The following is a 186,611-nucleotide window of genomic DNA, read 5'->3' as shown; positions in this document are numbered from 1 at the left end:
ACGGCCGGCATCAACCAGGCCCGCGTCCCGCACGGTCGACGCCGCGGCGAGCAACGCGTCGAGCTGCTCACCGCGCGCGGCCAGCAGCACCGCCGCCTCGATCACGTCGAGCACCGCACCGTCCCGGACCCGACGCAGCGCACGCCGGATCGCCGACTCCGACGGAGCGGCTTCGGCGGGGGACGCCGGGACGGCGGGCTCCGACAGGTGGGCGGGCACGGGCTCGGGGAGCATCTCGGCCATCCCCCCACACTATGTCCGGTCCCCCGCCCGGTCGACCGGCGAGATCCTCACAGGAGGGCCGGGAATAGCGCTGGTGCCGGGGGCAGCCGGCCTCTCCGCGTGGTGCGCCTCCACCGTCCCCGGGGGTCCGCCGAAGGCTCCCGCGAGTCGCGCTGGGTGAGCTCCCGCGAGTCGGGAGGTCCGGCAGCGCGAGTCGGGCTCTGGGTTTCGGTGAGTCGCGAGATCCGGCAGCGCGAGTCGGGGCTCGCGAATCCGGGTGCCGATTCCGGACCGGCCGTGCTGGAATGCCGCCATGCCGGCCCAGGATCATCCGAAGGTGCAGAAGGTGATCGCGTCGCTGCGCGAAGGCGGCGCGGCGGAGGAGCACGTCGAGCGCATGCAGGTACTGCCGGACGCGGTCAGCACCGCGGCGGCGGCCGCTGCGGCACTCGGCGTCGAGGTCGGCGCGATCGCCAACTCCTTGGTGTTCGACGCCGACGGCGAACCGCTCCTCGTCCTCACCTCGGGTGCGCACCGGGTGGACACGGCCAAGGTCGCCGGGCTCGTCGGGGCGGTGGCGGTGCGTCGGGCGACGCCGGACTTCGTGGCCGCGGCCACCGGCCAGGCCATCGGCGGGGTCGCACCCGTCGGGCATCCGGCCCCGCTGCGCACCCTCGTGGACCGCGCCCTCGCGCAGTACAGCGAGATCTGGGCGGCGGGAGGAATCGCCCATGCGGTGTTCCCGGCGACCTTCGCAGAGCTCGTCGCGGTCACCGGCGGTACTCCTGCCGACGTCGCCGAGTAGCCCGACCGGGAAACCGCTAGCCCTCCCGCAGGGATCGGGAGCGCGACCCGGGAGCTCGCGGGCGGCTCGCGAGGACTCGCAGCCCGACTCGCGGAGGCTCACAGCCCGACTCACCGAAACCCAGAGCCCGACTCGCGGAGGCTCACAGCGCGACTCACCGAAACCCAGAGCCCGACTCGCGGAGGCTCACAGCGCGACTCACCGAAACCCAGAGCGCGACTCGCGCAGCCAGAACTCGCGATTGACGCAGCCAGAACTCGCGATCTTGCGGTGCCGGAGCTCCCGACTCGCGCTGTCGAAGACCCCGACTCGCGGGGTCAGGGGCGGAGGCGGTCCCAGATCTTCCACCACGGGCGGCTGCCCGGGGCGTCGTGCGAGGAGCCGTTGCCGCCGAGCATGGTGAGGGCGTCGGCGGCGGTGGGGCGGGTCGCGGGGTCCTCCCGACGCAGGGCCGACACCAGCGAGGACAGCGGCTCCGCGGTGGCGCCGGCGAAGGCGAGGGTGGCACCGAGCGCCCACATGTCCGCCGCGCCCGTCGCGGGCCCGCCGGCCTCCCGCTCCGGGGCGACGACGCCCTGCGGCTCGAGCCGGTCGCACAACGGCACGCCGGCCTCCTCCGCCGGCAGGGCGAGCCCGACGTCGGCGAGGGCGATGCGGCCGTCGTCGCCGAGCACCACCGCCCCGGGGCGGACGGCGCCGTGCACGAGCTGCCGGTGGTGCGCGGCGCGCAGCGTGCGCAGCAGCCGGCGGGCCACGTCGACCGCGTCGTGCGGGGCGAGCGGGCCACCCGAGGCGACGTGGTCGGACAGGCGGGTCCCGACAACCAGCTCGGTCACCACGTGGTCGATCCCGCCGTCCGACAGCACGTCGTGCACCGCGAGCAGCCCCGGGTCGGCGAGCGCACCGATCCGCCGGGCCTCGCGCAGCAGTCGCTCGCGGAACCGGGCGTGCTCGGCGGCGCTCATGCCCGGGACGTGCAGCTCCTGGACGGCGAGGTAGCGCCCGGTCAGGCGGTCCTCGGCCCGCCAGACCGGGCCGAGCAGCCCCGCGCCCAACCCGTCGAGGACGACGTAGCGCCCCCCGACCATGCGGCTCGGGATCACGGCGGGCCGAACCGGACGGTCACGGGCGCGTGGTCCGACCAGCGCGCGTCGTAGGCGGGGGCCCGTTCGACGACGGCGTGCTCGGCACGGGCGGCGAGGCCCGCCGTCGCGAGGACGTGGTCGATGCGCCAACCGGCGTCGTTGTCGAAGGCGCGACCGCGGTAGGACCACCAGGTGTAGGGGCCGTCGACGCCCGGGTGCACGGCGCGCACGACGTCCGTCCACCCGCTCGCGCAGAGCGCGGCGATCCAGTCCCGCTCGTGCGGGAGGAAGCCGGAGTGTGCGAGGTTGCCCTTCCAGTTGCGGATGTCGGCCTCGGCGGGGGCGATGTTGAAGTCCCCCGCCACGGCCATCTCCCGGCCGTCGGCCAGGGCCTTCTCCCGTCGTTCGGCGAGGTGTGCGGCGAGCGCGACGAGGAAGCGGTCCTTCTCCTCCTGCTTCGGTGTGCCGGCGCTGCCCTTCGGCAGGTAGAGCGAGGCGACCGTCAACGCGGGGAGGTCCACCTCGACGTAGCGGCCGGCCCTATCGAACTCGGCCGCGCCGATGCCGGTCCGCACGGCGACGGGCGCCTCCCGGCTCAGCACGGCCACGCCGTTGCGCCCCTTGGCGGCGGCGGGCTCGAGGGTGAGGTGCCACCCGGCGGTCGCGGCGAGGAAGCCGGCCGGCAGGTCGACGGGCAGCGCACGCGTCTCCTGCAGGCACACGACGTCCGCGTCGGTGGTGGCGAGCCAGTCCAGGAACCCCTTGGTCGACGCGGCCCGCACCCCGTTGACGTTCACGGAGCTGACGGTCGGCACGGCTAGAGCTTCCCGCAGCGCGCCGGATCATGCGTTCGCGGAGTCAGCACGTGCTCCCCGCGGTCGCGGCCAGCCGCTCGTTGACCGCCCACCGGTTGTCGCCGACGAGCTTGCGGAAGCCGTTCTCGATCACCCCGCGTTCGGCGTCGACCAGCTGGCCGGCGCGCAGGGTGTCGACGGGCTCGAACTGGGTGCTCGCGCTGCGGTAGACGTCGAGCGGCGCGCTGCCCTGCACCTCCATCACGCAGCCGGTCTCGCCGGTGGTGCCGGTGCCCTGGAAGATCAGCGCGATCACCGCGAGGAGCGTGCCGGTGACCAGCACGAAGGCCCAGCCCTTGAACGCGGATGCCTCCAGCTTGGGCACCTTGAACCTCGGCCCCAGCGCCATGACCCCTCCCCGTGACGGTCCCGACCCTCACCGTAGCGGAGCGGGCCTGTTCCCCGGGGGTGTGACGTGCGGCGTCGGGGTACCCGGCACCGACCTCGGCACACACCAGGACAGGCGTACGGGATAGCGTGTCGGGCGGGGAGCGGCGTGCTCCTGTCGTACGGAGCCCACCAGGCGACACTTTTGCGAGGCGCGAAGCAGCGATGAAGGTCATCTACACCTATACGGACGAAGCGCCGGCCCTGGCGACGCACTCCTTCCTGCCGGTCATCGAGGCCTACGCCGGCAAGGCCGGGGTCGGCGTCGAGACCCGCGACATCTCCCTGGCGGGCCGCATCCTCGCGCAGTTCCCGGACCGGCTGACGGACGAGCAGCGGGTGCCGGACGCGCTGGGCGAGCTGGGTGAGCTGGCGAGGACGCCCGAGGCCAACATCATCAAGCTGCCGAACATCTCGGCGTCGATCCCGCAGCTCAAGGCCGCGATCACGGAGCTGCAGGCCGCCGGGTACGCGGTGCCGGACTACCCGGAGAACCCGCAGACCGACGAGGAGAAGGCGGCCCGCGCCGCGTACGACGCCGTCAAGGGCTCCGCGGTCAACCCGGTGCTGCGCGAGGGCAACTCCGACCGGCGCGCCCCGGCCTCGGTCAAGAACTTCGCCAAGAAGCACCCGCACTCGATGGGGGCCTGGTCGCCGGACTCGAAGTCGCACGTCGCGACCATGTCGAGCGGGGACTTCCGGCATTCCGAGAAGTCCGTGACGATGCCGGCCGGGACCACCCTGTCGATCGAGCACACGGCCGCGGACGGCACGAGGACCGTCCTCAAGGAGGGCCTGAAGGTCCTCGAGGGCGAGGTCGTCGACGCCGCGGTGATGAGCGCGTCGGCGCTCAACGCCTTCCTGGCCGAGCAGGTCGCCGAGGCCGCCGACCAGGGCGTGCTGTTCTCGGTGCACCTCAAGGCCACGATGATGAAGGTGTCCGACCCGATCCTGTTCGGGCACGCGGTGCGGGCGTACTTCGCCGACGTCTTCGCGCAGTACGGCGAGGACCTCGCCTCGGTCGGCGCGAACCCCAACGACGGGCTCGCCTCGATCCTCACCGCCCTGGAGAAGCTGCCCGCGGACACGAGGAAGGCGATCGAGGACGCCATCACCGCCGGCTACTCCTCCGGGCCGCGGCTGGCGATGGTCGACTCCTCGCGCGGCATCACCAACCTGCACGTCCCGTCCGACGTCATCATCGACGCCTCGATGCCGGCCGCCATCCGGTCGTCGGGCCAGATGTGGAACGCCGACGACGCCCAGCAGGACACCAAGTTCGTCATCCCGGACTCCTCCTACGCGCCGCTCTACGCCGAGACCGTCGAGTTCTGCAAGGAGCACGGCGCCTTCGACCCGACGACCATGGGCACCACCCCGAACGTGGGCCTGATGGCGCAGAAGGCCGAGGAGTACGGCTCGCACGACAAGACCTTCGAGATCCCGGCCGCCGGCACCGTCCGCGTCGTCGACGCCGACGGCACCGTGCTGATCGAGCACGAGGTCGAGGCCGGGGACATCTGGCGGGCCTGCCAGACCAAGGACGCGCCGATCCGCAACTGGGTCGAGCTGGCCGTCTCGCGGGCCCGTGCCACCGGCTGGCCGGCGGTGTTCTGGCTGGACGAGACCCGCGCGCACGACGCCGAGCTGATCAAGAAGGTGAAGTCGCAGCTCGCCGAGCTCGACACCGACGGCCTGACGATCGAGATCCTCCCGGTCGCCGAGGCCACCCGCTACACGCTCAAGCGCGCGAAGGCGGGCGAGGACACGATCTCGGTCACCGGGAACGTGCTGCGCGACTACCTCACCGACCTCTTCCCGATCCTCGAGCTCGGGACCAGCGCGAAGATGCTCTCGATCGTCCCGCTGATGAACGGCGGCGGCCTGTTCGAGACCGGCGCCGGCGGCTCCGCCCCGAAGCACGTGCAGCAGCTGGTCAAGGAGAACCACCTGCGGTGGGACTCCCTCGGCGAGTTCCTCGCGCTGGCCGTCTCGCTGGAGTTCCTGGCCGACGCCACGGACAACCCCCGGGCCCGCTTGCTCGGTACGACGCTCGACGCGGCCACCGGCACGTTGCTCGAGACCGGCAAGTCGCCCTCGCGCAAGGTGGGCGAGCTCGACAACCGCGGCAGCCACTTCTACGTCGCCCTCTACTGGGCACAGGAGCTGGCCCGGCAGACCGAGGACGCCGACCTGGCCGCGATCTTCGCGCCACTGGCCGAGAGGCTGGCCGCGGCCGAGGAGACGATCGTCGGCGAGCTCAACGGTGTGCAGGGCGAGCCGGTCGACCTCGGCGGCTACTACTACGTCGACCGGGCCAGGACGGACTCCGTCATGAGGCCGAGCACGACCCTGAACGAGGCGCTCGCGGGCTTCTGAGGCGTCCGACGTCGGTTCTCGCACCAACGGCACTTTCGTGCGGTAGGTCCGCACGAAAGTGCCGTTCGTGCATTCAGGAGCTGGCGACGCCCGGGATCCGGCCTGCCCGGAACGCGTCGACGAACAGGGCGTGGTCGGCCCGGGCCTGCGCGGCGTCCATGTAGGTGCCGAAGTTCTCCGCGTGCAGGTCGCCCTGGATCCAGACCCGGCTCGTGCGCTCGTCCGCCCACGGGTCCCCGAGCCCGGCGACGTCGGCGTAGAACAGGCAGGCGCTGCCGCGGTAGAAGGCGAACGGGTCCGCCGCCATCTTGCGGAACTTGACGCGGAAGGCGGCCGGATCGGCCGTCATCAGGTCCTCGAACGCGGCGACCAGGGTCTCGACGATCCGTTCGCTCCGGTCCGGCTCCCGGGTGGACATGGCGGCGAACCTAGCCGACGGTCAGTGATCCCCGTGTGATCGTGAGCGCGAGCAGGAGCACGGCGATGCCGAAGGACGTGTAGCAGATGACGTCGACGACCCGGCCGCGGATGGCCAGCAGCCCGGCCCGCGGGGGCGGGAGGACGCCGCGCAGGACCGCCGCGACCAGCAGGGAACCGCCGAGCAGCGCCGAGCCCTGGCGCCAGTGCTCGGTGAGCACCTGAACCATTCCGGCGAGCGCGATCAGCAGCACCAGCAGGAGCGCGCCGTGGATCTCGAGCCAACCGCGAACGCCGCCGCGCTCCCGTCCGTGGCGGGCGGGGGCAGGCCGCCGCAGCGGGGTGGTCGGCTCGTCGCCGTCGACGGGACCGTCACCGAGATGGTCACCGCCGCTCACGGCCGCCATCCTCGCAGGCCGGTCCCGGATCCTCCGCCCCGGCCGTCCGCAACCCGCTCCACTCCATCGTGGCCCGCCCCTCGGCCAGCTGACCTGCCCGTTCCCGCGTTGCGTCGAAAGTCGAGGTCGTGTTCCGTCCGTTCGTAGGGTCCGCATCCGCTGTGATGCCGCACACAATCGCTACGCCGGCGATCACGGACTCCCCTGCCGGCGCCCACTCGACGAGGAGCACCTTCATGAGCGTGGAAAGCGACGTGCAGGCGGGGGCACATGCCGCGGCCGAGCCGCAGGCGGCCGCCGCGCCCGCGGCCAACCCGGCCCTGCTGGGCCTGGTCACCTTCCTGCCCTCCGGGATCACCCTGGGCCTCTGGTTCCTCGGGTACCTGGACACCGCCACCCTGCCGGGCGGGATGGTCCCGATCGTCTCGCTCTCGGCGGGCCTGTTCCTGCTGATCTCCGCGGTGTGGGCGGCCCGGGTGGCGGCCAACACGGTGGCGGCGATCTTCGGCGTGTTCTCCGCCTTCTGGCTCAGCTTCGGCCTGCTGCTCACCGGCCTCACGAGCGGTTGGTGGGGCGTGACCGACGCCGCGGCGGTGGCGAGCGTGCAGCGGACCTACCTGCTGTCCTTCACCCTGGTGTTCCTCCTCCTCACGCTGGCGACGCTGCGCCTGCCGTTGGCGTTCACCGCCGGCTTCGTGTTCGTGGACATCACCTTCGTGCTCGCGTTCCTGGGCGTGAGCACCGGCAACACCGGGCTCTTCCCGATCGCGGGGATCACGACGCTGATCTTCTGCGCATTCTTCGCGTACATCCTGTTCGACGGGTTCAGCCAGGACCTCGGCGGCCGGCCGATGCCGATGGGCAACGCGCTGGTCAAGTAGTCCTCGCGGACCGCGGGTCATGCGCCCGCGACCTCGAGCAGGCCCGGACGCACGAAGGCGCGGCGTCCGGGCCCTCTCGTGTCCGCACCGTGTCCGTACCGTGTCCCCGCTGTGTCCGACGTGGGCAGTCCTGGGAGTTCCGCCGCAGGTCGGACGCGTGCTGTGCCAAATTGAGAATCCGCATCCGGCCGATGTGGACGTCAATGTGTGTGACGGAGCCCACTCCTCGCCCGCGCCGCTGGACGCTCCGCGCCCGGACGCCCCCTCGATCTGGAGCGTGACATGAGCACTGAGCACGGACTGTCCGAACCCACCCTCGAGCCCGCGGCCGCCGCCGGCCCCGCGGCGCCCGCCGCCCCGCCCGCACCGACCGGCAACCCGGCACTGCTCGGGCTGCCCGCCTTCCTGGTCGGCGGGATCGGCCTGACGTTGTACCTGTTCGGCTACCTGCCCGCGGCCGCGGTGGGCACCCTCGTCCCGATGACGCTGCTGGTCTCCGGTCTCGGCCTGCTCGTCGCCGGCGGGTGGGCCATCCGGATCGGGCAGGGCGCGGTCGGTGCGATCTTCGTGGTGTTCGCGACCTTCTGGCTGAGCTACGGCTACCTCGTGCTCTCGCTGGTCAACGACTGGTTGAAGATCCCGGCGGAGAACGCCTCCGCCGCGCAGGCGACCTTCCTCATCGCCTGGCTCGCGGTGTTCGCGGTGCTCACCCTGGCCACCCTGCGCCTGCCGCTGGCCTTCACCACCCTGTTCGCGCTGGTCACGGTCACGGTGGCGCTGGTGCTCACAGCCACGCTGAACGGCTCGACCGGCCTGCTCGCCATCGCCGGGATCACCGCGGCGCTGTTCTGCCTCACCGCCGTGTACATCTTCGTCGACGGCATGACGCAGGAGCTGGGCGGACGCGCCCGGCCGATGGGCGCGCCGCTGGTGCGCTGAACCGCCGAAGTCCGAGGCTTCGCGGGGCTTCCGGTGGGACCGCTCACCGGAAGTCCCGCGACTTCACCGCCACCTTCAGCGGCAACCGCTGCAGCCGGTCCGCGACCAGGTTGAGCACGCCCTCGGGGCTGCGCTCCAGCAGGCCGCGGACCAGCAGCGCCGCGCTGCCCAGCGCGACCGTGCGGTACCGCGCCCACAGCCCCTCCGAGCAGGTGACGTTGAGCATCCCGCTCTCGTCCTCCAGGTTCACGAACGTGACCCCGCGGGCCGTCGCCGGCCGCTGCCGGTGCGTGACCAGGCCACCCACCAGCACCCGCGGCGGGGGGCCGTCGGGGTCGAACGGATCGCCCAGGTCCGCCCGCTCCCCGGCGCCCGCCCTCCGGGCCACCTCGTCCAGGCGGTCGATCCGGACCGCTCCCAGACCCTCGAGCTCCGCGCGCAGGTGCTGCAGCGGGTGGCTGTCCGGCGAGACGCCGGTGGCCCAGACGTCGGCGACGGTCTCCTCCACCTCCGTCATCCCCGGTAACGCGGGCGCCGCCAACCCGACCGCGCTGCCGGGCAGGTGCTCCGGGCGCACCGCGGCGACCACCCCGGCCGCCCACAGCGCCGCCCGCCGCTCGATCCCGAAGCACCCGAACGCCCCCGCGGTGGCCAGCGCCTCCGCCTGTGGCCCGGTGAGCCGCACCCGGCGGGCCAGGTCGGCGAGATCCCGGAACGGGCCGCCACACCCGCGCTCGGCCTCGATCTCCTCGGCGAGCTCGGTGCCGATCGTGCGGATCTCGCGCAGCCCGGTGCGGATCGCCCAGCCGCCGGCGCTCTCCCCGTCCGGTTCCAGGATCGCCGCGGCACCGCCGGCGTTGACGTCCGGCCCGCGGACCCGTACCCCGTGCCGGCGGGCGTCGGCGACCAGGGACTGCGGGGAGTAGAAGCCCATCGGCTGGGAGTTCAGCAGCGCCGCGCAGAAGGCCGCCGGATGGTAGAGCTTGAACCAGGAGCTGTAGTAGACCAGCGACGCGAAGCTGATCGAGTGGCTCTCCGGGAAGCCGAAGTTCGAGAAGGCCAGCATCTTCCCGAAGATCGTCTCCGCGACGTCCGCCGGGATCTCCCGGGCCGCCATCCCCGCGAAGAACCGCTCCCGCAGCCGCTCCATCTTCTCCGTCGAGCGCTTGGACCCCATGGCACGGCGCAGCTCGTCCGCGTCGGCGGCGGAGAAGCCCGCCACGTCGACCGCGATCTGCATGAGCTGCTCCTGGAACAACGGCACGCCGAGGGTCTTCTCCAGCGCGCCCGCGAGCAGGGGGTGGTCGTACTCCCACTCCTCGAGCCCGTTGCGGCGGCGGATGTACGGGTGCACCGACCCGCCCTGGATCGGCCCGGGCCGGATCAGGGCGACCTCGACCACCAGGTCGTAGAACTCGCGTGGCTTGAGCCGGGGCAACGTGGCCATCTGCGCCCGGGACTCGACCTGGAACACCCCCACCGAGTCTGCCCGCTGCAGCATCTCGTACACCGCCGGGTCGCTCTCGCCGAGCTCGTGCAGCTCGACCGTGTACCCCTCGTGCTCCTCGACCAGGTCCATCATCAGGTGCAGCGCGGTGAGCATCCCCAGCCCGAGCAGGTCGAACTTGACCAGCCCGGCGGCCGCGCAGTCGTCCTTGTCCCACTGGACGACGGTCCGGTCCGCCATCCGCGCCCACTCCACCGGCACGACCTCGGAGACCGGCCGGTCGCAGATCACCATGCCGCCCGAGTGGATCCCGAGGTGCCGCGGGAAGCCGAGCACCTGGTCGGCCAGCGCCAACACCGGCACCGGCAGGTCCTCCGGGACGGTCTCGGTGTCCAACCCCGTCCAGCGCTCGATCCGCTTGCTCCACGCGTCCTGCTGGCCGGGCGAGAAGCCCAACGCCTTCGCCATGTCCCGCACCGCCGACCGGGGCCGGTAGGTGATCACGTTGGCCACCTGGGCCGCGTGCGTGCGCGCGTACCGCTGGTAGACGTACTGGATCACCTCCTCGCGCCGGCCCGACTCGATGTCGAGGTCGATGTCCGGGTAGCCGTCCCGGTCCGGGGAGAGGAACCGCTCGAAGAGCAGGCCGTGGCGCACCGCGTCGACGTTGGTGATGCCCAGCGCGTAGCAGACCGCGGAGTTCGCGGCCGAGCCCCGGCCCTGGCAGAGGATCCCGGCCCGCCGGCAGAAGGCCACGATGTCGGCCACGATCAGGAAGTAGCCCGGGAAGTTCTTGGCCTCGATGATCGCCAGCTCGTGCGCCACCATGTCCGCGGCGAACCGGTTCTCCGCGCGGCTGCCGTACCGCCGCGCGACGCCCTGCCAGGTCAGCGCGCGCAGCCAGGTCGCCTCCGTCTCCCCCGGCGGGACGTCGAAGGGCGGCAGGTCCGGCGCCACCAGCTGCAGTTCGAAGGCCAGCTCCCGGCCCAGTCCCGCCGCCCGCCGCACTGCCCCCGGGTACCGCTCCTCGAACCGTGCCGCCATGGCCTCGCCGCTGCGCAGGTACGCCGCCCCGGCCGCGGGCAGCCAGGGATCGGCCTCGTCGAGGCTGCGCCGGGCCCGCACCGCCGCCAACGCCGACGCCAGCGGGAACCGGTCGGCGGTGGCGTAGTGCGCTCCCGTGGTGGCCACCGTCGCGACGCCGGCCTCGGCCGCCAACCCGGCCAGCAGATCGTTGCGCTCGGTGTCGGTGGGCAGGCCCTGGTGGGTGAGCTCGACGGCCACGTTCTCCCGGCCGAACCGCTCGACCAGCCCGCGCAGCGCCTCCGCGGCCGACGCGGGTCCGCCCGCCCGCAGCGCCTGCTGCACCGTGCTCTTGCGGCACCCGGTGAGCGCGACGACGCGCCCCCGGGTGTCCTCGACGACCTCCGCCGGGTCGTACACCGGGCGGCCCTTCTCCGCCCCGCGCAGCTGTGCGGCGCTGATCGTGCGGCACAGCGCCCCGTATCCCTCCGGGCCACGCGCGAGCAGCAGCAGGTGGCTGCCCTCCGGGTCCGGGACGCCGTTCTGCGGAGCGGGCAACCCGAGGCTCAGCTCCGCGCCGAAGGCCGTGCGCACCCCCAGCTCGCGCGCCGCCTCGGCGAAGCGGACCACGCCGTACATCCCGTCGTGGTCGGTGAGGGCGATCGCCTCGAGGCCGAGCTCGTGGGCGCGTTCGACCAGCTCCTCGGGGTGGCTCGCCCCGTCGAGGAAGCTGAAGTTGGAATGGCAGTGCAGCTCCGCGTACGGGACGGTCGGCGCCGCCGGAGCGGTGTGCTCGGCCGGCGGTTCGTACGGCTCACGCTTGCGGGACCAGGCAGGCGAGTCGCCGCCGTCGGCCTCCGGGCCGCCGCGCAGGCTCGAGCCGACAGCACCCGCGAGCCTGCCCGAGAGCCTGGCCTCCAGCTCCCGCCAGGTGACGTCCGGATTGCTCCATCCCATGCCCTGGAGCGTACTCGAACATTTGTTCTAACAGGTCACCGCAACGAAGTTGTCCACAGGCAGGAAGGGATCGACCGCGGCGCGCACCGCCACCTCGGGCCGCGCCCCGACGACCTGCGTGACCACCCACCCGCCGACGTACAGGCTCGGCTTCTGCTGCAGCCACGTCAGGCGCCACCGCGGACCAGGTCTTCGACCGCTGCCACCACTCGGCCTGCGACCCGCTCGATGATCTCGACCGCACCGCCCTGGACCGCTCCGGCGAGGCCGCCGCCGCCCCCTCGCGAACCCTCCGTCGACCGAGGAGGACGTCCACCGGATGACGCCGGCCGGGCCGCTCCCCAGCCCCCGACCGGCGTCATCCGGGCTGCCGGTGGCGCGGTACCGGGGGCTCCCCAGCGACCGGTCGCGCTCGTCCGGCGGCCGTCGGGGCTCCGTCACCTGCTCCGACGACGTCCTGCGCTGTAGGTAACAGTCCACTCCCGCCACCTGAGAGAAACCTGTGCGGCACCCGTGCGGTACCCGTGGACCCGTGGACCCACCCGATCGGGCCGGTCGCCACACCCACCGATGCCGGACACTGAGCGACGACGCGGTGACGGAGGGGGAACCATGCGAGGACGACGAGTGGTGGCGGCGGTGGCGGGCCTCGCGGCGGTCCTGCTGGCAGGGTGCTCCTCCACCCCGACGACACCTGCACCGGAGCCGTCCGCGACCGCCGTCGCGCCCGACCCCGGCCTGCCCGCCCGGCTGATGGCGACCGTGAGCGGCGACGGCGCGTTCGCCCGCCTCGAGCGGCTGCAGCAGATCGCCGATGCGAACGGCGGCAACCGCGCCCTCGGCACACCCGGCTACGACGCCAGTGTCGACTACGTGGCCGGGACCCTCCGGGATGCGGGGTTCACGGTGGACACGCCCAGCTTCGACGTCCGCGCCTTCGCCGTACAGGACGAGCGACTGACCGTGGCCGGGCGCACCGTCCCGACCACGGCCATGGGTTTCTCCCCGGCCACGCCCGCCGGCGGGGTGACCGCGCCGTTGCACGTCGTGGCGCAGGACGACACCTCCGGGTGCGAGGCCGAGGACTTCGCAGGCCTGCCCGCCGGGGCGATCGCGCTGGTAAGGCGCGGCACGTGTCCCTTCGGCGCCAAGTCGGAGAACGCGAAGCGGGCGGGTGCGGCGGGGCTCGTCGTGGTGAACACCGAGGACACGCGGCTCGACGGCACGCTCGGCGACTCCACGGCGACCGTGCCGACCACCGCGGTGACCTCGTCCGTGGGCGCCGACCTCGCCACGCGGGGAGGCGCCCCGGTCACCCTGCTGCTGGCCACCACGACCCGGGACACCGTGAGCCGCAACGTGATCGCCCAGACCGCGAGCGGGGACCCGGACCGGGTCGTGCTCGCCGGGGCGCACCTCGACTCGGTGCCGGAGGGCCCGGGGATCAACGACAACGGTTCCGGCACCACGGCACTGCTCGAGGTCGCCACCGCGCTCGGCCCGACACCGCCGGTGGCCAACGCCGTCCGGTTCGCGTGGTGGGGCGCCGAGGAGGTCGGGCTCGCCGGCTCCACCCGTTACGTCGAGGGACTCTCGCCCGCCGAGACACGGAAGATCGCGCTGTACCTCAACCTGGACATGGTGGGGTCGCCGAACGCCGGCTACCTCGTCTACGACGGCGACGACTCGGACGGACAGGGTGCGGGTCCGGGACCCGAGGGCTCGGCGGCCGTGGAGCGGGTGCTGCTCGACCAGCTCTCCGCGGTGGGCGTGCAGGGAGTGGGCACGGACTTCGACGGGCGCTCCGACTACGGCCCGTTCATCGCGGCCGGCATCCCCGCGGGCGGCCTGTTCACCGGCGCCGAGGAGCGCAAGTCGGCGCAGCAGGCCCGGCAGTGGGGCGGCCAGGCCGACCGTCCGTTCGACGCCTGCTACCACCAGTCGTGCGACACGACGGCCAACATCGACCGCACGGCGCTGGACCGGAACTCCGACGCCCTCGCGGGCACGGTCGGCCGGTTCGCCCTCGACCTGAACGGGATCCCGCGGCGCCAGTCGTGACGACGGTCCTGACCTCAGCGGCAGCAGGACCGGCCGCGGCGGGCCGTTCAGTCGTAGATACCGGTGACCCACCACCGCTCCTCCCTGTGCTGCAGGAGCAGGGCCACCCCGTCGACCAGCTCGACCTGCAGCCGCGACGTCGTGACGCCGTCGGTCGACCACCAGCGCCGGCGCACCGGCCAGGGCCCCGCCCAGTCACGGACCTCCCGTGGCGGGTGCCGGGCGAGCAGCAGCCGGTAGGGCTCCGCGTCGAGCAGGTCGGGCTCGCGGAGGCCGACGGGTGTGCCCGCCGCGGTGTGCAGCTCGACCGGGATCGGCTCCTCCGGCACGGTCGCCGGTGAGGGTGCGGGAAGGCGGCCGGGCCAGGCGGGCACGGGGTCCCGCGCGGCCCTGCCGGTGCGGATCGGCCGCGACCGGCCGGGTCTGCGGGCGGCCGGGCCCTGCGACGCGGTCGGGGCGGTGCCCCGGAGTGCGGCCGCGGGGGCGTCCGGGGCGAAGCCGCGCGGGTCCTCGCGCGGGAGCGGGGCGGGCTCGGGTGTCGGGTCGACGACGAGCACGGGGTCCCCGCCGACCACCCGCAGCCCGGCGGAGGGGCCGTCGGGGTACGGGCCGAGCCCCTCGACCGGAGGGGTGGCGGGTGGCCCCACGAGGGGACCGGCGGCACGGGAGCCGGGCTCGCGGTCGTCGCCCCACGGGACGTACCGGACCCGCTCGTCCGGGTCGCGACCGCCAGCGAGGACCGCGGTGACCACGGATTCCGGACCGAGCAGCGCCTGGACCCGGACCAGGGCGCGCCCGGCCCGCTCGTCCGCCTCGCCGACGTCGCCCCACAGACCGAGCTGCAGCGCACCCGCGGTGACCGTCTCCTCCGGGGTGAGCCGCAGCTCGACGACGGCGCCGGAGCCGCCCCGGCTCAGCCAGGAGTCGAGCTGCCAGCGGACCCGGTCGACCGTGCCGGACGGGGTGAGCGGCTCGGCGCAGCGCCAGACCCGCACCAGCTCCTCCCCGCCCTCCGTACGCGCCCACACCCCCAGCCGGGTACAGGAGAGGCCGTGCCCGGCCAGCGTGCGGTGCAGCCGCTCGGCCAGCGCGCGGCCGGTGAACGCGGCGGCGTCGACCCGGGTGACGGGCGGGTCCAGCTCGATCGCGACGGCGAACGCCTCGGGCGGATGACGGCGCACCGGCGGGCGCGGGTCCAGGCCGCGGGCGAGCCGGTGGGCGAGGACGGCGTCGGCGCCGAACCGGGAGGCGACGTCGGCCTGGGCCAGCCCGGCGAACGCGCCCAGGCTGCGCAGGCCCAGCCGGCGCAGCAGGTCCACCAGCTCGGAGCGGTCCACCGCCGGATCGCGGTCGAGCTCCTCCACCCCGAGCGGGGCGAGGAACTCGGCGCTGCGCCCGGGTTCGACGCCCACCCCGCGGCGGGCGGCGAGCACGCCGGCGAACAGCCCGTCGGCGAACCCGGTCTGACACTCCACCCCGGTGCGCGCGGCGACCTGGTCGATCAGCCGCTCGGCCGCCTCCCGCTCGCCGCCGAAGAACCCGACCGGGCCCTTGGCCGGCAGCGCCAGCAGGCCCGGCCGGACCACCTCGACCCCCGGCGCCAGCTCCTCGACGGCGACGACCACCGGCTCGAACAGCCGCGCGTCGCGGTCCGGGTCCGGGGCGAGGACGGCGAGCTCGGGGCACCGTGCCTGGGCGTCCCGCCGGCGCAGCCCGCGCCGCACACCGGCCGCCCGCGCGCCCGCGGAACAGGCCACCACGCGGTTGGCCAGGAACACCGCCGCGGGGCGGTGGGCGGGGACGTGCGCGGCCTGCATCGCCGCGGTCACGGGCCAGTCCGGGGACCACAGCGCCAGCACCCGCTCGCCGGGCTCAGCCATGGGGATCCTCCGGGTGGCGGGCCGGGTCGGCCGGTGGTGGTGCCGAGTGTGGTCGGCCGGGTCTGCGGGGTGGTGGGGGTGGGTCGGGTGGTGGGAGTGGGTCGGGTGGTGGGGTGGGCCGGGTGGGGGCGGTCGGCCGGGTGGGGGCGGTCGGCCGGGTGGTGGGCGCTCGAGGCGCGGGGCTGGGTGATCGTCGCCGGGACCGATACCGGCCACCCATGGCGTCCAGCGGTCCGGGACGCTGATCACGGTCGAGTTACCGAACCGGACCTCGGCTGGTGATCGCCATCCGGGACACATCTCGGCCGCAAGTGGCGCCAGGGGGTCCAGGACAGCGATCACCGACCCGGTGCTGCGGTTGCCCTTGCAGGCTCCGCCCGCGATCGCCATCCGGGACACATTCCGGTCATGGACGGCGTCCAGCGGTCCGGGACGCCGATCACCGTGGTGGACGAAGCGTTCCCGGGGGCTCACGAGACCGCCGCCCTGGTCGCGAGGGTCTCCGCGGGCTCGTCGATCGTCGTCGCGGGGCGGATCTCCTCGCGCTCCGCGACCGTGCCGCCGGGACCCGGCAGCAACAACTCCCGCGCGCGGCCGGAGGTTCCCGTGCCGCGGCCGGTCGACCGCACCACCGCGCACCGCGAGCGCAACCGGCCCGCACCGCGCGCGGCGCCCCGCCATTCCACCCCCGAACAGCCGAGGACGAGATCGGCACCCGGCCAGGAACCCAGGACGAGCAGCACCGCGCCGCGCTGCCGCGCGCGCGCCGCCAGCCGTTGCCGGTCGGCCGCACGCACCCCCGCCCGCTCGGCGCCCGCGACCACGACGAGGTCCAGCCCGTCGAGCAGCGCGACGGTGACCGCGACGAGGTCGACCCCGGGCCTGGGCACGAGCGCGAGCCGCTCGAGCCGGATCCCGGCCTCCGCCGCCGCGACCGCGCCGAGCCCGGGCGCCCCGACCACGCCCGCCCACGCCCCCTCGGCCGAGGCCTGGGCGAGCAACCCGAACAGCAGGGACGTCGCTCCCGAGCTGGTCGGGACCGACACGGTGGAGCCGCGCCGCAGTCCGCCCCCGGGCAGCAGCGGCGCCAGCGGCGCGACGACCGGGAGGATCCGGCCGTCGTCGCCCGGGGTCGGCACGGGCCGGGCCGCCGAGGACCGGCCCTCCACGCGCCGCAACAGGCCACGGGCCGTCGCCAGCCGCTCGGCGGCGCCGTCCACCGCCGTTCCCGACGCCCGCGCACGGCCGGGCCGAACCGGTCGCCCCGCTCCGTGGACCCGACGGTCCCGGGCGCGGGCGTCGGCGGGTGGGCGGCCGCTCCCCACGATCACGCCGCCCTCCGGGTCCTCGCCCGGTCCGTGCTCCGGCCAGTCGACCGGCCAGGGATCCGGGTCGAGCGCCCAGGCCTCACTCACGCCGCCGCCACCCGGACTCGGAAGGGCCCGCGAGGGGGCGGGGGTACGAACTCCGCACACCCTCTGAGGCAGTCGCACATCCCGTCGACGACCTGTGCGGCGCCGCTTCGGGTGTGCAGGCCGGTCGGAGCGGGTGCGCCGGGTCCGGCAGCGAGCACGCGCGCCGCGTCGGCGGCGTAGCGCGTGCCGGGTGTGGGACGCGCGCGGTAGGTCGACTCCACGACCCGGCCGTGAGAGGGGTGTGCGGCTCGCCTGTCGAACCCGACCGGACGGTGCGCGGGGAGCGGGTCGGACGGGGCGGGGCGGATCGGTCGCCGGCAAAGCCCCGGCCACCGCAGCGGCACCGGTGCCGCGCGCGACACCGGCTCACGACTTGCTGAGAAACGGACGGCGCGGGCAGCCTGACGGCAGCTCACGACACACCTCCCCCGCACGACGGGCCACGCCGCGGGGAAGACGGCGTTCGAACCTTTGTTCGAACTCTAGCGCGGCTCGCCGACACCCTCAACCCGCGATCGGGTGGCCCCGGAGAGCGCTGGCCGGTGATCGTTCCGAGCGACACCTCAGCCCGGAGCCGACCACAACAGCGTGCCCGTCGGAGCGATCACCGAGGCCGTGATCGCTCCGAGAGTGACCGTGCGGCAACCACCCGAGCAGCAGCGTCACACTCGGAACGATCACGCACTCGACACAGGACGTGCTCGCTGTCCACAAGATCGACCCGAGTGTGACTGCACAGCAGTCGCCACGACCGCAGCGTCACCCCCGGAACGATCATCGACGGGGCCGGCTCGCCCGATCACCTTCCACGATCGCTCCGGATGTGACCGCACTGCTGCCGTCACGACAGCAGCGTCTCATTCAGAAGGATCATCGAAGGACACACTCGACCCGGTCACCCTTCCGACATCGTTCCGAAGGTGACCGCACCGCCGCCGTCACGGCAGCGCCGTCACCTTCGGAACGATCACGGCCGGCTGGCGCCGGGATCAGTGCGCGAAGTGCCGGGTGCCGGTGAGGTACAGGGTCACGCCCGCCTCGGCGGCCGCGGCGGTGACCTGGTCGTCGCGGATCGAGCCGCCCGGGTGCACGACGGCCTTGACGCCGCCCTCGATCAGCACCTCCAGGCCGTCGGGGAAGGGGAAGAAGGCGTCGGAGGCCGCGACCGCGCCCCGTGCCCGGTCCCCGGCCCGGGTGACCGCGAGCCGGCAGGAGTCGACCCGGTTGACCTGACCCATCCCCACGCCGACGGCAGCGCCGTCGGCGGCCAGCAGGATCGCGTTGGACTTCACCGCCCGGCAGGCCCGCCAGGCGAAGGCCAGGTCGGCGAGGGTCTCCCCGTCCGCGGCCTCGCCGGCGACCAGCTTCCAGGAGGAGGGGTCGTCGCCCGGGGCGTCGACGGCGTCCCGCTGCTGCATCAGCAGGCCGCCGCTGATCGGGCGGATCTCCGCGCCGTGCCGGGCCACCTCGGCGTCGATCCGCAGCAGCCGGATGTTCTTCTTCGACCGCAGGATCTCCAGGGCCTCCGGCGCGAACGCGGGCGCCACCACGACCTCGGTGAAGATGTCCTTGACCTGCTCGGCCATCTCCACGGTGACCTCGCGGTTGGTGGCGATCACACCGCCGTACGCGCTGACCGGGTCCGTGGCGTGGGCCTTGCGGTGGGCCTCGGCGACATCGGCGCCGACCGCGATCCCGCACGGGTTGGCGTGCTTGATCACCGCGACGGACGGCCTGTCACCGTGGTCGTGGGCGGCGCGCCAGGCGGCGTCGGCGTCGACGTAGTTGTTGTAGGACATCTCCTTGCCGTGCAGCTGCTCGGCCCGGGCCAGCCCCGACCCGCCGGCCTCGGAGGTGTAGATCGCGGCGGCCTGGTGTGGGTTCTCGCCGTAGCGCAGGGTGGCCTTGCGGGTCCACGTCGCGCCCGCCCACTCCGGGAAGGCCGACTCGCCGCCGGCCAGCACCGACCCCATCCACGAGGCGACGGCGACGTCGTAGGCCGCGGTGTGCCGGAAGGCCTCGGCCGCGAGCCGACGCCGGTCCTCCAGCACGAAGCCGCCGGCCGCGATCTGCTCCAGCGCCCACTCGTACTTGGCCGGGTCGGTGATCACCGCGAGGCTGTCGTGGTTCTTGGCCGACGCCCGGACCATCGCGGGCCCGCCGATGTCGATCTGCTCGACGCACTCGTCCGGCGTCGCGCCGGAGGCCACGGTCTCGGTGAAGGGGTAGAGGTTCGAGACGAGCAGGTCGAACGGCGCGACGCCCAGCTGCTCGAGCTGATCGAGGTGCTCCGGCCGGCGGGTGTCGGCGAGCAGGCCGGCGTGCACGCGCGGGTGCAGGGTCTTGACCCGGCCGTCGAGGCACTCGGGGAATCCGGTCAGCTCCTCGACGGGGGTGACGGGCACCCCGGCGTCGGCGATCCGCTGCGCGGTCGAGCCGGTCGAGACGATCTCCACACCCGCCGCGTGCAGGCCGGTCGCCAGGTCGAGCAGCCCGGCCTTGTCGTAGACGCTGATCAGGGCCCGCTTCACCGGCCTGCGTTCGCTCACTGGACATTCGCCTCTCGGTTGCACAGCGCCTGGTTGCACGCCGTCGTTCCGGTACACAACGTCGCGACGGTGGCCACCAGCAACCGGCGCTCCGCGATCTTGATGCGCTCGTGCAGTTCGGCCTCGGTGTCGCCGGGCAGCACGGGGACGGCCTCCTGGGCCAGGATCGGCCCGGTGTCCACGCCGGCGTCGACCAGGTGGACGGTGGTCCCGGTGACCTTGACGCCGTGCGCGAGGGCGTCGCGGACCGCGTGCGCCCCGGGGAACGCGGGCAGCAGCGCCGGGTGGGTGTTGACGATCGGACGGCCGACACCATCGAGGAAGGGCGCGCCGAGGATCCGCATGAACCCCGCACAGACGACGAGGTCCGGCCGGTGCTCGAGCACGGCGGCGAGCAGGGCCCGGTCCCACGCCGTCCGGTCGGCGTGCGCGGCGGGCGAGACGGTGAAGGCAGGGACCCCCGCGCGGGCGGCCCGGTTCAGCGCCTCGACCTCTGGTCGGTCGGTCCCGACGGCGACGACCTCCGCCGGGTAGTCGAGGTCCGGCGCGGCGTCGAGCAGCGCCTGCAGCAGCGTGCCGGAGCCCGAGGCGAGCACCACGAGGCGGGCGCGCCCGGGTAGGCCGTCCCGCGACGGTGGCTGTGCGCTCGTCGGGGCGGGCACGGATCTCCTCGGGCGGGCGGCTCTGACGGGACCCCTCCAGCCTAGGCGGCGACGCCGGTCACAGCGCGAGGACCTGCCCCGATCCGGTCAGCAGGCCGTGCCCGGGGCCGTGATCAGCGGCCCGGGGCAGACGTCCGCGGATCGATCCCCCGCCCGGACGTGGATCACGGGCAGCGGGCGGGCACCTCGAGGGCAGTGCCGGGGCGTCGGTCGCCCGGCCCGGCGTTCATGGTCGGTGTTCGGGTAGCCGAAACGTCCGGATCGAACGTGTCCCTGCCTCTCCACAGCCCTCAGGGTCGGGTACTCCGGACGGCGACGACGACCGTCCGGCCGAGGCGCGCCGTGCCGCCGGCCCGACACCTCCGGCCGCCATGATCTCGAACCGGGCAGCGGAAGCCTCGCATCCGAGGTTCTCGCCGTCCGATCGCTGATCATGGTGTGTCCGTGCCGCGTGCTGCGGCGTCGCGGGCCGCCTGCTCCTCCGCCTGCCGGGCGCGGAGCGCCACGAGCTCGCCCACGGTGCGCGGGCGCGGGTCGGGCTCGGTGGGGTGGTGCTCCGGGCCGTCCGGATCCGCCGAGCCCTCGGTCCGCTCAGACTGCCACTCGCTCTCGGACTGCCCCGTGCCCTCGAACCGCCCCGTGCTCTCGGGTCGCTTCCGGTTCTCGGACCGCTTCCGGCTCTCGGACCGCCCGGTCGGCTCGGGATGCCCGGCGCGGTCCGGAGCGGCGGGGCGATCGGCGGGTTCGGCACGGGCCACAGGCTCGTCCGATCGCACCGGGGCGACTCGGTCCAGCGGCCCGACCCGATCAGTGGGCTCGACGAGATCCGCCGGCTCGGCCCGAGCCGCGCCCGGCTCGGGCTCCCTCTCGGACGAGCTGTCCACCCCCGTGTGCAGAGCCTGGGAATGAGCACCCGGACGGAAGCGGATCGGACGACCACGGCCGCCACTGCTGCGCTCCTGTCTGCGGGCGCGGGCGCGCTCGACCGCACGACCCCGCCCCGCGCGGGCCCGGCCGTCGCGGCGGCGCGAGCCGCCGGAGGCCCGGTCGCGCGCCGCGTCCTCCCGGCCGACCGCCGTGTCCCCGGTCGGGTCGGTCGGGGGGGTGGCACGGTCCGGGGCGTCCGACCAGTCGACCGGGACATCGGCACGGCCCGCCGACGAGTCGGGCAGGGCATCGGTACGGTCCTCGGCGGCGGAAGAATCCGCGCGGGCGCCGGACGGGTGGGAGGCATCCGACGCGTCGCCAGGTGCTCCGGCACGCTGCGCGGCATCCGACGACTCACCCTGCCCGTCTGCACGCTCCACGGCGTCGGACGGGTCGCGCGGTGCTCCGCCACGCTCCCCCAGGCCGGACGAGCCGACCGGGACGTCGGCAACTTTCTCGGCGCCGGCCGGGTCCGAGCCGCCGGACCCGGCCGACACGTCGCTCTCCGAGCGTCCGTACTCGGGCCCCTCGACACGGTCCACCGGTCCACCGGGTGCCTCCGGGCCGACGTGCTCGCCCGAATGGTCCCAGCCCGCGTCGTCCCAGTCCGCACCGTCCCGGCCCACGTCGTCCCGGCCCACGTCGTCCCGGCCCACGTCCTCCCGGCCCGCGTCCTCCCGGCCCGCGTCGTCCCGGCCCGCGTCGTCCCGGCCCGCGTCGTCCCAGCCCTCCGTGCCCGGGGCCTCCGCGTACTCGGCGCCCTCGCCGGCGTCCTCGACCTCGTACCCGTCCCGATACCAGCCGAGCTCCTCGTCGTCGCGCGCCTCCTCCGGCGTCGGGCCGCCCCGCTGCACCAGCGCGAGGACCGCCGCGGGCCCGCCGATCCACACCACCACGGCGAGCAGGACGAGCCAGCCGGGCATCGACACGGGGTCGTATCGCCCCGCCGCGAGCCGGCCACCGGCCACCGTGGCGACGAGGGCCGCCACCAGGGCGAGGGTTCCCGTCGCGGCCCCGACGGCCCGCATCCGTTCGCGCATGGTCGACCCGGCACCCAGAACGGCCCGGCAGATCCCGCCGATCACCAGCCCGATCCCCACGGGCACGATCACGACGACGACCGCCCAGGCCGGCGACGGCACCGTCGGCAGCGCCCCGAACAGCGGGAACGGGGGCAGCGGGCCGGGTGCGCCGCCGAAGGGGGTCCAGGCGCCGAGCCCGACGTCGACGCCCGGGCCGAGCAGCCAGGACGCGCCGGCGATCGCGGCGTTCGGCAGGTAGGCGACGCCGAGCAGGGTCATGCCGAGCGCCGCGCCGCCCGTCGGGGCCAGCGTCTCGTACAGGTCGTGCACCCGCGGCGCCCCGATGACCAGCCCGACCAACACGGCGAGCGACCCGACCAGCAGGAGCGTGACACCACCGATCCCTGCGGCCACCAGGCCGGCCGCGGGCCAGCCCTGCAGCCGGTCCTGCCACTCCGCCGGCACCCCGCAGGCGCGCAGCACACCGATCCCGGCGCCGACCGCGGCGATCGATCCCGCTCCCAGCATCGCCGCCCACGGGGCGGCGCCGACCGCGGCCGACGTCGGCAGCAGGGCGCTGCCGAGCACCGCGACGGCGGCGTGCGCCCCGGCCGACGCCGCGAGGACCGCGCCCGCGTCCTGCCGCATCCGTCCGCCCAGACGCCGGGCGGCCCACCGCGCACCCCAGGCCACGACCGCGATCACGGCGATCGTGGGCAGCAGGGGCAGCACGCTCAGCGGCTGCCCCTCGAGCGCCAACGGGATGAGATGGGCGGCCAGCCACAGCGGGACCGCGGCGGCGAACGCCCCGTCGACGGAGCCGTCCGCGCCGCCGCTCGCGAGCACCACGAGCAGCGCCGCCGGCACGAGCATGGCGTAGCTGACCAGAACCGTGCCCATCGCCGCGGCGAGGACGATGCGGAGCCGGTCGAGTCCCTCGGGAACCTCCGGGCCGGGCGTCTCGTCGGACGCGACGTCCGGCTCCTCCTCCGCACGGTCCGGGGCACGCAGCGAACGGGTCACCCCGCCAGCGTCGCAGCGCGGGCGTCGGGAGTCAGGCCGCCACGCCGGGTCGCACGTGGGGCCGACGGACGCCACTCGCGCCACCGGACCATTCGGCCCGCGCTACCGGAACACGCGACTCGCGCCACCGGAACACCCGACTCGCGCTGCCAGAACTCGCGACTCGCGGAAGCCCACAGCCCGACTCGCGGAAGCCCACAGCCCGACTCGCGGAAGTTCAGCGCACGGCTCGCGGGACGGAGGCGTGCGACCTGGTGCTCGGCTCAGCCGTCGCTGCGGCGCTCGCCCTCGGTCGGGATCCGTGTGGTGTGGTCGCCCTCGGACCGGCCGTGCCGGCCGCCACCCTGCTCGGCCCCCTGCTGCGGGGACTCGATGCGCGTCTGCTCCGCCTCGGTGGGCTGTCCGCCCGGTGTCGTCGGCGGCGCACCGGAGGTACCGGACGGCGCACCCGACTCGGCGGCACCGGACCATCCGGCCTGTGGCGGCTGCCCCTGGCCCGGCGGCGGCCCGGCCAGGCCCTGCGGCGGGCCCTGCGGCGCCCCGTGCGAACCGGGCTGACCCTGCGGCCCCTGCGGAGCCGACGGCACGCCCGGCTGGCCCCACGGGCCCTCGTAGCCCTGCGGCTGGCCGTAGGGCGCCTCGTGCGGCTGGCCGTAGGGCGCCTGCGGCGGCCCCTGCGGGGACCAGCCGTAGCCGTAGCCGTACTGGCCACCCGGGGGCGGCTGCTGGACGTATCCCCCGCCCTGGTTCGGGGGCGGATAGCCGCCGTACTGCTGACCGTAGGGTCCGTACTGCTGGCCGTAGGACTGCGGCGGCTGCGCCTTGCGCGCAGGCATGCTCAGCATCCCGGCCTCCATCAGGACCGCACCGGACAGGGCGGCGGCCGCCAGGAAGGCGAGCACGAGCGCCACGATCTCGATGCCGCCCACCGCGAACTGCGACGCCGCGACGGCGACCTGCACCAGCGACAGGAAGCCGACGACCGCGAGCACGGCGGCCGGCAGGAGCACCTTCCCCGCCTCCCGCGGCAGCAGCGCCCCGGCGGCGAGCAGGCCGCCCGCCAGCAGCAGCGACGGCCCGATCAGCAGGCTGCTCAGCGGCGAGAAGAACCCGAGCAGGTACACGACGAGCGCCAGACCGGCCCCCGCCGCCACGAGGGTGCGCGCGGGACCCTGCAGTGGCGCCGGTCCGTTGCCGGTCGCCTGCTCCGGACTCGCTCCGGTCTGGCTCATGACCACTCCCTTGCCCGTTCTCGTGGAACCGCGGCGACGCTAGCCCACCGCCGTCGCCGGTCCGGCACCCCCGTCACGACAACGCGCGGGCCCCGGGAGGGTTCCCGGGGCCCGTGCGTCGCGACGATCGAGATCAGGACGTCACAGGGACGCCATGATGTCCTTCATGAGCGAGGCGGTCTCGGACGGCGTCTTGCCGACCTTCACGCCCGCGGCCTCGAGGGCCTCCTTCTTGGCGGCCGCGGTGCCGGCGGAGCCGGACACGATCGCGCCCGCATGACCCATCGTCTTGCCCTCGGGGGCGGTGAAGCCCGCGACGTAGCCGACGACCGGCTTGGTCACGTTCTCCTTGATGTAGGCCGCGGCCCGCTCCTCCGCGTCGCCGCCGATCTCGCCGATCATCACGATCGCGGCGGTGTCGGGGTCGGCCTCGAAGGCCTCGAGGGCGTCGATGTGCGTGGTCCCGATGATCGGGTCGCCGCCGATGCCGATCGCGGTGGAGAAGCCGAACTCCTTGAGCTCGAACATCATCTGGTAGGTCAGGGTGCCGGACTTGGACACCAGACCGATCCGGCCCGGGCCGGCGATGTCGGCCGGGATGATGCCGGCGTTGGACTTGCCGGGGCTGATGATGCCGGGGCAGTTCGGGCCGATGATCCGGGTCTTGTTCCCCTTGGCCACGGCGTGCGCCCAGAAGTAGGCCGAGTCGTGCACCGGGATGCCCTCGGTGATGACGACGGCGAGCGGGATCGCGGCGTCGATGGCCTCGATCACGGCGTCCTTGGCGAACTTCGGCGGCACGAAGACGACCGAGACGTCCGCCCCGGTCTCCTTCATGGCCTCCTCGACGGTGCCGAACACCGTCAGCTCCGTGCCGCCGATGGAGACGGTGGTGCCGGCCTTGCGCGCGTTCACGCCGCCGACGATGTTCGTGCCCGCCGCCAGCATCTTGGTGGCGTGCTTGGTCCCCTCGGAGCCGGTGAGGCCCTGGACGATGACCTTGGAGTTCTCGTTCAGGAAGATCGACATCGTGTTCAGGCTCCCGCGGCCAGCTCGGCGGCCTTGTCGGCCGCGTCGTCCATCGTGGCCACCTGCGTGACCAGGGGGTGGTTCGCGTCCTCGAGGATCTTGCGGCCCTCGACGACGTTGTTGCCGTCCAGCCGGACGACCAGCGGCTTGCTGGCCTCGTCGCCGAGGATCTTCAGCGCCTCGACGATCCCGTTGGCCACGGCGTCGCAGGCGGTGATGCCGCCGAAGACGTTGACGAAGACGCTCTTGACGTCCGGGTCGCCCAGGATGACGTCCAGGCCGTTCGCCATGACCTCCGCCGACGCGCCGCCGCCGATGTCGAGGAAGTTGGCGGGCTTCTGGCCGCCGTGCTTCTCGCCGGCGTAGGCGACGACGTCCAGGGTGCTCATCACGAGGCCGGCACCGTTGCCGATGATGCCGACCGAGCCGCCCTCGAGCTTGACGTAGTTCAGGCCCTTGGCCTTGGCCTTCGCCTCGAGCGCGTTCTCGGTGCGCTCGTCGACCAGCTCCGCGTGCTGCGGGTGCCGGAAGTCGGCGTTGGCGTCCAGGGTGACCTTGCCGTCGAGCGCGATGACCTTGTTCTCCGGGTCGCGCACCAGCGGGTTGACCTCGACCAGGGTCGCGTCCTCGGCGACGAAGGTCTCCCAGAGCTTCACGATCACGTCGGACGCCTGCTCAGCGACCTCGCCCGGGATCTTGCCGGCGGCGACGATCTCGTCGGCCTTGGCCTTGTCGACGCCCTGGATCGCGTCGATCGGGATGCGGGCCAGCGCCTCCGGCCGCTCGACGGCCAGCTGCTCGATCTCCATGCCGCCCTCGGCCGAGCACATGGCCAGGAAGGTGCGGTTGGACCGGTCGAGCAGGAAGGAGAAGTAGTACTCCTCGCTGATGTCCGACGCGGTGGTGACCAGCACCTGGTGCACGGTGTGGCCCTTGATGTCCATCCCGAGGATGGCGCCGGCCTTCTCCTTGGCCTCGGCCGGGCTCTCCGCGAGCTTCACGCCGCCGGCCTTTCCGCGGCCACCGGTCTTGACCTGGGCCTTCACCACGACCGCGGTGCCCAGCTCGGTGGCGGCGGATTCGGCCGCATCGGCCGTGTCCACCGTCTTCCCCGGAAGCACCGGGACTCCGTGGGCGGCGAAGAGGTCCTTCGCCTGGTACTCGTACAGGTCCACTCGGCTCTCCCGATTCACGTCACTGTGCCGGCAAGCGTCGCGAGGACGGGGCCGCGGCGAAGCCGTACCCGCCCTGCGAGGTGCCCGCACGTCGAGACCTACTCCGACGATGGACCCTAGCGACGCCCCCGACGCTCCATGGCATCCGCCCAGGTGAGCTGCCTCACCGGGCCTCTCGTAAACCTCCGCGGCCCCGGCTCGTGCCTGGTGGATCGCACTCGGGCCGGCGCCTCCGTGTGACCAACACGTCGTCCGTTCGGGGCGTGGGCCGCTCGCGGCAGCCGGGTGGTTGTCGCGACGACACAGCGGTGACCCCGCGTGACCGGGATGCGGCGTTCGGGCACCCGCTCACCCGAGCTGACGAGCGCCCGGTCCGCAACCGCGACGCTCCGGGCCCTCCGCGTGCAGCCGTTGCGCCGATCACCGCGCCCTGCTGCGCCGTCCGGCCGCCTCGCCGAGGGGGTCGGTCGTCACGCGATTGCAAGGACATTTCCGCCTCGTTACCCGGCGGACCACCCGAGGCCCACTTATCGTGACTCCATGGTGTCGGTCCAGGAGGGGCTGCACCGCCTGGCCAGGACGGTCGACGGTGCACGTTCCGTCATGGGCCGGGCACTGATCGACGCCGGGGAGGCCGCCGGGTACGCCGCGCGGACCTTCACCTCGCCGGCCGGGCTGCGCGGGCTGGCTCTGGAGAGCGCCTGGCTCGCCGCGCACGTCGCGCTCTACCCCGTCGGGCTCGCCGGCGAGACGATCCGGCCCCGCGACCGCTACCGCACGGACGACCTGGACCCGGTCCAGCGCAGCTTCGTCTGCGGCGACGTGGAGGCGGCCGGCACCCCGGTCCTGCTCATCCACGGGATCATGGACAACCGGTCGGTGTTCACCGTCTTCCGGCGCGCCCTGCGCAAGCGGGGCTTCGGCGCGGTGCACGCGATCAACTACAGCATCCTCACGGACGACCTGCGCAGCGCCGCCCGCGCCGTCGGCGAGCACGTCGAGCGGCTGCGCGAGGTCACCGGCGCCGACAAGGTGCACATCGTGGGGCACTCGCTGGGCGGGGTGATCGCGCGGTACTACGTGCAGCGCCTGGGCGGTTCGGAGTTCGTCGACTCGCTCGTCACCCTGGGCAGCCCGCACACCGGCTCCAACACCGCCTACCTGATGCCCACACCGCTCGCCCGGCAGCTGCGGCCCGGCTCCGCGGTGATGGCCGAGCTCGCGGCCCCGGCGCCGGAGTGCACCACCCGGTTCCTCGTGGTCTGGAGCCGGATGGACCAGATGGTCGTGCCGCAGCGCAACGCCCGGCTGCGCCACCCCGATCTCGACGTCACCGAGCTGGAGCTCGACGACGTCGGGCATCTCGCCCTGCCCGTCGACCCGCGCACCGTGCACGCCGTGGTGACCGGGCTCGCCCGTCGCGGAGAACTACCGATCCACCCTTTTCGCCAACGCCGGCGGCGCCGCGAACAGATCGCCGCGACGCAGGGTGAGCGTTCCTCGCCCGCGTCCTGACCCGCCGTCGTCCGATCGGCGGCTCCCTGGCACACATCCGGGGGTGGGGTTGGACGCGGCGGGGGTGGCCCGCTAGGTTCGACCCGTCCGTGTCACGGAGCGATCACGACGGCGCGGCGCCGACCCCGAACGGCGTCGAAGGGTTTCCCCGGACCCACACCGGCGCGCCCCGCAGGCACGGCGCGAAGAGAAGGGCAGGTCTTGGCGCGCCACCGCTCCCCCAGCGGCGCCCGACCGGTCCCCGAGCACGTCGCGCCCCCCCGCGCGACGGTGCGCGCGGGACACCGGCTTCCGGCGCCGCCCGCCGTGCCGCTGCGCGTGCGCGTGACCGTCGCCGCCTGTGCGGGCGGTGCACTGGTCGCGGCCGGGCAGACGGCGCTCACGGCCCTCGCCGGCCCCGCCGTCGCCGCGGACCCGTACGAGAAGCTCGCGGCCAACGCGTTGCTGCCGGTCGCGGACGAGATCACCGCCCCGGCCCCGGCCGACCCGACCCGGCCCACCACCCGGGCCGTCGGCGGCGACCAGCTCTCCGGCTCCTCGCCGCAGGCGTTGCCGGTGCTCGACGAGGAGTCCGAGCTCGACGTCGCGAGCCTCACCAAGGCCGTCGACATCGGCGAGCGGATCGCCGCGACCGCCCGGCAGATCGACGCGGCCCTGTCCGGCGGCGCCGCACAGGCCGTGCTGGAGCGCGGCGAGGCCTACGTGCTGCCGACCACCGGCCGGTTCACCTCCGGGTTCGGCGCGCGCTGGGGGGTCACGCACTACGGGATCGACCTCGCCGCCCCGATCGGCACCCCGATCTTCGCCTTCACCGACGGCGTCGTGGAGGAGTCCGGACCGGCCAGCGGCTTCGGGATGTGGGTGGTGCTGCGGCACGCCGACGGCACCCGCAGCGTGTACGGCCACATCAACCGCTCGCTGGTGAGCGTCGGGCAGCGGGTGTCGGCGGGCGAGGAGATCGCCGAGGTCGGCAACCGCGGCCAGTCCACGGGGCCGCACCTGCACTTCGAGATCTGGGACGCCGCGAAGAACAAGCTCAACCCGCTGCCGATCCTGCAGGCGATGGGCCTGAAGCTCACGGGAGACGGGGCGAACTCCCCCGACTAGTGCGGTGACCACGAACGTTCGCCGGGTGATCGCGGGATCCGGGTGGTTCCTCGCCAGGCGCCCCCGCACCGCCTGTACCGGGCGTACCGGGGTGCGGGGGCAACGCCGCGAGGGGCCGCCCGGGCCCGTGAGGACCGGTGGACGTTCGTGGTCACCGCACTAGATGGCGCGACCATGGCTCCACGACGCGCTCCGGATCGGTTGCCGAGCGCACCACGGCCCCACAACGCGATCGCACGCCCTGCCTGCAGACACCGGGCTCCAGAACGCGACCAGACGACCCGCCCGCGCGCATCACGGTTCCGGACTGCGCTCGGCCGGGTCAGAGCTTCTGCATCGGGACGCCGCCGATCAGCATGAGTCGGACCGTGCCGGCGCTGCCGAAGTCGATCGTCACGGTGGCCCGCGGGCCCACCCCGTCGGACGCGACAACCGTGCCGAGCCCGTACTTGTCGTGGTTGACCCGGTCGCCGACGTCGAGGCTCAGCTCCGAGGTCATGGTGCGCTGCGGGACCTTCCAGTCGCCGCGGTCCGTGGCGGTGGACCGGCGGCCGAACCCGAACCGGCCCACCGGGGCGGACGGCCGCTCCGGCTCCGAGCGTGCCCAGTCGACGAGCTCGGCCGGCACCTCGTCGAGGAACCGCGAGGCCGGGTTGGTGCTGGGCTGGCCGAATGCGGACCGCACGATCGCCCGGGACAGGTACAGCCGCTGCTGGGCGCGGGTGATCCCGACGTAGGCGAGCCGACGTTCCTCGGCCATCTCGTCCGGGTCCCCGAGCGTGCGCATGTGCGGGAAGATCCCGTCCTCCCAGCCGGTGAGGAACACGACCGGGAACTCCAGGCCCTTCGCGGTGTGCAGGGTCATCAGGGTGACCATGCCCTGGTCGTCGTCCGGGATGGAATCGGCGTCCGCCACCAGGGCGACCCGCTCGAGGAACGCCGCGAGCGAGCCGGGCTCGGGCGCGCCCACCTCGACGTCGCTGTCGTCCAGGTCCGCGACCGCCGCGTCGCCGGCGAACTCCCGCGCGACGGTGACCAGCTCGGCGAGGTTCTCCAACCGGGTGCCGTCCTGCGGGTCCTCGCTGGCCTCGAGGGACTCGGTGTAGCCGGTGCGGCCGTAGACGTTCTCGAGGATCTCGGCCGTGTCGTCCCCGCGGTCGACGCCCTCGCGCAGCTCGTCGAGCATCCGCTGGAAGGCGGCGATGTTGCGCTGCGAGCGGGTGGCCAGCTCGGGCAGCTTCTCCGGCTGCTCGGCCGCGACCCGCAGGGCCTGGCTGAACGAGATCCGCTGCCGCTCGGCGTGGTCCGCGACCAGGCCCTCGGCCCGGTCCCCGATCCCGCGCTTGGGCACGTTGAGGATTCGGCGCAGGCTCACCGTGTCCTCGGGGTTGGAGAGCACGCGCAGGTAGGCCAGCGCGTCCCGGATCTCCTTGCGCTCGTAGAACCGCACGCCACCGACGACCTTGTACGGCAGCCCGATCCGCAGGAACACGTCCTCGAACACGCGGGACTGCGCGTTGGTCCGGTAGAAGACGGCGATGTCGGCGTAGCGGAAATCTGCGTGCTCGATGCCGGACCCGTCCCTCGTCCGGGTGTCGACGAGCCGGTCGATCTCCTGACCGACGAAGCTCGCCTCGTCGTGCTCGTTGTCGGCGACGTAGCCGACGATCTTCTCCCCGTCGCCCTGCTCGGACCACAGCCGCTTGTCGCGGCGGTTCGGGTTGCGGGCGATGACCGCATTGGCCGCGGACAGGATGGTCTGCGTGGAGCGGTAGTTCTGCTCGAGCAGGACAGTGGTCGCGTTCGGGAAGTCCTGCTCGAACTCGATGATGTTGCGGATGTTCGCGCCGCGGAACGCGTAGATGGACTGGTCCGAGTCGCCCACCACGCACAGCTCCGCGGGCACCGCACCGGAGGTGGCGGGGGCGACGAGCTCGCGCACGAGCGCGTACTGCGCGTGGTTGGTGTCCTGGTACTCGTCGACCAGGACGTGCCGGAAGCGGCGGCGGTAGTACTCGGCCACCGCCGGCATCCGCTGCAGCAGCGCGACCGTCTCCATGATCAGGTCGTCGAAGTCGAAGGCGTTGGCCTGACGCAGCCGCTCCTGGTAGGTGGCGTAGACCTGCGCGACCCGGCGCTCGTGCTCGTTGCCGGCGCGCTGGGCGAAGTCCTCCGCCGTGATGAGCTCGTTCTTCAGGTTCGAGATCTGCGCGGCCAGCGACCGGGCGGCGAACTTCTTCGGGTCCAGCTCCTGGTCCCGCGCGACGATCCCGATCAGCCGGCGGGTGTCGTCCGCGTCGTACACCGAGAAGGCGCTGCGCACGCCCAGGTGCCTGGCCTCGCGACGCAGGATCCGCACGCACATGGAGTGGAAGGTCGACACCCACATGGCCTGCGAGCGGCGGCCCACCAGCCCGTCGACCCGCTCCTTCATCTCGGCGGCGGCCTTGTTGGTGAAGGTGATCGCCATGATCTCGCCGGGGTGCACGCCGCGCTCGGCGAGCAGCCAGCCGATCCGGTGGGTGAGCACCCGGGTCTTGCCCGACCCCGCGCCCGCGACGATCAGCAGCGGGCTCCCCGCGTGCGTGACGGCCTCGCGCTGCTTGGGGTTGAGACCCTCCAGCAGTGCCGCGCCGCGCTTCGTCTTCGGCTCGACGGGAGCCTGGGCGGGAAGTTCGAACAGAGCACTCATCGTGTCGAACACGGTACCGCCGTCCCCCGACGGAACCGGAATCGGCGCACTGGCCGCGCGCCGTGTGGCAGACTGTCCGCGTGCACCGCACCGCGTCGACGGGACGATTTCTCCACGGGTACCGGATTCCGGCACCCGCGAACGGTCCCGCCCGCTGACGCAGCAGACCCGACGCCCCGGAGTCCACGGACCCGGGGCTTCGTCCTGTCCGGGGTCGGTGGACGCACCTCACGAGGAGTAGACCGATGTCCGTGACCGACGACCACACCGCCGAGGTCCCCACCGACGTCCCGACGGACGCCGAGATCGCCGAGCTCCGCACGGAGATCGACCACCTCGACTCCGAGATCCTGCGCCTGGTCAAGCGGCGCACCGAGGTCTCGCGGCGGATCGGGACGGCGCGGATGGCGGCCGGCGGGCCGCGCATCGTCTACAGCCGGGAGATGACGGTGCTGCACCGCTTCCGGGAGCTGGGCACCGAGGGCCGTGAGCTCGCGATGCTGCTCCTGCGCCTCGGGCGCGGCCGGCTCGGCGCCCGCTGACCGGAGCGCCCGGGGCCGACGGCGGTCCTCACCCGACCCGGGCGGGGCGGAGCGGGCCGGGTCGTCCCTCCGAGGCCGGCGTCATCCCTCCGAGGCCGGCCGGCGTCGTCCGGGCGCCGGCGTCCCTCCGGGGGCCGGCGTCATCCCTCCGGGGGCCAGCGTCATCCCTCCGGGGGCCAGCGCCCGGCCAGCGCCTCCTCCACGCGCCGGGCGAGCGACTCCAGCCGGTCCCGCTCGACGTGGTCGAAGTCCTGGTCGGCCACCATCTTGCGAATCCGCTGCAGCTGGTCGCGCACGGCCTCCCGGTGCGCGTCCTGCCGCACGCACCAGGCGACCTCGGCGAGCAGGTCGACCTGGCGCGCCATCACGAACGGGTCGGAGGCACCGTAGCGGCGTGACTGCCCGAGGGCGAGCTCCAGCAGCTCGGGCAGGTCGGGGTGCCGGACGATCACGCGGACCTCGCCCGCGTCGTCGTGCAGCACCCGGGGGCCGAGGGCGTAGCCGGTGAGCGTGCACAGCAGCGCCGACGACCGCCCCAGCGCGTGCACGGCGGTGGTCGGGTCGTTGATCCCCGGGGACAGCCCCTTGGCGGCCACGTCGGCGAGCTGGCGCAGTCCGTATCCGACGTCCTGCGCGGCGGTCCGCTCGGAGGCCGTCACGACCGCCGCCCGGACCCGTTCGGCCAGCGCCTCGCCGTCCGTCGCGTCGGGCGCGTACGCCGGGTCACCGTGCGGCCACCAGGTGCCCAGCGGCGTGCCGGCCACGACCGAGCCGCCCGGTGCCCGGTCGAGCACGACGACGGCCCCGTGGCGGACCGCCGCCTCCAGCAGGCCGTCCTCGTCCACGCTGACCACGAAACCGGACTCGCCCGCCTCGAGCGGCTGCTCGCAGGCGGGGCGGACGGGGAGCCGGGGCGGCCCCTCCGCGGGGTCCCTGCGGCCCAGTGCGGCCTCGGCCGTCGCCTCCGCCTCCCGCTGCACCCGGGTCACCATCTCCTCGGGCCGGATCTGCCGGGCGAGGTGGGCGAGGAAGAGCACGAGCGCGATCACCGAGACGATCCCCAGCACCAGACCCAACGTGACCGACACCTGCGGCACGAACTGCCGCCCCTGGTCACCGCTGCGCACGGTGCGGAGGACGGTGAGCGCGTAGACGAACGTCCCCAGGAACAGGGCCAGCGTCGCGTGCACGACCCGGTCGCGGCTGAACGTCCGCAGCAGCCGCGGGGAGAACTGGCTGCTGGCCAGCTGCAGGGTGACGACGGTCAGCGAGAAGGTCAGCGAGGTCACCGTGATCAGGGAGCTCGCGATCACGTCGAGGACGTTGCGGGCGGCCTCGGGTCCGCCCCCGAACAGGAACGAATCCGACCACGCGGGCATGTCGTCGGCGAGCCCCCGGTCGACGCGGGGCAGGAGCACCCCGGCGGTGATCGCGACCACGACCGCCGCCGCGGGGAGCGGCCACAGCTGCGCCCGCAGCGCCTCGGCCAGGAAGCCGGCCCGTCCCCGCCGTCGTGTCGACTCCATCCAGTCCTCCCCTTCCGACCGTCTCCACGGAGCACGGCACCACAGCTCGGGCGGGTGTGCCGCCCGGGTCCGGCGACCGGCGGGTACCACCCCCTGCCGGGCCGGACCGCCCGCACCCGGGAAACACCCGCACGGACCAGCGCAGCCGTGGCACTGTGGTGTCCATGGGGATCGTCTTCTCGCTCATCGCACTCGTCGGGTTGCTGGCCGCCCTCGGACACGTCGGCTACGTCGCGATGCTGAGCAACGCCGCCAAGAAGAAGGGCGCGGCCGGCGCCGACATCGCCGCCTACACCCGCAGCCGGCTGCCGGTCGCCGTCGGGGCCTCCGGTGTGGCGCTGCTCGGCCTGCTCGTCACGAGCGGCCCGAGCCTCACCGCGGACGTCATCGGCATGCTGCTCGCGGCCGGTGGCGGAGTCGTGGGCTACCGCGGCCTGCAGCAGGAGCGCGCGAAGTACCCGACCTCCCGCTGAGGGGTCCGGGTACGGGCTGCCCGTGTCGAGTCCCGACGTGACGCTACGTCATATCGGTCCGCCACTTCGTCACGCTTCGTGAGCGCGTGACTCCGGGCGTGCAGACCCCCTCCCACCTGCGCGAATCAGCCCCACTGCCGCGATCGTGCACCGAGCGGCGCACGGCCAGCGGTCGCCCCTCCTCGACGAGCGGAGTTCACCCGAACGAGCTACCCGCGGCGAGCGGGCGAATGACACTTGGTGAACGCACCGTGACTCCGGTAGACCTGTCCAGGTCGCTCCCCGCACTCCTGAGGAGGTCCGCCGGTCGTGGCCACGTTCGAGCACCGCGTCGGCAACCCGCTGCCGCCCGAGAACCCCGTGACGGTGGCGGAGCTGCTGCGCCGCGGCGTCCCCGCCCCGCGCGCGTCCGCCGGCCAGGGCCCGGCGGCGCAGGAGGGGCCCGGCGAGCGCGACGCCGACCGCAGGCCGCTGCCCCGGATCCCCGCGCCACGGCCCGCGCACGAGGACCTGCTCGGCCCGGTCGCCGGCACGTCGGGTTCCCCGGCCGCCGCGCCGATCGAGCCCGGAGCGGCGGCCGCGGGCGCCACGACGGGCAGCCACGCGCTGCCCGAGCCGGAGGACCCGCGACCCAGCCAGATCATCTCCGTCGGCGCCCTCCTGCGTCGCGAGGGCCGCGCCCCGCACGCCCTCGACCGACCCATCCAGCCGCGCCCCGCGCAGCTCGGCCGGCGCGCCCACCCCGGCGCCCGCCGCGCCGCCGTCGCCGCGGGGGCCCTCGTCGCCACCGGCTCGGTGCTCGCCGCGGCCGTCCTCACCGATACCTCCCACCGCAGCTCGGAGGCGCAGGCGGCGGCGGACGGCAGCTTCCCCGGCATGTCCCTGCGCGACGGCATCGGGGGCGCACTGGTCGGCGGCGTCGGCGGGCTGGACGCGGGTCGGTCGGCGCCGACCTCCTGGATGACCGTGGCGTTCCCGTCGGCGCTGGTCGACCCCGGCACCGCGAGCGCGCTCGGCGGCCGGGTCGTCGGAACGGTTACCCCGGGCGGCACGGGCTCGGTCGCCGGGCCGGTCGCCGTGGCGCCCGCGGGCGGCATCGGCACGGGCGCGGCGCCGGTGGGCGGCGGGACGGGCGGATCCGCGCCGGTCGGGAACGTGCTCGACCCGGTCCTCGGTGGCGGTTCCACCGGCAGCGGGACGCCGGGCGGGCCCACCGGCGGCAGTGGCGCGGACGGCGGCAGCGTCGTGGGCGATCTCGTCGGCGGTGTCGGCAGCGGGGTCGGCGCGATCGGCGGCAGCGTCGCCGAGCCCGTGGGCGAGGTGCTCACACCGGTCACCGGCTCGGTCGGCGGCCGCGTGATCGAGCCCGTGACCTCGACGGTCGGCGACGGTGTCGTCCGCCCGGTGACCGGGACGGTCGGCGGTGTCGTGGGCGGCGTCGACTCCGCCGCCGCACCGCTCGCCCCCGTGACCCGGGGGGTCACCGGCGCCGTCGAGACCGTCGGCCGGACCGCCGCACCCGTGCTCACCCCGGTCGAGCAGACCGCGCAGCAGGTCGTCGAGTCCGTGACGCCCGTGGTGCAGCCGGTCGCGCAGGTCGCGACCGGGACCGTCGGTGCCGTCGGCGGGGCCGTCTCCTCGGCCGTCGCGCCGGCCGCCGCGCCGCTCGCCGGTGCTGTCGGGCCGCTCACCACGCCGGTCGTCGACGACGTCGTCGCCCCGGTGACCGAGAACGTCGTCGCCCCGGTCACGGGCGCGCTGAAACCCGCCGTGACGCCGCTCGCCGACGTCCTCGAACCGGTCACCACCCCCGTGCTGTCCGCAGCGGCCCCGCTCACCGCGCCCCTGCTGGACGCGACGGCGCCGGTCACCGACCCGCTGCTGAAGGCGGCCGCGCCGGTCACCGGCCTGCTCGACACCTCGGCGGCGACCCGGCCCACCTCGGCTGCTCCCGCGCCCGCCGCGCAGGGTGGGCGGAGCGCGGCGCCGGCCCCTGTCTCGCGGGTCGTGGAGACCGCGACGAGCGCCGCCCCGGCCCCGGTCCAGGACGTGACCGCCACGGTCGGGCGCGTCGCGGCGCCGGTGCAGGAGACGGTCGGCGGGCTGCTGGGGAGCCGGTCCGGGTCGCAGGGCGGGCCCTCGGCGTCCGGCTCGGGCGACCCCACCGGGAGCGGTTCGCGGTCCGGGAGCGCGCAGGCCGCGTCGGACCCCGTCCCGAACGCCCGCTCCTCCGGTTCACGCGGAACCGGCTCGTCCTCCGGCGCCCGGGCCTCCGGTGCGGACGGCTCGGGCTCGGGCGGGTCCGACTCCCAGGGCTCCGGTCCGTCCTCCGGCTCCGGCGGCTCCGGCTCGGACGACTCCCGCTCCGGCGGCTCGTCCTCCGGCTCGCGGAACTCCGCCGGCTCGGACTCCCTGCTCCGCTCGACCTCCGAGGGCGTCGGCGACGCGGCGAGGACGGTCACCGGCGGCCTGGAGGGCACCACCGGGGCCGTGGGTGGGCTGCTCGGCGGCAGGTGAGCACCTCGTGATCGAAGGCCCGCTCCACGGATCCGGAGCGGGCCTCGGTCCGCCCCCCGCGATCCTCCGACTCGGGCGCCCTCCCGACACCCGGACCGCCGGATCGCGCGGCGTCCCGGCACTGTCCCGGGCCGTCACACCAACCGGCGGTCCGAGGCCCAGCGGGAGAGCTCGTAGCGGTTGGACAGCTGCGTCTTGCGCAACACGCTGGACACGTGCGTCTCGACGGTCTTCACCGAGATGAACAGCTCGCCGGCGATCTCCTTGTACGCGTAGCCGCGGGCCAGCAGCCGCAGCACGTCCCGCTCCCTGCGGGTGAGCAGGTCGAGCTCCGGGTCGACGGCGGGGGCCGCGCCGGGCCGGTCCGAGAAGGCGTCGAGCACGAAGCCCGCCAGGCGGGGCGAGAACACGGCGTCGCCCGCCCGCACGCGCCGCACCGCGTCGCCCAGCTCGCGCGCGGAGATCGTCTTGGTGACGTAGCCGCGCGCCCCCGCCCGGATCACGGCGATGACGTCCTCGGCGGCGTCGGAGACGCTCAGCGCCAGGAACACGACGTCGGGCTGCGCCGGCCGCACCCGGGCGAGCACGGCCGCGCCGCCGCCGTCGGGCATGTGCACGTCGAGGAGCACGACGTCGGGCTTGAGGTGCCCGATCCCGGCCACGGCCTCGTCGACCGATCCCGCCTCGCCCGCCACCTCGATCGGCGGATCCCCCGCGGCACCGCGCTCCAGCTCGGCGCGGACGCCGGCCCGGAAGAGGCCGTGGTCGTCGACGAGGAAGACCGTGATCGGCTCGGTCACCGCTGTCTCGGTCATGCGTCCTCCCGCTCGGCCTCGATCGTCATCTCCAGGTGCACCTCGGTGCCCTCGCCCGCCGCGCTGCGCAGCCGGACCGTGCCGCCGTGCCGGCCCATCCTGCCGTGCACCGAGTCGGCGAGCCCGTGCCGGTCCTCGGGCACGGCGTCGGGGTCGAAGCCCTTGCCGCGGTCCCGCACGAACACGTGCACCTCGGTCCGCTCGGACTCCGCCTCCACCTCGGCGTACACGCTCACCTCGTCCACCCCCGCGTGCTTGGCCGCGTTGACCATCGCCTCCCGGGCCGCCAGGACCAGCGCGCGCAGGTCGCCGTCGGAGTCGCCGAGCGGATGGTCCCCGACGATCACCGGGTTCACCGTGACCGCGTAGGTGTCCTCGATCTCGCCGGCCGCGGCCTGCAGCGCCGACGCGAGGGTCTCCCCCGGCGGCCCCGGCCGCTCGCCCCCGCGCCCGTAGCCCGCGGGCCCGTACAGCCAGTGCCGCAGCTCCCGCTCCTGGCCGCGGGCCAGCCGCTGCACCTCGCGCGGGTCGTGCGACTGCTTCTGGATCAGGGCGAGCGTCTGCAGCACCGAGTCGTGCAGGTGCGCGGCGAGCTCCGCCCGCTCGGCCGTGACGATCCGCTGCCGCCGCTCCTCGCCGAAGTCGCGGGCGAGCCGCACCCACCAGGGCACGGTGAGCACCGCGACGCCGACCAGGGTGGCGAGCACGGCGAGCACGCCGAACTGCAGCTGCCCGAGGTCGAGGTTGCCCAGCAGGAACACGGTGATGCCGGCGGCGACGAACACCCCGCCCGCGATCACCCGCAGCACGGCGGTGCGGCCGCCCCCGAGGAACCCGCTGCGGGCGCCGCTGGTCCAGCGCCGCCGCTGGGCCTCGTCCGCCTCGCGCCAGACGACGGCCGCGCCGAGGGCCGCCACGCCGAGCGGGCCGACGATCCAGCCGACGACCTGGTTCTGCATCGCCGCCCCGGCCAGGCCGATGCCCAGGCCGAGCGCGGCGAGCCCCATCGCCTGCTGCCGCTCCGTGACCGAGACCTGCCGGGTGACGTCGGCGGCCTCCTGCCGCACGAAGACCCACAGCAGGCCGTAGGCGATCACGCCGGCACCGTTGGTCGCCGCGAGCACGACGAAGGCGACCCGCACCCACAGCACGTTGACGCCGAGGTGGTCGGCGACCCCGCCGGCGACGCCCGCGAGGAGCCGGCCGGAGCGGCGGCGCGCGAGCGGGGCGGCGCGGGTGGCTGGGCTGGTCACCACCCCATCGTCACACGCGGGGGAACCCCGGACACCGGGGTCGTCCCCGGGGCTTCTCGGGGTCCTCCCCGATACCGTGGGTGCGCGCGGGCGGGGAGGGTCGGCGGTATGAACAGCACCGACGTCGGGACGACGTTGCGGGACATGTGGGAGACCCGCCCGTCGCGGCCGCGACGGGACCGCAAGGTCGCCGGCGTGGCCGCCGCACTCGCCCGCCGCTACGACATCGATCCGGTCCTCGTGCGCGTCGGGTTCGCCGTCGCCGCCTTCTACGGGATCGGGATCGCCCTCTACCTCGCCGGATGGGTCCTGCTCCCGGCGGCCGACCGGGACGACCCGCTCGACGGCGCCGCCACCGCCGGGGCCGCGCGCTCCTCCGGCCGCACCGCGCCGCCGCTGGTGATCGCCGGTCTGGTCCTGGCCCTGCTGCTGACCAGCGGGATGTTCTGGGGCAACGACGGCAGCGTCGTCCTGCCCGCCCTGGCGGTCCTGGTGCTGCTCTTCCTGCTGCACCGCAGCCGCGGGCATCTCGGCATCCGCGGCGGGGGCGCGGCCGGGGGCGCGGTCGACGCCCCGACCACGCGGACCCCGGCCGACGGCGTGGTCGACGAGGACGCCCCGGGCGACACGGCCGACGGCCCCGCGCGGGACGCGCACGACCGGGTCCCCGATCCGCTGCTGGACCGCGGCACCCCGCCCGCCTGGGACCCGCTCGGCGCGGCCCCCTTCGCGTGGGACCTGCCGGAACCGTCACCGCCCGCGCCCGATCCGGCCCCGGCGCCCGCGCGCAGCCGGGTCACCCCGGTCACGCTGGCCCTGGCCCTGCTCGGCGGCGGGATCGCGGGCGCGGTCGTGCTGCTGACCTCCGGCCTGGCCGGGCTGCCCGTGGTGTTCGCGACCGCTCTGGCCGTCCTCGGGGTGGGGCTCGTCCTCGGCGCGTTCACCCGTGGCGGCCGCGGTCTCATCCCGTTCGCGCTGCTTCTGGCCGTGCTGACGTGGGCCTCGTTGGTGGTCAAGGTGCCGCTGGCGAACTTCGCCGCCGGGGTGGGCGACATCCGCGTCGCCCCCACCGCGCCCGCCGCGCTGGCCCCGAGCTACGAGCGGGGCGCGGGAACTATCGAGCTGGACCTGCGCCGGCTCGACCTGGGCGTCCCGCCCGGTGAGCCCGCCGTCCCGGTCCGCACCTCCGCGAGCGTGAGCGTGGGCGACATCCGGGTGTTCGTGCCGCGCGACGCCGACGTGACCCTCACCGGCCACGTCGACCTCGGCGAGATCACCTTCGACGGGACGAGCCACAGCAGCCCGGACGCCGAGCTCACCGTCACCGACGATCTGGGCGCGGACGGGGTCCGCTCCGGGCGCCCGCTCGTCCTCGACCTGACCGGGGGCGCCGCCTCCGTGGAGGTGCAGCGTGTCTGAGCAGGAGCAGAACATCCAGCAGGAGCGGGCCGCGGTCCGCCGGATACCCGACCCGCTGGCCCTGGTCGTCGGGCTGGTCAGCCTGGGAATCGCCGGGTCGGGGTTCCTCGGCCGCGCACCCGACCTGTCCGGCTTCGACCCGCGCTGGCTGCTCGCCGCCGGGGCCGTGGCGCTGGGCCTGGTGCTGCTGGTCGCGAGCGTCCGGAAGCGCTGACACGCCCGTGCGCGGTCAGTGGTGCGAGAGCACTACTGACCGCGCACAGCGGCGGAGCCGCTCACTCCGGCACAGCGGCGGAGCCGCTCACTCCGGCACAGCGGCGGAGCCGCTCACTCCGGCACAGCGGCGGAGCCGCTCACTCCCACTCGATGGTGCCCGGCGGCTTGCTCGTGACGTCCAGGACGACCCGGTTGACCTCGGCGACCTCGTTGGTGATCCGGGTGGAGATCCGCTCGAGGACCTCGTAGGGCAACCGGGTCCAGTCCGCGGTCATGGCGTCCTCGGAACTGACCGGCCGCAGGACGATCGGATGGCCGTAGGTTCGGCCGTCGCCCTGGACCCCGACCGACCGGACGTCGGCCAGCAGGACGACCGGGCACTGCCAGATCGACCGGTCCAGGCCGGCGACCGTGAGCTCCTCCCGGGCGATCGCGTCGGCCTGGCGCAGGGTCTCCAGCCGCTCGGCGTCGACGGCGCCGATGATCCGGATCCCCAGGCCGGGCCCGGGGAACGGCTGGCGCTGCACGATCACCTCGGGCAGCCCGAGCTGGGCACCGACCGCGCGGACCTCGTCCTTGAACAGCGCCCGCAGCGGCTCGACCAGTGCGAACTCGATGTCCTCCGGCAGGCCGCCGACGTTGTGGTGGCTCTTGATGGTCGCCGTGCCGGACCCGCCGCCGGACTCCACGACGTCCGGGTAGAGGGTGCCCTGGACGAGGAACCCGACATGCTCCTCCGCCGCGACCTCGCCGGTCGCGGCCTCGAACACCCGGATGAACTCCCGACCGATGATCTTGCGTTTCTCCTCGGGGTCGGTGACCCCGGCGAGGGCGTCGAGGAACCGCTCCCGCGCGTCGACGGTGTGCAGGTTCGCGCCGGTCGCGGCCACGAAGTCCTTCTCCACCTGCTCGCGCTCGCCGGCCCGCAGCAGCCCGTGGTCGACGAACACACAGGTCAGCCGGTCGCCGATGGCGCGCTGCACGAGCGCGGCGGCCACGGCGGAGTCGACGCCGCCGGAGAGCCCGCAGATCGCCCGCCCGTCGCCGATCTGGGCGCGGATCGCCTCGACGGTCTCGTCGATGATCGACGCGGTGTTCCAGGTCGGGGTGATCCCGGCGATCTCGTGGAGGAAGCGGCGCAGCACCTCCTGGCCGTGCGGGGAGTGCCCGACCTCGGGGTGGTACTGCACGCCGGCCAGCCGCCGCTCGCGGTTCTCGAAGCCTGCGACCGCGACCCGGTCGGTCGACGCCGTGACCGTGAACCCCTCCGGCGCGCGGGTGACCGAGTCCCCGTGGCTCATCCACACGGGGTGGCTGCTCGGCAGTCCGTCGTGGAGCACCCCGGCGTCGCGCGTGAGGTGCACCTCGGTACGGCCGTACTCGCGGGTCCCGTCCGGCGCGACCTCGCCGCCGAGCGCCTGCGCCATCGCCTGGAAGCCGTAGCACATGCCGAACACCGGGATGCCGGCCTCGAACAGCCGCCCGTCGACCCGCGGCGCGCCCTCGGCGTACACGCTGGACGGGCCGCCGGACAGCACGACGGCGGCGGGGCGGCGCGCGACGATCTGCTCGACCGGCGTCTCGGCCGGGACGATCTCGGAGTACACCTGCGCCTCGCGCACGCGACGCGCGATCAGTTGGGCGTACTGGGCGCCGTAGTCGACGACGAGGACGGTGGGGTTCTCCACGCGGTCCAGCGTAATCGGCGACGCGCGTCACCCGGCCCGGCGCCCGCGGGCCGCCCGCCACGGCGGGCGGCTGTGGAAGGGTGGCGGGGTGAACGGCGAACCGGACGGACGTCCCGTACCCGCCCGGGGCCGATGACACCGCCGCCGTCCGCGACACCCCCGCCGACACCCCCGCCGACACCGCCGTCGACACCGCCGTCGACTCGGGCGGCGACCTCGACTCCGGCGGGAACACCGGCACCGGGGCCGCACCCGTACGACGAGATGCGCGACGCGACCGGTGCCGTCCGCGCGCCGTGGACCGGGCTCGCCGGCGTCCTGGACGGCGCCGGGCCTGCCGGGTTGGCGGCCCGCCGCGAGCACACCCTGCGCCTGCTCGCCGACGACGGCGTGGCCCACCACCCGCCCGGCGCCGAGGCCGAGCAGCTCTGGGAGCTCGACCCGCTCCCCCTGGTGTTCGACGACGTGGAGTGGGCGGGCCTGGAACGCGGGGTGGCGCAGCGGGCCGAGCTGCTCGACCGGCTGCTGGCCGACCTCTACGGCCCCCGGCGGGTGCTGACCCGCGGGCTGCTGCCGGTCGAGGTCGTCGACGGGCACCCCGGCTACCTGCACGGCTGGCGCCGCCCGGCCGGTTCCGCGCCGCGGCGCGAGCTGTTCCTGTCCGGGGTCGACCTGGGCCGCGGACCCGACGGGTGGACGGTCCTCGGCGACCGGGTGCAGGCCCCGTCGGGGGCGGGCTACGCGATGGCGAACCGCCGGGTGGTCGCGCGTGTGCTGTCCGCCCTGCACCGCCGCTCGCGGATCCGCCGGCTGGGTCCCTTCTTCGAGGCCGTCCGGGCCGGCCTGCAGGCCGGCCGCGACGACCGGCGGATCGTGTTGCTGCACCCCGGGCCCGACGCCGAGACCGCCTACGAACAGGCGCTGCTGTCCTCGCTGCTCGGCCTGCCCCTCGTGCTCGGCTCCGAGCTCACCGTGCGCGACGGCCGCCTCTGGCAGCACTCGCTCGGCCGGCTCGACCCGGTCGACGTCGTGCTCCGCCGGCTCGACGCGGAGTGGTGCGACCCCCTCGACCTGCGCCCGGACTCCCGGCTGGGCGTGCCCGGCCTGCTCGAGGCCGCCCGGCTCGGCACCGTCACGGTGCTCAACGGGCTGGGCGCGGGTGTGGCGGAGAACCCCGGTCTGGTGCCCTTCCTGCCCACGCTGTGCCGGGAGCTGCTCGGCGAGGACCTGCTGCTGCCCGGCGTGCCGACGTGGTGGTGCGGCGACCCGGCCTCCCTCTCGCACGTCCGGGCACGTCTCGGCGAACTGGTCCTCACCCCCGTCGCGCGGGGCCACGCGCCCGTCCGCGGCGCCGACCTCGACGCCGGGGAGCGGGACGCGCTGCTCGCCCGGATCGGGGCCGAGCCGCACGCGTGGGCCGCGCGGCACGAACCCGCGCTGTCCACGGCGCCGGTCGTGACCGACTCCGGGGCCGAGCCCCGGCCCGTCACGCTGCGGACCTTCGCCGTCGCCTCCGGGGAGGGCTGGGAGGTGCTCGACGGCGGGCTGGGCGCGGTCCGCACCGGCGGCGGCGGACCGCTGGAGGGGGTCGCCACGCCGGCGAAGGACGTTTGGGTGGTCGGCGAGCGGCCGGAACGCACGGCCCCCGGGGTCCCGGACGAGGCGGTCGCCGCGACCGCCCCGGCCGGCGTCTCGCCACGGGTGGCGGAGGACCTGTTCTGGCTGGGCCGCTACGCCGAGCGGGCCGAGGACACGGCCCGCCTGCTGCGCGCGGTCACGGACCGGTGGGCGGACTTCCGGACCTCGCCCGAACCGGCGGGCGCCGGGGCGCTGCGCGCGCTGCTCGTCGCCACCTCCGAGATCACCCGCACGGAACCGGGCTTCGCCGCACTGCCCGCCGACGAGGACCCGGGCGCGGAGCTCCACTCCCTGCTCTACGACCGGAACCGCCCCGGCACCCTCGGCTTCGCCGTGCACCGGCTCACCCGGGCCGCGCAGGCGGTGCGCGAGCAGCTCTCCACCGACACCTGGCTCGTGCTCGGCCGGCTCGACACAGTGCTGCAGCGCCTCGCCGCCGCACCCGAGCCCGACACCGGGGACGTGTCCGAGGCGTTGAACCGGGTGCTCGAGGGCCTGCTCGCGCTGGCCGGCATCACCGCGGAGAGCCTGGTCCGCGACGCCGGCTGGCGGCTGCTCGACGCGGGCCGGCGGGTGGAACGGGCCCAGCACGTCGTCGCGCTGCTGGCCGCGACGCTCTGCGACGCCCCGCGGGGGCCCGCGGACGGGCTGGTGGTGGAGTCGGTGACGATCGTGGCGGAGAGCGTGATCACCCATCGCCGGCGCAACGCGGGCCGTCCGGGAATCGCGCCGCTGCTCGACCTGCTGCTCGCCGACCGGGACAACCCGCGCGCCGTCGCGCACCAGCTCGACCGGCTCGCCGACGATCTCGCCCACCTGCCGGGTGCCGTCCCGGGATCGTTCGACGCCGCCGTCGCCCGGCTCGCGGCCGCCGACCCCGCCGCACTCGCCGCACGGGACACCGCGGACGGCACCCGCCCGGCGCTGCGCGCGCTGCTCGCCGGGCTCGGCGCCGACCTCGACCGGGTCGCCGGGGACATCGCCGCCGCACACTTCGCCCCGGGTCCCGCCCCGCACCCGTACGACCTGCTGGCGGCCCCGTGACCACGTACCGCGTCACGCACCGCACCGCCTACGACTACTCCGGCGAGGTCACCACCAGCTTCGGCCGGGCCCACCTGCTCCCGCGCACCCAGCCCGACCAGCGGTGCCCGGACGCCCGGGTGGTGGTCGAGCCGGCGCCGGACGAGCTGCGCGAGCACGTCGACGCCCTCGGCAACCGGTCGACCTACTTCTGCGTCCGCACCCCGCACCGTGCGCTCACCGTGCTGGCCGAGAGCACCGTGACGGTCGACCGGGCCGTGGTGCCGCCGGCCCTGCGCGCCTGGGAGGAGGTGCGCGACCGGAAGGACCTCGACGCCCGGCCCTACGCCCTGCCCTCGCCCCGGCTCCCCGCGCAGGCCGAGGTCGCCCGCTACGCCGCGCCCTCCTTCCCACCCGGGCGACCACTGGGCGAGGCCGCCGCGGACCTGTGCCGGCGCATCCACGCGGACTTCGCCTACGTGACCGGCTCGACGACGGTCCGCTCCACCGTGACCGACCTGCTCTCCGGCGGCGAGGGCGTCTGCCAGGACTTCGCGCACCTCGCGGTGGCCGCGCTGCGCTCCCGCGGGCTGCCCGCCCGCTACGTCAGCGGCTACCTGGAGACCCGCCCGCCGCCCGGGCAGCCGAAGCTGCGCGGGGTCGACGCCTCGCACGCCTGGTTCTCGGTCTGGACCGGTGACGGCTGGCTCGACCTCGACCCGACCAACGACCGCGTCGTCGACGACTCCTACGTCGTGCTCGCCCACGGCCGCGACTACGGCGACGTGCCCCCGCTCAAGGGCGTGCTCTTCGCGGACTCCGCCCGCAGCACGATGGCCGTGGCGGTCGATCTGGAGCGTGTGGAGCCGGGCGTGATCGGGTAACGGGCCCCGTGCGCGCCTTCGCCTGCCCCCACTGCTCCGCCCTGGTGTTCTTCGAGAACTCGGTGTGCCTCACCTGCGGCACGGAGATCGGGTTCTCCCGTGCGGAGCGGACCGTCGTGCGTGCGCAGGGCCGGCACCGGTGCGCGAACCGCCGGACCGCCACCTGCAACTGGTTCGCCGACGGGCCGGGCGCGCTGTGCGACTGCTGCGCGCTCACCCGGACCCGGCCCGCCGACGACGACGCCGCGGGCCTGGCCGCCTTCGCCCTCACCGAGCAGGCCAAGCGGCGGCTGCTCTACCAGCTCGACGACCTCGCGCTGCCCGTCGTCGGCCGGGACGCGGGGAGGGGCGGGGACCCACGCGGCGGGCTGGCCTTCGATCTGCTCTCCAGCACCCACGAGCCGGTGACGACCGGACACGCGAGCGGCGTCGTCACCCTCGACCTGGCCGAGGGCGACGCCGGGTACCGCGAGCGGATGCGCGTGCAGCTCGCCGAGCCCTACCGGACCCTGCTCGGGCACCTGCGGCACGAGACCGGGCACTGGTACTGGGAGGTGCTGGTCGACCGCCCCGGTCGCAACGACGACTTCCGCGCGCTGTTCGGCGACGAGCGCGAGTCCTACGCCGACGCCCTGGAGCGGCACTACTCGTCCGCGCCCCCCGGGGGGTGGGAGGATCGGTACGTCAGCTCGTACGCCACGGCGCACCCGTGGGAGGACTGGGCGGAGACCTTCGCCCACTACCTGCACATCCGCGACACCTCGCAGACCGCGGCGGCCTTCGGGATCAGCGTGCAGGGCCCTCTCGACGCCCGCGAGGACCTCACCTCCGAGCCGCACGAGTCCGAGAAGGACTTCGACGCGATCGCCGCCGCCTGGCTCCCGCTGACCTACGCGCTCAACGCCGTGAACCGCTCGATGGGCCACGCCGACCTCTACCCCTTCGTGCTCGCCCCGACCGTGCTGGACAAGCTGCGGTTCGTGCACGAGCTCGTCGTCGCGCGACCCGCCTACGTCCCCGTCTCCCCGCCGGCCTGACCCGCCAGCCGCTCCCCGCCGTCGAGCAGCAGGCCCAGGCCGAACTCCCAGGTGTCGTCGGAGTACTCCTCGTCGAACCCGCCCTTCTCCCAGATCCGTCCGCACGGCCACCACCTGACTGCCGCCGTGCGCGGTCGACGGTGCCGGAGCACCACCGACCGCGCACGGGCCCGCAGTGTCACCAGCGCGGGCCGGTGGGGTCGACCCCGAGCAGGGCCTTGCCGACCATCTCGTGGGTGAACGCGTCCGTGCCGGGGTGGAAGCGGGCGGCCCGGACGTCGCGGGAGAGCCGCTCCAGCTCGGTACCCGCCCGGTAGGACGCCCCGCCGACCACCTCGCAGGCGGTGTCGACGACGCTCGTGGCGGCCCGGGTCGCCCGCCACTTCGCGCTGAGCACGTGCACGCCCCACATCGGGCCGTGGTCCACCCCCGAGACCCAGTCGCGGGCCAGCGCGTCGAGCTGGGCACGGGCCGCCGACAGCTCCAGGTGCATGGCGGCGACCTGGTGCTGGACCAGCGGATGGTGGGCGAACGTGCCGCGGGGCAGCGCGATCGAGGTGCGGGTCCGGGCGTGGGCGACGGCCAGCTCCAGGGCGCGCTCGGCGACGCCGACGTACACGTTCGCGATCAGGGTCAGCGCCCACACCTGCATCGTCCCGACCACCGGGTCGTCGGACGGCCCGGCCGGGACGGTGCGCAGGACGTCGGCGTCGGCGAGGAACACCCCGTCGAGCACGGTGTCGTGGCTCTCGGTGGCCCGCATGCCCTGGGCGTCCCAGTTGCGCACGGTCCGCAGGCCGGCGGCGCCGCGCGGCACGAACCCGTGCACGACGACGGGTGCGGCCGGGTCCGAGGAGTCCATCGCGTGCACGCCGAGCAGGTCCCAGTGCTCGCCCAGCGAGCCGAACATCTTGCGGCCGTCGATCCGCCAGCCGCCCCGGACGCGTGTGGCCCGGGTCGTGGAGAGGGCGACGGGCACGTCGTTGCCGGCCTCGGCATGCCCGGACGCGAGGACCCGGTCCTCGGCGGTCCAGCGCAGGACGGGCTCGGCGGCGTCGACCCCGCGGGCCGCGAGATCGGCCGCCGTGCCCACCCAGTAGTGGTGCATGCAGGTGGAGAGGGCCGTGGCCGGGGAGAAGCGCGCCATCCGGCGCTGCTCCGCGGCGAGTGCGGCCAGGTCGAGGCCGCGGCCGCCCCGGTCGGCGGGCAGCGCGGCCTTCAGCCAGCCCGCCGCCCGGAGCGCGGCGAGGTCGTCGGTCGCGTAGGTGCCGGTGGCGTCGTGCCGGGCGGCGCGCTCCCGGAAACCGGTGAGCAGGTCGTCGGTGAGGCGGTCGTCGGTGAGGCGGTCGTCGGTGAGCGCCGTGCGCTCGAGGGTCGTGGTCATGGCCCGGAACGCTAGGAACCGGCGGGGGTGCACGGCGTCGGGCGAACTCTCCATCGGACGCTCCATCCGGGATGGAGCATTCCGCCGACGTGGCCCCGGCCTGCGCGTCCCTAGCGTCCCCCCCGGTCAGCAGAGCACGACCGAGGAGGTCTTCGTGTACATCCGGATCGTCACCTTCGGCATCACCGTTCCCGCAGAGGCGTACGCCGCTCACGCCGAGGCCGTGGCCCCCGCCTTCACCACCTGGCCCGGCCTGCTCGGGAAGTGGTGGCTCGCCGACGCCGGCAGCGGCGTCCACGGCGGCGTCTACCTCTTCGCCGACCGGGCGGCCGCGGACCGCTCCCGGCTCACCGACACGTTCCGGGCGATGGCGGAGAGCCCCGCCTTCACCGACCTCACGGTCCGGGAGTTCGAGGTCCTCGGTCCGCCGACGGCCGTGACCGCGCCGGACCTCGCGGCCGCGGCCTGAGATCAGGCCGTTCGCCCGGTTCCGGGCGGCGCGGCCGGCCCTACCCTGTCGGCGTGCCGGGTGACGACGCTCCTCCGCTGGTCGCGGACCGTCTCGCGGCGTCGCGCGCCGCCGAGCTCGTCGGCCGCGCGGTGGAGCAGCGGACCCTCGCCTCCTGGCTCGATCCCGCGGGTCCGGCGGTGGGGTTCGTGCACGGCCCCGGCGGCATCGGGAAGACGTCGCTGGTCCGGGGCACGCTGACCCGGCTGGGCCGACCGTGGGTGGAGCTGGACGCCCGCGAGGTCGAACCGACCCCGGCCGGCGCCCTGTCGGCGCTGGGCCGCGCGCTCGGACGGCCGGTCGGCAGCCCGGCGGAGGTGTCGCGCGCGATGTCCGCGCTCGGCACCGAGGTGCTGGTCGTCGACTCCTACGAGCGCTGGAACCTGCTCGACGGCTGGCTGCGCGCCGAGCTCGTCGCGGCCTTCCCTGCCCGGGTGACCACGCTGCTGGTGGGGCGGCGGCCGCCGAACCTGATGTGGCGGACCTCCCCCGGCTGGCGGCCGCTCGTCGCCGAGCTCGCGGTCGGCCCGCTGCGGCCCGACGACCTCGACGAGCTGTTGCGCCGCCGGGGACTCGCGCCGGGACCGCGCGCGTGGGTGGGCGGGCTGGCCCACGGGCACCCGCTGGCCGCGGCCATCGCCGCCGAGGCCCTGCAGCGCTCGGGCGGGGCGCCGGCACCCGCCCCGGGCACCACCGGCGAGGTCGCGGAGGAGTTGTTCGAGGTCCTGCTCGACGACCTCGACCCGGCCGAGCTCGAGGTGGTCGAGGCGGCGACCGTGCTGCGCCGCGTGACCCGCCCGCTGCTGCGCTCGGTGCTCCCCGGACACGACGCCGACCGGGCCTGGTCCGCGCTGCGGCGGATCCCGCTGACCCGGGTCTCCGACTCCGGCCTGGAGCTCGCCGGGGTCGCCCGCGCCGTGGCGCTCGACGCGCTGGAACGCCGCGACCCCGACCGGGTCCGCGCGCTGCGGACGCGGGCGGCGCACGCCATTCTCGACGGCCCGGCCGCGGACCCGCACAGCCCCGACTGGGAGACCACCGCGGACCTCATGCACCTGGTCCGGAACCCGGTGATCCGCAACGCCTACGCGCCCCCGGGCGGGCTGCAGCACCCGGCGGAGCGGGCGTGGCCCGAGGACGGGGCGGCGATCCTGGCGATCGCGTCCCGGTTCACCGGCGCCGCCGGGGCGGCGCTCACCGAGACCTGGTGGCGGGAGCGGCCGCAGGACTTCCACGTCACCCGGGCGGCCGCGGGTGTCGTCGCGTTCAGCACCGTCGCGGTGCACGACGAGATCGTGGAGGCCCCGCTGCGTGCCGACCCGGTGCTCCGCGCGGTGACCGAGCACCTGCGCCGGCATCCTCCGCCGCCGGGCAGCCGCGCGTTGCTGGTGCGGTCGATGCTGGGGCACCGGCACGGCGAGCTCACCTCGCCGGAGGTCGCGACGCTCGTCGTCGACCTCAAGCGCTCCTATCTGGAGCACCGCGCCACGCTCCGGCGCGTCTACACCGCGGTCCACGAGTGGGAGGCGGTCGCGCCGCTGCTGCGGGTGATGGGCTTCGTGCGCACGGAGACGGAGCGTGCGGAGTCGACCATCCCACCCCGGACGGAGCCTGCGGAGTCGACCGTCCCGCCCGGCACGCTCGCCGTGGGCGGGCTCCCCCACCACCTGGCCGTCCTGGACTTCGGGCCCGCGGGCCTCGACGGCTGGATCGCCCGGCACGTCCTCGACGAGCAGCGGCCGGCGGCGAAGGACGAGCCGCCGCGTCCGCCCGTCCTCGAGCTCACGCCCCGCGAGCAGGAGGTCCTCTCCCTGCTGGCCTCGGGCATGACCAACGTGGAGCTGGCCCGCACGCTCTTCATCAGCGAGCGCACCGCCAACCGGCACGTCAGCAACATCTACACGAAGCTCGGCGTACGGAACCGGGCCGAGGCGACGAGGGTGGCCGTCGAGGCCGGGATCGCCTCCTGACCCGTCAGGCCCGGACGGTCAGCCCGACCCGCTGGAACTCCTTGAGGTCCGAGTAGCCGGTCTTCGCCATGGCCCGGCGCAGGGCACCGAAGATGTCGACCGTGCCGTACGGCGTGGAGGACGGGCCGAACAGCACCTGCTCCAGCGTGCGGTCCGACGGGGCGAAGCCCGTGACGTCCGAGCGCGGCAGCGACGGGTGCGCGGCGGCGGAGGTCCAGTAGAGACCGTCGGCGGGGGCGTCGGCCGAGTCGGCGAGCTGCTCGCCGAGCATCACCGCGTCCGCGCCGCAGGCGATGGCCTTGGCGACGTCCCCGGAGCCGTTGATGCCGCCGTCGGCGATCACGTGGACGTACCGGCCGCCGGTCTCGTCGAGGTAGTCGCGGCGGGCCGCGGCCGCGTCGACCAGTGCGGTCGCCATCGGGACGCCGATGCCCAGCACGTCGTCCGTGGTGGTGGCCGAGGACTCGCCGTACCCGACGATCACGCCGGCCGCGCCGGTGCGCATCAGGTGCATCGCCGTGCGGTAGTCACCCACACCGCCGGCGACCACCGGTACGTCGAGCGAGTTGATGAAGTCCTTGAGGTTGAGCGGCTCACCCTTGCTGACGTGCTCGGCAGAGATGATGGTGCCCTGCACGACCAGGATCTCGACGCCCCCGGCCAGCAGGGCCGGCGTGAGCTCGCGGGCCCGTTGCGGGCTGACCCGGACCGCCACCGTGACACCCGCGTCCCGGACCGTGCGCAGCGCCTCGGCGAGCAGGTCCTCCTGGATCGGGGCGGCGTGCAGCTCCTGCAGGGTGCGGACCGCGGCGCTCGGGTCGTCCGAGTCCGCCGCCTCGACGACCCGGGCGATCGCACCGGCGGCGTCGGCGTGCCGGGCCCACAGGCCTTCGGCGTTGAGCACCGACAGCCCGCCGAGCTTGCCGATCGCGACCGCGGTGGCCGGCGAGACCACCGCGTCCGTCGGGTGCGTGACGAGCGGGATCTCGAACCGGTAGGCGTCGAGCTGCCAGGTGGTCGAGACCTCCTGCGAGCTCCGCGTCCGCCGCGACGGCACGATCTCGACCTGGTTCAGGTCGTAGGCACGCCGGGCCTCCCGGCCCATCCCGATCTCCACGAGGTCCCGCACGGGTGACCAGCGTAGAGGAGCGGGCCGGGGGCTCAGCGAGCGGCGTAGTTCGGCGCCTCGACCGTCATCGTGATGTCGTGCGGGTGGCTCTCCTTGAGCCCCGCCGCGGTGATCCGGACGAGCTGGGCCTGCTGGAGCTCGGGGATCGTCTGCGCCCCGGCGTAGCCCATCCCGGACCGCAGGCCGCCGACGAGCTGGTGCACCACGGACTGCAGCGGGCCGCGGAACGGGATCCGCCCCTCGATGCCCTCGGGGACCAGCTTGTCCTCGCTGAGCACGTCGTCCTGCGCGTAGCGGTCCTTGGAGTAGGACTTGGCGGTGCCGCGGGACTGCATGGCGCCGAGCGAGCCCATGCCGCGGTAGGTCTTGAACTGCTTGCCGCCGACGAAGATCAGCTCGCCCGGGGACTCCCCGGTACCGGCCAACAGGCTGCCCAGCATCACCGTCGACGCGCCGGCCGCGATGGCCTTCGAGATGTCGCCGGAGTACTGGATCCCGCCGTCGGCGATCACCGGGACGCCGGCGGGCGCGCAGGCCCTGGAGGCCTCGTAGACCGCCGTGATCTGCGGCGCGCCCACTCCCGCGACCACGCGGGTGGTGCAGATCGAGCCCGGCCCCACGCCGACCTTCACCGCGTCCGCCCCGGCCTCGACCAGGGCCTGGGCCCCGGCGTAGGTCGCCACGTTGCCGCCGACGACGTCGACCGACTCGCCGACCTCGGCCCGCAGCTTCGCGACGGTCTCCAGCACGCGCCGGGAGTGCCCGTGCGCGGTGTCGACCATCAGCACGTCCACGCCGGCGTCGACCAGGCCCATGGCGCGGGCGTACGCGTCCTCGCCGACGCCGACCGCGGCGCCGACGACCAGCCGCCCGTCGGGGTCCTTGGTGGCCAGCGGGTACTTTTCGGTCTTGTTGAAGTCCTTGATCGTGATCAGGCCGCGGAGCACGCCGTCGCCGTCGATGATCGGGAGCTTCTCGAGCTTGTGCCGGCGCAGCAGGCCCAGCGCGGCCTCCGCGGTGACCCCGACCCGCGCGGTGATCAGCGGGGCCCTGGTCATCACCTCGTGCACGGGGCGCTGGTGGTCCACCTCGAACCGCATGTCCCGGTTGGTGATGATCCCGACGAGCGTGCCCTCGGAGTCCGTGACCGGCAGGCCGGAGATGCGGTACTTGCCGCACAGCGCGTCGACCTCGGCGAGGGTGGCGTCGGGCGAGCAGGTCACCGGGTCGGTCACCATGCCGGCCTCGGACCGCTTGACGACCTCGACCTGGGTCGCCTGCTCCTCGGCGGAGAGGTTGCGGTGCAGCACCCCGAGGCCGCCGGCACGGGCCATGGCGATCGCCATCCGCGCCTCGGTCACGGTGTCCATCGGGGAGGACACCAGGGGCACCCGGATCCGCACCCGGCGGGAGAGCTGCGTGCTCGTGTCGACGGTGCTCGGGACGACGTCGGACTCCGCGGGGAGCAGCAGCACGTCGTCGAAGGTGAGGCCGAGCATCGCGAACTTCGGCGGCAGCCCGTTGATCTCGCTCGTCATGGCTGGTCGTGCACCCTTCACCGGACGTCCCAGGCGGCCCGCTCGCGGCTCGGGTGGACCACCGTCGCAGACGTCCATGGTATCCGGGCCGGCGGGTGCCTCCGGTCCGCCGTGGGGAGTTGCCCGACACACCCTGGTCGGCGCGTCCGGGCGGCTCCCGTCCCCAGGCCCGGCGAGTTGTCCACAGGCCTGTGGGTGGGCCGGTGGACAGCGTCGCTCCCGCCCGGCAGGACGCGGTACGGTGTGGACGTGGTGTTCGACGGCCTGCCCCCCGACCCCTTCGCGGGCGATCCCTACGACCCTGCCCTCTCGCTCGACGAGGGCGGGGCGGAGGAGCACGAGGAGCTGACCGAGGAGGAGCGCGAGGAGGTCGTGGCCGACCTCGCCGACCTCGCCGTGTACCAGGCGCTGCTCGAGCACCGCGGCATCCGCGGGATCCTCGTCGACTGCGCGGACTGCGGCGAGCAGCACTTCCACGAGTGGAACCTGTTGCGCTCGAGCCTGCAACAGCTGCTGGACGAGGGGCAGATGCGCCCGCACGAGCCGGCCTTCGACCCGGACCCGGTGCACTACGTCACGTGGGAGTACTGCCGCGGTTACGCCGACGCCGCGCTCAACGAGGACTGACCCGGGCGACCGGGACCCGACGCGGCGAAGGCCCCCGACCGGATCGGTCGGGGGCCTTCGCGCGTACGGCCTCAGCTGGTCGTCGTGGTCGTCGGCTCCGTGGTGGGCGCGGCCGAGGTGGTCGTGCCCATCGACGTGGTCGTCGTCCCGCCCGGGGTCGTGCTGCCCGGGGTCGTACCGCCCGGGGTCGTCGACGACGACGTCGGGGTCGGGGTGTCCTGTCCGCCCTCGGCGCTCGGGGGCGCGGGCGTGCCCGACGAGCTCGGCGGCGTGGAGCCGCTCGGTGACGGCGGGGCCGGGACGACGGCGATCCGCGGGTCGGTGGGGCTCGCGGGCCCACCGCTCGACGGCGACGGCACCGTCCCGGGGTTCGACGAGGGCGTCGTGCTCGTCGACTCCGAGGGCGGCACGGCCGGCTGCTGGCCCTGGTCCTCGTCACCCTCGGTGACCGGCGCCTGCGGCCTCGGCGTGCCGTTGCGCAGCGGGGCCTGCGGGTCGGTCGGCTGGCCGCCCGGCGTCTCCTGCACCTTCTGCTCGAGGAAGGTCTGCTCGGCGGCGAGGTAGGTCTTGCCCTCCTCCGGCCGGACCTGGTCGAGCAGCGGCTCCATCGCGGCGAGGTCCCGCTGCGCCCCGGTGGTGTCGCCGCGCTCGAGCTTGGCGTTCACCTCCTCGATGCGCTGCTTCACCTCGACCGCCGCGAGCTTGGAGTTCGCCGCGTCCTTGTAGAGGACCTGCGTGACCCCGAAGAGCGGGCTGCCCGGGTCGGCGTCCTGCGCCCCGATCGAGACGCCCGCGATGCTGAAGACCAGCAGCGCGGCCGCTCCGGCGAGCGGGATCAGGTGCCGGCGGCGCGACGACGGCCGCGTGACCGAACCGGACTCGACCGCCGCCACCGCGGTGTCGAGGTCGACCAGTTCGGGGATCGGCTCGGCGTCGACGTCGGCCTTCCAGGCGGCCAGCATCGCGACGACCCGGTCGTCGGCGTCGTACCCGCCGTGGCCGGGGGCCGAGACGGTCATGCCGGCGGCGAGGGCGTTGATCAGCTCGTCGTCCGCCTGGACGGCGACCAGGTCCAACGGCTCGTCGGCGAACTCGGCGTCCTCGGTGTCCTCGACGCGGGGACCACCGCGCCCGGCCACCGGGAAGGGGATCGGCCGGCCCGGCACGCCGCGGGGACCGCCGTGGTGACCGTTGGTCCCGTTCGTGCCGTTGGGGGGGCGGCCGAAGGGAGTGCCGCCCCTGTCGTCACGGTCGGACATTCAGACCACCTCCTCCTCGGGCATGGTCTTGCGCAGCCGGGCGAGCGCCCGGTGCTGGGCCACGCGGACGGCCCCGGGGGTGGAGCCGACGGCCTGCGCCGTCTCCTCCGCGCTGAGTCCCACGACCACGCGCAGGACGATGATCTCGCGTTGCTTCTCGGGAAGCTGGTCGAGCAGCCGCGACATCTGCTCGGACAGCTCCACGCGCAGCGCCCGCTGCTCGGGGCCGTCCCCGGACTCGGCGGAGTCCGGCACGTCCGCCACCGGTTCCGACCGGTTGCGTCCCGCCGCACGGTGCGCGTCGATCACCTTGTGCGACGCGATCCCGTAGACGAAGGCCAGGAACGGGCGTCCCTGGACGCGATAGCCGGGCAAGGCCGTCAGCACGGCCAGACACACCTCCTGCGCGACGTCGTCCGCCGAGACGGACGACCGGTCCGTCCCGCCGAGGCGCGCGCGGCAGTACCGCACGACCAACGGCCGGATGGTGGCCAGTACACGTTCGACCGCTCCGCGGTCACCTGCCATCGCAGATGCCACCAGCTCGTCGAGAACGTCTGTCGGTTCACTCATCGCGCAGAGTCGTCCAGGCGTTACGCAGCATGTTCGTCATCATCCGTTCGGTGAGGCCGACTACGGAGAGTGCCGAATCGGGATCTCAGTGCCGACCACCGTAGCGAAGCCCCCGGAGCGTCCGGGAACCGCTCTCACGAGTGAGGACGGATGACAGGCTGCCAGGTTGCGGTCCGCGCAGGTCACGACGACGACGGGTCGGACGGCGTCGGCGAGCGGTCGACTGGGTGCGTGAGACGGACGCGGTGCGTCACGGACGGAACACGGTCGAGTCGGTCACACGCGGCGACCGACGGTCGAGCCGGACCGGTCGCGCGGCGGGGGCGGGCCGCGCGACGGGGGCAGTGCGGCGGGGGCCGGGCCACGGGGCTGGGCGACGAGGCTGGGCGACGAGGGCAGGCGCGCCGGCTCGCCCCCCGGGACGACGTCACGGGTCGCGGCGGACCCGGCGGGGCGCTCGTGCGGTGCGGAGCGCGCGGCGGGACGGACCCGGCCGGTGCGTGGCTGCGCTGCGACAGCCACGGCCCTCGGCCGCGTCGTCCGTCCGGTCGCTCCCACCCGGAGCAGGTCCGGGTGTGTCGTGCGGTACTGCGTGGGGGCTCCGCCGGGACCCGTGCGGGTCGGCGGGACCCGGGGTCAGGACACCAGGCCGCGGCGGAAGCCGTGCGCGACGGCCTGGGCGCGGTCGCGGACGCCGAGCTTGCGGAACAGCCGGCGGGCGTGGGTCTTCACGGTGTCCTCGGACAGGTAGAGCTCGCGGCCGATCTGGCCGTTGCTCTTGCCCTGGCTCATCCCCCGCAACACCTGCAGCTCGCGCTCGGTGAGCTGCACGCCCGGGTCGGCGGGCGCCCGCGGCGTGGGCACCGCGGTGGAGGCGAGGGTGTGGGCGAGGGCGGCCACCAGCTCGGGCCGGGAGGCGTCCCAGCGGAGGTAGCCCCGCGCCCCGCCGGCGATGGCCGCGGCGATGCTGCCCGCGTCGTCCGGGGCGCCGAAGACGATGACGTTCGCCTGCGGGTGGGCCGCCACCAGACGCCTGGTGGCCTCCACCCCGGTGGGCACCGCGCGCTGGGTGCCGACCAGGACGACGTCCACCGGCTGCCGGGAGAACCGGGCCAGCAACTCGTCCCCATGGGCGACGCAATCGATCCGGTGCACCCCCGGCACCGCGGACATCACGCGGGTGAGACCTTCGCGGACGCTGCGACGATCGTCGCAGATGAGTACCGTCGTCACGACGATTCCTTCCTGCAGCTTCCTGCAGCCGGGTGATGTGTCACCCTCCGCATCGGCGGGTGACCGGACCACCTTGACACGATCAGGGCGACTTTGTGCCCTCCATTCGGGACCTCTGCGCCGAACGGCACTCGTCATGTGGGTGATCGAGGACCGAATGGAGTAATCACACTACCGCGAGCCGCTCGTCCCTCTGACGCGGCTCCCCCTGTCAGGGGGCGCCCCGCTCGCTCGGACCGGGCACGGATGACGCTCACCGTCGCCGCCTCGGCGTGTCGCCGCCGCAGCACTCCGCTCGGCGCACCGATCGTCGATCGGAGCAACTGATCCGGCCGCCGATCGTGTGGTTCCGGAACCCCGGACGGTAGGCCCGGCGGTCGCGCCGCGGCGCCGGGCGGCCCGCCGTCCGGGACGGTCCGTCGACGCCCGCCGCCGGCCCCGTTCCGGGCACCCGGGAACCGGTGGGCGTTCCGGTGCCGGGGGTCGCGCCGGGAGCCTCGAGCGCCCGCTCGGGAAGGTGCGGCGAGGGGGACGCGACGACGGCCGCGTGGGCCCGCTCGACGGTCGCGGCGGCGTCGGCCCGATCGAGAGGGGCCGCCCACGCGCGGGGGAGGCCACCCCGTCGTCCGCGAGGGCACCGAGGGCACCAGGGCACCGAGGGACCGAGGGCCTTTCCCGTGCGGCCGCCCTCCGCGCCGCCTCCCCCGCCCCGTCGGCGACGCCCACGAGAGCGCGACCACGCGGCGCGGAGCCGGGACATCGGCAGATGCCTCCGCGAGCCGGTGTGCCCGACCCGCGGACCGCCCGGACCGCCGTCGACGACGACGCGTCACGATCTCCGCGGGCCGGCGCGAGCTCCCGGTGCACCCCTGCCGCCCGGACCGCCGGGCGAAGGCGCTGCGACGCGTCGGCAGGGTCCGCCGGCTTCCCGGCACGGAGTGCATCCGTGCTGTTCAGCAGCCGTCCCGACCGGTCGGTGCGCCCTATCCGAGCGCGTCGGCCGCGAGCCCGCCGAGCGCGTCCACCCGCGCCGTGAACAGGTCCGCCCCGGGTTCGCCGGCCCGTCGGGCCGGACCGTCGGAGTGCGGGGCGGGAAGCGGCCGGACCGAGCACACCGGGGCGTCGGGGAGGAGCGGGTCGGCCCGGTGCGGAGGCCCGCCCCGGGGCGTCGGGCCCCACCGGCCCCGTCGCTGCGGGGAAGACCGAGGAACTTCCTGCGCGCACTCCGGGGCCGACCGTCCCTCGTCGCCGGGGCGCGTCCCGCCCGGCCCGCGACGAGGGCCGCCGCCTGCCCCGCGGGGCCGTTCGGCGAGCACGTGGCCGGCTCCGCCGCGGAGCTGCGAGGCGCGGCGACGAGCGTGTGCGCGCCCAGCTCCACGGCACCCGTGGGTCCCGCAGGAGTCCTTCCGGGAGGGCCGCCGCGGCGGCGCGGCGGCGCCCGCCCGCCGACGGCTACCACGGCCGCCCACCGCACGGCGGGCCCCGCTCGTCGACCCTTCCGACCCGCACGCCCGGGTGGTATCCGTGGCGGCCTCACTCACGTGGCGGTCGTCCATGCGGACAGGTCCGTTCAGGGGGCAGTGACGGGCGGCTACACCCACACGTACTAGTCGGTGTGGGTGATGCCGGCCAGGTCCGCCAGCGCGTCGGCCGCCGAGGTCAACGACTGGAGGCGTTCGAGGCGCGGCGGCAGGGCGACCCGGCCCCAGCCCGGCCCTGCGGCAAACGAGCGGAACCGGGGCCGGGTACGGGGTAGCGCGGTGAACAGTCCGGGGTCGGCAGTACCCGGCGCCTGCGCCCACAGCACCACCGCCGCGGGTGCGGTCCGCCGCACGGCCGCCACCAGCGCGTCGAGCGGGAGGTCGGGACCCAGCGGGCGGTACGCCACCCCGCGCTCGGCCAGCACGGCACCGAGGACCGCGAGCGGCAGGTGGTGCCATTCGCCCGGCGCCCCGGCCAGCAGGACCGGTCGGGCGTCCGTCCCCGGTCGGGGCGCGGCCAGCGACCGCGCGCCGTACACGGCGCTCACGGCCTCGCTGACCAGATGCTCGATCTCCACGCCGGCCCCGGTCGACTCCCAGCGCTCGGCGACCGCGCACAGCACCGGCCGCACGACGTCGTTCCAGGCCCGGACCAGTCCGTCGGCGGCAATGGCCTCGTCGAGGAGTCGGCGCACCGCGGGGGCGTCCATCGACAGGGCCGCCCGGCCGACCCCACGGGCCCGCCGGCCCGCACCGGGCAACCGCAGTACGCGCCCGCCGACGCGCACCCGCGCACCGAGATCGAGATCGTCGTCCGACGCGTGGCCCGCGAGCAGCAGCGGGCTGCCCGCCCCCACTCCGGGCTGCGTCGTCGCGGGTTCCGGGGCCCGTGTGCCGGGCACCCCCACGGGCCGCCCGGCGCCCGGTGCGGGCAGCGGCACGGCCAGGGCGTGTCGCGCGGCCTCGGCCGGCGTCGCCCCCTGGAGGAGCGCCTGCTGCATCAGTTCGAGGCGAGCGACGTCGGCGGCCCCGTAACGCCGGTGGGCGCCCGGGGTGTGCGCCGAGGGGCCGAGGCCGTAGCGCCGGTCCCAGGTCCGCAGCGTCGCCGGGGCCACGCCGAGTCGCCGTGCGACGGCCGCGACCGTCAACCGAGGGGTGTCATCGCCCCCGGGCGGGGTATCCGCCATCCGTCCCTCCGGCGCGCCCGGCTCGTCCGCCCCGCGCCCGGCCCGCTCCTTGCGCGGGACCGCGGCGGGATCGGGGGCGCGCTCCGGCACCGGCTGCGGGGTCACCCGCCCATCGTCGGCGCTCACCCCGCGTGGGGCAACCGGGGCCCGATTTTCTGAACCCATCTCTTGAACAAGGTTTGGCGCGTTTCTATGCTGGGCACCTCGTTGCCGAGCAACGACCTTCGCTTCGAACGGGTGGGTGATGAGGGTGGCGGACATCAGGCGGCTCCCGGGGCCGGTCTCCGACGTCTGGGACTGGCAGATGCAGGGCGCGTGCCGCGGGATGGACAGCTCGTTCTTCTTCCATCCCGAGGGCGAGCGCGGTCCGGCGCGGGTGAACCGCGAGACGCGGGCCAAGGAGATCTGCGCGAGCTGCCCGGTGTTGGAGATGTGCCGGCGGCACGCACTGGCGGTGCAGGAGCCCTACGGCGTGTGGGGCGGCCTCTCGGAGCACGACCGGGAGGCGATCATCCGCGGCCGTGACCGCAGGCTCCGGATCACCGACGAGAAGGGCGTCCGGCACGCCTGACCCGACCGGCACGGCCCGTCGGAGCGCCCGAGAACGCCGAAGGGCGGGTGGCCGCCGAGGCCACCCGCCCTTCGCGTGCGTACTACCGGGTCAGTGCCCGTGCCCGTGACCGGCCGCCGGGGCCGGCTTCTCGTCCTCGGGCTTGTCGACCACGGCGCTCTCGGTGGTGAGCACCATGCGCGCGATCGACGCGGCGTTGACCACGGCGTTGCGCGTGACCTTGACCGGGTCGATGACGCCGTCGGCCAGCAGGTCCGAGTAGGACAGCGTGGCGGCGTTGAAGCCCTTGCCCCACTCCTGCTCGGCGACCTTGGCGGTGACGACCGCGCCCTCGACGCCGCCGTTGGCGGCGATCCAGTACAGCGGGGCGGTCAGCGCGCGGCGGACGATCGCGACACCGGTCGCCTCGTCACCGGGGGGCGTCAGCTCCTCGAGCGCGGCGGCCGCCTGGACCAGCGCCGAGCCCCCGCCGGGGACGATGCCCTCCTCGACCGCGGCGCGGGTGGCGGAGACGGCGTCCTCGATGCGGTGCTTGCGCTCCTTGAGGGCGGTCTCGGTGGCCGCACCGGCCTTGATGACCGCGACGCCGCCGGACAGCTTGGCCAGCCGCTCCTGCAGCTTCTCGCGGTCCCAGTCGGAGTCGGTGGACTCGATCTCGCCCTTGATCTGGGCGACCCGGCCCTGGATGTCGTCGGCCTTGCCGGCACCCTCGACGATCGTCGTGGCGTCCTTGGTGACGACCACCCGGCGGGCCTTGCCCAGCAGGTCCAGCCCGGCCTCGGACAGCTTGAGCCCGACCTCCGGATTGATCACGGTGCCGCCGGTGGCGATCGCGAGGTCGTCCATGAACGCCTTGCGGCGGTCGCCGAAGAACGGCGACTTGACCGCGGCGACCTTGACGGTCTTGCGGATCGAGTTGACGACCAGGGTCGACAGGGCCTCGCCCTCGACGTCCTCGGCGACGATCAGCAGCGGCTTGCCCTCGCCCAGCACCTTCTCCAGCAGCGGGAGCAGGTCCTGGATCGAGCTGATCTTGTCGCGGTGCAGGAGGATGTAGGCGTCCTCGAGGACGGCCTCCATGCTCTCCGCGTCGGTGACGAAGTACGGCGACAGGTAGCCCTTGTCGAACTGCAGGCCCTCGGTGATCTCCAGCTCGGTGGCGAGCGTGGAGCCCTCCTCGACCGTGATCACGCCGTCGTTGCCCACGGAGCCGATCGCGTCGGCGATCAGCCGGCCGATCTCCTCCTCGCGGGAGGCGATGGTGCCGACCTGCGCGATGTGCTCGGCGCCGTTGACCGGGATGGCCTTCTGCAGCAGCCACTCCGAGACCCGGTCCGCGGCGGCGGCGATGCCACGGCCGAGTGCGGTCGGGTTGGCGCCGGCGGCCACGTTGCGCAGGCCCTCGCGGACCAGCGCCTGGGCGAGCACGGTGGCGGTGGTGGTGCCGTCACCCGCGACGTCGTTCGTCTTGGTGGCGACGGTCTTGGCGAGCTGCGCCCCGAGGTTCTCGTACGGGTCCTCGAGGTCGATCTCGCGGGCGATGGTCACGCCGTCGTTGGTGACGGTCGGACCACCGAACTTCTTGTCGATGACGACGTGCCGGCCGCGCGGGCCGAGCGTCACCTTCACGGCGTCGGCGAGCTGGTTCACACCGCGCTCGAGCGCGCGCCGGGTGTCCTCGTCGAAGCTGATCTGCTTCGGCATCAGTGCCTCTCGTTCCTGGTCAGGAGAAGGGAACCGCCCCGGGGCCGCCGCGCCGTTCTCGACGGGGGGCCGCCGGGGCGGGTTCACTCACGCGGGAGTCGTCAGTTGACGACCGCGAGCACGTCGCGCGCGGAGAGGATCAGGTACTCCTCGCCGTTGTACTTGACCTCGGTGCCGCCGTACTTCGAGTAGATCACGACGTCGCCCACGGCCACGTCGAGCGGAACGCGGTTGCCGTTGTCGTCGATCCGGCCCGGGCCGACCGCGAGGACCTTGCCCTCCTGCGGCTTCTCCTTGGCCGTGTCCGGGATGACGATGCCGGAGGCCGTGGTGGTCTCCGCCTCGCTGGCCTGGACGACGATCTTGTCCTCGAGCGGCTTGATGTTCGCCACGATGACCTCCCCTTCCTGGGGTATCTGTCCGTAGTAACCGTCCACCGACAGTCGACCAGGGGCCCCGCCGTCGCGGGTGCCGGGGCAACCCGACCTGAACTGTGCGGTTGGCACTCTACCCATGAGAGTGCCAACCCTTCAACGGGCCCGCCCCCCGGGCGCGGACGTAGGGTTCGCGGCATGCCGACTGTGGGAGAACTCGAGGTCTCGCCCCTGTGTCTCGGGGCCAACGTCTTCGGCTGGACCGCCGACGCCGACACCTCGTTCGCGGTGCTCGACGCCTTCGCCGGGGCGGGCGGCACGTTCGTCGACACCGCGGACTCGTACATGTTCCGGGTTCCCGGCAACAGCGGCGGCGAATCCGAGACGATCATCGGGGAGTGGATGGCCGCGCGCGGGAACCGGGACGCGATGGTGATCGCGACGAAGGTGGGCTCGCTGCCGCAGCGCGCGGGTCTGGGCGGGGAGAACATCAAGGCCGCCTGCGAGGACTCCCTGCGCCGGCTGCGCACCGACCACATCGACCTGTACTACGCGCACAAGGACGACCCCGACACCGCGCAGGAGGAGACGCTCGACGCCTTCGACGCGCTGGTCCGGGAGGGCAAGGTCCGCCAGGTCGGGGCGTCGAACTTCGCGGCCGAGCGGCTGCGCTCGGCGCTGGAGATCTCCGACCGGGACGGCCTGGTGCGCTTCACCGCGCTGCAGCCGCACTACAACCTGATGGAGCGCGCCGGGTTCGAGTCCGCGCTGCAGGACCTGCTGCGCTCCGAGGACATCGCCTGCCTGCCGTACTACGCGCTGGCGAAGGGCTTCTTGACCGGCAAGTACCGCGGCGAGCGGGTCGACAGCGTGCGGGCCGAGGGCGCCTCGGCGTACCTCGAGGACCCGCGCGGGCGGGCGGTGCTCGCGGTGCTCGACGAGATCGCCGCGGGCCACGAGGTCCCGGTCCCGGCCGTCGCGCTGGCGTGGCTGGCCGCGCAGGACACCGTCGCCGCGCCGATCGCCTCCGCCCGGACCCTCGAGCAGCTGCACGACCTGCTGCCGATGCTCACCCTCCGGTTGACCGACGACGAACTGCGCCTCCTCTCCCACGTGAGCAGCTGACGCGACCGGCCCGGCGCGCCGCGGCCCCCGAGCGGAACCGCGGCGTACGCTGGCCCCCCGTGACGACGTCCGCCGACCGGACCGACCGGACCTCCCGGCGTCAGGTCGACAAGGTCGAGGAGCGCCGCCGGCAGCTGGCCGACGGCGCACTCCAGACCCTGTCCGAACGCGGCTACGCGCGCACGAGCCTGCGCGAGATCGCGCAGAACACCGAGTTCAGCCACGGCACGCTGCACTACTACTTCCGCGACAAGGTCGAGCTGATCATGTACTGCGTGCGCCGGTACAAGGCCGTGTGCGTGCAGCGGTACGACGCGATCGTCACCGACTCGGCGACGCCCGAGGGCCTGGCCGCGGACTTCGCCGAGGGTCTCGCCGCGACCTGCCGCGACGAGGCGCCCCTGCACCGGCTCTGGTACGACCTGCGCTCGCAGTCGCTGTTCGAGGAGTCATTCCGGCCGGACGTGGCCGAGATCGACCAGAGCCTGGAGCGGATGGTCTGGCGGATCGTCCGGCGCTACGCCGAGCTGGCCGGCCGGAAGCCGACCTGCAGCCCGGTCTTGGCCTACGCGACCGTCGACGGGCTGTTCCAGCAGGCCCTGCTCCGCCACCTGTCCGGCTCCGAGCTCGCCCTCGACGACCTCCGCGCGGGCGCCCGCCACCTGCTCGGCCGCCTCGCCTGCGCCTGACGGCGTCCGTGTGCGGTCGGCGGGGCTCCCGCACCACCGACCCAGGACGGGCGGCGTCAGCCGCGGACCAGGACCTCGGTGACGGGGAGGCCGGAGTCGGCGGGGAGGTCGAGGTCGGAGGGTGCGGCGCCGACGTGCAGCAGGTGGGCGCCGAGCGCGGCGACCATCGCGCCGTTGTCCGTGCACAGGGCCGGACGGGGGACCCGCAGCCGCAGGCCCGCCGCGGTGCAGCGCTCCTCGGCCAGCGCGCGCAGCCGTGAGTTGGCCGCGACGCCGCCGCCGAGCAGGACGGTGTCCATGCCGTACTCCTGCGCGGCCTTCACCGTCTTCACGGTGAGGACGTCCGTCACCGCCTCCTGGAACGACGCCGCAACGTCCGCGACCGGGACCGGCGTCCCCGCCCGCTCCAGCGCCTCGACGTGCCGGGCCACGGCGGTCTTGAGCCCGGAGAAGGAGAAGTCGAACTTCGCGTCCCGCGGGCCGGTGAGCCCGCGGGGGAATCCGATCGCGGCCGGGTCGCCGTCGCGCGCGGCCTTGTCGATCCACGGGCCGCCGGGGAAGGGCAGCCCGAGCAGCCGGGCGACCTTGTCGAAGGCCTCGCCGGCGGCGTCGTCGATCGTGGCGCCGAGCGGGGTGACCGGCCCGGCGAGGTCCGGCACCGCGAGCAGGCTGGAGTGCCCGCCGGAGACCAGCAGCGCGAGCGCCGGCGGCAACGGACCGTGCTGCACGGTGTCGACGGCGACGTGCGCGGCCAGGTGGTTCACCCCGTACAGCGGGACCTCCCACGCCGCCGCGTAGGCCTTGGCCGCCGCGACCCCGACCAGCAACGCACCGGCGAGCCCGGGGCCTGCGGTGACGGCCACGGCGTCGACGTCCGAGCCCTTCAGCCCGGCCGTCGCCAGCGCCCGGTGCACGGCCGGCACCATCGCCTGCAGGTGCGCCCGGGAGGCGACCTCGGGGACGACGCCGCCGAACCGGGCGTGCTCCTCGACGCTCGACGCGATCTCGTTCGCCAGCAGCTCGGCGACCCCCGCGTCGGACATCCGGACGATCCCCACGCCGGTCTCGTCGCAGGAGGTCTCGACACCGAGAACGATCGTCACCGGGGGTCCCTCTTCATCGTGTAGGCGTCGGCCCCGCTGGGCCGGTAGTACCGCTTGCGCAGCCCGACGACGGCGAACCCGGTCGTCTCGTAGAGCCCGATGGCGGGCTCGTTGTCCGTCCGGACCTCGAGGAAGACGGTCGCGTGCAGCTCGTCGGCGACCTGCAGCAGCGCGTCGAGCAGCCGGCGGCCGATCCCCCGGCCCCGGTGCGCGGGGTCGACCCCGATGGTGTGCACCTCGGCCTCGGCCTGCGGTGGGCCCGCGGTGACGCCGAGCCCGGCGTAGCCGACGAGCTCGCCGTCGAGCCGGGCGGCGAAGTACGGCAGGCCGCGGGAGACCTCGTCGCGGAAGGACTGGGCGCTCCACGGGTCGTCGCCGGGGAAGAGGATCTTCTCCAGCTCGGCGCAGCGCGGCGCGTCGGCGCGGTAGAGGGGACCGATCGTGACGGTCCCGGTGTCGGTCACGTGTGCACCTTCTTCCGCTCCCCGGGCGGGACGGCGTCGGGTCGGCGCAGGTAGAGGGGCTCGAGCGGGCCGGGGTCGCGGCCGGCGTCCAGGGCCGGGGCGGCCGCGGCGACCAGCCCGGCGGGCACCGGGCCGGCCGGCTCGCGCACGGGCAGCTCGAACCGGTCGGCCATCCTGCCGGCCGCGGCGACCAGGTGCAGCCCGTCGAGCCGCTCGGCCACCGAGTCGGGGCCCTCGACGGTCGGGCCGGTCAGCCGGGCCCCCTCGGCCTCGTAGGCCGCCCAGTACACCTCGCGGCGCCGCGCGTCCGTGGCGACCAGCAGGTTCCCGGTGAGCTTCCCGGGCAGCACGACCGCCTGGGCGATCGCGTCGAGCGAGCAGACCCCGTGCACCGGGACGTCGAGGGCGTCGCCCAGCGAGGCGGCGGTGACCATCCCGACCCGCAGGCCGGTGAAGGGCCCCGGACCGGCGCCGACGACGATCGCCTCCACGTCGCGCAGCCGGATCCCGGCGTCGGCGCAGGCGCCCTGCACACCGGGCATGAGCAGCTCACCGTGTTTGCGGGCGTCGTGCGCGACCCGGACGCCGAGTTCGGTGACGCGCGCGCCCGGGCCGTCGGTCAGCCGCACGATCCCGGCGGTGACGGCGGGCGTGGCGGTGTCCAGGGCCAGCACGAGCACGTCACCGAGCCTACGAGCGTCGCTCCCCGGCACCGTCCCCGGGCCGCCTACCAGTCCTGCAGCAGCGCGGGCAGCTCCGCCAGGCGACGGATCACCCCGTCGGGCTCGACGTCGACCGGGACCCGCTGCGCCTCCGGGATGTCGCTGTGCGGCACCAGGACCGCCCGCATGCCGACGCCCTTGGCCCCGCTGATGTCGTCGTACGGGCGGTCGCCGACGTAGACGCAGCGGGTCGGGTCCTCGACCCCGACGGCGGCCATCGCGGCGCGGAAGGCCTCCGGGTGCGGCTTGGTGTGGACCAGGTCGCTGCTCCAGGTCACGCCGTCGAACAGGTGCAGCACCCGGTCCCGGCGCAGCCACTCCTCGTGCCACTCGCCCGGCCACATCGTGGAGGACAGCACCCCGAGCCGCAGCCCGCGATCGCGCAGCTGCTGCAGCATCGGGGCGGCCTCGGGGTCGGTGTGCGTGGCCTGCACCCAGAACTCGCGGTAGGCCTCGAGCGCGGTGCCGTGCAGCTCGGAGGTCTCGTCGACCGCGGCGTCGGCCAGCACGTGCGCGAGGTGGAAGGCCCGGGCCCCGTCCTTGACCGCGGCCCAGCGGGCGGTGTCGGCCTCGGCGAGGGCGGTGGCGACCTCGCGGGCCCGCTCCGGCTCGCCGGCGTGCAGGACCTCGGTGTAGGCCCGCCAGCCGGCGTGGAAGTCCATGGTGCGCCACGGCGTGAGCGTGCCGCCCCAGTCGAAGAGGACCGCGTCGATCACGCTCCGCTCACCCGACCCGCTCCGCGCGCGCGACCCGGACGTCGTCCGCCCGCCGCTCGAGGTGGACCAGGACGTGCTTCTCCGCCAGGCGCTCCGCCACGCCCTCGCCCCATTCCACCGCGACGACGGCCTCGGTGAGGTCGGTGTCCAGGTCCAGGTCGTCGAGCTCCGCGGCGACCGAGGCGACCGCGCCGAGCCGGTAGGCGTCGACGTGCACGAGCGGCACGCCGGGCCCGCCCGGCAACGGCCGGTGCTCCCGGGCGATGACGAAGGTCGGCGACGTCACCGGGCCGGCGACCTGCAGCCCGCGGGCCAGGCCCCGGACGAGCGCGGTCTTGCCCGCGCCGAGCGGCCCGGACAGGACCACCAGGTCACCCGCCGCGAGCTGGCGGCCCAGCTCCTCGCCGAAGGCCTCCGTGTCGGCCGGCTCCGGCAGCTCGATCGGCTCGTCCCACGTCATGCTCGCCTCCACCTGCGTCGCGTCGGGACCCGCGAGGCCGCCCGCCGCACCAGTTCCGCCAGCGCCTCCTGGACCTCCCCGGACCGCTCCAGCAGCGGCAGGTGCCCGACGCCCTCCAGCTCCAGCAGCTCGGCCTTCGGCAGCTCGGCGACGATCCGCTCGCTGTGCGAGTACGGGATGACCTGGTCCTTCGTCCCCGCGACGACCACCACCTCGCACCCGGCCAGCGCGGGCAGCGCCGCCAGCCGGTCGTGCGTGCCGAGGGTGTCGGCGAAGTCGGTGAGCGCGTCGAGCGCGTTGGCGCTGATCATGGTGTCGACGAGGTCGACGAGGGCGGGGTCGACGCGGCGGTCGCCGAACGCGAAGTGCCGGGTGAAGTTCCAGACGATGTCGCCGAGGGCCTTGCGCGTGCCCTCCACGAACCGCGGCTGCACCCGGGCGAGCGCACCGAGCCCGCGGGTGAGCGGGTTGTGCCGGGAGAGCAGGGTGCCCGGCAGGCCGGCGCTGCCCATCTCGCCCGCCGAGGTCGACACGAACCCCACGCCCTGCACCCGCGACTCGAACAGCTCCGGCTGCTGCTCGGCGAGGGCCATCAGCGTCATGCCGCCCATCGAGTGCCCGATCAGCACCAGCGGGCCGTCGGGAGCCAGGGCGCGGACGACCGAGTCCAGGTCGTGGCCGAGCTGCTCGAGGGTGCAGCTCTCCCGCGGCGCGCGTTGGGAACGGCCGTGGCTGCGCTGGTCGTAGAGCACGGTGCGCACGGACGGGTCCGCGAGCAGCGGGAACGCCTCGCGTTGGAAGTGCCACGTCCGGCGGTCGAGGGCGAACCCGTGCACCAGCACGACGGTGAGCGCCGGCTCGCCGGTGCGGGACGGCAGCTCCTCGCAGGCCAGCCGGATGCCGTCCTCGGTCATCACGGACGACGACGTCGCCGACGGCTCCGCGCCCGGCTGCCGGCCGCCGGAGTCGAGCTCGCCCGCGAGGCGGCGGCGCTCCTTGGCGATCTCGTGCCGCTTGTGGCTCGCCACCCCGATCCCGACGGCCGCACCCGCGGCGCCCACGACGCCGCCCGCGACCCCGAGGACCTGCCACAGCGTCGGGCCCGGCACGCTCATTCCCCCGTGCCGAGGTGGGTACGACGGACCCGGGCGCCGTGCACGCCGGTCGCGATCTCGTAGTGGATGGTGCCCAGCTCGGTGGCCCAGTCCTGGGCGGTGGGCCCGCCGCCGGCGCCCGCACCGAAGAGGACCGCCGTGTCGCCCTCGCGGACCTCGTCCGCGCCGCAGTCGACCACCACCTGGTCCATGCAGACCCGGCCGACCACCGGACGGACCCTGCCCGCGAGATGGACGCGCATCCGGCCGTGCGCGTTGAGCCGCCGGGGCACCCCGTCCGCGTACCCGACCGGGACCAGCGCCAGGGTGGTCTCGTGCGGGGTCGTCCACTCGTGGCCGTACGACACGCCTTCCCCCGCGGGAACCCGCTTGACCAGCGCGACCCGCGCCCGGAACTCCATCGCCGGGCGCAGCGGCGACTCCTCGACCGGCCGGTCCAGCGGGTCCAGCCCGTAGACGGCGATGCCGGGCCGGACGAGGTCGAGGTGCAGGTCGGGGCGGGTGAGGGTGGCCGCGGAGTTGGCGAGGTGCCGCAGCGGGGCGAAACCGCGCCCGCGGGCGAGCTCCCAGGCCGCGTCCAGCCGCGCGAGCTGGACGTCGATCACCGGGTGGTGCGGCCGGTCGGCGTGCGCGAGGTGCGACCAGACGGCGACCACCTCCGCCTCGTCGCCCGCCTTCTCCACCGCGTCGAGCAGCTCGGGCCAGTCGGCCGGCTGGCAGCCGTTCCGGGACAACCCGGTGTCGATCTTGAGGTGCAGCCGGGCGGGACGGCCCACGCGCCGCGCGGCGTCGAGCACCCCGGCGAGGTGCCGCACGGAGGAGACCGAGAGGTCGACGTCCGCGGCGACGGCCGGGGCGAAGTCCTCGTCCGGCAGGTGCAGCCAGGACAGCACGGGCGCGGTGATGCCGGCCTCGCGCAGCTCCAGGGCCTCCTCGATCGTGCACACCCCGAGCCAGGTGGCACCGGCGGCCAGCGCGGCCCGTCCGACCTCGACCGCACCGTGCCCGTACCCGTCGGCCTTGACCACCGCCATGGTCTGCGCACCCGACTCCCGCGCCGCCCCCGACAGCAGCGCGACGTTCTGCCGGATCGCCCCGAGATCGACGACCGCCTCGGCCCGCGGCCGGTCCGCAACGCGCGGTGTTCCGGCCGGCTGGGCCGTTCCGGTGGGCGGGGCCGTTCCGGTGGGCGGGGCCGTTCCGGTGGGCGGGGCCGTTCCGGTGGGCGGGGCCGTTCCGGGGAGCGAGGACACGCCCGCATTCTGACATCCGCCCCCGACCGGAGCTGTATCGATCACGGCCGCGAAGTCCGGCTCCCCCGGCCGGACGCCTGTCCCGGGGGAAGCCCCGTAGCGAACCGGCGCACTCGGCGGCGAGACTGCCTCACGATCACCAAGCCCGTGCACCCACGGCAGCCAGCGGAGCCCTGTCTGCACCGAACCGGCGATCACGACGAGCGGCAACCTCACACCCCCAGCGCCGCCTTCCGCACCTCCCGGATCGCGGCGGGGATGGCCGCCTGCAGGGTGGAGGCGGGGGCGGGGACGCCCGGCTCCCCGCCCGCCCGCACGGAGGCGAGGGTCGCGGCGCGCGAGTGGACGAACGCGGCGCAGCCCGCGGCCCACCACGGCTCCAACCCGGCCGCGAGCAGCGCGCCGACGAGTCCGGTGAGGACGTCGCCGGAGCCGGCGGTCGCGGCCCACGCGTTCGCCGAGGTGTTGACCAGCGTCCGGCCGTCCGGGTCGGCGACCACCGTCGCGTTGCCCTTGAGCAGCACGGTGACGCCGAGTTCGGCCGCGGCCCGGCGCGCGGCGGCGATCCGGTCCGCGCCGACGTCGCCGGCGATCCGGGCGAACTCGCCGGCGTGCGGCGTGAGCACGACCGGTCGGCCCCGCACCGCCCGGCGCAGGTCCTCGTGCCGGCCGAGCAGGGTGACGCCGTCCGCGTCGATGCAGGTCGGGACGTCCCGTTCGAGGACCCCGGACAGCAGGTCGTACCCGGCGTCGTCCGTGCCGATCCCGGGGCCGGTCGCCCAGGCCTGGGTGCGCCCGGCCGTCGCGAGGTCGTCGGTGCCGACCACCTCGGGCCAGTGCGAGCGGACGACGTCGGCGGCGGTCCCGGCGAACCGCACCATGCCGCTGGTCGCGAGCACGGCCGACCCGGTGGCCAGCACGGCCGCGCCCGGATAGGTGGCCGAGCCGGCCGCCACCCCCACCACACCCTGCGAGTACTTGTCGTCCGTCGGCCCGGGGACCGGCCAGCGCCGGCCGACGTCCGCGGCGTCGAGGACCGAGGCGTGCGGCTCGGGCAGCTCCGGCGCGAGTCCGATGTCGACGAGCACGGTCTCCCCGCACCGCGGGCGGGCGAGCACGTGCACCGGCTTGCGTGCGCCGAACGTGACGGTCAGCGCGGCCGCGACGGCGGCCCCCTCCGTCGCTCCGGTGTCGGCGTCGACCCCGCTGGGCAGGTCGACGGCCACGATCGGCACCCCGGCCGTCCCCGCGGCCTCGACCAGCGCCCCGGCCGGTTCGCGCAGCGCACCCGTGCCGGAGATCCCCACGATCCCGTCCACGACGACGTCGGCGCCGGTCACGGCCGCGCGCGCCGCCGGGTCCTCCGCCGCCAGCACCCGGCCGCGGGCGCGGCGCAGCGCGGCGAGCCCGGCGGGGTGGGCGCGGTCCGGGGCGAGCAGGACGGCGGTGACGGTCAGCCCCCCGCGCCGCAGCTCGGCCCCGGCCCAGAGCGCGTCGCCGCCGTTGTTGCCGGCCCCCACCAGCACCGTCACCCGGCGGCCGGCGCTGCGCCCGTGCCGCTCGCCGAGGTAGCGGCGGACGGCGAGGGCGAGCCCGTGGGCCGCGCGGCGCATCAGCACCCCGTCCGGCAGCCGGGCGAGGAGCACCTCCTCGGTCTCGCGGATCTGCTGCGCGGTCCACACACCCTGCATGGCCCGCACGCTAGCCGCGGCGACCGGCGGCTACACCTCGTTGATGTCGAACCGGACGTCGCTGCCCTCGACCGCGGTCACCTTCGCCACGACGTCGAAGGTGCGCTGCGGGACCACGACGTGGCAGGTCAGCGTGGCCCCCACGGTCGCGTCGAGGCCCGACGGGCAGTCGACCGAGTCCGGCGCGGTCTGCAGCTGCTCCTGCACCACGCGGGTGATCTCGGACTTCACGTCCTCGCTCGAGACCGACATGCTGCACGCGCTGAGGCCCAGGAGCAGGCCCCCGGCGGCGGCCAGCGTGCCGATGGTACGTGCGGTCCTGGCGTTCATCGTCTGTCCTCCCGGATGGGTGCCGGAGCGTTTCCGGCCTGGTCAGAACGCTAGGGACGCGCGCTGCGCGGGACAGGAGTGGTGCCACCACACCCGCTGCTCGCGCTGGCCACCCCGCGGCGGGCGGGCTGCCCGGTCCGGTGGTGGTCGGCCGACGCCACTGGGCGGGGGTGATCGGGCGACGGTACGGTTCCGCTGTGAGCCGGACCAGCACGTTCACCCGTCCTCCCGAGCTGCGGAACGCCAAGGACGCGCTGGAGCGGCTGTCCCGGCCGGGCCCCGACGAGGTGCTGCGCGGCGACCTCGGGCTCGTCGGCATCCCCGGCGTGGTGTTCGCCCCGGCCGAGGGCCTCGGTCTGCCCGCCGTCGCGTTCGGACACGACTGGATGCAGCCGGTCTCCCGCTACGCCGACCTGCTGCGCCACCTCGCGTCCTGGGGCATCGTCGCCGCGGCGCCCGGCTCCCAGGGCAGCCCGCTGCCGAGCGTGGCCCGGTTCTCCGCCGACCTGCGGACCACGCTCGACGTCTGCGCCGGCGTCCGGCTCGGCGACGGCCGGATCAGCGTGGACTCGCGGCGGACCGCGCTCGCCGGGCACGGGATCGGTGCGGGCGCGGCGCTGCTGGCGGCGGCCGGACACCCCAAGGTCGCGGCGGTGGTGGCGATCGCGGCGTCGCAGACCCGTCCGTCGCCGGTCGAGGCGGCCAGGGCGATCTCGGTGCCGTCGCTGCACGTCGTCGCGGGCAAGGACACGGTGGCGCCGATCGCGGGCCACGCGGAGCAGATCGCCGCCGCCTGCGCCGGCCCCACCTGGGTGCGCCGGCTGCCGAAGTCCGGGCACACGGACTTCCTCGAGGGCCTGCACTGGTCCGACCTGGTGCTCTCGGGCGGGCCGGACGCGAAGACCCGGCGCATCACGCGCGCGCTGGTCACCGCCTTCCTGCTCAAGGAGCTGTGCGGCGAGGACCGGGTCGACGCGCTCGTCGACGGCAAGGTGCCGGGCACCGTGCTGGACGATCCCGCCGCCTGAGCGATTCGCGATCGCGAACGGTCGCGGCGGACGGCACCGCCCTCGGGGTGCGGCGGCCCCATCCTGTCCGGGTGCGCCCGGACCTCGATCTCGACCCCGACGGCCTCGCCGCGGCCACCGCCCACGCCGCCGCCCTGGGGCTGGACCTCGACGACCTGGCGCGGGCCCTGCGGCACCCCGGGCCGGCCGCCGACGAGCGCCGGGAGATCGGCCGCGTCGTCGCCGGCGCGGCGCACGAGATGACGGCCGCGGCCCGCACCTTCCGAGAGGTCGCGGGAGCGGTGCGGCGCGCGGAGCTCGACGCGGTGTCCGCCGCCGACGGCGTCGTCGGTGAGCGGTGAGCCGCCGGGACGACGGGCTCGACGTCGTGGTCGAGCGGCTGAGCACCGCCGCCGCCGATGCCGCCCGGGTCGCCCGCGCGGTGCGGGCGAGCTGGTGGGACGCCCGCGGGGTCGAGTTCGCCGAGCGGATCGCGCTCGTCGGTCGGGAGCTGGAGCGGCAGGCGGACGCGGTCGCCGAACTCGCGCGGGGGCTCGCGCCGTCGCCCGCCGAGCACGCCACCGGCCCGACCACGGGTCCGGTGCTGCCGGGCACGGGCGGGCGGCGGATCGGTGAGGCGCGGGGCGTGCGGCTCCCGCTGCTCGACGACGAACCGGAAGGGCCCTGAACAGCGGCCCGGCCCGCGTGCTGCCGGGCCCGGCCCAGGGGCCGGGCCGTCGCGGGGTGGCGGGCGGTCCCCCTGGTGCCGGGCGACGTGCCGGGCGACGTGCCGGGGCGACGTGCCGGGGCGGCGGGCCGGGGGCGGCGGCTCAGACGGCCGCGGCCACCACCGAGGCGATGCGGCCGGCGGTGGACTCGGCCAGCTCGAGGGTGCCCGCCTCGACCATCACGCGGACCAGCTGCTCGGTGCCCGAGGGCCGCAGCAGCACCCGCCCGGTCTCGCCGAGCTCGACCTCGGCCGACGCCACCGCCTCGGCCACCGCGGGCGACGCCGCGACGGCCTCCTTGTCGGCCACCTTCACGTTCTGCAGCACCTGGGGCAGGGGCTGCACCACCGCCGCGAGCTCCGCCAGGGACCGGCCGGTCTCGACCATGCGACCCATCACGCGCATCGCGGTGAGCAGCCCGTCGCCGGTGGTCGCGTGCTCGGGGAGCACGACGTGCCCGGACTGCTCGCCGCCCAGGGTGAACCCGTGGGCCCGCAGGTCCTCGAGCACGTACCGGTCACCGACCGCGGTGGTCCGCAGGGTGATGCCCGCCGCCTTCATCGCCAGGTGCAGCCCGAGGTTGCTCATGACGGTGGCGACGAGGGTGTCCTCGGCCAGCTCGCCGGATTCCTTCATGGCGAGCGCGAGGATCGCCAGGATCTGGTCGCCGTCGACGATCCGGCCCTCGGCGTCGACGGCCAGGCAACGGTCCGCGTCGCCGTCGTGCGCGATGCCGAGGTCGGCGCCGTGCTCGACCACCGCCGCCTGCAGCGCGTCCATGTGGGTGGACCCGACGCCGGCGTTGATGTTGAGCCCGTCCGGCGCGGCGTGCAGCGCGACGACCTCGGCCCCGGCCTTCGCATAGGCCGTCGGCGCCGCCGCCGAGGCGGCCCCGTGCGCGCAGTCGACGACGACCTTCAGGCCGGTCAGCGGGTGCGGGGTCGCGACGAGCAGGTGGGCGACGTACTGGTCGAGCGCCTCCGGCAGCTCGCGGACGCGGCCGATGGCCGCGCCGGTCGGCCGGGTCCAGGCGGCGGCGAGGCCCTGCTCGATCTCGAGCTCCAGCGCGTCGGGCAGCTTGTGCCCGCCGGCGGCGAACAGCTTGATCCCGTTGTCCGGCATCGCGTTGTGCGAGGCCGAGATCATCACCCCGAGGTCCGCACCCAGCGAGTCCACGAGGTGGGCGACCGCGGGGGTGGGCAGCACGCCCAACCGGACCGCGTCCGCGCCGGCGGACGCCAGGCCGGCGAGCACGGCGGCCTCGAGCATCTCGCCGCTGGCGCGGGGGTCGCGCCCGACGAGCGCGACGGGCCGGTGCTCGTCCCCGGCGGCACGGTGGGCGGCGAGGACACGGGCGGCCGAGGCGGAGACGGAAACGGCGAGCTCCGGGGTGAGGAGCTCGCCGTTCGCCAGGCCCCGGACGCCGTCGGTTCCGAAGAGTCGACGCATCCGGTACCGGATCAACGCTTCGAGTACTGGGGCGCCTTGCGGGCCTTCTTGAGGCCGTACTTCTTGCGCTCGGTGGCGCGGGCGTCCCGGGTGAGGAAGCCGGCCTTCTTCAGCGGCGGGCGGTCCTCGGAGTCCACCTCGACCAGCGCGCGGGCGATGGCCAGGCGCAGCGCGCCGGCCTGACCGGAGGGGCCGCCGCCGTGGAGGTTGGCGAAGACGTCGAACCGCTCGGTCTTCTCGACCGTCACCAGCGGCTCCTTGATGAGCTGCTGGTGCAGCTTGTTCGGGAAGTAGGTCTCGAGCGACTTCCCGTTCAGCCGGAACTGCCCCGAGCCGGGGACGAGCCGCACCCGGACCACGGCCTCCTTGCGGCGACCGACGGTCTGCACCGGGCGGTCGGAGACGACCGGGGCCTCGACGGCGAACTCGTCGGCCCCGCTGATCTCGCCGGCCTCGGTCTCGTCCGTGTCGTACGACGCGGCGTCGCCGATGGTGTAGTCCAGGGTGTCGCCGGCCTCGGAGGTGTAGGCCTCCTGCTCGGGCGACTCGGGGGTGCTCACGCTCTGTCCCTCTTCGTTGCTCTCGGGGTAGGTCACTGCGCGACCTGGGTGATCTCGAACGGCTGCGGCTTCTGGGCCGAGTGCGGGTGCGACGGGCCGGCGTAGACCTTGAGCTTCTTGGCCATCGCCCGGCCGAGCCGGTTCTTGGGCAGCATGCCCTTGACGGCCTTCTCGACCAGCCGGTCGGGGTGCGTCTCGATCATCTCGCCGACCGAACGCTGCTTGAGACCGCCCGGGTAGCCCGAGTGCCGGTAGACGAACTTGTCGTCGCGCTTCTTGCCCGAGACCGCGACCTTCTCCGCGTTGACGATGACGACGAAGTCGCCGGTGTCCATGTGGGGCGCGTAGGTCGGCTTGTGCTTGCCGCGCAGCAGGGTGGCGGCGTGGGTGGCCAGTCGACCGAGCACCACGTCGGTGGCGTCGATCACGTGCCAGGCACGGGTGATCTCACCGGGCTTGGGGCTGTACGTGGGCACGGGTCTACCTCGTCGTTCTCGGGCTCGGGAGCTGCCTCGAAGTCAGTCTCTCTGGGCAGTGCGCCGGTGCGGACGCCGACCGACCACCGGCCTGGGCCGGAGGCGACGCGGGTCTCCACCCGTCGCACAACGAACAGTCAGGGTACCCGCCGCTCGGAACGGAGGTCAAAACGCCCCCTCCGGGCGGCGAACTCCCTGTGGGGAACGAGGGTACGCGCCCCGCTCCGGACTCCCCACGCGGGGGCGGGGCGCGCGGCTCGGGGCCGACCGTTCAGGCCCAGCGGCGGGCGTTGGCCTGCTCGACGCGGCGGTAGCCCTCCTCGGCGCGGCCCAGCGCCTCACCGATCCGGGCGAGCACGGCGGTGAGGTCGGCGGCGGCCACGTCCCACTGCTTCTTCCGGGCGGCGTAGTCCGTCGCGGCCTCGCCCTCCCAGCTCACGACCAGCGGCGCCAGCTCGCGCCGCAGGTCGTCCAGCCGCGCGGTGATCCGCGCCGCGGTCCCGGTGACGGCGGTGCGCGCCGCGGCCAGCTCGGCGAACGTGACCCTGATCTCGCCCACGGTCCCGCTCCCCTCAGCCCAGTGCCGCGCGGATCGCCGAGAGCGAGGCGGACTGCTCCTCCTCGGCCTGCCGGTAGGTGCGTCCGGACCCGCTGATCGCCTCGCCGATGCCGCGCAGGGCGGCGGAGAGCGCGCGGGCGTCGGCGTCCCAGCGGGCCATCAGCGCCTCGAACGTCGCGGCGGCCTCGCCCCGCCACGTGCCGGCGAGCGGCGTGAGCCTCGACCGCAGCGTGCCGAGCTCGGCCTGCACCTGCTCGTCCGTGTCCACGACCCGGGCGCCGGCCCTGGCCATCTCCTCCGGTGTGGTGCCGAACCCGCCGGCCCCGGTGGTCCCGCTCGTCATGAGGTCCTCCCTGGTCTGGTGCGGCGAGCCTGGCAGCGCGGGGCCCGGCGGCGGGCCGGTTCGGCCGGGGCGTTCGCGATGGTGAACGCGCGCTCAGCCCCGGACCCGCACCGACGCGACGACGACGGCGCACGCCCGCTCGACGGCCGCCGACCCGCCGGGCGGGTACCGGCAACCGACGCTGATCTGGTCCGTGCCCTCGAGCCGGACGTGCCACTCCACCGTGGCGGGCCCGCCGATCTCGCGGTAGCGCAGTGCGCCGCCCTCCTCCCGGAAGCCCTCCAGCCGCACGCCGGTCGCGACCGCGCGGTCGTAGCGCTCCCGCAGCTCGGCGCGGGCCCGCGCGCCCTCGGTGCCGGCGTCGTAGCCGAGCGGGGTGCGCTCGACGGCGACGAGCCCCGTCCCGTCGGGCTGCGCCACCGGCGCGAGCAGGGTGCGGCGGTGCTCGGGGGCGCCGCCGACGTGTGCCCAGCCCACCGGCACGGCGAGCTCGTAGCCGTACTGGACGAGGCGGTCCGCGGGCAGCGGGCCGGGCAGGAGGAGGCCGAGACCGAGCAGGCCGACGGCCGCGACGACGGCCCCGACGGCGGCGAGGACGGTGCGCCGCCGCCGGACCGGCGGGGGCGGCGGGAGCGGTGGGCGCGGCGCGGCGCGGTCCTCGGGCTCCGCCGCCCGTCGCGGGGGGTCGGGAGTCGCGAGCAGCGCCGCCACCTCCGGCCGCGGGGCGACCGTGACGGGCGCGACGCCCGCCCGGTCGAGCAGTTCGGCGAGCAGCGGGGTCCGCGCCACCCCGCCGACCAGCAGCACGGGCTCCGGCCGGCCGGCGATCCCGGCCGTCGCGTCCACGATCCGCCCCAGCAGCGGCGTCAGCGCGGCCCGCACCTGCTCGGCGGTGACCCGGACCCGCCCCTCCTCCGTGCCGATGGTCGCCGCGGGCAGCAGCGACAGCGTCTCGCGGAGCTCCCGGACGTCGGCCTCCCGGCGGGGCGGCGCGGGCAGCAGGGTCCGCACGGCCGCGTCGAGGTGCAGCCCGCCGACCGGGATGTGGCGGACCGGCCGCCCGTCGCGCAGGACCCGGGTCCCGCCCGCCCCGGCGTCGACGACCAGGCCCGGGAGGTGCGCCGGGCGGAGCGCCCGGGCACCGGGCAGGAGGGCCGCGGCGGCCGCCCCCGGCGGGACACCGGCGGGGAGGACCCCGAGCAGCACCGGCCGCCCCTCCTCCCGGCCCGCGACGCGCGTCCCGCCCCGACCGGACTCGACGGGGCAGGTCACGGCTGCTCCTGCGCCGTCGGGCACCCCCGAGAACCCCGGCCGCTCACGGTTCCGCCCACGCCACCTGCACCAGGCGCGGGCCGCCCCGCCGGTCGACGAGCAGGCCGCGGCCCGGTGGCTGCGGTCCGGCACGGACCGCGCCGACCAGCGGCCCCTCGTCCGGGCTGCCGTGCATCACGAGCGCGGGCCCGCCCAGCTCCCGCAGCCGCCCGACGACCGGGTCGAACAGCGCCCGGGAGGCCCCGCCGGCGCGTCGCGCGACCACCAGGTGCAGCCCGACGTCGGCTGCCTGCGGCAGGAACTCCGCCAGCGGCGCCAGGGGATCCGGTGCGGTCGAGCCGGGCGGGGCGACGAGGTCGTGATCGTCGACGAGCACCCAGACGTCGGGGCCGGACCACCAGTCCCGCGCGGTGAGCTGCTCCGGGGTGACCTCGGGCCCGGGCAGGCGGCGGCGCAGTGTCCCGGCGAGCTCGCGCCCGGCGTCGGCGATCGCGGTGGCGGTGCCCGCGTGCTCGATCACGTGGCTCGCGGGCAGGGCGCCGAGCAGCGACCGCCGCGGGTCGATCACCACGATGCGCGCGCGTTCCGGCGTGTGCCGCGCCGCGATGCCCCGGGCCAGGAGTCGCAGCAGTCCCGTCTTGCCGCTGCGGGCGTCGGCGAAGCAGAGCAGGTGGGGTTCGGCGGGATCGAGCAGGACCGGCTCCAGCCGCTCCTCGTCCAGCCCCAGCGGGATGCCGCCGAGGCTGCTGAGCAGGGGCTCCGCGGGTACGAGCGCCGGCAGCAGGCGGACCGGCGGGAAGGCCGGGCCGGGCCGGTGGCCCGGTGGGCCGGGGGCGGCCAGGACCATCGCGTCGCCGTCGGGGGTGAGCCCGTGACCGGGGCGCGCGGGCACGCCGGCCGCCCGGCGGCGGTCCACCTCGGAGTCCCCGGGCTCGCCGAGCCGCAGCTCCAGCCGGGTCCCGAGCTGGTCCTTCAGCGCCGGCCGCAGCTCGCCCCAGCGGCCGACCGACACCGCGAGGTGGATCCCGTAGGCGAGACCGCGGGCGGCGATCGCGGCCAGCCGCGCGCCGGGGTCGGCGCCGCGCGTGCCGACCGGCCCGGCCGGCACGGCCGATCCCGCCGGCTCCGCGGTCAGGGCGCCGTAGCCGTCGACGACGAGCAGGACGTCCGTCGCCGGTTCGTCCGCCAGGTCCCCGGCGGCGCGCCGGGCCCGGAACTCCTCGACCGAGCCGACGCCCGCCGCGCGGAACCGTGCCTCGCGCCGCGCCAGCAGCGCGTCCACCTCGGCGAGCGTGCGGCGCACGAGATCCGGTTCGGCGGCGACGGTGCCGACGTGCGGCAGCTCCGCCAACGCGGCGAGTCCCCCGCCGCCGAGGTCGAGCACGTGGACCCCGAGCTCGGTCGGGGTGTGCGCGCGGGCGAGCGCGGCGACGAGCGTGCGCAGGGCCGTCGACTTGCCCGACCGCGGCCCCCCGGCCACCGCGACGTGGCCCGCCGCGCCCGCCAGGTCGACGACCAGCGGGTCCCTGCGCTGCCGCGCGGGGCGGTCCACGAGGCCCACCGGTACCCGTAGCGCCGCCCCGGTCCCGAGGGCGTCGAGCGGGGGCGGCGCGTCGAGCGGCGGGAGCCAGACCCGGTGGGCCGCCGGGCCCCCGAGGGCGACGACGGCGTCGACCGCGGCCTCGAGGACGCACGCCCCGGCCGGCTCCGGGCACGGCTCGGGGGCGGTCACCGGCGCGGCGGTGAACCGGTGCGCGCGGGGTGCGACGGCGGCCCGGCCCGCGGGCGCCGCCCCGGACACGTACGCGCCACGGAACCGGACGAGCTGGTCGGTGCCCGCCGCGAGGATCGCCGCGCCGGGCGTCGGCGGCAGGGCGTGTGCATCGGGCACGCCGAGCACCGCGCGCGACTCCGAGGCCGAGAACGTGCGCAGCGCGACCCGGTAGGACAGGTGTGACTCCAGCCCGCGCAGCCGGCCCTCGTCGAGCCGCTGCGACGCCAGCAGCAGGTGCAGGCCGAGGGAGCGGCCGAGCCGTCCCACCCGCACGAACAGCTCGACCAGCTCGGGCCGGCGCGCCAGCAGCTCGGAGAACTCGTCGACCACGACCAGGAGCACCGGCAGCGGGGGCAGGTCCCGCCCGGCGGCCCGTTCGCGGTCGTACTCGGCGATCCCGGCGAGGTTCCCCGCGGACCGCAGCAGCTCCTGGCGGCGGGTGATCTCGCCCTCGAGCGCATCGGCCATCCGGTCGACCAGGGCGAGCTCGTCGGCGAGGTTGGTGATCACGGCGGAGACGTGCGGCAGGCCGGACAGGCCGAGGAAGGTCGCCCCGCCCTTGAAGTCGATCAGCACGAGGTTCAGCTCGGCGGGGCCGTGCGCGAGCACGAGGCCGACGACGAGGCTCCGCAGCAGCTCGCTCTTCCCGGAGCCCGTCGCCCCGACGCACAGCCCGTGCGGCCCGCTGCCGCCCCGCGCGGACTCCTTGAGGTCCAGCAGGAGGGGGCGGCCGGCGTCGTCGAGCCCGAGCGGGACCCGCAGCCGATCGGACGCGGACCGGGAGCGGCGCAACGCCGCCACGTCCGCCGCCCGGAGCCCCGGCAGCCCCAGCAGGTCGGGGAGGCCGTGCGCCGCGGGCCGGGCCCGCGCGGCGCCCGCGGGCCGGTACCGGGCGAGCCGGCGGGCGAGGGCGAGCGCCTCGGCGGCGTCGAGCTCGTCCGGGCGCGCGAGCGGGCCGGGCTCGTCGAGGCGCAACCGCACCACCGACGCCGACTCCCGCCGCGCCGCGGGCGCGCCGACCCGCAGCACGGTCACGCCGTCGGTCGCCGCCCAGGGGCCGGGGCCGTCGACCGGGCCGTCGACGACGACGAGCAGGTGCCGCGGCCCGGGCTCGGCGGCCCACCGCCGGCGCAGCTCGTCGGGGTCGCCGGTGATCATGCGGACCGACCCGACGGCGTCGCGGTCGACGGTGTGGGCGTTGTGCGGCAACCACTTCAGCCAGTCCCACGCGGCACTGTCGGTGAGCGCCGCGACGCCCGCGTCGGCCGGGCCGTGGGCGAGCACGAACCCGGCGACCACGGCCCGGGCGACCGCCCGCGCCCGCTCCGGAGGACCGTCGAGCCAGACCGCCGACGCCGCCCGCAGGTCCACGGCGACGGGCAGGTCCGGCACGACCGAGTGCCGGGCCAGCAGGCGGCGCAGCGCGCGGGCGCTCACCGGCTCGACGGCGTCGACCGGCCCGGTGCGCGGGGGCACGAGCGGGGTGGCGAGCCGCTGCGGGCCGAGGCCGACCCGGACGCGTCCGAAGTCCGCGTCGCCCGGCTCGCGCTCCCACAGCCGTCCGGTCGCGAGCACCTCCGGCCAGGCCGCCGGGTGCGGGTACAGGTCCTCGAGCGCCGCGCGCTGGGCCGCCGCCACCCGCCCGGCGCGCGCCCGCAGCTGGGCGAGGTAGCGCAGGTAGTCGCGGCGGTCCTCGTCCACCGTCGCGGTGCGCTCGGAGCCCCGGGCGGTGCCGCCGGTGAGCAGCATGCCGACCGAGGACAGGGCGAACATCCCGCCGAAGACCCACGCCGTCGGCTCGCCGGGGCCCATCACCCCGATCACGCCGAGCGAACCGAGGAGCATCGCGGCGGGCAGTGCCCGGGCGAGCAGCCCCGGCGGCACCGCGCGCTCCGGCTCGGGCGGCGGCTCCACCCGGATCTCGCCGGTGGGCAGCTGCGGCATCCGCCGGCGGCGCCGTGCGACCTCGACCGTCCCCACTCGTGCCCCACTTTCGCCGAACGGCCGCGGGCGGGCACCCGTCCGGCCGATACTGCGCGGGTGATGATCGCAACGCGGTGCGGCGCCGTGGGGCGGTTTCGTCGAAGTCGTGTCGGTGCGGTCGGTGCCGCGGCCGCTCGTGTCCGAGTCCTGGGAGGTCGTGCGTGGACGCCTACCGCCGGGTGACGGTGCTGGCCCCGGACCGCCGGCTCGATGTCGCGCTGCCCGCGGACCTCGCCGTGGCCGAGCTCGTGCCGATGCTGCGGGAGCTGCTGGGCGAACCCGTGCCGGCCGGCCGGGCCCCGGCGCCCTGGCGGCTCGACGGGCCGGCCGGGGCGCCGCTCCCGCCGGGCGCCACGCTCGCCCAGCTCGGGGTGCACGACGGCGAGCTGCTGCGGATCGGTCCGGCGCTCGCCCCACCCGCGCCCCCGCGATGGGACGACCTGCCGGAGGCCCTCGCCGCCGCCGTCGAGGCCGGAGCCCGCGGCGGGGACGATCCTGCCGGCGACGGGGCGCTCCCCCTCGCCGTCCTCGCCGCGACGACGGCCGCGTCCGGGCTGCTCGCGGCCGTGCGCGGGAGCGGGCCGCTCGTCGCCGGGGCCGCGGTGCTCGCCGGGCTCGGGGCGGCGGCGGGGGCGCTGGTGCTGGCGCGGGTGGGTGGGCCGGGTCGACCCCGGGGCCTCCTGCCGGCCCTCTGCGCCCTGCCGGCGGCGGCCGCGGCGGGGTGGCTGCTGGTCCCCGGCTCGCCCACCGCGGCGGCCCTGGGCGCGGGGCTGCTGCTCGCCCTGGCGGCGGCTGCGGCGCAAGCCGTCGTGCGGGTCGTCGCACCTCCCCTCGTCGCCGCCCTTCTCGTCGGGACGACGACGTCGGGTTGTGCCGCCCTGCTGCTCACCGGGGGCACACCGGCGGCCGCGGGTGCGGCGTGTGCCGCCGCCGGGCTGCTCGCCGGGCCCGCACTGCCCCGGCTGGCGCTGCGGCTCGCCGCGCTGCCCGCACCGGAGGTCGACGTGCCCGCACCCGGCGGGCCCGCTGCGCGGCCTCCGGAGCCGGTCGTCCTTTCCGCCGGGCCCACCTGCCACCCGACCACGGACGCCGCTCTCGCCCGCCGGCACCTCGCCGGTCTGGTTCTCGGCACGGCCGTCGTGACCGCGTCCGGCGCGGTGCTCGCCGCGACCGGCCCCGGCTGGTGGGGGCGGCTGCTGGCGGCCGCCGTGTGCGTCGTGCTCCTGCTGCGCGCCCGGGGCTTCGCCGAACCACTGCCCGCCCGCGCCCTGCAGGTGGCGGGGCTCCTCGGCGGAGCGGCCGCGACGCTGGCGGGGACCCTCGCCGCCCCGGCACCACTGCGGCTCCTGGCCGCGGCCACGGTCCTCGGCGCCGTGCTCACGGTGCTCGGGCCGCAGAGCCGTCCGCGCCGCTGCGGGCCGGTGGGCCGGCGCACCCTCGACCTCGCCGAACTCGTCCTGACCGCCCTGTGCGTCCCGCTCGCGGTGGCCGCGCTCGACCTGTTCGCGCTGGTCCGCGGATGGTGAGCGCGCTCGTCCCCGTCACGGCGCTGCTGATCGCGCTGGCGCCCGGGCCGGAGGGCGGGCTGAGCCAGGTGACCGAGTGCGTCGACGCGGGCGGCACCGGGCGGGGCGGCGGGCTACCGCTCGCCGGGGTGCACGCGCTGGCGGACGGCACCGGCGTCCGGGTCGCGGTGATCGACACCGGTGTCTCGCCGCACCCGCGCCTGCCGCGGCTCACCGGCGGCGGCGACTACCTGACCGGCGGCGACGGCCTCACCGACTGCGACGGCCACGGCACCGCGGTGGCCGGGCTGCTCGCCGCGGCGCCGGGCCCGGACGACGACGTCGTCGGCGTCGCGCCCGGGGTCGAGGTCGTCGCGATCCGGCAGGCCAGCCCGTCGTTCACGGTGACGACGGCGGACGGGGGCAGGCGGCCCGCGGGCGACACCGCGTCGCTGGCGGGAGCGGTGCTGCGTGCGGTCGGTCTCGGCGCCTCGGTCGTGACGATCAGCGAGGCGGTCTGCCTCGACGCCGCCCGCGCCGAGGTCGTCGGGCGGCCGCTGCGAGCCGCCCTGCAGGCGGCGCGGCTCGCGGACGTGCTGGTGGTCGCGGCCGCCGGCAACGTCGGCTCCGGAGGCTGCACCGGCGCCCCGGGCGAGGTGCCGCTCCCCGCCGCCGCGGGCTATCCCGGCGGCCCGGGGGTGCTCGACGACGGTGTGCTCGCCGTGGCCGCCACCACCGCCGACGACACCCCGGCCCCGTTCACCGTGCACGGCCCGTGGGTGGATCTCTCCGCCCGCGGGACCGGCCTGCGCTCGCTCGCCCCCGGAGCGGGACTGACCGGCCCGGACCTGCAGGGCACGAGCCTCGCGGTGCCGATCGTCGCCGGCGCGGCCGCAGTGGTCCGCCAGCGCTTCCCCGAGCTCGACGCGGCCGGCGTCGCCGAGCGCCTGGTCACCACGGCCCGGCGGGTCCCGGGCGGCCGCTCCGACGCGCTCGGCGCCGGCGCGGTCGACCCGCTCGCGGCCCTGACCGCGCTGAGCTCGCCCGATCCGCCGCGGCCCGCACCGGCCGTGGTCGCCGCCGGCCCGCCGTCGCCCCGGACCCCGGCATGGCTGCCGGTCGCCGCGGTCACCGCGCTGTGCGCCCTCGCGGCCGCCTCTCCCCTGCTGGCCCGCCGGCTGCGTCCCTGACCGCCCCGACCGACCCGGACCTACGGTGACCCGACCGCGCGGCGGGCGGCCGCGAGGTCGAGGCGGTCACCCTGCGGGAGGAGCCGCAGTGCGGCCTCGGGCGCGGCCGGGAGTGCGGGCGGCAGGCCGAGCGCGGCGGCGGTCCCGGCGTCCGCGACGCCGTGGACGACCCCGCTCGCCGACACCAGCCAGACCGTCCCGCCCCCGGTCGGCGACACCGCGCGCACCGGCCCGCCGCCGAGCAGCACGGCCGCGGCCGCGTCGCCGCCGGTGAGCGGCACCCGCACCCCCTCGGGAACCGCGGGGAGTTCCGCCGTCACGGTCACGCCGGCCCTGCCCCCGACCGTCGTCGCGCACAGGACACCTCCGTCCGACGACCACGCGGGCGTCCGCTCCGGCCACCCGGCGGTCGGCAGGGTGGGGAGCCGCGGGGCCTCGGCGACGACCGCCGGCGCGACCTCGCGCGGGCCGCGGCCGCCCTGTGCGCGCAGCACCTCGGCGAGGGTCGCCGGCACCTCCTGGATCGCGCCCGGCACGATCGCGAAGTGGGTGCGCTCGCCGTCGAGCCCGGTGGTCGTGAGGACGTCGCCGGGTCGGCCGGGCACACCGCGAGGGCCGGGCCCGTCGGGCAGGACCGGTGGTGCCAGCGCCGGTCCCTCCGGGATCGCGGACAGCGTCGGCGCGTCCACCCTCCTGGGCCTGACACCGGCGAGGCCGAGCCCCGCGGCCACCGCGGGATCGGTGCCCACCGCGTGCCGGACCCCGTCGAGCACCGCGAAGCGCTCGCCGCCGGGGGCCTCGACGAACAGTGCCGGCGCGGGTGCCGCGTCGGCCGCCACCGTCCCCACCAGCACCGTCGGACCGGGGAGGCCGCCGGGGCCGTCGGCCCGGTCCGGGCCGTCGCACACCGCCCACCGCTCGGGCACCGCGGGCCCGCCGAGCGCCACCCCCACGGCCCCGGGCACCACAGCCGGTGCCGTGCGTGCGGCACCGGCGAGATCCGCGTCCGGCACCATCCGCGGGTCGCCCGGCGGCAGCCCGAGGGCGGCCAGCACGAGTCGCCCGGCGACGGCGTCGGGCACCGGGACGAGCCGGTCCGGCGCGTGCGCCACCGCGTACACCGCCCCCGACGGCGTGCCCACCACCAGTGCCTGCCGGGCCCAGTCCGGCCGCGGCGCGAGCGCCGCCTGCACCGCCGCGGCCCCCAGCCCGATCAGGGCGAGGACGACACCGACGAACGTCGCCCGGCGCTGCGCGCGCAACTGCTCGTGCAGCGGTACCGGATCGGCCCGCACGAGCGCCGCCTCCAGGCGCCGCAGCCCGTAGCGGTGGGCGTCGGCCTGGTCGCGGGTCGCGGGCGGCAGGACCGGGAACGGCACGCCCGGACGCTAGCCCCGCGACCGGCCCGCCCGGGGCGGAACGGGAGAACTCGCGGCCCCGGAACTCGCGGCCCCGGAACCCCCGACTCGCGCCACCGGAACCCCCGACCCGCGGGAGCCCGGGGGACGGGGCGCGGCGCGGGCTACTCCGCCACCCCGATGTCCTCGTTCCACAGGTCGGGTCGGGCGGCGATGAACTCCTCCATGAGCCGGACGCAGCGCTCGTCGTCGAGCAGGGTCACCCGGACCCCGTGCCCGGCGAGCCAGTCGTGGCCGCCGGTGAAGGTCCGGCTCTCGCCGATGACCACCGCGCCGATGCCGAACTGGCGGATCAGTCCGCTGCAGTACCAGCACGGCGAGAGGGTGGTCACCATGGTGGTGCGCCGGTAGTCCCGCTGCCGGCCGGCGGCGCGGAAGGCGGCCGTCTCACCGTGCACCGAGGGGTCGTCGTCCTGCACCCGGCGGTTGTGCCCGCGGCCGAGCACCTCGCCGCCGGGGCCGAGCAGCGCCGCGCCGATCGGGATGCCGCCCGACGCCAGCCCGGCCCGGGCCTCCTCGAGGGCGATCTCCAGGGCGGCGACGGCATCGAGGGTCACGGCGTCAGCCTACGGACGTTCCCGGGCCCCGGCGATCGTGACGAGACCCCCCGTCCCGCTGATTAGGGTGGGGCACGTGGACACGCCCCCGGAGAACCCCGGCGCGTCCTCCGGCGACCCCCGCGGCGCCGCCCCCGGCCCGGTCGACGGCACCCTCGGCGCCGCGATCGACAGCCCGGCCGACGACCTGGCGCTGCTGCGGCGCTACGAGCCCGTCCTGCGCTACTCGAACGGGGAGCTGTTCCTGCCGGTGGCGGTGGGCGACTACGTCCGGCGCTGCAGCCTCTGGGAGGAGCCGCAGGACGACCGGAAGCGCCCGGGTGAGCCGCTCGTCCCCGCCGGGGAGCTCACCCTCGAGGGCCTGGGCGAGGCGGGCCGCCGCTACCGCGAGCGGCGCCTGCACCTGCGCTTCGTGCAGGAGACCCTCGGTGCCCGCGAGGTCCGGCGGTGGCGCCGCACCGAGCGCCCGCGGTTGGACGGGATCGGCCGGTTCGCCGCGGTGGGCGTGATCGCCCGGCTGATCGACGTCGTGCTGCGGCTGTCCCTGCTGGTCCGGGGCAAGGTGCCCAACGGCCTCGTCGCGGCCGCCCACCAGCGCACCCGCGAGCTGACCGGCGCGACCTACTACGGACGTGTCGTCCGCACCGCGGGCTACACCGTGCTGCAGTACTGGTTCTTCTACGCCTTCAACGACTGGCGCTCCACCTTCCACGGCGTCAACGACCACGAGGCCGACTGGGAGACCGTCGCCGTCTACCTCGTGCCGGACGGCGCGGGTGGGCTCGCCCCCGCCTGGGTCGCCGCCTCCACCCACGACGACCACGGCGACGACCTGCGTCGCCGCTGGGACGACCCGCTGCTCGACCGGGACGGCACGCACCCGGTGCTCTACCCCGGCGCGGGATCGCACTCGCACGCCTTCGTCGCCGGGGACTACGTGGTCAACGTCGGCCTCCCGGCGCTGCGCGCGGTGCTGCGCACGATCCAACGGGTGCGGCGCTGGCTGATGCCCTTCGCGCCCGAGCCCGCGACCGGCGGCTTCGACGTCCCGTTCATCGACTACGCCCGCGGCGACGGCGTCCGGCTCGGCCCCGGCGGGCGCTCGTGGACCGCCGTGCCGGTCGACGACGGCACCGGCTGGATCCGCGACTTCCGCGGCCTGTGGGGGCTCGACACCCGCGACTCGTTCGGCGGGGAGCGCGCGCCCGCCGGGCCCCGCTACGAACGCGACGGGACGGTGCGTCGCTCGTGGGCGGACCCCCTCGGCTGGGCGGGCCTGGACAAGGTGGCCGCCACGGCCGAGGAGGAGGCCGCGGCGCTGCAGGAACGGATGAAGGTCCTGCAGGCCCGGATCGACGAGCTGGAGTCCGAGATCGAGACCGAACGGGTCGGCGTCCGCGGCCTGCACGCGGAGCTGCGGTTCCTCGCCGCCCACTCCGACGCCGCGCCCGGCCGTCCGGCCCACCTGGAGGAGCTGCGGCGGCGGGAGGACCACCTGGCGGGGCTGGTGGCCGAGCAGGTCCGGCTGCGGGAGGAGATCGACGTCCAGGCCGACCGGCTGGCCGGGCCGCGCCCGCCCGGCCCGCCCGACGCCCACCTGCGCCATCCGCACCTGCCCTCCGTGGTCCACGCCGACTTCCGGTCCCGGTTCCTGCGGGTGTGGGCGGCGCTGTCGATCCCGGTGCTGATCGGCGGCCTCGGCGCGCTGCTGTTCTGGCCGCACCTGTCGACGCTGCTGTGGTTCGCCGTCGGCCTCGTGCTGTTCGCCGTGGTGGAGGCGGTGGCCCGGCGCCGGTCCGTCGAGTTCGCGGCCAGCCTGGCAGGGCTCGCGATCACCGCGCTCGTGGTCACCGGAGGGGTGGTCGCGCTGCTCTCCGGCTGGAAGATCGTGCTGGCCGGATCGCTGGCCCTGGCGGCGCTGGTCCTGCTGGTGGTGAACGTCAGGGAGCTCCGCGGGCGCTAAGCCTCCCCACCGGGGCCCGCCGGCGCCCGGAGGTTCCGGGTGGCCTCGGCCCGCGCGGCGAGCTCGGCGTCGGCCGGGTAGTCGACGCCGACGAGGGTGAGCCCGTGGGCGGGGGCGACCGCGACGCCCTGCCGCTCCCCCAGGGTGAGCAGCGCGGCGGGCCAGTCGGTCCCCCGACGGCCGCGCCCGACGTCGAGCAACGCGCCGACGAGGCTGCGGACCATGGAGTGGCAGAAGGCGTCGGCCGACACCGCCGCCGAGACCACCCCGTCGTTCGCGCGGGTCCACGCGAACCGCTCGAGCGCGCGCACGGTCGTCGCGCCCTCGCGGCGCTTGCAGAACGCGGCGAAGTCGTGCTCGCCGAGCAGCCGCTCCGAAGCGGCGTTGACGGCGTCGAGGTCGATCGGGTGCGGCCACGACAGGGTGTCCCGGGCGCGCAGCGGCTCGGCCCCGAACGGGGCGGTCGCGACGCGGTAGACGTAGTGCCGGCGCAGGGCCGAGAACCGGGCGTCGAACGCGGCGGGCACGGGCGTGACGGCCCGGACCCGGACGTCCGGCGGCAGGAACCGGGCGAGGCGGCGGACCAGCCGCGCCGGGTCGACGTCCGCGGGCAGGTCGGCGTGCGCGACCTGGCCGGTGGCGTGCACCCCGGCGTCGGTGCGGCCGGCCACCGTCAGCCGGACCTCGGTGCGCAGGATGCGGGCCAGGGCGTCCGTGAGCACGCCGCACACCGTGCGGCGGGTCGGCTGCACGGCCCAGCCGGAGAAGTCGGTGCCGTCGTAGGTGACGTCGAGTCGAGTGCGCACCTGCGCCGGAGAGGGGGCGAGCCCGCCACCGGTGCCGGTGGCGGGCTCGCTCGGGTACTGCGCGGTCACGCGGGAAGATCCTGGTCAGGCCTTCTCGGTGCCCTTGTCGGCCGCGGCGTCGGCCTGCTCCTCGGCCTTCGCGGACTCCTCGGCGTCGGCGGCCGGGGCGGTCGCCGCCTCGGCCTCCTCGATGGCCTCGGTGTCGGTCGGCTGCGGCTGGCCCGCGGCGGCCACCGTCTCCTCGGAGACGGCCTCGTCCGAGGCGGGCGCCTCGGCCGGCTCCTCCGTGCGCGCCTCCTGGGAGGCGGCAGCGCGGCGGGCCCGGTTGGCCTCGTCGGTGACGGTCTTCTGCTGGATCAGCTCGATCACGGCCATGGGGGCGTTGTCGCCCTTGCGCGGCAGCGTCTTGGTGATCCGGGTGTAGCCACCGTTGCGGTCCGCGTAGAACGGCCCGATCTCCTCGATGAGGCGGTGGACCACGCCCTTGTCGCGGATGACCTTGAGGATCTCGCGGCGGTTGTGCAGGTCGCCCCGCTTGGCCTTGGTGATCAGCCGCTCGGCGTAGGGCCGCAGCCGGCGGGCCTTGGCCTCCGTCGTGGTGATCCGGCCGTGCTGGAACAGCGCGGTCGCCAGGTTGGCCAGGATCAGCCGCTGGTGAGCGGGCGAACCGCCGAGGCGGGGGCCCTTGGTGGGCTGAGGCATGGCTACAACTGCTCCGTTTCTGCGTAGTCCTGGCCGTCGTCGGAGAACGGGTCGGCGTCGTAGCCGCCGGTGTCGGTCCCGTAGTCCGAGGCAGCCGCAGACGGGTCGAACCCGGGCGGGCTGTCCTTGAGCGCGAGGCCGAGGCCGACGAGCTTCATCTTGACCTCGTCGATCGACTTCGCGCCGAAGTTGCGGATGTCCAGCAGGTCCGCCTCGCTGCGCCCGACGAGCTCACCCACGGTGTGGATGCCCTCGCGCTTGAGGCAGTTGTAGGAGCGGACGGTGAGGTCGAGCTCCTCGATCGGCATCGCGAAGGCCGCGATGGTGTCCGCCTCCTGCGGCGACGGACCGATCTCGATGCCCTCGGCGTCGACGTTGAGCTCGCGGGCGAGCCCGAACAGCTCGACGAGGGTCTTGCCCGCCGACGCCAGGGCGTCCCGCGGACCGATGCTCGGCTTGGTCTCGACGTCCAGCACGAGCTTGTCGAAGTCCGTGCGCTGCTCGACACGGGTGGCCTCGACCTTGTAGGTCACCTTGAGGACCGGCGAGTAGATCGAGTCGACCGGGATCCGGCCGATCTCGGCGCCGGTGGCCTTGTTCTGCATCGCCGGCACGTAGCCGCGGCCCCGCTCGACGACGAGCTCGACCTCGAGCCGGCCCTTGTCGTTGAGCGTGGCGATATGCAGGTCCGGGTTGTGCACGGTGACCCCGGCCGGCGGGACGATGTCCCCCGCGGTGACCGCGCCCGGGCCCTGCTTGCGCAGGTACATCGTCACCGGCTCGTCCTCCTCGGAGCTGACGACCAGCTCCTTGAGGTTGAGGATGATGTCGGTGACGTCCTCCTTCACCCCCGGGACGGTGGTGAACTCGTGCAGCACGCCGTCGATGCGGATGCTGGTCACGGCCGCCCCCGGGATGGAGGACAGCAGGGTGCGCCGGAGCGAGTTGCCCAGCGTGTAGCCGAAGCCCGGCTCGAGCGGCTCGATGACGAACCGCGACCGGGTCTCGGTGACCGAGTCCTCGGTCAGGGCGGGGCGCTGAGAGATCAGCACTGCATTCTCCTTCGTGTGCCGCGACAACCACTATTTGATGTCGCAGTGAGCCCCCCGCCCCACTGCAGGACGAGGGGACCGGCGCCGTGCCGGGTTCGGCACGGCCCCGGTGGAACAGCCTTACTTCGAGTAGAGCTCGACGATCAGCTGCTCGGTGACCTGCGTGTCGATCTGCGCCCGCTCCGGGAGCTGGTGCACCAGGATGCGCAGGGTCGACGGGACGACCTGCAGCCACGCCGGAACCGGGCGGTCGCCCTGGGTCTCCTTGGCGATGACGAACGGGTCGAGGCTCATGCTCTTCGGCTTGACGTCGATGATGTCGTACTGCGAGACGCGGAAGCTGGGGATGTTCACCTTCTGGCCGTTGACCAGGAAGTGCCCGTGGTTCACCAGCTGCCGGGCCATCCGCCGGGTGCGGGCCAGGCCCGCCCGGTAGACGACGTTGTCCAGCCGCGACTCGAGGATGCGGAGCAGCTCGTCACCGGTCTTGCCGGGACGACGGTGCGCCTCCTCGTAGTACGACCGGAACTGCTTCTCCAGCACGCCGTAGGCGAAGCGCGCCTTCTGCTTCTCCTGCATCTGCAGGAGGTACTCCGTCTCCTTGATCCGGATCCGGCCGTGCTGGCCGGGCGGGTAGGGACGGCGTTCGAACGCCTGGTCGCCGCCGACGAGGTCGACCTTCAGCCGGCGGGACTTGCGGGTCATGGGTCCGGTGTAACGAGCCATGTCCGGTTACTCCTCTCCCTTAGACCCGGCGCCGCTTGGGCGGGCGGCATCCGTTGTGCGGCTGGGGGGTCACGTCGGAGATGGTGCCGACCTCGAGGCCGGCGGCCTGGAGCGAGCGGATCGCGGTCTCGCGGCCCGACCCCGGGCCCTTCACGAAGACGTCGACCTTCTTCATGCCGTGCTCGGCCGCCTTGCGGGCGGCGTTCTCCGCGGCCATCTGCGCCGCGAACGGCGTGGACTTGCGCGAGCCCTTGAAGCCCACGTGCCCGGCGGAGGCCCACGCGATCACGGCACCCGTCGGGTCCGTGATGGACACGATCGTGTTGTTGAACGTGCTCTTGATGTGCGCGTGGCCGTGCGCGACGTTCTTCTTCTCCTTGCGGCGGACCTTCTTGGGCCCGGCCGCGCCACGGGTGCGGGGCGGCATTACTTCTTACCTGCCTTCTTCTTGCCGGCCACGGTCTTCTTCGGGCCCTTGCGGCTGCGCGCGTTGGTCTTGGTGCGCTGGCCGCGGACCGGCAGCCCGCGACGGTGCCGGATGCCCTGGTAGCAGCCGATCTCGATCTTCCGGCGGATGTCGGCCTGCACCTCACGGCGCAGGTCGCCCTCGACGCGGAAGCTGTTCTCGATGTACTCGCGCAGCTGGGCCAGCTGCTCGTCGGTCAGGTCCCGCGAGCGCAGGTCCGGACTGATGCCCGTGGCGGCCAGGATCTCGAGGGAACGCGAACGCCCGATCCCGTAGATGTAGGTCAGCGCGATCTCCATCCGCTTGTCGCGGGGGAGGTCGACACCTGAGAGTCGTGCCATGCGGCTGGTGTCTCCTTGTCGTACCGGGTACTCCCGACGGCCGTCCCCGAGGTGCGGGCCGGGCCTGCGAGCAGGTCCTCCGCCTCGTACCCGGGGCCCCGGCCCGGTGCCGGGGGTGTCACCGCACCTCGTGTGGTGCGGCAGGTCCGTCGGGTTCCTCTGTTCAGCTGTGCGATCGCGAGCGACCGCGACAAGCCGTGATCAGCCCTGGCGCTGCTTGTGGCGCAGGTTGTCGCAGATCACCATGACCCGCCCGTGTCGGCGGATCACCTTGCACTTGTCGCAGATCGGCTTGACGCTCGGCTTGACCTTCACGTCCGGTCCTTCTGCTGTCTGCCGGCGGCCGAAGCCTTCCGGCGGGGTTCCATTTCCTGCCCGTCCTCGCCGTGGGGACCACGGCTCGGTGGGTTCCGGGGGCGGAGCCCCCGGATGTTCACTTGTAGCGGTAGACGATGCGGCCGCGGGAGAGGTCGTAGGGAGAGAGCTCCACGACCACCCGGTCCTCGGGGAGGATCCGGATGTAGTGCTGCCGCATCTTCCCGCTGATGTGCGCGAGGACCCGGTGCCCGTTCTCCAGCTCCACGCGGAACATCGCGTTCGGCAGGGGTTCGACGACCCGGCCCTCGACCTCGATCGCCCCGTCCTTCTTGGCCATGTCCTCCGCGTTCCGTGACAGGTGACTGTGCTTCGGTCGTGCTGCTGCAGGTCGTGCTGTCCTGCAGGTCGTGCTGGGGTGGTGCGCACGTGCTGCGGACGCACCACGGGGCAGGGACGGGACCGAAGGGTGCGGGTGAGCACGACCGGAACCGACGCCACACGGCGCGCCGAGTGACCAGTGTACGTGTGCTTTACAGGGACCGGCACATGGGGTACACGCGCGGGGCCACCCGGTCCCCACGGTCCGCTCCACGCTCGCCGGCCCACGCCGCCGCGGCGGGAATCCGATTGACCGGCACCCTGGTCCAGGTGCTCCAGTATGCCGCGTGAGCACCGGCACGGCACCCCTCCCGCAGCACCGCCTCCCGCGGCCGCTGCGGCCCTTCCGGCACCGCGCCTACACGATGCTCGCGGTGTCGATGGCGGCGTCGCTGTTCGCCGGCGGCCTGTGGATCGTCGCACTCGTCTACCAGGTCATCGCCCTGGGGGGCGGGCCGTCGGACCTGTCGCTGGTGTCGGCCGCCGCGGCCACCGGCCTGCTGGCGAGCGTGCTGCTGGGCGGGGTGGCGGCCGACCGGGTCTCCCGGCGGCTGCTGCTGCGGCTGGTCGAGACGGTCCGGGTGGCCATGGCCGGTCTGGCGGCGACGCTGGCACTCGCCGGCCACCTGCAGCTCGGGCACCTGGCGGCCATCGCGTTCGCGGTCGGCGCGGCCGAGGCCTTCTTCTACCCGACGTACTCGGCGATCCTGCCGACCCTGCTGCCTCCCGACGAGCTGCTGGCCGCCAACGGACTCGAAGGCGTCCTGCGGCCGGTCGCCATGTACGCCGCGGGGCCCGCCCTCGCCGGCGGGCTGGTCGCCGCGTTCGGCCCCGGTGTCGCGCTGGGGGGCGCGGCGGCGGGGTACGCGCTGGCCCTGCTGCCGCTGCTCGCGATGCGCGTGCCGCCCGCGGCCGACGACGAGCGGGAGCGCACCTCGGTCCTCGCCGACCTGCGCGAGGGCTTCGGCTACCTCCTGCGCACCGGCTGGCTGTTCGCCACCCTGGCGTTCGCGGTCCTGCTGGTGCTGGTGGTGATCGGCCCGATCGAGGTGCTGCTGCCCTTCGCGGTCCGCGACCAGACTTCGAGCGGGCCGGGCGGGTACGCCCTGGTCCTGGCCGCGTTCGGGCTGGGCGGCGCGGCCGGGTCGCTGATCGCGTCGGCGGGGCGGATGCCGCGCCGGTACCTCACGGTCATGATCCTGCTGTGGGGCGTCGGCGGCGTCCCGCTCGCCGCGATCGGGTTCGCCGAGCGGCTGTGGGTCATGGGCGCGATCGTCGCCGTGGTCGGCGCGGCGCACGGCGGCGCGATGGTGATCTGGGGGACGCTGCTGCAGCGCCGCGTCCCGCCGCATCTGCTGGGGCGGGTCTCGAGCCTCGACTTCTTCGTGTCGCTCGCCCTGATGCCGGTCTCCACGGCGCTGGCCGGGCCCGTCGGCGAGACGATCGGCATCCCGCCGACCTTCGTGATCGCCGGCCTCGCCCCGGTGCCCCTGGCGGTCCTCGCACTCGTCCTCTGGCGCCTGCCGCGGGACGAGCTCGCCCACCCCCTCGACCCCACCCGGACCTGACGGCCGTGCGAACACGGGCCACCCGGTCGACTGCACGAACGGCACTCTCGTGCGGACCTACCGCACGAGAGTGCCGTCCGTGCGGCGACGTCAGAGTGCCTTGAGCTCCTCGGTGACCTCCATGACCGACTTCTTGGCGTCCCCGAAGAGCATCGAGGTGCGCTCGCCGTAGAACAACGGGTTGTCGATGCCGGCGAAGCCGCTGTTCATCGAGCGCTTGAGCACGATGACGGTACGCGACTCGTCGACGTTGAGGATCGGCATGCCGTGGATGGGCGAGCTGGGGTCGTTGCGCGCCGCCGGGTTGGTGACGTCGTTGGCCCCGATGACGAGCGTGACGTCCGTGCGGGCGAACTCGTCGTTGATCTCGTCCATCTCCTTGAGCGCGTCGTAGGCCACGTCGGCCTCGGCCAGCAGCACGTTCATGTGCCCCGGCATGCGCCCGGCGACCGGGTGGATGGCGTACTTGACCTCCACGCCCTTGGCCTCCAGCAGCTTGGCCATGTCCTTGACCGCGTGCTGGGCCTGCGCCACCGCCATCCCGTATCCGGGCACCACGATCACCTGCGACGCGTAGGCCATCTGGATCGCCGCGTCGGAGGCCGAGGTCGACTTCACGGTCCGCTCGACGCCGTCGTCCGACGCGGCCGCCGCCCCACCGCCGAACCCGCCCGCCACGATGGCCGGGATGGTCCGGTTCATGGCCACCGCCATCTGGTTGGTCAGGATCGAACCGGACGCACCGACGATCATGCCGGCGACGATCATCGCGGTGTTGTCCAGCGCGAGACCGGCGGCCGCGGCCGAGAGCCCCGTCAGGGCGTTGAGCAGGGAGATGACCACGGGCATGTCCGCGCCGCCGATGGGCAGCACCACCATCACGCCGAGCACCGCGGCCAGCACCAGCACCAGCACGATCCACAGCTCGCCCCCACCCCACAGGGCGCCGCCGAGCCCGGCGATCACCGCGCACACGATCGCGGCGAGCAGCAGCAGGGCGTTGACCGCCTGCTGCGCCCTGCCGAGCCCCATCGGCCGGCCCGGCAGGATCTCCTGCAGCTTGCCGAACGCGATCAGCGAGCCCCAGAACGACACCGACCCGATGACCGCGGCGAACAGCGTCGCGACGACCACGTAGGCCGCGGTGTCGACGAAGCCGCTCGTCTCCCGGAACTCCGACCAGGCGATCAGCGCGACCGCCCCGCCGCCGACGCCGTTGAACAGCGCCACCATCTGCGGCATCGCCGTCATCTTCACCTGCCGCGCCGACGGCACGCCCAGCGCGGCGCCCACCACGAGGCCCACCGCGATCAGCACCCAGTTGTGCTCCACCCGCAGCAGCGTCGCGACGACCGCGATCACCATGCCGACCGCGGCGATCTTGTTGCCGCGCACCGCCGTCTTCGGCCCGGTCAGGCCCATCAGGCCGTAGATGAACAGGGCGAAGGCCACGATGTAGAGGAGCGGGACGACGACGTCGAGCACGGGAGCGTTCACCGCTTCACCTGACCGTTGCCCGTGGCCTTCTCCTCGGCGCCGACCTTCTCGGCACTGATCTTCTCGGCACTGATCTTCTCGGCACTGATCTTCTCGGCACTGATCTTCTCGGCACTGATCTTCTCGGGGGGCTTCGCCTTGAACATGCCCAGCATCCGGTCGGTGACCAGGAAGCCGCCGACGACGTTGATCATGCCGAAGGCGATGGCGACGACCAGGATGACGGCGTCGAGCACCGACGGGTTCTCCAGCTCGCCGAGCACGATCAGCCCGCCGAGCAGCACGATGCCGTGGATCGCGTTCGTGCCCGACATCAGCGGCGTGTGCAGCGTGTTCGGCACCTTCGAGATGACCGCGAACCCGACGAACCCGGCCAGCACCAGGATCGCGAGGTTCGCCAGCAGGGACCCGCTCTGCATCAGGACTCCCCCTCCTCGTCCTCGTCGGCGTCGCGCGTGACGCAGGACTTGGCCAGTACCTCGTCCGACCAGTCCGGCGCGACCCGCCCCGCGTCGTCGAGCATGAGTTCCAGCAGGGCCGAGACGTTGCGGGCGTAGAGCTCCGACGCGTGCTCGGGCATCCCGGCGGGCAGGTTCAGCGGTGAGGCGACGGTGACGTCGTGGCGCACGACGATCTCGCCCGGCTCGGTCAGCTCGCAGTTGCCGCCGGTCTCCCCGGCCAGGTCGACGACGACGCTGCCGGGCTTCATCCCCTCCACCGCCTTCGCGGTGACGAGGGTCGGGGCCTTCCGCCCGGGCACGAGCGCCGTGGTGATCACGACGTCGAACCCGGTGATGGCCTCCTCGAGGCGCTTCTGCTGCTCGGCCCGCTCGTCGCCGGTCAGCTCGCGGGCGTAGCCGCCCTCGCCGGCCGCGTCGATCCCGAGGTCCAGCCACTGCGCGCCGAGCGAGCGCACCTGGTCGGCCACCTCCGGGCGGACGTCGTACCCCGTGGTGCGCGCGCCGAGGCGCTTCGCCGTGGCCAACGCCTGCAGCCCCGCCACCCCGACGCCCAGCACCAGCGCGGTCGCCGGCTTCACCGTGCCCGCCGCCGTGGTCAGCATCGGGAAGAAGCGGGTCGAGCGCTCCGCCGCCAGCAGTACCGCCTTGTACCCGGCCACGTTCGCCTGCGAGGACAGCGCGTCCATCGACTGCGCCCGCGAGATCCGTGGGATCGACTCCATCGCGAACGCCGTGACCCCGGCCTCGCGGAGCGCCCGGGTCGTCTCCGGAGCGGTCAGCGGGGCCAGGAAGCCGATCGTCGTGGAGCCGGACCGCAGCCGGCCGATCTCCTCCGCGGTCGGCGGCGCCACCTTCACCACCACGTCGCACGACCACGGGTCGCCGATCGTGGCGCCCGCCTCCACGTAGAGCTCGTCCGGGATCAGCGCGCCCGCACCGGAGCCCGGCTCCACGACCACCGACACGTTCCGCGACCGGAGGCGTTCCACGGCCTTGGGCACCAGCGCGACCCGACGCTCACCGGAGCCCGACTCGCGTGGCACGCCCACGGTCGCTCCCGGGGGCCGCGACTCTGCGGCATCAGCACTCATGCGCAGAACCTAGACCAGCGGGGCGCCGAAAGGTCCTCTCCGGATCGATCCGAGACCCTCCCCGACCGGGCGGTTCCCGGCCCGGTCGCGCCCGCGGCGACGGCCGACGGGAGGGGCCCCGGATCAGGCGGGGAGGGTGAGCACGCTGTGCCCGTCCTCGGTCACGGCGACGGTGTGCTCCCAGTGCACCGCCCGCCCGCCCTGCTCGGTGACGACGGTCCAGCCGTCCTCGAGCTCGCGGGTCTCGGGGTCGCCGGCGGTCAGCATCGGCTCGATGGCCAGGGCCATCCCGGGACGCAGCTTCGGCCCGTGCCCGGGTTCGCCGTGATTGGGGAGGAACGGGTCCATGTGCATCGCCGTGCCGATGCCGTGACCCCCGTACTCGGCGACGATCCCGTAGTCCGCCCGGTCGGCGACCGCGGCCGCTCGGCAGGCCTCCTGGATCGCGTACGAGATGTCGGTGAGCCGGGCACCGGGCCGCACGGCCTCGATCCCCGCCCACATCGCGCCCTCGCACGCCTTCGACAGCGCGAGGTCGGCCGCGGCCACCTCCCCGACGGCCAGGGTGACCGCGGAGTCGCCGTGCCAGCCGTCGAGGATCGCCCCGCAGTCCACGGAGACCAGGTCCCCGTCGGCCAGCACCTGGGCCGGCGACGGGATGCCGTGGACGATCTGCTCGTTCACCGAGGCGCAGATGCTCGCCGGGAACCCGTGGTAGCCCTTGAACGAGGGGACGGCGCCGGCGTCGCGGATGACCTGCTCCGCCAGCGCGTCCAGATCGGCCGTGGAGACCCCCGGCTCGGCGAGGTCGGCGACCGCCGCCAGGGCGGACGCCACGACGGCGCCCGCCGCCCGCATGGCCTCGATCTCGGCCGGGTCCTTGAGTTCGATGTCCCGCCCCCGCAGCCGTGCGATCGCGCCGCGCACGCCGCCCTTCCTGCCGGTCATGCGGGCCTCCTGTCGATCGCGTTCCCTACTTGCGTGCCTCGAGTGCGCCGGTCACCCGGTCGGTGATCTCGGCGACCTCGCCGACGGCGTCGACGCTGACCAACCTGTCCGCGTAGTACCGCAGCAGCGGCGCCGTCTCGTCCCGGTACACCTGCTGCCGGTTGCGGATGACCTCTTCGTTGTCGTCCGAACGGCCACGGCCGAGCAGCCGCTGCACGACGACCTCGTCGTCCACCTGGAACTCCACGACGGCGTCGAGCTCGACACCGTACTCCGCCAGGATCTGGGCCAGTGCGTCCGCCTGCGGCACCGTGCGCGGGAAGCCGTCGAGGATGAAGCCCTTCGCGGCATCGGGGTCCGCGAGCCGGTCCTTCACCATCGCCACCGTGACCGAGTCCGGCACGAGGTTTCCGGCATCCATGTACGACTTGGCCTCGAGACCGAGCGGCGTCTCGTCCTTGAGGTTCGCCCGGAACAGGTCTCCGGTGGAGATGTGCGGGACGTCCAGCTGCTGGGCCAGGCGCTCGGCCTGCGTCCCCTTACCCGCGCCCGGCGGACCGACAAGAACGAGTCGCACTTGGAACCCGACCTCCCTGCTTTCTTCTGCTGCCGCCGACTGCGGCGACGAACGGGCCGACCTCGACGGGACCGGCGGGCTCGCGGCCCGCTCGCCGAGGCGTCGATACTGCATCTTCGACGGCCCGTCGAACAAGGCCCTCTGCCCCGACTCTAACGCAGGAAACCTTCGTAGTTCCGCTGCATCAGCTGGCTCTCGATCTGCTTCACGGTGTCCAGCCCGACGCCGACCATGATCAGCACGGCGGTGCCGCCGAAGGGGAAGTTCTGGTTCTGCCCGCTGCCCGTGACGCCGAGGAAGAAGTTCGGCAGGACGGCGATGATGCCCAGGTACAGCGATCCCGGCAGCGTGATGCGGCTGAGCACGAAGTTGAGGTACTCCGCCGTCGGCCGGCCCGGCCTGATGCCCGGGATGAAGCCGCCGAACTTCTTCATCTCGTCGGCCCGTTCCTCCGGGTTGAAGGTGATGCCGACGTAGAAGTACGTGAAGAAGATGATGAGCGCGATGTACAGGGCGATGTGCAGCCAGTTGGACTGGTCGACCAGGTAGGTCTGGACGAACCGCTGGAAGGCGCCGCCCTCGTTGCCCAGCAGCCGCGAGACCAGGTCGGGCAGGTACAGCAGCGAGCTGCCGAAGATCACCGGGATGACGCCGGCCTGGTTCACCTTCAGCGGCAGGTAGGTCGACGTGCCGCCGTACATCCGGCGCCCGACCATGCGCTTGGCGTACTGCACCGGGATGCGGCGCTGGCCCTGCTCGACGAAGACGACGCTGACGATGATCGCCAGGCCGAACACGCAGACGCCCGCGAAGACCAGCGGGCCGGCGTTGTCGAGGATGTTCTTGCCCTCGGCGGGGATGCGGTGCGCGATCGAGGCGAAGATCAGCAACGACATGCCGTTGCCGATGCCCTTCTCCGTGACCTGCTCGCCCAGCCACATCACCACCGACGTGCCCGCCGTCATCACGATGACGATGATCGCCAACGAGAAGACGCTCGAGTCCGGGATGATCGGCCGGTCGCAGTTGCCCAGCAGCGCGCCGCGGTCGGCCAGCGCCACGATCCCCGTGGCCTGCAGGACCGCCAGCGCGATCGTGAGGTAGCGGGTGTACTGGGTGAGCTTGGCCTGCCCGGACTGGCCCTCCTTCTTCAGCACCTCGAACCGCGGGATGACCACGGTGAGCAGCTGGATGATGATCGACGCCGTGATGTACGGCATGATCCCGAGGGCCAGGATCGACAGCTGCAGGAGCGCGCCGCCGGAGAACAGGTTGATGAGCGAGTAGATGCCCGCGTTGTCGCTGCCCTCGACCTGCCGGATGCACTCCTGCACGTTCGGGTAGGACACGCCGGGCGACGGGATGTTGGCCCCGAGCCGGTAGACGGCCACGACCCCGAGCGTGAAGAGGATCTTCTTCCGGAGATCCGGGGTCGTGAGGGCCGCCCGGAAAGCGCTGAGCACCTCGGTGATCCTCCTACTGTGTCACCGTCCGGCCCGGCGGGCGGGCGGGCGGTGGGGCACCCGGTCCGACCGGGGCGCCGGATGGAGCAGGCAGGCCGTCCGGCCTGCGCGAAAGACGACTCTAACAGCGACGACGCCGCCCGCTCGGCCGCCCCTGCGGGGGCGGGCCGCTCGGACGGCGTCGCCGGGTGAAGCCCTGTCGAGGGACAGGTCAGAGCTCGGTGGCGGTGCCACCCGCGGCCGCGATCTTCTCCTTGGCGGAGCCGGAGAAGGCGTGGGCGCTGACGGTGAGGCCGACACCGTCGAGGTCCCCGTTGCCGAGGACCTTGACCGGCTGGCCCTTGCGGACCGCGCCGGCGGCGACGAGCTCGGCCGGGCCGATCTCGCCGCCCTGCGGGAACAGGGCCGCCAGGTCGCCGACGTTCACGACCTGGTACTCGGTCCGGAACCGGTTCTTGAAGCCCTTGAGCTTGGGCAGCCGCATGTGCAGCGGCATCTGCCCGCCCTCGAAGGCCGGGGACACGGTCTTCCGGGCCTTGGTGCCCTTGGTACCGCGACCGGCGGTCTTGCCCTTGCTGCCCTCACCGCGACCGACCCGGGTCTTGGCGGTTTTGGCGCCGGGCGCCGGCCGCAGGTGGTGAACCTTGATCGTCTCGCTCATCAGGACACCTCCTCCACGGTCACGAGGTGACGCACGGTGTTGACGAGCCCGCGGACCTGCTGCGTGTCCGGCCAGTCCTGGGACTGGCGGATCTTGCGCAGGCCGAGGGCCTTCAGCGACTCACGCTGGTTCGCCTTGCCGCCGATGGCGGAGCGGACCTGCGTGATCCTCAGCTTCTTCTCGGCCATCCGTCTCACACCCTCGCAGCCTGGGCGGCCTCGGCGCGGGCGCGCAGCATGGACGCGGGGGCGACGTCCTCGAGGGGCAGACCGCGACGGGCCGCCACCTCCTCGGGCCGCTGGATCTGCTTCAGCGCGTCGACCGTGGCGTGCACGATGTTGATCGCGTTGTCGCTGCCCAGCGACTTCGACAGGACGTCGTGGATGCCGGCGCACTCCAGGACGGCGCGCACCGGACCACCGGCGATGACACCGGTACCGGGGCTGGCCGGGCGGAGCAGGACGACACCCGCGGCCGCCTCGCCCTGGACCCGGTGCACGATCGTGCCGCCGATGCGGGGGACGCGGAAGAAGTTCTTCTTCGCCTCCTCGACACCCTTGGCGATCGCGGCCGGCACCTCCTTGGCCTTGCCGTAGCCCACGCCGACCAGGCCGTCGCCGTCGCCGACGATCATGAGGGCGGTGAAGCTGAAGCGACGACCACCCTTCACGACCTTGGCCACCCGGTTGATCGTGACCAGTCGCTCGATGTACGGGGTCTTGTCCTGGGCCGCCCCGCCACGGCCACCGTCGCGGCGGTCCCGGCGGTCGTTACCGCCCGGGCCACCGCCTTCGCGCCGCGTACGTCCCGGCATCAGACGGTCCCTTCCATCATGTTGGTGTTCATCAGAACTTCAGGCCTCCCTCGCGGGCGGCGTCGGCCAGCGCCGCGATCCGGCCGTGGTAGCCGAAGCCACCGTGGTCGAACACGACGGCCTCGACACCGGCGGCCTTGGCCCGGTCGGCGATGAGCTCGCCGACCTTGGCGGCCTTGGCCTTCTTGTCGCCCTCCGTCGCACGCACGTCGGTCTCGAGCGTCGAGGCCGCGGCCAGCGTGTGGCCCGCGACGTCGTCGATCAGCTGCACGTGAATGTGCCGGGACGAGCGCTTGACGGACAGCCGCGGACGCGCCGGCGTCCCGCTGATCTTCTTGCGCAGCCGGGCGTGCCGGCGGGCCAGGCCCCTGCGGCGGGTGGCGGACACCCGCGACGCGGCGCGCTTCTTGGCGTTCGCAGAGATGGTCTCGGCCATGGCTTACTTACCCGTCTTCCCGACCTTGCGGCGGACGTTCTCGCCGGCGTACCGCACGCCCTTGCCCTTGTAGGGCTCCGGCTTGCGGATCTTGCGGATGTTCGCCGCGGTCTCGCCCACCAGCTGCTTGTCGATCCCGGAGACCGAGAAGCGGGTCGGCGTCTCGACGGCGAAGGTGATGCCCTCCGGCGGCGTGACGACGACGGGGTGGCTGAACCCGAGGGCGAACTCCAGGTTCGAGCCCTTGAGCTGGACGCGGTACCCGACGCCGACGATCTCGAGCTTCTTCTCGTAACCCTTGGTCACGCCCTCGACGAGGTTGTTGACCAGGGTGCGCGACAGGCCGTGGTAGGCCTTGGTCTTCCGCTCGTCGTCCGGTCGCCGGACCAGGACCGTGCCGTCGTCGCCGCGCTCGACCGTGATCGGCGCGATGACGGTGTGCGACAGAGTGCCCTTCGGGCCCTTGACGGTGACCGTGCGGCCCTCGATGGTCACGTCGACGCCGGACGGAACGGTGATCGGCAGCTTCCCGATGCGGGACATCGCTCTACTCCCTTCTCACCAGACGTAGGCGAGGACTTCCCCGCCCACGCCGCTCCGGTAGGCCTGCTTGTCCGTGAGGAGGCCCTGGCTGGTCGAGATGACCGCGACACCCAGGCCGCCGAGGACGCGCGGCAGATTGGTCGACTTGGCGTACACGCGCAGGCCCGGCTTCGAGACCCGACGCAGGCCGGCGATGCTGCGCTCGCGGTTGCGCCCGTACTTGAGCTCGATCACCAGGGACTTGCCGACCTCGGCGTCCTCGGTGTGGTGGCTCGCGATGTAGCCCTCCTTCTGCAGGATCTCCGCAATGGCGACCTTCAGCTTGGAGTGCGGCATCACGACCCGGTCGTGATAGGCCGAGTTCGCGTTCCGCAGACGCGTGAGCATGTCTGCGATCGGATCGGTCATCGTCATGTTCGTGTCTCTTTCCCGCCGTGGTTCCCCTCCGTGGCCGGAGGGGCCTGCGGCGACTCATGCCACTGAGTGGCCTGTGCGCCACCGCGTGCGTGGCCGGTGATGCCTCGGCACCACCGGCCACGCACCGGCCGGCGGAGCTGTGTTACCAGCTGCTCTTGTTGACGCCCGGCAGCTCGCCGGCGTGTGCCATCTCGCGGACGCACACGCGGCACAGGCCGAACTTGCGCAGGACCGCGCGCGGACGCCCGCACTTCTGGCAGCGGGTGTAGCCGCGGACCTTGAACTTGGGGGTCTTGGCCGCCTTGATGACCAGCGCCTTCTTCGCCATGTCTCAGTTCTCCTTGAAGGGGAAGCCGAGCTGGCGCAGGAGCGCCCGGCCTTCCTCGTCCGTGGTCGCCGTGGTCACGACGGTGATGTCCATGCCACGCGGCCGGTCGATCGAGTCCGGGTCGATCTCGTGGAACATGGACTGCTCCGTGAGACCGAACGTGTAGTTGCCCCGCCCGTCGAACTGGTTGGGCGAGAGGCCGCGGAAGTCACGGATACGCGGCAGCGCGATCGTCAGCAGCCGGTCCAGGAACTCCCACATCCGGTCGTTGCGCAGGGTGACCTTCGCGCCGATCGGCATGCCCTCGCGCAGCTTGAACTGCGCGATGGACTTGGTGGCCCGGCGGACCTGCGGCTTCTGGCCGGTGATGGTGGCCAGGTCGCGGACCGCGCCGTCGATCAGCTTCGAGTCACGGGCGGCGTCGCCGACACCCATGTTCACGACGACCTTCACGACGCCGGGGATCTGCATGACGTTCCCGTAGGAGAACTGCTTCTGCAGCTCGCCCCGGATCTCGTCGACGTAGCGCTGCTTGAGCCGCGGCTTGACCTTCTCCGCAGTGGTCATCTCAGATCTCCTTCCCGGACTTGCGGGAGATCCGGACGCGGCGGGTCTTGCCGTCCTCGCCCTCGACCAGCTTCTTGCCGACGCGGGTCGGCGTGCCGTCGGAGTCGACGACCATCACGTTCGAGACGTGGATGGGCGCCTCCTGGGTGACGATCCCGCCGGACTGCGCGCCCCGCTGGTTCTGGCTCACCCGCGTGTGCTTCTTGATCCGGTTCACGCCCTCGACGAGGACCCGGTCGCGGTCCGGGTAGGCCTGGATGACCTTGCCCTTCGCGCCCTTGTCCTTGCCGGCGATCACGAGAACCGTGTCGCCCTTCTTGACCTTCATGTTCTAGAGCACCTCCGGAGCGAGGGAGATGATCTTCATGAACCGGCGGTCGCGGAGCTCGCGCCCCACCGGGCCGAAGATGCGGGTCCCCCGCGGCTCGCCGTTGTCCTTGATCAGGACGGCGGCGTTCTCGTCGAACCGGATGTAGCTGCCGTCCGGGCGACGCTTCTCCTTGACCGTGCGCACGACGACCGCCTTGACGACGTCACCGCGCTTCACCCCGGCCGCGGGGATCGCGTCCTTCACGGTGGCGACGATCGTGTCGCCGATCCCCGCGTAGCGCCGCGCCGAACCGCCCAGCACCCGGATGCACAGGATCTCCTTGGCACCGGTGTTGTCGGCGACGCGCAGCCGCGACTCCTGCTGGATCACTTCGCCTTCTCCAGGATCTCGACCAGCCGCCACCGCTTGGTGGCGGACAGCGGCCGGGTCTCCATCAGCCGGACACGGTCGCCGACGCCGGCCGTGTTGGCCTCGTCGTGCGCCTTGACCTTGCTGGTCCGCCGGATGACCTTGCCGTACAGCGGGTGCTTCACGCGGTCCTCGAGGGACACCACGATCGTCTTGTCCATCTTGTCGGACACGACCAGGCCCTCGCGGACCTTCCGCTCCCCGCGCGTCTGCTCCGTCGCCGGCGGCGTGTTCACTGCCTCGCTCATGCCGCGCCCTCGTTGTCGTCGCTCGGGGCGGCCGAGAGGCCCAGCTCGCGCTCGCGCATGACCGTGTAGATCCGCGCGATGTCGTGCCGGACGGTACGCAGCCGCCGGTTGTTGTCCAGCTGCCCGGTCGCCATCTGGAAGCGGAGGTTGAACAGCTCCTCCTTGGCCTCCTTGACCCGCAGCACGAGCTCCTCGTCGCTCAGCTCGCGCAGCTCGGCAGCAGTGGTGGCCGCCATCAGATGTCACCACCCTCACGGGTCACGATCCGGCACTTCATCGGCAGCTTGTGGATGGCCCGGCGCAGGGCCTCACGCGCGGTGGCCTCGTTCGGGTAGCTCATCTCGAAGAGCACCCGGCCGGGCTTCACGTTGGTCACCCACTTCTCCGGGGAGCCCTTACCGGAACCCATGCGGGTCTCGGCGGGCTTCTTGGTCAGCGGGCGGTCCGGGAAGACGTTGATCCACACCTTGCCGCCACGGCGGATGTGCCGGTTGATCGCGATACGCGCCGACTCGATCTGCCGGTTGGTGACGTAGGCGGGCTCCAGCGCCTGGATCCCGAAGTCACCGAACGTGACCCGCGTGCCACCGGTCGACATGCCCGTCCGGTGCGGACGGTGCTGCTTGCGGTGCTTCACCTTGCGGGGGATCAGCATGACTCAGGCCTCCCCACCGGTCTGCTGGTTCGACGACTGCGCGGCCTGGTCGGCCTCGATCGTCGCGACCCCACCCTCGTTGCCGGGAGCATCGGCGCGGGCGGCGGCGCGCCCGGCGTCCGTGCTCGTCGCGGTCGTGCCCGAGGCGCCGGAACGACGACGGGCCGGCCGCTCACGGCGCGGGCCGCGGCCCGGCGCCTCGGCGGCGGGAGCGTTCTCCCGGCGGCCGCCGACGACGTCGCCCTTGTAGATCCAGACCTTCACGCCGATGCGGCCGAAGGTGGTCCGGGCCTCGAACAGGCCGTAGTCGATGTCCGCGCGCAGCGTGTGCAGCGGGACCCGACCCTCCCGGTAGAACTCGGAGCGTGACATCTCCGCGCCGCCGAGGCGGCCGGAGCACTGCACCCGGATGCCCTTCACCTGCGGCGAGCGCATGGCCGACTGGATGGCCTTGCGCATCGCGCGGCGGAAGGCCACGCGGTTGGACAGCTGCTCGGCGACGCCCTGCGCCACGAGCTGCGCGTCCGACTCGGAGTTCTTGACCTCGAGGATGTTGAGCTGGACCTGCTTCTTGGTCAGCTTCTCGAGGTTGCCGCGGATGCGGTCGGCCTCGGCGCCACGGCGCCCGATGACGATGCCCGGGCGGGCGGTATGGATGTCCACCCGCACGCGGTCCCGGGTCCGCTCGATCTCGACCTTGGAGATGCCGGCCCGCTCCATGCCCTTGGAGAGCATGCGACGGATCTCGACGTCCTCCTTCACGTACTCCGCGTACTGCTTGTCGGCGTACCAGCGCGACTTCCAGTCCGTGGTGATGCCCAGGCGGAAGCCGTGCGGGTTGATCTTCTGCCCCATCAGCGGGCCCTCCCCTTCGCACCACGGGCCCGGCCGGCCTTCTGGGGCACCGACTCGACCTCGATGGTGATGTGGCTCGTCCGCTTGCGGATCCGGTACGCCCGCCCCTGGGCGCGCGGCCGGATGCGCTTGAGCGTCGGGCCCTCGTCGACCATGGCCGTGGCGACCACGAGGGTCTCCGGGTCCAGGTCGAGGTTGTTCTCGGCGTTGGCCGCGGCGCTCGCCACGACCTTGGCCACGGGCTCGGCGGCAGCCTGCGGCGAGTACCGCAGGATCGCGAGCGCCTCGCTCACCGGCAGGCCGCGGACCAGGTCCACGACCCGACGGCACTTGGTCGGCGACATGCGCACGAACCGGGCCTTCGCACGCGCACGAGCGGGCTCGAGCGCGGCGTCGGCGGTGCTGGCCGTGTCAGCCATGCGTTGCTCCACCTCTCCTTGCTGCTACTCGGTCCGCCTCAGCGCCTGCGCGCCTTGCGGTCGTCCTTGATATGACCCCGGAAGGTCCGCGTCGGGGCGAACTCCCCGAGCTTGTGACCCACCATCGAGTCCGAGACGAAGACCGGCACGTGCTTGCGGCCGTCGTGCACCGCGATCGTGTGGCCGATCATGTCCGGGATGATGGTGGACCGCCGGGACCAGGTCCGGATGACGGTCTTCTTGCCGGACTCGTTGAGGGCGTCCACCTTCTTGAGCAGGTGGTCGTCCACGAAGGGGCCCTTCTTCAGGCTGCGCGGCATCTCTTACCTCCCTGCTCAGCGCTTCTTGCCGGTACGGCGCCGGCGGACGATCAACTTGTCGGACGGCTTGGTGCGGCGGGTGCGGCCCTCGGGCTTGCCCGCGGGGTTGACCGGGTGGCGACCACCGGAGGTCTTGCCCTCACCACCACCGTGCGGGTGGTCGACCGGGTTCATGGCCACACCGCGGACGGTCGGGCGCTTGCCCTTCCACCGCATCCGGCCGGCCTTGCCCCAGTTGATGTTGGAGTGCTCGGCATTGCCCACCTCGCCGACGGTGGCGCGGCAGCGCACGTCGACGTTGCGGATCTCGCCGGACGGCATGCGCAGCTGCGCGTACGGGCCGTCCTTCGCCACCAGCTGCACGCTCGAGCCGGCCGAGCGGGCGATCTTCGCGCCACCGCCGGGGCGGAGCTCGATCGCGTGCACCACGGTGCCGGTCGGGATGTTGCGCAGCGGCAGGTTGTTGCCGACCTTGATGTCGGCCTTCGGGCCTGCCTCGACCTTGTCGCCCTGCTTCAGCCGCGCCGGGGCGAGGATGTAGCGCTTCTCGCCGTCGGCGTAGTGCAGCAGCGCGATGCGCGACGTCCGGTTGGGGTCGTACTCGATGTGCGCGACCTTGGCCGGGACGCCGTCCTTGTCGTTCCGCCGGAAGTCGATCAGGCGGTACGCACGCTTGTGTCCGCCGCCCTGGTGGCGGGTGGTGACCTTGCCGTGCGCGTTGCGGCCGCCCTTGCCGTGCAGCGGGCGGATCAGCGACTTCTCCGGCGTGGACCGGGTGATCTCCGCGAAGTCGGAGACGCTGGAGCCGCGGCGGCCGGGAGTCGTCGGCTTGTACTTACGGATACCCATGGGTCAGCTCGCTCCCTCAGCTCGCCCGGGCGCCGAAGACGTCGATGTCCTTGCTCTCGGCCGAGAGCGTGACGATCGCGCGCTTCGTGTCCTTGCGCTTGCCGTAGCCGGTGCGGGTGCGCTTGCGCTTCCCGGGGCGGTTCAGCGTGTTGACACTGACGACCTTCACCCCGAACACCTGCTCCACGGCGATCTTGATCTGGGTCTTGTTCGCGTCCGGGTGGACCAGGAAGGTGTACTGCTTCTCGTCGAGCAGCCCGTAGCTCTTCTCGGACACCACCGGCGCGAGCAGGATGTCGCGCGGGTCGGGGATCACTTCGCAGCCTCCTCGGCACGCTTCGTCTTGACGGCGATGGGGCCGGCGAGGAACGCGTCGAGCGAGGCCTGCGTGAACACGACCGCGTCGTTGACCAGCACGTCGTAGGTGTTCAGCTGGTCGGGCGCGATGAGGTGCACCTGCGGCAGGTTGCGCAGGCTCAGCAGGTTGACCGTGTCGTCCCGGTCGACCACCGCGAGCACGCGGGTGTCGGCGCCGGCGACGGCCTCGATGGCCTGGCGGGCGGACTTCGTCGAGGGGGCGTCCCCGTCGACGAGCCCGGAGACGACGTGGACGAGGCCCGCGCGGGCCCGGTCCGACAGCGCGCCACGCAGCGCGGCGGCCTTCATCTTCTTCGGGGTCCGCTGGGCGTAGTCGCGCGGCGTCGGGCCGTGGACCGTGCCGCCGCCGGCGAACTGCGGCGCGCGGGTCGAACCCTGGCGGGCGCGGCCGGTGCCCTTCTGGCGGTACGGCTTCTTGCCGCCGCCGCGGACCTCGCCGCGGGTCTTGGTGTCGTGCGTGCCCTGGCGGGCCGCGGCCTGCTGGGCCACGACGACCTGGTGCATCAGCGGGACGTTGGCGGTGACGTCGAAGACGTGGTCGGGCAGCTCGACGCTGCCGCCGCCCTTGCCCGTGGCGTCCTTCACCTCGACGGTGCTCACTTGGCACCACCCTTCGCGGCGCTCTTCACCACGACGAGGCCGCCGCGGGGACCGGGGACGGCGCCCTTGATCAGCAGCAGGCCGCGCTCGGCGTCGACGCGGTGGATCTTCAGGTTCTGCGTGGTCTGGCGGGCGACACCCATGCGGCCGGCCATGCGCAGGCCCTTGAACACGCGGCCCGGGGTGGCGCAGCCGCCGATCGAGCCCGGGGAGCGGTGCTTGCGCTGGGTACCGTGCGAGGCGCCCAGACCGCCGAAGCCGTGCCGCTTCATGACACCCGCGGTGCCCTTGCCCTTGGTGGTGCCGACGACGTCGACCACCGCGCCGGTCTCGAAGGCCTCGGCGGTGATCTCCTGGCCGAGCTCGTAGGTCCCGGCGTCGGTCGTGCGCAGCTCGACGGTGTAGCGGCGCGGGGTCACCCCGGCCTTGGCGAAGTGCCCGCTCTCCGGCTTGTTGACCTTGCGCGGGTCGATGGCACCGAAGGCGAGCTGGACTGCGGTGTACCCGTCCGTCTCCTGCGAGCGGATCTGGGTCACGACGTTCGGCCCGGCCTGGACCACGGTGACCGGAACCACGCGGTTGTTCTCGTCGAATACCTGGGTCATCCCGAGCTTGCGCCCCAGGATCCCGGTGATCTGCCTGTCGCTCATCGGTGCCCTACTGGATGTTGACGTCGACGCTGGCCGGCAGGTCGATGCGCATGAGCGCGTCGACCGTCTTCGGCGTCGGGTCGAGGATGTCGATCAGCCGCTTGTGCGTGCGCATCTCGAAGTGCTCGCGCGAGTCCTTGTACTTGTGCGGCGAGCGGATGACGCAGTACACGTTCTTCTCGGTCGGCAGCGGCACAGGACCGACGACACGGGCACCGGTGCGCGTCACCGTCTCCACGATCTTGCGAGCAGACGCGTCGATTGCCTCGTGGTCGTAGGCCTTGAGCCTGATGCGGATCTTCTGTCCCGCCATGGTCGTGGGTCGTCCTCTTCTTCCTGCCGCTGCGTGAACGGTGTGTCTCCGGGTTGGCCACCCGAGAGGAGCCCCGACCAGTTCGACGTCGCACCACGGGCACCGACGCGCACGAGCCGCCCTCCGGGAGGGGGATGCGGTCTCGGGCATCCGATGCGGACCGGGCGTCCGCGCTCTGTTCAGGTCTCACCCTCTGGGCTCCGGTCCACGAGGTCGGGCGTGTCGCCCTACGCTTCGCACACCGGTCCCCGGGTCACCGCTCTCCCCCAGGGGGATCGCTTCAATCCGGGGTCGGCGCTGCGGGCGGACCCACTCCAGTTCCGGGGAACCGGCTTGGCGTGTGACCGCCCGTCGCGCGCAACCCGTCAAGGATGCCACACGGGGATGTGGGCCCCTCAACCGGGGTGCGGCCCGTGGATCCCCAGGTCTCCCCGGGGGTCCACGGGCCGCGGATGGGTCTTACTTGTTGATCTTGGTGACCTGGCCGGCGCCGACGGTCCGCCCACCCTCACGGATGGCGAACTGCAGGCCCTCCTCCATGGCGATCGGCTGGATCAGCTGGACGCTCATGGTGGTGTTGTCACCCGGCATGACCATCTCGGTGCCCTGCGGGAGGGTCACCACGCCGGTCACGTCCGTCGTCCGGAAGTAGAACTGCGGACGGTAGTTGTTGAAGAACGGCGTGTGCCGGCCGCCCTCGTCCTTGCCCAGGATGTAGACCTGGCCCTCGAACTCGGTGTGCGGGGTGATCGAGCCCGGCTTCACGACGACCTGGCCGCGCTCGACGTCCTCGCGCTTGATGCCGCGCAGCAGCAGACCGACGTTCTCACCCGCGCGACCCTCGTCGAGGATCTTGCGGAACATCTCGACACCGGTGACGGTGGTCTTGGTCGACTTCTCGCGGATGCCGACGATCTCGACCTCCTCGTTCACCTTGACGATGCCGCGCTCGATACGGCCGGTGACGACCGTGCCGCGACCGGTGATCGTGAAGACGTCCTCGACCGGCATGAGGAACGGCTTGTCGGTGTCGCGCTCCGGCTCCGGGATCGCCTCGTCGACGGCGTCCATGAGCTCGAGGAGCTTGGCGCCCCACTCGGCGTCGCCCTCGAGCGCCTTGAGCGCCGAGACGCGCACGATCGGCAGGTCGTCGCCCGGGTAGTCCTGCGACGACAGCAGCTCGCGGACCTCCATCTCGACGAGCTCGAGGATCTCCTCGTCGTCGACCATGTCGGCCTTGTTCAGCGCGACCACGATGTAGGGCACGCCGACCTGGCGGGCGAGCAGCACGTGCTCACGCGTCTGCGGCATCGGGCCGTCGGTCGCCGCGACCACCAGGATGGCGCCGTCCATCTGCGCCGCGCCGGTGATCATGTTCTTGATGTAGTCGGCGTGACCGGGGCAGTCCACGTGCGCGTAGTGCCGCTTCTCGGTCTGGTACTCGACGTGCGCGATGGAGATGGTGATACCACGCTGGCGCTCCTCGGGCGCCTTGTCGATGTTCTCGAACGCCGAGGCCTCGTTGAGGTCCGGGTACTTGTCGTGCAGAACCTTGGTGATGGCCGCCGTCAGCGTGGTCTTGCCGTGGTCGATGTGACCGATGGTGCCGATGTTGACGTGCGGCTTGGTCCGCTCGAACTTCGCCTTCGCCACTGCAGTGTCCTCCTGGACTTGTTCTTGTCTCCGCCGTGCTGACGGCAGGTCTTGGGGGTTCGAGGTGCGGGCCGCGAACAGGCCGGTGACCCTACCCGTCCGCGGACCGCGCCTCGCGAGGGGCCCGGTCTACTCGCCGGTCGCCTTCGCGATGATCTCCTTGGCGACGTTCGAGGGGACCTCGGCGTAGCTGTCGAACACCATCGTGTAGTTGGCCCGGCCCTGGGTCCGCGACCGCAGGTCGCCGACGTAGCCGAACATCTCCGAGAGCGGGACCAGCGCCTTGACGACGCGGGCACCCGCCCGCTCCTCCATGGCCTGGATCTGGCCGCGGCGGGAGTTGAGGTCGCCGATCACGTCGCCCATGTAGTCCTCGGGCGTCGTGACCTCGACGGCCATCATGGGCTCGAGCAGCGCCGGGCTGGCCTGCCTCGCAGCCTCCTTGAGGGCCATCGAGCCGGCGACCTTGAACGCCATCTCGGACGAGTCGACCTCGTGGTACTGCCCGTCGAGCAGGGTCAGCTTGATCCCGGTCAGGGGGTAGCCCGCCAGCACGCCGTACTGCATGGCGTCCTGGGCGCCGGCGTCGACCGACGGGATGTACTCCCGCGGCACACGACCGCCGGTGACCTTGTTGTCGAACTCGTACAGCGCACCGTCGGCCGTGTTGAGCGGCTCGAGCTTGATGATGACCCGGGCGAACTGGCCCGACCCACCGGTCTGCTTCTTGTGCGTGTACTCGTACTTGTCGACGGTCTTGCGGATCGTCTCCCGGTAGGCCACCTGGGGCTTACCGATGTTGGCCTCGACCTTGAAGTCGCTCTTCATCCGGTTGACGAGCACCTCGAGGTGGAGCTCGCCCATGCCGGCGATGATCGTCTGCCCGGTCTCCTCGTCCAGCGAGACCTGGAAGGTCGGGTCCTCCTCGGCGAGCTTCTGGATCGCCGTGGAGAGCTTCTCCTGGTCCGCCTTGGTCTTCGGCTCGACCGCGACCTGGATGACCGGGTCCGGGAAGGTCATCGACTCGAGGATGATCGGCGCCTGCGGGTCGCAGAGCGTGTCACCCGTGGTCGTGTCCTTCAGACCGATGACGGCGTAGATGTGCCCCGCCATGGCCTCGTCGACCGGGTTCTCCTTGTTGGCGTGCATCTGGAAGAGCTTCCCGATGCGCTCCTTGCGGTCCTTGGTCGAGTTGACGACCTGCGAACCGGCGGCGACCCGGCCCGAGTACACCCGGACGTAGGTCAGCTTGCCGAAGAACGGGTGCGCGGCGATCTTGAAGGCGAGCGCGGAGAACGGCTCGTCCTTCGCGGGCTTGCGGCTGGCGGCGGTCTCCCCGTCCGGCAGCGTGCCCTCGACCGGCGGCACGTCGTAGGGCGACGGCAGGTAGTCGATCACGGCGTCGAGCATGGGCTGGACACCCTTGTTCTTGAACGCGGAGCCGCACAGCACGGGGTAGGCGGCGCGGGTGCGCACGATCTCCCGGATGCCGTGCTTGATCTGCTCGACCGTCAGCTCCTCGCCACCGAGGTAGAGCTCCATGAGCTCGTCGTCGGTCTCGGCGACGGCCTCGAGCAGGGCGGTGCGGTACTCGTCCGCCCTGTCCTTGAGGTCGGCCGGGATCTCCTCGACGGTGTAGTCCTCGCCCTTCTGGACCTCACCGCGCCAGGTCAGCGCGCGCATCTCGACCAGGTCGACGACACCGACGAAGTCGCTCTCCGCGCCGATCGGCAGCTGCAGCGGCAGGGGCGTGGCACCGAGCCGCTCACGGATCGTGCCGACGGTGAAGTAGAAGTCCGCGCCCAGCTTGTCCATCTTGTTGACGAAGCAGATGCGGGGGACGTCGTACTTGGTGGCCTGCCGCCAGACCTGCTCGGACTGCGGCTCGACCCCCTCCTTGCCGTCGAAGACGGCGACCGCGCCGTCGAGCACGCGCAGCGAGCGCTCCACCTCGACGGTGAAGTCGACGTGGCCGGGCGTGTCGATGATGTTGATCTGGTGGTCTTTCCAGAAGCAGGTCGTCGCGGCGGACGTGATCGTGATGCCGCGCTTCTGCTCCTCCTCCATCCAGTCCATCGTGGCCGCGCCGTCGTGGACCTCACCGATCTTGTAGTTGATCCCCGTGTAGTACAGGATCCGCTCGGTGGTGGTGGTCTTGCCGGCGTCGATGTGCGCCATGATGCCGATGTTGCGGACCTTGGTCAGGTCCGTCAGCACGTCCCGTGCCACGTTCAGCTCACTTCCCCTGAGAAAAGGTTGGCGCGGACGGTCGGCCCGTCACCAGCGGTAGTGGGCGAAGGCCTTGTTGGACTCCGCCATCTTGTGCATGTCCTCGCGCCGCTTCACGCTGGCGCCGAGGCCGTTGCTCGCGTCGAGCAGCTCGTTCATGAGGCGCTCGACCATGGTCTTCTCGCGGCGCTGCCCGGCGTAGCTCACCAGCCAGCGCAGGCCGAGGGTGGTCTGCCGGCTGGCGCGGACCTCGACCGGGACCTGGTAGGTCGCGCCACCGACACGGCGGCTGCGGACCTCGAGGGCCGGCTTGACGTTGTCCAGCGCGCGCTTGAGCGTGACGACCGGATCGGTGCCGGTCTTGTCGCGGGTGCCCTCGAGCGCGGCGTACACGATCCGCTCGGCGAGCGAGCGCTTGCCGTCCTTGAGCACCTTGTTGATCAGCTGGGTGACCAGCGGCGAGCTGTAGACCGGGTCGGAGACCAGCGGCCGCTTCGGAGCGGGGCCCTTGCGAGGCATCAGCTCTTCTCCTTCTTGGCGCCGTAGCGGCTGCGGGACTGCTTCCGGTTCTTCACACCCTGGGTGTCCAGCGAACCGCGGATGACCTTGTACCGGACGCCCGGAAGGTCCTTCACACGGCCGCCGCGGACGAGCACGATGCTGTGCTCCTGCAGGTTGTGGCCCTCGCCGGGGATGTAGGCCGTGACCTCGATGCCGCTGCTCAGCTTGACGCGAGCGACCTTCCGCAGTGCGGAGTTCGGCTTCTTCGGGGTCGTCGTGTAGACGCGCGTGCAGACCCCGCGGCGCTGGGGCGAGCCCTTGAGCGCGGCGGTCTTGGTCTTCGCGACCTTGTCCTCGCGGCCCTTGCGGACCAACTGCTGGATGGTGGGCATGAACCCTCTGCTTCTTCCCTACTCGTGATGCTCAGGTGTCTCGCCCGTGCGGCTGCCCGGGCGGGCGGTCGTGCGCCGCCCGATCGTGGTCACGGGCCGCTTCCACCCGGCCCGCCGGACCGCGAGGTCGGGCGTGTCGCGCCCTGCGCACCGGCCCCGGAGGGGGAACTCCGCGGAGGCGTCCAGGACGGACGAGGGCACGCGTGATCGCGCGCGAGTTCCAAGGGTACGCGGCCCGTCTGACGAGGGTCAAAACGGGTCCGCCCAGGGGGCGCCACGGGGCCCGCGGCGCTCCCGCCGGCCATCTCCGGGTCACTCTCGCGTCAGCTGGGAGGCTGCCTCAGCCCCGCCGGCGACGCAAGCAGGCTCACCCGCTCGTCGCAGATCGACTCGCGCTCGTCGCGCCCCGCCGACCTGCGGACGCCCCGGTCGCCGGGCTGGCCCGCGCGGGCCGCCGTTGCCCCCGGCGCCCCGGTCCGCAGGCCCGTACCCCGGCCCTACGGTTCGATCATGCGCCTCACACTGCCGTGCGCCGCCGTCCGGGCCGCCACCCGGTTGCTCGTGGCCCCCGCACTCTCGCCCCGGCTGCCGATCCCGGTCTCGCGGGCGCTGGTCGATCTCCAGGGCCGACTGCTCCCCGTACCCCGTGGCACCCGCTCCACCCCCTCGTCGCTCGGCGGCCGGCCCTCGGTCCGCGTGTCGGTCCCCGGCAGCCGCGACGACCGCCCCGTGCTCTTCCTGCACGGCGGCGGCTACGTGGTCGGCTCCCCCGCCTCGCACCGATCGCTCGGGGCGTGGCTGGCCGAGGCGGCCGGCGGGACCGTGCACCTGCTGGACTACCGGCTGGCGCCCGAGCACCCGTACCCCGCCGGGCTCGACGACGCCGAGCGCGCCTACCGGGCGCTCCTCGACGCGGGACACCCTGTCCAACGCATCGCCCTCGCCGGAGATTCCGCGGGCGGCGGGCTGGCCGTGGCGCTGCTCCTGCGCCTGCGCACCGTCGGGCTCCCGCTGCCCGGGAGCGTGGGGCTGATCTCGCCCTGGCTCGACCTCGACCTCGCCGATCCGGCGATCGCCCGCAACACCGGCCGGGACGCGATGCTCGGGCCGAGGCTCCTGCAGCAGGGGAAGCGGTCGTACCTGCGCGGCGGGGAGGCCGTCGACCCGGAGCTGCGGCCCCTGGAGGCCGACCTGTCCGGGCTGCCGCCGCTGCACGTCGTCGCCGGGGCGGACGAGGTCCTGGTGGGCGACGCCGACCGGCTCGTCGAGCGGGTCCGCGCCGCCGGCGGGCCGGTCACCTACGTCCGCGCCGAGGGCATGTGGCACGACCACGTCCTCGAGGCCGGCGTGCTCGGCCGGGCCCACGCCGACCTGCGCGCGCTCGGCGCGGTGCTGCGCCGCGACCAGGCGGACCGGCGGGTGCGGGTCGCGGTCGTCGGCGCCGGCTTCGGCGGGATCGGGATGGGCGTCGCGCTGGGCGAGGACGACCTGGCCGACGTCACGATCCTCGAGAAGGCGCCGCAGGTCGGCGGGGTGTGGCGGGACAACGTCTACCCGGGTGCGGCCTGCGATGTCCCGTCGAACCTGTACTCGTGCTCCTTCGCCCCGGGCGACTGGAGCCGGCGGTTCGCGCCGCAGCCGGACATCCTGCGCTACCTGCGGACCGTCGCGGCCGACCACGACCTGGGGCGGTCGATCCGGCTGGGCACCGAGGTCACGGACGCCACCTGGGACGAGGAGACCGCGGTCTGGCGGATCCGGACCGGCGATGCGGAGCTGGAGGCCGAGGCCCTGGTCGCGGCCTGCGGACAGCTGTCCCGCCCCGCGGTGCCCGACCTCGCCGGGATCGAGCGCTTCCGCGGCCCGGTGTTCCACTCCGCGCGCTGGGACCACTCGGTCGACCTGCGGGGCAAGCGCATCGCCGTCGTCGGGACGGGGGCGAGCGCGATCCAGTTCGTCCCCGCGCTCGCGCCCGACGCCGCGCGGGTCACGGTCTTCCAGCGCTCGGCGCCCTACGTGATCCCCAAGCTGGACCGTCCGTACGGGCCGCGCGCCTTCTCCCTGCGCTTCCGGGCCTGGCACCGCGCCGCACGGGCGTTCTGGACCGGGTTCTTCGAGTTCGGCGCACTGGGCTTCACCGCGATCCGGCCGTTCGCCTCGGTCTTCGGCCTCCTGCACCGCGCGCAGCTGCGGCTCCAGGTCGCCGACGCCGGGCTGCGGGAGCGGATCGCGCCGGATCACCCCGTCGGCTGCAAGCGGGTGCTGATCTCCTCCGACTGGTTCCGCGCGCTCGCCCGGCCGGACGTCGACCTCGTCACCGAGAAGATCTCCGAGGTCACGGAGGAGGGCGTGGTCGCCGCCGACGGCACGCCGTACCCCGCCGACGTCATCATCTTCGGCACGGGCTTCCGCACCCAGGACTTCCTGGCGCCGATGCGGGTGGTGGGACGGGAGGGCCGCGAGCTGTCCGAGGAGTGGCGCGAGGGGGCGCGGGCGCACCTGGGCATCACCGTGCCCGGTTTCCCCAACCTCTTCCTGCTCTACGGGCCCAACACCAACGTCGGCTCGGGCTCGATCGTGCACATGCTCGAGTGCCAGATCCGCTACGCCCGGGAGGGCATCCGCCGGCTCGCGGCGGGCACGCGCTCGCTGGAGGTGCGGCCCGACGCCGCCACCGCCTACGACACGGAGATGCAGGCCCGGCTCACCGACAGCGTGTGGACGGAGTGCGCGAGCTGGTACCGCACGGACTCGGGGCGGATCACCACCAACTGGCCCGGCACGATGCGGGAGTATCACCGCCGCACCTCCGCCCTCGACGAGGCCGAGTACGTCACGACCTGAATCCGTCGACGCGACGGACCATGATCGCCGGATGCGGAGCGCATTCCGCGCTGAGCGCGGGTTCTGCTCCAGACCCGGCGATCATCGGAGCCACGCTGTCCTGCGAGCCCCCCGTCGCGGCACAGCCGGCATCGGCCCCGAGAACGGCGACGGGGCCGGCGCCCGAAGGCGTCGGCCCCGTCGTGACCCCGGAGGCGACTAGCGGTAGTCGCGCCCGAAGTCGTAGTCGTCCAGCGGGACCGCGGCACCGGTGCCCGTGCCGAACACGTCGGGGCTGTAGTAGCCGTCGTCGTAGCTCGGCAGCGCGTAGGCGGCCGCGCGGGCCTCCTCCGTGGGCTGCACCTGGATGTTGCGGTACCGGCTGATCCCCGTACCGGCCGGGATCAGCTTGCCGATGATCACGTTCTCCTTCAGCCCGACGAGCTTGTCGCGCTTCCCGTTGATCGCGGCATCGGTGAGGATCCGGGTGGTCTCCTGGAACGAGGCCGCGGACAGCCACGACTCCGTCGCCAGCGAGGCCTTCGTGATCCCCATGAGCACCGGGCGACCGGAGGCCGGCTCGTTGCCCTCGGCGACCACGCGCCGGTTCTCCGACTCGAACTCGCCCCGCTCGGCGAGCGCGCCGGGCAGGAACTCGGTGGCCCCCGAGTCGATGATCGTGACCCGGCGGAGCATCTGCCGGACGATCACCTCGATGTGCTTGTCGTGGATGTCCACGCTCTGCGTGCGGTACACCTTCTGCACCTCACGCACCAGGTGCAGCTGCACCTCGCGCGGGCCCATGACGCGCAGCACCTCGTGCGGGTCCGCCGTGCCCTCCAGGAGCAGCTGGCCGACCTCGACGTGGTCGCCGTCGCGGAGCGGACGCTCCTCGCCGTCGACGACGGTCATGGCCAGCCACTGCCGCTTCGACAGCTTCTCGTACACGATCTCCTCGGCCCCGTCGTCCGGGATGAGGGTGATCTTCCAGAAGCGGTCGCCGTCCTCGATGCGGATCCGGCCGTCGACGTCCGCGATCGGCGCCTTGCCGCGCGGGACACGGGCCTCGAAGAGCTCCGTGACACGCGGCAGACCGGTCGTGATGTCGTCGCCCGCGACGCCACCCTGGTGGAAGGTACGCATCGTCAGCTGCGTGCCGGGCTCACCGATGGACTGGGCCGCGACGATGCCGACCGCCTCGCCGACGTCGACCAGCTTGCCGGTCGCCATCGAGCGGCCGTAGCAGGTCGCGCAGATGCCGGTGGCCGACTCGCAGGTCAGAGCGCTGCGCACGCGGATCTGCCGGACGCCCGCCGCGACCAGCGCGTCGAGCGCCGGGTCACCGAGGTCGCCGCCCTTGGCCACGATCACGGTGCCGCCGGCGTCCGTGACCTCCTCCGCCGAGCTGCGCGCGTACACCGACGTGCGGATGTAGCGGTGCGGGATGAGGCGACCGTCGGCCGTCTCCTCCGTGACCGGCATGGTGACCGCCCGGGAGGTGCCGCAGTCGACCTCGCGCACGATGACGTCCTGCGAGACGTCGACCAGGCGCCGGGTCAGGTAACCCGAGTCGGCGGTTCGCAGCGCGGTGTCCGCCAGACCCTTGCGGGTGCCGTGCGTGGAGATGAAGTACTCCAGCACGGACAGGCCCTCACGGAAGTTCGCCTTGATCGGGCGGGGGATGTACTCACCCTTGGGGTTGGCGACCAGACCACGCATACCGGCCAGCTGCCGGACCTGCGTCATGTTGCCCGCCGCCCCGGACTTCACGATCGTCGGGATCGGGTTGTCCTCGGGGAAGTTGTCCTCCATGGCCTTGGCGACCTCTTCGGACGCCTGGGTCCAGATCTTGACCATCTCGTCGTTGCGCTCCTGGTGGGAGAGCGCACCGCGCTGGTACCGCTTGTTGACCTGGTCGGCCTTGGCCTCGTAGCCGTCGAGGATCTCCTGCTTGTTCGACGGGACCACGACGTCGTCGATCGCCAGCGTGACGCCGGACCGGGTGGCCCAGTAGAAGCCGGCGTCCTTGAGGCGGTCGAGCACCTGCGCGACCTCGGTCATCGAGTAGCGCTCGGCGAGGTCGTTGATGATCGCGGCCTGACGCTTCTTCGGCAGCGGCTCGTTGACGAACGGGTAGTCCGCCGGGAGCAGCTCGTTGAACATGACCCGGCCGAGGGTGGTCTCGGCGCGCCAGACCTCCCCCTCCTCGAGCTCGACGCCCGCGGTCGGGGCGACCCCGGGGAGCCGGATCTTGATCGGGGCCTGCAGGTGCAGCGTCTTGCGGTCGAAGGCCATGACGGCCTCGGCCTCGGAGCTGAACGACTGGCCCGCGCCCTGGGCGTCCGGGCGCTCGCGGGTCAGGTGGAACAGACCCGTGACCATGTCCAGCCGCGGCATGGCGAGCGGGCGGCCCGACGCCGGCGAGAGGATGTTGTTGCTCGAGAGCATCAGGACCCGGGCCTCGGCCTGGGCCTCGGCCGACAGCGGCAGGTGGACCGCCATCTGGTCACCGTCGAAGTCCGCGTTGAACGCCTCGCAGACCAGCGGGTGCAGCTGGATGGCCTTGCCCTCCACCAGCTGCGGCTCGAAGGCCTGGATGCCGAGGCGGTGCAGCGTCGGTGCGCGGTTGAGCAGCACGGGGTGCTCGGAGATGACCTCCTCGAGCACGTCCCACACCTGCGAGCGGCCACGCTCGACCATCCGCTTGGCGGACTTGATGTTCTGCGCGTGGTTCAGGTCGACCAGGCGCTTCATCACGAACGGCTTGAACAGCTCCAGCGCCATCTGCTTGGGCAGGCCGCACTGGTGCAGCTTCAGCTGCGGGCCGACGACGATGACCGATCGGCCGGAGTAGTCGACGCGCTTGCCGAGCAGGTTCTGGCGGAACCGGCCCTGCTTGCCCTTGAGCAGGTCGGACAGCGACTTGAGCGGGCGGTTGCCCGGGCCCGTGACCGGACGGCCGCGGCGGCCGTTGTCGAACAGCGCGTCGACGGCCTCCTGCAGCATCCGCTTCTCGTTGTTGACGATGATCTCGGGCGCGCCGAGGTCGATCAGTCGCTTGAGGCGGTTGTTCCGGTTGATGACCCGGCGGTACAGGTCGTTCAGGTCGCTCGTGGCGAAGCGGCCACCGTCGAGCTGCACCATCGGGCGCAGGTCCGGCGGGATGACCGGGACGCAGTCGAGGACCATGCCCATCGGCGAGTTGCCGGTGGACTGGAACGCGGCGACGACCTTGAGGCGCTTGAGGGCACGGAGCTTCTTCTGCCCCTTGCCGCTGCGGATGATCTCGCGCAGCTTCTCGGCCTCGGCCTCGATGTCGAAATTCTCCAGCAGCTTCTGGATCGCCTCGGCACCCATGGCGCCGGTGAAGTAGTCCCCGTACCGGTCGTAGAGCTCCCGGTAGAGGCCTTCGTCCGGGATCAGCTGCTGGGTGTCGAGCTTGGCGAAGGTCGTCCAGATCTCGTCCAGCCGGTCCAGCTCGCGCTGGGCGCGGTCGCGGAGCTGGCGCATCTCGCGCTCGCCACCCTCCTTGACCTTCCGCCGGACGTCGCTCTTGGCGCCCTCGGCCTCGAGCTCGGCCAGATCGGCCTCGAGCTTCTGGGCCCGGGCCTCCAGGTCCTGGTCGCGGCGCTGCTCGACCCGCTTGCGCTCCACGCTCATCTCGTTCTCGAGCGTGGACAGGTCCTGGTGGCGCAGCTCGGAGTTGACCGACGTGATCACGTAGGCGGCGAAGTAGATGATCTTCTCGAGATCCTTCGGCGCCAGGTCGAGCAGGTAGCCCAACCGGCTCGGCACACCCTTGAAGTACCAGATGTGCGTGACCGGGGCGGCCAGCTCGATGTGGCCCATGCGCTCACGCCGCACCTTGGCGCGGGTGACCTCCACACCGCAGCGCTCGCAGATGATGCCCTTGAACCGGACGCGCTTGTACTTGCCGCAGTAGCACTCCCAGTCCCGGGTCGGGCCGAAGATCTTCTCGCAGAAGAGGCCGTCCTTCTCGGGCTTGAGGGTGCGGTAGTTGATGGTCTCCGGCTTCTTGACCTCACCGTGCGACCACTGGCGGATGTCCTCGGCGGTGGCCAGGCCGATGCGCAGCTCGTCGAAGAAGTTGACGTCGAGCAAGAGGGTGTCCTTCTCTCGGAATTCGCGAGTCTCGGCTGGCGGGTCAGTTCACGACGTCGTCGACGGACATCGAGTCCGAGCCCGGACGGCTGGACAGGTTGATGCCCAGGTTCGCCGCCGCGCGCTCGAGGTCCTCGTCGTCCGCGTCGCGCATCTCGATCGCCGCCCCGTCGCTGGAGAGCACCTCGACGTTCAGGCACAGCGACTGGAGCTCCTTGAGGAGCACCTTGAACGACTCCGGGATGCCCGGCTCGGGGATGTTCTCCCCCTTGACGATGGCCTCGTAGACCTTGACCCGGCCCACCACGTCGTCGGACTTGATGGTGAGCAGCTCCTGCAGGGTGTAGGCCGCGCCGTACGCCTGCATCGCCCAGCACTCCATCTCGCCGAAGCGCTGGCCGCCGAACTGGGCCTTACCGCCGAGCGGCTGCTGGGTGATCATCGAGTACGGGCCGGTCGACCGCGCGTGGATCTTGTCGTCGACCAGGTGGGCCAGCTTCAGGATGTACATGTAGCCGACCGCCACCGGGAACGGGTACGGCTCGCCGGAACGCCCGTCGAACAGCTGCGCCTTGCCGTCCGGGCCCACCATGCGGTCGCCGTCGCGGTTGGGGCGCGTGGAGCCCAGCAGCCCGGTGATCTCGTGCTCCTTGGCGCCGTCGAACACGGGCACGGCCGTGTTCGTGTTCGGCGGCACGGAGTAGAGCTCCTCGGGCATCATGTTCGCCCAGTCCGGGTCGCCCTCGATCTCCCAGCCGGACTTGGCGATCCACCCGAGGTGGGTCTCCAGGACCTGGCCGATGTTCATCCGTCGCGGCACACCGTGGGTGTTCAGGATGATGTCGACCGGGGTGCCGTCCGGCAGGAACGGCATGTCCTCGGCCGGCAGGATCTTGCCGATGACACCCTTGTTGCCGTGCCGGCCGGCGAGCTTGTCGCCGTCCGAGATCTTGCGCTTCTGGGCCACGTAGACGCGGACCAGCTCGTTGACGCCGGGGGGCAGCTCGTCGTCGTCGTCCCGGGAGAAGACCCGGATGCCGATGACCTTGCCGTTCTCGCCGTGCGGCACCTTCAGCGAGGTGTCGCGGACCTCGCGCGCCTTCTCGCCGAAGATCGCGCGGAGCAGCCGCTCCTCGGGGGTCAGCTCGGTCTCGCCCTTCGGGGTGACCTTGCCGACCAGGATGTCGCCGGGCTGGACCTCGGCACCGATCCGGATGATGCCGCGCTCGTCGAGGTCGGCGAGGACCTCCTCGGAGACGTTCGGGATGTCCCGGGTGATCTCCTCGGCGCCGAGCTTGGTGTCCCGGGCGTCGATCTCGTGCTCCTCGATGTGGATCGAGGTGAGCACGTCGTCCTGCACGAGGCGCTGCGACAGGATGATCGCGTCCTCGTAGTTGTGGCCCTCCCACGGCATGATCGCCACGAGCAGGTTCTTGCCCAGCGCCATCTCGCCGTTCTCGGTGCACGGCCCGTCGGCGAGCACCTGGCCCACCTCGACCCGCCGGCCCTCGTCGACGATCGGCTTCTGGTTGTTGCAGGTGCCCTGGTTCGAGCGCCGGAACTTGTTCAGCCGGTACGTCTGGCGGGTGCCGTCGTCCGCCATCACGGTGATGTAGTCGGCGCAGAGCTCCTCGACCACGCCCGCCTTCTCGGTGACGACGACGTCGCCGGCGTCGACCGCGGCGCGCAGCTCCATGCCGGTGCCGACCAGCGGCGCCTCGGAGCGGAGCAGCGGCACGGACTGGCGCTGCATGTTCGCGCCCATCAGGGCGCGGTTCGCGTCGTCGTGCTCGAGGAACGGGATGAGCGCGGTCGCGACCGACACCATCTGCCGCGGCGAGACGTCGATGTACTCGACGCCGGTCGGCGGGATCAGGTCGACCTCGCCGCCCTTCCGCCGGACCAGGACGCGGTCCTCGGTGAAGGAGCCGTCGGAGTTCAGCGGCGCGTTCGCCTGCGCGATGACGAAGCGGTCCTCCTCGTCCGCGGTCAGGTAGTCGATCTGCTCCGTGACGACGCCGTCGACGACCTTGCGGTACGGCGTCTGGATGAAGCCGAACGGGTTGACCTGCGCGAACGTGGACAGCGAGCCGATCAGGCCGATGTTGGGACCCTCAGGGGTCTCGATCGGGCACATGCGGCCGTAGTGCGACGGGTGCACGTCGCGGACCTCGAAGCCCGCGCGCTCCCGGGACAGACCGCCCGGCCCCAGCGCGGACAGGCGCCGCTTGTGGGTCAGGCCGGCCAGCGGGTTGTGCTGGTCCATGAACTGCGACAGCTGCGAGGTGCCGAAGAACTCCTTGATCGCGGCCACGACGGGCCGGATGTTGATCAGGGTCTGCGGCGTGATGGCCTCGACGTCCTGCGTGGTCATCCGCTCGCGGACGACGCGCTCCATCCGGGACAGGCCGACGCGGACCTGGTTCTGGATGAGCTCGCCGACCGTGCGCAGGCGACGGTTGCCGAAGTGGTCGATGTCGTCCGTCTCGACCGGGATGGTCGTCTCGCCGGACGGGTCGGCCGCGGCCTTCATCGAGGTCTCGCCGGCGTGCAGGCGGACGAGGTACTCGATGGTGGTGGCGATGTCCTCCTCGGTCAGCGTGCCGACCTCGGTGGGGACGTCCAGGCCCAGCTTCTTGTTGACCTTGTAGCGACCGACCTTGGCCAGGTCGTAGCGCTTGTCCTTGAAGAACAGGTTCTCGAGCAGCGTCTGGGCGCTCTCGCGCGTCGGCGGCTCGCCCGGACGCAGCTTGCGGTAGATGTCGAGCAGCGCCTCGTCCTGGCCGGCGGTGTGGTCCTTCTCCAGGGTGGCGAGGATCGTCTCGGAGAAGCCGAAGCGCTCCTGGATCTGCTCGGTGGTCCAGCCCAGCGCCTTGAGCAGCACGGTGACCGGCTGGCGGCGCTTGCGGTCGATCCGGACGCCGACGGTGTCGCGCTTGTCGACGTCGAACTCCAGCCACGCGCCGCGGCTGGGGATGACCTTGACCGAGTAGACGTCCTTCTCGGTGGTCTTGTCGATGGCGTGGTCGAAGTACACGCCGGGCGACCGGACGAGCTGCGAGACGACGACGCGCTCGGTCCCGTTGATGATGAAGGTGCCCTTGTCGGTCATCACGGGGAAGTCGCCCATGAACACCGTCTGGCTCTTGATCTCGCCGGTGGTGTTGTTGGTGAACTCCGCGGTGACGAACAGCGGGGCGCCGTAGGTCATGTCCTTGTCCCGGCACTCCTCGACGGAGGCCTTGACCTCGTCGAAGCGCGGGTCCGAGAAGGACAGCGACATGGAGCCCGAGAAGTCCTCGATGGGAGAGATCTCCGTGAGGATCTCCTCGAGACCCCCGACCGGGTTCTCGTCCCCCGCGTCGATCCGGCGCTGGAACCACGCCTCGTCCCCGACCAGCCACTGGAAGGACTGGATCTGCAGGTCGAGGAGGTCCGGCACCTCGAGCGGCTCGGCGATCTTCGCGAACGAGACTCGGGTGGGTGCGCCAGGGAAGTTGGGGTTCGCCGAGACGACGCTCCCCGGGTTCGCAGTGGTCACGGTGGCGCGGGAGACAGCCAAGATGCGTCCTTCCGAGAACTACGCTCTCGTCTGGCGGGCACTGCCCCCGAGGCGCTACCGTTCGGCGTCACCGCACCGGTACCGGCCCGGAGATCTGGCGACGTGTCGGGTGTGGCTAGGGAGCTGAACTCGCCGTTCGTTGTCAGGGCGCCACGCTCCGACCAGGTCCGCCGAGCACACCGGCGGACCTTCCGGGACGGCCTCGAGGACCGGCGGACTTCCGACAGCGTGCACGCCGAACCTGGGCGGAGGCAGCGCAAAGAGTCAGTCTAGCCGCGAAGGCAGCCGCTGTCGAGACACGTCGCTCAGTTCACCACCGGAGCCAAGCACCGTGACGTAAGAGTGACCCGGCAGACGCACCGAGTCAAGACCGTACGCGTCGGTAAGTGGTCCCTCCCGGAGGACGACCGGCAGCTCAGGGCTCCCGGCCCCCCGGTGGACCGTCCGTCGGCCGGATCCGCGGAACCGGCCCGCCGCCCGACGAGCCGGACGAAATTCACACGTCCGGAGCAACGCCGCGGGGGGCTCGTCGAGCCACTCTACGCCCTCGGCCGCTCCTGCCGTCGGGTCGCCTCACCCGGCGGGCTTGACGACCGGGAACGCCCGCCAGCACGATCGGACCGCGATCATGCAGCTGTCTCACCGCCGACAGCGTTGACGAAGGGGTCGACGAATGTCCGTCTACGACGACAAGCCCTGGCTCGCCCGCTACGACGAGGGCCAGCCCGCCTCGGTCGCCCCCGAGTTCCCGGACATGCTCGCGCTGTTCCGGAGCACCGTGGAGCGGCACGGGGACCGCGACGCCCTCCGCTACTTCGACGGCAGGATCACCTACGACGAGCTCGACGACCTGTCCGACGCCCTCGCCGCCGGCCTGCTGGACGCCGGCTTCGCCGCCGGCGAGCGGGTCGCGCTGTTCCTGCAGAACGACCCGCAGTACGTGATCGCGCTGCTCGGCACGTGGAAGGCCGGCGGCATCGCCGTCAACGTCAACCCGATGAACCGCGAGCGCGAGCTGCACCTGCTGCTCACCGACTCCGGGGCGAGCGTGCTGGTCACGCTGGAGACCCTGTACCGGGACGTCGCGTCGACGGTCGTCGGCGACACCGCCGTGCGCACCGTGCTCACCACGAGCGAGCTCGACCACCAGACGCGCAACGACGAGCGCATCCTCGGCGGGGTCGAGCGGATCGGCGCGGTCGCGGGCACCGTGGACCTCGGCGAGCTCGTCGGGCGGTTCCGCGGGCAGCGGCCCCCGGCCGTGTCGTTCGACCCGCAGGACACGGCGGTGCTCACCTACACCTCGGGGACCACCGGCCCGCCCAAGGGCGCCATGAACACCCACGCCAACCTGGTCTTCAACTCGCAGACCTACCGCGGCTTCTGCGAGCTCGGCCCGGACGACGTCGTCCTCGGCGTGGCCCCGCTGTTCCACATCACCGGGCTGATCGGGCACGTCACGATCGCCATGCTGCTCGGCGCGCCGCTGGTGCTGTTCCACCGCTTCGAGCCGTCCGCGGCGATCGACGTCATCCGCGAGGAGCGGCCGACCTTCACCGTCGGCTCGATCACCGTGTTCATCGCCCTGATGAACGCCCCCGACGCCGACCACGACGCGCTGAGCTCGCTGCGCAAGATCTGGTCCGGCGGGGCGCCCATCCCGCCGTCGACGGTGAAGGCGTTCCAGCGGGCCTTCGGCCAGTACATCCACAACATCTACGGGCTGACCGAGACCACCTCGCCCAGCCACTGCACCCCCGCGCACGCCGAGGCACCCGTCGACGAGGCGTCCGGGGCCCTGTCGGTGGGCGTGCCGGTCTACGACACCGTCGTCCGGATCGTCGGCGAGGACGGCCGGGACCTCCCGCCCGGCGAGGTCGGCGAGATCGTCACGACCGGCCCGCAGGTGGTGAAGGGCTACTGGAACAAGCCGGAGGAGACCGCGCGGGCGCTGCCGGGCGGTTCCCTGCACACCGGCGACGTCGGGTACATGGACGACCAGGGCTGGTTCTACATCGTCGACCGCAAGAAGGACCAGATCAACGCGGGCGGCTACAAGGTCTGGCCGCGGGAGGTCGAGGACGTGCTCTACGAGCACGAGGCGGTGCGCGAGGCGGCCGTGGTCGGGGTGCCCGACGAGTACCGCGGCGAGACCGTGAAGGCGTTCGTCAGCCTGCGGGCCGGCAGCCGGGTGACCGCGGAGGAGCTGATCGCCTTCGCCAAGGAGCGGATGGCGGCCTACAAGTACCCGCGGCAGGTCGAGTTCCTCGACGAGATCCCGAAGACGGTCAGCGGCAAGCTGCTGCGCCGGGAGCTGCGGGAGCGCGACCGCTCCTGAGAACGCACGAACGGCACCTCCGCGCGAGCGGAAGTGCCGTTCGTGACCCGCCGGTGCCGCCCGGGGGCGGCGTGGCGGCGGGGATCAGGCGGTGCCGATCAGGTGGCGCGAATCAGGTCAGGGAGACCTTGGCGCCGGCCTCCTCCAGCTTCGCCTTGGCGGCGTCGGCCGCATCCTTGGCGACGGCCTCGAGGATCGGCTTCGGGGCCGACTCGACGAGGTCCTTGGCCTCCTTCAGGCCGAGGCCCGAGACCAGCTCGCGGACGACCTTGATGACCTGGATCTTCTTCTCGCCCGCGGCCTCGAGGACCACGTTGAACTCGTCCTTCTCGGCCTCGGCCGGGGCGGCCTCGCCACCGGCTGCGGGCGCACCCGCGGCGGCGACGGCGACCGGGGCGGCCGCGGTGACCTCGAAGGTCTCCTCGAACTTCTTCACGAACTCGGCGAGCTCGATGAGGGTGAGCTCCTTGAACGCGTCGAGCAGCTCGTCGCTGGACAGCTTGGCCATCTCTGGCTCCTTCTCGTGTGTCTGGGGTGTAGCTGGGGTGGAGCCGGATCAGCTCTCGGTGGGGGCGGCGGTGTCGGCCTGCTCGCCGTCGGCGGACGCGCCCTCGGCGGCCCGCTTGTCGGCCAGGGCCTGGGCCAGGCGGGCGACCTGCGATGCCGGGGCGTTGAACAGCCCCGCGGCCTTCGCCAGGTTGCCCTTCATGGCGCCGGCCAGCTTGGCCAGCAGGACCTCGCGGGACTCGAGATCGGCCAGCCGCTCGACCTCCGCGCCCGACAGGGCGCGGCCGTCCATGTAGCCGCCCTTGATCACCAGGCCCTTGTTGTCCCTGGCGAAGTTCTTCAGCGCCTTGGCGGCGTCGACCGCCTCGCCGGTGACGAACGCGATCGCCGTCGGGCCGGCCAGGAGCTCGTCCAGACCGTCGACACCGGCGTCCGCCGCCGCCCGCTTCACCAGGGTGTTCTTGGCGACGCGGAAGCTGGCGTTCTCGCCCAGGGCGCGGCGCAGCTGGCTCAGCTGAGCCACGGTGAGACCGCTGTACTCCGTGACCACCGAGGCGGACGCGCCCCGGAACCGGTCGGCGATCTCTTCGACCGCCTCGACCTTGTCGGGTCGTGCCATGTGATGCCTCCTCTCGGGGTGTCGGTGTGCCACCGCGTCCCGAGACCCAGGAGACGACGAACGCCCCGTGCACAGGGCACGGGGCGTGAGGTGCGGGCGCGCGTACGCACCCGGGCTGCTTGCCTCGTCCTCCTGCGCGGGACGCCCGCGGCTGCGGGGCCTTCGTGTCCACCGGCGGGGCCGGCGGACAGACCTGCGGTCTTCGGTGGAACCGCCGTCCAGCATACGCACCCCGGCGACGTTCCCGCCGCCGGGGTGCCCCTCGGCTCCGCCACCTACCGACGACGCGGGCTAGGCCACGGCACCGACGGCGCGAGCCACGCCACGGTGTCCACGCGCGGCTACGCCACGGTCACGTCGGCGATCTTCCAGGTCCCGTCCACGAGCTGCCCGGTCACGGTGAGCCGGCCCGCGGCGGCGACCTGCCGGCCCGCCTGGTCGCTCGCGGCGCGGGTGGCCTGCTGGTCGAGGAAGACCACCAGCACGGCCCGGTCGCCGGTGATCGACCGGACGGCCGACTGCGCGATGGTCGCGGTGACCACGGCCTGCTGCTCCGGCGCCAGCTTCCGGACCTCGCCGAACAGGGCGTCGAACTGCTGGCCGAACTCCGGGGTGATGACCTCGCGGGCCGCGGCCTCGTTCTGGTCCAGCCGGGTGTAGTCGTAGGAGTAGACGGTCTTCACCGCGTCGCCGAGCTGCTGGCTGACCCGGGTGGTGGCCGCGACGTCGACCAGCGCGCTGTTCTGCGCCGCCGGCGTGGTCCGCATGGTCCACCAGCTCACCCCGGCCAGCACCGCCAGCGCCAGCGCGACGACCGTGACGCCGGCGAGGATCGTGGTGCCCCGCTTCGTCCGGGGCGGGGCCGGGACCCGCAGCAGGTCCGTGAGCCCACGCCGGAGCCGGTCCTCCCCCGACCGCTCCCCGGCCGTCTCCCCGGCCGTCTCCCCGGCCGTCTCCCCGGCCGTCTCCCCGGCCGTCTCCGCTGCCGTCTCGGCGGGCTCCCCGAAGGCCTCGGCGGGCTCGGCGGTCTCCACCTCGTCCTCGACGTCCGGGGCGGCGGTGAGCGCCCCGGTCTCCGGCGCGGACGGTGCGGGCCCGCTGTCGGCGGGCGTGACCTCCGGACGGACCTCGGCGTCGGCGGCCTCGACCGGGCCGTCCGGCCGGCCGGTGTCGGGCCGGCCCGCGTCCGGACGGCCGGCGACGCGCGGGCGGCGGATGCCGGCGGGGCCGCGGCGACGGGTCGCGGTGGCGGGCTTGCGGGGCTGCGACGACATGGTGACCTCCTGGGGGCCGTCGGTCGACCGGGGTACGGGGGCCGAGGGGAGCGAGCTGCGGCGCCGCTCAGCCGGCCTGTCCGGGGGCGCGGACGGGGGCGAGCTTGCTGACCTTCCAGCCCGCGTCCGTGCGCGTCATCTCGAGCTGCAGGCGCTGGCGGGTCGCGATGGGCTGCTGCCCGTCCGGGGTCACCGTGACGTCGACGCCCACGAGCACCCGGGCCACGCCGGCGCGGTCGTCGAGCTCGCGCACCGCGGCGTCGGACACCGTGGCGGTGGTGGTCCGCTCCGCCTGCGCCACGAACTGCGCGTACTGCGCGCGGTTGGTGCGGAACTCGTCGAGGACCGCGCCGGTGGAGGTCTGCTCCCACCGGTCCAGCCCGCCGTCGACGTCGTGCCAGTCCAGCGTGTTCAGGCTGATCGCGGACTGCCGGGCCGCGACGAGCACGTCGTCGCGCGCCTCGGCGAGCCTCCGCTCCGCGCTCAGCACGGTCGTCAGCCACAGCACACCGGACACGATCGCCGCGACCACCGCGACGGCGGCGGCGACCTGCAGGGCCCGCGGACCGCCGAACCGTCTCCTCCTGCTCGGGGGTCCGGTGTCGGGGCGGACCTCGGCGGTCGGCTCGGTCGTGCTCTCCGTGGTGCTCGCAGTCATTGCGGGACTCCATCCGGCCGTGGGGGCGGCGGCCATCGGGGGCGGCGTTCCGGGGGGCGTCAGGCCAGGATCCCGGCGGGTGTTCCGAGCGGGAGCGGGTTCGGCGGCCGGGGGTCGTCGGGACCGGCCGGGAGCGGGGACCCCGCGGACGGGTTTCCGGCCGGGCCGGGCGTGGCGCGGGGGGTCGTCGAGCCGGGCGCCCGGGGAGCGTTCTGGGCACCGCGCACGCTGGTCGGACTGCCCCGTGGCTCGGCACAGTACGCCTTCTCGTTCACCGGGATCTGCTCGACCTCGTCCCCGGCCCGGTGCGGCGTGCCCTCGTACCCCGCGACGCAGGGGAACGGGTCGAAGAAGTTCAGCACCAGGCCGAGGTGCGCGGTGCCGTCGTCGGGCACCGCCGTGTAGGCGTTGGCCATCACGCCCGGATAGGTGACGAGCAGCTGCCGCAGGTTCGGCTGCCGGGGCTCCGCGATCCGCGAGACGGTCAGCAGGTTGGCGACCGTGGTCGACAGCCCGCCGCCGCTCTCCCGCAGCAGCGCCCGGATCTGGTCCCCGGCCGCGGGGGCGGTGTCGATCAGGCGCCGCAGGTCCGGGTCGGACTCCTTCAGCTGCTCGGCCAGCAGCTTCAGGCTCGAGCTGAAGTCGGCGAACCGGCCCGCGACCTCGTTCTGCGTGGTCAGTACCGTGCGGCCGTCGCGCAGCAGCGCGGTGGTCTGCGGCAGCGCGTCGGTCGCCGCCCGGGTGAACTCGCCGGTGGTGTCGAGCAGCTTCTGCAACGGCACGCCGCTCTGGGCGAAGCCCGTGCCCAGCTCGTCGACGACGGTGCGCAGGCTCTCCAGCGGGACCGAGCGCACGAACCCGTCGAGGCTCGTGACGACCTGGTCCACCTGCACCGGCACGCTCGTCCGGGACCGCGGGATGACCGAGCCGGAGACCAGGAGCGGGCCGGAGTCGCTGGCCGGCTGCAGGTCGACGTACTGCTCGCCGATCGCCGACAGGTTGCGCACCGCGGCGGTGAGGTCGGCCGGGATCCCCGGGCCCCCGCGCTCGAGATCGAGCTGCACGTCGACGCCGTCGGCGGTCAGGGTCAGCGGCCCGACCCGGCCCACGCTCACGCCCCGGTAGGTGACGTCGGCGCCGGTGAAGATGCCGCCGGAGTCGGCGAGCCGCATCGTGACCGGAGAGGTCGTGGCACCGAGGACCGCGCCGAGGTTCGCGTACCGGAAGCCGGTGTACCCGACGCCCAGCACGGTCACCACCAGCAGCGCGACGAGCTGCCACCGCATGGTCCGGGTGATCATCGGCCACCTCCGAGGAGTCCGCCGAGAAGGCCGCCGCCGCCCGGGTCGCCCGACTCGCCCGGGTCCCCGGAGCCGCCGAGGTCGCCGCTGCCGTAGGTCGGCGGCGTGGGCACCGCGCTCCCGGTCGGCGCGGTGGTCGGCGGCGGGTTCCCCGCGTCGCTTCGGCCGAGCGGCGTCGGCGCCGGGCCGAGCAGCGGCAGGGACGGCTGGTCCGGGTCGCCGCCGAGCAGCGGCGAGAGCAGCTGCCCGACGGGCGGGAGCTGGGTGAACAGCGGCGTGTCCGGCGTGGGGAACGCCTGGTTCGTGCGCAGCAGGTTGTCCAGCAGGGTCGAGGCGTCCAGGTCCGCCCGGACGTACAGGTTCGCGTAGTCCCCGGCGAACGCGTCGACCGCGGCGTCGGTGAACGGGAAGCTGCCGATCAGCTCCAGCGAGTTCGGCAGGTCCTGGCCGGACTCGGCGAGCTTCGACAACGTGGGCTGCAGGGCCCGCAGGTCGGCGAGGACGTCGTCCCGGCTGCGGTTGATCGTGTCCGTGGCGGTGCCGGAGAGCCGGTCGAGCGCCTTCAGCATGTCGACCAGCCGGCCGCGCTGGCGCTCCAGCTCGGCGAGGCCGGGCCCCAGGTCGTCCAGGGCGTTCTCGATCTGCGGCCGCCGGTCGTTCAGCGTGGCGGACAGCCGGTTGAGCCCGTCGAGGGCGCGGGTGATCTCGCCCTTGCGGTCGTCGAGCGCGCCGACGAGCGTGTCCAGGTTGTCGAGCAGCGCGCGGATCTGGGGCTCGCGCCCGTCGAGCGCCTTGTTCAGCTCGGTCGAGATGGTCTTGATCTGCGCGACGCCGCCGCCGTTGAGCAGCAGGGACAGCGCACCGAAGACCTCCTCGACCTCGACGGCGCGGCCCGCGCGCTCGATCGGGATGGTGGCCCCGTCGGCGAGCGTGCCGGTGCCGCCCCGGGCGGGCGCGGCCAGCTCCACGAACTTCTCGCCCAGGAGACTGGTGGTGCGCACCCGTGCCTCGGCGTCCGCCGGCAGCGTGACACCGCCGTTGACCGCCACCGTGACCCGCGCGTTCCAGGTCGCGGGGTCCACCTCGATGGACCGCACCGTGCCCACGCCGACGTCGGCGACCTTCACCAGGGACTGGGGCACGAGGTCGACGACGTCCGGGAACTCGATCGTCACGTCGTAGGGGTCGTCGCCGAGGTCGGCGCCACCGGGGAGCTCCACCCCGCGCAGCCCGCCGGCGAACACCCCGCAGCCGCTGAGCGCGACCGACGCGACGGTCACCAGGACCGCGACCCTGGCCGCGAGCCTCGTGCGCCTCACGACCCACCCCTTCACGACCCACCCCTTCACGACCCACCTCCGAAGAGCTCCGAGAAGAACCCGCCGATGCCGCCGGACTCCGGCTCGGCCGGGGCGGGAGCAGGGGTGGTCGGCGCCGCCGGGGCGGCACCGCCGCGGCCCGGGACCGACCGGGCCGGGTCCTCCGGCGCGGCCCCGTTCGGGGGGACGAGCGGGCTCGACGGGATCGCCAGGCCGGGGACGGGCGGGGTCCCGCCGCTGGTCACCGAGCCGAGGATCTGCGCCGGGGTCGGCAGCGTCCGCGCATCGGGCAGGGCGGTCCGGCACGTGGACGCGAAGTCCTCGAGCGCAGCGGGCGCGCCGGTCTGCAGCAGGTCGCAGAGGAAGTAGATCGGCGGCCGGCTCAGCTCGTTGACGTTCGCCCGGGTGTCGAGCGTGCCCGACGAGCCGTTGTAGGTGTTCGCCAGGTTCGAGATGCCGAGCGGCGCGACGTCGAGGATCTCCGTGAGCGCGCGCTGCTGGTCGACCAGCACCTGGGTGACGTCGGCGAGCCGGTCCACGTTCGAGTGGATCGTGTCCCGGTTGTCGCGGACGAACGCGGCGACGTCGCCGAGCGCGATCGACAGCTCCCGGATCGCCCCGCCCAGGTCCTCCCGCTCGCTCGCGAGGAACCCCGTGACGTCGGCGAGCCGGCCGTTGAACTCCTGCACCTTCGCGTCGTCCCGGGCGAGCGTCTCGGTGAACTTCTGCAGCTCGGTGACGGTGCCGAACAGGTCCTCGCTCGACCCGGCGAGGGTGGTGGACAGGTTGCCCAGGCCGCGGATCGTGTCGTTCAGTGCCTCCCCGTTGCCGGCCAGGTTCTGCGCGCCCACGTCGAGGACCTCCGACACCGCGCCGGTGGAGTTGGCGCCCTGCGGGCCGAGGGCCTGCGAGAGGTCCGTGGCCGCCTCGGCCAGGTCGTCGACGCCGAGCGGGACCGCGGTGCGCCCGAGCGGGATCGTCGCGCCGGGCTCGAGCTGCGGTGCGCCCTCGGGGACCGTCGGGAACAGCTGCACGTAACGGCCGGTGACCAGGCTCGGCGAGACGACCACCGCCTTGGCGTCGGGCGCGAGGTGCACGTCCGGGTCGGTGAGGGTCATCTCGACCTCGACCTGCGTACCCTGCGGGGTGATCGAGTCGATCCGGCCCACGGGCACGCCGAGCACGCGCACGTCGTTGTCCTCGAACAGGGCCGAGGCGTTCGTGAAGTAGGCCGTGATCTTCCGGCCGCCCCCGGTCCCGACCAGCCAGATGCCGGTGGCGACGAGCACCGCGACGATCGAGACGAGCGCGGTGACCTGCAGCGTCCTTCGGTCGTTCGCCCAGGACCCGCCCATCAGCAGCCTCCGGGGTTCAGCGGGAAGATCGTCGGGGTCGGGAGCAGCCCGCAGATGTAGTTGTCGAACCAGCGCCCGTTGCCGACGGCGTCGGTGAACAGCCGGACGAACACCGCCTCGCTCTTCAGCGTGTCGGCCAGGTCGTCCTGGTGGCGCTGCAGCACCTCGGTGACGCTGTCCAGCGTCTCGAGGGTGGGCCGCAGTTGGTCCTTGTTGTCCGCGACGAGCCCCGACAGCTGCTGCGAGAGCAGCCGGGTGCCGTCGAGCAGTCGGTCGATCGCGTCCTTGCGCTGCTGCAGCTCGGACAGCAGCAGGTTGCCGTCGGAGAGGAGCGTGTCGAGGTCGCCGCGGCGGTCCGCCAGGATCGACGACAGGTTCCGCGCCCCCGCCAGGAGCCGGCGGATCTGCTCGTCCCGGCCGGAGATCGTGGCCGACAGGCGGGACAGGCCGTCGAGCGTGCCGCGGACGTCGTCCGGGGTGTCCCGGAACGTCTCGGCGAGCGTGCGGAGGCTGTCCGCCAGCTGGTCCGTGTCGAGCTGGTCGATCGTGCCGGACAGCCCGTTGAACGCCTCGACGACGTCGAAGGGCGACAGCGTCCGCTCGCGCGGGATGGGCGTGCCGGGGTCGAGCTCCCGGTCACCCTGCGGGTCCAGGGCCAGGTACTTCGAGCCGAGCAGCGTGGCGATCTCGATCGACGCCGAGGTCCGGTCGCCGACCCAGGCGTCGTCGACCCGGAAGGCGACGTCGACGTGGTCCCCGTCGAGCTCCACCGACGCCACCCGGCCGACCTCGACGCCGGCCACGGTGACCCGGTCGTCGGCCTGCAGGCCGGCGGCCTCGCCGAACTCGGCGTGGTAGGTCGCGCCCCCGAAGATCACCGGGGCCTGGAAGGCGACGACCGCGAACACCGCGATCAGCACGAGGCCGGTGATCGCGAGCGGCACGGGGCGGCGCGCACCGGTGGGGGCCATCAGCGGCCACCTCCGATGGGCATCGGGCCGAAGAGCGGAAGGGCGGGAGCGGTCTCCGGCAGGCCGTCCGGCAGCACGCCGTCGACGAGCTGGTCCACCGCCGGCGGCACGCCCGGCACGAGCGGCGCCTGCCGGCCCTCGACGCCGTCGGGGTCGGCGCCGCACCGCGGGGCGTCGGACTTGAACACCGGGATCTCCTGGCGCGGGACGAGGTCGTCGAGCCCGACCGAGCCCGAGAGCCCGCACAGGTAGAACTGGAACCAGCTGCCGTAGCTCGCCGCCCGGCTGATCGTGTTCAGCTTGTACGGCGAGAGCTCCAGCAGGTGCTCCAGCGTCGGGCGGGCCTGGTCGAGCTGGCCGGCGAGGTCGCCGAGCGCCCGGATGTCCGCCTGCAGCGGCGGCCGGGCCTCCTCGACGAAGCCGCCGGTCACCTGCGTGAGGTCGGCGATCGAGGAGATCGCGTCGCCGATGGGCTCGCGGTCCCGGGCCAGCCCGGACACGAGCTGCTGCAACGAGGTGATCAGCTGGTTCAGGTTCTCGTCGTGGCTGTTCACGGTCTGCAGCACGCCGTCGAGGTTGTCGATCACCTGCCCGATCACCTGGTCGCGGTCGGCGATGGTGCTGGTCAGCGACGCCGTGCTGGCGAGCAGGCTGTCCACCGTTCCGCCCTCGCCCTGCAGGGTCGAGACGATCTCCTGGGACAGCGCGTTGACCTGCTCGGGGTCGAGGCCCTGGAACAGCGGCTTGAACCCGTTGAACAGGGTCGTCAGGTTCAGCGGCGGGCGGGTCTGCTGCACGGGGAGGGTGCCGCCCGGCTCCAGCGGGCCACCGCCGCCGGTGCCCTGCCCGAGGGCGAGGTAGCGCTGCCCGATGAGGTTCTTGTAGAGGATCGACGCCGTCGCGGAGGCCGGGACGGTCAGCGCCGAGTCCACGCTGAAGTCGACCCGGGCCTGCCGCCGGTCGACGATCTCGATCTCGTCCACGGACCCGACGACCACGCCGGCGATCCGGACGTCGTCGCCCTGGAGCAGGCCGTTGACGTCGGTGAAACGGGCCGAGTACGTCGTCGTGTCCCCGCCCTGGGCGTTCGCGATGGTCAGCGCGAGGACCGTGGTCCCCAGGGCCGTGACCAGCGCGAAGGCCAGGAACTTGGTGAGCGGTGCGACCGGGATGCGGCTCATGTGATCCGGACCTCCGTCCCGCGGTAGAGCGGGCCGACGAGCACGCTGCCCCAGCCCGGCACGGCGGCCGGCGTGGTCCCGGTGCGCGCCGCGACCAGCTCGGCGACCTGCTGCTGCTCACCTGGTGAGTTGGTGATGCCCATGTCGTACGACGCGGGCGTGGCGCCGGGCTTGCTGGTCGCGGTCCAGCTCTGCGACCCGTCGTCGGTGCCGTAGGTCTCCACGCCGAAGTCCTCCGGGTTGCCCATCGGGGTGCCGACCGGGGCCGGCGGTGCGACCGAGCCGTCCCGGAACGGGCCGTCCGGCGGGTACTGCGGCCCGGGCCTGATGATCGGGTAGCAGCGCGGGCCCCGGTCGTCGGAGTACGCGGGCTCGTCCTGGTCCGGGACGTACTTGCCGTTGCTCGCGACGATCTCCAGCGTGATGTGCACGCCGGGCTCGTCGGTGCTCTTGCCGAACACCTGGTCCAGGTACGGGATCAGCCGGCTGGCCTGCTGGAAGAAGCAGGGGAACTCCGGGGCGTAGCGCGCCAGGGTCTCCAGCGTCGGCCGGCTCGCAGGGGCCAGCCCGATCAGGTTGTCCTCGTTGGCGTCGAGGAAGGCCCGCAGGTCGTCCGACGCCCCGGTCACCGAGCGGTAGAGGTCGCGCAGGTCCTGCGACTGGTCGACGACCGTGCGGCTGGTGACCGTGAGGTCGTCGAGCGCGTCGAGCAGGTCCGGGGCGGAGTTCGACAGGTTCTCCGAGAAGTCCGCGAGCTGGGTGATGTCCTCCTGCAGGTCCGGGATGGCCGGCTGCAGTCCCGCGGTGAGGGTGCCGAGCTCCTCCAGCGTCCGCCCGAGCTGGTCGCCGCGCCCGGCGAGGCCCTGGGACAGCGCGCCGAGGGTGGTGGCGAGGTCCTGCGGCCGCACGGCCTGGAGCAGCGGGAGCAGGTCGTCGAGCACGCGCTCGACCTCGATGCCGGCCACGCTGCGGTCCTCGCGGATGGTGTCGTGAGCGGCGAGCCTCACCGTGCCCGGCTGCTCCGGCGGGACCAGGGACACGTACTTCTCACCGAAGAGCGTCTTGGGCAGCAGCCGCGCGGTGACGCCCTCCGGGATCCGGTCGATGAGGTCGGGGTTCATCGACAGGGTGATGGTGGCGCCGTCGCCGTCCGTGCTGATCCCCTCGACCGTGCCGACGATCAGCCCGCGGATCTTGACGTCCGCGCGCTCGTTCAGCTGCGTGCCGACGCGGTCGACCTTCAGCGTGACCGGGATGCCGGGGCGGAAGGCACCGGCGTACTGCGCCACGGCCAGCCCGATCAGCAACGCGATGACCAGGACGAAGACCACGCCGAGCGTGACCTTCCTCGGGTCCGTCCTCATGCAGCCTCCGCGGGAGCGAGTACGTCGCCGGAGGTCGTCATCCGGCCACCCGCACCGAGGTCGAGGTGCCGAACAGCACGACGGTGAGGAAGAAGTCGAGGATCGCCGTGCTGACGATCGAGAGCCGCACCGCCCGGCCGACGGCCACGCCGACCCCCGCCGGGCCGCCCTTGGCGTAGTAGCCGTAGTGGCAGTGGATGAGGATGACCACCGTCGCGAAGATGATCACCTTCAGGTACGAGGCGAGGATGTCCCCCGCGGGCAGGAAGAGATCGAAGTAGTGGTCGTACGTCCCGCCCGGTAGCCCGTTGATCAGCGTCACGTTGACCCGGGCCGCGGCGAAGCTCGCCAGCAGGCCGATCGTGTACATCGGGATCACCGCCAGGATCCCGGCGATCACGCGGGTGGTCACCAGGAACGGCACCGACGGCACCGCCATGACCTCGAGGGCGTCGACCTCCTCCGAGATCCGCATGGCGCCGAGCTGGGCGGTGAAGCCGGCGCCGAGGGTCGCGGTCAGCGCCGAGGCGGCGACCAGCGGGGCGATGTCGCGGGTGGTGAAGTAGGCGGTGATGAAGCCGGTCAGGGCCTCGACGCCGAGCGAGTCCAGGGCGCGGAAGCCCTGCAGGCCGACCAGCGAGCCGACGAAGAGCGACAGCGCCGCCATGACACCCGCGGTGCCCAGGATGACGATCAGGGCGCCGGAGCCGAAGCTGACCTCGGCCAGCAGCCGGAGGATCTCCTTCGGGTAGCGACGCAGCGTGCGCGGGACCCAGGCGACGGCACGGGCGTAGAGGCCGAGCTGCTCGCCCAGCTCCTCGAGCTGGTCGACCGGACGGCGCAGCAGGGTGCTGGCTCGGGCCACGTCAGATCCCCTTCGGCGGGACGAGCTCGAGGTAGAGCGCGGTGAGGACCAGGTTGATCAGGAACACCAGGACGAAGGAGAGGACGACGGACTGGTTCACCGCGTCGCCGACGCCCTTCGCGCCCGGGGGCGGGTTCAGCCCTCGGTAGGCCGCGACGACGCCGGCGGTGAAACCGAACAGCGCCGCCTTGACCTCGCTCACCACGATGTCGCTGACCTGCGCGATCGCCGAGAAGCTCGCGATGTACGCGCCGGGGGTGCCGCCCTGGATGATGACGTTGAAGAAGTAGCCGCCGCCGACCCCGACCACCGTGGCCAGGCCGTTGAGCACCACCGCCGTGGTGGCCATGGCGAGCACCCGCGGGACGACGAGGCGCTGGATCGGCGAGATGCCGAGCACCTCCATCGCCGCGATCTCCTCGCGGATGGTGCGGGCGCCGAGGTCGGCGCAGACCGCGCTGCCGCCGGCACCCGAGATGAGCAGCGCCGTGACGATCGGCGCCGCCTGCTGCACGATCGCCAGCACCGAACCGGCGCCGGTCTGGCTCTGCGCGCCGAACTGGCGGGTCAGCTCGGCGAGCAGCAGCGCGATCGTCGCGCCGAACGGGATCGTGAACAGCGCCGTGGGCAGCGCCGAGACCTTCGTGACGAACCAGGTCTGCTCGATGTACTCGCGCAGCTGGAAGGGCGGGCGGACGGTCTGTCTCACGACGTCGACGCCCAGCCCGAACAGGCGCCCGACGGGGGTGAGGGCGCGGGTCAGGGGACTGGGGCCGGCCTGGGGAGCGGACACGGCGGGGTCCTTGTCTCCACGGCAGTGGGAGCTGCGCGGGGCGGGAGAGCTGCGCGGGGGGGAGCAGGTTCGCGGGCGGGCGGTGGGGCCGTCCACCCGCGACGGGGCGGCGTTCGGGGTTAGCGGAAGTGGTGCCGGCCTGGCGCGGGGGCGCGGCTGGTCGGGTTCTGCTGAAGGTTCTGCTGCGGGGGTACGGGCTGCCCCAGCGGGGCGTCTTGCACCCGCGGAATACTCCGGGTCGGGGCGTCGGCGGTCGGGGCGTCGGCGGTCGGGGCGTCGGCGGTCGGGCTGTCGGCGGGCCGGGCGTCGGCGGACCGGGGCCGCCCGTAGGGCGCAGCGCCGACGGCCTGCCGGCGCTGCGGCTGCGGCGCCGCCTGCCCGCTCTCGGCCTGCGAGCGGCGGATCGCCTCCTGCGCGGCGGGCGGCAGGGTGTGCATCATCTCCGCCACCCGCTGCTGCCGGCGGGCCACGGCCTTGCGCACGGGCAGGCCCGCGGTCGCGTCGAGCTGGGGCTTGATCGGGGGCAGCCCGGACAGCTCGTCGACCTCGGCCATCTCCCGGGCCGCCTGGGCGGTGTCCTTCTCCTCCGACATGCCGATCGGGCCCTGCCGGCGGCCGTTGAGGAACTGCGCCACCACCGGGTCCTCGCTGGTCAGCAGCACCTCCCGCGGGCCGAACATCGCCAGGTGCTTGCGGTACAGCATCCCGATGTTGTCCGGCACCGTCTGCGCGGTGTTGATGTCGTGCGTGACGATCAGGAACGTGGAGTCCGTCTGCGCGTTCAGGTCGATGATCAGCTGGTTCAGGTAGGCCGTGCGCACGGGGTCGAGGCCGGAGTCCGGCTCGTCGAACAGAATGATCTCCGGGTCCAGCACCAACGCGCGGGCCAGCCCGGCCCGCTTGCGCATCCCGCCGGAGATCTCGCCCGGCAGCTTCTTCTCGTCGCCGGAGAGCCCGACCATCTCCATCTTCTCCGCGACGATGTCGCGGATCTGCGACTCGGACTTCTTCGTGTGCTCGCGCAGCGGGAAGGCGATGTTGTCGTAGAGGTTCATCGAGCCGAACAGGGCGCCGTCCTGGAACAGCACCCCGAACAGCTTGCGGATCTCGTAGAGCCGGTTCTCGCTGCACCGCACGAGGTCGGTGTCGTGGATGACGATCGAGCCCTTCTCCGGCTTGAGCAGCCCGATCAGCGACTTGAGGAACACGGACTTGCCCGTGCCGGAGGGGCCGAGCAGGACGCTGACCTCACCGGGCGGCAGCGTCAGCGTGACGTCCGACCAGATGTTCGCGCGCCCGAAGGACTTCGTCAGTCCCTCGACCTTCACCTCGACACCGGGCACGTCGCCTCCTCGCGCGCTCGAGCCTGCGCGACCGGCTCCCACCGGCGCACGCACTCGTCCTGGGGCGCCCAACGACGCCGCGACAGCCTGGTTACTACCGAGTAGTCGACGGCGGCGCCGCGGGTCCGTCCGTCCCTGAGAACGGCGGACACGCCCCGTGAACCAGGATCGACACACCGTCGTGGATCCTGAGTTCCGGGCCGCCCTACATCGCACTGTGTTACTCCGCACAGCCCCATACCGGTACAACCCGGCTCTCCGGGGCCGGATGGAGTGACCTGCGCCGATACCACTCGATCGGACTACGTGCCCCCGGTCGCCGGGGCGGTCGGGGACCCGCCCCCGTGCGGCAGCGGGCAGCCCGGCGGAAAGGTCCCGAGCTGCCGGACGTCGAAGCCGTCCGGGTAGCTGCGGATGCTCGGCAGGTCCCGCACGAACTTCGGGCGCGTGCGCACCCTCATCGCGCGCACCACCCGGCCGCGCAGCCGCAGCGCGGCCCGCGACAGCGCCTGGAACCAGCGCGGCGGGGCCTCGTACCGGAAGGCCTCCCGCAGGTGGGGGTCCATGAGCGAGCGGGAGAAGGCGTCGATCAGTGCCGCCGGCGCCTTGTCGTGGGGCGGGAAGGTGCACAGCAGGGCGAGCGTGGAGTCGGCGACGGCCCGGCCGCCCGGGTCGTAGCCGAAGCGTTCGCGCTCGTAGGCGTCGTGGACCTCGCAGAACTCCCGCCAGGTGGCCGGGATGCCCGTGATGCCCATGTGCCGGCCGAGCTCGCGGTAGTAGTTCGCGCTCGCGACCTTCTCCGTCTCGGAGAACGGCCGCCAGCCGTAGGCGTCCATCCACCGGATCGGCGAGACGACGAACGTGCAGAGCGTGTACCGCATGTCGTTGTTGCTGATGGGATAGCTGCGGTGCATCTGGTTCATCCGGCGGACGGCGTCCTTGCCGGTGCCGGTGAACCCGTGTTCGAGGACGGCCTCGAGGATCAGCCCCGTGTCGTCGTAGCGCTTCTGGACGCGCTCGGTGAACTCGCCGGTCTCCGCGAGGAGCTTCCCGATCGTCGGCACCGCGTACGTCCGGAACAGGGCGAACGAGAGCGCCTGGTTGATGTCCCAGGGGAACTCGTACAGCGACATGAGCCGGTAGATCTCGAGGTGGTCGGTCTCCGGGTCCAGCAGCTCGATCTCGCGGAGCCGGTCGTACCGCCCTGCGCGGGTCATCCCGCCAGCTCCAGCTGGTCCTCGGCGTGGAACTTCTCCTCCAGCGCCTCGGGCGAGGCGTCGACGTCGATCACGAGCAGGTCCGCGCCGCGGGCGGACTCGATCGCCCCGAGCCGGCGGCCCAGCTTGTCCATGGCGTACTCGGCCATCTCCGAGATGTCGACGCCGAAGGGCGGCTCTGATGTGCCTGCAGAACCCTCGTACTTGTCGAAGGTCGCGGTGACCACGCCCATCGCCGGGACCATCAGCTCCTGCATCCGCTCGTCGACGACGGCGAACATGGCGTCGTCGGCGGCGACGTGGCGGCGGCAGGTGAAGGTGCCCCAGGCCATGTGGCGGCGCTCGTCGTCGCCGATGTGCTTGATCACCTTCTGGATGCCGGGCAGGATGCCGCGGCTCGCACACACCTTCTGCCAGGCGAAGTAGCCGGTCAGTGCGAGGGTGCCCTCGACGATGTGGTTGTAGGTCACCGAGGCGCGGACCTGGTTGCGCGGGCTCGGGTCGTGCTGCAGCGCGTACAGGCTGTCCGGCAGCTGCCTGGTGAAGATCTCCATGTACGCGTCGTTGAACTCGATGTACTCGTGGAGGTCCCCGGTCATCCCGACGGCGTCGAACCACAGCCGGAAGGCCTGCGTGTGCTTGGCCTCCTCGTACACGAACTGGGTCAGGTACATCTCGTCGGCGAACCGGCCCTCCGCGGCCATCGCGGCGACGAAGGGCTGCAGGTCCTGGGTCACCGACTCCTCGCCCGCCAGGAACTGCGCCGCGAGCGCGCAGGTCCACCACCGCTCGTCGTCCGTCATGGCCGCGAAGTCCTTCGCGTCCTGCGCGAAGTCGATGTCCGCCGGGTTCCAGTGCTTCGCGTTCCCCTTGGTGAACAGGCGGAGCGGGAAGGACTCCTGCTTCAGCCCGCCCGCGTCCAGCGAGGCGAACCCGTCCCGCTTGCCGTGCTCGATCGTGCGCATGTCGGCTCCTTCGCCTCGAGGCTCGTCGTGGTGGGTCGGGTGGGCGGTCAGAAGCGGACGAGGCCCCGGATGTTGCGGCCGGACCGCATGTCCTCGTAACCCTCGTTCACCTGGTCGAGGGTGTACTCCTTGGTGACCAGCTCGCGGAGCTTGAGCCGGCCGAGGTTGTGCAGCTCGAGCAGGCGCGGCACGTCGTGCTGGCCGTTGGAGCTGCCGAACAGCGCGCCGCGGATCTGCTTCTCGTAGAGCGTGAGCTCGAGCAGGGACAGGCTCGCCTGCTCCTGCTCCGCCGTGCCCAGCGCGGTCACGACGACCCGGCCTCGCTTGCCGACCAGCTGCAGCGCCGGCTGCAGGTCCTCTCCCTCGGCGACACCGGTGGTGAGGATCGCGGCGTCGGCGAGCTGACCGCGGGTGAGCTCGGAGATCAGCGGCCACGCCTCGTCGATGCTCGCTGCGGTGTGCGTGGCGCCCAGTTCCCGCGCCTTCTCCCGCTTGAACTCGACCGGGTCCACCGCTACGACGTACCGGCAGCCCGCGTTGACCGCGCCCTGCACGGCGTTGGCGCCGATCCCGCCGATGCCGATGACGACGGCCGCGTCGCCGGCTCGAAGGTCCGCGGTGCGGACGGCCGAGCCGAACCCGGTGGTGACGCCGCAGCCGACCAGCGCGGCCAGCTCGAGCGGGAAGCCCGCGTCGATCCGCACGACGGACTTCACCGGCACCACGGTGTGCTGGCTGAACGTGCCGAGCAGGCACATCTGCCCGACGTCCTCGCCGCGCGCGTGGAAGCGGTGGGTGCCGTCCAGCTTGGGGGCCGAGGGTGGCGCCCGCGCCGTCGTCGCACAGGCTCGTCATGCCGCGGACGCAGTACGAGCAGCGCCCGCAGCTGGGCAGGAAGGTCAGGACGACCGGGTCGCCGACCTCCACCTCGGTCACGCCCGGGCCGACCTCGCGCACGCGCCCGGCGCCCTCGTGCCCGCCCACCATCGGATAGGCGACGGGGAGGTCGCCGGTCACCAGGTGCTCGTCGGAGTGGCAGAGACCGGACGCCGCCAGCTCGACCAGGACCTCACCCGGACCGGGCGGGTCGAGCTCGACCTCCTCGACCTCCCACGTGCCACCCAGTTCCCACAGCACCGCTGCTCGGGTCTTCATGAGCGTCGATCATGACCCGCGTCACGCCGGACCACAGCGGGCCGCGTGTTCCCACCCTGTCCCCCGCGTGCCAACCCCCGACTCGCCGAACCCCACAGCGCGACTCGCGGAAACCCACAGCGCGACTCGCGGAACTGGAAGCCCCCATTCCGCGAGTCGGGGTCTGGTCTTCCGCGAGTCGGGGTCTGGGCTTCCGCGAGTCGGGGTCTGGGCTTCCGCGAGTCGGGGTCTGGGCTTCCGCGAGTCGGGAGATCAGGCGGGGGACAGGGGGAGGGTGAGGCGGGCGACCAGGCCCCCGCCCGCGCGCGGGAGCAGGGTGAGCTCGCCGTTCATCGCCCCCACCAGCGCCTCCACGATCCACAGCCCCAGCCCCGCGGTGCCGCGCCGCTCCCCCAGGGCCACGCCCTTGGCCGTCACCAGGCCCTCCTGGCCGGGCGGCAGACCGGGGCCCCGGTCGCGCACCTCGGCGACCAGGGTGCCGTCGGCGTGGGCGAGGTCCAGCTCCACCGGTTCCTCCCCGCTGTGCCGGGCGGCGTTCTCCACGAGGTTGGTGAGCACCCTGCGCAGCCGCTGCGGGTCGCAGCGCACGGCCGCGCCGACCGGCGCCACCGCGATCCGACGACGGCCGGGCGCGACGGCGGCCGCGTCGAGCACGACCTCGGCCAGCTCGGCCAGCACCACCCGCCGGTCGGTGACCCGGCCCAACGGGCTGCCGTCCCGCACGGCCAGGTCGGCGAGGCCCTCGAGCATGTCCTGCAGGTGGACCGCGTGCTCGGCGAGCAGCCGGGTCGCCGTGCGCGCGGCCTCGGGCGAGAGGGCCCCCTTCGCGAGATCGGTGGTGAGCGCGGTCAGCGAGGCGACGGGCGTGCGGAACTCGTGCAGCACCACGCGCACCCCGTCGAGCCGCGCCTGCTGCGCCGCGACCAGCCTGGCCCGCAGCTCGCGCTCCGAGAGGAACTTCTCGTGCTCCGCGGCCGCCCGCGCCCGGGAGTCCGCGGCCTCCTGCAGCTGCCGCTCCAGCATCCGCACCAGCACCCCGACCAGCACCGCGCCGGCGACGAGGAACCCGCTCCACCACGCACCCGTCAGCAGCCGCTCGGCCACGGGCACGGCGGGATCCGAGCCCAGCAGGCACGCGACCGTGAACCCGATCCCGACACCGAGCGCGCCGAGCCGGCCCAGTACCGGCCCACTGCGCAGCGACATCGCGATCGCGATCAGCGGCAGCACGGCGACGAAGATGCTGTCCGCTCCCCCGGTGAGCCCGCAGGCCACCAGGACCAGCACGCCGTCGACCACCGTGATCACCGCGGGCCGGACGGGCAGCTGCCACTCCGCCCACTCGGCCACCACGAGCGCGGTCGCGTAGAGCGCCGTGCCGACCACGATGCCCCACACCACGAGCGGCCGACCCCGCGCGAGCTCGGGTCCGACCGCGAGCGCCAGGCCCACGGCGACCACGACGATCGCGCGGATGACCACCGCGGCCCGCTCCTCGGCCGAGTCGGAGCGCCGCGACCAGGGGTCCCAGTGCGGGGCGCCCGGATCCCCCACCGCCTCCGCGACCGGGGCCGTCCCGCCTGTGCTCGGGCTCGTCACCGGGCCTCCCGTCGCCGTCGGTGCAGGTCGCGAGATCCCGGAGACTACGTCCGTTTAGGCTCCGGTCCGTGCAGGAGGGGCCCCACACCGTCGTCATCGTCGACGACCACGCGCTGTTCGCCCAGGGCCTGGCCCTCCTGCTCGAGTCCCGGGCGGGCGACACCTTCCGGGTCGCCGGGGCCGCCACCGCCGGCGAGGAGGCGGTCGCGCTCGTCGGGAGGAACCGCGCGGACATCGCCGTCGTGGACCTCGCACTGCCACCGCTCGGCGGGGTCGAGACCATCCGTCGGATCAAGGCGGCCTACCCCGCGACGAAGGTGCTCGCCCTGTCCGGCACCGAGGACCTCGACCTGGCCGCGGCCGCGCTGCGCGCCGGCGCCGACGGCTACCTCGGCAAGTCGGCCGATCCGGCCGTGCTGGTCGCGCCGCTGCTGTCGCTGCTCGCCGGGGTGAAGGTCGTGCGCGGCGAGCTGCTCGGCGCGCTGCTGGCCTCCGCGGACCGCACCGCGGACGGCCTGCTCGACACCTTGTCCGAGCGGGACGTCGAGCTGTGGCGACTGCTGGCCCGCGGGCTGGAGACCAGCGAGATCGCCCGGCCCATGCTGGTCAGCGAGCGCACGGCGAAGCGGATGATCGCCTCACTGCTGCACAAGCTCGGCGCGGCGAACCGGATCGAGGCGGCCGCGCTGGCCGGCCGGGCGGGCCTGCTCGACGAGCAGCCCTGACGTCGGGCGGGACGGTCCGTGCGGGCCAGCCGTGGCCCGGCGGGGGAGTCCCCCGCACCGCCCGACCGGGCCAGACTCCCCGTCGAGCGAGCGAGAGGGGCTGCGACGTGGCGGCATTCCAGAACGAGGCCGAGGTGTACGAGTACCTGGGCGAGGTCTTCCGGCTGGGCCTGGAGGACCCGGCGCTGGTCGAGAAGCTGAGGCCGTCCGGGGTCGTCCTGCGCATCACCTACACCGACCCCGACGCCGTGCTCACCGTGGACATGCCGAACGCGCAGATCCACGAGGGCGCGGGCTCCGGGCCCGAGCCCGACGTCGAGCTGTTCATGAGCGCCGACACCGGCAACCGGTTCTGGCTCGGCAAGGTCGTGCTGCCCGTCGCGCTGGCCAAGGGCCAGGTCCGCGCGAAGGGCCCGGTCGCCAAGTTGCTCACGGTGCTGCCGCTGGCAAAGGGCCTGTTCGGGCCGTACAAGGCGATGCTCGGGGAGAAGGGCCGCAGCGACCTGCTGGCCGCGTGACCCTGCCCGGGTAGCTCGATCCGGTGAGGTCCGCGCTCCTGGCGGTGTCCGGACCTCACCGGAGATCGATACTCGCTGCGGGTCCGCCCCACCCCGGGCCCGTCGGGAGGCGCGGCGTGAGCGAGCGGACGGAGTCGGGCGAGCGGACCTCGAGCGGGCTGCCCGAGATCCTCAACATCGACGTCCAGATGTGGACCTCGCTGCGCGGCCGGCTCCACGACTTCACCACCGTGGTGTGCGACGCCCCCGACCCCGCCCCCCGCGACGCCGACGAGTGGCACCGCTGGGCCACGGAGTACCTGCAGGTCGTGGCGGACGAGGACGGGTGGCAGCCCGGGCGGTACTACTACCGCGCGGAGATCCGGGACGACACGGACCGCACCGCCGAGGTGCTCATGCAGAACCACTGGGAGTACCGGACCTGAGCCGGCGCAGCGTGGGCCCGGCCCGTTGTGGCCGCGCCGCTGCCTTCTCGAGCCGGCGCAACAGTGTCCGCACGTCCCCCCAGGGCGTCGCCGCGTAGCGCGGCCGCTCCCGCAGCGAGCGGCTGTCCGCGCCGTAGCGCGGCGCGAGGAGCGCGATGAGGACCAGGACCGAGACCAGGATCGTCGCTGTCATGCCCCCACTCTGGCAGTATTGGCCTCGTTCTCCATGGCCAATCTCGAGGAGGTGGACTTGTGGCCCCCTCGGACCCCGGATCCCGCCGGATCGGCGGTGCGAGCTTCGCTCGCCTGCTCGGCCGGTGGCGGCCGGACGACCGGCGCGGCCTCGCCGCCGCCCTGACCGAGCGCGTCCGGCTCCTCGTCCTGGACGGCCGGCTGCCACTCGGCACCCGGATTCCGGCCGAGCGCGAGCTCGCCGGCGCCCTCGACGTCAGCCGGACGACGGTGGCCGCGGCCTACGAGGCCCTGCGCGCCGACGGGTTCCTCGAGAGCCGCCGCGGCTCGGGCAGCTGGACCCGCGTGCCCGGCCCGACCGGCGGGACGACGCCCGAGACCCCGTTCTCGCCGCTCGCGGGCGGCGGCCTCACCGATCTCGCGCACGCCGCGCTGCCCGCTCCCACGGACGCGATCCGGCGGGCTGCGGCGGCCGCCGTCACCGAGCTCGACGGGCAGATCGGCGGCCACGGCTACACCCTCGCCGGGATCCCGGTGATGCGGGAGGCCGTGGCGCGGCGCTTCACCGAGCGCGGCGTGCCGACCGCCCCCGAGCAGATCCTGGTCACCTCCGGCGCGCAGCACGCGATCGCGCTGGTCCTCACGCTGCTCGCGGGCCCGGGCGACCGCGTCCTGGTCGAGCACCCCACCTACCCGAACGCGCTCGACGCCATCCGCGGCCGCGGCGCCCGGCCGGTCCCCGTGCCGCTCGGTCCCGACGGCCGGGAGCCGGCGTGGGACCTCGACCTGCTGACCGCCACCGTCCGGGACACCCGTCCCGCCCTCTGCTACCTGGTGCCGGACTTCCACAACCCGACCGGCGCGGTGATGCCGCCGGAGGTCCGCTCGGGGGTGGTCGAGCTGGCGCGGCGGACCCGCACCCCGCTCGTCGTCGACGAGACCCTGACCGAGCTGCCCCTGGACGTGCCGGCCCCGGAACCGGTCGTCCGGCACGCGCCCGACTCGCCCCTGCTGATCACGATCGGCTCGGCGAGCAAGGTGTTCTGGGGCGGGCTGCGGATCGGCTGGATCCGCACCTCGGCGTCGCTGGTGCGACGACTCGCCGCCCTGCGGCCGTCGATCGACCTCGGCGGGGCGGTGCTCGACCAGCTCGTCACGGCCCGGCTGCTCGGCGAGGTCGACGCGGTCGTGGCCGAGCGGCAGGAGACGCTGCGCGCCGCCCGCGCCGACCTCCGCCGCCGGCTCGCCGAGGCCTTCCCGCAGTGGCGGCCCAACGACCCGGCGGGCGGGCTGAGCTTGTGGGTCGACCTGGGCGAACCGGTGTCCAGCCTGCTCACCGGCGCCGCCCGACGGCACGACGTCCTGCTGGCCGCCGGACCCCGCTTCGGCGTCGACGGCGCGTTCGAGCGGTACATCCGGCTGCCGTACACCCTGCGACCCGAGCCCGCCGCGGCCGCGCTCGAACGACTCACCGCGGCCTGGCAGGGTCTGCGGCACCAGCCCGACGGCGCCGGGGCGGACCAGATCGCCGTGGCCTAGCCGGGACGGCGTCCTGTGGCCTGGGCCGCAGACCCGTGGGCCGCGGACCCGTAGAGTCCTGAACGATCGATCGATGAGGAGGACGGAAGTGGGCACTCGCAGCGGACCCCTCGCGGGCGTACGGGTCGTCGAGCTCGCCGGTATCGGACCGGGGCCGCACGCCGCGATGATCCTGGGCGACCTGGGCGCCGAGGTGGTCCGGGTCGACCGGCCGGGCGGGAGCAACGGGAGCCCCGTCGACCCGGCCGCGCGGGGACGCAGGCGCGTCGCCGCCGACCTGAAGACACCGGAGGGTCGGGAGACGCTGCTGCGGCTCGTCGAGAAGGCGGACGTGCTGATCGAGGGCTATCGGCCCGGCGTCACGGAGCGGCTCGGCGTCGGCCCGGCCGACTGCCACGCGCGCAACCCGAAGCTCGTGTACGGCCGTATGACCGGCTGGGGCCAGGACGGGCCGATGGCTGCCCGTGCCGGGCACGACATCAACTACATCTCGCTCACCGGCGCGCTGCACGCCATCGGTCGCGGGAACGGCGAGCGGCCGGTCCCGCCGCTCAACCTGGTCGGGGACTTCGGCGGCGGCTCCATGCTGCTCGTCGTCGGCGTGCTCGCCGCCCTGTACGAGGCCCGCGGCTCGGGCGAGGGCCAGGTCGTCGACGCCGCGATGGTGGACGGCGCGAGCCTCCTGCTACAGATGATGTGGGGAATGCTCGGCGCGAAGGTGTGGCAGGACGCCCCGTCCACCAACCTGCTTGACGGCGGCGCCCCCTTCTACGACACCTACACCTGCGCGGACGGGCGGTTCGTCGCCGTCGGCGCCCTGGAGCCGCAGTTCTACGCCGAGCTGCTCAAGGGCCTGGAGATCGACCCGGCCGACCTGCCGCCACAGGGCGAGGCGCAGTCTTGGCCGGTTCTGCGGGCCCGCTTCACCGACGTGTTCAAGACCAGGACGCGGGACGAGTGGGCGGCGGTCTTCGACGGCAAGGACGCGTGCGTCACCCCCGTGCTCTCCTTCGGAGAGGTGGCCGAACACCCGCACATGGCGGCTCGGAACACGATCGTCAGCCCGGACGGCGTGCCACAGGCCGCCCCGGCCCCGCGCTTCTCCCGCACCGGGACCGAGGTGCAGAGCCGACCCACGGACGTCGAGCCGGTCGACGACGTCCTCGCCGACTGGAGCTGAGAATGCCGAACGCCCCCTCTCGTTCCCGGGAGGGGGCGTTCGGTCGTGCCACTCAGACGGTGTCGTCGACCAGCAGGTTGCGGGTGCGGTTCGGGTCGACCGGGATGCCCGGGCCCGTGGTGGTCGAGATGGTGATCTTCTTGATGAAGCGGCCCTTCGCGGCGGACGGCTTGGCCCGCAGGATCTCGTCGAGGGCGGCGCCGTAGTTCTCCACCAGCTTCTCGGTGTCGAACGAGGCCTTGCCGATGACGAGGTGCAGGTTGGCCTGCTTGTCCACCCGGAAGTTGATCTTGCCGCCCTTGATGTCGGCGACGGCCTTGGTGACGTCCGGGGTGACGGTGCCGGTCTTCGGGTTCGGCATCAGGCCGCGCGGGCCGAGGATGCGGGCGATGCGGCCGACCTTCGCCATCTGGTCGGGGGTCGCGATCGCGGCGTCGAAGTCCAGCCAGCCGCCCTGGATCCGCTCGATCAGGTCCTCGGCGCCGACGACGTCGGCACCGGCGGCCTCGGCCTCGGCGGCCTTGTCGCCGACGGCGAACACGATGACCCGGGCGGTCTTACCGGTCCCGTGGGGCAGGTTCACGGTCCCGCGGACCATCTGGTCGGCCTTGCGGGGGTCGACGCCCAGCCGCATGGCGACCTCGACGGTCGCGTCCATCTTGCTGCTCGAGGTCTCCTTGGCCAGCTTGGCGGCCTCGAGGGGCGAGTACAGGGCGTCGCGGTCGATCTTGGCCGCGGCCTGCTCGTAGATCTTGCTGCGCTTTGCCATCTTCACTCCTTCGCGAAGATCGTGGTAGGAGCCGCGCCCGGCTCTCCCACGCGTACGGATGGGGTCAGTTGACCGTGATGCCCATCGACCGGGCGGTGCCGGCGATGATCTTCGCGGCCTGGTCCAGGTCGTTGGCGTTGAGGTCGCGCATCTTGGTCTGCGCGATCTCCCGCACCTGGTCCATGGTCACCGAGGCGACCTTGGTCTTGTGCGGCTCGCCGGAGCCCTTCTCCACGCCGGCCGCCTTGAGCAGCAGCTTGGCCGCGGGCGGGGTCTTGAGCTCGAAGGTGAACGAGCGGTCCTCGTACACCGAGATCTCGACCGGCACCACGTCGCCGCGCTGGGCCTCGGTGGCGGCGTTGTACGCCTTGCAGAACTCCATGATGTTGACGCCGTGCTGACCCAGCGCGGGGCCGACCGGCGGGGCCGGCGTGGCCGCGCCGGCCTTGATCTGGAGCTTGATGATCGCGGAGAGCTTCCGCTTCTTGGGTGGCATCCTGTGATTCCTCGTGATCGTCTGGGTCTACCCAGCGCCGCGGACCTGCCCGCCGCGGCGGAGAATCGTGCGTGTCAGATCTTGGAGACCTGACTGAAGGCCAGCTCGACGGGTGTCTCGCGGCCGAAGATGGACACGAGCACCTTCAGCTTCTGCGCATCGACGTTGACCTCGTTGATCGTGGCCGGCAGCGTCGCGAACGGGCCGTCCATGACGGTGACCGACTCGCCGACCTCGAAGTCGACCTCGACCTGGGCCCCGCCGCCCGTGCCGGCGGCCGCGCCGCCCGTGCCCGCCGCGGCGGCGGCCTTCTCCTTCGGCGCCTCCTGCTTCGGCAGCAGGAACTTCAGCACCTCGTCCAGGGTCAGCGGCGACGGCCGCGACGTGGCCCCGACGAATCCGGTGACGCCCGGGGTGTTCCGGACGGCGCCCCACGACTGGTCGTTGAGCTCCATCCGGACCAGGATGTAGCCGGGCAGCACCTTGCGCTGCACCTGCTTGCGCTGGCCGTTCTTGATCTCGGTGACCTCTTCGGTGGGCACCTCGACCTGGTAGATGTAGTCCTCGACGTCCAGGGTCTGCACCCGGGTCTCGAGGTTCTGCTTCACCTTGTTCTCGTAGCCCGCGTAGGAGTGGACGACGTACCAGTCGCCGGGGGCGCGGCGCAGCGCCTCCTTCATCTCCTCGACCGGGTCGACATCCTCCTCGGGCACGTCGGCGGCCTCGCCGTCGGCACCGGCCTCGAGGTCACCCGGGTCGGCCTGCGCCTCGGCGGCCGGCACGGCGTCGGCGGCCTCGGACCCGAAGTCGACGTCCGCGTCCCCCGCGAAGGTGTCCTCCGCCTCCTCGGCCTCGACCGCCTCGGTGTCGGTGTCGGCGGGGTCGATGGCGTCGCCGGAGCTGTCGGAGGCCTCGGCGCCGTAAGCCACCTCGACGTCGGTGCCCTGCACCGTCGTCTCGTCCTCGGCCGGTCGGCCGTCTGGGGAGGTCACGTGCTTCTCGCTTCCTTCGTCAGCGTCGTCGTGCTCGATCGGGGCGTTCGCGGCTCACCTGCGGGGCTAGGCGCCGAACAGGGCCGACACGCCCAGCCCGAACACCCAGTCCAGGAGCGAGACCAGCGCGACCATGAAGGCGACGAAGACGAGCACGACGATCGTGTAGGTCACCAGTTGCTTGCGCGTGGGCCAGATGACCTTGCGTAGCTCCGCCACGACCTCGCGGAGGAAGCGGACCAGCCTGGCGAACGGCGACGCCTTGCGCGGCGCCCCGCCCGTGCGCGAGGGCGTCGGGCGGCCCTTGCCCGGCGTGGTGACCGCGCCGGCCCCCGGGGAGGACGGCGACGTGCGCCGGCCGCGGCGGTCGGCCGCGGACGTCGGGCGATCCCGCCCGGGCTCACGCTCCTCGCTCACCGCTCGTCCTCTCACCGGCGGGCAGACGCCCGCCCCCTCGTCTCGTTCCTGCTGTCGTCCCGGGTGGCAGGGGTGACAGGACTTGAACCTGCAACCTGCGGTTTTGGAGACCGCTGCTCTGCCAATTGAGCTACACCCCTACGCCGCCCCGGCCCGCCGCGTCGGGGACCCGACGGGTTCGGAGCAGGCACACCGGAAGATCCGGTGCGCCCGGCGAAAGTGAGTGTACGGCACCCGGTCCGGGCCCCTTCACCCGCGGGCCCCCCGGGACCCCGCCAGGGCCTGCGGGGCCGAAACCCAGTCGCACGAGGGTACGCCCGGTGCGCGAGGATGAGGGCCATGTCCGCACCGAGTGCAGCAGAGTCCACCTCAGCGCAGAAGCCACGGATCTCCGCACGGATCGGCGGCATCGCGGAGTCCGCGACCCTCGCCGTCGACGCGAAGGCCAAGGCGCTCAAGGCCGAGGGCCGCCCGGTGATCGGCTTCGGCGCCGGCGAGCCGGACTTCCCCACCCCGCCGGCGATCGTCGCCGCCGCGCAGGAGGCGTGCGCCGACCCGCGCAACCACCGCTACTCCCCCGCCGGCGGGCTCCCGGAGCTCAAGGCCGCGATCGTGGCGAAGACCGAGCGGGACTCCGGCTACGAGATCGCCGCGAACCAGGTCCTGGTCACCAACGGCGGCAAGCAGGCCGTCTACCAGACCTTCGCCACCCTGCTCGACCCGGGCGACGAGGTGATCCTGCCCGCCCCGTACTGGACCACCTACCCTGAGGCCATCGCCCTGGCCGGCGGCGTGGCCACGGTCGTCGTCACCGGGCCCGACGCGGGCTACCTGCCCTCGGTCGAGCAGCTCGAGGCCGCGCGCACCCCCCGCACCAAGGTGCTGCTGTGGTGCTCGCCGTCGAACCCGACCGGCGCCGTCGCCCCTCGCGAGCTCACCGAGGCCGTCGGCCGCTGGGCCGTGGAGAACGGCATCTGGGTCGTCACCGACGAGATCTACGAGCACCTGGTCTACGACGGCGCCGAGGCCGTGTCGATGCCCGTGGCGGTGCCGGAGCTGGCCGACACCTGCGTGGTGCTCAACGGCGTGGCCAAGACCTACGCGATGACCGGTTGGCGGGTCGGCTGGATGGCGGGCCCCGCGGACGTCATCAAGGCCGCCACGAACCTGCAGAGCCACCTGTCCTCGAACGTGGCGAACGTGTCCCAGCGCGCCGCGATCGAGGCCCTGTCCGGCCCGCTCGACGCCGTCGAGGAGATGCGGACGGCCTTCGACCGCCGCCGCCGCACGATCGTCGAGCTGCTCTCGGCGATCCCGGGCGTGCAGTGCCCCACCCCGAAGGGCGCCTTCTACGCCTACCCGGCCGTGGGGGAGCTGCTCGGCAAGCAGATCCGCGGGCAGAAGATCGAGACCAGCCTCGACCTCGCCGCCGCCGTGCTCGAACACGCCGAGGTCGCCGTGGTGCCCGGCGAGGCCTTCGGGACCCCCGGCTTCTTCCGGCTCTCCTACGCCCTGGGCGACGACGACCTGAGGACCGGCGTGGAACGGATGGGCGCGCTGCTGCGCGAGGCCCAGTAGGAACCGCGGGACCACCCGAGGGGCGGGCGCCGTCGGCGCCCGCCCCTCGGGTGTGTCGGGTCTACTTGTCGGTGTCGGCCAGGGCCGCCAGGGCGGCGGCCCGCTTGGCGTACTTCCAGTGGGCGAGGTCGCCGATCGTCTTGATGCCGAGGGCGGCCAGCTGCTCGTCGTGCTTCTCGGTGAGTCCCTCGAGGGCCGACGGCGGGGCGGAGAGGATCTCCGCGGCCGTCTTGTCCTCCCAGGCCTTGTCCACCAGCTTCCCGAACTTCACGTGGTGCTCCCTCCGTGTGGTGCGGTCCTCGCGGACCCGGGACGGGAGGCAGCATCGACCCGCACGCCGATCGCGGCAACCGGACGCGCCCGGCTCGTCACCCGGGGAGCACGACCTCCGCGGTGGCCCGTCCCAGCACCGACCTGCCCTCGAACACGGCCTTGAGGTCGATCCGGGCGACCCGGGCACCGTCCGCCACGGTGACGTCCGCGACGGTCCCGGTGATCTCCACGAGGGCGCCGGTGTCGTCGTCCGGGACCACGACGGGGCGAGTGAACCGGGTGCCGTAGCTGCGCACCAGCGACGGGTCGCCGACCCAGTCGGTGACGACGCGTCCGGCCACGGCCATCGTGAGCATGCCGTGTGCGATCACCCCGGGCAGCCCGGCGGCGCCCGCGACGCGGTCGCTCCAGTGGATCGGGTTGAAGTCGCCGGAGGCGCCGGCGTAGCGGACCAGGTCGGCCCGCGTGAGGTGCACGCGCAGCGGCGGCAGCTCGTCGCCCTTCTGCGCGTCGGCGGGGTGCGGCGCGCTGCTCATGCCTGGGTCACCAGCAGCGAGCTCGTGGTGGCGACGGGCTCACCCGCCGCGTCGGCGACCTCGCAGCGCAGGGTCAGCATGTGGCTACCCGCACGGGTGCGCAGCTCGTCGACGTGCACCGTGGTGAACAGCTCGTCGCCGCCGCGGATCGCTCGGTGGAAGGTGATGCGCTGGTCGCCGTGCACCATCCGCGTGTAGTCCCAGCCGAAGTCGGGGTCCCGCAGGAACGCCTCGATCAGCGGCATGGTGAACGTGGTCGAGAACGTCGGCGGCGCGACCAGGTCGGGGTGACCGGCCGCGCGCGCGGCGTCGAGATCGCGACTCAGCGGGGACGTGTCCCCGATCGCCGCGGCGAACTCGCGGATCTTCTCCCGGCCGACCTGGAACGGACCGGCGGCCGGGAGGGAACGGCCGACGAAGGACTCGTCGGGCACTGCCGTCAGCGGGTCTCGCGGTGGGCGCGGTGCGTGCCGCAGTTCGGGCAGAACTTCTTGATCTCGAGCCGGTCGGGATCATTGCGCCGGTTCTTCTTGGTGATGTAGTTCCGGTGCTTGCACTGCTCGCACGCCAGCGTGATCTTCGGCCGGACGTCGGTGGCCTTCGCCATCGCGGGTGCCTCCTGCTGCTTTCCTGCTTCGAGCTCGGATCGTGTGTGTAGCGGTGGCCGGACTTGAACCGGCGACACAGCGATTATGAGCCGCTTGCTCTACCGACTGAGCTACACCGCCTCGCGAAGCCGGTCACACCTACCTCGCTGGAGCCCCTTTACGGAATCGAACCGTAGACCTTCTCCTTACCATGGAGACGCTCTGCCGACTGAGCTAAAGGGGCGGCACGGCCCTCCGGGGACTTCCCGTCGGACCTGCAGAACTCTACACAACCCCCTCCGCGGGTCGCCAACCCGGGGGTCCCCCTCCCCGTTTCCGCAGCTCCCCGCCGATCGGGTGTCGACGGAGGGTGTGCGGCGGGGGTGCGGGTGGATCACCAGGAGGACTTGGTGACCCCGGGCAGCATTCCGGCGTGGGCGAGCTCCCGGAGCGTCACGCGGGAGACGCCGAACCTGCCGACGTACCCCCGAGGTCGGCCGTCCGTGGAGTCCCGGTTCCGCACCCGGGTGGCGCTCGCGTCCCGGGGCTGGCGGCGCGGCTCGCGCAACGCGGCCCGGCGCTCGGCGTCCGGCGTCGTGGGCCGGGCGACGGTCCGCTTCAGCTCCCGGCGCCGCCCGGCGTGCCGGGCGACGACCTCCTTGCGCCGCTCGTTGCGGGCGGTCTTCGCCGTCGTCGCCAACAGGCCTTCTCCCCCCGCGCGCGGAGGCGCGCCCTCGCGGCCTCGACGCCGATCCGGTCGACCAGCTTGATCGCCCTGGCCGACAGCCGGAGCCGGACGTGTTGGTTCTCCGACGGCAGCCGGTACCGGCGGTCCTGCACGTTGGGGTCGCACCGGCGCGGGCTGCGCCGGTGCGAGTACGAGACCGTCCGACCGAAGCCCGGCTCGCGGCCGGTCAGCTGACATCTGCGGGACATGCAAACAGCCCCGTCCCGCGTGCGGGTACGGCAGCGGGGCCGTCTCCCGGGCGTGGCGAATCCATCCTCACCGCTCCTCGCGGAACTCGACGTGCCGGCGGACCACCGGGTCGTACTTGCGCAGCACGAGCCGGTCGGGGTCGTTGCGGCGGTTCTTGCGGGTCACGTAGGTCGTGCCCGTGCCGGCGGTCGACCGCATCCTGACCACGGGACGCACGGCGGCGGACTTGGCGGCCACGCCACCCTCCCCTCGTATCGGGAACGATTGTCATTTACGGTAACACCCGCCGATCCCGATCCCTTCCCGAGGAGGGCCCATGCCCGACACCGAACTGCTCGTGGTCACGGGCCTGTGCACCGAGGGCGTGGAACGCGTCCTCGTCCGGCTGCGGACCGCCGATCCCGACGTGGTGGTCGTGCACCACGACCTGCGCGACATCGCCCGCGGGCGGCTGCACCGCCGGATCCGCGACCGCGACACCGACACGTGGACCCAGCTCGAGCTGGCCCACGGCTGCGTGTCCTGCACGCTGCGCGAGGACCTCCTGCCGACGCTGCGCGGGCTCGCCGGCCGGGTCCACCGCGTCGTCCTGCACCTCGATCCCGCCCTGGAGCCCGAGCAGGTGTGCTGGGCGCTCGCGCACGTCCTGGTCGGCGCAGGAGCCGACCCCGGGCACCGTGTGGTGCTCACCGATCTCGTCGACCTGCGTGGGGTGATCACCGCCGTCGACGCCGCCCGCTGGCTCGACGACGCCACCGGCGACGAGCCCGTCGTCGAGCGCGGCCTCGCCGACCTCCCGGACGACGAGCGCACGGTGGCCCAGGTCGCCGTCGCGCAGGCGGAGTTCGCGGACCTGCTCGTGCACACCGGCGCCGCGCCGGCCTGGGAGCACGCCCGGGTCGACGCCGTCCTGGAACGGCTGGCGCCCACCGCCCTGCGGTCCCGCCTCGCCGAGCTCGACGACGACGCGGTCCTCCTGCGCCGCACGCACGCGCAGGCCCGACGCGGCCGGCCCGACGACGTCCACGGCCCACTGCTGCGCGGCGCCCCGCCGCTGACCACCGACTGCGGGGTGCGGCTGCTCGTCTTCTCCGCGCGCCGCCCGTTCCACCCGGACCGCCTGCACGGGGCGATCGACCTGCTGCTCGACGGCGTCGTGCGGACCCGCGGGCGGATCTGGCTCGCCACCCGGCCCGACGACGTCCTGTGGCTGGAGTCCGCGGGCGGCAGCCTGCGCATCGGTGACGCCGGGGAGTGGCTCGCCGGGCAGGACCCCGCGGCGTGGGAGGAGGTGCCCGACGAGCGGCGGGCGCTCGCCGCGCTCGGCTGGCACCCGCGCTTCGGGGACCGGGCGCAGGACGTCGTCGTGCTGGCCCACGGTCTCGACGCCGAGGGCCTCGACACCGTCGAGGCGGGCCTGCGCTCCGCCCTGCTCACCGACGCCGAGCTCGCCGCCGGCGAGGAGACCTGGCCGGCGCTGCCCGATCCCTTCGGGTTCTGGCACACCGACCCCTGCGGCGACCCCGAACCGGCCGGCCGGGAGGCGGAGCGGTCCCGGGGAGAGGAGACCTGAGGGCGAGGGGTCGCCTTACCCCGAGGGGTGAGGCGACCCCTCAGGCGCGGGCCGCGGCGGTGGCCCGGGACGGCGTGACGGCGAAGCTCGGCGCCGTCGGCCGCACCGAGGCGGTGGCGATCGGGTACCAACAGGGCGTGATCCCTCCCCGATCTACCGTTCAGTAACTAGGGTGGGCGTGGCGCCGGTCACCGCGGACCGGCAGGAGGGACCGCGTGCATGTCCACTGACGCATCCACCACTGGCCAGGCGGCCGTGGCGGGCCCGGGCGCGCGCCCGGACCTGTCGGACGTCGAGGGGTTCTGGACCGGGCCGGTCGAGGAGCGGGCGGCCGCCTTCGCCTGGCTGCGGACGAACGAGCCGATCCCCTTCTACCCCGAGCCCGCCTTCGGCCACGTCGAGCCGGGCCCCGGGTTCCACGCCCTGACCCGGCTGGACGACGTCGTCGAGGCCAGCCGGACCCCTCAGGTCTTCACCTCGGGCGCGGGCGCCACCTCGGTGGTCGACCAGCCGCCGGAGTTCGCCGAGTTCTTCGGCTCGATGATCAACATGGACGACCCGCGGCACGCGCGGCTGCGCCGCATCGTCTCGCGCGGCTTCACCCCGCGCCGGCTCGCCCGGCTCACCGAGGACGTGCAGCGCGCCGCGACCCGGATCGTCGACGACGTGATCGACCGCGGCGAGTGCGACGCGGTCACCGAGATCTCGGCCCGGCTCCCCCTGAAGGTCGTCTGCGACATGATGGGCGTCCCCGAGAGCCAGCACGGGTTCGTGTTCGACCGCACCAACGTGATCCTCGGGGCGCAGGACCCCGAGTACGTGCCGGAGGGCACGGACGTGATCACCGCGCTGCTCACCGCGGGCGGCGAACTGGCGGCCCTGATGAAGGACCTCGGCGCGGCGCGGGAGCAGCACCCGACGGACGACGTCACGTCCGCCCTGGTCAACGCCGAGATCGACGGCGAGCGGCTCACCCCGGACGAGCTGGCCAGCTTCTTCGTCCTCCTGGTGGTGGCGGGCAACGAGACCACCCGCAACGCGATCAGCTGGGGCCTGACGTTCCTCACCGACGACCCGGACCAGCGCACCGCCTGGCTCGCCGACCTCGACGGTGTCACGCCCACGGCGATCGACGAGATCGTCCGGCTCGCCTCCCCGGTGATCTACATGCGGCGCACGCTCGCCGAGGACGCGGTGCTCGGCGGCACGGAACTCGTGGCGGGCGACAAGGTCGCGCTCTTCTACTGGGCCGCGAACCGGGACCCCGCGCACTTCCCGGACCCGGACCGGTTCGACGTGCGTCGCTCGCCCAACCCGCACGTGGGCTTCGGCGGACCGGGCCCGCACTTCTGCCTCGGCGCACACCTGGCCCGCCGGGAGATGGCGGTGATGTTCCGCGAGTTGCTCACCCGCGTCCCGGACATCCACGTCACCGGGGAGCCGCAGCGGCTCCGGTCGATGTTCATCAACGGCATCAAGCACCTGCCCGTCGCGTTCACCGCCGGAGGCGCCCGGTGATCTACCCGGAGGTGCCCGTCGGCGCCGTCCCGGCCGGGTCCGCCCGCCGCTACGGCGACCGCGTGGCCCTGCACCACCACGGCCGCGACCCGACCTACGCCCAGCTGTTCGCGCGGGCCTCGGTCACCGCAACGTGGTGGTCAACGTCCTGGACAAGGACCGGCCGGAGGAGACCGCGGCGGCGCTGCGGGAGGGCTGGTTGCACACCGGTGACGTCGGGGTGCTCGACGAGGACGGCTACCTGCGGATCGTCGACCGCAAGAAGGACATGCTGCTCCACAAGGGCTACAACGTGTACCCCCGCGAGCTGGAGGAGCTGCTGTTCCGACAGCCGGGCGTGCTCGGCGCGGCGGTCGTCGCCCGGCCGGACGTGACCGTCGGCGAGGTGCCGGTGGCGTTCGTGGTGGCGCCGGGCCGCACCGAGGCCGACGCCGCGGGCCTCATGGCGACGGTGAACGCGCGGGTCCTGCCCTACAAGCGGGTGCGCGAGATCCGGCTGGTGGACGAGATCCCGGTGTCGGCGGTGGGCAAGGTGCTCGAACGGGAGCTCGGGGAGCAGCCGGGTCATGGCGCGGGCGAGCACCGCCGGGATCGTCTGGGCCAACCCCAGGACCCGACACGCGGGTTTCCGCCCGCTCGCCGGCGGGATGGCCGCGGCCTGGCCGCACTGCGACGCGGTCGTCAGCGCGCACAGCCTCGACGCGCTCGACGGGCTGCTGGCGGCCCTGGGCGGGCGGCCGGACCCTCGGACGTCCGGGAACACCGATCGGGTGAGGCGGGCGGGGTGTGCTAACGGCGCCGGATGACCGTCCGATGAACCGGGCGTGACCGTGCCGCCCGCCGCCCCGGCCTTTCGCCCCGTGCCGGCCCCGCATGGCGGCGGTCCGCAGGAACGCACCGTCGCTCTTCCGGCGGTGTCGGTCCGGCGTGGTCCGCGGGACGGTGGGAACCGCCGAGCGCACCCTGGCCGCTCGTACACCCGGGGCGGACACCGGGCCGACCGCATCCCGGCGGCACCGGTGGAAGGGCTGCTGCGTCCCGTGCCGGCACCGCACGCCGAGCGGGGGGACCGCCGGGCCTTCCCGGCGCTGCACGGCGCCGCCTCGGCGGCCTACGCGGTCGCCGCGCGGGTGGGCAGTCTGGCGACGCTCGCGGCGATGCTGGTGCTGGGCGGTGCCGTGGCCGCGTCGGCCGACGGCAGGGCGCCGGACGGACCGGCGGCGAACACCGTGACGACCCTGCAGGAGCCCGCCCCGTAGGACGGACCCGTGGGTCAGGCCGCGACGCCGTCCTGGTTCAGCGGGGTCTTGAGCACGTGGTCGACCAGGCGCATCACGAGCTGGCCGCCACCGAGCCGGTACCCGAACTCCTCCCACGTGAGGAGCTCGCGCGAGAGCACCTCACCCACGGGACCGGGGTAGAGCCGGGTGACCCGGAACGCGGCGGCACGCAGCCGCATCTTCTCGTGATGGTCCATGGGGACGGGACTCATTCCACTTACCTCCGACAGGAAGGACGTGCGGTCCGGCGCGCGCTCAGCGCTGAGTCGCCATCCGTGGTGTCCCATCGTGACCCACCCCGTTTACCGGCGGGTGTCATGGTACCGAAGAGTGACTGACATCTCACTCAGCGCGCACGAACCGTCAGGGAGCGACTACCCCTGGCGCAGAAGATCACTCTGCAAGTGATCCATGCCACACCGGTGTGGCCATCCCCGGCCCTACCGTTCCGGGCATGAGCATGCGCACGACCGACGTGCTGTGGAGCGACGTCGACGGGGTCTACGCCGCGATCCTGGCCCACCCGTTCGTCACCGGGCTGACGGACGGCACACTGCCGCACTCCGCCTTCCGGCACTACATCGTCCAGGACGCCCACTACCTGCGCGGCTACGCCCGCGCGCTCGCGCTGTGCGCGGCCAAGGCCCCCGGCGAGGACGACCTCGCGATGTTCTGCGCCCATGCCGCCGGGGCGATCGCCGCCGAGCAGGAGCTGCACGCCGAGCTGCTCGGCAAGCTGGACCTGACCGCCGAGCAGGCGGCGGCGCTGCCGGTGGCGCCGGCGACCCGGGCGTATGTGAGCTACCTGCTCGCCACGGCGTACTCCGGCTCCTACGCCGAGGCGGTCGCGGCGGTGCTCCCCTGCTACTGGATCTACGCGAAGGTCGGCGAGCACCTCGTCGACGCCGGCTCACCCGACCCGCTCTACGCCCGCTGGATCTCCACGTACGGCGGGGAGGAGTTCCGGGCCGTCGTCGACGCGGTGCTCGCCGCAACCGATCGCATCGGCGAGTCGGTCTCGGCCGCCGAGCTCGCCCGGATGCGGGAGCACTTCACCACGACCAGCCGCTACGAGTGGATGTTCTGGGACGGCGGGTACCGCGAGGAGGGCTGGCCCGTCTGAGGCCGCGGGGCGTCAGCGCTGGTCGAACCGGTCCGGGATCAGCAGGTGCAGGAGGAACCCGACGATCGCGACGACGATCGCACCCCAGAAGCCCGGCCAGAAGCCGTCGACCACGAACGGCAGGCCGATCCGCGAGGAGAACGACCCGACCAGCCAGAACAGCAGGGCGTTGACGACCAGGCCGAACAGCCCCAGCGTGAGGATGTAGAGCGGGCAGCTGAGGATCTTGATCACCGGCTTGAGGAAGGCGTTGACCAGGCCGAAGATCAGCGCGACCACGGCCAGGGTGCCCACCCGGGCGGAGGTGGTGCTCCCGCCGAGCTCGATGCCGTCGACCAGCCAGGTCGCGACCCACAGCGCGACCGCGACCACGACCACCCGGATGACGAACGCGAGGACCCAGGAGCCCTCCCGCTCGTCCACCCAGCTCACGAGCCCTCCCCGCCGGCGCTCGTCGGTCGTGTTCGCGACGCCGCCGTGGTGAACGGTGAGCTCACGAGATCACCGCCTGCGAGACGAGCACCCGCAGCTGCGGGCGGATCGGGTAGGCACTCGACGGCATCAGCTGGGTCATGAACACCACCGAGAGCTCCTCGACCGGGTCGACGGAGAAGGCCGTGCTGGCCAGCCCGCCCCAGCCGTACTCGCCGAGCCCCTGCAGCTGCTTGCCCGCCGCCGGGTCGACGACGACGGAGAACCCCAGCCCGAAGCCCGTGCCCTGGAAGGCGGACTCCGCGAAGATCGGACGGCCGAACGTCTCCAGGTCGGCATCGCCGGGCAGATGGTTGCGCGTGGCGTAGGCGAGGGTGCGGGGGCCGAGCAGGCGCACGCCGTCGAGCTCGCCGCCGCGGGCGAGCATCTGGGTGAAGCGGTGGTAGTCGTGCAGCGTCGACGCCAACCCGCCGCCGCCGGACAGGAAGGTCGGCTCGCGGGTGATCGCCTCGGCCATCGCCCCGCTGCGGACCAGCCCGCCGCCGGGCCTGGGCTGGTAGAGCGCGGCGAGCCGGCCCAGGTCCTCCTCGCCGGAGACGTGGAAGCCGGTGTCGGTCATGCCGAGCGGGCCGAGGATCCGCTCGCGGAAGAAGGCGTCGAGCGACATGCCGGAGGCGACCTCGACGACCCGGCCGAGCACGTCCGTCGAGACGCCGTAGTTCCACTCGGTGCCCGGCTGGAACAGCAGGGGCAGGCCCGCCCAGGTGTCGCAGGCCGCAGCGAGGTCGTGCCCGCGCGGCGCACCGAACTCGTGGCCCTTGCCGCGGTACATCTCGTCGACGGGGTGGGCGTGGTGGAAGCCGTAGGTGAGCCCGGACGTGTGGGTGAGCAGGTGCCAGACCCGGACCGGCTCGGTGGCCGGCACGGTGCCCGGGTTGAGCGCGGAGCCGGAGCGGTAGACGCGCATGTCGGTGAACGACGGGATGTACCGGGCCACCGGGTCGGTGAGCTCGAGCGCGCCCTCCTCCCACAACATCAGCGCCGCGACGGAGGTGATCGGCTTGGTCATCGAGTAGATGCGCCAGATCGTGTCGTCGGTGACCGGGAGCCCGGCCTCGACGTCCCGGAGCCCGTGGTGCGCGACGTACGCGACCTTCCCGCACCGGGCGACGGCGACGGACCAGCCGGGCAGCTTGCCGGAGTCGACGTACTTCGCGAAGTGGGACTCGATGCGGTCCAGCCGCTGCGCGTCGAGCCCGACCTCGCCCGGCTCGACCTCCGTCTTCAGAGCACTCACGACCTCGACACTACCCACGATCACCGGGCGGGTGTGAGCACCGCGCGGCCCAGCCAGCGGCAGGCGAGCAGGGCCAGCTCGAGATCGATGCGGCCCTCGGTCAGCGGCCGCCCGCGCTCCCGTTCGGCCCGGCTGACCCGGTAGCGCACCGAGTTCTTGTGCATGGTCAGCTGATCGGCCGCCGTGGTGTAACTTCCGCCGGCCACGAGGAACACGCGCAGGGTCTCGCGCAACCGGGCGTGCTGGGGGTCGTCGGCGGCGAGCCCGCCCAGGGTGTCGGCCACCCAGGTGCGCGCGGCCTCCAGGTCGGCACAGAGCAGGGCGACGGCGCCGACGTCGGCGAAGGTCGTCACGACCCGGGCGTCCTCGCCCGCGGCGAGGGCGACGGTCTGGGCACGGACGGCCTGCCGGTGGCTCTCCCGGAACCCGGCCACCCCGGTCCCGGGCTCGCCGACCGCGATCCGTACGGCCTGCCCGTTCTCCTCGGCGAGCGCAGCAGCCGCCCTGGTCAGGTCCCGCACCGAGGAGTCCCGGCCGAGCGGGAGCCAGGCCCAGGTCGTCGCATGGTCGTAGGCGACGCAGAGCGGGCGGCCGCGGCAGCCGGTCCGCTCGGCCAGCGTCCCGACGAGCCGGACGACGGCCGCGCCCTCCCCCTCGCCGGACCAGGCCACCAGTGCGAGGTGCCACCCGCGCACCCCGTACCCCAGGGTGGTCTCGAGCGCGTCGAGGTCGGCGGGGCCGTCGCCGTCGAGCAGGGCTCGGACCCGGCCCGCCCGCAGCGTGTCCCGGTTGGCGAGCCAGCGCTCCCGCTCCTCCTCGTAGACCTCGGCGACCTGCTGACAGATCCAGTCGACGTAGCCGAAGGTGTCGCCGACCATCCGCCGCGCGACGCCCAGCGCCACCACCGGGTCCTCCCGGCGCCGGTCGAGCTCGGCGAACACCCAGCGCAGCAGCCGGTCGTGGCCGATCCGGTAGGCGCGCAGCAGCGCATTGACCGGGACCCCGCGCTGGGCGAGCCGGCGGGCGTACTCGAACGCGGCCGACGGCGGCTCCATCCGCTCGGCCGGGATCTCGTGCGCCAGCATGTGCAGGATCGTCTCGACGTTGCCCTCCACCGAGGCGCCGAGCAACTCGACGATCCGCGGGTCGCCGTCGAGCTCGGCGATCTCGGAGGCCATCAGCCGGCGCAGGTCGAGCGCGATCTCCACGACGCGGCGGCCCAGGGCCACGGCGATCGCCCGGACGCAGCCGCCGACCTGGTCGAGACCGGCCGGGGAGGCGTCCGTCGACGATGGCGGCACTCCCCCACACTACGTTCGGCCGGACGTTTGACAAGTCACCGCACGGCCGCGCCGAGGCCGGCACGGAGGACCGTGACCTCCACCCGCCGCGTCAGGCGCCCGCCTTCTGCACGGCGTCGGCGATCTCGTCGATGATCACCGCACCGGAGGGCGTCGCCCCGAGCGTCCAGAGGAAGTCGTGCAACATGCCGTCGAAGCGCTTCAGCGTGACGGGCACGCCGGCCGCCTCGAGCTTGCGGGCGTAGTCCTCGCCCTCGTCGCGCAGCGGGTCGAACTCCGACGTCGCCACGTAGGCCGGCGGCAGCCCGGAGACGTCCTCGCGCCGGCCCGGGCAGAGGTACTCGCCGTCGTCCGCCTGGGCGCCGAGGTAGTGCGCCCAGAACCACTCCATCGCGCCCCGGGTGAGCAGGTAGCCGTCCGCGTTCTCCTCGTAGGACGGGGTGGAGAAGTCGAAGTCGGTGACCGGGTAGAGCAGCAGTTGCGCGGCGATCGCGGGGCCGCCCCGGTCCTTCGCAGCCTGCGCCACGGACGCGGCCAGGTGTCCGCCGGCCGAGTCGCCGGCCACGATCAGTCGGTCCGGGTCGGCGCCCAGGTCCGCGGCGTGCTCAGCGGCCCACTCGGTGGCCGCGTAGCAGTCGTCGAACGCGGCGGGCGCGCGGTGCTCGGGGGCGAGCCGGTAGTCCACCGACACGATCACGGCGCCGCTGCGGTTGGCGATGCTGCGCAGCGGGCGGTCCACGATCTCGAGGTCGCCGATCACCCAGCCGCCGCCGTGGAAGTAGACGACCAGCGGCTTCGGGCCGTCCCCGTCGGGGGTGTAGATCCGCACCGGGATCCGGCTCGCCGGGCCCTCGATCCGGCGGTCGTCGACCGCGATCGGCTCCGGCTCGCCCTGCAGGTCGAGGAAGCCCTTGGCCGCGGCGCGGGCCATCGGCACCGTCATCTGCGGGAACGGCGGCATGCCCTGTTCGGCGAGGGCGTCGAGCAGGGTCTGGGCTTCGGGGTGGACGGGCAACGCTGCCTCCTGGGTCCGACGCGGCCGAGCGGGGGATGTCCCCCTGCACCGTGACACCGGACACGCGGTCGACCTTCGTGCCCGCGGTACGAAACCCGCCGCCGTCTTCGTGTCCCCGGCACGTCGATCCGCCTGCCCCACCCGTCGCCGGACCCTCCCCGCCGGCCGAGGCGGGCAGGGCGAGCTCGAACGCCGCGCCGATGCACGGCCCGTCGACGGCCACGAGCACGGGCACCGGTGCGGTCCGGACCGCCCGCAGCAGGTCGTCGGCGGTCAGGGCGTTGCGTGACTCGGGCCGGTCGAGGGTGATCCGGCGGATCGGGCCGTCGTCGGTGCCGTTCATCCGGACATCCCGACCGGAGCGTCGCGGCCGGGTGATGATGAGAACCACGGGGCTGCCCGCCGATCTGCACGGCGACGCCGGGGTCCTGCACGCCCTGTTCCGCCGCCGGGACTCCGGCAGCAGGGCCGGCGCCCGCACGGACGGTCACCGGGGCGCCGATGAGTTCGGCGGCGCGGTCGGGTCGACCTCTCGACGGGCCCGGAACGACCGGGCCGCGTGAGTCCTGGGCGGGAGACGGCATGGCCGGTCCGACAAGGGCACGCCGCCCCTTCGGACGGCGGCGTGTCGAGATCGCGCCCGGCGACTCGCGGCCGCACGACGAGGACGAGTGGCGCGGCGTGCTCGTCGTCCTCGAGGCCGGGGAGATCGAGCTGCGCTGCCACGCGGGCGGGCGGCGGCGCTTCGCGGCCGGCTCGGTCCTCTGGTTCACCGGACTGAACCTGCGCACGGTGCACAATCCGGGCGCGGAGCCCGCCGTGCTCGTCGCCATCTCCCGGGGCCGCCGTGCGACGGAGGTCACGGGTTCGTGACGTCGACGGACCATGCCCGACACCTGGGCGCGCCACCATCGGCCGCATGACCATCGACCTGATCGTCGCTCAGGCCGAGTCGCGGTCCGCCGCGATCGCCGACCTGCTCGGCGCGCTGGAGGAGCTCACCGCGGCCTACCGCGGGCTGCCCGACGAGGAGCGGACCGGCCGCTGCTCCGCCGACGCCGACCGGATCACCGCCGAGGTGGCGCGGCACCTGTTCACCGCGCGCACCCGGCTGTCGTCGGACTACGGGCGGCGCGGGGGCTGAGCCTCCCCTCCCGACGTCCCGGGCCGGCTCCTCCCTCCGCCCCGGCTCAGCCGGGGCGCCGGGCCACCCGCTCGGCGAACGCCCTGACCCACCGCCGCTGCCAGGGCGTCTCGACGGCCCGGGGCCGGTAGTGCGCGCGGGCCCAGGCCACCGCCTCGGTCCCGGGATGCCCGGCGAGCACCGCCATGCAGGCGATCACCGTGCCCGTCCGGCCGGTCCCGCCCGTGCAGCTGACCTCGACCCGCAACCCGGACCGGGCCCGTTCGTAGGCGTCGACGATCGCCGCGGTGGCCCCGTCCCGGTCGCGGGGCACCCGGAAGTCCGGCCACACGATCCAGGCCGCGGGCCAGTCCGGCTCGTCGTCGTGCCCGGGGCGGCCGAGGCAGAGGGAGAACTCGGGCAGGGGCCCGTCCGGCAGGGGCTCGCGGCGGCCCCGGCCGCGGACCGGGGTGCCGTCGGGGAGCAGGACCGCGCCGTCCAGCTGGATCATCCCGTGATAATGCCCCCTCGTGGGATCGATCGAGGCCGTGGTCGGGGCGTTGCGGGGGGCCGGGTGCGTGTTCGCGGAGGAGGAGGCCGAGGTCCTCGCGGGGTCGGCGGGGTCGGCGGAGGAGCTGGCGGCGATGCTCGCCCGGCGCGTCGCCGGGGTGCCGCTGGAGCACGTCGTGGGCTGGGCGGAGTTCCGTGGGCTGCGGATCATGGTCGACGAGGGGGTCTTCGTGCCGCGCCGGCGCACGGAGCTGCTCGTCGAGCAGGGTGTGGCGCTCGCCGCTCCGGGGGCCGTGATCGTGGACCTGTGCTGCGGCTCGGCTGCGGTGGCGACCGCCCTGGCCGTGGAGCTGCCGGACGCCGAGGTGCACGCGGCCGACGTCGATCCCGCCGCGGTGCGGTGCGCCCGGCGGAACCTCGAGCCCCGCGGGGGCCGCGTACACGCGGGTGACCTGGACGCGGCCCTTCCTCCCGACCTGCGCGGACGGGTGGACCTGCTGTTCGCCAACGCGCCCTACGTGCCCACGGCGGAGGTCGCGTTCATGCCGCCCGAGGCCCGCGACCACGAACCCCTCGTCGCCCTCGACGGCGGCGCCGACGGCCTCGACCTGCACCGCCGGATCGCCGCGCTCGCGCCGGGCTGGCTGCGCCCGGGCGGCCTCCTGCTGATCGAGACCTCCCGGCGGCAGGCGCCGGGCACCGCCGCGGCGATGGTCGCCCACGGCATGGGCACCGCGCTGACCTCCTCCGCGGAGCTCGACGCCACCGTGGTGATCGGGGTCAGCGCCGGGGCGTCTCGACCACGACGTTCGTCGACTTGATCACCGCGACGGCGAGCGAGCCGGGCGCCAGGCCGAGCTCCTCCACCGCCTCGCGGCTCATCAGCGACACCACCCGGTGCGGCCCGCACTGCATCTCGACCTGGGCCATGACCTTGTCCATGACGACCTCGGTGACCAGGCCGACCATGCGGTTGCGTGCGGAGGTGTGCACGCCGGACGGGTCCGGCGCCGCGCTCGCGTGCTCCCGGGTGAACGCCGCCAGCGAGGCCCCGTCGACGACCTTGCGCCGCGAGGCGTCGAGGTGCACCGGGAGGGTGCCGGCGTCGATCCACCGGCGCACCGTGTCGTCGCTGACCCCGAGCAGGCCCGCGACCTCCGAGATCCTGTACTCCGCCACGGCCGGATGTTACGGCGGCACGCCCGCGGCGTCTCCGCCGCCGGCGCTTCGTGCCCGGACGGGCCACACGTCGCACCCTGCCCTTCCGTGAGCCGTTGCCGCCGAGGAAGGCGTCGGCGGTGACCGTCGGAGGGTGCGGTGGCAGCTGGGTCTGCCGGTCGCCCGGCGGCCGGGACGAGAACGGCCCCTGACCCGCGTTCTCGCTGGTCAGAGGCCGTACCCCGAGGGGGTGGCAGGTGAAGGATTCGAACCTTCGTAGGCTAAGCCGACGGATTTACAGTCCGCTCCCTTTGGCCACTCGGGCAACCTGCCGGGGTGCCGTCGGCCTCGCCGACGCGCAGGGAGAAGGATACGACAGCGAGATCCGGCCCCCACGAGGGGGGCCGTCACGGAGGAGGGGCCCATGGCCGACCCGTCGTTCGACGTGGTGAGCAAGGTCGATCGGCAGGAGGTCGACAACGCGCTGAACCAGGCCGCGAAGGAGCTCTCCCAGCGGTTCGACTTCCGCGGGACCGACACCTCCATCCGCTGGTCCGGCGAGGAGGCGATCACCCTCGAGTCGTCGACCGAGGAGCGGCTGAAGGCGGCGATCGACGTCTTCAAGGAGAAGCTGATCAAGCGCGACATCTCGCTGAAGGCGTTCGACGTGGGCGAGCCCGCCCCGTCCGGGAAGGTCTACAAGGTCACCGGCACGATCCTGCAGGGCATCGCCTCGGACAAGGCCAAGGAGATCAGCAAGACCATCCGCGACGAGAAGCTCAAGGGGGTGCAGGCCCAGATCCAGGGCGACCAGCTCCGCGTCTCGGGCAAGAAGAAGGACGACCTGCAGGCCGTCATCGCGCTGCTCAAGAGCAAGGACTTCGGCATCGCCCTGCAGTTCACGAACTACCGCTGACGCACCCGCTCCGACGTGCCCGTCGTCAGCCGCCGCCCAGCGGCGCGTCGCCGTCGAGGCCGGTCAGGGCGAGGACGCGGGCGACGGGGCCGGTCACGGGGCACTCGACCCGGAGCCCCAGGCCGCGCGAGCGGACGTCGTCGGCGAGGTCGAGGAGCATGCCGATGCCGGCGCTGGGCAGGTACCCGACGCCGGTCAGGTCGAGCACCACGGTCTCGGCGGGGCCGGCCGGGACGAGGGCGGCCGCGAGCGGCTCCCGGACGTCGTCGATCCCGCCGAGGTCGAGGTCGCCGTACAGGGCGATCCACAGGGCGGCCGCCTCGCGCTACGGTGAGCCCGGCCGGGGCGCGGGCGGGCGGGGCCGCCGCGGGCGGGGCGACGTGCAGCAGCTCGGGATCGCGGCCGGCCGGGTCCAGCCGGAAGGTGACGGTCGTGCCCTCCTCGTGGCGGCCGATCCCGACCTCGTCCGCGAGCGCGCGGATGAGGTCCAGCCCGCGCCCGCGGAAGCCCTTGTCCGCCCGCTCCGGCCGCCAGTGGCCGTGGTCGCGGACGGCGACCCGGATCGCCCCCTCGGGCTCGAGCTCCAGCGTGATGTCGAAGTCCTCGGGCGTGCTCCGCCGGTAGGCGTGGTCGACGGCGTTGGCGGCGGCCTCGCCGAGGGCGAGCTGCAGGTCCTCGAGCACGAGCCTGGGCAGGGCCGCCTCCTCGGCCCAGGCGCGGACCTCGGCGCGCATCCGGCGCAGGACCGCGGGCGCGGCCGGGTACCGGGCGCGCAGCGGCGCCGGCAGCAGCCGTACCGCGACGAGCGCGATGTCGTCGGCGTGCCCGTGCCGCTCGACGACCTCCGCCAGGAGGTGGTCCACCAGGTCGTCGGGGCCCTCGCCGGTACGCCGGGCGGCCGCGGACGCGAGCCGGGCCAGGCCGTCGTCGACCACCTCGCCGCGCCGCTCGACCAGTCCGTCCGTGTAGAGCAGCAGGGTCGTGCCCGGTCGGATCGTGATCGAGCCCTCGGTGAAGGAGGGCCGGTCGGGCAGCCCCAGCACCGGGCCGAGCGTCTCGTCCAGGTAGCGCGCGCCCTCCCGGTCGACCAGCAGCGGCGGCGGGTGACCGGCCCGGGCCCAGCGCAGCGTGCCGGAGGAGCGGTCGAGCAGCAGGCACGCCGCCGTCGACGCGCGGGAACCGGGGATCCACGAGACGTGCGCGTCCAGGACCTCCAGGGCCGACGCCGGCGAGTGCCCCTGGCGCAGGGCGCCGGAGAGCGCCACCCGCAGCTGCCCCATCACCGCCGCCGCGGCAGGCCCCTGCCCGACGACGTCGCCCACGGACAGGGCGACCCGGTCGTCGTCGACGGTGAAGACGTCGTACCAGTCACCACCGGCCTGCACCCCGGCCGCGCCGGGCCGGTACCGGGTCGCGGTGCGGAGCCTGCGGAAGGGCGGGGGCTCGGGCGGCAGCAGACTGCGCTGCAGCACGGCGGCGATCTCGTGCTCCGCCTCGTGCAGCCGGGCCCGGTCGAGCGCCTGGGCGCACTGCTCGGCCACGGTGAGCAGGGCGGCGCGCGCCTCGTCGGAGAGCTCCGGGCCGCCGTCGGGGAACCGCAGGCCGAGCACGCCGAGCGGGACACCGCCGAGCGAGAGCGGCACGGCGACCTGGTCGGGCAGGTCGCCCCCGCCCTCGTGGAGGCCCCGGTCCGACCAGGCGCGCGCGGAGCGGGTGCCGACCCAGACCGGCTCGCCCGTGCGGGCGGCGTAGGCGAGCGGGCGCGGCACGTCCGCGGCCAGCCAGCGCAGCGGCGTCGGGGGGAAGGCGGCGAGCACCTCCAGCTGATCGCCCCGGTGCACGGCGACCACCGCGGCGGTGGCGCCGATCTCCCGGGCATGACCCAGGATGACCTCCGCGACCTCGCCGGACCGGGCCGAGCCGGACAGCGCCGAGACGACGCGGCTGAACTTCTCGGCGGCCAGCCGGGCGTCGCTCTCGGCGGCGAGCAGCTCGGCCCGCTGCAGCGCGAGGGCGCTCTGCTCGGCCAGCGAGACCGCCGCCGCCCGCTCCGTCGCCGCCAGCCGGCGGGGCTCGACGAAGCCGAGGGCCACCGCGCCGATGCAGCGTCCCGCCACCAGCAGCGGAACGGCCGCCACACCCGAGTAGCCGTAGTCCTCGCCGATGAGCCGCTGCAGGTGCGGGTAGTCCCGCTCCCAGTCCTCGGCGGTCTCGACCCACACCGGCGCCGCACGGCGCACCGCGTCGGTGACGGGAGCGCGGGCGTCCTCGGGCACGGTCGCCCAGTCCCGCTGGGACGCGGGCGGCCAGCCGGTCGAGTGCAGCGACTCGAGCATGCCCGAGTCGCGCGCCTCCCACAGCATCACCGACGAGGTCTTGAGCAGCTGCGCGAACTGCGCCACCGCGGTCTCCGCCACCCGGCCCGGCGTCGCCGCGGCCGACAGGGCCGCCGTCGCCTCCTGCAGCAGCGTCAGCCGGTGGCTGGTGTCCCGCTCGCTCTCGAACAGCTGCGCGTTGTCGACCGCGGTCGCCGCGCGCCGGCCGATCTCCTCCAGCAGGGCCAGGTCCAGTGCGTCCTGCGGGGCCGAGGCGCCGGTCCGTCCGGTCGCGAGCATGCCCGCCACCCGCCCGCGCGCGACCAGCGGGACGAGCGAGACGCTGCGCAGGTCCAGCCGTCGCCGCACCGCCTGCTGCTCCGGGTCGTCCGAGGAGCCCACGATGTGGCTCTCGTCGACCGCCGCGGTGACCGGGCAGCCGTCGGCGAGCACCTCCTCGGCCCAGTGCGAGGTCGCGTCGAGCCGGGCCAGGTCGGCCTCCTGGGCAGCGTCCCGGGCCGCCAGCGCGACGACCCGGGAGACACCCGCGTCGTCGACGACGACCAACCGGGCGAGGTCGGCGACCCCCTCCTCGACCAGCGTGCGGACCAGCACCTCCCGCCGCCCGGCGACCGTGCTGTCGCGCTCCATCGCCCCGCCCAGCAGGCCGAGGACGCGCTGGCGCTCCTGCTCGCGGTAGCGGTCGTCGATGTCGAGGCACCCGCCGACGTAGCCGCGCTCCTCCGCCCCCGGGTTCAGCGGGGCGCCCCGGTCGAGCACCCAGCGGTAGCGGCCGTCGGCGCGGCGGAGCCGGTACTCGACCTCGAACACGGCGCCGGCGGCCGCGGCCCGGCGCTCGTCGTACCGGGCCAGGTCCTCCGGGTGGATGCGGGCGCGCCACCCGCTGCCGAGGTCCGCGTCGTCCCCGCCGGTGCACTCCCGCCACGCCTTGTTGACGAACACCCGGCCGTCGTCGGGCCCGTCGGCCCAGATGAGCGCCGGGGTGGCGTCGGCGAGGGCGCGGAAGCGGCGCTCGGCGTCGGCCCGCGCACGGCCGAGTCGCAGGTGCCCGTCGACGCGGGCCAGCAGCTCACGGGCGGCGAAGGGCTTGGTCAGGTAGTCGTCGGCGCCGGAGGCCAGGCCCTCCACGGCCGCCTCCTGGCCCGCGCGCGCCGACAACAGCACCACCGGGACGCGCGCGGTCCGCTGGTCGGCACGCAGCGCGCCGAGCAGGGCCATCCCGTCGAGCTCCGGCATCATCACGTCGGACACGACGAGGTCCGGCGGGTCCGCGAGCGCGGCCTCGAGCGCCGCACGGCCGTCGGACACCACCTGCACGGCGTACCGCGGCGCGAGCAGGCGGTGCAGGTAGTCGCGCATGTCGGCGTTGTCGTCGGCGACGAGCACCCGGCCGTCCACGACGTCCGGGGCGGACGCCTCGGTCGGCTGCTCCGCCGCGCTCGGCAGCCAGCGCAGGGCCTCCGCGACGAAGGGCTCCACCGTGGCCGAGGACGCGGTCGGGTCCTCCGGCGCCGCGGCCACCCGGTCGGGGGGCAGGTGCGCGGTCCCCGCGGGGATCGTGACGGTGAACGTCGTGCCGCGGTCGAGGGTGCTCTCCGCGCTGACGGTGCCGCCGTGCAGCGCGGCCAGCTCCCGCACCATGGCCAGCCCGATGCCGCTGCCCTCCGCCGACCGCGACCGCATGCCGGTGATCCGGTGGAAGCGCTCGAACAAGCGCGGCATCTCCGCCGCGGGGATGCCGACGCCGGTGTCCGACACGGTGAGCACGGCGGCGCCGCCGAGCGCGCGGAGCCGGACCGTGATCCCACCCTCGAAGGTGAACTTCAGCGCGTTGGACAGCAGGTTCAGGACGACCTTCTCCCAGCTGTCGCGGTCGACGTGCACCGGCCGGGGCAGTGGCGGACAGTCGATCACCAGCTCCAGCCCCGCGTGCTCGATCGCGGAGCGGAAGGCGCCGGCGAGCTCCGCGGTGAACGTCGCGAGGTCCAGCGGCTCGAAGCGGGCCTCGATGCGGCCGGCCTGCAGCCGCGAGTAGTCGAGCAGGCTGTTCACCAGCCTGCCCAGCCGCAGCACGTTGCGGTGGATCACGTCGAGCTCGGTGCGCAGCCGGTCGCGGGAGATCCCTTCGGCCGCGCGCAGCTCCTCGACCGGTCCCATGATCAGGGTCAGCGGCGTGCGGAACTCGTGGCTGACGTTGGAGAAGAAGTCGGTCTTGGCTCGATCGAGCTCGGCCAGCGCCTCGGCCCGGTGCCGCTCCGTCTCGTAGGCGCGGGCGTTCAGCAGCCCGGACGCGACCTGCGCGACGAGCAGCTCGACGAAGCCCCGGTACCCCTCGTCGTAGCGGCGGTAGGGGTTGAGCCCCAGGACCACGAAGCCGGCGACCGCGTCCTCGGTGCCGAGCGGCACGACCGCGGCCTCCGTGGGCGGGCGGTCCCACTCGCCCGTGGGCAGCGAGCCGAACCGGGTGCCGAGGTCGGTGACGATCTCCGTCCGGCCCGCGCGGGCCGCGGCGACCGGCCACGGCCCTTCCGGCCCGACCCGCTCCGGTGCGGCCGGCTCGCCCGCCCGGATCCCGGCGGCGCAGGCCAGCCGGGCCCCGCCGTTGTCGTCGAACAGGTAGACGAGGGAGAACGGCAGGTCACGGGTGCTGGTGGCGAGCAGGTCACAGGCGGCGTCGAGCACCGCGCGCTCGGTGCGGGCCGTGGTGACGGCGCTGGACAGCGCGCGCAGGGTCGACATCCGGCGCTCGCCGAGGACCCGGTCGGTGTTCTCGGTGACGACGCACAGGAAGCCCGGGATCGCGCCCGAGTCGTCGGCGAGCGGGCTGTAGGAGAACGTGTGATAGGACTCCTCGGGGTAGCCGGACCGCTCGAGGATCAGCAGCAGGTCCTCGTCCCAGGTCGCCTCGCCGGTCTCCAGGACCGACGCGATGCGCGGCCCGATGTCCTCCCAGATCTCCGCCCAGACCTCGCGGGCGGGCCGCCCGATCGCCCACGGGTGCTTCGCTCGCAACGTGTCGCGCTGGTAGGCGTCGTTGTAGAAGAAGGCGAGCTCGGGGCCCCAGCCCATCCACATCGAGAACCGGGAGCCGAGCAGGATCCGCACCACGTTGCGCAGCGCGGACGGCCAGGTGTCCGGCGGCCCGACCGACGTCGCGGCCCAGTCCCAGCCGGCCATGATCCGGCCGAGCTCGCCGCCGCGGGCGAAGACGCCGTCCCCGGCGGCCGGTGGGCGCACGGTGTCGTCGGGCGGGGTCATCGGAGCTCCGTTCCGACGTGTCCTGGCAGGGAGTCGAAGCCTAGCCGGATCCGGGGGTCACGGCGTGCGGCTCGGGAGGGGGGTCCCGCCCGGCCGGGGCGGGAAGTCGCCCCGGCAGGTGTGGACGGCCGGGGAACGGGTATGCCCCTTCGCCGGCGGACCGTCGGCGGAGTCACCAGACGGGTCAGGGAGCAGGTGGGCACCGTGCCGGACGGGGACGAGTGGCGGGCCCTCGCGGCCGTCACGGGCGCGGGGCGCGGCGTGGACCAGCGGGCCGAGCTGATCGGTGCGGGCGTGATCGTGCTGGTGGGCCTCGCGCTGCTGGCCGCAGGCCTCCTGACGATGACCGTCGGGCTCCTCGTGGCGGCGGTCGTCGTCGGCACCGCGGGGGCGATCTGGTGGGGCGAGGTGCGCCGGCGGCATCCTCGCGCGCGGCCGTAGGACGGCCGGCGGCGTTTGCGTGCGCCGGGGTGAGGAATCCCCCCGGCGGTCCACGACGGACCGCCCCGGCCGACCAGGAGGAGGCAGCCATGACCGAGCCGCACGACGACCGGACACCGGAGGACGACCCGGTGCGCCCCTTCCCCGAGCAGGAGGACCCGGAGGCGCTGGACTCGGATCCGGCGGAGGTCCCCCGTCCCGGGGCCCCGAGCATGCCGATGGAGCCCGGCGAGGAGCACGGGCGCTGATCGATGACCCCCACCCGCACGAGCCCCACCCGCAGGAGCACCTCGCCGGCGCGCCGGATCGCTGCCGGTGCGCTCGCGGTCGTCGCCGCCTTCGCCCTCGCCGGGTGCGCCGGCGGCAGCCGCAGCGGCAGTGACCAGCCCGCCGTGGACAACACCACCGGCGGGGCGGCGGCCCAGCCGCAACAGACCTCCGTCAGCGCCTCCTCGGAGCCGGACCTGGCGGCCGCGCTGCGCGCGGCCGGGATCGACGACGCGGAGAACTGGGCACAGATCCTCGTCGAGAACAAGCCGTACCCGGCCGGCGACGAGGGCGCGCAGAAGATCCAGCAGGTGTTGCAGCAGTTCGAGGCCGACCCGGACACGACGACGAAGATCTCGAACGCGGTCGCGCCCTGATCCGCCGCGGCTACGAGGGCCCGGCGGTCATCCGCACCGTGAAGCCCTCGGGGCCGCGGTGCAGGCTGACCTCCTGACCGAGCTGGTGGGCCATCCACAGGCCGAGCCCGGCCGTCGCGCTGCCCTCGGCCGGGAGCAGGCCCGCGAAGGGATCGCTCGGGCCGACCCCGGTGTCGGTCACCGTGACCACCGTCCGGTCGCCCGTCCACATCGCGACCCGGACCGGCGGGACACCGTGCACCCAGGCGTTGTCGACGATCTCGCTCAGGGCGAGCACCAAGTCCTCCCGCTCGTCGTGGTCCAGCCGCGCGACGGTGGCCAGCAGGGCGTGCCGTGCGGCAGCGGGACTGGGGTCGTCGAGCACCAGCGCGGGCGGCCCGGGCTCGGCCGGCAGCGGCGCCGCGAGGCCCTCGACCAGCAGCTCCTCCGGCGCGACGAAGGCCGCGTTGATCTCGCGGCCACCGTCCGGGGTGACCAGGTGCGGATGGGTACGGACGACGTCGGCGACCACCGCCCGCGGGGTGATCCGCGTGTCGTAGCAGCACAGCGACCACACGGGCAGGGTCGCGAAGGCGTGGTTGACCGCCGCCTCGTAGCGTGCCCACCCGCTCCACGGCGCGCCGTAGCCGGGGTGCGGCACGTTCCCGACCACCCGAACCTGCGTCCGGCCGGCCTCGACGGCCTCGACGAACTGCTCCCGGTAGCGCCGGATGGCCGACGCCGGCGTCTCGTACCGCCGGCTCGCGGAGATCCAGTGGACCGCGTCGGCGCGAGGGAGCGCGCGGCGCACCACCTCGGACTCGCGGTCGGCCAGCGCGACCATCGTGAGGTCGCCGACCTCGAGCCCCTCCCGCACGAACGGCAGCGTGACGGCGAGCAGCTCCTCGTCGCTGCCGTGGAACGCCGCCTCGTGGTGGTATCCCTCGGTCCCGGCCGCCGGTCCCGTCCTCATGCCGCCGTGTCCACGCGCACGCGCGCCAGGTCGAGGAGATCGCCCATCCTGCTCACGACGCCCGGCGCCGCACGCAGGGTCACGACGACGTTCTCCCGGCGCCCCAGGTCGTCGAGCAGCAGCAGGCCGCGGAGGTCGAGGAAAGCCAACCCGGCGGCGTCGACGACGAACGCCTCGCCGCCGAGCTCGGCGCGCTCGAGGGTGCGGGCGAGCAGCTCCCGGCCCGTCCGGTCCACCTCCCCGTCCAGCACCGCGTCGACGCCCGCCCGCGCGAAGAAGTGGAAGGGCGTGGCACCCGGGGTGGCGGCCGGGTGGACGCACGCGATCTCGGCGACGGCGGCCGCGCCGAGCAGGCTCCGGTCGTAGCCGCAGACGGCGGAGAACGGGTGGCCGGTCATGTAGCGGTCGATGCGCTGCTCGTAGCGGGCGAACGCGTCCCGCTGCGCGGCGCTGCGGACCAGCACGGTGATGTCCGCCGCCGCCCGCAGACCGGTGAACCCCTCGGCGAGCGCGCCCGCCGTGGCGTCGGCGTAGGAGCGCACCTGCGCGGCAGGATCGAGCACCTCGCCCGCCCCGTAGGCGGACCCGGCGGACACGACCTCGACACCGACGGGCCGGGCCCGGCGGACAGCTCCGCCGCGACCTCGGCCAGCTCGGCCGGCGCGGCCTCGGCGACGTAGAGCACGCGGTCGCCCTGCGCCACGCCTTCGGCCAGGAAGGCCGTGGCCTGGCGGCGGAACTCCGCGCGCTCGTCGAAGGAGAGGCAGTAGTGACCGCCCGGCCCGAGGCCGCACGCCTCGTCGATCGGTCCCGTCGCCCGCACGGGTCGAGCCTATCCGTCGGAAGGGGGCTCGGAGGGTGCCGGTCCGCGACGGCCGCGACGGCCGGCCCCGGGGCAGCCGCCCCGGGCGGGTCTCGCCGCCGCGACCCGCCCCGGCCCCCGGGCGGCCGTCCGGCACCCCGGAGGGACGCGGGACCCGCGATGTTCAGCCCCCGCCCGGGCGGGTAGCCGGGCGGCCGACCGACCATGGGGAGGATCTGTGATCGCCTACCAGGAGCTGGTGGAGGGTGTGTGCACGCGGGCGGGTCTCGACGACGCCCACGAGGCCCGCGAGGTGGCCGGCGCCGTTCTCGGCACGCTCGTCCGAGCGGCCCCGGAGGCCGAGCGGCCGGACCTGTTCGCCGCGCTGCCCGGGCCGGTCGAGGAGCAGTTCGTGGAGCCTGTGCCGACCGCCCCGGCCACCGCGCAGGAGGTTCTCGGCGAGGTGGGGCGGCTGCTCCACGAGCCGCCGGAGCGGAGCCGCTACCTGACCCAGGCCGTGCTCTCCGCGTTGCGGGAGCAGGACGCCGGGTTCGTCGAACGGCTGGAATCGCTGCTGCCCGGGGACACGGTCGCCGGGCTGCGACGCGCCGGGGACCCGCCGCAGGTGACCGAGACCCGCTCACCGGAGCGTCCGACGGCGTTGACCGCCGACGAGGTGGCGGCAGCGCTGCGGCGGCTGACCATGTGGACCGGGGACGTGCACGCGCTGTGCCGCACGGTGGCCGTGCCGGACGAGCAGGTCACGCCGCTGATCGGGTCCGTCGAGAAGGCCGCGCGGGAACGCAACGACCACGTCCACGCCGAGCGGGTGACCGACGGCGTCCAGTTCGTGGTGCGGACCGGGCGGGACCGCGTCACCGAGGCCGACGTCGCCATGGCGGAGCGGATCGACGAGGTCGTCGCGGAGTTCGGGTCCGCCTAGGAATCGACCCGGCCGACCGGTCGGCCCCATCGACGACCGTCGAGCCGCCCCGGCAACGATCTTGTGGTCACCGTCCGGGCCGGTCCCTCGGCGACCGTCTCGCGGCGCCGGGTGCCGCCGGCGACTCGGGCGACGTGGCCGGTCAGGGTGATCGTGCCGACCTCCGGATCCGGCGCCGTCGTGCTGCCGCCGGACGCGTTGTCGTAGCCGGCCGCACCCGCGGCTCGGCCTACTTGGCCCCGAACTCCGCCTTCACCTCGACCCGCCAGGCCGCGTACTCGTCGCCCCCCTGGATCCCGAGCGCGCCGATGCAGTCGCCGCAGCGCCCGACGATGCGCAGCAGGGCGACCTGACCGCACCGGACACAGGTCTGCGGGAGGGCCGTGGAGGTGTCGTCGTCTGCCACGGCACGAGTGTGCCCCACGGGTCCGCCCGGCGGTCACCCGTGGGACCGCCGCTCAGCGGAAGATCATGCAGCTGGAGCTGCCCTCCGCGAGCAGCCGCCCCGCCTCGTCCCGCAGGTCGCCGCGGGCGAAGGCGGTGCTGCGGCCGCCGTGGATCACCCATCCGGTCGCGCGGGCCTCGTCGACCGCCTCCAGCGCGAAGCCCAGCAGACCGGCGATCGGCGGGGCGGGCAGCGCACCGCTCAGGACGGCGCGCATGGCCGACATCCCGTCCATCCCGGCCGCCGCGGCCATCCCGGCCGGGTCCTCCCAGCGGTGGGTGCGCTCGTTCGGGGCGGGCTGCACGTCCGTCATCGGCTCCTCCTTCGGCGGTCCGGCCCACCCTATCTGGATAGCGTTGAGAAACCTAGGTGCTGACCGGTTCCGACCGCCGACGGCAGGCCTGTGCGTACGCCACCGGCGTCAGTCCGACCGCCGCGTGGAAATCCCGGATGAAGTGCGACTGGTCGAAGTACCCGAGCTCCGCCGCGACGTCGGCCCACGGCCGGTCCTGCTCCTCGGCGAGCCTGGCCGCCGCCTCGTGCAGCCGGTACCGCCGCAGCACCCACTTCGGGCTCACCCCGACGTATCGGCCGAAGAGCCGCTGCAACGTCCGCGCCGGGATGCCGAACCGGTCGACGACGTCCTCGACGCGGGCCACCTCCCGGTCGCGCAGCAGCGCCGCGACGATCCTCCCCACCACCGCGACCTGCGGATCCCGCTGCGGCCACCGGACCCGCAGGAACTCCTCGATCCGCGCGACCAGCTCGGGCACCGGTCCGGTCATCGACGCGGCCAGCCCGTCCGCCGGAGGCCCCCACAGCCGCGCCGCCGGCAGCGTGACGTCCGTGATCGTGGAGACCGGCCGCCTCAGGAAGGGCAGGAACGCGCCCGGCCGGAACTTGGTGCCGAACACCCGCCCCTCCCCGGTGTAGGCGTAGCTGAACCGCTCCCGCCCGACCCCGGCGACCGCGAGCACCCCGCGGTCGAGCACCACGTTGACGCAGGGGTGCGGCAGCAGCGCGACCGACGACCGGCGCCCCGGCGGCAGCGCCCACGAGACCACCCAGTGCCGCTCGACCAGCTCGGCGAGGTCCGGCGACGGCGGGTACCGGTCCAGCCGGAAGTCGATGTCCCGCACACCGAGCAGGCCGCACTCGCTGGTGGTCGACAGCACCCGTACAGCATGCCGCGCCCCACCGACAGAACCGGGACCGCGAACATCCGTGACAGGAGTCACACCGCGCGGTTCACTGTCGGCCATGACCACCTACGCGGACCGTCCGTGGCTCGCCCGGTACGACGAGGGCGTCCCGGCCGACGTCGAGCCGGAGTTCCCCTCCGCTCTGGCGATGTGGCGCGCGACCGCGAAGGCGATCCCCGAACGCCCCTTCCTGCACTACTTCCACGCCACCCGCTCGGTCGGCGAGGTCGACGCGGACTCCGACGCGCTCGCCGCCGGGCTGGCCGCGCTCGGCGTCGGGCCGGGCGACCGCGTGGCGGTGTACCTGCAGAACGTGCCGCAGTGGGCGGTCGTGATGCTGGGCGTGTGGAAGGCCGGCGGGATCGTGGTCCCGGTCAACCCCATGCTTCGGGAGCGCGAACTGCAGGTGGTCCTCGCCGACTCCGGCGCCTCCGTCCTCGTCGCGCTGGAGTCGCTGCACCCCGTCGCGCTGCAGGTCCAGCCGTCGACCGCCGTCCGGACCCTGATCACCACCTCGGAGCTCGACCCTCTCGACGAGGGCGAGGTGCCCGGCCTGCTGGCCGGCAGCTGCCGTGAGCGTCCCGCCACCGCCCTCGACCTGGGCGACCTCGTCGCGCAGCACGCCGGCGACCCGCCGCCCCCGGTACCCGAACCGGGACCCGACGCCGTCGCCTTCCTCACCTACACCTCGGGCACGACCGGCCCACCGAAGGGCGCGACGAACACGCACCGCAACGTCGTCTTCAACGCCATGACCTACCGGGACTGGATCCACCTCGGCCCCGACGACGTGATCCTCGGCGTCGCCCCGCTCTTCCACATCACCGGGTTGATCGGCCACCTCGCCGTGGCCGCCCTGACCGGCGCGCCGGTGGTGCTGGGTTTCCGCTTCGACGCCGGAACCGTGCTCGAGCTGGTCGAGCGCTGGCGGGCCACCTTCGTCGTCGGCGCCATCCCGGTGTTCATCGCGATGATGGAGCATCCGGACGCGCGGACCCGCGACCTCTCCTCGCTCACCAAGGTCTACAGCGGCGGCGCGCCCGTCGCGCCGGCCGTCGTCGAGGCCTTCGAGCGCAGGGTCGGCCCGTACATCCACAACGCCTACGGGCTGACCGAGACCACGAGCCCGAGCCACGTGGGTCCGTTCGGCGCCCGCGCCCCGGTCGACCCGACGTCGGGCGCGCTGTCCGTCGGGGTGCCGGTGTCGAGCACCGTGGTCCGGGTGGTCGACGACGAGGGCCGCGACCTCCCCGTCGGCGAGGTCGGCGAGATCGTGATCGCGGGCCCGCAGGTGGTGCCGGGCTACTGGAACAAGCCGGAGGAGACCGCGCACGCGCTGCCGGACGGCGAGCTGCGCACCGGCGACGTCGGGTTCATGGACGACGACGGCTGGTTCTACCTGGTCGACCGCAAGAAGGACCAGATCAACGCGGGCGGCTACAAGATCTGGCCGCGCGAGGTCGAGGACGTGCTCTACGGCCACCCGGCGGTGCGCGAGGCGGCCGTGGTCGGGGTGCCCGACGAGTACCGCGGCGAGACCGTGAAGGCCGTCGTCTCGCTCAAGGCCGGCGCGGAGCTGGATCCCGACGAACTGATCGCCTTCGCCCGGGACCGCATGGCCGCCTACAAGTACCCGCGGATCGTGGAGATCGTCGACGAGCTGCCGAAGACGGTCAGCGGCAAGATCCTCCGCCGCGCACTGCGCTGAGGGGCGGGAGGTCAGCGCGGGCGAGCCATCTCCTGCAGCCGGCGGATCCGGTCCTCGATCGGCGGGTGGGTGGAGAACCACCTGGCCATCTGCTCGCCGGGCCGGAAAGGGCTGGCGATCATCAGGTGGGACTGCGAGACCAGCTGTGGCTCGGGCGGCAGCGGCGCGAGCGCGGTGCCGTACTTCAGCTTGTGCAGCGCCGAGGCCAGCGCGAGCGGGTCGCCCGTCAGCTCCGCGCCCGACGCGTCGGCCTGGTACTCCCGCGACCGGCTCACCGCCATCTGCACGACGCCCGCCGCGATCGGCCCGACCAGCGCGATCAGGAGAACGGCCAACGGGTTCGGGCGGTCCTCGTCGCCCCCGCCGAACAGCCCGGCGAACATCGCCATGTTGGCCAGGAAGCTGACCATCGACGCCAGCGCGCCGGCGACGCAGGAGATGAGGATGTCGCGGTTGTAGACGTGGCTGAGCTCGTGCCCCAGCACGGCCCGCAGCTCGCGCTCGTCGAGCAGCTCGAGCAGACCGGTGGTGGCGCAGACGGCGGCGTTGCGCGGGTTGCGGCCCGTGGCGAAGGCGTTGGGCGCATTGGTGGGGCTGATGTACAACTGCGGCATCGGCTGCCGCGCACGCTGGCTCAGCTCCCGGACGATCCGGTACAGCCCGGGCGCCTCCGCCTCGGTCACGGGGCGCGCATGCATGGCGCGCAACGCGATCGTCGCCGAGTTGAAGTAGGCGTAGCCGTTCATGCCGAGGGCGACGAGCAGCGCGATGATCAGCCCCGTCCGGCCCGCCACCAGTCCCCCGACGATCAGGACCAGCGCGCTCATCCCGCCCAGCAGGACCGCCGTCTTCAGCCCGTTGAGGTGACCGTGCACCGCCTCGCCGCTCCTTCCCCTGGTTCCTGCCGGGTCAACGACCCGGCCGGAGGCGGTGTTCCGGCGCGCCCCGGCTCACAGGAGACCCACGGGTCGACGGAAGGCGTCCTGCAGCGCACCCGTGCGCACCTCCCTCCCAGGTCGACGGGCCCGATCGTGGGGCACGGGCGGTCGTTCACGGTCACGGGCGGGACGGTGACCCGGCGGGATGTCAGGATCGCTCCATGACCACCGAAGTCCGCGCGACGGTCGAGGACGGCGTCGCGCTGCTCACAGTCGCCAACCCCGCCCGCCGCAACGCGATGAACCTCGAGCTGTCCGAGAAGCTCGTCGCCGCGCTCGACGCCGCGGTCGCCGACCCCGCCGTCGGTGCCGTCGTGATCACGGGCGAGCCCCCGGCGTTCTGCGCCGGCGGCGACCTGTCCGAGCTGCAGGGCGCCGATCCCGAGCGGCTCAGGAGCGTCTACTCGGGCTTCCTCGCGGTCGCGCAGTGTCCGCTGCCGACGGTGGCCGCCGTCAACGGGGCCGCGGTCGGCGCCGGCCTGAACCTGGCCCTGGCCTGTGATCTCCGCCTGGCCGGACCGGGCGCGAAGTTCGACGCCCGGTTCATGCAGCTCGGCCTGCACCCCGGCGGCGGCTACACGTGGATGGTCGACCGGGCCCTCGGCGCCCAGGGGGCCAAGGCCCTGACCCTGTTCTGCGACGTCCTCGACGCCGTCGAGGCCGAGCGGGTCGGTCTGGTCTGGCGCCGGTACGACGACGACGCGGCCCTCCTGGCCGGGGCCAGGGAGCTGGCCGGGCGGGCTGCCGCGGCGCCGCGCTCGCTCATCGAGACCACGAAGGCCACGATGCGCGTCACCTCCGGACCGATTCCCCACGTCGAGGCGACCGAGATCGAGGTGAGGGCGCAGGCCGCGTCCGTACACTCGGAGGAGTTCCGGGAGCGCGTGACGGCGCTCCAGGCGCGCATCAGCAAGCGGTAGGGGCGGCCGCGTCAACGACCCCGTCCCCGCCCGACGAAGGAGGCCATGTGACGTGGCACCGGGCCCACGGACACGGGGCGATACCAGGCGTTAACCTCGTCCGGACATTTGTGTTCCCGAGCCGAACCGGGGAATGACCTCGATATGACGTCCAACGAGACCGCCGTCACGCCGTCCGACGGCGAGCATGATGTCATCACGAAGGACCGGGTCGTC

Annotated in this window: 180 protein-coding genes, 4 tRNA genes and 5 pseudogenes; 52 read left to right on the top strand and 137 right to left on the bottom strand. The window is 73.8% G+C overall.

The genetic code is table 11. The annotated features are described in order from the left end of the window. On the bottom strand, positions 1 to 243 hold a 243-nt coding region (locus tag ACL02T_RS18840; protein ID WP_412832023.1), incomplete at its 3' end, for a hypothetical protein. Between the two features lie 292 nt (positions 244 to 535). On the opposite strand from ACL02T_RS18840, the gene ACL02T_RS18835 reads away from it, so the two are divergent. Continuing rightward, on the top strand, positions 536 to 1,027 hold the full coding sequence (locus ACL02T_RS18835; RefSeq protein ID WP_412832022.1) for a YbaK/EbsC family protein: 492 nt from the start codon (positions 536 to 538) through the stop codon (positions 1,025 to 1,027). Positions 1,028 to 1,344: 317 nt separating this feature from the next. Here the strand turns inward: ACL02T_RS18835 and ACL02T_RS18830 are convergent, their stop codons facing one another. Genes ACL02T_RS18830 through ACL02T_RS18820 form a run of 3 tightly spaced genes read right to left on the bottom strand, consistent with a single transcriptional unit; the run spans position 1,345 to position 3,315 of the window. Continuing rightward, positions 1,345 to 2,115, bottom strand: coding sequence for a protein kinase domain-containing protein (locus ACL02T_RS18830; RefSeq protein WP_412832021.1), 771 nt, complete (start codon positions 2,113 to 2,115; stop codon positions 1,345 to 1,347). Between the two features lie 11 nt (positions 2,116 to 2,126). Continuing rightward, positions 2,127 to 2,927, bottom strand: a complete 801-nt coding sequence (locus tag ACL02T_RS18825; protein ID WP_412832020.1) for an exodeoxyribonuclease III — start codon at positions 2,925 to 2,927, stop codon at positions 2,127 to 2,129. Between the two features lie 43 nt (positions 2,928 to 2,970). Next, the gene (locus ACL02T_RS18820; protein WP_412832019.1) at positions 2,971 to 3,315 is read right to left on the bottom strand and encodes a hypothetical protein; all 345 of its coding nucleotides are present in this window, start codon (positions 3,313 to 3,315) and stop codon (positions 2,971 to 2,973) included. A 203-nt stretch (positions 3,316 to 3,518) separates the two neighbouring features. On the opposite strand from ACL02T_RS18820, the gene ACL02T_RS18815 reads away from it, so the two are divergent. Continuing rightward, on the top strand, positions 3,519 to 5,732 hold the full coding sequence (locus ACL02T_RS18815; RefSeq protein ID WP_412832018.1) for an NADP-dependent isocitrate dehydrogenase: 2,214 nt from the start codon (positions 3,519 to 3,521) through the stop codon (positions 5,730 to 5,732). A gap of 148 nt (positions 5,733 to 5,880) precedes the next feature. Here ACL02T_RS18815 and ACL02T_RS18810 read toward each other — a convergent pair. Beyond that, positions 5,881 to 6,150 (bottom strand): annotated as a pseudogene (locus ACL02T_RS18810) (DUF2252 family protein); the annotation flags it as partial. 10 nt (positions 6,151 to 6,160) lie between these two features. Next, entirely contained in the window at positions 6,161 to 6,547 is a 387-nt protein-coding gene (locus ACL02T_RS18805) for a DUF3017 domain-containing protein (protein ID WP_412832017.1), read from the bottom strand. Between the two features lie 236 nt (positions 6,548 to 6,783). Between ACL02T_RS18805 and ACL02T_RS18800 the strand changes: the two genes are divergently transcribed. Further along, positions 6,784 to 7,428 (top strand): GPR1/FUN34/YaaH family transporter, encoded by a 645-nt coding sequence (locus tag ACL02T_RS18800; protein ID WP_412832016.1) that lies wholly within the window; start codon positions 6,784 to 6,786, stop codon positions 7,426 to 7,428. Between the two features lie 282 nt (positions 7,429 to 7,710). Beyond that, positions 7,711 to 8,367: a GPR1/FUN34/YaaH family transporter gene (locus ACL02T_RS18795; RefSeq protein WP_412832015.1), complete on the top strand. Its 657-nt coding sequence runs from the start codon at positions 7,711 to 7,713 to the stop codon at positions 8,365 to 8,367. 43 nt (positions 8,368 to 8,410) lie between these two features. Here the strand turns inward: ACL02T_RS18795 and ACL02T_RS18790 are convergent, their stop codons facing one another. Continuing rightward, positions 8,411 to 11,794 carry an error-prone DNA polymerase gene (locus ACL02T_RS18790; protein ID WP_412832014.1) on the bottom strand — a complete coding sequence of 1,128 codons (3,384 nt, stop codon included), beginning with the start codon at positions 11,792 to 11,794 and terminating at the stop codon, positions 8,411 to 8,413. 612 nt (positions 11,795 to 12,406) lie between these two features. Between ACL02T_RS18790 and ACL02T_RS18785 the strand changes: the two genes are divergently transcribed. Further along, complete coding sequence (locus ACL02T_RS18785) at positions 12,407 to 13,855, top strand: M28 family metallopeptidase (RefSeq protein WP_412832013.1); 1,449 nt, start codon at positions 12,407 to 12,409, stop codon at positions 13,853 to 13,855. A gap of 47 nt (positions 13,856 to 13,902) precedes the next feature. On the opposite strand, the gene ACL02T_RS18780 is transcribed toward ACL02T_RS18785, so the two are convergent. The 8 genes from ACL02T_RS18780 to sucC form a co-directional block, all read right to left on the bottom strand. Continuing rightward, a complete protein-coding gene (locus ACL02T_RS18780; protein WP_412832012.1) occupies positions 13,903 to 15,735 on the bottom strand; it encodes a Y-family DNA polymerase in 1,833 nt (610 codons plus the stop codon). 470 nt (positions 15,736 to 16,205) lie between these two features. Beyond that, complete coding sequence (imuA', locus tag ACL02T_RS18775; RefSeq protein WP_412832011.1) at positions 16,206 to 17,150, bottom strand: DnaE2-dependent mutagenesis accessory factor ImuA'; 945 nt, start codon at positions 17,148 to 17,150, stop codon at positions 16,206 to 16,208. A gap of 989 nt (positions 17,151 to 18,139) precedes the next feature. After that, positions 18,140 to 19,699, bottom strand: coding sequence for a bifunctional phosphoribosylaminoimidazolecarboxamide formyltransferase/IMP cyclohydrolase (purH, locus tag ACL02T_RS18770; protein WP_412832010.1), 1,560 nt, complete (start codon positions 19,697 to 19,699; stop codon positions 18,140 to 18,142). Continuing rightward, positions 19,696 to 20,361 carry a phosphoribosylglycinamide formyltransferase gene (gene purN, locus ACL02T_RS18765; protein WP_412832009.1) on the bottom strand — a complete coding sequence of 222 codons (666 nt, stop codon included), beginning with the start codon at positions 20,359 to 20,361 and terminating at the stop codon, positions 19,696 to 19,698. The genes purH and purN overlap by 4 nt, the downstream gene beginning before the upstream one ends. A gap of 431 nt (positions 20,362 to 20,792) precedes the next feature. Continuing rightward, positions 20,793 to 23,333 carry a cell division protein PerM gene (locus tag ACL02T_RS18760; RefSeq protein WP_412832008.1) on the bottom strand — a complete coding sequence of 847 codons (2,541 nt, stop codon included), beginning with the start codon at positions 23,331 to 23,333 and terminating at the stop codon, positions 20,793 to 20,795. Between the two features lie 263 nt (positions 23,334 to 23,596). Continuing rightward, positions 23,597 to 24,565, bottom strand: a complete 969-nt coding sequence (locus tag ACL02T_RS18755) for a DUF5336 domain-containing protein (protein WP_412832007.1) — start codon at positions 24,563 to 24,565, stop codon at positions 23,597 to 23,599. 141 nt (positions 24,566 to 24,706) lie between these two features. Further along, positions 24,707 to 25,594, bottom strand: coding sequence for a succinate--CoA ligase subunit alpha (gene sucD, locus ACL02T_RS18750; RefSeq protein WP_412832006.1), 888 nt, complete (start codon positions 25,592 to 25,594; stop codon positions 24,707 to 24,709). A 5-nt stretch (positions 25,595 to 25,599) separates the two neighbouring features. Beyond that, a complete protein-coding gene (gene sucC / locus ACL02T_RS18745) occupies positions 25,600 to 26,787 on the bottom strand; it encodes an ADP-forming succinate--CoA ligase subunit beta (RefSeq protein WP_412832005.1) in 1,188 nt (395 codons plus the stop codon). 522 nt (positions 26,788 to 27,309) lie between these two features. Here sucC and ACL02T_RS18740 point away from each other — a divergent pair. Beyond that, the gene (locus tag ACL02T_RS18740; RefSeq protein WP_412832004.1) at positions 27,310 to 28,284 is read left to right on the top strand and encodes an esterase/lipase family protein; all 975 of its coding nucleotides are present in this window, start codon (positions 27,310 to 27,312) and stop codon (positions 28,282 to 28,284) included. Positions 28,285 to 28,485: 201 nt separating this feature from the next. After that, positions 28,486 to 29,391 carry a M23 family metallopeptidase gene (locus ACL02T_RS18735; protein WP_412832003.1) on the top strand — a complete coding sequence of 302 codons (906 nt, stop codon included), beginning with the start codon at positions 28,486 to 28,488 and terminating at the stop codon, positions 29,389 to 29,391. A gap of 322 nt (positions 29,392 to 29,713) precedes the next feature. Here ACL02T_RS18735 and pcrA read toward each other — a convergent pair whose 3' ends face one another. Continuing rightward, entirely contained in the window at positions 29,714 to 32,083 is a 2,370-nt protein-coding gene (gene pcrA, locus ACL02T_RS18730) for a DNA helicase PcrA (protein ID WP_412832002.1), read from the bottom strand. 245 nt (positions 32,084 to 32,328) lie between these two features. Between pcrA and ACL02T_RS18725 the strand changes: the two genes are divergently transcribed. Then, complete coding sequence (locus tag ACL02T_RS18725) at positions 32,329 to 32,625, top strand: chorismate mutase (RefSeq protein WP_412832001.1); 297 nt, start codon at positions 32,329 to 32,331, stop codon at positions 32,623 to 32,625. 161 nt (positions 32,626 to 32,786) lie between these two features. Here the strand turns inward: ACL02T_RS18725 and ACL02T_RS18720 are convergent, their stop codons facing one another. After that, complete coding sequence (locus ACL02T_RS18720; RefSeq protein WP_412832000.1) at positions 32,787 to 34,151, bottom strand: DUF2254 domain-containing protein; 1,365 nt, start codon at positions 34,149 to 34,151, stop codon at positions 32,787 to 32,789. A 164-nt stretch (positions 34,152 to 34,315) separates the two neighbouring features. On the opposite strand from ACL02T_RS18720, the gene ACL02T_RS18715 reads away from it, so the two are divergent. Both ACL02T_RS18715 and ACL02T_RS18710 read left to right on the top strand, forming a co-directional pair. Then, complete coding sequence (locus ACL02T_RS18715) at positions 34,316 to 34,624, top strand: hypothetical protein (protein WP_412831999.1); 309 nt, start codon at positions 34,316 to 34,318, stop codon at positions 34,622 to 34,624. 309 nt (positions 34,625 to 34,933) lie between these two features. After that, entirely contained in the window at positions 34,934 to 37,141 is a 2,208-nt protein-coding gene (locus tag ACL02T_RS18710; protein ID WP_412831998.1) for a hypothetical protein, read from the top strand. Between the two features lie 134 nt (positions 37,142 to 37,275). Here the strand turns inward: ACL02T_RS18710 and ACL02T_RS18705 are convergent, their stop codons facing one another. Further along, a complete protein-coding gene (locus ACL02T_RS18705; RefSeq protein ID WP_412831997.1) occupies positions 37,276 to 37,956 on the bottom strand; it encodes a response regulator in 681 nt (226 codons plus the stop codon). After that, positions 37,953 to 39,209: a PspC domain-containing protein gene (locus ACL02T_RS18700; RefSeq protein WP_503129095.1), complete on the bottom strand. Its 1,257-nt coding sequence runs from the start codon at positions 39,207 to 39,209 to the stop codon at positions 37,953 to 37,955. The genes ACL02T_RS18705 and ACL02T_RS18700 overlap by 4 nt, the downstream gene beginning before the upstream one ends. A 108-nt stretch (positions 39,210 to 39,317) precedes the next feature. On the opposite strand from ACL02T_RS18700, the gene ACL02T_RS18695 reads away from it, so the two are divergent. Both ACL02T_RS18695 and ACL02T_RS18690 read left to right on the top strand, forming a co-directional pair. Further along, positions 39,318 to 40,628, top strand: coding sequence for a PspC domain-containing protein (locus ACL02T_RS18695; RefSeq protein WP_412831995.1), 1,311 nt, complete (start codon positions 39,318 to 39,320; stop codon positions 40,626 to 40,628). Then, positions 40,621 to 40,842, top strand: coding sequence for a hypothetical protein (locus ACL02T_RS18690; RefSeq protein ID WP_412831994.1), 222 nt, complete (start codon positions 40,621 to 40,623; stop codon positions 40,840 to 40,842). The genes ACL02T_RS18695 and ACL02T_RS18690 overlap by 8 nt, the downstream gene beginning before the upstream one ends. Before the next feature lie 139 nt (positions 40,843 to 40,981). Here the strand turns inward: ACL02T_RS18690 and guaA are convergent, their stop codons facing one another. Continuing rightward, positions 40,982 to 42,532, bottom strand: a complete 1,551-nt coding sequence (guaA, locus tag ACL02T_RS18685) for a glutamine-hydrolyzing GMP synthase (protein ID WP_412831993.1) — start codon at positions 42,530 to 42,532, stop codon at positions 40,982 to 40,984. A 264-nt stretch (positions 42,533 to 42,796) separates the two neighbouring features. Between guaA and ACL02T_RS18680 the strand changes: the two genes are divergently transcribed. From ACL02T_RS18680 to ACL02T_RS18670, 3 genes are read left to right on the top strand one after another with little or no spacing between them, the layout of a single operon-like run. Beyond that, positions 42,797 to 45,214: a circularly permuted type 2 ATP-grasp protein gene (locus ACL02T_RS18680; RefSeq protein ID WP_412831992.1), complete on the top strand. Its 2,418-nt coding sequence runs from the start codon at positions 42,797 to 42,799 to the stop codon at positions 45,212 to 45,214. Further along, entirely contained in the window at positions 45,211 to 46,077 is an 867-nt protein-coding gene (locus tag ACL02T_RS18675; RefSeq protein WP_412831991.1) for a transglutaminase family protein, read from the top strand. The genes ACL02T_RS18680 and ACL02T_RS18675 overlap by 4 nt, the downstream gene beginning before the upstream one ends. An 8-nt stretch (positions 46,078 to 46,085) precedes the next feature. Continuing rightward, positions 46,086 to 47,114, top strand: a complete 1,029-nt coding sequence (locus ACL02T_RS18670; RefSeq protein ID WP_412831990.1) for a zinc-binding metallopeptidase family protein — start codon at positions 46,086 to 46,088, stop codon at positions 47,112 to 47,114. Here ACL02T_RS18670 and ACL02T_RS18665 read toward each other — a convergent pair. Together ACL02T_RS18665 and ACL02T_RS18660 are read right to left on the bottom strand one after the other, a co-directional pair. Continuing rightward, positions 47,087 to 47,296: a hypothetical protein gene (locus ACL02T_RS18665; protein ID WP_412831989.1), complete on the bottom strand. Its 210-nt coding sequence runs from the start codon at positions 47,294 to 47,296 to the stop codon at positions 47,087 to 47,089. The two genes, ACL02T_RS18670 and ACL02T_RS18665, sit on opposite strands and share 28 nt — an antisense overlap. Then, on the bottom strand, positions 47,293 to 48,498 hold the full coding sequence (locus tag ACL02T_RS18660) for an acyl-CoA dehydrogenase family protein (RefSeq protein ID WP_412831988.1): 1,206 nt from the start codon (positions 48,496 to 48,498) through the stop codon (positions 47,293 to 47,295). The genes ACL02T_RS18665 and ACL02T_RS18660 overlap by 4 nt, the downstream gene beginning before the upstream one ends. Positions 48,499 to 48,652: 154 nt before the next feature. On the opposite strand from ACL02T_RS18660, the gene ACL02T_RS18655 reads away from it, so the two are divergent. Together ACL02T_RS18655 and ACL02T_RS18650 are read left to right on the top strand one after the other, a co-directional pair. Continuing rightward, positions 48,653 to 48,967 (top strand): YdhR family protein, encoded by a 315-nt coding sequence (locus tag ACL02T_RS18655; protein ID WP_412831987.1) that lies wholly within the window; start codon positions 48,653 to 48,655, stop codon positions 48,965 to 48,967. 53 nt (positions 48,968 to 49,020) lie between these two features. Further along, positions 49,021 to 50,976, top strand: a complete 1,956-nt coding sequence (locus tag ACL02T_RS18650; protein ID WP_412831986.1) for a LuxR C-terminal-related transcriptional regulator — start codon at positions 49,021 to 49,023, stop codon at positions 50,974 to 50,976. A 4-nt stretch (positions 50,977 to 50,980) separates the two neighbouring features. Here the strand turns inward: ACL02T_RS18650 and ACL02T_RS18645 are convergent, their stop codons facing one another. Then, positions 50,981 to 52,105: a GuaB3 family IMP dehydrogenase-related protein gene (locus tag ACL02T_RS18645; protein WP_412831985.1), complete on the bottom strand. Its 1,125-nt coding sequence runs from the start codon at positions 52,103 to 52,105 to the stop codon at positions 50,981 to 50,983. A 32-nt stretch (positions 52,106 to 52,137) separates the two neighbouring features. Continuing rightward, the gene (guaB, locus tag ACL02T_RS18640) at positions 52,138 to 53,643 is read right to left on the bottom strand and encodes an IMP dehydrogenase (protein WP_412831984.1); all 1,506 of its coding nucleotides are present in this window, start codon (positions 53,641 to 53,643) and stop codon (positions 52,138 to 52,140) included. Between the two features lie 249 nt (positions 53,644 to 53,892). Here guaB and ACL02T_RS18635 point away from each other — a divergent pair, with 249 nt between their 5' ends. Continuing rightward, positions 53,893 to 54,270, top strand: coding sequence for a DUF5319 family protein (locus ACL02T_RS18635; protein ID WP_412831983.1), 378 nt, complete (start codon positions 53,893 to 53,895; stop codon positions 54,268 to 54,270). Between the two features lie 71 nt (positions 54,271 to 54,341). On the opposite strand, the gene ACL02T_RS18630 is transcribed toward ACL02T_RS18635, so the two are convergent. The 4 genes from ACL02T_RS18630 to ACL02T_RS18615 form a co-directional block, all read right to left on the bottom strand. Next, positions 54,342 to 55,529, bottom strand: a complete 1,188-nt coding sequence (locus tag ACL02T_RS18630; protein WP_412831982.1) for an anti-sigma-D factor RsdA — start codon at positions 55,527 to 55,529, stop codon at positions 54,342 to 54,344. Beyond that, positions 55,530 to 56,102, bottom strand: coding sequence for a sigma-70 family RNA polymerase sigma factor (locus ACL02T_RS18625; RefSeq protein ID WP_412831981.1), 573 nt, complete (start codon positions 56,100 to 56,102; stop codon positions 55,530 to 55,532). It abuts the gene before it with no gap. 636 nt (positions 56,103 to 56,738) lie between these two features. Beyond that, positions 56,739 to 57,335, bottom strand: a complete 597-nt coding sequence (locus ACL02T_RS18620; protein WP_037046231.1) for a response regulator transcription factor — start codon at positions 57,333 to 57,335, stop codon at positions 56,739 to 56,741. A 1,606-nt stretch (positions 57,336 to 58,941) separates the two neighbouring features. Then, a complete protein-coding gene (locus ACL02T_RS18615; RefSeq protein WP_412831980.1) occupies positions 58,942 to 60,108 on the bottom strand; it encodes a MerR family transcriptional regulator in 1,167 nt (388 codons plus the stop codon). A 145-nt stretch (positions 60,109 to 60,253) separates the two neighbouring features. Here ACL02T_RS18615 and ACL02T_RS18610 point away from each other — a divergent pair, with 145 nt between their 5' ends. Continuing rightward, positions 60,254 to 60,574, top strand: coding sequence for a WhiB family transcriptional regulator (locus ACL02T_RS18610; protein ID WP_412831979.1), 321 nt, complete (start codon positions 60,254 to 60,256; stop codon positions 60,572 to 60,574). 90 nt (positions 60,575 to 60,664) lie between these two features. On the opposite strand, the gene groL is transcribed toward ACL02T_RS18610, so the two are convergent. Both groL and groES read right to left on the bottom strand, forming a co-directional pair. Beyond that, a complete protein-coding gene (gene groL / locus ACL02T_RS18605) occupies positions 60,665 to 62,278 on the bottom strand; it encodes a chaperonin GroEL (protein ID WP_412831978.1) in 1,614 nt (537 codons plus the stop codon). Between the two features lie 101 nt (positions 62,279 to 62,379). Beyond that, positions 62,380 to 62,673, bottom strand: a complete 294-nt coding sequence (groES, locus tag ACL02T_RS18600; protein WP_093077482.1) for a co-chaperone GroES — start codon at positions 62,671 to 62,673, stop codon at positions 62,380 to 62,382. 177 nt (positions 62,674 to 62,850) lie between these two features. On the opposite strand from groES, the gene ACL02T_RS18595 reads away from it, so the two are divergent. Together ACL02T_RS18595 and ACL02T_RS18590 are read left to right on the top strand one after the other, a co-directional pair. Then, positions 62,851 to 63,777, top strand: coding sequence for an aldo/keto reductase (locus tag ACL02T_RS18595; protein ID WP_412831977.1), 927 nt, complete (start codon positions 62,851 to 62,853; stop codon positions 63,775 to 63,777). 59 nt (positions 63,778 to 63,836) lie between these two features. Beyond that, a complete protein-coding gene (locus ACL02T_RS18590; RefSeq protein WP_412831976.1) occupies positions 63,837 to 64,466 on the top strand; it encodes a TetR/AcrR family transcriptional regulator in 630 nt (209 codons plus the stop codon). Positions 64,467 to 64,522: 56 nt separating this feature from the next. Here the strand turns inward: ACL02T_RS18590 and tsaD are convergent, their stop codons facing one another. The 9 genes from tsaD to ACL02T_RS18545 all read right to left on the bottom strand — a co-directional run bounded on the left by tsaD (position 64,523) and on the right by ACL02T_RS18545 (position 72,320). Further along, complete coding sequence (gene tsaD, locus ACL02T_RS18585) at positions 64,523 to 65,569, bottom strand: tRNA (adenosine(37)-N6)-threonylcarbamoyltransferase complex transferase subunit TsaD (protein WP_412831975.1); 1,047 nt, start codon at positions 65,567 to 65,569, stop codon at positions 64,523 to 64,525. Next, a complete protein-coding gene (gene rimI, locus ACL02T_RS18580; protein WP_412831974.1) occupies positions 65,566 to 66,033 on the bottom strand; it encodes a ribosomal protein S18-alanine N-acetyltransferase in 468 nt (155 codons plus the stop codon). Before rimI ends, tsaD begins: the two co-directional genes overlap by 4 nt. Next, positions 66,030 to 66,713 (bottom strand): tRNA (adenosine(37)-N6)-threonylcarbamoyltransferase complex dimerization subunit type 1 TsaB, encoded by a 684-nt coding sequence (gene tsaB / locus ACL02T_RS18575; protein ID WP_412831973.1) that lies wholly within the window; start codon positions 66,711 to 66,713, stop codon positions 66,030 to 66,032. The genes rimI and tsaB overlap by 4 nt, the downstream gene beginning before the upstream one ends. Before the next feature lie 47 nt (positions 66,714 to 66,760). Further along, on the bottom strand, positions 66,761 to 67,471 hold the full coding sequence (locus tag ACL02T_RS18570; RefSeq protein ID WP_412831972.1) for an HAD family hydrolase: 711 nt from the start codon (positions 67,469 to 67,471) through the stop codon (positions 66,761 to 66,763). Positions 67,472 to 67,478: 7 nt separating this feature from the next. Next, on the bottom strand, positions 67,479 to 67,931 hold the full coding sequence (gene tsaE, locus ACL02T_RS18565; RefSeq protein WP_412831971.1) for a tRNA (adenosine(37)-N6)-threonylcarbamoyltransferase complex ATPase subunit type 1 TsaE: 453 nt from the start codon (positions 67,929 to 67,931) through the stop codon (positions 67,479 to 67,481). Next, positions 67,928 to 69,046 (bottom strand): alpha/beta fold hydrolase, encoded by a 1,119-nt coding sequence (locus ACL02T_RS18560; RefSeq protein WP_412831970.1) that lies wholly within the window; start codon positions 69,044 to 69,046, stop codon positions 67,928 to 67,930. Before ACL02T_RS18560 ends, tsaE begins: the two co-directional genes overlap by 4 nt. Continuing rightward, entirely contained in the window at positions 69,043 to 70,299 is a 1,257-nt protein-coding gene (gene alr / locus ACL02T_RS18555; RefSeq protein ID WP_412831969.1) for an alanine racemase, read from the bottom strand. The genes ACL02T_RS18560 and alr overlap by 4 nt, the downstream gene beginning before the upstream one ends. A gap of 212 nt (positions 70,300 to 70,511) precedes the next feature. Next, on the bottom strand, positions 70,512 to 71,990 hold the full coding sequence (locus ACL02T_RS18550) for an NAD(P)H-hydrate dehydratase (protein WP_412831968.1): 1,479 nt from the start codon (positions 71,988 to 71,990) through the stop codon (positions 70,512 to 70,514). A gap of 30 nt (positions 71,991 to 72,020) precedes the next feature. Beyond that, a complete protein-coding gene (locus tag ACL02T_RS18545) occupies positions 72,021 to 72,320 on the bottom strand; it encodes a DUF4333 domain-containing protein (RefSeq protein WP_412831967.1) in 300 nt (99 codons plus the stop codon). 197 nt (positions 72,321 to 72,517) lie between these two features. Between ACL02T_RS18545 and ACL02T_RS18540 the strand changes: the two genes are divergently transcribed. The 3 genes from ACL02T_RS18540 to ACL02T_RS18530 all read left to right on the top strand — a co-directional run bounded on the left by ACL02T_RS18540 (position 72,518) and on the right by ACL02T_RS18530 (position 74,015). After that, the gene (locus ACL02T_RS18540) at positions 72,518 to 73,348 is read left to right on the top strand and encodes a poly(ethylene terephthalate) hydrolase family protein (protein WP_412831966.1); all 831 of its coding nucleotides are present in this window, start codon (positions 72,518 to 72,520) and stop codon (positions 73,346 to 73,348) included. A 71-nt stretch (positions 73,349 to 73,419) separates the two neighbouring features. Next, the gene (locus ACL02T_RS18535) at positions 73,420 to 73,689 is read left to right on the top strand and encodes a hypothetical protein (RefSeq protein WP_412831965.1); all 270 of its coding nucleotides are present in this window, start codon (positions 73,420 to 73,422) and stop codon (positions 73,687 to 73,689) included. Next, on the top strand, positions 73,686 to 74,015 hold the full coding sequence (locus ACL02T_RS18530) for a hypothetical protein (RefSeq protein ID WP_412831964.1): 330 nt from the start codon (positions 73,686 to 73,688) through the stop codon (positions 74,013 to 74,015). The genes ACL02T_RS18535 and ACL02T_RS18530 overlap by 4 nt, the downstream gene beginning before the upstream one ends. A gap of 142 nt (positions 74,016 to 74,157) precedes the next feature. Here the strand turns inward: ACL02T_RS18530 and glmM are convergent, their stop codons facing one another. The 7 genes from glmM to eccCa all read right to left on the bottom strand — a co-directional run bounded on the left by glmM (position 74,158) and on the right by eccCa (position 82,468). Continuing rightward, positions 74,158 to 75,504: a phosphoglucosamine mutase gene (glmM, locus tag ACL02T_RS18525; protein WP_412831963.1), complete on the bottom strand. Its 1,347-nt coding sequence runs from the start codon at positions 75,502 to 75,504 to the stop codon at positions 74,158 to 74,160. Between the two features lie 11 nt (positions 75,505 to 75,515). After that, positions 75,516 to 75,947 carry a 30S ribosomal protein S9 gene (gene rpsI / locus ACL02T_RS18520; protein ID WP_412832028.1) on the bottom strand — a complete coding sequence of 144 codons (432 nt, stop codon included), beginning with the start codon at positions 75,945 to 75,947 and terminating at the stop codon, positions 75,516 to 75,518. A 149-nt stretch (positions 75,948 to 76,096) separates the two neighbouring features. Continuing rightward, positions 76,097 to 76,540 (bottom strand): 50S ribosomal protein L13, encoded by a 444-nt coding sequence (gene rplM / locus ACL02T_RS18515; protein ID WP_412831962.1) that lies wholly within the window; start codon positions 76,538 to 76,540, stop codon positions 76,097 to 76,099. A gap of 271 nt (positions 76,541 to 76,811) precedes the next feature. Next, the gene (locus ACL02T_RS18510) at positions 76,812 to 77,099 is read right to left on the bottom strand and encodes a WXG100 family type VII secretion target (RefSeq protein ID WP_412831961.1); all 288 of its coding nucleotides are present in this window, start codon (positions 77,097 to 77,099) and stop codon (positions 76,812 to 76,814) included. 13 nt (positions 77,100 to 77,112) lie between these two features. Continuing rightward, a complete protein-coding gene (locus ACL02T_RS18505; RefSeq protein ID WP_412831960.1) occupies positions 77,113 to 77,442 on the bottom strand; it encodes a WXG100 family type VII secretion target in 330 nt (109 codons plus the stop codon). A gap of 93 nt (positions 77,443 to 77,535) precedes the next feature. Further along, positions 77,536 to 78,714, bottom strand: a complete 1,179-nt coding sequence (locus ACL02T_RS18500; RefSeq protein WP_412831959.1) for a type VII secretion-associated protein — start codon at positions 78,712 to 78,714, stop codon at positions 77,536 to 77,538. Between the two features lie 43 nt (positions 78,715 to 78,757). Next, positions 78,758 to 82,468, bottom strand: coding sequence for a type VII secretion protein EccCa (gene eccCa, locus ACL02T_RS18495; protein ID WP_412831958.1), 3,711 nt, complete (start codon positions 82,466 to 82,468; stop codon positions 78,758 to 78,760). A gap of 164 nt (positions 82,469 to 82,632) precedes the next feature. Here eccCa and eccD point away from each other — a divergent pair, with 164 nt between their 5' ends. Next, positions 82,633 to 83,997 (top strand): type VII secretion integral membrane protein EccD, encoded by a 1,365-nt coding sequence (gene eccD / locus ACL02T_RS18490; protein WP_412831957.1) that lies wholly within the window; start codon positions 82,633 to 82,635, stop codon positions 83,995 to 83,997. Continuing rightward, a complete protein-coding gene (gene mycP / locus ACL02T_RS18485) occupies positions 83,991 to 85,166 on the top strand; it encodes a type VII secretion-associated serine protease mycosin (protein ID WP_412831956.1) in 1,176 nt (391 codons plus the stop codon). The genes eccD and mycP overlap by 7 nt, the downstream gene beginning before the upstream one ends. Positions 85,167 to 85,186: 20 nt before the next feature. On the opposite strand, the gene eccB is transcribed toward mycP, so the two are convergent. After that, positions 85,187 to 86,545 (bottom strand): type VII secretion protein EccB, encoded by a 1,359-nt coding sequence (eccB, locus tag ACL02T_RS18480; RefSeq protein ID WP_412831955.1) that lies wholly within the window; start codon positions 86,543 to 86,545, stop codon positions 85,187 to 85,189. 143 nt (positions 86,546 to 86,688) lie between these two features. Further along, positions 86,689 to 87,141 (bottom strand): nucleoside deaminase, encoded by a 453-nt coding sequence (locus ACL02T_RS18475; protein ID WP_412831954.1) that lies wholly within the window; start codon positions 87,139 to 87,141, stop codon positions 86,689 to 86,691. Between the two features lie 76 nt (positions 87,142 to 87,217). On the opposite strand from ACL02T_RS18475, the gene ACL02T_RS18470 reads away from it, so the two are divergent. Beyond that, a complete protein-coding gene (locus tag ACL02T_RS18470) occupies positions 87,218 to 89,104 on the top strand; it encodes a hypothetical protein (RefSeq protein WP_412831953.1) in 1,887 nt (628 codons plus the stop codon). Here ACL02T_RS18470 and truA read toward each other — a convergent pair. From truA to infA, 8 genes are all read right to left on the bottom strand, one after another. Beyond that, entirely contained in the window at positions 89,101 to 89,910 is an 810-nt protein-coding gene (truA, locus tag ACL02T_RS18465) for a tRNA pseudouridine(38-40) synthase TruA (RefSeq protein WP_412832027.1), read from the bottom strand. The genes ACL02T_RS18470 and truA overlap by 4 nt on opposite strands. A gap of 84 nt (positions 89,911 to 89,994) precedes the next feature. Further along, the gene (gene rplQ / locus ACL02T_RS18460; RefSeq protein WP_412831952.1) at positions 89,995 to 90,612 is read right to left on the bottom strand and encodes a 50S ribosomal protein L17; all 618 of its coding nucleotides are present in this window, start codon (positions 90,610 to 90,612) and stop codon (positions 89,995 to 89,997) included. 2 nt (positions 90,613 to 90,614) lie between these two features. Continuing rightward, positions 90,615 to 91,664 (bottom strand): DNA-directed RNA polymerase subunit alpha, encoded by a 1,050-nt coding sequence (locus ACL02T_RS18455; RefSeq protein WP_412831951.1) that lies wholly within the window; start codon positions 91,662 to 91,664, stop codon positions 90,615 to 90,617. Positions 91,665 to 91,784: 120 nt separating this feature from the next. After that, a complete protein-coding gene (rpsD, locus tag ACL02T_RS18450; protein WP_412831950.1) occupies positions 91,785 to 92,390 on the bottom strand; it encodes a 30S ribosomal protein S4 in 606 nt (201 codons plus the stop codon). 19 nt (positions 92,391 to 92,409) lie between these two features. After that, positions 92,410 to 92,817 carry a 30S ribosomal protein S11 gene (rpsK, locus tag ACL02T_RS18445; RefSeq protein ID WP_013677438.1) on the bottom strand — a complete coding sequence of 136 codons (408 nt, stop codon included), beginning with the start codon at positions 92,815 to 92,817 and terminating at the stop codon, positions 92,410 to 92,412. Further along, positions 92,817 to 93,197, bottom strand: a complete 381-nt coding sequence (rpsM, locus tag ACL02T_RS18440; protein WP_412831949.1) for a 30S ribosomal protein S13 — start codon at positions 93,195 to 93,197, stop codon at positions 92,817 to 92,819. The genes rpsK and rpsM overlap by 1 nt, the downstream gene beginning before the upstream one ends. A 201-nt stretch (positions 93,198 to 93,398) precedes the next feature. Then, on the bottom strand, positions 93,399 to 93,512 hold the full coding sequence (rpmJ, locus tag ACL02T_RS18435) for a 50S ribosomal protein L36 (protein WP_119951654.1): 114 nt from the start codon (positions 93,510 to 93,512) through the stop codon (positions 93,399 to 93,401). A gap of 118 nt (positions 93,513 to 93,630) precedes the next feature. Continuing rightward, positions 93,631 to 93,852 carry a translation initiation factor IF-1 gene (infA, locus tag ACL02T_RS18430; protein ID WP_010228514.1) on the bottom strand — a complete coding sequence of 74 codons (222 nt, stop codon included), beginning with the start codon at positions 93,850 to 93,852 and terminating at the stop codon, positions 93,631 to 93,633. A gap of 328 nt (positions 93,853 to 94,180) precedes the next feature. Here infA and ACL02T_RS18425 point away from each other — a divergent pair, with 328 nt between their 5' ends. Continuing rightward, complete coding sequence (locus ACL02T_RS18425) at positions 94,181 to 95,461, top strand: MFS transporter (RefSeq protein WP_412831948.1); 1,281 nt, start codon at positions 94,181 to 94,183, stop codon at positions 95,459 to 95,461. Positions 95,462 to 95,551: 90 nt separating this feature from the next. Here the strand turns inward: ACL02T_RS18425 and ACL02T_RS18420 are convergent, their stop codons facing one another. The 31 genes and pseudogenes from ACL02T_RS18420 to rpsL all read right to left on the bottom strand — a co-directional run bounded on the left by ACL02T_RS18420 (position 95,552) and on the right by rpsL (position 116,065). Beyond that, positions 95,552 to 96,958, bottom strand: a complete 1,407-nt coding sequence (locus tag ACL02T_RS18420; protein ID WP_412831947.1) for an NAD(P)(+) transhydrogenase (Re/Si-specific) subunit beta — start codon at positions 96,956 to 96,958, stop codon at positions 95,552 to 95,554. A gap of 125 nt (positions 96,959 to 97,083) precedes the next feature. Beyond that, positions 97,084 to 97,377 (bottom strand): annotated as a pseudogene (locus ACL02T_RS18415) (NAD(P) transhydrogenase subunit alpha part 2); the annotation flags it as partial. Then, positions 97,377 to 98,510 carry an NAD(P) transhydrogenase subunit alpha gene (locus ACL02T_RS18410; RefSeq protein ID WP_412831946.1) on the bottom strand — a complete coding sequence of 378 codons (1,134 nt, stop codon included), beginning with the start codon at positions 98,508 to 98,510 and terminating at the stop codon, positions 97,377 to 97,379. The pseudogene ACL02T_RS18415 and the gene ACL02T_RS18410, both read right to left, overlap by 1 nt. A gap of 123 nt (positions 98,511 to 98,633) precedes the next feature. Further along, positions 98,634 to 99,458: a type I methionyl aminopeptidase gene (map, locus tag ACL02T_RS18405; RefSeq protein WP_412831945.1), complete on the bottom strand. Its 825-nt coding sequence runs from the start codon at positions 99,456 to 99,458 to the stop codon at positions 98,634 to 98,636. Positions 99,459 to 99,483: 25 nt separating this feature from the next. Next, positions 99,484 to 100,035 (bottom strand): adenylate kinase, encoded by a 552-nt coding sequence (locus tag ACL02T_RS18400; RefSeq protein WP_412831944.1) that lies wholly within the window; start codon positions 100,033 to 100,035, stop codon positions 99,484 to 99,486. Between the two features lie 152 nt (positions 100,036 to 100,187). Then, entirely contained in the window at positions 100,188 to 101,498 is a 1,311-nt protein-coding gene (gene secY / locus ACL02T_RS18395; protein ID WP_412831943.1) for a preprotein translocase subunit SecY, read from the bottom strand. Positions 101,499 to 101,709: 211 nt separating this feature from the next. Further along, the gene (rplO, locus tag ACL02T_RS18390; RefSeq protein ID WP_412831942.1) at positions 101,710 to 102,159 is read right to left on the bottom strand and encodes a 50S ribosomal protein L15; all 450 of its coding nucleotides are present in this window, start codon (positions 102,157 to 102,159) and stop codon (positions 101,710 to 101,712) included. After that, positions 102,159 to 102,347 (bottom strand): 50S ribosomal protein L30, encoded by a 189-nt coding sequence (rpmD, locus tag ACL02T_RS18385; RefSeq protein WP_412831941.1) that lies wholly within the window; start codon positions 102,345 to 102,347, stop codon positions 102,159 to 102,161. The genes rplO and rpmD overlap by 1 nt, the downstream gene beginning before the upstream one ends. A 5-nt stretch (positions 102,348 to 102,352) precedes the next feature. Beyond that, the gene (rpsE, locus tag ACL02T_RS18380; protein WP_412831940.1) at positions 102,353 to 102,973 is read right to left on the bottom strand and encodes a 30S ribosomal protein S5; all 621 of its coding nucleotides are present in this window, start codon (positions 102,971 to 102,973) and stop codon (positions 102,353 to 102,355) included. Positions 102,974 to 103,004: 31 nt separating this feature from the next. Beyond that, positions 103,005 to 103,409 (bottom strand): 50S ribosomal protein L18, encoded by a 405-nt coding sequence (gene rplR / locus ACL02T_RS18375; protein WP_412831939.1) that lies wholly within the window; start codon positions 103,407 to 103,409, stop codon positions 103,005 to 103,007. 3 nt (positions 103,410 to 103,412) lie between these two features. Continuing rightward, the gene (rplF, locus tag ACL02T_RS18370; RefSeq protein ID WP_412831938.1) at positions 103,413 to 103,952 is read right to left on the bottom strand and encodes a 50S ribosomal protein L6; all 540 of its coding nucleotides are present in this window, start codon (positions 103,950 to 103,952) and stop codon (positions 103,413 to 103,415) included. A gap of 15 nt (positions 103,953 to 103,967) precedes the next feature. Then, positions 103,968 to 104,366 (bottom strand): 30S ribosomal protein S8, encoded by a 399-nt coding sequence (gene rpsH / locus ACL02T_RS18365; RefSeq protein ID WP_412831937.1) that lies wholly within the window; start codon positions 104,364 to 104,366, stop codon positions 103,968 to 103,970. Positions 104,367 to 104,511: 145 nt separating this feature from the next. After that, positions 104,512 to 104,697 carry a type Z 30S ribosomal protein S14 gene (locus ACL02T_RS18360; protein WP_345383461.1) on the bottom strand — a complete coding sequence of 62 codons (186 nt, stop codon included), beginning with the start codon at positions 104,695 to 104,697 and terminating at the stop codon, positions 104,512 to 104,514. A 3-nt stretch (positions 104,698 to 104,700) separates the two neighbouring features. Next, entirely contained in the window at positions 104,701 to 105,264 is a 564-nt protein-coding gene (gene rplE, locus ACL02T_RS18355; RefSeq protein ID WP_412831936.1) for a 50S ribosomal protein L5, read from the bottom strand. A gap of 1 nt (position 105,265) precedes the next feature. Continuing rightward, positions 105,266 to 105,592: a 50S ribosomal protein L24 gene (gene rplX / locus ACL02T_RS18350; protein ID WP_412831935.1), complete on the bottom strand. Its 327-nt coding sequence runs from the start codon at positions 105,590 to 105,592 to the stop codon at positions 105,266 to 105,268. Between the two features lie 3 nt (positions 105,593 to 105,595). Continuing rightward, positions 105,596 to 105,964: a 50S ribosomal protein L14 gene (rplN, locus tag ACL02T_RS18345; protein ID WP_379568602.1), complete on the bottom strand. Its 369-nt coding sequence runs from the start codon at positions 105,962 to 105,964 to the stop codon at positions 105,596 to 105,598. After that, positions 105,961 to 106,251: a 30S ribosomal protein S17 gene (gene rpsQ / locus ACL02T_RS18340; protein ID WP_412831934.1), complete on the bottom strand. Its 291-nt coding sequence runs from the start codon at positions 106,249 to 106,251 to the stop codon at positions 105,961 to 105,963. The genes rplN and rpsQ overlap by 4 nt, the downstream gene beginning before the upstream one ends. Next, positions 106,248 to 106,487: a 50S ribosomal protein L29 gene (gene rpmC, locus ACL02T_RS18335; RefSeq protein ID WP_412831933.1), complete on the bottom strand. Its 240-nt coding sequence runs from the start codon at positions 106,485 to 106,487 to the stop codon at positions 106,248 to 106,250. Before rpmC ends, rpsQ begins: the two co-directional genes overlap by 4 nt. Next, positions 106,487 to 106,906, bottom strand: coding sequence for a 50S ribosomal protein L16 (gene rplP / locus ACL02T_RS18330; RefSeq protein WP_358203669.1), 420 nt, complete (start codon positions 106,904 to 106,906; stop codon positions 106,487 to 106,489). Before rplP ends, rpmC begins: the two co-directional genes overlap by 1 nt. A 3-nt stretch (positions 106,907 to 106,909) precedes the next feature. Beyond that, a complete protein-coding gene (gene rpsC, locus ACL02T_RS18325; protein ID WP_412831932.1) occupies positions 106,910 to 107,761 on the bottom strand; it encodes a 30S ribosomal protein S3 in 852 nt (283 codons plus the stop codon). Further along, positions 107,761 to 108,180 (bottom strand): 50S ribosomal protein L22, encoded by a 420-nt coding sequence (gene rplV / locus ACL02T_RS18320; RefSeq protein ID WP_345383467.1) that lies wholly within the window; start codon positions 108,178 to 108,180, stop codon positions 107,761 to 107,763. The genes rpsC and rplV overlap by 1 nt, the downstream gene beginning before the upstream one ends. Before the next feature lie 38 nt (positions 108,181 to 108,218). After that, positions 108,219 to 108,500 (bottom strand): 30S ribosomal protein S19, encoded by a 282-nt coding sequence (gene rpsS, locus ACL02T_RS18315; RefSeq protein WP_020622935.1) that lies wholly within the window; start codon positions 108,498 to 108,500, stop codon positions 108,219 to 108,221. A 15-nt stretch (positions 108,501 to 108,515) separates the two neighbouring features. Then, positions 108,516 to 109,349, bottom strand: a complete 834-nt coding sequence (gene rplB, locus ACL02T_RS18310; RefSeq protein ID WP_412831931.1) for a 50S ribosomal protein L2 — start codon at positions 109,347 to 109,349, stop codon at positions 108,516 to 108,518. Positions 109,350 to 109,365: 16 nt separating this feature from the next. Continuing rightward, entirely contained in the window at positions 109,366 to 109,665 is a 300-nt protein-coding gene (rplW, locus tag ACL02T_RS18305) for a 50S ribosomal protein L23 (RefSeq protein WP_412831930.1), read from the bottom strand. Then, the gene (gene rplD / locus ACL02T_RS18300; RefSeq protein ID WP_412831929.1) at positions 109,662 to 110,327 is read right to left on the bottom strand and encodes a 50S ribosomal protein L4; all 666 of its coding nucleotides are present in this window, start codon (positions 110,325 to 110,327) and stop codon (positions 109,662 to 109,664) included. The genes rplW and rplD overlap by 4 nt, the downstream gene beginning before the upstream one ends. Next, complete coding sequence (rplC, locus tag ACL02T_RS18295) at positions 110,324 to 110,977, bottom strand: 50S ribosomal protein L3 (protein ID WP_412831928.1); 654 nt, start codon at positions 110,975 to 110,977, stop codon at positions 110,324 to 110,326. The genes rplD and rplC overlap by 4 nt, the downstream gene beginning before the upstream one ends. A 7-nt stretch (positions 110,978 to 110,984) precedes the next feature. Beyond that, the gene (gene rpsJ, locus ACL02T_RS18290; RefSeq protein WP_003938093.1) at positions 110,985 to 111,290 is read right to left on the bottom strand and encodes a 30S ribosomal protein S10; all 306 of its coding nucleotides are present in this window, start codon (positions 111,288 to 111,290) and stop codon (positions 110,985 to 110,987) included. Positions 111,291 to 111,749: 459 nt separating this feature from the next. Next, on the bottom strand, positions 111,750 to 112,943 hold the full coding sequence (gene tuf, locus ACL02T_RS18285) for an elongation factor Tu (RefSeq protein ID WP_412831927.1): 1,194 nt from the start codon (positions 112,941 to 112,943) through the stop codon (positions 111,750 to 111,752). Between the two features lie 129 nt (positions 112,944 to 113,072). Then, the gene (gene fusA / locus ACL02T_RS18280; RefSeq protein ID WP_412831926.1) at positions 113,073 to 115,172 is read right to left on the bottom strand and encodes an elongation factor G; all 2,100 of its coding nucleotides are present in this window, start codon (positions 115,170 to 115,172) and stop codon (positions 113,073 to 113,075) included. A 48-nt stretch (positions 115,173 to 115,220) separates the two neighbouring features. Continuing rightward, the gene (gene rpsG / locus ACL02T_RS18275) at positions 115,221 to 115,691 is read right to left on the bottom strand and encodes a 30S ribosomal protein S7 (protein WP_345383474.1); all 471 of its coding nucleotides are present in this window, start codon (positions 115,689 to 115,691) and stop codon (positions 115,221 to 115,223) included. Then, on the bottom strand, positions 115,691 to 116,065 hold the full coding sequence (gene rpsL / locus ACL02T_RS18270; RefSeq protein WP_037046087.1) for a 30S ribosomal protein S12: 375 nt from the start codon (positions 116,063 to 116,065) through the stop codon (positions 115,691 to 115,693). The genes rpsG and rpsL overlap by 1 nt, the downstream gene beginning before the upstream one ends. A 510-nt stretch (positions 116,066 to 116,575) precedes the next feature. Between rpsL and ACL02T_RS18265 the strand changes: the two genes are divergently transcribed. Next, complete coding sequence (locus ACL02T_RS18265; RefSeq protein WP_412831925.1) at positions 116,576 to 118,909, top strand: alpha/beta hydrolase fold domain-containing protein; 2,334 nt, start codon at positions 116,576 to 116,578, stop codon at positions 118,907 to 118,909. A gap of 198 nt (positions 118,910 to 119,107) precedes the next feature. Here the strand turns inward: ACL02T_RS18265 and ACL02T_RS18260 are convergent, their stop codons facing one another. After that, on the bottom strand, positions 119,108 to 123,010 hold the full coding sequence (locus ACL02T_RS18260) for a DNA-directed RNA polymerase subunit beta' (protein WP_412831924.1): 3,903 nt from the start codon (positions 123,008 to 123,010) through the stop codon (positions 119,108 to 119,110). A gap of 43 nt (positions 123,011 to 123,053) precedes the next feature. Then, on the bottom strand, positions 123,054 to 126,572 hold the full coding sequence (gene rpoB, locus ACL02T_RS18255) for a DNA-directed RNA polymerase subunit beta (protein WP_412831923.1): 3,519 nt from the start codon (positions 126,570 to 126,572) through the stop codon (positions 123,054 to 123,056). A 673-nt stretch (positions 126,573 to 127,245) separates the two neighbouring features. Here rpoB and ACL02T_RS18250 point away from each other — a divergent pair. Next, a complete protein-coding gene (locus ACL02T_RS18250; RefSeq protein WP_412831922.1) occupies positions 127,246 to 128,910 on the top strand; it encodes a class I adenylate-forming enzyme family protein in 1,665 nt (554 codons plus the stop codon). A 112-nt stretch (positions 128,911 to 129,022) separates the two neighbouring features. Here the strand turns inward: ACL02T_RS18250 and rplL are convergent, their stop codons facing one another. From rplL to ACL02T_RS18160, 18 genes and pseudogenes are all read right to left on the bottom strand, one after another. Next, complete coding sequence (rplL, locus tag ACL02T_RS18245) at positions 129,023 to 129,418, bottom strand: 50S ribosomal protein L7/L12 (protein WP_412831921.1); 396 nt, start codon at positions 129,416 to 129,418, stop codon at positions 129,023 to 129,025. Positions 129,419 to 129,466: 48 nt separating this feature from the next. Next, positions 129,467 to 130,036 (bottom strand): 50S ribosomal protein L10, encoded by a 570-nt coding sequence (gene rplJ / locus ACL02T_RS18240; RefSeq protein WP_412831920.1) that lies wholly within the window; start codon positions 130,034 to 130,036, stop codon positions 129,467 to 129,469. Positions 130,037 to 130,377: 341 nt separating this feature from the next. Further along, a complete protein-coding gene (locus ACL02T_RS18235; RefSeq protein ID WP_412831919.1) occupies positions 130,378 to 131,310 on the bottom strand; it encodes a hypothetical protein in 933 nt (310 codons plus the stop codon). 67 nt (positions 131,311 to 131,377) lie between these two features. Continuing rightward, entirely contained in the window at positions 131,378 to 131,968 is a 591-nt protein-coding gene (locus ACL02T_RS18230; protein WP_412831918.1) for an Rv1363c family protein, read from the bottom strand. A 59-nt stretch (positions 131,969 to 132,027) separates the two neighbouring features. After that, entirely contained in the window at positions 132,028 to 133,269 is a 1,242-nt protein-coding gene (locus tag ACL02T_RS18225) for an MCE family protein (RefSeq protein ID WP_412831917.1), read from the bottom strand. Further along, positions 133,266 to 134,588, bottom strand: a complete 1,323-nt coding sequence (locus ACL02T_RS18220) for an MCE family protein (protein WP_412831916.1) — start codon at positions 134,586 to 134,588, stop codon at positions 133,266 to 133,268. Before ACL02T_RS18220 ends, ACL02T_RS18225 begins: the two co-directional genes overlap by 4 nt. A 26-nt stretch (positions 134,589 to 134,614) precedes the next feature. Further along, positions 134,615 to 135,943: an MCE family protein gene (locus tag ACL02T_RS18215; protein WP_412831915.1), complete on the bottom strand. Its 1,329-nt coding sequence runs from the start codon at positions 135,941 to 135,943 to the stop codon at positions 134,615 to 134,617. Then, the gene (locus ACL02T_RS18210) at positions 135,943 to 136,914 is read right to left on the bottom strand and encodes an MCE family protein (RefSeq protein ID WP_412831914.1); all 972 of its coding nucleotides are present in this window, start codon (positions 136,912 to 136,914) and stop codon (positions 135,943 to 135,945) included. Before ACL02T_RS18210 ends, ACL02T_RS18215 begins: the two co-directional genes overlap by 1 nt. Further along, complete coding sequence (locus ACL02T_RS18205) at positions 136,914 to 138,095, bottom strand: MCE family protein (RefSeq protein ID WP_412831913.1); 1,182 nt, start codon at positions 138,093 to 138,095, stop codon at positions 136,914 to 136,916. The genes ACL02T_RS18210 and ACL02T_RS18205 overlap by 1 nt, the downstream gene beginning before the upstream one ends. Then, positions 138,092 to 139,459 (bottom strand): MCE family protein, encoded by a 1,368-nt coding sequence (locus tag ACL02T_RS18200; protein WP_412831912.1) that lies wholly within the window; start codon positions 139,457 to 139,459, stop codon positions 138,092 to 138,094. The genes ACL02T_RS18205 and ACL02T_RS18200 overlap by 4 nt, the downstream gene beginning before the upstream one ends. A 37-nt stretch (positions 139,460 to 139,496) precedes the next feature. Next, positions 139,497 to 140,324, bottom strand: coding sequence for an MlaE family ABC transporter permease (locus ACL02T_RS18195; protein WP_412831911.1), 828 nt, complete (start codon positions 140,322 to 140,324; stop codon positions 139,497 to 139,499). A gap of 1 nt (position 140,325) precedes the next feature. After that, positions 140,326 to 141,117, bottom strand: coding sequence for an MlaE family ABC transporter permease (locus ACL02T_RS18190; protein ID WP_412831910.1), 792 nt, complete (start codon positions 141,115 to 141,117; stop codon positions 140,326 to 140,328). A gap of 119 nt (positions 141,118 to 141,236) precedes the next feature. After that, positions 141,237 to 142,460, bottom strand: a complete 1,224-nt coding sequence (locus ACL02T_RS18185) for an ABC transporter ATP-binding protein (RefSeq protein ID WP_412831909.1) — start codon at positions 142,458 to 142,460, stop codon at positions 141,237 to 141,239. Between the two features lie 302 nt (positions 142,461 to 142,762). Further along, positions 142,763 to 143,677 (bottom strand): oxygenase MpaB family protein, encoded by a 915-nt coding sequence (locus ACL02T_RS18180; protein WP_412831908.1) that lies wholly within the window; start codon positions 143,675 to 143,677, stop codon positions 142,763 to 142,765. Beyond that, a complete protein-coding gene (locus ACL02T_RS18175; RefSeq protein WP_412832026.1) occupies positions 143,674 to 144,642 on the bottom strand; it encodes a R2-like ligand-binding oxidase in 969 nt (322 codons plus the stop codon). Before ACL02T_RS18175 ends, ACL02T_RS18180 begins: the two co-directional genes overlap by 4 nt. A 47-nt stretch (positions 144,643 to 144,689) precedes the next feature. Beyond that, positions 144,690 to 145,400 (bottom strand): zinc-binding dehydrogenase, encoded by a 711-nt coding sequence (locus ACL02T_RS18170; protein WP_412831907.1) that lies wholly within the window; start codon positions 145,398 to 145,400, stop codon positions 144,690 to 144,692. A 115-nt stretch (positions 145,401 to 145,515) separates the two neighbouring features. Beyond that, positions 145,516 to 145,797 (bottom strand): annotated as a pseudogene (locus ACL02T_RS18165) (alcohol dehydrogenase catalytic domain-containing protein); the annotation flags it as partial. Between the two features lie 252 nt (positions 145,798 to 146,049). After that, the gene (locus ACL02T_RS18160) at positions 146,050 to 147,396 is read right to left on the bottom strand and encodes a sensor histidine kinase (protein WP_412831906.1); all 1,347 of its coding nucleotides are present in this window, start codon (positions 147,394 to 147,396) and stop codon (positions 146,050 to 146,052) included. A gap of 68 nt (positions 147,397 to 147,464) precedes the next feature. On the opposite strand from ACL02T_RS18160, the gene ACL02T_RS18155 reads away from it, so the two are divergent. From ACL02T_RS18155 to ACL02T_RS18145, 3 genes are all read left to right on the top strand, one after another. Further along, positions 147,465 to 148,121 carry a response regulator gene (locus ACL02T_RS18155; RefSeq protein ID WP_412831905.1) on the top strand — a complete coding sequence of 219 codons (657 nt, stop codon included), beginning with the start codon at positions 147,465 to 147,467 and terminating at the stop codon, positions 148,119 to 148,121. A 107-nt stretch (positions 148,122 to 148,228) separates the two neighbouring features. Then, on the top strand, positions 148,229 to 148,639 hold the full coding sequence (locus tag ACL02T_RS18150; RefSeq protein WP_412831904.1) for a sterol carrier protein: 411 nt from the start codon (positions 148,229 to 148,231) through the stop codon (positions 148,637 to 148,639). Between the two features lie 116 nt (positions 148,640 to 148,755). Continuing rightward, positions 148,756 to 149,064: a hypothetical protein gene (locus ACL02T_RS18145; RefSeq protein WP_412831903.1), complete on the top strand. Its 309-nt coding sequence runs from the start codon at positions 148,756 to 148,758 to the stop codon at positions 149,062 to 149,064. On the opposite strand, the gene ACL02T_RS18140 is transcribed toward ACL02T_RS18145, so the two are convergent. Next, positions 149,033 to 149,257, bottom strand: a complete 225-nt coding sequence (locus ACL02T_RS18140) for a hypothetical protein (RefSeq protein ID WP_412831902.1) — start codon at positions 149,255 to 149,257, stop codon at positions 149,033 to 149,035. The two genes, ACL02T_RS18145 and ACL02T_RS18140, sit on opposite strands and share 32 nt — an antisense overlap. A gap of 59 nt (positions 149,258 to 149,316) precedes the next feature. Here ACL02T_RS18140 and yczR point away from each other — a divergent pair, with 59 nt between their 5' ends. Beyond that, the gene (yczR, locus tag ACL02T_RS18135; RefSeq protein ID WP_412831901.1) at positions 149,317 to 150,795 is read left to right on the top strand and encodes a MocR-like transcription factor YczR; all 1,479 of its coding nucleotides are present in this window, start codon (positions 149,317 to 149,319) and stop codon (positions 150,793 to 150,795) included. A gap of 88 nt (positions 150,796 to 150,883) precedes the next feature. Then, complete coding sequence (locus ACL02T_RS18130) at positions 150,884 to 151,975, top strand: CaiB/BaiF CoA transferase family protein (protein ID WP_412831900.1); 1,092 nt, start codon at positions 150,884 to 150,886, stop codon at positions 151,973 to 151,975. A 52-nt stretch (positions 151,976 to 152,027) separates the two neighbouring features. On the opposite strand, the gene rplA is transcribed toward ACL02T_RS18130, so the two are convergent. The 5 genes from rplA to ACL02T_RS18105 all read right to left on the bottom strand — a co-directional run bounded on the left by rplA (position 152,028) and on the right by ACL02T_RS18105 (position 154,789). Then, positions 152,028 to 152,744 carry a 50S ribosomal protein L1 gene (gene rplA, locus ACL02T_RS18125; RefSeq protein ID WP_412831899.1) on the bottom strand — a complete coding sequence of 239 codons (717 nt, stop codon included), beginning with the start codon at positions 152,742 to 152,744 and terminating at the stop codon, positions 152,028 to 152,030. 64 nt (positions 152,745 to 152,808) lie between these two features. Continuing rightward, entirely contained in the window at positions 152,809 to 153,240 is a 432-nt protein-coding gene (gene rplK, locus ACL02T_RS18120; protein WP_345383506.1) for a 50S ribosomal protein L11, read from the bottom strand. A gap of 74 nt (positions 153,241 to 153,314) precedes the next feature. Then, positions 153,315 to 154,232, bottom strand: coding sequence for a transcription termination/antitermination protein NusG (nusG, locus tag ACL02T_RS18115; protein WP_412831898.1), 918 nt, complete (start codon positions 154,230 to 154,232; stop codon positions 153,315 to 153,317). A 66-nt stretch (positions 154,233 to 154,298) separates the two neighbouring features. Next, positions 154,299 to 154,649, bottom strand: coding sequence for a preprotein translocase subunit SecE (gene secE, locus ACL02T_RS18110; RefSeq protein WP_412831897.1), 351 nt, complete (start codon positions 154,647 to 154,649; stop codon positions 154,299 to 154,301). Between the two features lie 64 nt (positions 154,650 to 154,713). Further along, a tRNA-Trp gene (locus ACL02T_RS18105) sits at positions 154,714 to 154,789 on the bottom strand. Positions 154,790 to 154,988: 199 nt separating this feature from the next. On the opposite strand from ACL02T_RS18105, the gene ACL02T_RS18100 reads away from it, so the two are divergent. Continuing rightward, positions 154,989 to 156,227 (top strand): pyridoxal phosphate-dependent aminotransferase, encoded by a 1,239-nt coding sequence (locus ACL02T_RS18100; protein WP_412831896.1) that lies wholly within the window; start codon positions 154,989 to 154,991, stop codon positions 156,225 to 156,227. Positions 156,228 to 156,288: 61 nt separating this feature from the next. Here the strand turns inward: ACL02T_RS18100 and ACL02T_RS18095 are convergent, their stop codons facing one another. The 9 genes from ACL02T_RS18095 to rpmG (ACL02T_RS18055) all read right to left on the bottom strand — a co-directional run bounded on the left by ACL02T_RS18095 (position 156,289) and on the right by rpmG (ACL02T_RS18055) (position 158,776). After that, a complete protein-coding gene (locus tag ACL02T_RS18095) occupies positions 156,289 to 156,498 on the bottom strand; it encodes a hypothetical protein (RefSeq protein WP_412831895.1) in 210 nt (69 codons plus the stop codon). A gap of 97 nt (positions 156,499 to 156,595) precedes the next feature. Next, on the bottom strand, positions 156,596 to 157,036 hold the full coding sequence (locus ACL02T_RS18090) for a MaoC family dehydratase (protein WP_412831894.1): 441 nt from the start codon (positions 157,034 to 157,036) through the stop codon (positions 156,596 to 156,598). Then, complete coding sequence (locus tag ACL02T_RS18085) at positions 157,033 to 157,470, bottom strand: FAS1-like dehydratase domain-containing protein (RefSeq protein ID WP_412831893.1); 438 nt, start codon at positions 157,468 to 157,470, stop codon at positions 157,033 to 157,035. Before ACL02T_RS18085 ends, ACL02T_RS18090 begins: the two co-directional genes overlap by 4 nt. 5 nt (positions 157,471 to 157,475) lie before the next feature. Beyond that, positions 157,476 to 157,643 carry a 50S ribosomal protein L33 gene (gene rpmG / locus ACL02T_RS18080; protein ID WP_232869006.1) on the bottom strand — a complete coding sequence of 56 codons (168 nt, stop codon included), beginning with the start codon at positions 157,641 to 157,643 and terminating at the stop codon, positions 157,476 to 157,478. 48 nt (positions 157,644 to 157,691) lie between these two features. Further along, positions 157,692 to 157,764, bottom strand: a tRNA-Met gene (locus ACL02T_RS18075). A gap of 27 nt (positions 157,765 to 157,791) precedes the next feature. After that, positions 157,792 to 157,867: transfer RNA gene (locus ACL02T_RS18070), tRNA-Thr, on the bottom strand. A gap of 150 nt (positions 157,868 to 158,017) precedes the next feature. Further along, complete coding sequence (gene rpsN, locus ACL02T_RS18065; protein WP_412831892.1) at positions 158,018 to 158,323, bottom strand: 30S ribosomal protein S14; 306 nt, start codon at positions 158,321 to 158,323, stop codon at positions 158,018 to 158,020. Further along, a complete protein-coding gene (gene rpmB / locus ACL02T_RS18060; RefSeq protein WP_412831891.1) occupies positions 158,242 to 158,559 on the bottom strand; it encodes a 50S ribosomal protein L28 in 318 nt (105 codons plus the stop codon). Before rpmB ends, rpsN begins: the two co-directional genes overlap by 82 nt. A gap of 67 nt (positions 158,560 to 158,626) precedes the next feature. Next, on the bottom strand, positions 158,627 to 158,776 hold the full coding sequence (rpmG, locus tag ACL02T_RS18055) for a 50S ribosomal protein L33 (protein ID WP_412832025.1): 150 nt from the start codon (positions 158,774 to 158,776) through the stop codon (positions 158,627 to 158,629). 100 nt (positions 158,777 to 158,876) lie between these two features. On the opposite strand from rpmG (ACL02T_RS18055), the gene mrf reads away from it, so the two are divergent. The 4 genes and pseudogenes from mrf to ACL02T_RS18035 all read left to right on the top strand — a co-directional run bounded on the left by mrf (position 158,877) and on the right by ACL02T_RS18035 (position 162,910). After that, positions 158,877 to 160,133 carry a ribosome hibernation factor-recruiting GTPase MRF gene (gene mrf, locus ACL02T_RS18050; RefSeq protein WP_412831890.1) on the top strand — a complete coding sequence of 419 codons (1,257 nt, stop codon included), beginning with the start codon at positions 158,877 to 158,879 and terminating at the stop codon, positions 160,131 to 160,133. A 219-nt stretch (positions 160,134 to 160,352) separates the two neighbouring features. After that, the gene (locus ACL02T_RS18045) at positions 160,353 to 161,651 is read left to right on the top strand and encodes a cytochrome P450 (RefSeq protein WP_412831889.1); all 1,299 of its coding nucleotides are present in this window, start codon (positions 160,353 to 160,355) and stop codon (positions 161,649 to 161,651) included. A 154-nt stretch (positions 161,652 to 161,805) separates the two neighbouring features. Further along, positions 161,806 to 162,210: pseudogene (locus tag ACL02T_RS18040) on the top strand (class I adenylate-forming enzyme family protein); the annotation flags it as partial. Between the two features lie 481 nt (positions 162,211 to 162,691). Then, the gene (locus tag ACL02T_RS18035) at positions 162,692 to 162,910 is read left to right on the top strand and encodes a hypothetical protein (protein ID WP_412831888.1); all 219 of its coding nucleotides are present in this window, start codon (positions 162,692 to 162,694) and stop codon (positions 162,908 to 162,910) included. Positions 162,911 to 162,924: 14 nt separating this feature from the next. Here ACL02T_RS18035 and ACL02T_RS18030 read toward each other — a convergent pair whose 3' ends face one another. Then, positions 162,925 to 163,143 (bottom strand): hypothetical protein, encoded by a 219-nt coding sequence (locus ACL02T_RS18030; RefSeq protein WP_037046035.1) that lies wholly within the window; start codon positions 163,141 to 163,143, stop codon positions 162,925 to 162,927. 242 nt (positions 163,144 to 163,385) lie between these two features. Here ACL02T_RS18030 and tenA point away from each other — a divergent pair, with 242 nt between their 5' ends. Continuing rightward, positions 163,386 to 164,054: a thiaminase II gene (gene tenA / locus ACL02T_RS18025; RefSeq protein WP_412831887.1), complete on the top strand. Its 669-nt coding sequence runs from the start codon at positions 163,386 to 163,388 to the stop codon at positions 164,052 to 164,054. Positions 164,055 to 164,066: 12 nt separating this feature from the next. Here tenA and ACL02T_RS18020 read toward each other — a convergent pair whose 3' ends face one another. The 4 genes from ACL02T_RS18020 to lipP1 all read right to left on the bottom strand — a co-directional run bounded on the left by ACL02T_RS18020 (position 164,067) and on the right by lipP1 (position 168,099). Next, positions 164,067 to 164,486: a phage holin family protein gene (locus ACL02T_RS18020; RefSeq protein ID WP_412831886.1), complete on the bottom strand. Its 420-nt coding sequence runs from the start codon at positions 164,484 to 164,486 to the stop codon at positions 164,067 to 164,069. Positions 164,487 to 164,547: 61 nt separating this feature from the next. After that, positions 164,548 to 165,783 carry a serine hydrolase domain-containing protein gene (locus ACL02T_RS18015; protein WP_412831885.1) on the bottom strand — a complete coding sequence of 412 codons (1,236 nt, stop codon included), beginning with the start codon at positions 165,781 to 165,783 and terminating at the stop codon, positions 164,548 to 164,550. A gap of 20 nt (positions 165,784 to 165,803) precedes the next feature. Beyond that, a complete protein-coding gene (locus tag ACL02T_RS18010; RefSeq protein ID WP_412831884.1) occupies positions 165,804 to 167,084 on the bottom strand; it encodes a PucR family transcriptional regulator in 1,281 nt (426 codons plus the stop codon). Positions 167,085 to 167,175: 91 nt separating this feature from the next. Continuing rightward, positions 167,176 to 168,099 carry a LipP1 family hormone-sensitive lipase gene (gene lipP1 / locus ACL02T_RS18005; RefSeq protein ID WP_412831883.1) on the bottom strand — a complete coding sequence of 308 codons (924 nt, stop codon included), beginning with the start codon at positions 168,097 to 168,099 and terminating at the stop codon, positions 167,176 to 167,178. Between the two features lie 377 nt (positions 168,100 to 168,476). Between lipP1 and ACL02T_RS18000 the strand changes: the two genes are divergently transcribed. The 3 genes from ACL02T_RS18000 to ACL02T_RS17990 are packed head-to-tail and all read left to right on the top strand — an operon-like array spanning position 168,477 to position 169,243. After that, on the top strand, positions 168,477 to 168,662 hold the full coding sequence (locus ACL02T_RS18000) for a hypothetical protein (RefSeq protein WP_412831882.1): 186 nt from the start codon (positions 168,477 to 168,479) through the stop codon (positions 168,660 to 168,662). 19 nt (positions 168,663 to 168,681) lie between these two features. Beyond that, positions 168,682 to 168,972 carry a hypothetical protein gene (locus ACL02T_RS17995; RefSeq protein ID WP_412831881.1) on the top strand — a complete coding sequence of 97 codons (291 nt, stop codon included), beginning with the start codon at positions 168,682 to 168,684 and terminating at the stop codon, positions 168,970 to 168,972. Between the two features lie 46 nt (positions 168,973 to 169,018). After that, a complete protein-coding gene (locus ACL02T_RS17990) occupies positions 169,019 to 169,243 on the top strand; it encodes a hypothetical protein (RefSeq protein ID WP_412831880.1) in 225 nt (74 codons plus the stop codon). A gap of 46 nt (positions 169,244 to 169,289) precedes the next feature. Here ACL02T_RS17990 and ACL02T_RS17985 read toward each other — a convergent pair whose 3' ends face one another. Next, positions 169,290 to 169,733, bottom strand: coding sequence for a protein-tyrosine phosphatase family protein (locus ACL02T_RS17985; RefSeq protein WP_412831879.1), 444 nt, complete (start codon positions 169,731 to 169,733; stop codon positions 169,290 to 169,292). A gap of 19 nt (positions 169,734 to 169,752) precedes the next feature. Between ACL02T_RS17985 and ACL02T_RS17980 the strand changes: the two genes are divergently transcribed. Next, entirely contained in the window at positions 169,753 to 170,553 is an 801-nt protein-coding gene (locus ACL02T_RS17980; protein ID WP_412831878.1) for a putative protein N(5)-glutamine methyltransferase, read from the top strand. Here the strand turns inward: ACL02T_RS17980 and ACL02T_RS17975 are convergent. After that, positions 170,513 to 170,911 (bottom strand): TOBE domain-containing protein, encoded by a 399-nt coding sequence (locus ACL02T_RS17975; protein WP_412831877.1) that lies wholly within the window; start codon positions 170,909 to 170,911, stop codon positions 170,513 to 170,515. The genes ACL02T_RS17980 and ACL02T_RS17975 overlap by 41 nt on opposite strands. A gap of 230 nt (positions 170,912 to 171,141) precedes the next feature. Then, a tRNA-Tyr gene (locus tag ACL02T_RS17970) sits at positions 171,142 to 171,223 on the bottom strand. A gap of 91 nt (positions 171,224 to 171,314) precedes the next feature. On the opposite strand from ACL02T_RS17970, the gene ACL02T_RS17965 reads away from it, so the two are divergent. Continuing rightward, on the top strand, positions 171,315 to 171,806 hold the full coding sequence (locus tag ACL02T_RS17965) for a YajQ family cyclic di-GMP-binding protein (RefSeq protein WP_412831876.1): 492 nt from the start codon (positions 171,315 to 171,317) through the stop codon (positions 171,804 to 171,806). On the opposite strand, the gene ACL02T_RS17955 is transcribed toward ACL02T_RS17965, so the two are convergent. Next, the gene (locus ACL02T_RS17955; protein WP_503129094.1) at positions 171,797 to 177,400 is read right to left on the bottom strand and encodes a SpoIIE family protein phosphatase; all 5,604 of its coding nucleotides are present in this window, start codon (positions 177,398 to 177,400) and stop codon (positions 171,797 to 171,799) included. The genes ACL02T_RS17965 and ACL02T_RS17955 overlap by 10 nt on opposite strands. 204 nt (positions 177,401 to 177,604) lie before the next feature. On the opposite strand from ACL02T_RS17955, the gene ACL02T_RS17950 reads away from it, so the two are divergent. The 3 genes from ACL02T_RS17950 (at position 177,605) to ACL02T_RS17940 (ending at position 178,485) form a co-directional block, all read left to right on the top strand. Then, positions 177,605 to 177,841: a hypothetical protein gene (locus ACL02T_RS17950; protein ID WP_412831875.1), complete on the top strand. Its 237-nt coding sequence runs from the start codon at positions 177,605 to 177,607 to the stop codon at positions 177,839 to 177,841. Between the two features lie 89 nt (positions 177,842 to 177,930). Beyond that, positions 177,931 to 178,089 (top strand): hypothetical protein, encoded by a 159-nt coding sequence (locus ACL02T_RS17945; RefSeq protein WP_412831874.1) that lies wholly within the window; start codon positions 177,931 to 177,933, stop codon positions 178,087 to 178,089. Between the two features lie 3 nt (positions 178,090 to 178,092). Then, positions 178,093 to 178,485: a hypothetical protein gene (locus ACL02T_RS17940; RefSeq protein ID WP_412831873.1), complete on the top strand. Its 393-nt coding sequence runs from the start codon at positions 178,093 to 178,095 to the stop codon at positions 178,483 to 178,485. A gap of 10 nt (positions 178,486 to 178,495) precedes the next feature. Here ACL02T_RS17940 and ACL02T_RS17935 read toward each other — a convergent pair whose 3' ends face one another. Both ACL02T_RS17935 and ACL02T_RS17930 read right to left on the bottom strand, forming a co-directional pair. Continuing rightward, positions 178,496 to 179,437, bottom strand: a complete 942-nt coding sequence (locus ACL02T_RS17935) for an anti-sigma factor RsbA family regulatory protein (RefSeq protein WP_412831872.1) — start codon at positions 179,435 to 179,437, stop codon at positions 178,496 to 178,498. Further along, a pseudogene (locus ACL02T_RS17930) lies at positions 179,434 to 180,260 on the bottom strand (MEDS domain-containing protein). The gene ACL02T_RS17935 and the pseudogene ACL02T_RS17930 overlap by 4 nt, the downstream one beginning before the upstream one ends. Positions 180,261 to 180,477: 217 nt before the next feature. On the opposite strand from ACL02T_RS17930, the gene ACL02T_RS17925 reads away from it, so the two are divergent. Then, positions 180,478 to 181,182, top strand: coding sequence for a DUF2267 domain-containing protein (locus tag ACL02T_RS17925; RefSeq protein WP_412831871.1), 705 nt, complete (start codon positions 180,478 to 180,480; stop codon positions 181,180 to 181,182). Between the two features lie 229 nt (positions 181,183 to 181,411). On the opposite strand, the gene ACL02T_RS17920 is transcribed toward ACL02T_RS17925, so the two are convergent. From ACL02T_RS17920 to ACL02T_RS17910, 3 genes are read right to left on the bottom strand one after another with little or no spacing between them, the layout of a single operon-like run. Continuing rightward, entirely contained in the window at positions 181,412 to 181,588 is a 177-nt protein-coding gene (locus ACL02T_RS17920; protein WP_412831870.1) for a hypothetical protein, read from the bottom strand. A 52-nt stretch (positions 181,589 to 181,640) separates the two neighbouring features. Next, positions 181,641 to 181,940: a PaaI family thioesterase gene (locus ACL02T_RS17915; protein WP_412831869.1), complete on the bottom strand. Its 300-nt coding sequence runs from the start codon at positions 181,938 to 181,940 to the stop codon at positions 181,641 to 181,643. Positions 181,941 to 181,992: 52 nt separating this feature from the next. Continuing rightward, entirely contained in the window at positions 181,993 to 182,802 is an 810-nt protein-coding gene (locus tag ACL02T_RS17910; protein WP_412831868.1) for a DUF6597 domain-containing transcriptional factor, read from the bottom strand. Between the two features lie 85 nt (positions 182,803 to 182,887). On the opposite strand from ACL02T_RS17910, the gene ACL02T_RS17905 reads away from it, so the two are divergent. Continuing rightward, on the top strand, positions 182,888 to 184,537 hold the full coding sequence (locus tag ACL02T_RS17905) for a class I adenylate-forming enzyme family protein (protein ID WP_412831867.1): 1,650 nt from the start codon (positions 182,888 to 182,890) through the stop codon (positions 184,535 to 184,537). Between the two features lie 11 nt (positions 184,538 to 184,548). On the opposite strand, the gene htpX is transcribed toward ACL02T_RS17905, so the two are convergent. Then, positions 184,549 to 185,412, bottom strand: coding sequence for a zinc metalloprotease HtpX (gene htpX, locus ACL02T_RS17900; RefSeq protein ID WP_412831866.1), 864 nt, complete (start codon positions 185,410 to 185,412; stop codon positions 184,549 to 184,551). 224 nt (positions 185,413 to 185,636) lie between these two features. Here htpX and ACL02T_RS17895 point away from each other — a divergent pair, with 224 nt between their 5' ends. Then, positions 185,637 to 186,395 (top strand): enoyl-CoA hydratase, encoded by a 759-nt coding sequence (locus ACL02T_RS17895; RefSeq protein ID WP_412831865.1) that lies wholly within the window; start codon positions 185,637 to 185,639, stop codon positions 186,393 to 186,395. Positions 186,396 to 186,611: the final 216 nt, after the last annotated feature.

Origin of the sequence: Pseudonocardia oceanicola (assembly GCF_047200735.1) — a bacterium.
Classification (GTDB): Bacteria; Actinomycetota; Actinomycetes; order Mycobacteriales; family Pseudonocardiaceae; genus Pseudonocardia.
The sequence above is the reverse complement of the archived record's forward strand: the minus strand, read 5'-3'. Positions and strand labels throughout refer to the sequence as shown.

Excerpts from the sequence above, each read along its gene's own strand:
- ACL02T_RS18835 (WP_412832022.1), top strand. The coding sequence starts at position 536 with ATGCCGGCCCAGGATCATCCGAAGGTGCAGAAGGTGATCGCGTCGCTG.
- ACL02T_RS18830 (WP_412832021.1), bottom strand. The coding sequence starts at position 2,115 with ATGGTCGGGGGGCGCTACGTCGTCCTCGACGGGTTGGGCGCGGGGCTG.
- ACL02T_RS18820 (WP_412832019.1), bottom strand. The coding sequence starts at position 3,315 with ATGGCGCTGGGGCCGAGGTTCAAGGTGCCCAAGCTGGAGGCATCCGCG.
- ACL02T_RS18815 (WP_412832018.1), top strand. The coding sequence starts at position 3,519 with ATGAAGGTCATCTACACCTATACGGACGAAGCGCCGGCCCTGGCGACG.
- ACL02T_RS18800 (WP_412832016.1), top strand. The coding sequence starts at position 6,784 with ATGAGCGTGGAAAGCGACGTGCAGGCGGGGGCACATGCCGCGGCCGAG.
- ACL02T_RS18795 (WP_412832015.1), top strand. The coding sequence starts at position 7,711 with ATGAGCACTGAGCACGGACTGTCCGAACCCACCCTCGAGCCCGCGGCC.
- ACL02T_RS18790 (WP_412832014.1), bottom strand. The coding sequence starts at position 11,794 with ATGGGATGGAGCAATCCGGACGTCACCTGGCGGGAGCTGGAGGCCAGG.
- ACL02T_RS18785 (WP_412832013.1), top strand. The coding sequence starts at position 12,407 with ATGCGAGGACGACGAGTGGTGGCGGCGGTGGCGGGCCTCGCGGCGGTC.
- ACL02T_RS18780 (WP_412832012.1), bottom strand. The coding sequence starts at position 15,735 with ATGGCTGAGCCCGGCGAGCGGGTGCTGGCGCTGTGGTCCCCGGACTGG.
- ACL02T_RS18755 (WP_412832007.1), bottom strand. The coding sequence starts at position 24,565 with ATGAGCCAGACCGGAGCGAGTCCGGAGCAGGCGACCGGCAACGGACCG.
- sucD (WP_412832006.1), bottom strand. The coding sequence starts at position 25,594 with ATGTCGATCTTCCTGAACGAGAACTCCAAGGTCATCGTCCAGGGCCTC.
- ACL02T_RS18740 (WP_412832004.1), top strand. The coding sequence starts at position 27,310 with ATGGTGTCGGTCCAGGAGGGGCTGCACCGCCTGGCCAGGACGGTCGAC.
- pcrA (WP_412832002.1), bottom strand. The coding sequence starts at position 32,083 with ATGAGTGCTCTGTTCGAACTTCCCGCCCAGGCTCCCGTCGAGCCGAAG.
- ACL02T_RS18725 (WP_412832001.1), top strand. The coding sequence starts at position 32,329 with ATGTCCGTGACCGACGACCACACCGCCGAGGTCCCCACCGACGTCCCG.
- ACL02T_RS18720 (WP_412832000.1), bottom strand. The coding sequence starts at position 34,151 with ATGGAGTCGACACGACGGCGGGGACGGGCCGGCTTCCTGGCCGAGGCG.
- ACL02T_RS18715 (WP_412831999.1), top strand. The coding sequence starts at position 34,316 with ATGGGGATCGTCTTCTCGCTCATCGCACTCGTCGGGTTGCTGGCCGCC.
- ACL02T_RS18705 (WP_412831997.1), bottom strand. The coding sequence starts at position 37,956 with ATGACCGAGACAGCGGTGACCGAGCCGATCACGGTCTTCCTCGTCGAC.
- ACL02T_RS18695 (WP_412831995.1), top strand. The coding sequence starts at position 39,318 with ATGAACAGCACCGACGTCGGGACGACGTTGCGGGACATGTGGGAGACC.
- ACL02T_RS18680 (WP_412831992.1), top strand. The coding sequence starts at position 42,797 with ATGCGCGACGCGACCGGTGCCGTCCGCGCGCCGTGGACCGGGCTCGCC.
- ACL02T_RS18660 (WP_412831988.1), bottom strand. The coding sequence starts at position 48,498 with ATGACCACGACCCTCGAGCGCACGGCGCTCACCGACGACCGCCTCACC.
- guaB (WP_412831984.1), bottom strand. The coding sequence starts at position 53,643 with ATGACGAGCGAGATCAACGGGCTGCCGCCGAAGTTCGCGATGCTCGGC.
- ACL02T_RS18630 (WP_412831982.1), bottom strand. The coding sequence starts at position 55,529 with ATGTCCGACCGTGACGACAGGGGCGGCACTCCCTTCGGCCGCCCCCCC.
- ACL02T_RS18625 (WP_412831981.1), bottom strand. The coding sequence starts at position 56,102 with ATGAGTGAACCGACAGACGTTCTCGACGAGCTGGTGGCATCTGCGATG.
- groL (WP_412831978.1), bottom strand. The coding sequence starts at position 62,278 with ATGCCGAAGCAGATCAGCTTCGACGAGGACACCCGGCGCGCGCTCGAG.
- ACL02T_RS18595 (WP_412831977.1), top strand. The coding sequence starts at position 62,851 with ATGCCGACTGTGGGAGAACTCGAGGTCTCGCCCCTGTGTCTCGGGGCC.
- tsaE (WP_412831971.1), bottom strand. The coding sequence starts at position 67,931 with ATGACGTGGGACGAGCCGATCGAGCTGCCGGAGCCGGCCGACACGGAG.
- ACL02T_RS18560 (WP_412831970.1), bottom strand. The coding sequence starts at position 69,046 with ATGAGCGTGCCGGGCCCGACGCTGTGGCAGGTCCTCGGGGTCGCGGGC.
- ACL02T_RS18550 (WP_412831968.1), bottom strand. The coding sequence starts at position 71,990 with ATGCAGGGTGTGTGGACCGCGCAGCAGATCCGCGAGACCGAGGAGGTG.
- ACL02T_RS18545 (WP_412831967.1), bottom strand. The coding sequence starts at position 72,320 with ATGAACGCCAGGACCGCACGTACCATCGGCACGCTGGCCGCCGCCGGG.
- glmM (WP_412831963.1), bottom strand. The coding sequence starts at position 75,504 with ATGCGTCGACTCTTCGGAACCGACGGCGTCCGGGGCCTGGCGAACGGC.
- ACL02T_RS18505 (WP_412831960.1), bottom strand. The coding sequence starts at position 77,442 with ATGACGAGCGGGACCACCGGGGCCGGCGGGTTCGGCACCACACCGGAG.
- mycP (WP_412831956.1), top strand. The coding sequence starts at position 83,991 with ATGGTGAGCGCGCTCGTCCCCGTCACGGCGCTGCTGATCGCGCTGGCG.
- rplQ (WP_412831952.1), bottom strand. The coding sequence starts at position 90,612 with ATGCCTCAGCCCACCAAGGGCCCCCGCCTCGGCGGTTCGCCCGCTCAC.
- rpsD (WP_412831950.1), bottom strand. The coding sequence starts at position 92,390 with ATGGCTCGTTACACCGGACCCATGACCCGCAAGTCCCGCCGGCTGAAG.
- rpsK (WP_013677438.1), bottom strand. The coding sequence starts at position 92,817 with ATGCCGCCCCGCACCCGTGGCGCGGCCGGGCCCAAGAAGGTCCGCCGC.
- rpsM (WP_412831949.1), bottom strand. The coding sequence starts at position 93,197 with ATGGCACGACTCTCAGGTGTCGACCTCCCCCGCGACAAGCGGATGGAG.
- infA (WP_010228514.1), bottom strand. The coding sequence starts at position 93,852 with ATGGCCAAGAAGGACGGGGCGATCGAGGTCGAGGGCCGGGTCGTCGAA.
- ACL02T_RS18410 (WP_412831946.1), bottom strand. The coding sequence starts at position 98,510 with ATGAGTGCTGATGCCGCAGAGTCGCGGCCCCCGGGAGCGACCGTGGGC.
- map (WP_412831945.1), bottom strand. The coding sequence starts at position 99,458 with ATGACCGGCAGGAAGGGCGGCGTGCGCGGCGCGATCGCACGGCTGCGG.
- rplO (WP_412831942.1), bottom strand. The coding sequence starts at position 102,159 with ATGAGCGAGACGATCAAGGTTCACCACCTGCGGCCGGCGCCCGGCGCC.
- rpmD (WP_412831941.1), bottom strand. The coding sequence starts at position 102,347 with ATGGCCGAGAAGAAGCTGAGGATCACGCAGGTCCGCTCCGCCATCGGC.
- rpsE (WP_412831940.1), bottom strand. The coding sequence starts at position 102,973 with ATGCCGGGACGTACGCGGCGCGAAGGCGGTGGCCCGGGCGGTAACGAC.
- rplR (WP_412831939.1), bottom strand. The coding sequence starts at position 103,409 with ATGGCCGAGACCATCTCTGCGAACGCCAAGAAGCGCGCCGCGTCGCGG.
- rplF (WP_412831938.1), bottom strand. The coding sequence starts at position 103,952 with ATGTCCCGCATCGGGAAGCTGCCGATCACCGTTCCGTCCGGCGTCGAC.
- rpsH (WP_412831937.1), bottom strand. The coding sequence starts at position 104,366 with ATGACGATGACCGATCCGATCGCAGACATGCTCACGCGTCTGCGGAAC.
- ACL02T_RS18360 (WP_345383461.1), bottom strand. The coding sequence starts at position 104,697 with ATGGCGAAGAAGGCGCTGGTCATCAAGGCGGCCAAGACCCCCAAGTTC.
- rplE (WP_412831936.1), bottom strand. The coding sequence starts at position 105,264 with ATGACCACTGCGGAGAAGGTCAAGCCGCGGCTCAAGCAGCGCTACGTC.
- rplX (WP_412831935.1), bottom strand. The coding sequence starts at position 105,592 with ATGAAGGTCAAGAAGGGCGACACGGTTCTCGTGATCGCCGGCAAGGAC.
- rpsQ (WP_412831934.1), bottom strand. The coding sequence starts at position 106,251 with ATGAGCGAGGCAGTGAACACGCCGCCGGCGACGGAGCAGACGCGCGGG.
- rpmC (WP_412831933.1), bottom strand. The coding sequence starts at position 106,487 with ATGGCGGCCACCACTGCTGCCGAGCTGCGCGAGCTGAGCGACGAGGAG.
- rplP (WP_358203669.1), bottom strand. The coding sequence starts at position 106,906 with ATGCTGATCCCCCGCAAGGTGAAGCACCGCAAGCAGCACCGTCCGCAC.
- rpsC (WP_412831932.1), bottom strand. The coding sequence starts at position 107,761 with ATGGGGCAGAAGATCAACCCGCACGGCTTCCGCCTGGGCATCACCACG.
- rplV (WP_345383467.1), bottom strand. The coding sequence starts at position 108,180 with ATGGCTGACACGGCCAGCACCGCCGACGCCGCGCTCGAGCCCGCTCGT.
- rpsS (WP_020622935.1), bottom strand. The coding sequence starts at position 108,500 with ATGCCGCGCAGCCTGAAGAAGGGCCCCTTCGTGGACGACCACCTGCTC.
- rplB (WP_412831931.1), bottom strand. The coding sequence starts at position 109,349 with ATGGGTATCCGTAAGTACAAGCCGACGACTCCCGGCCGCCGCGGCTCC.
- rplC (WP_412831928.1), bottom strand. The coding sequence starts at position 110,977 with ATGAGCGACAGGCAGATCACCGGGATCCTGGGGCGCAAGCTCGGGATG.
- rpsJ (WP_003938093.1), bottom strand. The coding sequence starts at position 111,290 with ATGGCGGGACAGAAGATCCGCATCAGGCTCAAGGCCTACGACCACGAG.
- rpsG (WP_345383474.1), bottom strand. The coding sequence starts at position 115,691 with ATGCCTCGCAAGGGCCCCGCTCCGAAGCGGCCGCTGGTCTCCGACCCG.
- rpsL (WP_037046087.1), bottom strand. The coding sequence starts at position 116,065 with ATGCCCACCATCCAGCAGTTGGTCCGCAAGGGCCGCGAGGACAAGGTC.
- ACL02T_RS18265 (WP_412831925.1), top strand. The coding sequence starts at position 116,576 with ATGCGCCTCACACTGCCGTGCGCCGCCGTCCGGGCCGCCACCCGGTTG.
- ACL02T_RS18250 (WP_412831922.1), top strand. The coding sequence starts at position 127,246 with ATGTCCGTCTACGACGACAAGCCCTGGCTCGCCCGCTACGACGAGGGC.
- rplL (WP_412831921.1), bottom strand. The coding sequence starts at position 129,418 with ATGGCCAAGCTGTCCAGCGACGAGCTGCTCGACGCGTTCAAGGAGCTC.
- rplJ (WP_412831920.1), bottom strand. The coding sequence starts at position 130,036 with ATGGCACGACCCGACAAGGTCGAGGCGGTCGAAGAGATCGCCGACCGG.
- ACL02T_RS18235 (WP_412831919.1), bottom strand. The coding sequence starts at position 131,310 with ATGTCGTCGCAGCCCCGCAAGCCCGCCACCGCGACCCGTCGCCGCGGC.
- ACL02T_RS18230 (WP_412831918.1), bottom strand. The coding sequence starts at position 131,968 with ATGACTGCGAGCACCACGGAGAGCACGACCGAGCCGACCGCCGAGGTC.
- ACL02T_RS18225 (WP_412831917.1), bottom strand. The coding sequence starts at position 133,269 with ATGATCACCCGGACCATGCGGTGGCAGCTCGTCGCGCTGCTGGTGGTG.
- ACL02T_RS18215 (WP_412831915.1), bottom strand. The coding sequence starts at position 135,943 with ATGGGCGGGTCCTGGGCGAACGACCGAAGGACGCTGCAGGTCACCGCG.
- ACL02T_RS18210 (WP_412831914.1), bottom strand. The coding sequence starts at position 136,914 with ATGGCCCCCACCGGTGCGCGCCGCCCCGTGCCGCTCGCGATCACCGGC.
- ACL02T_RS18205 (WP_412831913.1), bottom strand. The coding sequence starts at position 138,095 with ATGAGCCGCATCCCGGTCGCACCGCTCACCAAGTTCCTGGCCTTCGCG.
- ACL02T_RS18200 (WP_412831912.1), bottom strand. The coding sequence starts at position 139,459 with ATGAGGACGGACCCGAGGAAGGTCACGCTCGGCGTGGTCTTCGTCCTG.
- ACL02T_RS18180 (WP_412831908.1), bottom strand. The coding sequence starts at position 143,677 with ATGACCCGCGCAGGGCGGTACGACCGGCTCCGCGAGATCGAGCTGCTG.
- ACL02T_RS18175 (WP_412832026.1), bottom strand. The coding sequence starts at position 144,642 with ATGCGCACGATCGAGCACGGCAAGCGGGACGGGTTCGCCTCGCTGGAC.
- ACL02T_RS18170 (WP_412831907.1), bottom strand. The coding sequence starts at position 145,400 with ATGTGCCTGCTCGGCACGTTCAGCCAGCACACCGTGGTGCCGGTGAAG.
- ACL02T_RS18140 (WP_412831902.1), bottom strand. The coding sequence starts at position 149,257 with ATGACAGCGACGATCCTGGTCTCGGTCCTGGTCCTCATCGCGCTCCTC.
- rplA (WP_412831899.1), bottom strand. The coding sequence starts at position 152,744 with ATGGCAAAGCGCAGCAAGATCTACGAGCAGGCCGCGGCCAAGATCGAC.
- rplK (WP_345383506.1), bottom strand. The coding sequence starts at position 153,240 with ATGCCACCCAAGAAGCGGAAGCTCTCCGCGATCATCAAGCTCCAGATC.
- ACL02T_RS18100 (WP_412831896.1), top strand. The coding sequence starts at position 154,989 with ATGTCCGCACCGAGTGCAGCAGAGTCCACCTCAGCGCAGAAGCCACGG.
- ACL02T_RS18090 (WP_412831894.1), bottom strand. The coding sequence starts at position 157,036 with ATGAGCAGCGCGCCGCACCCCGCCGACGCGCAGAAGGGCGACGAGCTG.
- rpmG (WP_232869006.1), bottom strand. The coding sequence starts at position 157,643 with ATGGCGAAGGCCACCGACGTCCGGCCGAAGATCACGCTGGCGTGCGAG.
- rpmB (WP_412831891.1), bottom strand. The coding sequence starts at position 158,559 with ATGTCCCGCAGATGTCAGCTGACCGGCCGCGAGCCGGGCTTCGGTCGG.
- mrf (WP_412831890.1), top strand. The coding sequence starts at position 158,877 with ATGCCCGACACCGAACTGCTCGTGGTCACGGGCCTGTGCACCGAGGGC.
- ACL02T_RS18045 (WP_412831889.1), top strand. The coding sequence starts at position 160,353 with ATGTCCACTGACGCATCCACCACTGGCCAGGCGGCCGTGGCGGGCCCG.
- ACL02T_RS18030 (WP_037046035.1), bottom strand. The coding sequence starts at position 163,143 with ATGAGTCCCGTCCCCATGGACCATCACGAGAAGATGCGGCTGCGTGCC.
- tenA (WP_412831887.1), top strand. The coding sequence starts at position 163,386 with ATGAGCATGCGCACGACCGACGTGCTGTGGAGCGACGTCGACGGGGTC.
- ACL02T_RS18000 (WP_412831882.1), top strand. The coding sequence starts at position 168,477 with ATGATGAGAACCACGGGGCTGCCCGCCGATCTGCACGGCGACGCCGGG.
- ACL02T_RS17995 (WP_412831881.1), top strand. The coding sequence starts at position 168,682 with ATGGCCGGTCCGACAAGGGCACGCCGCCCCTTCGGACGGCGGCGTGTC.
- ACL02T_RS17990 (WP_412831880.1), top strand. The coding sequence starts at position 169,019 with ATGACCATCGACCTGATCGTCGCTCAGGCCGAGTCGCGGTCCGCCGCG.
- ACL02T_RS17985 (WP_412831879.1), bottom strand. The coding sequence starts at position 169,733 with ATGATCCAGCTGGACGGCGCGGTCCTGCTCCCCGACGGCACCCCGGTC.
- ACL02T_RS17965 (WP_412831876.1), top strand. The coding sequence starts at position 171,315 with ATGGCCGACCCGTCGTTCGACGTGGTGAGCAAGGTCGATCGGCAGGAG.
- ACL02T_RS17955 (WP_503129094.1), bottom strand. The coding sequence starts at position 177,400 with ATGACCCCGCCCGACGACACCGTGCGCCCACCGGCCGCCGGGGACGGC.
- ACL02T_RS17945 (WP_412831874.1), top strand. The coding sequence starts at position 177,931 with ATGACCGAGCCGCACGACGACCGGACACCGGAGGACGACCCGGTGCGC.
- ACL02T_RS17940 (WP_412831873.1), top strand. The coding sequence starts at position 178,093 with ATGACCCCCACCCGCACGAGCCCCACCCGCAGGAGCACCTCGCCGGCG.
- ACL02T_RS17935 (WP_412831872.1), bottom strand. The coding sequence starts at position 179,437 with ATGAGGACGGGACCGGCGGCCGGGACCGAGGGATACCACCACGAGGCG.
- ACL02T_RS17915 (WP_412831869.1), bottom strand. The coding sequence starts at position 181,940 with ATGACGGACGTGCAGCCCGCCCCGAACGAGCGCACCCACCGCTGGGAG.
- ACL02T_RS17905 (WP_412831867.1), top strand. The coding sequence starts at position 182,888 with ATGACCACCTACGCGGACCGTCCGTGGCTCGCCCGGTACGACGAGGGC.
- ACL02T_RS17895 (WP_412831865.1), top strand. The coding sequence starts at position 185,637 with ATGACCACCGAAGTCCGCGCGACGGTCGAGGACGGCGTCGCGCTGCTC.